This window comes from Mixta calida (assembly GCF_002953215.1).
In the GTDB taxonomy this organism is placed as follows: Bacteria; Pseudomonadota; Gammaproteobacteria; order Enterobacterales; family Enterobacteriaceae; genus Mixta; species Mixta calida.
On sequence record NZ_CP026378.1, the window covers coordinates 3366950 to 3597635 of the forward strand.

Here is a 230686-nt window from a genome sequence, read left to right on the forward strand (position 1 = left end):
TTTCACGGGTCAGGTCCTCAATATGGCGCTGGCGCGTCTGCAGCAGCGCACGGGTTTCTTCAGCTGCCGCATAAAGCCGGGTCTGCTCCCGGCTGTTGGTCTGCGTCAGGATATTCAGGGCAATCAGCTGGCTGTTTTTCTGGTTCAGTTTCGCTTCCAGCGCAGTCAGGGCGTTTTTCTGGCTGCGGTTCGCCTGCTCAGTCCTGTCCAGCCGCCACGTCTGAACGCATATCGCCGCAACCGCCAACAGCAGCACGGTCAACAGCAGGCGCATCATGTTGCCCCTTCAGGCACCAGGCCATTTCCCGCATGCGGCGGTTATCCAGCCCCTGATTAAACACGCCGTTCACGTAAACCCAGCGCGGCAGCTGACGGCAGGCATCCGCCCAGCGGCGCTGGTTCAGCAGCTTCACCAGCGTGGAGCCGCAGGCGTTACCGGTGCCTACGTTGAACGCAAACGACACCACCGCATCGTAGACATGCTGCGGCAGCTGCGTGACGATGCACCGGCCCAGCGCCGCCTCCGTGCGCAGCACGTTGGTAATCAGGCTCTCCGCCGCCTGCCGCTCCGTGATGGCTTTGCCCGGCACCACGCCGTGGGTGTTGCCGATCCCGTCCGTCCATTTTCCGGCGCTGCACTGGTACGGCTGCAGCCTGCAGCCCTCAAAATCGGCAATCAGCTTCAGCCCCTCCACCGAGGTGTGCAGCTGCTGAAAGCCCGGCAGCGTGGCGGCAATCGCCAGCACCAGGCCCACCGTACAGCGCCTAACGGTTTGCAGATTCATAGTCACCCCGGCTGATGCGGCCACTTTCCAGCAGCTGATAGGTTTTGCGCTTGTAATGCCAGTTGATAAGCGTCATCAGCACGCCCAGCGCCAGCCCCACATACGTGGAAATATCTTTCAGCGACATCTCACCCAGCCAGGCCATCGCCACCGCGATGCACCAGGTGATAAACGCGCTGATGCGTTCTGTTGTCATGGTTTCAGTCCCAAAGCTGTACGGTCTGCGCAGTGGCTGCAGGCGTGACGTCCGGCAGCTCCACCTCCAGCCCGTGGGGTAAAAAGGGGCCGTGTAAAGCCAGCCCCGGATTCGCCTGCAGCACCTGCTCCGTCAGCCCCTGCGTGCGCCCGTAGTGACGCCAGCAAAGCGCATCCACCGTGTCATACTGCTGCGCACGCACTTTCATCAGATAAGCTCCACGATGCTGTGCGGCCGGTCCTGCACGCGGCTGATGGCCCAGCGCGCATCCCGCCACAGATCGCCCGAGGCATCCTCCAGCGCCTCCCCGCGCTTCACGCCTGCCGCCGTGGCGTCATAGTCCTGATAACGCTCGTTCAGTACCGCCCGCGTCCAGCACCACACCGCGTTGCGGTAGTGATGAATGCGCTGGCTCTGCCCGGCCAGCTTTTCTGCCGGTACGTCTGCCAGTGCCACATAGCCCAGCTGCTGCTGACGGGCGCGGTAGTCGTACAGCTCCGCGTTCACTTCAGAAATGGCGGTCAGCACCACCTGACGCAGACGGGGCGCAGTCACGGTGCCGTCCGTTCGCATGGCGCTGCGAAAATCCGCCAGGTTAAGGTCCGGCCAGAACGGCGTGTTTTCGATAATTTCCGGCGTGTCCGGTGCCTGCTCCGGCGCTACAAAGTTCATTGCCGTGGTTCTCCTGAATTAGTTGGGCGGTGGACGGGGTTTTGATAAGGCCTGGCCTGTCGCCACCCCGTGCCGCCCCGCGCGTGGGCACGTCCGGTTATCAGCTGGCGTTGCGCAGTTGGCGCTCCAGCTGTTCAATGTCTTTTTTCACTCCGCAGCGCTCGTCCAGCTGCAGGGCGGTTTTTAAGTGGTTAAGGGCAGTAGCGGGATCGCGTTCACGCAGCAGCCAGCCCAGCGACTTGTGCAGGCGGGCGCGGGACTGGTCCGGCATATCCAGCTCTCCCACCGCATCCAGCGTCTGCAGCAGCAGCCCGGCATCAAACGGGGTGTCAGCCAGCAGCGCCGCCTTTGCCGCGTCAGCCATTTCCTCTGCCAGCAGCGTCTGCACGTTGCGGTTAAAGCCCTGCGGCATCACCCAGCCGTGCTTCAGCGCGTGGCGGCCAATCAGCAGCGCCCCGGCATAGTCCCCGGCATCGATGCGCCAGAGCATCACGTACATCAGCACGTCATCCTGCTGCGCGCCGTTGGCGGCCAGCACGCCGTCCACCCAGTGGGCGTATCCGGGCAGCACTTCCTGCTTGATTTCGGCTTTCTTGACCGTGGACTGGACGCCCTTGAGGCGGCGGCGGTCCTCACCCAGCTGCATCAGCATCAGGTCATAGCCCTTTGCATGGCGAACGCTGCCGCCCTGACGGGCGGCCTGTTCGGCCTGAATGCGCAGGCGGTGCTGCCGTGCGGGACTCAGGCTCATGCGTTACGCTCCGGTATCAGCGGGCGCGCTGAAGTCGCCGAGGGTGATGTTTTCAACCAGGGCCGCACAGCGGTAGTCCTCCACCACGTACGCTTCGTTAACCGACTCAAAGTTTTCAATGCGATCGCGCTTCGGATTATCGATAACCGAGCGGCGGCGGGTCTCCTCCTGCCAGTAAATCGACAGGTTATCCAGGCGGGTAATCAGCACGGCATTCGCCGGGAAGAACGGCGCGCGCACGGCCTGCAGTCCTCCCATGCGTTTCTGGCTGATAATCAGGTCGGCGGCCAGCTTCTCCGTGTTGGCCTGGTCGCTGTTAACCAGCGGGAAATATTTATCGGACAACAGCTCACGCCCGCAGACCACAACCAGCTCGTCGTCGTCCTGAAAAATCGGGTCAATCAGCTCGTTCACCGCATCCATCACCAGCGCGTCCAGGTTGGCATAGGTGCCGCCTTTGCCCACCTTCACCGGGTCCGCCGTGGTTACGCCGTCTTTGGTTACGCTGCCCATCACGTTGTCCGGCGCATCCTCGCGGATTTTCTGCAGCCAGCCCTTGTTAACGTCCTGCAGCAGCGGGTTTTCAGCACGGTTGGACGTTTTGGCGCGCTTCACGCCGTTAAAGCCGATCATGATGCGGTCCAGCGCCTGACGCTTCACGATGGCGTCACGGATGCGCACCTGGAAGTCCTGAAACTTGGCCCACAGGTCCAGCTTCGCGTAGGTCAGCGCCGTGTCAAAGTTGGTCTGCTCGCATTTGTATTCCACGTCCGCCATCAGCGTCGGGTCGGTTGGCTCGCGCTCTTTGCTGGTCGTGTCCGTGGTGCCTGCAATGGTGCTGCCGACGCCGAGGCCCAGCAGCTGGCCGGACTGTTCTGCCACGCCCATCACGTTAATCAGGGTCAGAAACGCGGTGGACTGCTGGATCTGGTCTTCCAGCGTCTGCGCCACGGACGGCTCCACGCTGAACTTGCTGGACAGGTCGGTCACCTCCACGCCGTTCAGGCGGGCCAGCTGCGTCAGGTAGGCGTTAAAGGCAAAGCGGGTATTCTTTTTCATTGGGTCTGTTGCTCCATCAGCAATTGGTCAGGGTGCCTGCCGGTGCGTCGCCGCCCGGTGCGCGCTGGCGATAGTCGTTGCGGCTGTCCTGGCGGGTCAGCTGTTCCTGCAACGCATCAAACGCGGCTTTGTATTCATTCAGTTCGGCTTCCAGCTCGCCGGTGCGCGCTGCCTGCTCCTGCAGGGCGGCATCGGTGCGGGCGCTGAAGTCCTGGTGTTCGGTGGCGATCAGCTCCACCGCCTGATGCACGTCCGAAAAGCGGGCATCGTCGGACTGCTGCTTTTTACGGAACAGCGCGGTGACGCTGGCAAACAGGCCCGGCCTGTCGTCCGGCACCTCTTCCAGCTCGATGGCGGTTTCAACGGCGGCAGTAAACAGGTTGTCCGGGTGTTTTTTACGGTTCGCCAGCGGGTTCTGCGCGGCGCTGGCGCTGAAGGCCAGCATTTCGGTGCCGAGGCTCGCCGGGTCGTCGGTCACCGCCAGGCCAATCAGGTAGGCTTTGCCGGTGTCGGCAAACTTCGGCGCGACTTCCATCGAGGTAAACAGCTTTTGCATTTTCCCGGTCATGGCGATCAGGTCTTCAGTCGGGGAAATGGTGGCAAACAGCCCCAGCTTGCCGTCCAGCAGACCGCCCTGAATTTCTTCCGTGTCCAGCGCATCCACCACGCCAAAGCGGCGGAACGGGCTGTCAGGCGTGTAGCCCTTGATATGTTCCATGTTGATCACGGCGGTGTAGACCTTCGGGTCATAGTTCGCCGCCATCTCTTCCAGCCAGTCGCGCTGGATTTCGCGTCCGTCCGTGGTGGCACCTTCCACTCCGATCCGGAAACGCTTTGCTTTCACTGCCATAGGTCAGGCTCCGTTGAGGAAAAACTCGTGAGGCCCTATGTTTGCGGCGGAAGGGGGTCTGAAACAACGCGGGAACATTGTGTGAAAAACCACACAAAGCACGGCGGCAGAAAAGCAGGCGGCGGGGCCGTATTTTGTGCCCATGACTACGATGATGACGCCCGACGACCTCGATCCCCGCAGGCAGGCCATGCTCCTGTACTTTCAGGGATACCGTATCGCCCGCATTGCTGAAATGCTGGGAGAGAAGCCTGCGACCGTTCACAGCTGGAAGAAGCGCGACAAGTGGGGCGACTATGGCCCGCTTGACCAGATGCAGCTCACCACCGCTGCGCGTTACTGCCAGCTCATCATGAAGGAGCAAAAAGAAGGAAAAGACTTCAAGGAAATTGACCTGCTGGCGCGCCAGTCCGAGCGCCACGCCCGCATCGGCAAATTCAGCAACGGCGGGAACGAAGCGGACCTGAATCCGAAGGTGGCGAACCGCAACAGCGGACCGCGTAAACCGCCGGAAAAAAACGTGTTTTCAGACGAACAGATTGAAAAGCTGCAGGAGATTTTTCACGGCTCGATGTTCGGCTATCAGCGCCAGTGGTGGGACGCCGGTAATAAACACCGTATCCGCAACGTGCTGAAGTCGCGCCAGATTGGCGCCACCTTCTACTTTGCCCGCGAAGCGCTGATTGATGCGCTGACCACCGGGCGCAACCAGATTTTCCTGTCGGCCAGTAAGGCGCAGGCGCACGTATTCAAACAGTACATCATTGAGTTTGCCAAAGAAGTGGACGTGGAACTGAAAGGCGACCCGATGACACTGAGCAACGGCGCGTGCCTGTACTTTCTGGGCACCAATGCCCGCACCGCGCAGAGCTACCACGGCAACCTGTATCTGGATGAATATTTCTGGATACCGAAATTTCAGGAACTGCGCAAGGTGGCGTCCGGTATGGCGCTGCACAAAAAATGGCGGCAGACCTACTTTTCCACGCCGTCCAGCCTGACCCACAGCGCCTATCCGTTCTGGTCCGGTGCCCTGTTCAACCGCGGCCGCGCCAAAGCCGATCGCGTGGACATCGACCTGACGCACCCGAACCTGTCGCCGGGCCGCCTCTGTGATGACGGCCAGTTCCGCCAGATTGTCACCGTGGAGGATGCGGTGCGCGGCGGCTGTAACCTGTTTGACCTTGACCAGCTGCGCCTGGAGTACAGCCCGCCGGAATATCAGAACCTGCTGATGTGTGAGTTTGTGGACGACCTGGCGTCCGTGTTCCCGCTCACGCTGCTGCAGGCGTGCATGGTGGACAGCTGGGAAGTCTGGACCGATTTTGAGGCGCTGGCCCTGCGCCCGTTCGGCTTCCGGGAAGTCTGGATAGGCTACGACCCGGCCAAAGGCACGCAGAACGGCGACAGCGCCGGGTGCGTGGTGATCGCCCCGCCTGCCGTGCCGGGCGGCAAGTTTCGCATTCTGGAGCGCCACCAGTGGCGCGGCATGGACTTCCGCGCCCAGGCGGAGGCCATCAGAAAGCTGACGCAGCAGTACAACGTGACCTATATCGGCATTGACTCCACCGGCGTCGGCCTGGGCGTGTATGAAAACGTGAAGATGTTCTTTCCGGCGGTGAAGGAGTTTGTCTACAACCCGAATGTGAAAAACGCCCTGGTGCTGAAGGCGTACGACATTATCAGTCATCAGCGCCTGGAGTTTGACGCCGGGCACCTTGACATCGCGCAGTCATTCATGGCGATCCGCAAAGCCGTCACGGCCAGCGGCAATCGCCCCACCTATGAAGCCAGCCGCAGCGAGGAAGCCAGCCACGCGGACCTTGCCTGGGCGACCATGCATGCACTGGCAAACGAACCCCTGCAGGGCGAAGCGGCCCATACCCGCAACATTATGGAGATTTACTGATGAGCAAACGAAAAAGCCGCGCCCGCACGCAGCCGGTAAGCCAGCCGGAAAAAATGACCGGCGCACCGGCGGCGGAAGCGTTCACCTTTGGTGACCCGGTGCCGGTTCTCGATCGCCGTGAACTGCTGGACTACGTGGAATGCGTGGTGATGGACCGCTGGTATGAACCGCCGGTGAGTTTTGACGGGCTGGCGCGCACCTACCGCGCCGCCGTGCATCACAGCTCACCGATTGCCGTTAAGCGTGACATTCTCAGCAGTACCTTTATCCCGCATCCGTTGCTCAGTCAGCAGGCTTTTACGCGCTTTGTGCAGGATTATCTGGTGTTTGGTAATGCCTATCTGGAGAAGCGTACCAACCGCCTGGGCGGTATTCTCTCGCTGGAGCCAGCGCTGGCAAAATATACCCGGCGCGGCACCGATTTGGACACCTACTGGTTTGTGCAGTATGGCCTGACCACGCAGCCTTACCAGTTCACGCCGGGCAGCGTTTTTCATCTGCTGGAGCCTGACATCAATCAGGAAATTTACGGGCTTCCCGGCTACCTCTCAGCCATCCCGTCTACGCTGCTGAATGAGTCGGCCACACTGTTCCGCCGGAAATATTACCTTAACGGCAGCCATGCCGGATTTATCATGTACGTGACCGATCCGGCGCAGAGCCAGGAGGACGTGGACAGTATGCGCAAGGCGATGCGAAGCGCGAAGGGGCCGGGCAATTTCCGTAACCTGTTTATGTACTCACCGAGCGGGAAAAAGGACGGGATTCAGATTATCCCGCTGTCAGAGGTAGCGGCAAAGGATGAGTTTCTGAACATCAAGAACGTGTCACGGGATGACATGATGGCTGCGCACCGCGTACCGCCGCAGATGATGGGCATCATCCCGAACAATACCGGCGGATTTGGCGACGTGGAAAAGGCCAGTCGCGTGTTTGTGCGTAACGAACTTATCCCTCTGCAGAAACGCCTGGGGGAATTGAACAGCTGGCTGGGTGAAGAAGTGATCCGCTTTGCTCCATACAGCCTGGATACCGGCGACATACCTTCCGCCTGACCCGTGAACCACATTTAACACGACTACCTCATTAAAGCGCCTCAGCAGCATTCTGCGGGGCGCTTTCTTTTTTACCGTTCCGCTTTCGCTTCATAATCCCAACACGCCAGCGTGCCGCTGATGCAGCCAATTCTGCACCATTAACCCAGCCAGCGCGCGCTCGTACCCCCGCCACGCCTGCCCGCTTTATGTAGTGGTTTTCATGCAGGTGCATGAGATACGCAAAGGCCCGCCATTACTGGCGGGCCCAGGCATTTGCGATCCTCTGCGGATCATGCGTTTTCATGCGGCATAGTCATGCACTAACGCCTCGCTCTGCTCGTTGTTCAACCCCGTCCGCGCAAAAAGCAAGTTTTAACGCGGTCGGCGTTCACTTAATGCAGCCAGCTGTCATCTTCCCAGACGGCCTGAAGAATATTCATTACGTTCTTTTTATCTTCATCCTGTCTCAGGCCGTTCAGCTGCACGCTGGTTGCACTGCTCCTTCGGATACGAACAGCCATTGCGGGATAGTGGGGGTGCAAATTTTTAAGCAATTCAGCTTCCAGCGCGTCCAATGTTGCCTGGCTGATTTTTTGCTCTTTATCAATCATGATTTCAACTTGCATAGCTGGTTCTCCCTGTTAATGCTGGCTGCGTTCTGTTATCCGATCGTATTCATCAAGTCTTGTCAGCAGACACGTTGTCAGCTCTGCAATCCATGCCACAGCCAGCTCTTTATCACTCCTGTTGCAGTCAGCCGCATTAATAAGTCGGGCAACTAAATCAATACGTTGCAATTGAACCGATTCTTCAAGTAAATCCTGCACTTTTCCCCCTTCACTCAACCACTGTACATAAATACAGTATAGTTTTTCTGGCGGATTTTAAAATGATTTTTTATCTCACTATGGGATAAATCTTACAATTCCCTGATTTTAAATCTCATAAGGATTAGTGGGTTATAACCAGGCCAGCTAAGACCATTGCCGCCACTTGTCATCCTCCTGCAGACGCTGGTTGCGGTAAAAAATCCGCAATCCTGCGCCGGACGGTATGCTGCCGCCACGTAACAGCAGGTCGATTTCTTTTTCACTCCCGTCAAATCCCCTGATTTTCAGCTCTGCTTCCAGTTGCAGCCGCTGACTGTCAGTAATTTCCTGTTTGTAGCCTTTTCTCCGCTTCGGTTTCACCTGCTGCATCCTTGCCCGCAGTTCACGCAGTTCTTTCTTGCTCATGGTCAGGAAGTCCGGGCACGGTTCCGGCCCTTCTTTACCGGGCAGATCGCCCCCTGTAATGTTTAAATTTTCTACAGGGGGACAGTTATTGCCACGAGTCCAAGGGGCGCAAGCGCCCTGGTCGGCTGAAGCCTCCTGAAGGTCAACGGCTTTACGAACCATTTTCCACTTAACCGCGTGCGTACAAATTTTGCCTTCAATAAGTGGTGACCAGATACCATAAATGCGGATGCCGTGATCGCCGTAGGCGCTCGGCTCCTCGTTACGCTCATAGGCCGTTCGGATAAGGTGATGTTTGCGGGGAACCAGCACGCCGCCCTGTTTCATGATGTAGGTGGCAAAGCAGCCCACATCAGCAGCAGCCAGCACCGCGTCCAGACTGGCGTTTTCAAGTACCGGCGCGCCCGGCTTTTTATCACCGCCCATGCGGCTGTTCTGACTTGCCAGCAGGCGCAGCTCCCGGTAAGCCTGACGTCCCGGAATACCAAAGAAACGGAACTGCTGCACGCGGTGCAGCGATGCCCATGCGTTTACGTTTTCCGCATTGTCACGCAGTGATTTACCGGTTTCCTTGCTGATTTCGCCAGCCAGTCCGCGCCCGTCGATGTTCTTGCTGATGTATTTGGCAATGTAGCTGGTCGGGCTGCCTTTTTTGGGGTTAATCAGTTCAGACTTAAAGCGCGGTCCGGTATTGTTTCCCAGCTCCGCACGATCTTCTCGAATGGCGAACTTACGCAGCAGCGCCGTAATTGAGCGGCGTTCTTTCTTGCGCATAAAGCACAGCAGATGCCAGTGTACGGTGCCGTCATGGTGCGGTTCAGCAACGCGGACGCCATACCAGCGCAGACCGGCCTTATGCATGGCCTTGCGGAACGCGGCAAACGTATCAACCAGATAATCACTGCTCTGGCGGACCGTTTCACTGGTCCACTTCGGATTAGGTCTGCCGTTGCTCAGGGTGGCGTGGAAGCGTGACGGGCAGGTGATGGTATAGAACACGGCGCAGTCGCCGCGCATTTCCGCGATAAGCTCCAGCCCCTTAACGCAGGCCATCATTTCATTACGGCGGTGTGCGGGGTTACTGCTGCTGGCGTTCACCACGTCTTCCATATCCAGCGTGTCGCCGCTTTCATTAACCAGTTCATGCGAGCGGAAGAACTCAAGCGATTTCCGGCGCTGCTCGCGTTTGTGGATCACGGCTTCATAGCTGACATACGGGGAGGCTTTTTTGTTGACCAGGCATACGGCGCGCAGCTGTTCCTCCCGCCACTCGCAGCGCATTTGCCACAGCTTGCGATACCACCAGTCCGCGCACAGCATACGGGCCAGCGACGGCGGAATAAGGTCATAAGGAACGGGCTTACGGCGGCGCTTTTTACGGCGCAGCTGGTCCCAGGCGGGCGGGATGACGTCCAGCCGCATGGCTTCAGCGGCCACCCTTTCCCATGCCTGCCTGATTTGTTCCGGTTTAACCTCATCGGCAACAAACAGATCGCTACTGGCCGCATCCAGACACATGCTCATGTGTGCCGCAACCAGCGTGGACAGGCGCTTGACCTGATGCTGATTCATTTCAGGCAGCACCAGCAGCCCTTCCAGACCGTCATGGCTTGCCATAAACCGGAACGACGCAGACACCTGACTGTCACGCACGCGGGACAGCCTTTCCAGGCATGGCCTGATGGTTTCATTCAGATAACGGGAATAGGCTTTGGGCTTGTCCAGGCGCTGGAAATAGTTAATGCGCTCCATCAGCGGTTTGCTGATGTGGGCAGGTTCGGCGTTTACGTCAGCCAGAATAACCAGATCGGGATTGAAGCGCTGCTGTTCGTGGGCCATTCTGGCGCGGCTGACCAGATTATCCTGTGCCATTTCACGTAAGACGGGATCGCGGGACTCGTTATAAAAAAAGCGATTCCATGCCTCATCACTCTGTGCTTCGCGGCGCAGCTGTTCGTGCTTCCCGTCAGCAGCGTAAAGAGTGATAAGGGTTGAAAGCGCTGATGCCGGCACCGGCTCAGTTGTTTTCAGGCGCGGGTTAACCGCTTCCCGTGGAGCGTTCCACGGGTAAGCGTATTCTTTCTGCATCAGAGGCCGCCCCGGTAGTGGCGATTTTTCAGCTCTGCGATTTCCTGGCAGGTGACACAACACTGCACGCCCTGAATTGCGCGGCGGCGCGCTTCCGGGATCGCGGCATCACATTCTTCGCAAAAAAATTTGCTGACGTGAACGGGGCGACTGGTCGCCTTATAAAGATGGCGCGCCAGTTCTTCCTGCACACGTTCCTGTACGCGGTCCATTGAGTCGCTCATCAGTGCAGCTCCTGTGATTCGCTTTCATAACGTGCAGCTTCCTGGCGGATAAGCTCTGCCGCTTCAATGCCGTTCAGCTCCTTCTGATGAATATGAAGGGCAAGCGCAACAAGACGCTCAGAAACGCGCAGCGCACGCTCTTTGCGTTCCTCGTTGCGTGCCTTATTGAGCAGTGCCACCATTGCGTCTTTATCAGCTTCAAAACTACGGGTTTCAATATTTCGCATATTTCTTTCTCCAGAATTTGGGCAAAAGAATGCCCGGCGGGTTTACGCCATTTAATTTCGTTGGGTTAATTAATTAGGTAACGTCAGTTTTTTGGGAAATAAACTCACGACTGCACGAATATGATTCATTGCACTTATCAGCGCGTATTTTTCATCACTCGTCAGTTCATCAAATTCAACGTCATGACGTTCTGACCGGATATTTGCCAGAAAGAAAATTGCGCCTAATGCCCTTTTGTTCTGCTCGTACTGCGTATCGCGCTTGTCGCGCATATCAGCCATAAAACGCTTCAGCTCATTACCGCAGTTATCACCCCACAATTTCGTGCGGATAGCCGCAATGTGATTCAGGCCGTTAACACGCTGACCGGCGCTTAACTGAACAGCAATGTTTTCACCTTCAATTGCCATTTTTTCTTTCTCCCGTTTCCGGTTAAACCTGCCAGCAGTTCCGCCTGGTTATTTGACGGGTGCCAGCGCCTGCCGTCCTGCCCCATTATCCAGCCATGACCGTAAGAGGGTGACGGGCTTTGCTGCTTCAGCAGAGGGGCCACTGAAAATGCCATGCTTACCTCAGCTGATACCGATCGAGGCGCCAAGACCGCTGATAGCGTCCACGGTGCTGGCAAGCGTCGGGTTTGAATGAATGCGCGTCTGTACGGCCATTGCGGCCAGCGTCAGACAGCGAATACCGCTGTTTACGTTCTGAATTAAGCCACGGCGGCAGGACGTTGTGATTTTGTCCTGAACAACTGCAGCGGCGGCCAGCTGCCCTACTTCTGCAGTGGCTTTGAGGACGTAAGAAGATAATTTTTCCTGCGCCACTTCATTAACCGGTACACATGGCAGGCACTGCAGCTGTGCCAGCATCCCATCAACCAGCGTGGCATCTTCGGTCAGGTCGGTAAGGATCAGCACTTCCCGAACCGTAAGCTGATGCACCTGTTCCGGGTTCAGCTTGTTGCTGATGGTCTGCGGATTCAGACCCGCTTTCTTAGCCAGCTGGATGATATTGTGCTTTGCCGCAAATGCCCGGCAGGCTTCATCAAAATGGCTATGTGTTGAAACGCGAAAATCAAACATGACTTAAATCCCTTTAGGTCTCAACATGAGACGAGTTCATCAACAATGATTTCAAAACGAGAATGACCGAGAGCCTTTGACAGTTGATCTTTTTTGTAACGCAGGTAATAAATCTCCACCCAGCTTTTATTTTTCTCTTTATTTTTTAGGAATTTAGCCAATGCACCGCGATGAATCCGGCTATATACTGCGCTCCTAGAAAGGTTTTCTAGCGCTGCAAATTCACTTGGAGTAACAACCACTTTTGGTATACGAATTGAAATCTTTTCGCTCATAGTGCAGTATCCCGAGTTTGTTTTAGGGTTTCGCTCGGTCTCGCAAGGTCTTTCACGGTTACCAAAACGAGAACTTGATGCGGATAGTAAGATCTCATTATTGGTACGTCAACAGGAAAATCCATGAATAGGATCACAGTGGGTACAGATTCCGGTGGCAGAGAAGCCATTCACCGCATCGTAGAAGCGTATGGCTTCAAATCAAGACAGCAGCTTTGCCTTCATTTGGATGTATCGAAAAGCACTATGGCAAACAGGTACATGCGTGACAGTTTCCCTGCTGAATGGGTAATCCAATGCGCTCTTGAAACTGGGGCTTCTTTGCTATGGTTAAGCACAGGGCAAGGTGAACCGTTCTCAAATAGTGAACGCCCAAGCAGCTTTAAAGCACATTCCCTAGCGCCTGCTCTTGATAAATACCTTTTAGCTGATGGATCATTAGTTAGCGAAGGGAAATTTATTATTGATAGTTCCTTACTGCCGCAAAATACCAACAACTTGATTTATCTTTCCAACAATCATAAAAGTTATATTATTGACAAAGACATCAATGAAATTAAAGATGGCGTATGGTTAGTTAAAATCGAAGGTTTATTTAGCCTTAGAAAAATCAACAGAATCCCTGTAAATAAAATAAGAGTTTCTGACGAAAATATATCTTTCGATTGCTCTTTAGACGAAATCGAACTAATCGGACGAGCAAACATTACTTTAAATAAAAACTAATATGACTGTAAGAAAACTGCCGAATGGTAAATGGATATGTGAGTGTTATCCTGGCGGGCGCGAAGGGAAAAGAATAAGAAAGCAATTCGCTACCAAAGGCGAAGCAATCGCTTTTGAAAGCTTTACGATGGAAGAGACTGACAGCAAGCCGTGGCTAGGCGAAAAAGCTGATAGGCGTAAGCTCTCGGAACTCATTCAACAGTGGTACTCACTATACGGTCAAACACTTGCTGATCCAAAAAGGATGCTGGCAAAACTCCATATCATATGCAGGGGTTTAAGTGATCCCGTAGCAGCCGATCTTACTGCTGGCATGTTTACCTCCTATCGTGAGGCTCGTCTGAAGGGCGAAGTTTTAGACGAGAATGGCTTACCTATGTCTCCAGTAAAGCCACGTACCGTTAACCTTGAGCAACGCAACTTATCTTCTGTTTTCGGCACTTTAAAAAGACTGGGGCACTGGCAAGCACCTAACCCCTTATCTGGGTTACCTACATTTAAAATAGCAGAAGGCGAATTATCTTTTTTAGCCCCTGTAGAAATAAAGCGAGTATTGGATGCTTGCGCCGAGTCTTCTAACAAAGATTTGCTTAGTGTAGCTAAAATTTGCTTAGCTACAGGTGCCCGATGGAGTGAAGCTGAAAATTTGCAGGGGCATCAAATTACCAAATACCGTATTACTTATACAAAAACGAAAGGGAAAAAGAATAGAACTGTTCCCATATCCAATAGTTTGTATGAAGAATTACCAAAAAGCCGAGGAAAACTATTTAAGCCTTGCCGAAAAGCCTTTGAAAGAGCCATTAATCGCGCAGGAATTGAGTTACCAGAAGGACAATGTACCCATGTATTAAGGCATACGTTTGCAAGTCATTTTATGATGAATGGCGGCAACATCTTAGTCTTGAGAGATATTTTAGGACACGCCGATATAAAAATGACAATGGTCTACGCGCATTTTGCACCAGACCATTTAGAAGATGCGGTAACTAAGAACCCCCTGCACAACCTAAACTGGAGCAAAACCTAATGGCGGCAAAGTGGCGGCGCAGTGCGAAACGGTGCGAAACCTTGCAAAACCGTGAAAGACCAAATCACTGTTTTTAAAGGCAAACCATTGTTTAACCAAGCATAGAAATAGTATGTAGGAATTTCGGACGCGGGTTCAACTCCCGCCAGCTCCACCAAATGTTGATCCGGATACGTCTGGTGAAGTACGGAAAGCCCGCATGGCATAAGCCTTCGCGGGCTTTTTTGTATCTGTTGTTGTCCGAGAGCATCCGGCTAAATCCGGTGATTATTGGTATACGTTTAGGTATACGGTAGGATGTATACCTAAAAGCGTATACCAATTCATGAAGGAGCGGCCACAGTGGCACGGACAACACGCCCCCTGACCAACACCGAAGTTCTGCGCGCTAAAGCGTTAGAGAAGGATCTAACGCTGCATGATGGCGATGGGCTTTTCCTGATAGTGAAGACCAGCGGGAAAAAGCTCTGGCGTTTCCGTTATCAACGTCCGGCAACAAAGCAGCGCACCATGATGGGCCTTGGTGCTTTCCCTGCCCTTTCGCTGGCAGATGCCAGACGCTTACGTGCTGATTACCTCTCTTTACTCGTTAATGGAATTGACCCACAGGCGCAGGCCGAACAGGTTACAGAACAACAGCAGATAGCGTTAGACAGCATTTTTTCAACCGTAGCCGCAAACTGGTTTGCTTTGAAGCAAGGCAGCATTACGCCGGATTATGCTAAGGATATTTGGCGCTCTCTTGAGAAAGATGTTTTTCCCGCCATTGGCGAGATACCAGTGCAGGAGATTAAAGCCCGTAAGCTTGTAGAAGCATTAGAGCCGATTAAAGCTCGTGGTGCTTTAGAAACCGTTCGCCGTTTAGTACAACGTATTAACGAAATCATGATTTATGCGGTTAATACCGGGCTGATTGATGCTAACCCTGCCTCCGGTATCGGGATGGCGTTTGAAAAGCCTAAAAAGCAGAATATGCCTACACTGCGACCAGAGGAATTGCCGAAGCTTATGCGCTCTCTGGTTATGTCCAATCTATCTATTCCGACTCGTTGTCTGATTGAATGGCAGCTTCTTACGCTTGTGCGCCCTTCTGAGGCTTCCGGAACACGGTGGGTAGAGATCGATCTTGATGCTAAGCTCTGGACAATCCCGGCCGAACGAATGAAGGCAAAGCGTGAACATATTGTTCCTTTGTCATCTCACGCGTTAGAGATTTTAGAAATGATGAAGCCTATCAGTGCGAATCGCGGGTAATGGTCCCAACTTATTGATAGTGTTTTATGTTCAGATAATGCCCGATGACTTTATCATGCAGCTCCACCGATTTTGAGAACGACAGCGACTTCCGTCCCAGCCGTGCCAGGTGCTGCCTCAGATTCAGGTTATGCCGCTCAATTCGCTGCGTATATCGCTTGCTGATTACGTGCAGCTTTCCCTTCAGGCGGGATTCATACAGCGGCCAGCCATCCGTCATCCATATCACCACGTCAAAGGGTGACAGCAGGCTCATAAGACGACCCAGCGTCGCCATAGTGCGTTCACCGAATACGTGCGCAACAACCGTCTTCCGGAGCCTGTCATACGCGTAAAACAGCCAGCGCTGGCGCGATTTAGCCCCGACATAGCCCCACTGTTCGTCCATTTCCGCGCAGACGATGACGTCACTGCCCGGCTGTATGCGCGAGGTTACCGACTGCGGCCTGAGTTTTTTAAGTGACGTAAAATCGTGTTGAGGCCAACGCCCATAATGCGGGCGGTTGCCCGGCATCCAACGCCATTCATGGCCATATCAATGATTTTCTGGTGCGTACCGGGTTGAGAAGCGGTGTAAGTGAACTGCAGTTGCCATGTTTTACGGCAGTGAGAGCAGAGATAGCGCTGATGTCCGGCAGTACTTTTACCGTTACGCACCACCCCGTCTGTAGCTGAACAGGAGGGACAGCTGATAGAAACAGAAGCCACTGGAGCACCTCAAAAACACCATCATACACTAAATCAGTAAGTTGGCAGCATCACCGCCGTCATCATTGATATAAAACAATTTGCCTGCCGAAGTGCTGAACCTTTCGAGCATTACCACCTGGCCGCCATATACCATGCTTTTCAGTTTTTCCCGCTCGCGTGGCCCGTGTGGCGGCAGCTGATTTGTATAACCGTTAAAAGCGCGGCGCTGCATATTAACCAGCTGAAAACCCGATGACCAGTTGTCATCAAAAACGTACTCACTGTCAATGCGCGACCAGGCATGAGATGGACTCATGATTAACTCAAATTTCTCAGGTTCAAGATTATCGCGCGGCAGGTAGTAAAGATCCGTTCCAGGTAGACCATAGCTCATACATCATTTCCCTATGATGAAAAACCATACAATTACACACCTTTTTTGAAAGGATAATATAGGCCACATTTCTGTGGCCGTTGAGCGTTATCAGATCAAAGATTGACGCACCCTGTGCCACTTTGCCAGAAGTGATTACCCTAAAGCTTGTGATACGAGATGATACTGACAGCGATAGAATACGTGGGAAGCGGATTTACATCTGCTCATGCTATTTACTCCCTGATTTGCTGGTAACAAACCGAGGCAGTATTCAGCACGAGCATTCTATGGCCAAAGCCCCATAAGAAAGATCGCCGCCTCCCAGGAGGTGTTTAAGTTTGACAAAAAAAGCCCGCCAAAGCGGGCTTACTCTGTCTAACTAACCAAACTGTCAATTTTCCATCTTTCTTTTATCATTTTTCCTGGATACCTCCCCGTTTCACCGCCTGAGCGCCCCTCAGCGGGTTTACTCAGTTTCAAGTGGGAAGATTTCGCACAGCCTTTCACTCATCACCACTACAGCATCCACAAATTCGCTGTTCAGCTTAATTTCTGGATGCTGCCGAAGAATCTCAACCAATACCGCGCCCACAAGTAAATCTTGCTCTAATGCCAGACTCATACTCATTCCCCGGTTCGCTGTAGAAGGAGTGTGATCTATAGCACAATATTTTGCTATTTGAGTTATGCATAGCTTTTTTATCAGGTGCGCTCCCTTATCGAGACAGTTTAAAACTACGGGATATTGCTGAAAGCAGTGGTTTTATTGCCTTATGGCGATATCCGAATTTTTGCTTAATGATTAAGGCTCGGCCTGTCAGGACGCGATTACATCAAACCTCAGGAAGCCTGCAGACACCGATGCCCAGCCCACTTATCGCCTTCCCTGCCATGCTGATAACAACGACAGCCGCTTCGGCCTTTCCCGTCACTTTACGGCATATTCCTAAGGCAGATGCCCAACGGCCGTGCCATTCTTAACTACACTGTTGAGGTTGATAACGTTTAAAGAGGGATATATGAAAAAATCAATCATCGCACTGTCTGCACTGCTGCTGGCTTCTCCTGTTTTTGCTGCAACTACACACGCTACCGATGACACTGTCGCCACCGCGCATGAAGGGGCGAACACCGCGAAAGAAAAACTGCATCAAACCCAGAATCAGGGCGAGGAGCTGAAGCTTAAATCTGAGCATGCCGCCGAAGGTAAAAGCCACAACCTGAGCAGCCGCGCCAGCGAAGGCACGCAGAAGGCATGGCACAAAACCAAAGAAGGTACCGAAAAAGGCTGGGACGCCACGAAAGAAGGCACTGAGAAAGGCTGGAATAAGACCAAAGAAGGCGCCAGCGACCTTAAAAACAAAGTCACCGAATAAGGTAACGCTTTACCCGGACAAAGGCCGCTTTAGCGGCCTTTTTTATGGGTGGAATTCAGCGGGTGCCTGGACGGGCCTGCATCCCGAAGCCCGCTGGCCGCCACTGTACAACATTGCTCTTGCTTTAGGTTACGGACAGTTAACAACCTTACCCTTTCAGCCGCTGATATTCATACAGCCTGTCTCTGGCGAGATTTTTCATCTTCACCTCACACATAATATCGAACGCATCGAATGATAACGCCCAGTCATTAAGCGTGTCGTTGAAATAGAAATCGGAGTGCGCCCGTAGCTTTGATTTGGCCAGGCCCAGCGTTTGCTGATCGGGAAAACCCTGTTCGGGAATCAGCCCTTCCTGGGAAATGGAATAGTGCAGAACGGGCCGGACGCCGCGCCAGGATTCTTTAATAAGTTCGATGCGCGCATCGTCCGGCTGAATAAACGCATTCTCCTTCACCCAATGGTGATGGATATCCAGTACGATGGGACAGAGATCTCTGGCCTGGAGTACATCATCAAGCGAGCAGGAGATCTCATCGTTCTCTACCGTCAGCATATTTTGGGCTTCCGGGCTAAGCCTGCTAAAGGCGGTTTTGAAACCGTCGAAGCCTCCCCTGCCGTTCATATGCACGTTGATTTTAAAATCCTGGAAGGTTTTCCCGTAGCCCATCATTTTGGCGCACAGCGCGTGATACTCCACATCCTCAAGCGCCCTCGTCACCACGTCCGGGTTATCCGACGCCAGCACCGAATACTGGCCGGGATGAAAAGAGAGACGGATGTTGTTCGTGCGCGCCATCTCGCCGCATTGGACAAACAGCGCCGCCAGGTCGGGTAGAAAATCCTGATAAAGCGGCAGCGCTTCCGGCACGGTATAGAGCGGCAGCAGATCGCTGCCGATGCGCATCATGCGTAGTTCGTCGGGCAGCTGCGCCAGCTGCTGAAAGATCGCCAGCAGGTTGGTCAGGTTAATGGTGGAGTATTCATAAACCAGCTTCACTCGGTCTTGTTGATTCAGTCCCAGGAAGCGCTTACGGGTGGGCGATTTAAAAGGGAAAAGCTGTAGCGACTCCGGGTTAAGAAATTTACAAGCGAAACCAAGTTTCATAATCACTCCTGTCAGATACATCCCTCAAGTCTAATCACTATTAAAAAAGTTGGGTAAAAAGGGGATGGTAACGCGTGGGTTGCGGTTTAAAGAAAGCGGACGCTGTCGCTGGGCAACTGGCTGCTGGCGGTCCTGCTCTGCATAAGCCTGTTGCAAATCCTCATCGCGCCACAGGCGGGCAGAAAAAATCAGATCGGCTAAGCGCGCCATTCTGGCGTTTTGAGTCGCGATCTCTCACAATACGTTCGAACCGGGGACGACCCCGGTTTCATTTCACTCACGTCCGGGACGGCCCGGCTCTTAACAGAAGGAGAGCCAGCATGGCCTGGATCTTGTTAACCGTTGCAGGCTTATTCGAAGTGGTCTGGTCTTTCGCCATGAAGCAGTCGCAGGGCTTCACTCGCCTCGGACCTTCCGTGATCACTATCGCGGCAATGATCGTCAGCTTCGCGCTGCTGGCGGTGTCGATGAAATCGCTGCCGCTGGGCACCGCCTATACTCTCTGGACCGGCATCGGTGCCGTCGGCGCGTTTGTCGCCGGGCTGCTTTTTCTTGGCGAACCGGCGACGCCGATGCGCATCGCCGCGGCCGTACTGATCGTTGCAGGGCTGGTGCTGATGAAGCTCGCTTCCTGAGTCCTGCGCTGAGGCCCGGCGGGCGGCATTAAGCCATTGATGCTATGGCTATCGACGTTGTGATCGTCAACGGCTTTTCTAAAATGTCGGTTCACTGAACGGCGGCCATAAAAAACCGGCAGAATGCTGTAGCGTTACAGTCATTCTGCCGGTCTGTTTACTCAGTCAGCGTCCTCACGATCGTCACTGCGGGTTCGTCTGAACCCAAAGCGGTTCTGAGGCATCCTGGCCGTTTTGCTGTCAGTGCTGTTGACGTCTTTCAGACGGTGCCCTGCCACTGACTGCGGAATGTGTCGGAATGCTTTTTTCGCCTGCCAGTAAGACATGATTTTTTCTTCATCCGTCTCTGCTTCGGCAAGCTGCTGTAATCGCTCAAGAATCGAGTGATTATTTAAAGCACCCCGGTTGTCCAGAATGGACATTACCGCTTCGCCCAGGGCCACATGCATATTTTTTAACTCTTCTTTATCCAATTTCTCTCCTGTGCTGATGATAACGAAAACTGGCTTTTCGGCAGAGCAACGTCGCTTCTTTTATAGAAGACGACGCCACGACGCTGCGGAAAGACCAGGCGTTTTTCGGGCGGCGACTGTTCTGCGAGGCAACAGCGACGCCAAAATCAGGAGAGGTTTACTGCAAACAGACATAGCAAAATAACGTTGCGATATAACGGCAGGCGGCTGAGCGCGGCATGCATAGCAGAATATGATTTACTCGCGGCCCAGCGCTAACGCCAGCAGGCCATAATAATGTTTTTCCATTTCCGTTCCCGTGGCGCCATCCAGTCGCGCCACCAGCTTTGAACAGATCGCTTTACGATTTACCGTTTGACCGGCACGTAAAATTTCTTCCACAATTTGTCCCAGCGTCTCCTGCTGGGTTGGAAGCGAACTCTCTGCCATCGTGCATGACTGCGCAAGATTATGCCCAGTCTCAGGTGTCCATCGTTGCTGCTGCATCATCGGCGCCCTCATGGTCAGATTAAAAAACAGGCTAACGGTCTGGTGGCTAAACTATACAAAAACCTAAAAGCTGTACAGGTTTTTTTGATCATTTTGTTAATTTTGCGTCACTTTCAGGAAATCAGGCGATCCGGCCTTCTACCCAGAGTTCGCTTTCAGCTCAGTTTCCTGCCAGACGCTATCAATAAAAAAGGCCGGATTAACCGGCCTTAACAGAAGATTCAGGAGAGCGCTTCGACGGGCGCCGCCTGCGATCGCGCGCGCCACAGCTGTATCCAACGCTGAATGGAGGCGATCATGATGACCACGCCCAGCGCCACCATAATGATCGAGATGGTGCCGTTAAACAGGTTATAGCCTTTTGCCTCGGCGTTGAAATAGACGTTTTTCACCATCCACCAGGCGGCGTAGTTAACCGTAACGTAGAGATAAGCAAGCGGAATCAGGCAGGTCAGCATATATCTGCGCTTCTGTCCCATACGCAGAATAATGGTGGCGCCGATCATCAGGCCAATGGAGGCCATCAGCTGATTGGATACGCCAAACAGCGCCCAGACCGAGTTAATATCGCCGGAGTTCAGCAGATATCCCCACAGCAGACAGGCGACGATGCTACAACCGATCGCGCCCGGCATCCAGTTGGTGCGCTTCAGCGGCGCCCAGATATCGCCCAGAAAATCCTGTAACAGGTAGCGCGCCACGCGGGTGCCGGAATCGACGGCGGTCAGAATAAACACCGCTTCAAACATCACCACAAACTGGAAAAAGTAGGAAGCCAGATGGCTGAACCAGGGGATGCGGGTGAAGATATCCGCCATGCCGACCGCCAGCGTTACCGCGCCGCCGGTGCGCCCGTAAAGGTCGAGTCCAATCGCTTCGCTGAGCTGCGGCAGATGCACCACATTCATGCCTAAGCCGGCAAACACCTCCGGCGTCGAGTTGATCGCGAAATAATCCGCCGGATGCAGTGCGGTAGCGGCAATCAGCGCCATGACGCCCACCACGCACTCTGCCAGCATAGCGCCGAAGGCGACCGGCAGGATATCGTTCCACTTATCGATCTGTTTCGGCGTGGTGCCGGAGCCGATAAAGGCGTGGAAACCGGAGATCGCGCCGCAGGCGATGGTAATCGAGATAAACGGCCAGACCGGACCAGCCAGCACCGGCCCGTTGCCGTGGATAAACTGCGTCACAGCCGGAAACTGGATTTCCGGGTTGATAAACACCACGCCGATAACCAGCGCGCCAAACACGCCGATTTTCATAAAGCTGGAGAGATAGCCGCGCGGCGTCAGCAGCATCCATACCGGCAGAGCGGTAGCGAAGAAGGCGTAAAAAGGCAGCAGCATGCTGACGGTGGAGGCTTTCAGGCTAAGCCAGGCGCCGAACGCGGAATCCTGAATATAGGGGCCCGCGATAACGCAGCCGAAAATCACCAGGATACCAACCCAGGTCGCGCCGCGCATACTGCCGGTAACGCGCTCCCACAGCCCAACGCCAATCGCCACCGGAATAGTCATAAAGACCGCAAAGGTGCCCCACGGGTTGCGCTCCAGCGCATGCACCACCACCATCGACAGACCTGCCATGGTAATGGTGATGATAAACAGCATCGCCAGGCCGGTGCACCAGCCAGCAACCGGTCCCAGCTCTGACTTCGCTACTTCAGAGAGTGATTTCCCCTGATGCTTCATCGAGGCGAACAGCACCACGGTATCGTGCACCGCCCCGCCGATTACGCAGCCGATCAACAGCCAGAGGAAGCTGGGAAGATAGCCGTACTGCGCGGCCAGCACCGGTCCTACCAGCGGCCCGGCGGCGGCGATAGCGGCGAAATGGCTGCCGAAGTTCACCCATTTTTTCGTCGGCACGTAATCCTTGCCGTCTTCCAACTGATGCGACGGCGTAACCTCGCTGTCATCGGCGTTCAGCACTTTACGGACGAAAAATACCCCATAAAGGCGATAGCAGATAGCGAGGATACTCAGCGTCGCGATAACAAACGTCAGTGCGTGTGACATAGCTCACTCCAGAGATAAAAAGAATCGGGGCTATCCTGTCACGACGCGCGCTTACCAGCGGCGACAAAGCGCGTCAGCGGCGCTATGGCGCGCTAAACGGTCGGAAAACGGCATTAAGCGGCGGTCAGCATGAGGGATAAACGGCGGACGGCGCAGATGATATTCAGGCGGAGGCTTATCTTTCAGGGGACTTTTTGCGCCGTCGGGAAACAATCTGTACCGCAGGATGCAGGATGCAGGATGCAGGATGCAGGATGCAGGCGAGACGATAAAACACAGAGAAAAAATTAAAGGCTATCTGTTGCCGTGCTCCGCCCGTTTCTGCGCAACAGTAGATAAACGAGCGCGAGTCGGCAACATGCCGTTTAGTGTGTAAACAGGCTAAAGGTATGGCTGTAGTAACTCGCCATCCAGCCTACATAAACCAGCCATACCAGCAGCACGCCGGCTAAACCCAATTTCATTGACATGACGACTCTCCCTTATTGCCAGGCTTGCGCCTCTTCTCGCAATAACTTGCCAGAGCGTGAAATGCCATAAATTGCGCCAGATCAATCAAGCCGGATATATGTGAAAAATGTAGAAATGATGTAGATCATTATTTACTTTTTCTCGCTGCGGTTGTTTTTAAGCGCGGCATCAGCAGCGGTGAACTTCCAGAAAATAGCGCGCCTGCTTTCCTGTTAACCTGGCCGTTTGTTTATTTTCGTAGGCGGAACCCAACGACCGCCGCGCGGATAATTAAATTTTAATCTTGTTAAGTCAGTCGCTTAACCGTTTTTCGCCGTCATAATTATTTCAAACATGATAATGATAATTAGTGTGATAACATCCAGCATGTTTAAGAAATTTTAGCGTCATGTTGCCGTAATTTAACCAGCAAAAAATTCAGGTTTTCGCCGGAATTATCCATACCGGAGCAGACACACTGGAGAGGGGCTAATTATGGAACCAATAGTTTATGTGGTGGATGACGACTATTCGGTCAGGCAATCGCTGGTAAGTTTGCTGACGGCGGAAGATTATCAGGTCGCTGATTTCTCCTCCGCACAGGCGTTTCTCGCCTACCCTTTCAGCCCGGCGCCAGGCTGTCTGATTCTGGATATGAATATGCCGGAAGCAAACGGCTTTGACGTGACTGAAACCTTGCCCCATCTCGACTGCCTTATTCCTATGATCTTTCTGACCGGCTACGGCACGATTCCGCTGACGGTCAAAGCGATGAAAGCGATCTCAGACAGCATAAGCGTCATACGATGAACGATTTAAAGATTCAGAATCGGGTGCTGTCTTACCATCGGAGCAAGAAGCCGCCTGAGGTTCGTATCTTCTCGCGCCCGGAAAATAATAATCCGCTTCCCTAAACCTTGTTCACTCACCAAAATGAGGATGTTTGTATGACTATGTTCACGACACAGGATGGCGCCCAGCTCTATTACAAAGACTGGGGCTCGGGTAAGCCGGTCCTTTTCAGCCACGGCTGGCCGCTGGATGCGGATATGTGGGACAGCCAGCTCAATTTCCTCGCTGAGCGCGGCTACCGCGCCATCGCCTTTGACCGTCGCGGCTTTGGCCGTTCAGAGCAGCCGTGGGAAGGCTACGATTACGATACTTTCGCTTCCGACATCAACGATCTGCTGACTCATCTCGATCTGAAAGAAGTGACGCTGGTCGGCTTCTCAATGGGCGGCGGCGACGTGACGCGCTATATCAGCCGCTACGGCAGCGCGCGCGTCTCGGCGCTGGTATTGCTGGGCGCAGTGACGCCGATTTTCGGCAAGACGGAAGACTATCCGCAGGGCGTCGATATGAGCGTGTTTGAAGGCATTCGCGACGGACTGCGTAAAGATCGCGCGCAGTTTATCAGCGATTTTTCTCCGATTTTTTACGGCACCAACGCCGGACAGACCGTGTCGGAAGGCGTGCTGACCCAGACGCTGAATATCGCCCTGCTGGCGTCGCTGAAAGGCACCATCGACTGCGTCACCGCCTTCTCGGAAACCGACTTCCGTCCCGACATGGCGAAAATCGACGTGCCGACGCTGGTGATCCATGGCAGCAACGATCAGGTGGTGCCGTTTGAAAGTACCGGCAAAGTGGCGGCGGAGATGATTCGCAACGCGGAGCTGAAGGTGTATGACAATGCGCCGCACGGCTTTGCCGTCACGCATCAGGATCAGCTGAACAACGATCTGCTGGCCTTCCTGCAAAGCCGTTAAGCAAAAAAAGGGAGGATGCGCCGCATCCCCCTTTCATTCCTGCATTTTTACAGACGCGCGATCTCTTCGGGCGAACGGTAGATTTTCAGGCCGCGCTGCTGCGCCACCTCAATATCCTTATCCGCCCCTTGCGATGCGCCTTCAATGCGGTAGATGGCGTCGCACTTGCCAATCAGCCGGTGCGCCACCGGGTAAAGCAGCGACTCGCTGATGGCATCGTCCAGCCGCTGCGAACCGGCGGCCTTCGCCAGCGGCAGCGCCAGCCATTCGCCGATCACCGGCACGTGTCCGCGCTGATAAACCTCCCATGCCGCCTGCTCCAGCCGCTGAAGATTCTGCGCGATCAGCCTTTCGTCGCCGTTGGTGCCGCTGCGATAAGGCCCGGCGATAAGGATCAGTTCCACATTCATAGCTGCCTCACATGATGCCGTTAAGGGCAAGATACTGTAATAACATGATGGTCTTGGCATCCACGATGTCGCCATCCCGGATCGCCTGCATCGCCGCCTGAAAGCTAACTTCCAACACCTCGATATCTTCGTCCTCCTCCTTTATCCCGCCGCCGTCTCCGGCGCGATCGCCTGCCTGATACTCCGCAATAAAGAAATAGAGCTTCTCCGTCACCGAGCCGGGACTCATAAAAGCCTCGAAAACTTTCTGCACCTGCCCGACGCTATAGCCGGTCTCCTCTTCTACCTCCGCCCTGATTCTTTGCTCAGGATCGAGGTTATCCAGCAGCCCCGCCGGCGCTTCCAACAGAAAGCCAGGATGCTCGTTCACGTAGAGCGGAAAGCGGAACTGGCGGGTAAGTATCACGCTCTGCTTTGCGCGGTTATAAAGCAGCAGCGTCGCGCCGTTGCCGCGATCGTAAACTTCGCGGCTCTGGCGCTGCCATTCCCCGTCCCGTCGCCGGAAATCAAACGTGTATTTCTTCAGTAAATACCAGTCGTCGGATAGCGTTTTGCTTTCTACAATTCGCACCTCCGCCTGTCTGTTGCCTGTCAGGTTACCCGTTTCTGCATGTTTTACTGGCATGGACGCACCTCCTTCGGTAATATGCGCACTATATCGTGCAAAAACATGCATACTCAAGAATTTTCGTGCAATTAAGAAGAAACCTATGCTGACCTCACAACGTAAACAACTCATCCTGCAAAAGCTCGCCGCCGACGGCCAGGTGCTGTCGAAAATGCTGAGCGAAGAATTCAACGTTTCCGAAGATACGATCCGTCGCGATCTGCGCGAGCTTTCCGCCGAAGGGTTGTTGCAACGGGTGCATGGCGGCGCGCTGCCGGCCTCCGCCGCCGCCGCCACCTTCTCCGAGCGGAAAAATCTGCGTCTGGACGCCAAGCGCGCCATTGCGAAAAGGGCCGCGGCGCTGATCGAGCCGGGTCAGGTGGTCATGATCGACGGCGGCACCACCACCGCCGAGCTGATTACCTTTTTGCCGCACAGCCTGCAAATTACCGTGGTGACGCACAGCCCCGGCATTGCGCTGGGCCTGGCGGATCACCCGCTGATCGACGTGATCATGATCGGTGGACGCCTGTTCAGGCATTCGCTGGTGGCGGTCGGCGCGGCGGCGATCGAAAACGTGGCTAACGTGCGGGCGGATATCTTTTTTATGGGCGTGACCGGCATTCACGCCGAGGCGGGATTAAGCACCGGCGACTATGAAGAATCCTGCATTAAACGGGCTTTTGCCGGCAAGGCGGCGGAAACCGTGGTCATGGCCTCGCCGGAGAAGCTCAATACCGCCTCGGCCTGGGTTATCGGCGATCTGGCGCTGATCAATACAATGATTGTGGAAAGCGATACCGATGAACATCTGCTGACGCCCTTTATCGAGAAAGGGGTCACGGTAATTAAAGCGTGACGCGCTGCGGCCGAATGGCGGCAGCCGCCCGATGTTAATGCGTCAGCGCAAAAGCGCGGACGAACGTGACCTGGTTAATGCGCGCGACTGCGTCCGGCGCGTTTTTTGCCGTTGTCGGCGCGCTTCGCGGCGTCAATCGCCGATCGTATCCACTCCGCCAGCGCCTCCTGGTCTTCCAGCAGCGCGTCGGGCAGGGTGTAAAAAGACAGCTCAACCGATTTGACCGCGCCATCCGCGCCGCGCCGGGCGTAGGTGAAGGGTTCGCAGCCAGCGGCGATAAAGCGGCTGCGGTTATGCGCATCGGTTTTGAGAAACACCACGCCCGCCGGGTCAATCAGCAGCACCATCAGGCCGTCATAAAACAGCGCGGTGCAGCCAAACATGCGGCGGACGGCGAAGCGCCCCAGCGGGGCGATCTGATCAAGAATAAACTGTGTGGTTTCATCATAAACGGGCATCGCTTCCTCCTGCGCTTGCGCAACGACCGCCAACGTGCCGGTCGTTGCGCTTTAGCGCCAGTGTAGCCCGTTATTCATCAGAAGCTATAGTTCGCCGTAACGGTCACATTGCGCGGCGCGCCGTAGACCACATACTGACTGACGCTGGTGTCATATTTCTTATCAAGCAAGTTGTTGAGGTTCGCCTGCACCGACAGCTGCCTGGTCACCTGATAACGGCCAAACAGATTAACCAGCGCATAGCTGCCCTGCCCGGCATGCCAGGTGCCGTTGCCTTCCGGCGCGCTGACATTCTGCCAAACCTTGTTCTGCCAGTTCACCCCGCCGCCGACGGTGAGGTCGCGCAGCGCGGGCGGCGTCCAGGCGGCGAACAGCTTGACGCTGGTGCGCGGCTGGGTGGGGTTGATCGCATTGCCGTCGCCATCTTCCGCCACGTAGCGCGTAGCGCCGAGCGTCATTTGCAGGTCGTCGGTTACCGCGCCGTTGATCTCAAACTCCACCCCTTTGCTCACCGTGCCATGCGTGGCGAAGTAAGCGTATTCCTGGGTACCGGGAATAAGGAGGCTGGTGCTTTGTCCCACATTGTCCTGCTCAATGCGGAACACCGACATGGACGTGGTAACGCGGCTGTTCAGCCAGTCCGCCTTCACGCCCGCCTCGTAGTTTTTACCGGTGACCGGCGCAAGGTAGCTGCCGTTGATATCGCGATAAGTCTGCGGATTGAAGATCGAGGTGTAGCTGGCGTAGGCGGACCAGGCGTCATTGATGTCGTAAATCAGCCCGGCGTAAGGCGTAATGCGGTTCTTCTCCACATTCTGCGTCAGCGTGCTGGCGCTCCACTGGGTGTAGCGGGCGCCAAGAATCAGATGCAGCGGATCGGCCAGCGAAACACGCGTCGCGGTATAGGCCGATTTCTGGTGGATGGTGTCTTCCTGCGCCAGGCTCAGCGGCCCCCAGGCGGTTTCCGGGAAGCTGCCGTTCCAGTTATTGAAATTGCCCACCTCGTCCGCCGACAGGTTGGCGAAGGTGCTCATATAGAGGTTGTGCTGACGGCTGTAGCTGACGCCCGTCATCAGCTCATGCTGACGACCAAAGAGTTCGTAAGGGCCGCTGGCGAAGGCGTCAAGGGCGTGCACTTTACGCTTGCCGGTGTTGTAGCCGGTGCCGCCAACTACCGGATAGTTGGGATAAGCACTGACGCCGATGCCGCTGTTTTTATCGAAGAAGCCGTCGATATAGAGCATCTTGCTGTCGAGTTCGGTTTCGGTGTGGGTGCCGTTCAGAGTGAACTGCCAGCCGCTGTCGAAACGCTGCGTCAGGGTGGCGAAGACTTTTCTCGACTGCTTATCGCTCCGGGCCCAGTCTGGCGCGGTACTGTCGCTGCGATCGTAGTCGGTTTTACTGTGGTCAGTGTACCAGCGCGGCAGGCCGCCCCACGGCGGGCTGTCGGCGTTGGTTTCCTGATAGTCGTAGCCGACGGACAGAGTGGTGGAGTCAGTGAGATCGGCATCCACCACGCCGTAGATGAATTTCTTATTGGCGCTGTAGCGATCGATATAGCTGTCATTATCCTGGTAGCCGGCGATCAGGCGTCCGCGCACGTTGCCGGAATCGGTCAGCGGCGCCGAGAGATCGAGAACGTAACGCTGCTTGTCCCAGCTGCCGTAGCTGGCGGAGACATTGCCGACAAATTCGCGGCTGTCGGCGTGCTTGCGCACCATGTTAATCGCCGCCGATGGGTTGCCCGTGCCGGTCATCAACCCGGTCGCGCCGCGCACCACTTCGATGCGATCGTAAATGGACGTATCGGCCGCGGAGTCGCCGAGGTTCCAGCGTTCCTCAAACACGGTGGGAATGCCGTCCACCATGTAGTTATCAATCATAAAACCGCGCGAATAGAAGGTGCTACGGTCGAAATCCGCCACGCTTTCGCTCACGCCGGTGGTGTTCTTCAGCACATCGCCCAGCGTTTGCAGCTGCTGATCCTGCATGCGCTGCTTGCTGATGATACTGACGGACTGCGGAATTTCGCGTGCGGTTAAGGTCATTTTGGCGCCCGCCTGGGTAACCGGCACGCTGTAGTCGCTCGCCTGGGTATTGTCGGCGCTGTCGCCTGACGCTTCCACCACCAGCGTTTCCTCTTTCGCCGCCTCAGCGGCAACGGCGGCTGGCGCATGCAGTGCAATGGCCACCAGCGCGGCAAGCGGCGTTAAAAGCAGAGCGGTCTGTTTCCCTGCTGCGGAGCCGGCAACGCGCCCTTCCCTGATACTGTTAGAAAAAACCATTTTTTCACCTTCGCGAGATTTTATTATTGTCTGCTGCGAGACGCGTTCCGCTTCCAACAGGAGAGGCGTTCATCCTTCGCGCATCTATCCCTGAGCCAACAGCCACTGCTGGCATAGTAAAAGTCTCTGAAACGGCGGTAATGAACGACAGCGCAAGCAGCTTACCGTTAGTATTGCGAATGAGAACTTTAATCATTTCCATTCATAGTGTAAATGAATATTAATGGCGGTTTAGCAAACGATCGCACAGGAGTATTCGCGCTATTGAACGCAGCGGTATGACAGAAATGAAATCTGGAGGACTGCTAAAAGACGCAGCGGTATCTTGACCGATGCGAGAAGAAAACAGGATGCACGGTCTCGCTTCTGCTTTTGACTTTTTGTGTGTTGTAACTAATAGCGGAATCCGAGATGCAGCGAGACCAATACGCGGCGTGGCTTGCATAAAAGCCCGACAGCGCTGCCGGGCTCTTATGCGACAAAATAAGATGATGAGGAAAAATCAGTCTCAAGCCGATGTCAGGCCGGACGCAGACGGGCGGTTAAGCCGCGCAGGAAATAGCGCAGGAACTGATCGCCGCACTCGCGGTAGTTTTTATGCTCCGGCGCACGCATCATGGCGGTGATTTCCGACATGGAGATGCGGAACTGCTGAGCGGTGAGAATATCGAGAATATCGTCAGTTTTTAACGCAAAGGCGACGCGCAGCTTTTTAAGGATAATATTGTTGTTGATGCGACGCTCCACCTTCAGCGGCGGCATGCTCTCATCTTTACCGCGTTTGTGGTAAATCAGGCCGTTTAAAAAGCAGCTCATCACCACGTCCGGGCAGGGGGCGAAGCCCTCTTCCTCTTCTTTCAGCACGTAGCTGGCCACCTGCTCCGCCGACACCGCGGTATCGGCCAGCGCCAGGATCGCGACCATCTCGTTATTGTTCAGCTTCAGCATGTAGCGCAGGCTACGCAGCACATCGTTATTCATCATCGCGATCTTCCTCGCCCTTCCGGTATTCAAAGCGGGCAGTATAGCGATCTCTGCGCTGATGACGAGCAAAACTACGCGCTTTTCAGCCCCAGCGCCTCTTTCAGGCTTTTCAGATAACGGCGGCTGACCGGCACCTTCTGCCCGCTGCGCAGCAGCAGCTCCGCCTGACCGTTTTCCAGTAAGCGGATCTCTCTCAGGTGTGCCATATTCACCAGATATTGCCGGTGACAGCGCATCAGCGGCGTACGGCACGCCAGCGTACGCAGCGTCAGTTCGGTGAACCCTTCGGTGCCGTCGATGCTGGTGACGAAAACGCCGCTGAGCCGACTGCTGACGCAGGCCACCTCCGCCATCGGCAGCAGCCAGATGCGGCTGTGGCCGCAGCACGGAATAAACTTCAGCGCCTGCTGGTTTTCCGGCAGCAGCGCAACATTCTGTTCGCCGCGTTCGTGACGCAGCCGCGCCAGCGTTTTCGCCAGGCGCCCCGTCTCTACCGGCTTCAGCAGGTAGTCGAAGGCGTGCTCCTCGAACGCGCGCACCGCATACTCATCGAAGGCGGTGAGAAACACGATATGGAGACGCTGCTCCACATCCAGCATGCCCGCCATCTCCAGGCCAGAAATGCGCGGCATCTGAATATCCAGAAACAGCACGTCGGGGCGCAGTCGGTGAACCGCGCCGATCGCCTCAACCGCATTGGCGCACTCGCCGACAATGGCGATATCCTCTTCCTGTTCCAGCAGCACGCGCAGGTTTTCCCGCGCCAGCGGCTCATCATCCACAATCAGCACCGTTAACACAGCTTCTCCTCCAGCGGCAGACGCAGGGTTACGCAGGTGAACCGCTCCGGCTCGCAGCGGACGCTGATGCCGCAGTCGTCACCGAAGCGGGCGCGCAGGCGCTTGTCCACCAGGCCCATGCCCAGCCCGCCCGCGCAGCTTTTCTCCTGGTAAAGCCCGGCGTTATCTTTAATCTCCAGCACCAGCCGATCCTGCTGGCGCGACGCGCTAAGCCAAATTTCGCCGACGCCCAGCAGCTGCGAGGTGCCGTGCTTAATGGCGTTCTCCACAATCGGTTGCAGCGTAAAGGCGGGCAGCCGCGCCTGCGCCAGCGCATCCGGCACGCTGAGCGTGACTTGCAGACGCGCCTGAAAGCGCGCCTGCTCAATTTGCAGATAGGCGTTCACATGCTCAATCTCATCGGCGAGGGTCACCACCTCGTTGGGCCGCTTGAGGTTTTTACGGAAAAAGGTGGAGAGATACTGCACCAGCTGTCCGGCCTGTTCGCTGTCGCGTCGGATCACCGCCATCAGCGTATTGAGCGCGTTAAACAGGAAATGCGGGTTAACCTGCGCATGCAGCAGCTTAATCTCCGACTGGGTCAGCAGCGCCTTTTGCCGTTCATACTGCCCCGCCAGAATCTGGGCGGAGAGCAGTTGCGCGATGCCTTCGCCCAGCGTGCGGTTAATCGAGCTGAACAGCCGGTTTTTCGCCTCGTAAAGTTTAATAGTGCCAATCACGCGCTGGTTTTCGCCCCGTAGCGGAATGATTAACGTCGATCCCAGTTTGCACTGCGGATGCAGCGAACAGCGGTAAGGTACTTCGTTGCCGTCGGCGTAAACCACCTCGCCCTGTTCAATGGCGCGGCGCGTCCAGACGGAAGAGATCGGCCGTCCCGGCAGATGATGATCGCCGCCGATGCCGGTAAAGGCCAATAGCTGCTCGCGATCGGTAATCGCCACCGCGCCGATATCCAACTCGCGGTAAAGTACCTGCGCCACCTTCATGCTGTTCTCCTGGTTAAAGCCCTGACGCAGAATCCCCTCGGTAGAGGCGGCCACCTTCAGCGCGGTAGCGGAAAAGGCGGAGCTGTACTTTTCCAGCATTGCGCGCTTATCCAGCAGGATGCGCATAAAGAGAGCGGCGCCGACGGTATTGGTGACCATCATCGGCGCCGCGATGCTGGAGACCAGCTTCAGCGCCTCATCGTAAGGCCGCGCCAGCAGCAAAATGATCGCCATCTGGATGATTTCCGCCGCCAGCGTCACCATCGCCGCGGTCAGCGGATGGAAAACCTGATGGCTGCGGCCGCGCTGGATCAGCAGGCGGTGCGCCAGGCCGCCCAGCAGCCCTTCGACAATGGTGGAAACCATGCAGCTGACGGCGGTCATGCCGCCCAGCGAATAGCGGTGCAGTCCGCCGGTCAAGCCCACGAGGCCGCCGACCACCGGACCGCCGAGCAGCCCACCCATTACCGCACCCACCGCGCGCGTGTTGGCGATGGAGTCGGAAACATGCAGCCCGAACCAGGTGCCCAGCAGGCAGAACACCGAAAACACCACATAACAGAGAAATTTATGCGGCAGCCGCACCGTCACCTGCATCAAAGGAATGAAAAGCCGGGTTTTGCTCATCAGCCAGGCGATGACCAGAAACACGCACATCTGCTGCAACAGCAGCAGCACCAGGTTAAATTCATACATGCCGTTAACCGCGCCTTATTGACCAGCGCGCAACATACAGTGCGGAAAGGATTTTTTCTTTGAAGCGCGGCAAAAAACGGAGCGCGCGGGCGCAGGAAAAGCGAATAAAAAGGCCGCCCTGCGCAAACAGCGGCGGCCTGAGAGAAAATGCGTCGACTTAATTTTCCAGACGGTAGTTCAGGGTGATTTCAGCGTTCAGCACCTGCGAAACCGGACAGCCCGCCTTCGCCTTGTTGATAATTTCATCAAACGCGGCGTTATCGATGCCCGGCAGCTTGACCGTGCTGTCGAGAGCGATTTTGGTGATAGCAAACCCTTCGCCCTGCTTATCCAGCGAGACGTCCGCCGTGGTGTCGATGCTCTGCGGCGTATGGCCCGCCTGCCCCAGCATCATTGAAAGCGCCATGGAAAAACAGGCGGCGTGCGCGGCGCCAATCAGTTCTTCGGGATTGGTGCCGGCCTTGTCTTCAAAACGGGTATTGAAACCGTAGGGCTGCTGGCTCAGGGCGCCGCTTTCGGTAGAGATAGTGCCTTTACCGCTTTTAAGATCGCCTTCCCAATGCGCCTGCCCTTTCTTATGAATGGTCATCTTTCCTCCTGTTTTGCTGAAATGTACTATCAGTATAGTTAGCCTGCTGAGTAACACCCGTCGGCGACTTTCTGCGCGTGACGCGACGGCCAGCGAACCCGCGCCGCCGCGCGCGCGCCGCGCAGGAAAAAAATGTAACTAACCACAAATCAGGAAGAAACCATGTTCCAGAAAAATGATTTTGTTCAGGCGAAAACCGGCGGTCCAAAAATGCAGGTGCTGCGCGTGGAGGGCGAAACGCTGTGGTGCGCGCGCATTGACGACGCGGAGAAAAAAGAGATCGAAGTGCCGGCCAGCTCGGTCAATCCTTATCATGAAGATGGCGATTTCGGCGTCTGCTGATTGCCCGACAGCCCGCAGCAGAACGGGCTGCTCTCTCGTTGCCTGCACGCGAGACGCCGGTGTAAGCCGGCTTTTACTACAAGGATGCCGTTATGAGCGTAAAACTACGCCCGCTTGAGCGGGAAGATCTCCATTTCGTACATCAACTGGACAACAATGCCAGCGTGATGCGCTACTGGTTCGAGGAGCCCTATGAGGCGTTTGTCGAACTCTCCGATCTCTATAACAAGCATATCCACGATCAGAGCGAGCGCCGCTTCGTGGTGGAAAACGACGGCGAAAAAGTGGGCCTGGTGGAACTGGTAGAGATTAACCATGTGCATCGCCGCGCCGAATTCCAGATCATTATCGATCCAACCCATCAGGGCAAAGGGCTGGCGAGCCAGGCGGCGAAGCTGGCGATGGACTACGGCTTTTCGGTGCTGAACCTTTATAAGCTCTACCTGATCGTCGATCAGGAGAATGAAAAGGCGATCCATATCTACAGCAAGCTGGGGTTTGAGATCGAAGGCGTGCTGCGCCACGAATTTTTTATCAACGGCGAATACCGCAATACGATTCGCATGTGCATTTTCCAGCATCAGTATCTGGAAAAGCACAAGGCCTCGACCGGCGCGATGGTGAAGCCCACCGCCCAGTAACGCGCCGCGCCGACCGCAACGTCGGCGCGGGGGATCAGCCGGCGCGCGCGCCGACGCGATTGATCACCGGCTGAACCGTCGCCGGTTCGATGTTATACATGCCGCCGTAAAAAGGGTCGACCAACAGCCAGCCGGGGAAGCCGCCCAGCGGAATGTTGCCGAGGATATACCAGAGGTTCGCCTTCTCTTTCAGCCGCAGCGTCAACGGCACATAGCCGGGACGCTCGAGCATCACCAGATAACTCTTTTTGCCGAAGTAGCTGCCGTTGGATTTCGCCAGCTCGACGGTTTTCGGCGTCACGCCTTCCGCCACGGGACGACCGGTTTCATCCTGCACGACAAAGGTCGCGCCCTGCGGGATGGAGTCGATGCGCACGCTTTGCGTTTCCGAGCCGACAATAGTGGCGCAGCCGCTGAGCAGCGAGGCGGCCGCCAGCGCCAGTAACAGGCGTTTCATACGCTTTCCTGATTTTCTACGGTTGGGTAATAGTCTAATCGGCAGCGCGCCGTTTTTCCTTAGGGCCGATATCCTTTCCGGCCCGAAGAAGATCACTGCGCGCGGCAGCGATGGGCGAGCGCGGCAATATCCTGCGGCGTGGTGCGGCAGCAGCCGCCAATGATTTGCGCGCCCGCCTCACGCCACTCCGCCAACTTATCCTGCAACGCACAGCCCGCCGGAGCGCTGTGCCAGGTTTTGCTGACCGCGTCATACTGCTCGCCGGAATTGGGATAGACCAGCAGCGGCTTGCACGTCAGGCGGCGCAACGCCGTCAACGCGGGCGTCACCTTTTCCAGCGCGATGCAGTTAACGCCCAGCGCCACCGCCTGCGGGCAGCGATCCAGCAGCGCGACCGCCTGCGCCAGCGGCGTGCCGTCGGAAAGGTGCTCGCTGTCGCGCAGGGTAAAGGAGAACCAGGCGGGCAGCGTGGGATATTCCGCCGTCAGCAGCGCCGTCAGCGCTTCCAGCTCGGCGTAAGAAGGCAGCGTTTCGCAGGCCAGCAGATCGACGCCTGCCGCCGCCAGCGCCGCGATGCGCGGACGATGAAATGTCATCATTTCGTCCTGTGGCAGCGCATAGTCGCCGCGATATTCGGCGCCGTTGGCGAGGAACGCGCCGTACGGCCCGACCGATCCTGCCACCAGCAGCGGCGCCGCCTGCGGATGATCCGCCAGATAGTCCTGCCGCGCCCGCTGTGCCAGCTCGACGCTGCGCGCGATCAGCGCGCACGCCTGCGCCTCGTCCAGACCGCGCGCGGCAAAGCCCTGCGGCGTCGCCTGATAGCTGGCGGTAATGGCACATTGCGCGCCGGCGGCGAAATAGTCGTAATGCACCTGATAAATCAGCTGCGGATCTTCCAGCAGCACTTTCGCCGACCAGAGCGCATCGGTAAGCACACAGCCGCGCGCCTCCAGCTCGGTCGCCAGCGCGCCGTCGAGGATCAGCGCGCCGCGGCGCTGGAGCAGATCGGCAATCGGGTCAAACAGCATGTTCCGTTTCCTTAGCGCGTTCCCGCTTGTTGCGTTGAGTCAGATAATAAGCGCCATAGCAGAGGGCCACAAAGGGTAAACCGCACCACAGCGCGATGCGTTGTTCAGGATCGAAGGCCAGCCCGACGCAGGCCAGCAGGCAGAGCGCAAAACCGAGAATCGGCGTCAGCGGGAACCAGGGGGCGCGATATTTCAGCCTGTCCAGCCTCCCGCCCTCGCGCAGGTAGCGACGGCGAAACGCGTAGTGCGAGGCGCAGATGCTGAGCCAGACCGCGACCACCGCAAAGCCGGAAATGGCGGAGAGCGCCACGTAGACGGTATCGGCGGCGACAATGCTGGAAAAGAGCGCCAGCAGGCCGCCCAGCATGCTGGCGACGATCGCCACCAGCGGGATGCCGCGGCGCGTCAGGCGCGAGAAGCAGCGCGGCAGCGTGCCTTCGTTAGAGAGCGACCAGAGCATGCGCCCGGAGGCGTAAAGACCAGAGTTGGCCGCCGACAGAATGGCGGTCAGGATCACGAAGTTAAAAATATCCGCCGCCCAGGGAATGCCGATTTTTTCGAATACCAGCACGAACGGACTTTTCACGATGCCCGCCTGATCCATCGGGATCAGCGCCGCCAGGATTAGCACCGTGCCGATAAAAAAGATGATCAGCCGCGCCACCGTGGTACGGATCGCCATCGGCACCACTTTCTGCGGGTTCTCCGTTTCGCCAGCGGCAATGCCGATCAGCTCGGTGCCGGAGAAAGCAAAATTCACCGCCACCATCGTCATCAAGATCGGCAGCGCGCCGTGCGGCAGCCAGCCGGAAGCGGTGAGGTTATGGAAAAACGGCGCGGGCGTGCCGTCTTTTAACGGGATCAGACCAAACACCGCGCAGCCGCCCAGCACAATAAAGGCAAGGATAGTGATCACTTTGATCAGCGAAAACCAGAACTCCCCTTCAGCGAAAAAGCGCGTCGAAACGACGTTAAGCAGGAAGATGGCGATGCAGAAGATCAGACACCAGAGCCAGACCGAAGTTTGCGGAAACCAGTACTGCATGCAGAAACCGGCCGCCGTCAGGCTGGAGCCGAGCGCTACTGTCCAGGTGAGCCAGTAGAGCCAGGCGACGACATAGCCGGTGGCCGGACTGAGATAGCGGCTGGCGTAGACGTGAAACGCGCCGGTTTCCGGCATCGCCACTGACAGCTCGCCCAGCGACTGCATCACCAGCCAGACCACCAGCGCGCCGATCAGGTAAGCCAGCAGCGTGCCCGCCGCGCCGGTGGTGGAGATAATATAGCCGGTGTTGAAGAACAGGCCGGTGCCGATCACACCGCCCAAAGAGAGCATCACCAGATGGCGCGCTTTCATACTGCGTTTAAATTGGCCGCCCTGCGGCTGTTCTGACTGCATGGTTGTCTATCCGTATGGACGTCTAAACTTCTAAATGTGGCAGGTTTTATACCTGCCCCGGCAGCAGAATGCAAACGGTGAAACGCAACGGCCGCCCGGACGGGCGCATAGAGGGGGCTTCCCCGTAAGGCGAACGGTTACGGGGAGCGGCGGTAGTGAGCAGACGCGGAGACGAAAACGGAATTAATCAAACATGCTTTGCAGGTAGCGCTCCAGCGCGGCGCGTGAGCTGAAACCGTGCGGAATGCCGTAGTGATCCTGGCTGTCGCCCATCAGGTACATCGGGAAACGCGTATAGTGATCGCAGGTTTTAATTTCCGACGCCGGATCGGCGTAGTTCAGGCTTTTTTCTTTCAGCGTCGGATGAATGACCAGTGCGGTTCTTCCCATGCGCGCTTCGCGGTTAACGTAAACATAATCTTCGCCGCGGCGATAGCCATAGGTTTTCGGCGTCACGGTGTCCATTTCGAACCCCGCTTTTTCCAGAACGCGTGCCACCTCATCTGGTCGTAAATACATGCTCAATCCTCTCATTCTTATAAAGCTTCGCAACCTTACAACAGCGCGGCGGCCATGGGCATTCAGAATTATCAGAAAGGCGGCCGCTGGCGGCGTTTCGCGCTGCGCTTGCGGTGGATGGTCTACACTAAGTATTACGTTATTCAGCAAAGGGATGAGAAAATGTTTAAACAAACAATGAAAAATGACGAAGTGGATATTCACCAGGATGTTTCTGTCCTGGCGGATACGCTGGATGATCTGCTGAAATCCTACGGCGGCAAAGCGCAGGATGATATCGACGCGGCGCGTAACAAAGCGGAGACGCTGCTGAAAGAGACGCGCGTGAAAATGCACAACCGCAACCGCGTCACCGAGGCGGCACGCGACGCTGGCCGTCAGGTGGATAACTGGATTCATGATAAGCCGTGGCACGGCGCAGGCGTCAGCGCCGCAGTGGGTATTTTTATCGGCGCGCTGCTCGCCTCCCGCCGTTAATCTTTCCTGCTGTCCTGTTCTCTCCCCGCCGCGCGCGGGCTTTTTTTTGCCGTCGCCGCCGTTATTCCGGCGGCAGCAGTGCATCGCTTATGACTGAATAAGTGTCGTTCAGCCTCGAAACGCTCTTTTCCCCGTCCCGCTTTCACCGCAACAAATCCTCCTGAAAAAATTTTTTTGCCTCCAACCCGGCGCTGACGCGCCCTACATCAAGGCTCGACTTTAAGCCTGGATTTTGCATGGTTGAAAAACAAAAACGCTACATCTAGTATTTAATTCATAGGACAAACACAACATAGAGTGCCAGAAGCCTGTTCCATCGCTGCGTTGCACCGTTCAGGGTAGCGTATCAGAATGCAAGAAGGAAATACGAATCATGATCATTACCATTTTCACTAAGCATAACTGCATGCAGTGCGACGCCACGAAAAACATGATGGATAAGCAGGGGCTGCGCTATCGACTGGTCAATCTGGACGAGACGCAGGAAGCGGCCGAGAAGTTGATGGCGCTCGGCTACCGTCAGGCGCCGGTGGTGATGGCAGATAACGAGCACTGGAGCGGATTCCGTCCCGACAAAATCATGCGTCTGGCGCAGCCGACGCTGGCGCAGGAGTAAGCGCCATGCATCCACTGGTCTACTTTTCCAGCCAGTCGGAGAATACGCACCGTTTTATCACCCGGCTCGGCCTGCCGGCGCGGCGCATTCCGCTGGATAAACAGCAGCGCCTGCGGGTGGATGAGCCGTTTATCCTGGTGGTGCCGAGCTACGGCGGCGGCGGCGCGCGCGGCGCGGTGCCAGGCCAGGTGATCCAGTTTCTGAATGATGAAGCCAACCGGCGCTGGCTGCGCGGCGTGATTGCCGCAGGCAACCGCAGCTTTGGCGCGGGCTTCTGCCTGGCTGGCGACATCATTGCGCAAAAATGTCAGGTTCCCCGGCTGTACCGCTTCGAGCTAATGGGAACCGCAGACGATATCGCCAACGTGAAAACGGGAGTAATCCAATTTTGGCAACGACAGACAGCACTGAACTAGCGCCGACGGCCGTCGCGCCCGATTACCACGCGCTTAACGCCATGCTTAACCTGTATGACGCGCAGGGCCATATCCAGTTCGATAAGGATCGTGAGGCGGCGCGCCAGTTTTATCTGCAACATGTGCTGCCCAACAGCATGACGTTCAGCTCGACGGCGGCGCGCCTGCGCTATCTGGTCGAAGAAGGCTATTACGAAGCCGCGGTGTTGAGCGCTTACCCGTTTGAATTCGTTTGCCAGCTGTTTGAGCAGGCGGCAGGCTGGGGCTACCGTTTCCAGACCTTTCTCGGCGCCTGGAAGTTCTTTACCAGCTATGCGCTGAAAACCTTCGACGGCAAACGCTACCTGGAGGATTTCCCCGATCGCGCCTGCATGGTGGCGCTGACGCTGGCGCAGGGCGACCGTACGCTGGCCGCCGCGCTGCTGGAAGAAATGCTGTCCGGCCGCTTCCAGCCTGCGACGCCCACTTTCCTGAACTGCGGCAAACAGCAGCGCGGCGAGCTGGTCTCCTGCTTCCTGCTGCGCATCGAAGACAATATGGAGTCGATCGGCCGCGCGATTAACGCCGCGCTGCAACTGTCAAAGCGCGGCGGCGGCGTGGCGCTGCTGCTCTCCAACCTGCGCGAGGCGGGCGCGCCGATCAAGCGCATCGAAAACCAGTCTTCCGGCGTGATCCCAGTGATGAAAATGCTGGAGGACGCCTTCTCCTACGCCAATCAGCTGGGCGCGCGCCAGGGCGCCGGCGCGGTGTATCTGCATGCGCACCATCCCGATATTTTGCGTTTCCTCGACACCAAACGGGAAAACGCCGACGAGAAGATCCGTATTAAAACACTGTCGCTGGGCGTGGTGATCCCGGACGTTACCTTCCGGCTGGCGAAAGACAATCAGCCGATGGCGCTCTTTTCACCCTACGACATCGAGCGTATTTACGGCCAGCCCTTCGCCGATATCAGCATCAGCGACCGCTATGAGGAGATGCTGGCGGACAGACGCATCCGTAAAACCTTTATCAACGCGCGCGCCTTTTTCCAGACGCTGGCGGAGATCCAGTTTGAGTCGGGCTATCCCTACGTGATGTTCGAAGATACGGTAAACCGCGCCAATCCGGTGGCGGGCCGCATCAATATGAGCAACCTCTGCTCGGAGATTTTGCAGGTCAACTCCCCGTCGCGCTATCACGAGGATCTCAGCTATCAGCGCATCGGCAAAGATATCTCCTGCAATCTCGGATCGCTGAATATTGCGCACGCCATGGATTCCGGCGACCTGGCGCGCACCGTGGAGATCGCGGTGCGCGGGCTGAGCGCGGTTTCCGATATGAGCGATATCCGTTCGGTGCCGTCGGTGGCGCACGGCAACGCGCAATCGCACGCCATCGGGCTGGGGCAGATGAATCTGCACGGCTATCTGATGCGCGAAGGCATCGCCTACGGCTCGCCGGAGGCGCTCGATTTCACCAACCTCTACTTTTATTGCGTCACTTACCACGCGCTGCGCACCTCAAACCAGCTGGCGCGCGAGCGGCAACAGCGCTTCGGCGGCTTTGCGCAATCGCGCTACGCCAGCGGCGACTATTTCACTAAATATATTGAGCGGGTGTGGCTGCCACGCACTGAACGCGTTGCCCGACTGTTCGCCGACGCCAATATTCGTCTGCCCGACCAGGCGGACTGGCAGGCGCTGCGCGCGGCGGTGATGCGTGACGGCCTCTATAACCAGAATTTACAGGCGGTGCCGCCAACCGGCTCCATCTCCTATATCAACCACGCCACCTCAAGCATTCATCCTATTGTGTCGCGCATTGAGATCCGTAAAGAGGGCAAAATCGGGCGCGTCTATTACCCGGCCCCCTTTATGACCAACGAGAATGCGCACAGCTGGCGCGACGCCTGGGAGATCGGCCCGGAGGCGATTATCGATACCTATGCCGAAGCGACGCAGCATGTCGATCAGGGGCTATCGCTGACGCTCTTTTTCCGCGACGACGCCACCACGCGCGATATCAACCGCGCACAGATCTACGCCTGGAAGAAAGGGATCAAGACCCTGTATTACATTCGCCTGCGGCAGATGGCGCTGGAAGGCACCGAGGTGCAGGGCTGCGTCTCCTGCTCGCTGTAAATGGAAGTGACAAGATTATGCAAACCTTAAAACGCATCCAGGCGATAAACTGGAACCGCATCGAAGATGACAAAGATTTAGAGGTCTGGAACCGTCTGACCAGTAATTTCTGGTTGCCGGAAAAAGTGCCGCTCTCTAACGATCTGCCCGCCTGGCATACGCTGAGCAAGGTAGAGCAGCAGCTGACCATCCGCGTTTTTACCGGTCTGACGCTGCTGGACACTGTGCAAAACGGCGTCGGCGCGCCGGCGCTGATGCGCGACGCGCTGACGCCGCACGAGGAGGCGGTGATGTCCAATATCAGCTTTATGGAGGCGGTACATGCGCGCTCCTACAGCTCGATTTTCTCCACGCTCTGCCCGGTTAGCGAGGTGGATGCGGCTTATGCCTGGAGCGAACAGAACACGCCGTTACAGAATAAGGCGAACCTGATCCACCAGCACTACTGCGCCGACGACCCGCTAAAGAAGAAGATCGCCAGCGTGTTCCTTGAGTCGTTTCTGTTCTATTCCGGCTTCTGGCTGCCAATGTACTGGTCGAGCCGCGGCAAGCTGACCAACACCGCCGATCTGATCCGGCTGATTATTCGTGACGAGGCGGTGCACGGTTACTACATCGGCTACAAGTATCAGAAAGGGCTGCAACTGGCGGACGCGGCGCGGCGTGAGGCGCTGCGGCAGTTCGCGGTCGATCTGCTGATGGCGCTCTACGAGAATGAGCTGGCCTATACCGAGGCGCTGTATGGCGATACGCCGTGGCAGGAGGAGGTAAAGACCTTCCTGCACTATAACGCCAATAAAGCGTTGATGAACTTAGGCTATGAGGCAGTGTTCCCGGCGGAGATGACCCAGGTGAATCCGGCGATCCTGAGCGCACTGTCGCCTAACGCCGACGAGAATCACGATTTCTTCTCCGGTTCCGGTTCTTCCTATGTGATAGGAAAAGCGGTTGAAACCGAAGATGAAGATTGGGACTTCTGAATATTAACGGGGCGCGATAATGCCCCGCTTTATTGTATTTCCGTCATTAGCATTAATATTATTTATTTCACACTGAACAATCCCACCGAAAGTAATTTAATTCATTCCGTTGGCCCCTTGCCATTTTATCCTTTTTTCCGCTGAAAATAAGCGCCGACCGCCCTCGTTCTTTGCAGAAAATCTCGTTTTTTTCACCCAAAAATTATTTGCGCTCAGCCCTTACCCTGATTGGCGTAAGGCGAGATCCGCGTCCCAATATGAGACCGAACGCGCCGTGCAAAGGGTTGCCTGAGATTCTCAGTATGCTAGGGTATAGGCCGCTTTAATTTCACCAGGAAATAAAACCCATCAGAAAATTAACTAACCAGGACAGTTATATTGCATGGCAATTAAATTAGAAGCAAAAAACCTGTATAAAATATTTGGCGAAAATCCTGAACGCGCTTTTAAATATATCGATAAAGGTATCAGCAAAGATGTGCTGCTGGAAAAAACCGGACTTTCGTTGGGCGTAAAAGACGCCAGTCTGGCCATTGAAGAAGGCGAGATATTTGTCATCATGGGGCTGTCTGGTTCAGGCAAATCCACCATGGTTCGCCTTCTCAATCGTCTGATAGAGCCGACCCGCGGTCAGGTGATTATCGACGGCGTCGATATCGCCAAAATATCGGAAAGCGAGCTGCGCGACGTGCGGCGAAATAAGATCAGCATGGTGTTTCAGTCTTTCGCGCTGATGCCGCATATGAGCGTGCTGGATAATACCGCCTTCGGCATGGAGTTAGCCGGCGTGCCGCTGAAAGAGCGGCAGGAAAAAGCGCTGGAGGCGCTGCGTCAGGTGGGACTGGAAAATTACGCCGCCGCCTGGCCCGATGAATTATCGGGCGGCATGCGTCAGCGTGTGGGATTAGCGCGCGCGCTGGCGATCAATCCCGATATTTTATTAATGGACGAGGCGTTTTCCGCGCTCGATCCTTTAATCCGCACCGAGATGCAGGATGAGCTGGTAAAATTACAGGCGAAACATCAGCGCACCATTATTTTTATTTCCCACGATCTTGATGAAGCGATGCGCATCGGCGATCGCATCGCCATTATGCAGGGCGGCGAAGTGGTACAGGTCGGCACCCCGGACGAGATCCTGAATAATCCCGCCAACGACTATGTGCGCACCTTCTTCCGCGGCGTCGACATCAGCCACGTTTTCAGCGCCAAAGATATCGCCCGCCGCAACGCCAGCTCCCTGATGCGCAAAGCGCCCGGCTTCGGTCCGCGATCGGCCATTAAGCTGTTGCAGGATGAAGACCGCGAATATGGCTACGTGCTGGAAAAACAAAGGTTTATCGGCGTGGTTTCCACCGATTCGCTGAAGGCGGCGCTGGCCGCGGGCGCGAGCCTTGACGCCGCGCTGCTTCCCTCGCCCGCCGCCGTATCCGGCGATACCTCTCTGAACGAACTGCTGTCGCATGTGGCGCAGGCGCCCTGCGCGGTGCCGATTGTCGGCGAGGAGAATCACTACATCGGCGTTATTTCAAAAGGCACGCTGCTGCAGGCATTAGATCGCGAGGGGAATCAACCATGAGTCAGGCAACAACAAATCCGTGGGAAAACGGCGCAGCGCAGGCTGACGCTAACGACGCCGCACAGCCGACGGCCGTTGATAGCGCGGCGAGCGATCCCTGGGGCAGCGCCCCTTCAGGCGACGCCGCACCGGCCGCTTCAGGCGACGCCTGGGGGTCGCCCGCCAGTACAGGCGGTCACGACGCAGCCAGCAGCGACTGGCTGAACAGCGCGCCGACGCCGCAGCCGGAACAGTTCAATGTGATGGACCCTTTCCACCATACGCTGATCCCGCTCGACAGTTGGGTGACGCACGGCATCGACTGGGTCGTCAGTCATTTTCGTCCGCTGTTTCAGGGCATTCGCGTGCCGGTAGATTATATCCTCAGTGCCTTTCAGCAGATGCTGCTGGGCATGCCGGCGCCGGTGGCGATCGTGCTGTTCGCCCTGATTGCCTGGCAGTTTTCCAGCGCAGGCATGGGCATCGCCACGCTGGTGTCGCTGGTGTTGATCGGCGCCATCGGCGCCTGGTCGCAGGCGATGGTAACGCTGGCGCTGGTGCTGACCGCCCTGCTGTTCTGCATCGTCATCGGCCTGCCGCTCGGCATCTGGCTGGCGCGCAGCGAACGCGCCGCCCGCGTGATCCGGCCGCTGCTCGACGCCATGCAGACCACGCCCGCCTTTGTCTATCTGGTGCCGATCGTGATGCTGTTCGGCATCGGCAACGTGCCCGGCGTGGTGGTGACCATTATTTTCGCCTTGCCGCCGGTGGTGCGTCTGACAGTGCTCGGCATTAAGCAGGTGCCGGCGGATCTGATCGAAGCGGCGGAATCGTTCGGCGCCAATCCGCGTCAGATGCTGTTTAAGGTGCAACTGCCGCTGGCGATGCCGACGATTATGGCTGGCATAAACCAGACGCTGATGCTGGCGCTGTCGATGGTGGTGATCGCCTCGATGATCGCCGTCGGCGGCCTGGGTCAGATGGTGCTGCGCGGCATTGGCCGCCTTGATATGGGCCTCGCCACGGTTGGCGGCGTCGGCATCGTTATTCTGGCGATCATTCTCGATCGCCTTACCCAGTCGCTGGGACGCGACCGCCGCAGCCGCGGCAACCGACGCTGGTACGCCACCGGTCCGCTGGGCCTGTTGACCCGCCCTTTTATTAAATAAGTCCCCGGCGGCGCCCCGCTGCGCCGCCTTCCTGACAAACCAACACCACGAGGACTCGCTATGCGTATAAGCGCTATTCTGGCCGCCGCCCTGACGACGCTGGCCGCCGCACAGATTTCCGCCGCCGATCTGCCGGGCGCCGGCATTACCGTCAAGCCGGTGCAGAGCACCATTTCCGAAGAGGCGTTCCAGACGCTGCTGGTCAGCCGCGCGTTGGAGCAGCTGGGCTACCGCGTCGAGAAGCCCAGCGAGGTCGATTACAACGTCGGCTATACCTCGCTGGCCTCCGGCGACGCCACCTTCACCGCCGTGAACTGGCAGCCGCTGCATGACGATATGTATAACGCCGCTGGCGGCGACAAAGCCTTTTACCGCCAGGGAACCTACGTGACCGGCGCGGCGCAGGGCTATCTGATCGATAAAAAAACCGCCGAGAAATATCACATCACCCGCATCGATCAGCTAAAAGATAAAAAACTGGCGGCGCTGTTCGACGCCAACGGCGACGGCAAAGCGGATATGACCGGCTGCGCGCCGGGCTGGGGCTGCGAGACGGTGATCCTGCACCAGAACCAGGCGTTCGGCCTGAGCCAAACCGTCGAGCCGAATATGGGCAACTACGCGGCGATGATGGCTGACACCATAGCTCGCTATAAACAGGGGAAACCGATCCTTTACTACACCTGGACGCCTTATTGGATCAGCGATGTGCTGGTGCCGGGCAGAGATGTGGTCTGGTTACAGGTGCCGTTCTCCTCGATGCCAGGCGCGCAGAAGGACGTCGACACCCAGCTTCCCAACGGCGCCAACTATGGCTTCCCGGTCAACACCATGCATATCGTCGCTAACAAAGCCTGGGCGGAGAAGAATCCGGCGGCGGCGCGTCTGTTCGCTGAGATGAAGCTGCCCATTACCGATATCAATGCGCAGAATGCGCGCATGCACCAGGGGCAATCTTCAGAACAGGCGATTAATGCCCACGTCGATGGCTGGATAAAGGCCCATCAGGCGCTGTTTAATAAATGGATTGAAGACGCAAAATCTGCTGCGCAGTAAGCATTTTCAGGTTAATGAAACGGGCGACAAATGTTGCCCGTTTTTTATTATTTGCCGTGCAGCGCCAGCCGGATCGGGCGTTGCATACGGTGAGAACGTAAAGGGAACTGGTATGTCCTGTTAAATGCGTCCAACAATGAAATAGTTTTTTGGGTTATTATTAGCCGCGACGATTTATCAACCACGCTTATTGCTTATGAATTCAACGACACGCGGGCTAAGTCCGATGCTGGTCGCCCTGATGTCCGTCGCCACCGGTCTGGCGGTTGCCTGCAACTATTACGCCCAGCCCCTGCTGGAAACCATTGCCCGCAGCTTCGATCTGTCGGTAAATCAGGCCGGTTTTATTGTCACCACGGCGCAGCTCGGTTACGCCGCCGGTTTGCTGCTGCTGGTGCCGCTGGGCGATCGCCTGGAGCGCCGCGGCCTGATTGTCGGCATGAGCCTACTGGCGGCGGGCGGCATGGTAATTACCGCGCTCTCCACGCAACTGAGCATGATGCTGCTGGGCACCGCGTTGACCGGCCTGTTTTCCGTGGTGGCGCAGCTGCTGGTGCCGCTGGCCGCCACTCTCGCCGCCCCGGAAAAACGCGGCAAAGTGGTGGGCACGGTCATGAGCGGCCTGCTGCTCGGTATTTTGCTGGCGCGCACCGTGGCCGGCGCGCTGGCGCAGCTGGGCGGCTGGCGCGCGGTGTTCTGGGTGGCGAGCGTGCTGATGGTATTGATGGCGCTGGCGCTGTGGCGCGGCCTGCCGCGCTATCGCCAGACGGTCGATCTCAGCTACCCGCAGCTGCTCGGCTCTATTTTCCGTCTGTATGCCAGCACGCGCGTGATCCGCACCCGCGCGATTATCGGCTGCCTCTCTTTCGCTAACTTCAGCGTGCTCTGGACATCCATGGCCTTTCTGCTGGCCGCGCCGCCCTGGAACTATACAGAAGGCGAAATCGGCCTGCTGGGCCTGGCGGGCGCAGCCGGCGCGCTGGCGGCGCGTCAGGCGGGCTCGCTGGCGGACAGAGGCAAGGCGCGCCTGACCACGACGATCGGCCTGCTGCTGATGCTGGCCTCATGGGGATTGACCGCGCTGGGCGCGCACTCCCTGCTGGCCCTGATCGCCGGGATTATCCTGCTCGATCTGGCGGTACAGGGCGTACATATCACCAACCAGAGCGTGATCTACCGCCGTCTGCCTGAAGCGCGCAACCGGCTGACGTCGGGCTATATGACCAGTTATTTTATCGGCGGCGCGGCAGGCTCTCTGCTCTCCGCCACAGCTTATCATTTCGCCGGCTGGTATGGCGTCTGCGCCGCAGGAACGCTATTAACTTTGCTTAATCTGTTAAGTTGGTGGGCGGGCTACCGTCATGAAGATCACAATAATTGACGAGCGATGTGTAAATAGCGTTTTTTTTCAGTAGTGGCGGGCTATAAAGCAGTTCTTCACTCTGGTATGGTTAGCGGTGAATTTGTTCATTTTAGTTATTTTTTCATAAGCAATTAGTTAGGTTATAGAAAGAGTACGGCAGGAAAGCGGGATGAAGCAGCCTGATTGCAAGCTTTATTAACCGTCCTGGTTCATTAGCGCCAGGCATGTTTTAACCGCTATCTGCGCGCGGTTTCTCAGGTTTTCGCGCTCGCCTGGTTTCCCTCAGGGAAGGCAAGCGAGCCAGCAGCCTGAACAACGGCGCGTCGATTTTGCATTTAACGGTTGTCGGCAAGCGACCGCGCGCAGCAGGACCAGCGCGCCACTGACCCGCTTTGCCGCGAGACGATCGTTGAATGAAACCCAGGCGGCCTTAGTCGGGCTGTCCGACCTTTCGGTTTATGGAGTGAGCCGGAAATTTTAGATGGTGGCGTTGCGATTGCATGAGCGATCCCTGCTGGTAACGATGTTTATGCCTGTTTCGTCATCACCATTACTATACCAGTTGCAACTAATGAGGTTCCTTTAAGATGGAAAGTTCGTTTACTCCCATTGAACAGATGCTGAATATTCGCGCTACTCGTCACAAAGATTTCCCGCTCCAGGAAATCATGCTGACGCGTCTGTGCATGCATATGCAGAGCAAGCTATTGGATAATCGCAATAAAATGCTGAAAGCTCAGGGGATTAACGAGACACTGTTTATGGCGTTGATTACGCTGGACGCGCAGGAAAATCAGAGCATCCAGCCTTCAGAGCTGAGCGCGGCGCTGGGATCTTCCCGCACCAACGCGACGCGCATTGCCGACGAACTGGAAAAGCGCGGCTGGATCGAACGCCGCGAGAGCGACAACGATCGCCGCTGCCTGCATCTGCATTTGACGGAAAAAGGCAACGCCTTCTTGCGTCAGGTGCTCCCGCCGCAGCACCAGAGCCTGCAGTATCTCTGGTCTTCCCTCAACAACAGCGAAAAAGCGCAGCTGGAAAGCCTGACGCGCAAGCTGCTGAATCGTCTTGATCAAATGGACGAAGAGGAAGTCATTTCCTCCCTCTCACACCAATAGCAATTCCTGCGACACAATCACGCTCAGAAATCGATATCTTAATTCCCTTTTATCCATGCCAGCGCCTGTTTCGCTGGCATTTTAGGCTCGGGCCACTGCGTACAGGGAGCGACGCACCCCGAAATACGTGTATACGTGGAAAACGTGGAGAGAATCATGAGTGCGAACGCGGAAACGCAACACCCGCAACAGCCCGCCAATAAGAAGAAAAAACGTAAAGGCGCGTTAATTTTTCTGGCCGTTCTGTTTGTTCTGATTGGCGTCGCTTATTTGATTTACTGGGCGCTGGTGCTGCGCCATTTTGAAGAGACTGATGACGCCTACGTGGCGGGCAATCAGGTACAGATCATGGCGCAGGTGAGCGGCAGCGTAAACAAGGTCTGGTTTGACAATACCGACTTTGTGAAAAAAGGCGACGTGCTGGTGACGCTGGATAAAACCGATGCGGAGCAGGCGTTTGAAAAAGCGCAGACTGCGCTGGCCACCAGCGTGCGACAGACGCATCAGATGATGATCAACAGCAAGCAGTATCAGGCCTCCATCGCCCTGCAAAAAACTGCCCTTGCGCAGGCGGAAGCGGACCTCAAACGCCGCGAACCGCTGGGCGCCTCTAACCTCATCGGCCGCGAAGAGTTGCAGCACGCGCGCGACGCCGTCGCCACGGCGCGGGCGCAGCTTGATGTCGCCGTTCAGCAATACAACGCCAACCAGGCGATGATTCTGGACACCTCGCTGGAAAACCAGCCGGCGGTGAAACAGAATGCCGCCGCGCTGCGTGACGCCTGGCTCGCCTTGCAGCGTACCGACATTCGCAGCCCTACCGATGGCTACGTCTCCCGCCGCAGCGTGCAGGTCGGGGCGCAAATCTCTACCACCACGCCGCTGATGGCCGTAGTGCCCGCTACCGGTGTCTGGGTAGACGCTAACTTTAAAGAGACGCAGCTGGCGGGCGTGCGCATCGGCCAACCGGCGACGGTGGTGAGCGATATCTACGGTGACGACGTGGTTTATCACGGCAAGGTCGTCGGCCTGGATATGGGCACCGGCAGCGCCTTCTCGCTGCTGCCGGCGCAGAACGCCACCGGCAACTGGATCAAAGTGGTGCAGCGCCTGCCGGTGCGTATCGAGCTGGATCCGAAGGAAGTGGCCGCGCATCCGCTGCGCATCGGTCTCTCTACGCTGGTGAAAGTGGATACCAGCAATAAAGAGGGCACGGTGCTGGCGTCTCAGGCGCGTCAGTCGCCCGCCTACCAGAGCGATGCGCTGGCGATCGATCTGGCGCCGGTCAATAAGTTAATCAGCGATATTATTCGCGCCAATGCGAACGAATAACGCAGGAGAGGGTTATGGCACAAAAACCGCTTGAAGGCGCTCAGCTGGTTCTGATGACCATCGCGCTGTCGCTGGCGACCTTTATGCAGGTGCTGGATTCCACCATCGCCAACGTGGCCATACCGACCATTGCCGGCAACCTGGGCGCCTCCAACTCACAGGGCACCTGGGTGATTACCTCTTTCGGCGTGGCGAACGCGATTTCGATCCCGATCACCGGCTGGCTGGCGAAGCGCATTGGCGAGGTGAGGCTGTTTGTGTGGTCCACCATCGCCTTTGCGCTCGCCTCTTTCCTGTGCGGCGTGGCGAACAGTCTCACTACGCTGATTCTGTTCCGCGTGATTCAGGGTCTGGTAGCCGGGCCGCTGATTCCGCTCTCGCAGAGTTTGCTGTTGAGCAACTATCCGCCCGCTAAACGCAGTATCGCCCTGTCGCTCTGGGCGATGACGGTGGTGGTCGCGCCGATCTGCGGCCCAATCCTCGGCGGCTGGATCAGCGATAACTACCACTGGGGCTGGATTTTCTTTATCAACGTGCCTATCGGCATTGTGGTGACGATCCTGACGTTACAGACGCTGCGCAACCGGGAGACCAAAACCGAAATTCGACCGATCGATACCGTGGGGCTGGTGCTGCTGGTGGTAGGCATCGGCGCGTTGCAGATCATGCTGGATCGCGGGCGCGAACTCGACTGGTTCAGCTCGACCGAAATTATCGTATTAACGGTGGTGGCGGTGGTGGCGCTCTCGGTGCTGTTTGTCTGGGAGATGACCGACGATCACCCGGTGGTGGATTTGACGCTGTTTAAGTCGCGCAACTTTACCATCGGCTGCCTGTCGATCAGCCTCGCCTATATGCTCTACTTCGGCTCTATCGTGCTGCTGCCGCAGCTGTTGCAGGAAGTGTACGGCTATACGGCGACCTGGGCGGGGCTGGCTTCCGCGCCGGTGGGAATTTTCCCGGTGATTTTGTCGCCGATTATCGGCCGCTTCGCCCACCGCATCGATATGCGCAAGCTGGTGACCTTCAGCTTTATTATGTATGCCGTCTGCTTCTACTGGCGCGCCTGGACCTTCGAGCCGGGAATGGACTTCGGCGCGTCGGCATGGCCGCAGTTCATCCAGGGACTGGCGGTGGCCTGCTTCTTTATGCCGTTGACCACCATTACGCTATCGGGGCTGCCGCCGGAGCGGCTCGCCGCAGCGTCCAGCCTGTCGAACTTCTTGCGTACCCTGGCAGGCTCGATCGGCACGTCGATCACCACGACGATGTGGACCAACCGCGAATCGATGCACCACAGCTATTTCAGCGAATCGATTACGCCCTACAGCAGCAATGCGCAGGAGACCTATCGGCAGCTGGAGCAGTTAGGCATGAGCCAACAGCAGGCGTCAGGCTATATCGCGCAGCAGATCACCAATCAGGGGCTGATTATTTCCGCTAACGAGGTGTTCTGGCTATCGGCGGGGATTTTCCTGATGCTGGTAATCACCATCTGGTTTGCGCGCCCGCCCTTTAGCTCCGGCGGCGGAGGCGGCGGCGCGCACTGATCGAACCTTTTACGCCAATGCTAAGGCGCAGAAGGTTCGGGCAGAAGCGTAAAGCGTCCCGCGCCAGGGAAGGCGCGGGCCGAGCAGTCAGGGATGACGGATTGCGTCTTTACGATCGGACCGAACCTTCGGCGCAGGCACCTGCGCCAATGTTAAGGCGCGGAAGGTTCGGGCAGAAGCGTCCCGCGTCAGGGAAGGCGCAAGCGCCTGTGGTTCAGGCATAAAAAAACGGGCTAACGCCCGTTTTTCTTTTTTTGAATCTTGCTGAATCAGCTTAGTGGTTCTGTCGCCACCACTCCGCCAGCAGAACGCCAGTCGCTACCGACACGTTCAGGCTTTCGACCTTGCCGGTGCCGTCAATCGAAACGCTCATATCGCCCTGCTTCATGGCGGATTCGGTCAGGCCGTCGCTCTCCTGACCCAGCACCAGCACCATCTTCGCCGGCAGTTTCGCCTGCGTCAGCGGCGTACTGCCTTTGTGGCTCGAGGTCGTCACGATGGTGTAGCCCGCTTTGCGGAACGCTTCCAGCCCTTTAACGAAGCTCTCGGCGCTCAGCGCCTGCACATGCTCCGCGCCGCCTTCTGCGGTACGCACCGCCGCGCCCGATTCCAGCACCGCCGCGTCGTCCACCAGCAGGCCTTTCACGCCGAAGTGCGCGCTGCTGCGCATAATGCCGCCGATGTTGTGCGGGTTGCCGATATTCTCCAGCGCCAGCACGCAATCCTGCTCGCGATCCGTCGCCAGCCATTCGCTGACCGGGGTGCCCACGCGTTTTTTAATCAGGAAGCAGACGCCGCCGTGATGCTCAGTGCCGGACGCTTTTTCCAGCTCCGCCTCTTCCACAACGTGGTAAGCCTTGCGGTTGGCTGCCAGCCAGCGCAGCGCATCGCGGAAACGCGGCGTCACGCTCTGGACGAACCAGGCGCGCACGATGCATTCAGGACGGCTCTGGAACAGCGCCTGGCAAGCGTTCTCGCCATATACGCGCGTCTCTTCCATACGCTGACGACGCAGCTGCTCAGGATCGATATAGCTCTTGCCGCTGATGCCGCCGTGATCGGGCTTGGCCTCTTCGCCCGGCGCGCGGGATACGGTGCGCCACGGCGAATCGCTGCGCGGCTGCGCGTCGCGGTCGCCACGGAAATTGTTGTCGCGGGCGCTGCGGCCGTTACGTTCGTCGCGTCCGCCACGGTTATCGCGGCTGTCGCGACCATCACGTCCGCCACGTGCGGCGCTGTCAGACTGGCGGGATGGACGACGGCTCCCTTCCTGGCGGTCAGCGCCGGGCCTGCTGCCTTTGCCCGTCCGGGGATTTTGTCCGCGTTTGTCACCATTATCTTCACCGCGAACATACATCACTTTGACTTTGCCGCTTTTACCTTTGAATTCGTCGTTCATCTGTTCCTCCACCTGCTGAGCGCGAAGCGCGAAGATTACCTGAAGCATGGGTTGTATGCCATCAACTTCCGCTAAAAGTCGCTAACTATTATATTCATTGAGCATTCCATGTTGTCGCTCAATCCGGGCCGATTGATAATTAAGCTTACGCAAAAAATTAGCGGCTCAGTAAGCCGTTAACGATAAACCCTGAGGTGATAAATGAATACGGTATGTGCATCCTGTCAGGCAACGAATCGCGTTCCGGAAGAGCGCATTGCCGATGGCGCAAAATGCGGCCGCTGTGGCAGCGAGCTGTTCGATGGCGAAGTGATTAATGTCACCACCGCCACGCTGGACAAATATTTGCAGGATGATCTGCCCGTCGTGGTCGATTTCTGGGCGCCCTGGTGCGGTCCCTGCGTGAACTTTGCGCCTGTTTATGAAGATGTCGCCGACGAGCGCAGCGGTAAGGTGCGTTTCCTGAAAGTGAACACGGAAGCGGAGCCGGAACTCAGCGCACGCTTTCGCATTCGCAGCATCCCGACCATTATGCTGTTTAAGCAGGGCCAACTGGTCGATATGCTGAACGGCGCAATGCCGAAAGCCCCGTTTAACGAGTGGCTGGACGAAGCGCTCTGATCTTTGCGGCTGGTGACGCCAGCCGCACTCCATTTCCCGCCCGCTTCCCGCTACAATGGCGTTTTTGCCAGTGCATCTTATGACTCATAACGCCGTTTTACGCCTGCGCGCCGAGCGCCTGGCGCGCGCCACCCGTCCCTTTTTAGCGCGAGGCAACCGCGTTCGCCGCTGCCAGGGCTGCCTGCTGCCGCAGAAACTTTGCCTGTGCGCCAACATCACCCCTCATCAGGCGCGCAGCCGCTTCTGTCTGGTGATGTTCGATACCGAGCCAATGAAGCCGAGCAATACTGGCCGTCTGATCGCCGATATCCTGCCGGAGACGCTGGCCTTTGGCTGGTCGCGCACTGAGCCAGACCCAGCGTTGCTTGAAGCAGTAGCAAATACTCACTATCAACCGATGGTGGTATTTCCTGAGTCCTATGCCGACCAGGGCCGTCCGGTGTTGAACCAGCCGCCAGTGACCGGCAAGCCGCCGCTGTTCATTATGCTGGACGGCACCTGGACCGAAGCGCGGAAAATGTTTCGCAAAAGCCCCTGGCTCGACGGGCTGCCCGTTATGTCATTACAGCTTACCGCCCCTTCCGCCTATACGCTGCGCGAAGCGCACGGGCCTGGTCAACACTGCACCGCCGAAGTGGCGGCAGCGCTGCTGCGCCAGGCGGGCGATACGGCGGCGGGCCAGGCGCTCAGCGATCACTTTATGCTGTTCCGCCAGCGCTATCTGGCGGGAAAACCACATCATCCAGCCCACCTCACGGCAGAAGAGGCGGAAAGCGTTTAGACTCTGAACGACTTAGGGGTTTCAGGAGCGGGAAATGAGCCAACGTGGACTGGAAGCGCTGTTAAGACCGAAATCCATCGCCGTTATCGGCGCCTCGGTAAAGCCGGGGCGCGCCGGCTATCTGCTGATGCGTAATCTGCTGGCGGGCGGCTTTAGCGGCCCGGTGCTGCCCGTCACGCCGAAATATAAGGCGGTTTCCGGCGTGCTGGCCTGGCCAGATATCGCCAGCCTGCCTTTTGCGCCGGAACTGGCGGTGATCTGCACCAACGCCAGCCGCAATCTGGCGCTGTTGCAGGAGCTGGGCGAGAAAGGCTGTAAAGCCTGCATCATTCTTTCCGCGCCGGAAAGCCAGCTGGAAGCGTTGAAAGCGTGCGCCAGCCGTTGGCAAATTCGTCTGCTTGGTCCTAACAGCCTCGGCCTGCTGGCGCCGTGGCAGGGCCTTAACGCCAGCTTTTCGCCGGTACCTATCCTGAAAGGCAAATTGGCCTTTGTGTCACAGTCCGCCGCCGTCTCCAATACCATTCTCGACTGGGCGCAGCAGCGGCAACTGGGCTTCTCCTGGTTTATCGCGCTGGGCGACAGCCTGGATACCGATATCGACGACCTGCTTGATTTCCTGGCGCGTGATGGCAAGACCAGCGCCATCCTGCTCTACCTGGAACACCTGAGCGATGCGCGCCGCTTTGTCTCCGCCTCGCGCAGCGCCTCACGCAATAAGCCTATTCTGGTGATCAAAAGCGGCCGCAGCCCGCAGGCGCAGCAGCTGTTGAAAACTCACGCCGGGCTCGACGCCGCCTGGGACGCCGCCATTCAGCGCGCAGGTCTGCTGCGTGTACAGGATACCCATGAGCTGTTTTCCGCCGTGGAAACGTTGAGCCATATGCGGCCCCTGCGCGGCGAGCGACTGATGATCGTCAGCAACGGCGCCGCGCCCGCCGCGCTGGCGCTGGATGCATTGCAGGCACGCAGCGGCAAACTGGCGCGTCTCAGTGAAGAGACACTGAACGCGCTCAGGGCGCAGCTGCCGACAGAGATCGTTCCCGGCAATCCACTCGATCTAAAGGACGACGCCACCCCGGAGCGCTACCTGCAGGCGATTTCCCTGCTGCTCGACAGTCATGAGCTGGATGCGCTGATGATTATCTACGCCCCCAGCGCCGTTGCACCGGCGACGAAAACCGCCCTGCGACTGATTGAACGGATTAAGCAACATCCACGCGGCAAAACGCTGACGCTGCTCACTAACTGGTGCGGGGAATATTCTTCACAGGAGGCGCGGCGCGCGTTCAGCGATGCGGCGATCCCGACCTATCGTACGCCGGAAGGCGCGGTGACCGCCTTTATGCATATGGTGGAGTACCGGCGCAACCAGAAACAACTGCGCGAAACGCCTGCCCTGCCCGCCACGCTGAAGCAGGATACCGCGTACGCCCATCAGCTTATTCAGCAGGCGCTGAACGAGGGCGCCACTCGCCTGGACACCCATGAGGTGCAAGCCATCTTACAGGCCTATGGCCTGACGACGCTGCCCACCTGGATCGCCGGAGATAGCGCGGAAGCGGTGCATATCGCCGGACAGATCGGCTATCCAGTGGCGTTGAAACTGCGATCGCCGGATATTCCGCATAAATCGGACGTACAGGGAGTCATGCTCTATCTGCGTACCGCCAGCGAAGTGCAGCAGGCGGCGAATGCGATTATCGATCGCGTGAAGCTGACCTGGCCGCAGGCGCGCATTCACGGGCTGCTGGTACAGAGCATGGCGAACCGCGCCGGGGCACAGGAGCTGCGGATTGTCGTTGAGCAGGACCCGCTTTTCGGCCCGGTGATCATGCTGGGCGAAGGAGGCGTCGAATGGCAGGCGGATCGTCACGCGGCGGTGGCGCTGCCTCCGCTCAATATGACACTGGCGCGCTATCTGGTGATTCAGGCGATTAAAAGCGGCAAGATCCGTGGACGCAGCGCCCTGCGACCGCTGGATATTGCGGCGCTAAGCCAGGTGCTGGTGCAAGTCTCCAACCTGGTGGTGGATTGCCCGGAAATCGAGCGGCTCGATATCCATCCTCTGCTGGCCGCCGGTGACGAGTTTACCCTGCTGGATGTGACGCTAACGCTGGCGGCGTTCAACGGCGTGAATGAATCGCGCCTGGCTATCCGCCCTTACCCGCATACTCTGGAAGAAAGCGTCACCCTTAAAAACGGCGAAACCTGCCTGTTCCGGCCGATTTTGCCGGAGGATGAACCGTTGCTGCGGCGTTTTATCGCCCAGGTCACTAAAGAAGATCTCTATTATCGCTACTTTAGCGAGATCAATGAGTTTACCCATGAGGATTTAGCCAATATGACGCAAATCGACTACGATCGAGAAATGGCTTTCGTGGCGGTGCGCGAGCAAGGCGGCGAAGCGGAGATTATCGGCGTGACCCGCGCCATCTCCGATGCGGATAATACCGACGCCGAATTCTCGGTGCTGGTGCGATCGGATCTAAAAGGAGTAGGTCTGGGCAGACGGCTGCTGGAAAAGATGATTGTCTATACGCGACATCATGGTCTGCAACAGCTAAATGGCATTACTATGCCTCGTAATCAAGGCATGATTACCCTGGCGAAGAAGCTGGGATTCAGCGTGGATGTGCAGCTGGAAGATGGTATTGTCAGTCTGCGCCTGCCTCTTAAGTACGCTGGCGAGCAACATTAACGGCGAGATCGCTCTTTAGGCGTAGTTAATGTTAATATTGTCGGTTAGGACCATGATTTCATGGCAGAAGACCACTCAATGAATAGAGAAGAAGCGCACTGTGATGTTGTCTAAATTTAAGCGCAATAAACACCAACAACACCTTGCACAGCTGCCCAAACTGTCTCAGTCAGTTGCTGATGTGACCACGCTTTACTCACCATCCGAGTTTCGCGCTACGCTGCTGGAGAAGATCGCCAGCGCGACGCAGCGCATCTGCATCGTGGCACTCTATCTGGAAAATGATGACGCCGGGCGCGCCGTCCTGTCCGCGCTCTACGCCGCCAAACGCGCGCGGCCAGCGCTGGATGTCAGCGTGTTGGTGGACTGGCACCGGGCACAGCGCGGCCGCATCGGTGACGCTAAAGGCGTGACCAATGCGGACTGGTATTGCGAGATGGCGAGCCAGAATCCCGATATCGCGATTCCGGTTTACGGCATCCCGGTCAATACCCGCGAAGCACTGGGCGTACTGCATCTCAAAGGCTTTATTATTGACGATACGCTGCTCTACAGCGGCGCCAGCCTGAACGATGTTTACCTGCATCAACATGATAAATACCGCTACGATCGCTATCAGCTGATCCGTAATCCGAAGCTGGCCGACGCCATGTTTGAATGGATCGATCGGAATCTGAAGCAAGCGGAAGCGGTGCATCGCCTCGATCAGCATGAGCGGCCGAAAAGCCCGGAAATCAAAAATGAAACCCGCCAGTTCCGTCAGGATCTGCGCGGCTTCGATTACCACTTTACGCCTGACGCCAATAACGAAGAATTGGCGGTGACGCCGCTGGTCGGGCTTGGCAAGCGCAGCCTGTTAAATAAGACCATCTACCATTTGATGCCCTGTACGGAACGCAAGTTGACGCTCTGTACGCCTTATTTCAATCTGCCAGCGATTCTGGTACGCAATATTATCTGGCTGCTGCGCCACGGCAAAGAGGTAGAGATTATCGTTGGCGATAAGACGGCCAACGATTTCTATATCCCCGAAGATCAGCCATTTAAGATTATCGGCGCCCTGCCCTATCTGTATGAAATCAATTTGCGACGCTTTCTCAGCCGACTGCAATATTATGTCGGCAACGGCCAGCTGACCGTACGTCTGTGGAAGGATGGCGATAACAGCTATCACCTGAAAGGTATGTGGGTCGATGATGAATGGATGCTGATTACCGGCAATAACCTCAATCCGCGCGCCTGGCGGCTGGATCTGGAAAACGCCGTGCTGATTCACGATCCGTTGCAACAGCTGGCCGATCAGCGCGATCGGGAACTGGCGCTGATCCGTCAGCATACGAGCGTGGTGAAGCACTTCCGCGATCTCGACAGCATTGCCGACTATCCGGTAAAAGTGCGTAAATTGATCAGGCGCCTGCGCCGTATCCGTATCGATCGTTTAATTAGCCGGATTCTGTAAGCATCAGGCGGATTGTTTGCGCCTGGCCGTTCAGGAGCTACGATGCGAATTATGCTGCTTTTACTCTGCTTATGCTGTACTGGCTGTAGCCATACCGCGCAGGATCGCTGGACTGGAAAGGATAAGGCGCAGCATTTTATCGCCTCTGCGCTGCTTTCCGTCGCTGGCAATGAATATGGTCAGCAGCAGGGCTGGAACACACGCCGCAGCAACAGCTTCGGTTTAATGTTCGCGTTCAGCCTGGGCGCAGTGAAAGAGGTGTATGACAGCCGCCCGGATGGCAGCGGCTGGAGTTGGAAAGATTTAGGATGGGATATCGCCGGCGCAGCGACCGGCTTTGTCCTGTGGAATATCGGCCAGTGAGTTTACAGCCGCATCCCCTGCCCTTTGCGATGCAGCATTAGCGAAACCAGCAGCGCCACCGCTCCCATTAGTGACACATACCAGAAAAAGTGGGTTTCATGTCCTGCCGCCTTCAACGACAGCGCCACATATTCCGCCGATCCGCCAAAGATGGCATTCGCCACCGCATAAGAAAGCCCTACGCCCATCGCCCGCACTTCCGGGGAAACATCTCAGCTTTGACGATGCCGCTGATAGCGGTATAGAAACTGGTAATCAGCAGTGCCAACATCACCAGCATAAAGACCAGCCAACCGCTTTCAGCCTGTTGCAGCAGCGTCAGAATCGGCACGGTGCAGATCATCGCGCCAGTGCTGAATATCAGCATTGAGCTACGTCGGCCGATTTTGTCTGACAGCGCGCCGATCAACGGCTGGATCAGCATGAAAACAAACAACGCCAGCGTCATTAATCCGCTGGCAGTTTTAGCATCCATCCCGGCACTGTTAACCAGATACTTCTGCATGTAAGTAGTAAAGGTATAAAAGCTAAGCGAGCCGCCAGCGGTGAAACCCAGCACCATTAAAAAAGCGCGTCGGTGCTTCCACAACCCGCGCAGACGTCCGGCATCCTGATGCTGACGGGTTTTATCGTCAGTCGTTTCATCCAGCGAGCGACGCAGGAACAGCGCCACGATCGCCAGAACCGCACCCAGCCCAAAAGGAATGCGCCATCCCCAGCTACGTAACGCCTCATGAGGCAATAGCTGTTGCAGCACCACGACGGTAAGCAGCGCCAGCAGTTGCCCGCCAATAAGCGTCACATACTGGAACGATGCGTAATATCCCTTGCGCCCTTCTATCGCCACTTCGCTCATATAGGTCGCGCTGGTGCCGTACTCTCCGCCAACAGACAGGCCCTGAAAAAGTCTGGCCATCAGCAGCAGTATTGGCGCCCAAATGCCTAAGGTGTCGTATCCAGGCAGGCAGGCGATCATCAGCGAGCCGAAACACATCATACATACTGAAATCAGCATAGACGTTTTACGTCCGTGGCGATCGCCAATGCGGCCAAAGAGCCATCCGCCGATAGGACGCATTAAAAAACCGGCGGCAAACACGCCTGCGGTTTGCACCAGCTGAGTCGTGGCGTTTCCTGAAGGAAAGAAAATATGCGCGAAATAAAGAGAGCAGAAGGAGTAAACGTAAAAATCGAACCATTCCACCAGATTGCCTGAGGAGGCGCCGATTATTGCGCCAATACGCTTTTTATCTGACGCCTTAGCGATCCCGGATCGCTTATTGTTGGTGACTACATCAGCCATAGATATGCCTCACTGTTGTTCCTTGCCGCTAAAAAAGACAAAAAGTCAGTAAAGCATTAAAGCGCAGTGTTAAGAAAAAATTTTATGTTCAGGCTACTACTTTTGTGAAGCTGCTGGGGTTATGGCGCCAGAACAATGCTTAGCAATAAGAAAGCATTAGAGAAGTTTTTAAGAAGAAATATTGAATCCGCTTTGCCGATCAATAAGTTGAAGTTAAGAGGCAAATCTTAGCAGACGTGTTGATTGATGAGAGATATATGGAAGAGGCAGAATAAAAGTGCGGCTAAAAAATGAAAACAGAGGAAAGATTAAATAGCAGATCGGGCGTAAAAGCTTTTTTAGCGCCTGAATCCACGACGCCGCGCGTTTTTATCGGCTCTTGTTGCGGCTATCGCTACAGAATTCAAATACGAAAAAGCCTCAGCTTTCGCTGAGGCTCTGTCGTTTGTTTGATGCCTGGCAGTTCCCTACTCTCGCATGGGGAGGCCCCACACTACCATCGGCGCTGCGGCGTTTCACTTCTGAGTTCGGCATGGGGTCAGGTGGGACCACCGCGCTCTTGCCGCCAGGCAAATTCTTTGTGCCGGAAACGAATCTCCCGCGCTGCTGCTGCGTTGGCCGCATTCGCATCACTCAGTCACATACCGCTGTATGCTCCTTCCTGATGTCTCATTTGCCGCCTTGCTTCAGCGCAACATCTTTCGTTTCCGCAGATTTCTTTTATCCGGTAAACAAAGCTGAAAATCGTCTCTCATCCCCAAAACGCCTGTGGCGTTGTAAGGTTAAGCCTCACGGGTCATTAGTACCGGTTAGCTCAACGCATCGCTGCGCTTACACACCCGGCCTATCAACGTCGTCGTCTTCAACGTCCCTTCAGGAGACTCACGGTCTCAGGGAAGACTCATCTCGAGGCAAGTTTCGTGCTTAGATGCTTTCAGCACTTATCTCTTCCGCACTTAGCTACCGGGCAGTGCCATTGGCATGACAACCCGAACACCAGCGGTGCGTTCACTCCGGTCCTCTCGTACTAGGAGCAACCCCTCTCAGTCTTCCAGCGCCCACGGCAGATAGGGACCGAACTGTCTCACGACGTTCTAAACCCAGCTCGCGTACCACTTTAAATGGCGAACAGCCATACCCTTGGGACCTACTTCAGCCCCAGGATGTGATGAGCCGACATCGAGGTGCCAAACACCGCCGTCGATATGAACTCTTGGGCGGTATCAGCCTGTTATCCCCGGAGTACCTTTTATCCGTTGAGCGATGGCCCTTCCATTCAGAACCACCGGATCACTATGACCTGCTTTCGCACCTGCTCGAACCGTCACTCTCGCAGTCAAGCCAGCTTATGCCATTGCACTAACCTCACGATGTCCGACCGTGATTAGCTGACCTTCGTACTCCTCCGTTACACTTTGGGAGGAGACCGCCCCAGTCAAACTACCCACCAGACACTGTCCCCACGCCAGATTATGGCGCCAGGTTAGAACATCAAACATTAAAGGGTGGTATTTCAAGGATGGCTCCACGCAGACTGGCGTCCACGCTTCAAAGCCTCCCACCTATCCTGCACATCAAGGCTCAATGTTCAGTGTCAAGCTGTAGTAAAGGTTCACGGGGTCTTTCCGTCTTGCCGCGGGTACACTGCATCTTCACAGCGAGTTCAATTTCACTGAGTCTCGGGTGGAGACAGCCTGGCCATCATTACGCCATTCGTGCAGGTCGGAACTTACCCGACAAGGAATTTCGCTACCTTAGGACCGTTATAGTTACGGCCGCCGTTTACCGGGGCTTCGATCAGGAGCTTCTCTTGCGATAACCCCATCAATTAACCTTCCGGCACCGGGCAGGCGTCACACCGTATACGTCCACTTTCGTGTTTGCACAGTGCTGTGTTTTTAATAAACAGTTGCAGCCAGCTGGTATCTTCGACTGGCTTCGGCTCGGGGAGCGGGTCCCTCCACCTACATGCCAGCGTGCCTTCTCCCGAAGTTACGGCACCATTTTGCCTAGTTCCTTCACCCGAGTTCTCTCAAGCGCCTTGGTATTCTCTACCTGACCACCTGTGTCGGTTTGGGGTACGATTCACTGTTACCTGATGCTTAGAGGCTTTTCCTGGAAGCAGGGCATTTGTTGCTTCAGCACCGTGGTGCCTCGTCGTCACGCCTCAGCCTTGACCTTCCGGATTTGCCTGGAAAGTCAGCCTACACGCTTAAACCGGGACAACCGTCGCCCGGCCAACATAGCCTTCTCCGTCCCCCTTCGCAGTAACACCGAGTACGGGAATATTAACCCGTTTCCCATCGACTACGCCTTTCGGCCTCGCCTTAGGGGTCGACTCACCCTGCCCCGATTAACGTTGGACAGGAACCCTTGGTCTTCCGGCGAGCGGGCTTTTCACCCGCTTTATCGTTACTTATGTCAGCATTCGCACTTCTGATACCTCCAGCATGCCTCACAGCACACCTTCGCAGGCTTACAGAACGCTCCCCTACCCAACAACGCATTCGCGTCGCTGCCGCAGCTTCGGTGCATGGTTTAGCCCCGTTACATCTTCCGCGCAGGCCGACTCGACCAGTGAGCTATTACGCTTTCTTTAAATGATGGCTGCTTCTAAGCCAACATCCTGGCTGTCTGGGCCTTCCCACATCGTTTCCCACTTAACCATGACTTTGGGACCTTAGCTGGCGGTCTGGGTTGTTTCCCTCTTCACGACGGACGTTAGCACCCGCCGTGTGTCTCCCGTGATAACATTCTCCGGTATTCGCAGTTTGCATCGGGTTGGTAAGCCGGGATGGCCCCCTAGCCGAAACAGTGCTCTACCCCCGGAGATGAATTCACGAGGCGCTACCTAAATAGCTTTCGGGGAGAACCAGCTATCTCCCGGTTTGATTGGCCTTTCACCCCCAGCCACAGGTCATCCGCTAATTTTTCAACATTAGTCGGTTCGGTCCTCCAGTTAGTGTTACCCAACCTTCAACCTGCCCATGGCTAGATCACCGGGTTTCGGGTCTATACCCTGCAACTGAGCGCCCGGTTAAGACTCGGTTTCCCTGCGGCTCCCCTATACGGTTAACCTTGCTACAGAATATAAGTCGCTGACCCATTATACAAAAGGTACGCAGTCACCCTCATAAATGAAGGCTCCCACTGCTTGTACGTACACGGTTTCAGGTTCTTTTTCACTCCCCTCGCCGGGGTTCTTTTCGCCTTTCCCTCACGGTACTGGTTCACTATCGGTCAGTCAGGAGTATTTAGCCTTGGAGGATGGTCCCCCCATATTCAGACAGGATACCACGTGTCCCGCCCTACTCATCGAGCTCACAACACATGCATCTTCGTGTACGGGACTGTCACCCTGTACCGTGCGCCTTTCCAGACGCTTCCACTGACACACATGCTGATTCAGGCTCTGGGCTGTTCCCCGTTCGCTCGCCGCTACTCAGGGAATCTCGGTTGATTTCTTTTCCTCGGGGTACTTAGATGTTTCAGTTCCCCCGGTTCGCCTCGTTAAGCTATGTATTCACTTAACGATAGTGTGACGAATCACACTGGGTTTCCCCATTCGGACATCGCCGGCTGATAGCGGTTCATATCACCTCACCGGCGCTTTTCGCAGATTAGCACGTCCTTCATCGCCTCTGACTGCCAGGGCATCCACCGTGTACGCTTGGTCGCTTAACCTCACAACCCGCAGGCGTCTTGCGACACCGCATGGTGCGAGAAATTGAGAGACTCTGAACAGTTCTTTATACAAGAAGCTGCTCTTTCAAATTTTCAGCTTGTTCCGGATTGTTAAAGAGCAAATACTGCACAATACATTCGTGAATGTATTCTGGAGTGGTCATCAACCTGACGTTGATGGTGGAGCTAAGCGGGATCGAACCGCTGACCTCCTGCGTGCAAAGCAGGCGCTCTCCCAGCTGAGCTATAGCCCCAGATATACTGTAAAATCACCGTTAACCTTTAATTCCGTTCAGGACAAGGCATGGTTTCGCGAAGCATAGTAAACTATGCAAGCCGGAACCATAACGCCGTACTGGAAGGAATTGGTAGGCCTGAGTGGACTTGAACCACCGACCTCACCCTTATCAGGGGTGCGCTCTAACCACCTGAGCTACAAGCCTGCCGGGATTTTACTGCTCGTTAATTTCTATCAGACAATCTGTGTGAGCACTGCACGGGAAGGTATCAGCTTGGTAAGGAGGTGATCCAACCGCAGGTTCCCCTACGGTTACCTTGTTACGACTTCACCCCAGTCATGAATCACAAAGTGGTAAGCGCCCTCCCGAAGGTTAAGCTACCTACTTCTTTTGCAACCCACTCCCATGGTGTGACGGGCGGTGTGTACAAGGCCCGGGAACGTATTCACCGTGGCATTCTGATCCACGATTACTAGCGATTCCGACTTCATGGAGTCGAGTTGCAGACTCCAATCCGGACTACGACGCACTTTATGAGGTCCGCTTGCTCTCGCGAGGTCGCTTCTCTTTGTATGCGCCATTGTAGCACGTGTGTAGCCCTGGTCGTAAGGGCCATGATGACTTGACGTCATCCCCACCTTCCTCCGGTTTATCACCGGCAGTCTCCTTTGAGTTCCCGCCATCACGCGCTGGCAACAAAGGATAAGGGTTGCGCTCGTTGCGGGACTTAACCCAACATTTCACAACACGAGCTGACGACAGCCATGCAGCACCTGTCTCACGGTTCCCGAAGGCACTAGGGCATCTCTGCCGAATTCCGTGGATGTCAAGACCAGGTAAGGTTCTTCGCGTTGCATCGAATTAAACCACATGCTCCACCGCTTGTGCGGGCCCCCGTCAATTCATTTGAGTTTTAACCTTGCGGCCGTACTCCCCAGGCGGTCGACTTAACGCGTTAGCTCCGGAAGCCACTTCTCAAGGAAACAGCCTCCAAGTCGACATCGTTTACGGCGTGGACTACCAGGGTATCTAATCCTGTTTGCTCCCCACGCTTTCGCACCTGAGCGTCAGTCTTCGTCCAGGGGCCGCCTTCGCCACCGGTATTCCTCCAGATCTCTACGCATTTCACCGCTACACCTGGAATTCTACCCCCCTCTACGAGACTCAAGCCTGCCAGTTTCAAATGCAGTTCCCAGGTTAAGCCCGGGGATTTCACATCTGACTTAACAGACCGCCTGCGTGCGCTTTACGCCCAGTAATTCCGATTAACGCTTGCACCCTCCGTATTACCGCGGCTGCTGGCACGGAGTTAGCCGGTGCTTCTTCTGCGGGTAACGTCAATGACGGCGCGTATTAAGCACCATCCCTTCCTCCCCGCTGAAAGTACTTTACAACCCGAAGGCCTTCTTCATACACGCGGCATGGCTGCATCAGGCTTGCGCCCATTGTGCAATATTCCCCACTGCTGCCTCCCGTAGGAGTCTGGACCGTGTCTCAGTTCCAGTGTGGCTGGTCATCCTCTCAGACCAGCTAGGGATCGTCGCCTAGGTGAGCCGTTACCCCACCTACTAGCTAATCCCATCTGGGTTCATCCGATGGTGTGAGGCCCGAAGGTCCCCCACTTTGGTCTTGCGACGTTATGCGGTATTAGCCACCGTTTCCAGTGGTTATCCCCCTCCATCGGGCAGATCCCCAGACATTACTCACCCGTCCGCCACTCGTCAGCGAAGCAGCAAGCTGCTTCCTGTTACCGTTCGACTTGCATGTGTTAGGCCTGCCGCCAGCGTTCAATCTGAGCCATGATCAAACTCTTCAATTAAAGTCTGATGCTCAAAGAAAAACGTCGTAATGAATTACGTGTTCACTCTGAGACTTGATACTGCAAATGTGTTTTGCGATACCCGTCCTGTGAGTGCCCACACAGATTGTCTGATAAATTGTTAAAGAGCGGTGCGACCGGCGCTTCGTGCCGTTGTCGCGAGGTGGCGTATATTACGCTTTCCTCTTTCAGAGTCAACCCCTTTTTCAGAAGTTTTTCTCCGGCGATTCAGGCTTCGCTGAACCGCTCAACACCGCGTGGCGTAAGCCGCTGTGCCGTGTCGATGGAGGCGCATTATAGGGAGTAATTCGGGGCTGACAAGTGCTAATTTCAACTTTTTTATCGTTCGCTGAAATTTCGTGCGTAATGTCTGAAAAGCGTGCAAATCATCGATGAAAAGACAAAAAAATGGGCCTGACGGCCCATTTTCTTTATTACGTTTACTGATGAGCGACAATAACGCCATCGCGAACATCGATTTCCACCGTTTTGCCGGGGACCAGTGCGCCGGACAGTATTTGCTGCGCCAGCGGGTTTTCCACCTGTTGCTGGATAGCGCGTTTCAACGGACGCGCACCATAAACCGGGTCGTAACCGTTCTGACCCAGCAGCTTCAGCGCCTCTTCCGTCATATGCACGGTGTAGCCGCGATCTTCCAGGCGTTTGTACAGCCGCTGCAGCTGGATATTGGCTATCGAGGCGATATGCTGCTCGCCCAGCGGATGGAAGACAACAACCTCATCTATACGGTTGATAAATTCCGGGCGGAAGTGATGCCCGACTACCGTCATGACCACATCTTTCATCGCGGCGTAATCCAGCTCGCCGAAGCGTTCCTGGATCAGATCGGAGCCGAGGTTTGAGGTCATAATCACTACCGTATTGCGGAAGTCAACCGTACGACCTTGCCCGTCAGTCAGTCGGCCATCGTCCAGCACCTGAAGCAGAATGTTGAAGACATCGGGGTGCGCTTTTTCCACCTCATCCAGCAGAATCACGGAATAAGGCCGACGACGCACCGCCTCGGTAAGGTAACCGCCTTCTTCATAGCCCACGTACCCCGGAGGCGCGCCCACCAGCCGCGAAACGGCATGTTTCTCCATAAACTCCGACATATCTATACGCACCATGGCGTCGTCGCTGTCGAACAGGAAATTAGCCAGCGCTTTGCACAGCTCGGTTTTACCAACGCCGGTCGGTCCCAGGAACAGGAATGAGCCAATCGGACGGTTTGGATCGGAGAGACCGGCGCGGCTACGGCGTATCGCGTTAGATACCGCCTCGACCGCTTCATTCTGACCGATAACGCGCTGATGCAGTTCCTGCTCCATACGGAGCAGTTTTTCACGCTCGCCTTCCATCATGCGCGCCACTGGAATACCGGTCCAGCGCGCCAGCACGTCGGCGATCTCCACATCGGTAACACGGTTACGCAGCAGGCGCATTGTTTTACCTTCCGATTGCGTCGCTGCCGCCAGCTGTTTTTCCAGTTCGGGGATTTTACCGTACTGCAGCTCAGACATGCGGCCAAGGTCGCCGGAACGACGCGCCTGTTCCAGCGCGATTTTCGCCTGCTCCAGCTCCGCTTTGATCGTTTGGGTGCCGGAGAGGGAGGCTTTTTCCGCTTTCCACTCTTCCTCCAGCTCCGCATACTCGCGCTCTTTCTGGCTGAGTTCGTCTTCCAGCATTTCAAGGCGCTTCTGGCTGGCTTCGTCCGACTCTTTTTTCAACGCCTGCTGCTCCAGCTTCAGCTGGATAACGCGGCGTTCCAGACGATCGAGCGGCTCCGGTTTAGAGTCGATTTGCAGGCGAATGCTTGACGCCGCTTCGTCAATCAGATCAATCGCCTTATCCGGCAGCTGGCGATCGGCAATATAGCGATGCGACAGGGTCGCGGCCGCCACAATCGCCGGGTCGGTGATCTGCACATGGTGGTGCAGTTCATAGCGTTCTTTCAAACCGCGCAGGATGGCGATGGTATCTTCCACGCTCGGCTCAGCGACGAACACTTTCTGGAAACGGCGCTCCAGCGCGGCATCTTTTTCAATATACTGCCGATACTCATCCAGCGTGGTAGCGCCTACGCAGTGCAGTTCGCCGCGCGCCAGCGCAGGCTTCAACATATTGCCTGCGTCCATCGCGCCGTCCGCCTTACCGGCGCCGACCATAGTGTGCAGTTCGTCGATAAACAGAATGACATTGCCTTCCTGTTTCGCCAGATCGTTCAGCACGCCTTTCAGACGTTCTTCGAACTCGCCGCGATATTTGGCTCCCGCCACCAGCGCGCCCATATCCAGCGCCAGCACCCGACGCCCTTTCAGGCCTTCAGGCACTTCGCCGTTGACGATACGCTGCGCCAGCCCTTCGACGATAGCGGTTTTACCGACGCCGGGTTCGCCGATTAATACCGGGTTGTTTTTGGTGCGGCGTTGCAGAACCTGAATGGTCCGGCGGATCTCTTCGTCACGGCCAATAACTGGATCAAGCTTGCCCTGCTCTGCGCGCTCGGTAAGATCGATAGTGTATTTTTTTAGTGCCTGGCGCTGATCTTCAGCCCTTGATCGTTCACGCTTTCCCCTCCACGCATTTGTTCGATAGCCTTCGTCAGCTTGTCGTTTGTCGCGCCTGCGGATTTCAGCACATCCGCCAGCGAACCGCGTGAGTCAAGGGCAGCCAGAACAAATAATTCAGATGATATAAAGTTGTCGCCGCGCTTTTGCGCCAGCTTGTCGCACAGGTTAAGTACTCGCACCAGATCGGCAGAGGGCTGGACGTCGCCGTCAGCGCCTTCTACCTGTGGCAGACGACTGATAGCCTGCTCTACGCCGTTGCGTAATCCTGCGACATCCACGCCAGCGTTCGTCAGTAACGGACGAACGGTGCCGCCTTCCTGATTGAGCAGCGCGCTCATCAAGTGAAGAGGTTCAATAAATTGGTTGTCGCGCCCAAGGGCAAGGGATTGAGCATCGGCGAGCGCAAGCTGGAATTTGTTAGTAAGACGATCCAGACGCATGATTCCTCCCAATACAGGTCAAAATGCTACTGGAGATGAAATGAGGACGTCCCTCAGAATTTCAAGATGTTTGACCTGTATTATGGTGAAAAAAAGCGCACCCTGGATCGTCTTGTGGCGTAAGGTTATATCAGCCAGATCAAACTTGCCATACGGCCGGTAGTACCGCTGCGTCGCCAGGAGAAAAAATGAGCAGATTCATGCCACGTGCAGCGTCCGCCCCCGCTGATCGAGGCGACGCCCTGCGCCGCTAAGCGCTGACGCGCCAGCAACCAGAGATCGGCGTAAAATTTCTCTCCGCTGGCGCGGAAAGCGCGCTGAGCGGCCGGATCGCGCGTCATAAACGCTTCACGTACTTCCGGCCCCACTTCAAACGCCTCTGGCCCTATTGCCGGACCGAGCCAGACATGAATCTCCTGCGGCGGCGCAGAAAACTGGCTGAGGGTGTTTTCCAGGATGCCCGCGCAGAGTCCACGCCAGCCAGCATGGGCGGCGGCCACTTCTTTGCCGTCGAACGAACAGAACAGAACCGGCAGGCAGTCCGCCGTCATGACTGCGCATACGGCGCCAGGCTGATTGCTCCAGACCGCGTCCGCGCGACGCGTCGCCGTCGGCTGCCCGTCCAGACGCGCCACACCGGTGCCGTGTACCTGTTCAAGCCAGTGCGGCATAGCCGGCAAAGCGGCCATCTCCTTCAGGCGATGGCGGTTTGCCAGCACGTCCTCAGGACGATCGCCGACGTGATCGCCCAGATTCAGCGAATCCCACGGCGCTGCGCTGACGCCGCCCGCGCGCGTAGTGCTGCAGGCGCGAACGGACGCTGGCGCGGGCCAGTCGGGAACAATCAGGTCGCTCATAGCCAGTCCAGCTGATCTTTAAACGCTTCGGTATCGGCTTTCAGCGCGTCTATCAAATCAACCATGTCCTGCGGCAACGGCGCATGCCATTCCATTTCAATACCGGTCACCGGATGGTAAAGACGCAGCATAGTGGCATGCAGCGCCTGACGGTCGAAACCGCGCAGCGTAGCGATAAACGCATCGGACGCCCCTTTCGGCGGACGCGGACGGCCGCCGTAAAGCGGATCGCCCACCAGCGGATGGTTGATATGCGCCATATGCACGCGGATCTGATGGGTGCGTCCGGTTTCCAGACGCAGGCGCAGACGCGTATGGGCGCGGAAATGCTCCATCACGCGGTAATGGGTCACGGCATGCTTGCCCATTGGATGAACCGCCATATGGGTGCGCTTGGTCGAGTGGCGGCTGATCGGCTCATCGACGATACCGCCGGCGGTCATATTGCCAATTGCCACCGCTTCATACTCACGCGTAATTTCGCGCAGCTGGAGCGATTCGACCAGGTGCGTTTGCGCCGGAACGGTTTTCGCCACCACCATCAGCCCGGTGGTGTCTTTATCGAGACGGTGAACGATACCGGCGCGCGGCACGTCGGCGATGGCCGGATAGTGATGCAGCAGCGCATTCAGCACCGTGCCGTCCGGGTTGCCCGCGCCCGGATGCACCACCAGATCGCGCGGCTTGTTGATGACCAGAATATGCTCATCTTCATAGACGATATTCAGCGGGATATCCTGCGCTTCCCAGCGCGTCTCTTCTTCAATCTCTGCCTGTATTGCCACGGCTTCGCCGCCCAACACTTTTTCCTTAGGCTTGTCAGCGATATTACCGTTGACGCTCACCTGACCACCGAGAATCCACTCTTTTATGCGTGAACGCGAATAATCAGGGAACAATTCCGCCAAAGCCTGATCTAAGCGTTGTCCGAGTTGCGATTCGGAAACCGTTGCGGTGAGTTTTACTTGTTGTGCCATAAACAGCTTCTTCGTTAACGTTGGGTTTTCACGGCGATGCCGTTTAATATAATGTGCTATCGTACCTGGTCACTATCGGGAGCTTAACGGACAGCTTCCGCAATAACACACTCTGAGGATAATCAAATCGTCATGACGCGTATGAAATATCTGGTGGCTGCAGCCACGTTGAGCCTGGCTCTTGCGGGTTGTTCAAGCTCTAAGGATCAAGTGCCTGACAGTCCGCCTTCTGAGCTTTATGCGACGGCTCAGCAAAAACTGCAGGACGGTAACTTTAAAGGCGCAATAACGCAACTGGAAGCACTGGATAACCGCTATCCATTTGGCCCTTACGCCCAACAAGTTCAGCTGGATCTGATCTACGCCTACTACAAAAACGCCGATCTGCCGATGGCGCAGGCCGCCATTGACCGCTTTATGCGTCTGAACCCGACACATTCGAACATCGATTATGTTCTGTATATGAAAGGCCTGACGGATATGGCGTTAGACGATTCCGCCCTGCAGGGCTTCTTCGGCATCGATCGCTCCGATCGCGACCCGGAACATGCCCGCGCCGCTTTCCGCGACTTCTCGCAGCTGCTGCGCACTTATCCAAACAGCCAGTATGCGACCGATGCGCGTAAGCGCCTGGTCTATCTGAAAGATCGTCTGGCTAAATATGAGCTTTCCGTGGCGCAATTCTACACGAAACGCGAGGCGTATGTCGCGGTTGTCAATCGCGTTGAACAGATGCTGAAAGATTACCCGGATACGCAGGCGACGCGCACCGCCTTGCCGCTGATGGAAAATGCCTACCGTAAACTGCAGCTGAACGCGGAAGCGGATAAAGTGGCGAAAATTATTGCCGCTAATCAGGCCTGATACGCCGCACGGTTATTCTTTTTTGCGCAATAAAAAAGCAGCCTTTGGGCTGCTTTTTTGCTGTTAAAATCATCGAAAATTTGCGAACTGGCGAAGGTTAACTTATCAAGTGTGCAACCTGAAAAGCCGTTCGACAAGGGAATTCAGCACATTTACCGTAACCCCTCACAGATTTCATTTCCTTGACAAAAAGTGACCTCTCAATGTGACATTGATCACAAAAATATGCTCATTACAGGGTATGCTGAACTTACTACGACGGAAATGACAGAGAGGTAAACCTGATGATTGTGAACATTACCAGCAAACAAATGGAAATCACCCCGGCTATCCGCCAGCATGTCGAAGACCGTCTATCCAAGCTTGAAAAATGGCAAACTCACCTGATTAATCCGCATATCGTGTTGTCGAGAGAACCAAAAGAGTATGCGGCCGACGCCACTATCAATACGCCTAATGGCCCGCTGATTGCCAGCGCCACGCATGAAGATATGTATGCCGCCATTAATGAACTGATAAATAAACTGGAGCGTCAGCTGAATAAGGTGCAACACAAAGGCGAAGCGCGCCGCGCCGCCGTCAGCGTGAAGGATTTAACGCCTGAAAGCGAAGAATGAAGCGAAGAATGATTAGCAGGCGCTCGCCTAACGGCGGGCGCATTTCCCATAGGACGCGCCTGTTGGCGCGTTTTTTATTGACAGTAACAAAACGCTGCGGTTACTTTAATCGCATCCACCAGAAACAGGCCCTGCTATGAACCCGACGTTTTTCTTCGCTTTCTTTTTTACCTTCCCCTGATCGGGAGGCGTTTCGTCGCAGGAAAAAGAAAGCGAAGACGAACTGTAAAGCCTCCCAATCGGGAGGCTTTTTTATTATGGACATCTGACAGGTAAAGCTATGACATCGGAAAATCCGTTACTGGCCCTGCGCGATAAGATCAGCGCCATTGATGAAAAATTGCTGGGGCTGCTCTCTGAGCGGCGGACGCTGGCTATTGAAGTCGCAAAAGCGAAAATGGCCACTCATCGGCCCATACGCGATATCGACCGTGAACGCGATCTTCTGGAGCGTCTGATCATCCTCGGCCAGTCCCACCAGCTCGACGCGCATTTCATCACCCGCCTGTTCCAGCTGATTATTGAAGATTCCGTACTTACCCAACAGGCCCTACTGCAAAAACATCTTAACCAAACCAATCAGCAGTCGGCGCGCATCGCGTTCCTTGGCCCGAAAGGCTCCTATTCGCATCTGGCGGCGCGCAAATATGGCGCTCGTCATTTTACCCATGTGATTGAAAGCGGCTGCCAGAAGTTTCACGATATTATTCTGGAAGTCGAGAGCGGCCAGGCGGATTACGCGGTACTGCCTATCGAGAACACCAGCTCCGGTTCGATCAACGAAGTTTACGATTTGCTGCAACAGACCAGCCTTTCTATTGTTGGCGAAATGACGGTGCCTATCGATCACTGCGTGCTGGTGACCGGTTCTACCGACCTCGGACAGATCGAAACGGTTTACAGTCATCCCCAGCCTTTCCAGCAGTGCAGCCAGTTCATTAATCGCTTCCCGCACTGGAAGATTGAATATACCGAAAGCACCGCGGCGGCGATGGAAAAAGTAGCGGCGCTTAAGTCGCCGAAGGCCGCCGCGCTGGGCAGCGAGGCGGGCGGCGCGCTCTATCATCTGCAGGTGCTGGAACGTAATCTGGCAAATCAGCAGCAGAACATTACCCGCTTTATTATCCTGGCGCGTAAGCCTGTCGACGTATCAGAGCAGGTTCCGGCTAAAACCACGTTGATTATGGCTACCGGTCAGCAATCCGGCGCGCTGGTTGAAGCCTTGTTGGTATTGCGTCAGCACAACCTGATTATGAGTAAACTCGAGTCGCGTCCGATTAACGGCAACCCCTGGGAAGAGATGTTTTATCTGGACGTGCAGGGCAACCTGCGCACGTCGCAGATGCAGCAGGCTCTGCAGGAGCTGCGCGCCATCACCCGTTCGTTAAAGGTGCTGGGCTGCTATCCGGGCGAAAACGTCGTCCCTGTCGATCCGCAGTAAAACGAAACGTCAGCCCGTCAGGGCTGGCGTTAAAATTACGCTGAGATACTTCCACGCTGGCGGCCCACTCGCCGCTATTAATATTTCTTAAAATTTAATAATCCTGAATAAACATAGGATTATCGTAACATTCACCCTTTACTGCCGATCCACGCCGCCGGTATGCCAGGCTTAATAAGCTTCTAATCATTGGGGTTAGCGAGTCGGCATCTATAAGGAGGCATAATGGAACGTTTCAGTAATAAGGTTGTGGTTGTGACTGGCGCAGGCTCAGGTATCGGCGCGGCAAGCGCGCAGCGCTTCGCCGAAGAAGGCGCAAACGTGGTGCTGGTTGGCCGTACCCGGGAAAAGCTGAACAGCACATTTGCCCGGTTGAAAGCTGGTGACCATCTGGTGGTCGTCGCGGATGTATCACAAAAAGAAGAAGTGGAAGCGCTGGCCGAGCAGGTGTTGCAACATTACGGCCGTGCGGATGTTCTGATTAATAATGCCGGCGTGAATACATCAGGAAAAATTCATCAGGCCAGCGATGAAGACTGGCGTAAGGTAATGTCGACCGATCTGGATGGTGTTTTCTACTGCACTCGCGCGTTTATGCCCGCGCTGTTGAAAAGCGGCGGCAACATTGTGAATATCTCCTCGGTTTCGGGGCTGGGCGGCGACTGGGGCATGAGCATTTATAATGCCGCCAAGGGCGCCATTACGAACTTTACCCGCTCGCTGGCGATGGATTACGGTAAGGATGGCGTACGCGTCAACGCGATTTGCCCTGGGTTGACCATCACCGATATGACGGCGGAAATGATGGATGACGCGCAGCTGATGGCGAAATTCAATGAGCGCATCGCGTTGGGCCGACCGGGCCAGGCGGAAGAGCTTGCCGCCGCCATCGCCTTTATCGCCAGCGACGACGCCCGTTACATTACCGGCGTCAATCTGCCGGTAGACGGCGGCATCACCGCGTCGAACGGTCAGCCGCCGCAGGCATGATACGTAAAAGCCCGTCCTGAGACGGGCACTCTTATTTCTGGCGCGCTTATACCCGATTATCGTTCGCCGAGCGCAACAGCGTACCGCTCTCGCGCATAAAGCGCGGCGCATAATCGCCGAACCACTGCTCAACTTTACGGAAGCTGTCGATAAAGCCTTGTTTATCGCTCTGCTCCAGCAGGGAAATCGCCTCGCCGAAACGCTGGTAATAGCGCTTAATCAGCGCCAGATTGCTTTCCGAAGACATAATAATGTCAGCGTAAAGCTGCGGATCCTGCGCAAATAATCTCCCCACCATCGCCAGCTCCAGACGATAGATCGGTGACGATAGCGCCAGCAGCTGCTCCAGCTGCACATTTTCTTCAGCCAGATGCAGGCCATAAGCGAACGTGGCGAAATGACGCAGCGCCTGAATAAACGCCATGTTTTGATCGTGCTCTACCGCGCTGATGCGATGAAGGCGCGCGCCCCAGACCTGAATTTGTTCCAGGAACCATTGATAAGCTTCCGGCTGCCGACCGTCGCACCAGACCACCACCTGCTTTGCCAGGCTGCCGCTGTCCGGGCCGAACATCGGATGCAGTCCCAGCACCGGACCGGCGTGCGCTGCCAGCATCGCCTGCAGCGGACGGTTTTTCACCGAGGCGATATCCACCAGAATACAATCATGCGGCAGAGGCGGCAGCTGAGCGATCACCTGCTCCGTCAAATGAATCGGCACGCTGACGATAACCATGCCCGCATCCGCCAGCAGCGCAGGCGCTTGCGACCACTCCTCTTTATCCAGCACTTTCACCTGATAGCCGGAGAGCGTAAGCATCTTTTCAAATAGCTGGCCCATACGCCCTTTCCCGCCGACGATAACAATCGGACGCAGGTCAGGACAGAGTGTTTTAAAGCCTTTATCGTTCTCGCTGGAGTAGGATTCACGCATCACGCGGCGCAACACGTCTTCGATCAGATCGGGCGGAACGCCGAGCGCTTCGGCCTCTTTACGACGGGAAGCCAGCATAGAGGCCTCGCGTTCCGGCACATAGATCGGCAGGCCATAGCGGCTTTTGACTTCGCCGACTTCGGCTACCAATTCCAGTCTTTTCGCCAGCAGCTCCAATAGCCCTTTATCCACTTCATCAATCTTATCGCGCAGCGCGGTCAGTTCAGCCACCATCTTCTCTTATTGCTCCTGTGACACGCGCGCCGCCAGCACGCCGTTTAAATCCTGATGAACAGTGCGCAGCAGCTGTTCGGTGCTTTCCCAGCTAATGCAGGCGTCGGTAACCGACACGCCATACTGCATAGCGCTGCGCGGCTGTTCTGAAGACTGGTTGCCCTCGTTGAGGTTGCTTTCCAGCATCAGGCCGATAATAGAACGGTTACCGTCTCTGATCTGCGCGACGGCGGATTCAGCGACCCCAGGCTGGCGACGGTAATCTTTGTTTGAGTTGCCATGGCTGCAATCTATCATCAGCGCCGGACGGAGTCCCGCTTTCACCATCTCTTTTTCGCACTGTTCCACGTCAGCCGGGCTGTAGTTTGGTGCCTTGCCGCCGCGCAAAATGACATGGCCGTCAGGATTGCCCTGCGTCTGCAACAGGCAGACCTGGCCGGTCTGATTAATGCCGACAAAGCGGTGCGGCATCGCCGCGGCGCGCATTGCGTTAATCGCGGTGCCCAGGCTGCCGTCAGTGCCGTTTTTAAAGCCTACCGGCATTGAAAGACCGGAAGCCATTTCACGGTGGGTTTGCGACTCTGTCGTACGCGCGCCGATGGCGGACCAGCTGAACAGATCGCCCAGATACTGCGGCGAGTTAGGATCGAGCGCTTCCGTCGCCAACGGCAGCCCCATTTCCACCAGGTTCACCAGCAGCTGACGCGCAATGTGCAGGCCCGCCTCGACGTCAAACGAGTTATCCATAAAAGGATCGTTGATCAATCCCTTCCAACCCACCGTGGTACGAGGCTTTTCAAAATAGACGCGCATGACGATATAGAGCCGATCCTTCAGCTGCTCGGAAAGATTTTTCAGGCGGCGCGCATAGACGAGGGCCGCTTCAGGATCGTGAACAGAGCAAGGACCGCAGACGACCAGCAGTCGATGATCCCGTCCGGCAATGATATCGGCGATGGTTTGACGCGAGGCGCTAACCTGCGCCTCCAGCTGCTCGTTCAGCGGAAACTTTTGTTTCAGCTGCGCCGGCGTGATCAAAACCTGTTCTTCTGCGATATGAACATTGTTCAACACGTCTTTCTGCATTTTGCGATCCTCGTCTCGTCCAGAGTTTTTTCGTCATTGCGGTGAGGTCGGTAATGTAACACAGGAAATACAGATGAGCACCAGTGTGTACATAATTTTTACCATCAAAAAACTCTCTCGCACATAAATGCTGCATAACTAACTGTTTTAAATCACTAAAATATTAAAGCAGCATTCGAATCTACAGGATTTATGTGTAATTATTTATTTACACCAACAACTTCCTCTACATCGCAAAAATGATGCTTGATTGCAGCGAGCGCGTCAAAAGTAAGCAACAATACCCTGTACAACAGAACCTTATAACGCTCCCTGCGCGATCAATCCTGGCGCAGACGATCCGTTATGGAGATGACATGGAAATTTATCTACGTCCGATGCAGGCTTCCGATGCGGCTGATTACGCTGAGGCGGTAAATGAATCGCTTGCCCAGCTACAGCCCTGGATGGTTTGGGCGCATAAAGACTACCAGCCGCAAGAAGCGGCGGAGTGGTTCAGCTGGCTCGACCGGCAGCGGGAAAAAGGCGAGGCCAATGAGATGGGCATTTTTGCCGCCGACGACCATCGTTTTCTGGGCGCCGCGGGTATTCGCTATGCGCAAAATCAGGCGGAGCTCAGCGCCATTGGCTACTGGGTACGTAAAAAAGAGCAGCGTAAAGGCGTGGCGCGTCAGGCGGTGTTACAGCTGGCGCAGGAAGGATTTCTATGTCACAACGTTGAGACGATTGAAATTCTCGCGGCGGAAAACAACTATGCCAGCCGCGCCGTGGCCCTGAGCTGCGGCGCGCACTTTATCGATCTGCGCTATGGCCTGATTGTTCTGGCGGATGGGCCAGTGATGGCGGCGATATATCATCTGCGCCGGGAAGACTTTATTGCGAATAAACCGGGAAGATGAAGGCGGGCAGCAATCTCAGATGTTGCCGGGCGCTCTGACGTTCGCCAGCAGGAGCAGAGCCGGTCGCCTTAACAGAAATGGCGCGCTGCGGATATAAAAAAGGGGCTGGCAAATGCCAACCCCTTTATTGCTATTAACTTTAAGATGTCGCTTGCGCGAATACTTAGCCAAGACGCTCTTTGATACGAGCTGCTTTACCAGTACGCTCACGCAGGTAGTACAGTTTCGCTTTACGCACGGCACCACGACGTTTCACAGTGATGCTGTCAACGACCGGAGAGTGAGTCTGGAATACACGCTCAACGCCTTCGCCGTTGGAAATTTTGCGAACAGTGAATGCAGAGTGCAGACCGCGGTTACGAATAGCGATAACCACGCCCTCGAATGCCTGCAGACGCTTTTTAGAACCTTCAACGACCCATACTTTCACTTCCACGGAATCACCCGGACGGAAAGAAGGTACGTCCTGCTTCATCTGCTCTTGTTCAATTTGCTTGATAATGTTGCTCATAATTAAATCTCTTATCCTGGGTAAACTGATCGTACCGGAAGATTAACCTTCCGCATCATCGTTTTGTTGCGCATTGAATTCACGCTGGAATTCGCTGAGCAACTTTGCTTGCTCTTCAGTCAGAGCCAGGTTTTCCAGAAGTTCAGGTCTTCTAAGCCAGGTACGGCCAAGCGACTGTTTCAGGCGCCAGCGGCGAATTTCAGCATGGTTGCCCGACAGCAATACTGACGGAACCTCCAGGCCTTCTAACACTTCAGGTCGGGTATAGTGCGGACAATCCAGCAAACCTTCCGAAAACGAATCTTCGTCGGCCGACGCCTGTTTGCCCAGCACGCCAGGTATAAACCGGGCCACTGAATCAATCAAGGTCATTGCTGGCAGTTCGCCACCGCTGAGAACGTAATCGCCGATCGACCATTCTTCATCGATTTCGGTCTGAATCACGCGCTCGTCGATCCCTTCATAGCGTCCGCAAACCAGAATTAACTTCTGCTGCGTCGCCAGTTCGCAAACCCCGTTCTGATCGAGTTTGCGTCCCTGAGGTGACAGATAAATCACCTTAGCGCCCTCTCCCGCCGCCGCTTTCGCTGCGTGGATGGCGTCCCGTAAGGGTTGCACCATCATCAGCATTCCCGGACCGCCGCCGTATGGACGATCGTCTACGGTGCGATGCCGGTCATGAGTGAAGTCACGTGGACTCCAGCTCTGAACGCTGAGCAGGCCGTTTTTTACTGCCCGGCCAGTTACCCCGTAATCGGTAATTGCGCGAAACATCTCTGGAAACAGGCTAATAACACCAATCCACATAGCGCGCGCCGTTGTATTACCGTTTTGTTCGGAGGTCAAAAACCAGGATCCCAATCTACTTCAATGGTGCCGGTAGTGAGATCGACTTTCTTGATAACCTGTTCATCAAGAAACGGAATTAACCGCTCTTTCACACCGAACGCATCTTTCAGGTTTGCCTTCACGACCAGTACGTCGTTTGAGCCGGTTTCCATCAAATCAATGACTTTGCCCATCTCATAGCCGTCGACGGTAACTACCTTGCAACCCATCAGGTCTTTCCAGTAGTAATCACCCTCTTCCAGCGCTGGCAACTGCGTGGCGTCGACCAAAATTTCACAGTTGGTCAACTGCGCCGCCGCATCACGATCGTCAATGCCTTTGACTTTGATGATCATGTCCTGATTGTGGTGCTTCCAGCCTTCCAGCTCAATCTGCTGCCATTTGCCGGCGCGCTGAATGAACCAGGGCTGATAGTCAAAAATGCTGTCGGCGTCTTCGGTGGATGAAAACACTTTGAGCCAACCCCGAATGCCGTAGGCGGCTCCCATTTTGCCCAGCGTAACTGGATTGACGGGAGGCTGTGTGGCGAGTTGTTTGCTCATGCTAACCACCGTGACAGATTAAGCTGCTTTTTTAGCTTCTTTGATCAGCGCGTTAACGCGATCTGACAGCGTTGCACCCTGGCCAACCCAGTGTTCAATGCGGTCCAGATCCAGACGCAGAGTTTCAGCCTGACCAGATGCGATCGGGTTGAAGAAGCCTACGCGCTCAATGAAACGACCATTGCGTGCGTTGCGGCTGTCAGTAACGACAACCTGATAGAACGGACGCTTTTTCGCGCCGTGACGTGCCAAACGAATTGTTACCATAACATCCTCTTCAGTTAATAAAACAACCGGGCCCCATCGAGGAACGGGGCCCGGGTGTCGTATAAAAAGCCCGAAAATTTTACTCATTTTGGCGCAAAAAGCAATCGAAACTGAGCAACCCTTCAGACTTTTCAATGCAACGGCTTAACGCCCCGGGAAGCCCGGCGGCATCATGCCCTTCATTCCACGCAGCATTTTCGCCATGCCGCCCTTCTTCATCTTCTTCATCATGCGCTGCATATCGTCAAATTGCTTCAGCATGCGGTTCACATCCTGCACCTGCATGCCGGAGCCTGCGGCGATGCGACGCTTGCGCGAACCCTTGATAATCTCAGGCTTTTCACGCTCTTTGCGCGTCATGGAGTTGATCATCGCCTCCATGCGCACCAGCACTTTGTCATCCATTTGCGACTTCACGTTGTCCGGCAGCTGGCCCATGCCGGGCAGCTTGCCCATCAGGCTCGCCATGCCGCCCATGTTGCGCATCTGCTTCAGCTGCTCCAGGAAGTCGTTCAGATCGAAGCCGTCGCCTTTCTTCAGCTTGTTCGCCAGCTTCTCAGCCTGCGCGCGGTCGACTTTGCTTTCGATATCTTCGATCAGCGACAGCACGTCGCCCATGCCGAGGATACGCGACGCGAGACGATCGGGATAAAACGGCTCCAGCGCCTCGGTTTTCTCGCCGACGCCCATAAACTTGATCGGCTTGCCGGTGATATGGCGAATAGAAAGCGCCGCGCCGCCTCGGGCGTCGCCGTCGACTTTCGTCAGGATCACGCCGGTTAACGGCAGCGCTTCATTAAAGGCTTTCGCGGTGTTCGCCGCATCCTGACCGGTCATGGCGTCGACGACGAACAGGGTTTCCACCGGATTGATCGCGGCGTGAACCTGTTTGATCTCGTCCATCATCGCTTCATCGACGTGCAAACGACCGGCGGTATCCACCAGCAGCACATCGTAGAATTTCAGCTTCGCTTCTTTCAGCGCGTGGTTAACGATATCGACCGGTTTCTGGCTGAGGTCGGAGGGACAAAAATCGACACCCACCTGCTGCGCCAGCGTCTCCAGCTGTTTGATCGCCGCCGGGCGATAGACGTCTGCGGAAACCACCAGCACCTTTTTCTTGTGCTTTTCGCGCAGGAACTTGCCGAGCTTGCCGACGCTGGTGGTTTTACCGGCGCCCTGCAAACCAGCCATCAGCACTACGGCCGGCGGCTGTGCGGCCAGATTGAGCGCGTGGTTTTCCGACCCCATCGCTTCCACCAGCTCGTTGCGCACGATTTTGACAAATTCCTGACCCGGCGTCAGGCTCTTGTTGACTTCATGCCCTACCGCGCGCTCTTTGACGCGGTTAATGAACTCGCGCACCACCGGCAGCGCGACGTCCGCCTCAAGCAGCGCCATGCGCACTTCACGCAGAGTTTCTTTAATGTTCTCTTCTGTCAGCCTTCCGCGGCCGCTGATATTGCGCAGGGTTTGCGACAATCGATCGGTTAAATTATCAAACATTGTCTCTCGCTCACGATAAAACAGAGCCGCCTGGGCGACACAATGGGGCGGATTATAACACGAAGCATTGGCGATCTCTGCAATCGACAGTGAGAACGTTTGGAGCAAACTCAGGCTGGCGCTATACTGCGTTTTTCTTCATCTTCCCGATACTTGACCACATTCTATGTCTGCTTTTGCGATTCTGGCGCTCTTTGCCTACTCATTTAGCCTTGCGTTAATCGTTCCCAGCCTGCTGCGGAATAACGGCGCCTGGCGACGCATGGCCGTGCTTTCCGCGACGCTGGCGCTGGCCGCTCACGCGGTGGCGCTGCAGCAACGCATCTTTGTCAATGGCGGTCAGAACCTCAGCCTGCTGAATATCGGTTCGCTGGTCAGCCTGCTGATCTGCATCATTATGACTATCGTCGCTTCGCGAAATCGCGGTTGGCTGCTACTGCCGATCGTCTACAGCTTTGCGCTGATCAATCTCGCCTTCGCCACCTTTGTGCCGAACGCGTTTATCACGCATCTGGAAGCGACGCCCGGTATGATGATCCATATCGGCCTGGCGCTGTTCGCCTACGCCACGCTGATTATCGCCGCGCTGTATGCGTTGCAGCTGGCGTGGATCGACTACCAGCTGAAAAACAAACGGCTGGCGTTCAGCAGCGAGATGCCGCCGCTGATGACCATCGAGCGAAAAATGTTTCATATCACGCAGGTCGGCGTCGTTCTGCTGACGCTGGTGCTCTGCACCGGCCTGTTTTATATGCAAAACCTTTTCTCGCCTGAGAATGTCGATAAAGCCGTGCTGTCGATTCTGGCGTGGTTTGTGTATGTCGTTCTGCTCTGGGGACACTATCATGAAGGCTGGCGCGGTCGCCGCGTTGTCTGGTTTAACTGCGGCGGCGCGTTGCTCTTAACCATGTCCTACTTCGGCAGCCGTGTTTTACAACACCTGCTTACCCACTGACTGGCAATTACAAGGATTTCGCGTTGGAACACGTTTCAACCACCACACTGATTATTACGCTGGTTGTAATGATTCTGGTCTCGGCCTACTTTTCCGGCTCCGAGACCGGCATGATGACCCTCAACCGCTACCGGCTGCGCCATAAAGCGCGCAGCGGCAATCGCGCCGCGCGCCGCGTTGAAAAACTGCTGCGTCGTCCTGACCGGCTGATAAGTCTGGTGCTAATCGGCAACAACCTGGTCAACATTCTCGCCTCCGCGCTGGCCACTATCGTCGGCATGCGTATGTATGGCGATGCGGGCGTTGCTATCGCCACCGGCATATTGACTTTCGCCGTGCTGATTTTCGCCGAAGTATTGCCGAAAACCGTGGCTGCGCTCTACCCGGAGAAGGTCGCCTATCCCAGCAGTCTGCTGCTGGGCCCGCTGCAGATCGTGATGATGCCGCTGGTGTGGCTGCTGAACACCATTACGCGCCTGCTGATGCGCATGGTCGGCATTAAGTCCGACGGGGCGATCAGCGCCGCGCTAAGCAAGGATGAGCTGCGCACCATCGTCTACGAGTCGCGTTCACTGATGTCGCGTCGCCATCAGGATATGTTGCTCTCGGTGCTTGATTTAGAGAAGGTCAACGTTGATGACATCATGGTGCCGCGCAATGAGATCGTTGGCATCAACATCAACGATGACTGGAAATCTATCGAGCGTCAGGTCTCTCATTCGCCTCACGGCCGGATCGTGCTGTTCCGCGATTCGCTGGACGACGCGGTGGCGATGCTACGCGTGCGCGAAGCCTGGCGCATGATGACCGAGAAGAAAGAGTTCACTAAAGAGAACCTGCTGCGCGCCGCGGATGAAATCTACTTTGTGCCGGAAGGCACGCCGCTCAACGTGCAGCTGGTGAAGTTTCAGCGCAACAAGAAGAAAGTCGGCCTGGTGGTGGATGAGTATGGCGATATCAAAGGTCTGGTCACCATCGAGGATATTCTGGAAGAGATCGTCGGCGACTTTACCACCTCGATGTCCCCTTCTCTGGCGGAAGAGGTCATGCCGCAGAGCGACGGCTCGGTGCTGATTGAAGGCAGCGCCAACGTGCGCGAAATTAATAAAGCCTTTAACTGGCATCTGCCGCAGGAAGAGGCGCGCACCATTAACGGCATGCTGCTGGAGGAACTGGAAGAGATTCCGCAGGCCGGCACGCGCATTCAGGTAGAAAACTACGATGTCGACATTCTCGATGTGCAGGACAATATGGTGAAACAGGTGCGGATTACGCCGCAGCAACCGCTGAAATCCACCGTCAATTCCTGATGCCCGCCCAATAAAAAAGGCCGCTCTCGCGGCCTTTTTTAGCTTCACACTCAGTGAATTTCCAGCTCTTTCAACTTATCTTTCGGCAGCGCCAGCTCGTCGTTGTGATTGACGCGCACATCATGCTCGATGATGTGACGAGCGATATCTTTCGCCTCGTCCAGCGAATGCATCTGGTAAGTGCCGCACTGATATTCGTTCAGTTCCGGGATCTGGTTCTGTTCCTGCACTTTCAGCACATCATTCATCGCCGCTTTCCAGGCGTCCGCCACGCGCTGTTCCGCCGGCGTGCCGATCAAACTCATGTAGAAACCGGTGCGGCAGCCCATCGGAGAGATATCGATAATTTCCACGCCGTCGCCGTTCAGGTGGTTACGCATAAAGCCTGCGAACAGATGTTCCAGCGTATGGATGCCGCGCTCAGGCATCACTTCTTTATTCGGCACGCAGAAGCGCAGATCGAATACAGTGATGGTATCGCCATGGGGCGTATTCATAGTTTTTGCTACGCGTACCGCCGGTGCGGCCATACGCGTATGGTCGACGGTAAAACTGTCCAGCAATGGCATATTGTTACCTCAGCTAAAAATTTTTTTGTGAACGATGAAACTTTTGTCTTCGCCGTGCGTCTGAATATATGAAAGACGCGCATTTGTTATCATCATCCCTGACAACAGAGATGTTAATTTGGCCACATTGATGTGGCCTTTTTCTTTTCTAGCCCTTTTTACCCGCCAGAAACGCTTCGAAGCTGAGCGTATCCGCCGCTTCCAGCGCCTGTTGCGCATTGCGCGAGCGTAGCGCTTCCTGAGTAAAATCTTCCGGCTTCAGCACTTCTAACGGTTCTTCCGTCAGCATCTGACGATACTGCTCTGAAAGCGCCAGGCCGGTGCCGCTGATGCCGTTATCCAGCATCGCCTGCAGAATACGTGCGGAATAGGTTAGCGCAGGATCGTCAAAACAGGCGACCAGACGATCGCACACTTCCTGATATTCCGTGCCGTCAGACTGTCGATCGAGCACCTCCGCCACGCGGCTGAGGTCGGCGAACAGCGCTTTGCCCACTTCCGTCAGCGGCAGATGCGCATCTTCACAGCCCATAGCGATCGTCTGATCGGGCTTACGTCCTTCAAGAATAACGCGGTTCCAGTTCTTGCGCGCGCACTGCAGCTCAGCGCTGCTCATCTCCGGCGCATCCGCAAGGGTACACCAAATCAGGAAGAGATCGAGGAAGCGCACCTGCGTCTCATCGACGCCTATCGGCGAGAAAGGATTGATATCAAGCGAACGAACTTCAATATATTCAATGCCGCCGCGCGCCAGCGCATCAGAGGGCGCTTCGCCGGAGCGGGTCACGCGTTTAGGACGAATCGGCGCGTACAGCTCGTTTTCGATTTGCAGCACGTTGGTATTCAGCTGCAGCCAGCGGCCCTCTTCATCCTTCACGCCCAAACGCGCGTACTCTTCAGATGGCGTTTTGATGGCGTTTTTCAGCGCCTGGACATAGCCGTCCAGCGTGTTGAAGGTGATGCCCAGACTGCTTTGCGATTTATTGGTGTAGCCTAAATCGCTCAGGCGCAGCGAGGTTGCGTACGGCAGCCAGAGCATGCCGCGCTCGCTGCGCTCGAAGGGCAGACTGCTCTCATTGCCTTGCAGGAAGGTCGAACAGACCGCCGGCGAAGCGCCGAACAGATAAGGGATCACCCAGCCGAAGCGATAGTAGTTGCGGATCAGACGCAAATAGCCGGCAGAAATCGCCTCTTTGCCGCTTTCCGCATCTTTCACGCCCGCCCAGGCCTGCCAGAAAGAGAGCGGCAGCGAGAAGTTGTAATGCACGCCGGAGATGGTCTGCATCAGCGCGCCGTAGCGGTTTTTCAATCCTTCGCGGTAGAGCGTCTTCATGCGGCCGATATTCGAGCTGCCATACTGCGCCAGCTGGATATCATCGCTGTTTTCAATCACGCAGGGCATACTGAAGGGCCACATACGCTCCTCGCCCAATTCGCGCGCTACGTGACGATGAATATCGCGCAGAAAAGCGAGTAAATGATCGATATCCCGATCGACGGGCGTGATGAATTCCAGCAGCGATTCAGCAAAGTCAGTGGTGATCCATTTATGGGTCAGCGCCGCGCCAAAATGCGATGGATGGCCGGTAGTAGCCAGCTTGCCGTCGGGCCTGACGCGCAGTGTTTCACGCTCAATGCCGCGACCAATACCTTTCAGGGCGTCAGGGTGAGCTTCCAGCCAGGAAAGCGCCTGTGATACGTCCGGGATCAAAGTGACCTCCCGCTCAGAGAATAATTTATTTTTGTTCAGCATAATGTTAACCGTAGCCCCGATTCCATGTGAATCAATGCCACCACGCCATGCCCTGTAAAGTTGCAGTCGCGACCACCACGTAACGCAGGGTTTTCCCGATAGTCAGAAACAGCACTACCGGTAGCCATGAGAAACGCAACCAACCGGCCAGAACGCACAACACATCGCCAATCAGCGGTAGCCAGCTGAACAGCAGTGCTGCAGGACCCAACCGACGCAACCACGCCATTGCTGTGTCATGCCATCGCCCCTGCTTTTGCGGCAGCAGGCGACCAATAACCACGTTTGTTAATCCGCCGAGCGTATTCCCCACGGCTGCGACAAAAACCAACCCTAATGCCGGCATCTTCCCGGCCAGTAACAGCGTAACCAACAATAATTCAGAGCTGCCCGGAAGCAGCGTAGCGCTCAAAAAACTGCTGGTGAATAACGAGCCGTATCCCAGGAGGTCATTCACAATAAACGGACATCCACCGCATCCATGCCGGCGGCGCGCGCGGCCAGAAGGCCGAAATCGGCATCTTCAAACACCACGCATTTTTGCGGCGGCACGCCCATCAGCGCGGCGCACTGCAGAAAAGTATCAGGTTCGGGCTTATGGCGTTTCACATCATCTGCGCCGACGATCGCGTCGAAATAGTGACGCAGCTGTAAATGCTGTAATAACGCCTCGGCCATGGCGCGTTCACTGCCGGTGCCGAGCGCCATAGGCGTGCGGCCATGATACGCTTTGACCACCTCAATCAGCGGCAGCGGGCGCACGCTGTCGAACAGCATGGTTTTAACCGCTGCGGTTTTCTCCGCCGCCAGCTGGTGGGGATCGAGATCGGCCTGATGGCCGTCAATGATAAACTGCGCCACGCGCCAGGTTGGCGAACCGTTGAGGCCGATCATCGCCTGCTCGTCAAACGACAGGCCATAGCGCCCCAGCACGTGCGCCCACGCCTGACGATGCGTCTGTTCGGTATCCAGAATAGTACCGTCCATATCGAAAATCAGTCCGTCATAACGATCGTACATACCTTCTCCCGGCAATGAATAAACGCACCTTTACTTTAACGTAAAGTGTGCGGATTGTCGCCGGTAGCAATGAACAGCAAATGCTTTGAATCTATTGAAGAATTCAGGAATCAGAAAAAGGTCAGAGAGTTAGCGGCACACAGGGAATGCTGGCGGGCGATCAAAACAGGCGATAACGACAAAGATATAAACGGGGCAATAAACGGGATAACGGAGAAAACTAAACCGGAGAACAAAGAGAAATAATCAGGAAGATAAAAAAACAGGTGGGTAGAGAAGATGGTGCATCCGGGAGGATTCGAACCTCCGACCGCTCGGTTCGTAGCCGAGTACTCTATCCAGCTGAGCTACGGATGCATCGGAAAAACAAGGGGGAACTGCAACTGCCTGAAGATATACCGGGGAAGAACCTTAATCCTTCTGAGAAGATGGTGCATCCGGGAGGATTCGAACCTCCGACCGCTCGGTTCGTAGCCGAGTACTCTATCCAGCTGAGCTACGGATGCATTACAAATTCTTGTATAACGCAGGGTGCTAACAACTCACCGTGACACAGACTGCTAACACTGTATCGATTTACTTCACACTCTCTGAGATGGTGCATCCGGGAGGATTCGAACCTCCGACCGCTCGGTTCGTAGCCGAGTACTCTATCCAGCTGAGCTACGGATGCATCTCAATAAATGGCGGTGAGGGAGGGATTCGAACCCTCGATGCAGCTTTTGACCGCATACTCCCTTAGCAGGGGAGCGCCTTCAGCCTCTCGGCCACCTCACCTTACGCGTTCTTGCGAACTGTGCTGCTGAACTTTGTTTCCGCTCATCGGCACTGCGTGGCGCACATATTACTTTCCCGGACTTATAAGTCAAACAATTTTTCCCAACAAATTTTCGTTTGCACAAAAGCCACGCAATTTGCATGTTTTGCCGACAAAAAGAGTGATTAATCAACAGAGAAACCGGGGAGAGTTCACAAACTGACGTAAAAAGGGAGAGAAAAGATCGGGCGGGAAAAAGCATTGCGCCTCACTGCAAAGAAGCGAGGCGCGCGATTCTGTATAGCTTTCTTACTGAGGCTGGCTCTTTTCAGCCTGAATGCGCTGATAGATTTCTTCACGGTGTACTGAGACTTCTTTCGGCGCGTTCACGCCGATACGTACCTGGTTACCTTTGACGCCCAGTACCGTTACCGTCACCTCATCGCCAATCATGAGGGTTTCACCAACTCGACGAGTTAGAATAAGCATTCTTTGCTCCTTGAAAGATTAAAAGAGTCGGGCCTGTCGGGTCCCCGGCATTATCCATCATATAGCGCTAAACGTAGATGATGACAAATACATCAAAGCATCTTGTCACGCCAATACATTCTGCTGATAGTTAGTTTAGCCGAAATCATTACCCGCAACCTGACTTTGTTATTACAGAGTACGGATTGCATTAAAAAGCGCCAGCGGAGGTAATCCGCGGCGCTTTCCGCACTGCTTTTTTATTTCTTACAGTCTGGAGACAACCCAGGATTCGACGCTGGCCAACGCCGCAGGCAGCGCCTGAGCGTCGGTGCCGCCCGCCTGGGCCATATCCGGGCGACCGCCGCCCTTGCCGCCGACCTGCTGCGCGACCGCGCCAACCAGTTCGCCTGCTTTCACGCGATCGGTAAGATCTTTGGTTACGCCGGCGATCAGGGAGACCTTCCCATCCGCCACGGTAGCCAGCACGATAACCGCTGAACCCAGCTGATTTTTCAAATCATCAACCATGGTGCGCAACAGCTTCGGTTCGACATTGCTCAGCTCGCTGACCAGCAGTTTAACGCCGCCGATTTCAACGGCTTTGCTGCTCAACGAGGCGCTCTCCTGAGCCGCCTGCTGATCTTTCAACTGCTGCAGCTCTTTTTCCAGCGCGCGCGTATGTTCCAGCACGGCGCGCACTTTTTCATTCAGGTTGCTGCTGTTGGCTTTCACCAGCTGCGCGAGATCCTGCAGCTGTTCAGCTTGCGCATTCACCTGCGCCAGCGCCGCTTCGCCGGTAATCGCTTCGATGCGACGCACGCCTGCGGCGGTGCCGGATTCAGAGGTGATGCGGAACAGGCCGATATCGCCGGTACGGCTGGCGTGCGTGCCGCCGCAGAGCTCGGTAGAGAAATCGCCCATGCTCAGCACGCGCACGCGCGCGTCATATTTCTCGCCGAACAGCGCCATCGCGCCCTTCGCCCTCGCCTCTTCGAGATCCATGATATTGGTCTCGACAGGCAGGTTGCGGCGAATTTGCGCGTTGACGATATCCTCGACCTGGCGGATCTCCTGCGGCTTCATTGCTTCCGCATGGGAGAAATCGAAACGCAGGTATTTATCGTTAACCAGCGAGCCTTTTTGCGCGACATGATCGCCCAATACCTGACGCAGCGCCGCATGCAGCAGGTGCGTGGCGGAGTGATTCAGGCGAATGCGTGCGCGGCGCGCTTCATCAACCTGCGCATCCAGACGATCGCCAACGCGCAGATGACCGGCCGTGAGCTTGCCGATATGTCCGATAGCCTGACCATATTTCTGCGTGTCGCTGACGCTGAACTCGGCATTCATGCCTTTCAGCACGCCGGTATCGCCGACCTGGCCGCCCGATTCGCCATAGAACGGCGTTTCATCCAGTACAATCACCCCTTCCTGACCGGCGGTGATCTCTTCGGCGGGCTGACCGTTGACGTAAATGGCGGCGATCGCCGCCTTCAGCGCCAGGTTGTCATAACCTTTAAACGCCGAAGCGGAATCGATGCTAATAACATTGCTGTAGTCGGCGCCGAAGCCGCTGGCTTCGCGAGCGCGCTGACGCTGCTGCTCCATCGCCTTTTCAAAGCCCTGCTCGTCGATTTTCAGATTACGCTCACGGCAAACGTCCGCCGTCAGATCTGCCGGGAAGCCGAAGGTGTCATACAGCCGGAAAACCGTTTCGCCATCCAGCGTATCGCCCTGCAGGTTAGCCAGCTCTTCATCCAACAGCGCCAGCCCGCGTTCCAGCGTTTTGGCGAACTGCTCCTCTTCGCTTTTCAGAATCTGCTCAACCTGTGCCTGTTGACGTTGCAGATCTTCACCGGCGCTGCCCATGACTTCAATGAGCGGGCCGACCAGCTTATAGAAGAAGCTGCCTTTCGCGCCCAGCATGTTGCCGTGACGCACCGCGCGACGAATAATGCGACGCAGCACGTAACCCCGATTTTCATTGGAAGGGATCACGCCGTCTGCGATCAGGAAGGCGCAGGAGCGGATATGGTCAGCGATCACGCGCAGCGATTTGTTGCTTAAGTCGGTCGCGCCGGTCACGTCCGCCACGGCTTTAATTAGCTTCTGGAACAGGTCGATTTCATAGTTGGAGTTCACATGCTGCAGCACGGCGGAGATACGCTCCAGACCCATGCCAGTATCCACCGACGGCTTCGGCAGCGGCAGCATGGTGCCGTCAGGCTGGCGGTTGAACTGCATGAAAACGATATTCCAGATCTCAATGTAGCGATCGCCGTCTTCTTCCGGGCTGCCCGGCGGGCCGCCGTAAATATGGTCGCCGTGATCGTAGAAAATTTCGCTGCACGGACCACAGGGGCCGGTATCGCCCATCTGCCAGAAGTTATCTGACGCGTAAGCGCTGCCTTTATTGTCGCCGATGCGAATAATGCGTTCGTGCGGCACGCCGATATCGTTGGCCCAGATATCATACGCCTCGTCATCGGTCGCATAGACGGTCACCCACAGACGCTCTTTCGGCAGGTTAAACCATGCCGCCGAGGTCAGCAGTTCCCATGCGAAGGCGATAGCCTCTTTTTTGAAATAGTCGCCGAAGCTGAAATTGCCCAGCATTTCAAAGAAGGTGTGGTGGCGCGCGGTATAGCCGACGTTTTCCAGGTCATTATGTTTACCGCCGGCGCGTACGCAGCGCTGGGAAGTAGTGGCACGCGAGTAGCTGCGCTTGTCCTGCCCCAGAAAAACATCTTTAAACTGGTTCATCCCGGCGTTGGTAAACAGTAACGTCGGGTCGTTATTAGGTACGAGGGAGCTGCTGGCAACAACCTGATGTCCCTTGCTATGGAAAAAATCGAGAAACGTTTGACGGATCTCAGCAGTACTCTTGCTCATAAATATCCTGGAATACGCTAACGAAGGTTCTTCCCTTTGCACCGGGCGGGCGTTCCACACGGCTGCGTGAAGAGTTACCAACAAAAAGTGGGAATAAGATAAATTTTCTTCAGTGCGAAGTAAAATCCCATCGCGATTCAATCACTATAATTTCGGAAAATCGACTGGATATCTTCCATAAAAAAGCCTTTCGCCTGTAAATAGCGTTGCACCCTGGCCTTTTCTTTCCATTCTGTCGGCAACGGCAGGCCAAATTTACGCTCCGCCACGTCGAAAGCCTGCGCAGACCAGTCAATCTCAGCTTCGGCCAGCGCGGTTTCCGCCAGCTCGCGGCCAATGCCTTTTTGCGTCAGTTCCATGCGGATGCGCTGCGGGCCATACCCTTTACGGCTGCGGCTGACGACAAAACGCTGGGCGAAACGCACATCGTCCAGCCACTGATGTTCATAACACCAGGCGACGAGTTGCTCCAGCAGCTCCGCAGGGATCTCTTCAGCCTGCTCTTCATTGCGCAGCGCCGCGCGCGCGGCTGTCTGCATGATTTTGCGACGAAACTCCGCTTCGCTGTGATCGCGCATCGCCAGAATACGCGTGGCACGATCCAGCAGGCGAGCAAAAGTAACCGGTTTTGCGGGCTTGTCAGTCATTACGTTTCCGTCAGGGTTGAAAGATAAGATTTGGGATAAAACGCGAGGGTAACGAGAATTGATGGAGGATACAAAGAATTAGCGTGTTTAGCGTAAAAAACCCCGGCCAGCTGGGCTGACCGGGGTATTAATCAGAAGTCTTCGTTCGTTTCGCTGGCGGCGTCTTCATAATCTTCCGCCGAAACATTCGCTTTGCCTTCTTCTGTCGGGTTGTTCAGCAGCATATCGCGCAGCTTCTGTTCAATCTCGTTAGCGATGGCGCTGTTCTCTTTCAGGTAGTTGCTGGCGTTCGCTTTACCCTGGCCGATTTTATCGCCATTGTAGCTATACCAGGCACCTGCTTTTTCGATCAGCTTGTGCTTCACGCCCAGATCGACCAGTTCGCCATAGACGTTAATCCCTTCACCATACATGATCTGGAATTCCGCCTGTTTAAACGGCGCGGCGATTTTGTTTTTCACCACTTTAACGCGGGTTTCGCTGCCGACGACGTTGTCGCCCTCTTTAATCGCGCCAATGCGGCGGATATCAAGACGCACAGATGCGTAGAACTTCAACGCGTTACCACCGGTAGTGGTTTCCGGGTTACCGAACATCACACCAATCTTCATACGAATCTGGTTGATAAAGATCAGCAGCGTATTGGACTGCTTCAGGTTACCCGCCAGTTTACGCATCGCCTGGCTCATCATACGCGCGGCCAGACCCATATGGGAGTCACCGATCTCACCTTCGATTTCCGCTTTCGGCGTCAACGCCGCAACGGAGTCGACGATGATCACGTCAACCGCGCCCGAGCGCGCCAGCGCGTCACAGATTTCCAGCGCCTGCTCACCGGTATCCGGCTGAGAACAGAGCAGGTTATCGATATCAACGCCCAGTTTCTTGGCGTAAACCGGATCGAGCGCATGTTCAGCGTCGATAAAGGCACAGGTTTTGCCTTTACGCTGCGCGGCGGCGATCACCTGCAGAGTCAGCGTGGTTTTACCCGAAGACTCTGGCCCGTAAATCTCAACAATACGGCCCATCGGCAGGCCGCCAGCGCCAAGGGCGATATCAAGCGAAAGTGAACCGGTCGAGATGGTTTCCACATCCATTGAGCGGTCTTCACCCAGGCGCATGATGGAGCCTTTACCAAATTGCTTCTCAATTTGGCCCAGCGCTGCAGCCAGAGCCTTTTGCTTGTTTTCGTCAATAGCCATTTTTACTCCTAATCATGCAGGGGTAAAGCACGCCACCGGAGTGGACAATGCTCTCGTTCGTTGGAGAGTAATTATACTGTATAATCATACAGTATCAAGTCAAATTTTTGAGAAAATCATCATGCAGCGTTTGCAGCGCCAGCGCCACGGTTTGCCGCCGCACTGCATCGCGATCTCCCTGAAAAATATGGCGTTTCGCCACCCGCTGACCGGCGCTTGTGGCGAAGCCGAACCAGACTGTGCCCACCGGTTTGTCGGCGCTGCCACCATCCGGTCCGGCGATGCCACTGACCGCAATGGCGAAGTCGGCGTTAGCCTCTTTTAACGCGCCGGCGGCCATCTCTTTTACCACCTGTTCGCTGACCGCGCCCCACTGTTGCAGGCTGGTTTCGGCGACGCCCACCATCTGCTGCTTCGCCTCATTACTGTAGGTGATAAACGCGCGTTCAAACCAGGCGGAGCTGCCGGGCACGTCGGTCAACACTTTGGCAATCCAGCCGCCGGTACAGGATTCAGCGGTCGTTACCGTCGCGTGATGCCGCAGCAATAGCTGCCCGGTAAGGATGCTTAATTCATTAAGCCGATCGTCAGTCATCATTCCATCCTTGTTAGCGATATCAGTAACGTTAGCAATAAACCTGGCGCAAAGCGTACCGTTTTCACGTTTTACCGCAGATGAAATTGTGCTTTTGCGAGGCGGGTTCCTGCGATATATGAGGGCTGCGGGCAGTTTAGCAAGGCGGTCAGACTATTTATTCTTACTGCCGGAAAACAGGTTCCCGACGAAACAGGGTAATGCGCGTGCTGTCGCTACGGATCGCTCAGGCGCGTAATAATTAAAGATGAAAATTGCGATCGCGGTTGGATTATTGTGCTGCTCGCTGTGACATCAGCCCGTAAAGGCGATTAAGTTAAAACAATGTTTCATTTTCATTGGGAGAATGAGTATGGGATCGCAACCTGAATTTTCCGGCGTCTGGTGCCCTTCGGTTACGCCTTTTACGCAGGATAACCGCATCGATTTTGACGCGCTGGGGCAGCATTTCGCCCGTCTGGACGCCTCTGGAATCGATACGTTGTTGTTAATGGGCAGCATTGGCGAATTCGCGTCCCTGTCACAGGAGGAGCGCAAGCTGCTGCTGCGTGAAGCGCGCCGGATGTCGCGTTTAAGTATGGTGGCGAATGTCTCCAGCACCTGCCGCGCCGATATGGTGGAGCTGGCGCATCTGGCGTGGGAAAGCGGCTATGACGCCGTGATGGTATTACCGCCATGGTATTACGGGCAAACCCGCCGGCAGCTGTTAAGTTATTACCGCCAGCTGGACAGCGAGCTGGGCGGCAAGTGGTTCGCCTATAATTTCCCGGCGCGCACCGGCTGCGATTTGGACGCCGCGCTGGTGGCGGAGCTGGCTGCGGAACTGCCTCGCTTCATCGGCATAAAGGATACGACGGACTGTCTTTCCCATAACCGTTCATTAATCGAAGAGACGAAAAAAGTGCGTGACGACTTCGCTGTGCTCTCCGGCTACGATGAATATCTGCTGCCCAATCTGCTGGCGGGCGGGGCTGGCGTCATCTGCGGACTGAATAATCTGGTGCCTGCCATGTTTGCCGAAGCGATGCACGCCTGGCGCGCAGGCGATCTTGCCGCGCTTAGCCAGTTTCAGCAGCGCATCGGCAAACTGATGGCGATTTACAGCGTTGGCGATGATTTCGTTAGCGCCATCAAAACGGCGGTGTCACGTAAATTTGGCTATATGACGCCGCTGTCGCGCAATAGCGGCGGCGCCTTGAATGAAGCGCAGTGCGACGCCATTGATATGCTGTTCAGCTAACATCCGTAAAGCGGCGAAGCGGCTAACGCTGCGCCGCTTTATGCGCGGATGCGTTATCGTCCGCTGAGGCTTAGCTCTTTTTCACGAATTCGGATTTCAGCTTCATTGGGCCAAAGCCGTCGATCTTGCAATCGATATTGTGATCGCCTTCCACCAGGCGGATCCCTTTCACTTTAGTGCCGATCTTCAACGCGGAAGAGCTGCCTTTTACTTTAAGATCCTTAACCACCGTGACGCTATCGCCATCCGCGAGTTGGGTGCCGTTGACGTCGCGCACCACCAATCCTTCATCCTGCGCAGCATCCATCGCTTGTTGAGACCAGATATGGCCGCACTCAGGGCAGTTCAGCGCGTCGCCATCCTGCCAGGTATATTCGGAATGGCATTCGGGGCAAGAAGGTAAAGTCTGCATTACAACCTCATCAATAAGTACCCTGGCGGGTAAACAAAAAAGGCGGCCATTCTATAACCTTAATTTTGATGTGGATAGCCTTTCTTATGCACGATACGTTATTGAAGCGTTGCCGCCCGCGATGTTTTGCGAGCCGCGCCGAAAAAGCATGAGCGGAAATGGGGTAACGCTCCCTCTCCAGCGCTGCGCCTGTTAAGGTCGGGTAGCGCTTTAGATGCATTAACGATAGGATCCGCCTTAATACCCAGACCGCCGCTGATATCAACAGGAACACGCAAGTTGAGTGACATGACCGCAAAAGGATCAACAGATATGGATATTGGTAACCACACGCCAATGATGCAGCAATACCTTCGGCTGAAGGCGCAGCATCCTGACATCCTGCTGTTCTACCGCATGGGGGATTTCTACGAGCTGTTTTATGATGACGCGAAACGCGCCTCGCAGCTGCTCGATATCTCCCTGACAAAACGCGGCGCCTCCGCCGGTGAACCCATACCGATGGCGGGCGTGCCTTATCATGCCGTAGAAAACTATCTGGCCAGGCTGGTACAGCTGGGCGAGTCGGTAGCGCTTTGCGAACAGATCGGCGATCCGGCCCTGAGTAAAGGTCCGGTCGAGCGCAAAGTCGTACGCATCGTGACGCCTGGCACCATCAGCGATGAAGCGTTGCTGAACGAGCGTCAGGATAACCTGCTGGCGGCTATCTGGCAGGATTCGCGCGGCTTCGGCTACGCCACGCTGGATATCAGCTCCGGCCGCTTCCGCATTACAGAGCCTGCCGACCGCGAGGCGATGGCCGCTGAACTGCAACGCACCAATCCCGCAGAGCTGCTCTATCCTGAAGATTTCGCCGCGATGGATCTGATTGAAAACCGTCGCGGCATGCGCCGCCGCCCGCTGTGGGAATATGAGCTGGATACCGCGCGTCAGCAGCTTAACCTCCAGTTCGGCACGCGTGATTTAACCGGCTTCGGTGTCGAAAATGCGCATCTGGCGCTGCGCGCGGCAGGCTGCCTGTTGCAGTATGTAAAAGATACGCAGCGCACCTCCCTGCCCCATATCCGCTCCCTGACCATGGAACGTCAGCAGGACAGCATCATTATGGACGCCGCCACCCGACGTAATCTGGAGATTACGCAAAACCTGGCGGGCGGCGTGGACAATACCCTGGCGGCGGTGCTGGATAAAACCGTCACGCCGATGGGCAGCCGTATGCTGAAACGCTGGCTGCATACGCCGGTTCGTGACAGCCGCGTAATCGTTCAGCGGCAGGAAAGCATCGCCGCGCTACAGGATCTGAGCGGCGAGCTGCAGCCGGTGCTGCGTCAGGTGGGCGATCTGGAGCGTATTCTTGCGCGTCTGGCGCTGCGCACCGCACGTCCGCGCGATCTGGCGCGTATGCGTCATGCTTTTCAGCAGCTGCCGGAACTGAATGCGCAGCTGGAAGGCGTCGAGGCCGGCCATCTGCCCGCGCTGCGTCAGCAGATGGGACAATTTGACGAACTGCGCGAGCTGCTGGAACGGGCGATTATCGAAGCGCCGCCGGTGCTGGTGCGCGATGGCGGCGTTATCGCTCCCGGCTATAACGCTGAACTTGACGAGTGGCGCGCGCTGGCGGACGGCGCGACCGACTATCTCGACCGGCTGGAAATACGTGAGCGTGAAAAGCTGGGGCTGGATACCTTGAAGGTTGGCTTCAACGCGGTTCACGGCTATTACATTCAGGTCAGCCGTGGACAAAGTCATCTGGTGCCAATGCATTACGTGCGTCGTCAGACGCTGAAAAACGCTGAACGCTACATCATCCCGGAACTTAAAGAGTATGAGGACAAAGTTCTCACCTCGAAAGGCAAGGCGCTGGCGCTGGAAAAGGCGCTTTATGACGAGCTGTTCGATCTGCTGCTGCCGCATCTGGATGCGCTGCTGCAAAGCGCCGCGGCACTGGCCGAGCTGGACGTATTGACCAACCTGGCGGAGCGCGCCTGGACCTTAAACTATACGCGCCCGACCTTAAGCGACAAACCGGGCATTAAGCTCACCGGCGGGCGTCACCCGGTGGTGGAGCAGGTGTTGAAAGAGCCGTTTATCGCTAACCCGCTGGCGCTTTCCCCGCAGCGCCGCATGCTGGTGATTACCGGCCCGAACATGGGCGGTAAAAGCACCTATATGCGACAGACGGCGCTGATTGTGCTGCTGGCCTGTATCGGCAGCTTCGTGCCCGCGGAGCAGGCGACCATTGGTCCGGTCGATCGCATTTTCACCCGCGTCGGCGCGGCGGACGATCTCGCCTCCGGCCGTTCGACCTTTATGGTGGAGATGACCGAAACCGCTAATATCCTGCACAACGCTACAGAGCATAGCCTGGTGTTGATGGATGAAATCGGGCGCGGCACCTCCACCTATGACGGCCTTTCGCTCGCCTGGGCCTGCGCGGAAAGTCTCGCCAGCCGTATTAAAGCGATGACGCTGTTCGCCACGCACTATTTTGAACTGACCACGCTGGCGGAAAAAATGGAAGGCGTCGCCAATGTGCATCTGGACGCGGTAGAGCATGGCGATACCATCGCCTTTATGCACAGCGTGCAGGAAGGCGCGGCCAGCAAAAGCTACGGCCTGGCGGTGGCCGCGCTGGCCGGCGTGCCGAAAGAGGTGATCAAGCGGGCGCGTCAGAAATTGAAAGAGCTGGAAGCGCTGTCAGGCTCGGCAGCGGCAAGCAACGCCGATGGCCCGCAACTGCCGCTGCTGGTGGAAGAAACCTCGCCGGCTGTCGAAGCGCTGGAGGCGCTGGACCCTGATACGCTTTCGCCGCGTCAGGCGCTGGAGTGGATCTATCGACTGAAATCGCTGCTGTAATGTTGGGTCGGAGAGGCGGCGTCTTCCCTGCGGAGGGAAACCCTGCGGTTGTGGCAACGCGTTTAAAGCGGAGTTGACGAAGCGCCGTTTACATACGGCGCTTTTAATGGCGCGTTAACGAGAATCTGTCCAGCGAGAGTCCTCACCCAGCGGCGGCGCTGCTACTGTACTGCCCTCCAAAAGTTGGACAGAATAATCGAGGCATTAGAGAAAGAGTCCATGTATTCCATGGACTCTTTTTTGTTTCCTGCAAAAGCTAAATAAACTCTTCCACAGCCAAATTATCCATTCTGCTGCTCTTACTCCATGCGCTTCCCTGTTTCTCTGTTTCTACAACAACCTGTAATGCACCAGTCAATTGAGTAAGATCCGGTTCTGGTTATTCAGATCTTAGGTGAAGAAAAGATTAATTGAGGTATGTAGAGCATTTTTGCAGGTATCGCATGTGCACTTTTATCACTCCGAAGAAGTCGCATCTATACATATGCCAAACATCTGCATATACTTGGGATATGCTAAAACCAGTTGGTCAGGAGAAATACTATGAGAACCGTATCAATATTCAAAAACGGCAATAATCGCGCTATCCGTCTGCCCCGAGACCTGGATTTTGAGGGAGTGAGCGAACTGGAGATCATCCGGGAAGGTGACAGCATTATCCTTCGTCCCGTTCGCCCAACATGGGGTTCGTTTACTCAGCTCGAAAAAGCCGATTCAGACTTTATGGCCGAGCGTGGGGACGTCGTCAGCGATGAAGGACGGTTTGACCTGTGATCAAGACCTATATGCTGGACACCAACATTTGCTCCTTCATCATGCGTGAGCAGCCGGAAGCTGTCATTAAACGGCTGGAACAGGCAGTACTGCGCAATCATCGTATCGTGGTTTCGGCCATCACCTATGCCGAGATGCGTTTCGGTGCGATCGGAAAGAAGGCATCTCCCCGCCATGGCTTGCTCGTCGAAGCTTTCTGCGCCCGTCTCGATGCAATCCTCTCCTGGGATCGCGCCGCGGTGGACGCAACCACAGAGATTAAGGCCGCGCTGACTGCGGCCGGGACGCCAATCGGTCCGAACGACACGGCGATTGCCGGGCATGCCATCGCCGCCGGCGCCGTACTGGTGACGAACAACGTGCGAGAGTTTGAGCATGTGCCTGGGCTGGTTCTGGAAGACTGGGCTAACTGACGGCAGAAAGAATCTTGAAAACAGTAATATCCGCTTTGTGCCAGAGGCGGACATTGATAACTTTCAATTTTACTTCTGGCAAACTCCAGCCGCATAGTCTCAACAACGCGTGCCGAAGACAGTCCCGTGTGCCTTAAAACTCCCGTGATAACAGTGCAATTTACTTAGTTGATATGGGACGTAATACGTTACCGTACCCGACACACCTCTAAAATTTTCTCTCTAAGCCAGCGGTGCCCGGGATCCTTTTCCATTCTTGGGTGCCACATCTGCGACACCACAATGTTCCGGGTTTTGAATGGCAATTCAAAGACATGTAAATTTTCTGTCATTCGTTGGTTGCGCAAGTACAGCGCGGGAACCATGGCGATAAGGTCGGAGGCCAGTGCGACGGATAACGCAGTCGGAAAGCCTGGAACCACACTCACCACTTTGCGCGTGACGCCTAATGCCGCCAGGGCATCATCGACAAAACCATGTAACACCCCGTCGGGTGACGCCACCACATGTCCCCAGGCAATATAATCTTCAACGCTTATTCCCGGCTGTGATGCCAGCGGATGCTCCTTGCGCACCGCTCCAATAAAGCGATCCTGAAAGAGTCTCTGCACCCGAATTTCTGGCCCCATATTGCTCTGGACGCCAATCTCTAGGTCAACTAAACCCTCTCGAAGATAACGAGACGTTTTTTCAGGTTTCGGTGCAAAGCGTATGCAAATACCTGGGGCCGCTTCGGCTACGGCGGCAATGAGCAGTGGGCCAAATGCCACGACAAAACCATCATTGGCCCTGATGGTGAACAGCCGTTCGAGGTTTTCCACCTTGAGCATCCCGGATGAGGGCTGAAGTACTGCCCTCGCCTCATAGACCGCGCTTCTGGCACGATCCCGGGTTGCTTCAGCCCAAGGGGTGAGCACCATGTTACGTCCTGCTCGCACCAGAATTGGATCCCCCGTCACTTCACGTAGCCTGCTGAGTGTGCGGCTCATCGCTGAGGTACTCAGGTTTAAGCGTCGAGCTGCCCCCGCAACGCTGGCTTCTGCCAGCAAAAAGTCGAGCGCGACAAGCAAGTTAAAATCAGGGTCGGACATATTGGTTCCTACTAAGAATTCAGATATGGCGTCGAATGCAATTATACAGTGCAAATGCTGCATCTTCCGCCTTGACTCGCTGCTGATTATAGTTTTCGTATCCCTCCTTTCACAGGCATAAAGATGACAACGTTATTTTCAAATCAACCGGGCGATGAAGGCCTGCCGGGACAAGAGCGTGCATGCGTCATGGCCGCCGTGATGACCACGACGCTGATGGGCGTGTTTGACGGCACGATGATCAACATCGCCCTGCCATCCATGGCAAAAGCGATGCAGGTACCGGCGAATGTCTCGGTCTGGTTCGCCAACGGTTACCTGCTCTCCGCCGCCATGACGTTGGCTATCTTCGCTGCGCTGGCAGTACGCGTCGGTTACCGGCCAGTGTTTCTTTCAGGCCTTACCGTCTTTACGCTCACTTCACTGGGTTGTGCGCTGGCCAGTACCCCAGAGATGCTCATCGGAATGCGCATTATGCAAGGGATCGGCGGCTCAGCTACCCTGAGCATTGCCCCGGCGATACTGCGTTCTGTTTTCCCCGGCCGATTGCTTGGCCGTATTCTTGGACTACATGCCCTGCTTATTGCTTCAAGCTCGGCCATAGCGCCTGTGCTTGGCGGCACAGTGCTGGACATAATGAGCTGGAAATGGTTGTTCGCCATAAACGTGCTCCCTGGCACCGTTTCCCTGTTGCTGGTATTCAGGTCGCTGCCACGAAAACCGGCGTCCGATAGAACGCCGTTCGATACGCCAGGAGCTGTGCTTTCTGCAATACTTTTAGGCTCAATGGTGATGGCGGCAAACAGCTTCTCCTCAGACCATCACATCAGTGTCGAGGCTATCAACTGGAGTCTGCTCGCGATGCTCAGCGCCATAACATTTATCTGGCAGATCCGCCGGGTAACACATCCTTTATTACCACCCGTAATTTTCAAAAATGGACGCTTTACCTTGGCCGCTTTAACTTCGCTAGCCTGTTTTGTGAGCCAGGGAATTACCTTTATTGCGCTGCCATTTCTGTTTCAGAGCGTGTATGGCTACAGCCCTGTAGTTTCGGCGTTACTCTTTACGCCATGGCCGATCGGCATTGTGTTGATAGCTCCTCATGCAGGCCGTTGGGCCGACATATTTTCAGCGCCTCTGATTTCTACCGTTGGGTTAGCTCTTTTTGTTGTGGGTTTGATTTTGCTGGCCACGCTACCCGCCAGCCCTACGGCATGGGATATCTGTTTACGTAGCCTGTGGTGCGGCATCGGATTTGGTTGTTTCCAAAGCCCTAACAACCGGGAGATGCTCTCTAACGTATCCCGCGACTATGCCAGCTACGCATCAGGCGTATTGTCTATCGTCCGGACGTTCGGTCAATGCCTCGGTGCTGCTGTCATGGGGGCACTGCTGGCAATAAATGAACTACAGGCTGTCCATTATGCTCTGTGGATTGCTGTCGTCGCTTCTGCGGCATCAGTGGTATTGAGCGTGAGCCGGTTACGTAAAACAGGCCTGGCGGCAACCTGAACTCGCGTGCTCATTCTGTCTTGTAGCTGCGATTGCGAATGGATGGCACTCAGCTAAGGCATTTGAAGCTAATTATATTGATTTAGTTATGCTGACCGTAAAGCAGCCTGTATCAAAGGCTTTTTCTTCTTGCACGAAGTTAATGAGGAAGTAAATTCCCGTAAAGGACATTAACCTGATTTCGGTCCGCTTTGTGCCAGAAGCGGACGTTGCTAACAGCAGGGAATCTTTATCAACCGGGGGAGCAAGTCAATAATTTTAAAGTTTTACTTTATTGATGCCGATGAATGATGCTGAGGCACCTCAAATGATCTTGATAAGTGTATGGTTTTAAACAAAAAAACCATATAGGTAAGATATAAAACATTGACATTAAAAGACTCGGAAAAAGGATGGCGTATGGGTTTGTGGGATAGTATCAAAAATGCGGCACTAAAAGCTAAATGCACCATTGGTATTCACGGTGGTAGTTACAAAGTAATTGAGGGCGAAACTTGCAAATATTCAAAGGTATGCCCTGATTGCCATGAGACTATCAAGACTGAAAAACATCAGTTTGGAAATGCAGAGTATAAATTCGAATACAAATGCGTGACCGTTAAAAAATGCCTCAAGTGCGGTATAGAACAAGAGGGTGAAAAACACGAACAATATGTTGATATTGATGTTGATGACTATTGTAACGTCAAGCAACGTTGTATGCGCTGCCATTCAGAACGCGTCCATGGTAAGCAACATTCTTGGTTTTCAGATGGTTCAACCGATACCCATCACTTATATAAATGCTTGAAATGTGGAGCAAGCTCAGAAAAAAGAAAAGTAAATTTCAAGGCCCGTTAGCTTATTATTTATACGCTTCGTTTCAAACTTCTATATCCCTCATATGATAAAAAAGAGGGATTATAGATCATTGACTTATTCCCATGGTTCGAGATACTGATCTGCTCCCTGTTAATTAATACGCAACTACGTCAGCACAGCCCCCAGCTGCTTGCAAAACATCTGCAAACGTCCGCTATTCGCTCGAAGCGGACAGTCCGTCCGTATAAGGCTTCTTTGTATCAGAAGCAGACGTAGCGAACCATGCGCTTACCGTTATCCAGTAAGATTTTGATTTCATTAATGTCCAGGTTATGGATGGGATTAATCATCCAAAGGATGGTGGTGGTGGCGTTGTTGGGATTCTTTCCTACAAACCAGTAGATTCCTGAAAACAAGAGAGGTCCGGGCATCATTGGTAGCAACGCTGGAAAATGCCCGGACATAGGCTTTCTGGTTTTATCTGAGAGGCTTTTTCATTGAAGGTGAAGTGTGAGCCACAAAACCATTACGCTCATAAAATGGTATCGCCTGCGGTCGGGCATCGAGAACCACGAAGTTCATATCCCTGCTTTCTGATTCAGTGGTGGCAAAATCCAGCAGTTTTTTCCCTATTCCCATGCTTCTTGATGACTCATTCACGACCAAATCATCAATATGGAGATGTGACCCCCTGGCCAGGGTATGAACGGGACGGAAGCCCATCAGGCCAAGCATTTTCTCATCGCCAAATGCGCCAACAAGTTCATAACCGTTCATGGTCTGAATTCTGACGCTTTTGATGAATTTCTCTTTGGTAATATTGCGCAGCTGTGAAATCAGACTGTAAGCATGATCCCACTCAAGCGGCAGTAATTTTCTGATTGAGATGTTCATGTTGCCCTTATTTCCATATAGGTTTCTGATTTTATAAGCGTATGGGCCATGATTTGCAACAGGGTGTTATGTTTAATGTAATAGTAGCTTCAGTCGCTATGAGCGAAACGTCCGCTTTTCGCTCATAGCGGACATATTCCCCATTCATTTCAGACGTTGTTCAGGCTTGAGAACTGGATGACATTCTTAACACTATCATCAAAAATGTAAAAATCCTGCGCAAGCTGATTAAGCCTTATCATCATTTTCTTTATGGTGCTTCTTTGATGAAAATCACCACATCAAATCCGTAGCGGGTAGGTTTTCAGGCGATATTCAACCGGGCTGAGTCCGTTAAATTTAAGACTGATTCGGCGGGCGTTGTAGTAATGAATATAATCCTCAAGAACGACCTTCAGTTCGTCGACATCGTTGAATTTACGGATGTAAAAGCATTCTGATTTTAACGTCCCGAAAAAGCATTCCGCACAGGCATTATCCATACAGTTTCCTTTGCGGGACATACTTTGCAGAACCCCAAACTTCCGTAACTGATACTGATACCATCGATGCCGGTATTGCCAGCCCTGATCTGAGTGAAGAACTGGCGTGCTGTTTGCGTCCATTCTGGCGAATGCCTTAATCAACATGTCATCAATCATCGGCATTGTCGGGCGTTCTGAAATACTGTAGGAAATCACTTCGTTATTGAAGAGATTGATGATGGGAGAAAGATAGAGTTTGCGGCCGTTGACAGCGAACTCCGTGACGTCTGTTACCCATTTTTCATTGGGCCGGCTGGCTTTGAAGTTTCGTTGCAGGAGGTTGTCAGCAGTACATCCACGTTCGCCACGCCAGGAGGTGTAGCGCTTTACTTTGATAGCTGCTTTTAGGTCAAGGCCGTTCATCAGGCGTTGAACCACCTTATGGTTGATTACTCCCCCTCTCTTCTGAGCGCCAGCGTTACCCGTCGATAGCCATAGCGGCCCTGGTTTTCATCATATATCTCGCTGATTCGACAATTTATTTCATCGTATTTACCCGGAGACCGGAGCGCCCTGAGGTGATAGTAAACGTGCTCCTGGGTATCCGGGCAATACTCAGCAGCTGGTCAGGGGAATAATGCTGTCTTAATTCGTCGACAACGCAAACCTTATCTCTTACCGAACTAAGGCTTTCAGCTTTTGTAGATAAACTATCCGTAATTCAAGACGTTTGACTTTCCTTTCAAGTTCATGAATCCGTTGTTCTTTCGATCTTTCCTCTGCGGCTTCAATAAGTTCAGGGTGTTCAGCCATGTAAGATACCCTTTTTGTGCCTACCTTGAGTGAGCGAAGCCCTTCTTCACCATGCTCTTTGTACACTTTTAGCCATTTGGCCACAGATGATGCACCTGCAACATTGAATTTAGTCGCGGCCTGAGTCTGGGATATCTGACCGGAAAGCACGGCTTTTACAGCTTCAATTCTGATCTCAGGATCAATTGATACGCCCTTATCTCTGAGCCTTAATCCCTCTTCTCCATAAGCATCATAGGCTGCAACCCAGATTCTCACCTGGATTCTGAGTATGTTGAAACGGGCTGAAGTTAATCGATAGCCTTCATCGCTAACAAGATAGTGCATAACGACTTCAAGGCGTTCTTGAGGGTATATTTACGTCCGGGCATAGGACTTTCCAGTTTGAAAGTCCAACTAAATGGGTGCATTACATACTGAGGCTTTATCGCAGGCAATAAAAAAGCGGTGGTCACGGACCACCGCTTTTCGCATTACCTGTTCTTCAAACGCTATTACTCGCGGAACAGCGCTTCGATACTCAGGCCCTGCGCCTGCAGAATTTCACGCAGACGACGCAGACCTTCAACCTGAATCTGACGCACACGCTCACGGGTCAGACCGATTTCGCGGCCCACATCCTCAAGCGTTGCCGCTTCGTAACCTAACAGGCCGAAACGACGAGCCAGTACTTCACGCTGTTTGGCATTCAGTTCAAACAACCACTTAACGATGCTCTGCTTCATATCATCGTCCTGCGTGGTGTCTTCCGGGCCGTTATCCTTTTCATCGGCCAGGATATCCAACAGCGCTTTCTCAGAATCTCCGCCCAGCGGCGTATCAACTGAGGTAATGCGTTCGTTGAGACGCAACATACGGCTTACGTCATCAACCGGTTTATCCAGCTGTTCGGCGATCTCTTCCGCGCTCGGCTCATGATCAAGCTTGTGCGACAGTTCACGCGCGGTGCGCAGATAAACATTCAACTCCTTGACGATGTGAATCGGCAGGCGGATGGTACGGGTTTGATTCATTATCGCCCGTTCAATCGTCTGACGAATCCACCAGGTGGCGTACGTTGAGAAACGGAACCCACGCTCTGGGTCGAATTTTTCAACAGCACGAATCAAGCCAAGGTTACCCTCTTCAATCAGGTCCAACAGTGCCAGACCACGATTGCTGTAACGGCGAGCAATCTTCACCACCAGTCGTAAGTTACTTTCGATCATGCGACGACGAGATGGGATATCTCCTTTCAGTGCGCGGCGAGCGAAGAAAACTTCTTCCTCTGCCGTCAACAGCGGAGAATAACCAATTTCGCCGAGGTAAAGCTGCGTCGCATCTAAAACACGTTGCGTCGCACCCTGTGACAACAACTCTTCTTCTGCCAGTTCATTATCACCAGGGTCATTTTCAACAAGAGCCTTCTCGTCGAAAATCTCAGCTCCGTTCTCGTCGAATTCCGCATCTTCGTGTAACTCGTTAACTTTCAGCGTATTCTGGCTCATAAGCGGCTCCTACCCGTGATCCCTGGGCAGAACTTCAAGGCTCTGCCCGTTTATCGCTGCGGTAAATAACGCAACGGGTTGACGGATTTCCCCTTGTAACGAATTTCAAAATGCAATCTAACTGAACTGGTTCCGGTGCTACCCATGGTAGCTATCTTCTGCCCCGCCTTCACTTCTTGTTGTTCCCGGACCAGCATTGTGTCGTTATGGGCGTAGGCACTCAGGTAGTCATCATTATGTTTGATGATAATCAGGTTACCGTAACCGCGCAGCGCATTACCTGCATACACTACACGCCCGGACGCGGTGGCAACCACAGGTTGTCCTCGTGAACCGGCGATATCGATGCCTTTATTACCGCCTTCAGCAGCAGAGAAGTTATCGATAATCTTACCGTCGGTAGGCCAACGCCAACCAGCCACAGGGGTTGAACTGGACGTTGTACTGCTTACCGTCGGCGGTGCGGTAACCGGGGCTGTCGTCGTTGCAACAGTTGTTGTCCCCGTTGAAGGCAGCATTTTGCCTCCGCCTGATTTTCCTGAATCATCAGAATACGTAATAACAGGTTGCTGCGCAACTGTAGAAGTTTTGATTTGTGCAGAACCAGGAGAATTCGGAACGCCACCCTGCGTTGCATCAGCTACGGTGATCGCATTGCCGCCGGTAATCGGCGATCCTGAGCCATTACCAACCTGCAAAGCCTGACCTACATTGAGGTTGTAAGGCGCAGCGATATTATTTCGTTGGGCTAAATCACGAAAATCATTGCCGGTAATCCAGGCAATATAGAACAACGTGTCGCCTCGTTTTACTGTATATGTATCACCGCTGTAACTACCTTTCGGAATATTCTCATAACTGCGGTTGTAAACAATCCGACCATTTTGCGTAGTTACATTAGCATTGCTGCTGTTAGCTGAAGAAGAAAATACAGGTCTGGATGGCACTGAACCGTTCGTCATGCCGCCGCCTGAAGTGAGCATCCCACCGCCCCCAGACTGTGACTGGCTGCCAACAGTGCTAATCGGGGCCTGTGTGTTATCATCAGAAGTACAGCCCGCCAGCCAAAATCCAATCAGTGAAACAGCCGCAACGCGGCTCAACGTAAAAAGTGGGCTTCCCATGCTCATTTATCCCCCGTGATAACAAACCTGTGACGAGCTTTTAAAACTGTGGGCGTCATTTGTTACGCCCGGCTATCTGCTGCTGGCAGATGAAAAGGCTGATACTAACAACAACCTAATCCCGGTGCCATTAATCAGTTGTGAAGAAATGCGTAGTGCCTCAACGCCGGATCAGGCCAGATCGCCTTTCACCAGCGGAACAAAGCGCACCGGCTCAATCGTATCCACGACAAACTCGTCGCCCCGGCGACGGATGCGCTTCAGCTGCTGCAATTCCTCGCCTACCGGCAAAACCATAATGCCGCCGTCATCCAGCTGCGACATCAGAGCGACCGGAATTTCCGGCGGCGCCGCAGTAACGATGATGGCGTCAAAAGGGGCGCGTGCCGCCCATCCTTCCCAGCCATCGCCGTGACGCGTAGAAACGTTATGTAAATCAAGCTGCTTCAGGCGTCGTTTTGCCTGCCACTGTAACCCTTTGATGCGTTCGACGGAGCAGACGTGATCCACCAGATGCGCAAGTATAGCCGTCTGGTAGCCGGAGCCGGTGCCGATTTCCAGCACGCGCGACGCCGGCTTCAGCTCCAGCAACGAGGTCATCCTGGCTACCATATAGGGCTGCGAGATGGTCTGCCCGGAGCCGATGGGCAACGACATATTTTCCCAGGCCTTGTGCGCCAACGCCTCATCGACAAAACGTTCGCGCGGCACATCGCCGATCGCTTTCAGCAACAGCTCATCATCAATGCCCTGCTGACGTAGTTGATCCAGTAAAGCCTCGATGCGTCTGCTTACCATAGCGCCTCGACTCCGGCTTTGGTTAACCAACTGCCAACCACCTCTTGCGCCTGATGGGCGGTGAGATCGACATGCAGCGCGGTAACGGAAACATAGCCTTCATCGACCGCGGCGAAATCGGTGTCTGGCCCGGCGTCATGCTTGTCGCCCGGCGGACCGATCCAGTAAAGCGTATTGCCGCGCGGATCCTGCTGCGGAATAACCTTATCGGCGGGATGACGACTACCGCAGCGGGTGACGCGGATGCCTTTGATCTGTTCAAGCGGCAGGTCAGGCACGTTGATATTGAGGATGCGGCCGGTGCGCAGCGGTTCGCGTTGCAGCCCCTGCAAAATCGCGCAGGTGACGGCGGCGGCGGTAGCGTAATGCTGATGACCATCCAGCGAGACCGCGAGCGCCGGCAGTCCCAGATGGCGCCCTTCCATCGCCGCGGCCACCGTGCCGGAATAGATGACGTCGTCGCCGAGGTTAGGTCCGGCATTAATGCCAGAAACCACAATATCCGGTCGCGGATGCATTAGCGCGTTCACACCGAGGTAAACGCAATCGGTAGGCGTGCCCATCTGCACAGCAATATCGCCGTTAGGCCAGCTAAAGGTACGCAGCGGCGTTTCCAGCGTCAGCGAGTTGGAGGCGCCGCTGCGGTTGCGATCGGGCGCGACAATCTGCACCTCCGCAAACTCGCGTAACGCTTTCGCCAGCACCTGAATCCCTGGCGCCTGAATGCCGTCATCGTTACTCAGCAATATCCGCATCGTTACCTTCCTGTTCGAAAAGTTCCCTGACTATGCTGGTGGCGAAGCTACCTGCCGGCAACCAGAAACTGAGCGTCAGCGTAGCATCGTCGCTCCAGCTCCAGCGCATATCGCGCGGGATAACTAACATGGCGCGGCGGGCAGCGTCGACGCGCTCGCGCTCAAGCAGCGCAATCAGCGTCTCTTCGCCCGCCAGACTCTGCTGTTCAAACGCCAGCGCGGCGTCGCGGCTGCCCCACTCGCCGCTGCCGGGCAGCGGCGCGGTAATGCGCAGCTCATTATTATCGATACGCTGTTGCAGCTGCGGCAGCTCTTCCTGCGTCGCCACAAACCAGCTGCCGCGTCCGGTGAGCTGTAGCGCGTCGCCGGGCAGCGCCCGCGTCAGACCGCCCTGTTCCGCCAGCCGGTCGCTGACAACCTGATTGAACAGCGCGCTGCGCGCGGCGGAAAGCAGAAAGCTGCGTTTATTACGCTCGCGCACGCGGATTTCATTGCTGGCCCAGCGCTTCGCCTGATCGAGGTTATTGCCCTGAATGCCGAAGCGTTGCTGACCAAAATAGTTCGGCGCGCCGCTGACGCAGATGCGTTGCAGGCGCTCTTCCACCCTGGCGCGATCGCTGATCTGGCGCAGCACCAGTTTAAAGGCGTTGCCCGCCAGCGCGCCGGTGCGTAGCTTGCGCTTATGACGCGCCACCTGCAGAATTTCGCAGCCTTCCAACGAAAAGGCGGAAAAATCGGGCGTATCTTTACCAGGCAGACGCAGGCAGAGCGTCTGCTCCGTGACCGCATAGCGGTCTTTCATCCCGGCGAAGCTGACGTCGCGCGGATGGATTTTGGCGAACTTCGCCAGCGCGTCGGCAACAAAGCGGGTATTGCATCCGGTTTTGCGGATGCGCACCAGAAGATGCTCGCCTTCGCCGTCCGCCTCGTAGCCGAGATCCTCGATAACCTCGAAATCGTCCGGGCTGGCCTTAAGCTGCCCCTGAACGCCGGGCTTGCCGTACAGCCACTGCCATTCTGGTAACGCCATTACGCCTCCGCCCTTATCAATAGCGCCACCGCTTCGCAGGCGATGCCTTCGCCGCGGCCGGTAAAGCCCAGTTTTTCGGTCGTGGTGGCCTTCACGTTGACGTCGTCCATATGGCAGCCGAGATCTTCGGCGATATTGATGCGCATTTGCGGCACATGCGGCAGCATTTTCGGCGCCTGGGCGATGATCGTCACGTCGACGTTGCCTATACGGTAGCCCTTCGCCTGAATGCGGCGCCACGCTTCGCGCAGCAGGCCGCGACTGTCGGCGCCTTTAAATGCCGGATCGGTATCGGGAAAAAGCTTGCCGATATCGCCCAGCGCGGCGGCGCCCAGCAGCGCATCCGTCAGCGCATGCAGCGCGACGTCGCCGTCTGAATGCGCGATAAATCCATGGTCGAACGGAATCCGCACGCCGCCAATAATCAACGGGCCTTCGCCACCGAAAGCATGGACGTCAAAACCGTGACCAATACGCATCATGCGCACTCCTTGTTATGTAATTGAGTAAGGTAAAACGCCGCCAGCGCCAGGTCTTCAGGACGCGTGACCTTAATGTTATCGCTGCGGCCAGCCACCAGCTCAGGATGATAGCCGCAATATTCCAGCGCAGATGCTTCATCGGTGATGGTGGCGCCTTCGTTCAGCGCGCGCGTCAGGCACTGGCGCAACAGCGCAAGCGGAAACAGCTGCGGCGTCAGCGCGTGCCACAGCGCTTCGCGCTCTACCGTATGGGCAATCGCGTCTTTGCCTGGCTCGCTGCGCTTCATCGTATCGCGCACCGGCGCGGCCAAAATGCCGCCTACGCGGCTATGGCGGCTGATGGCTAACAAACGCTGTAAATCTTCCGCCGCCAGGCAGGGACGCGCTGCGTCATGCACCAGGACCCAGTCAGCGCGTTCGGCTGAGCTCAGTCCCGCCAGTACGGAATCGGCGCGCTGTTTTCCCCCAATGACCGGGAGAATGCGGCTATCGTTAGCCAGCGGCAGCTGTTGAAAATAGTTGTCTTCTGGACTGAGCGCAACAATCACCCGGTTAATCGCCGGATGCGCCAGCAGACTGGCGATGCTGTGTTCCAGAATGGTGGAGTGACCAATAGTCAGGTACTGCTTGGGGCGCCCGGATTGCATACGGCTGCCGATACCGGCAGCGGGCACCACGGCGATAATATCCGGCCAGGAGTCAGTTAATGTGGTCATTGCTATCGTTGTTGGTTCGGCAAGGCCTGCTGCCCGTTACGTTTATTTTGATCCGACACCAGGCGATAGAAGGTCTCGCCGGGTCTAATCATCCCCAGCTCATTACGTGCGCGCTCCTCAATCGCCTCCGAACCGCCGTTGAGATCGTCGATTTCGGCAAACAACTGATCGTTGCGCGCTTTTAATTTGGCATTGTTCGCCTGTTGTACCACGACGTCATCGCTGACGCGGGTGTAATCATGAATCCCATTCTTGCCCAGCCACAGCGAATATTGCAGCCAGGCCAGCAATGCAAGTAACAGCAGCGTCAGTTTTCCCATCCCCGCCCCCTGAAAAACGGCTCAATCATCCCACAACTTTTCGCCGGACTCCACTCTACAGGCGAAATTGCGCCGCATTCTCAGCGAGACGCCTGAAAATAGTGCTGCGGGTAAAGTTTTGTAACCTGCGGTCGCGTTTGATCATGCCCTGAACGGGGCTCGGCATCCGTCAGCCGCTTCGCTGAGCAGCCGCTCGTCGCGTCTTAAACAGAGCGCAGAGGGCTTACCAGCCGGTAAGCCAGGAGAAGAGCAGCCAGAAGAGGCAGACGACGGTGGCAAGGGTGAGCAGCAGCGTCCAGATAAGCTGACCGCGCAGCAGCAGGCCGAAGACGATGCCTGTCAGCACCGCAACCGGCAGCAGCGCAAGGAAAAAAGGCCAGGTATAGAGCAGAAAAAACAGCGTGTTGGAGCCATACAGCAGAAAGGGGATCGCTAGCGCGCACCAGTAAGAGATGAAACCGATAACGCCGCCAGGAAACGACCAGGCGCGTTCGTCCTGGTCATGATCGTTTTTACGGGCCAGCAGGGGTGTAACATTATGCATAGGTATCCTGTTGTTGCGCGTAGCGGCCTGCTCTCAGGCAGTTTGCCGCTGCAATCTCAGGCTTTGATAATATCGCGCCCGCGCAGCAGATCTAACAGTTGCGCCGTTAATTTTGTTACCAATTGTTCGCCATCAAGATGGATTTCCGGTAGCGAAGGCGCCTCATAAACCGCGTCGATACCGGTGAAATTACGCAGCTCGCCCGCGCGCGCTTTTTTATATAATCCTTTCGGATCGCGCGCCTCGCAGATCGCCAGCGGCGTATCGACAAACACCTCGATAAACTGCCCGTCGCCCAGCATTTCCCGCACCATCTGACGCTCTGCGCGATGCGGAGAGATAAAGGCGGTCAGCACCACCAGCCCGGCGTCTACCATCAGCCTGGCGACTTCGCCGACGCGGCGGATATTCTCCTTGCGATCCGCGTCGCTGAAGCCTAAATCGCTGCAAAGTCCGTGGCGCACGTTGTCGCCGTCAAGCAGATAGGTGCTGACGCCCAGCTGATGCAGCGCCTGTTCCAGCGCGCCCGCCACCGTGGACTTACCTGAGCCGGAAAGCCCGGTAAACCAGAGCACGACGCCCTGATGACCGTGCTGCCGCTCGCGATCGGCACGCGTCACCGCATGCGCGTGCCAGACCACATTCTCATCGTGCGCGGCCATCTTATTTCGCACCCAGATCGCGTAAGTCACGCGCTTCCCAGTGTGGGAAGTGACGACGGATCAGCGCGTTCAGCTCCAGCTCGAAGGCGGAGAAATCGCCGCGGCTGAGGCTGGCGTTCTGCTGCGGCTGACGGATCATGCCCGCGCCGACGGTGACATTGGAGAGGCGATCGATAAAGATCATCCCGCCGGTCACCGGATTCTGCTGATAGGGATCGATCACCATCGGTTCGTCAAAAGTCACGTTAACCAGACCGATGCCGTTCAGCGGCAGCGCGTCGACATCGCTGTTGTGGGTCAGGTTATTGATATTGACCTGATAGTCGATGCTTTCGATGCGCGCGCGGGTTTTCTTGCCGGCGATTTTGACGTCGAAGCTCTGTCCCGGCGTCAGCGCCTGCTCCGCCATCCACACCACGTCGACCGCCGCGCCCTGCACCGCCTTCAGCGTCTCATCCGCCGCTACCAGCAGATCGCCGCGGCTGATATCGATTTCATCGCTCAGCACGATAGTGATCGCCTCGCCCGGCCCCGCTTCAGGCAGGTCGCCGTCAAAGGTGACGATGCGCGCGACGGAGGATTCCACGCCCGACGGCAGCGCTTTAATGCGCTGTCCGACGCGCAGGATGCCGGAGGCCAGCGTTCCGGCATAGCCGCGGAAATCGAGGTTGGGACGGCTGACATACTGCACCGGGAAGCGCATCGGCTGGCTTTCCACCACGCGGTTGACCTCAACAGTTTCCAGCACGTCCAGCAGCGTCGGGCCGCTGTACCAGTTCATCGTGCTACTCTGCGTCGCAACATTATCGCCTTCCAGCGCAGACATCGGCACGAAGCGAATATCAAGAGAGCCCGGCAGCTGTGCGGCGAAGTCCAGGTAGTCCTGTTTGATCTGCTCGTAGCGATCCTGGCTGTATTCCACCAGATCCATCTTATTAATCGCCACCACCAGATGCTTAATGCCCAGCAGCGTGGAGATAAAGCTGTGGCGACGCGTCTGATCCAGCACGCCTTTACGGGCGTCGATCAGCAGAATTGCCAGGTCGCAGGTGGACGCACCGGTGGCCATGTTGCGGGTGTACTGCTCGTGTCCCGGCGTGTCGGCGATAATAAACTTACGCTTTTCCGTGGAGAAATAGCGGTAGGCGACATCAATGGTAATGCCCTGCTCGCGCTCCGCCTGCAGGCCATCCACCAGCAGCGCCAGATCGAGCTTCTCGCCCTGGGTGCCGTGACGTTTGCTGTCGTTGTGCAGCGACGAGAGCTGATCTTCATAAATCTGGCGCGTGTCGTGCAGCAGACGCCCGATCAGCGTGCTTTTGCCGTCGTCGACGCTGCCGCAGGTGAGAAAACGCAGCAGGCTTTTATGCTGTTGCGCATGCAGCCAGGCTTCTACCCCGCCCTGTTCGGCGATCTGTTGTGCAATAACGGTATTCATCTGGCGTCTCCTCAGAAATAGCCCTGACGTTTCTTCAGCTCCATTGAGCCAGCCTGGTCGCGGTCAATCACGCGGCCCTGTCGCTCGCTGGTGGTGGAAACCAGCATCTCTTCAATGATCTCGGGCAGCGTCTGCGCAGAGGATTCTACCGCGCCGGTCAGCGGCCAGCAGCCCAGGGTACGGAAACGCACCATACGCTGTTTGATCTCTTCGCCCGGCTGAAGATCGATGCGATCGTCATCAATCACCATCAGCATGCCGTCGCGTTCCAGTACCGGACGCTCGGCCGCCAGATAAAGCGGCACGATGTCGATATTTTCCAGGAAGATGTACTGCCAGATATCCAGCTCGGTCCAGTTAGAGAGCGGAAACACGCGAATGCTTTCGCCTTTGTTGATCTGGCCGTTGTAGTTGTGCCACAGCTCCGGGCGCTGGTTTTTCGGGTCCCAGCGATGAAAGCGGTCGCGGAAAGAGTAGATGCGCTCTTTGGCACGCGACTTCTCTTCATCGCGCCGCGCGCCGCCGAACGCGGCGTCGAAACCATATTTGTTCAGCGCCTGCTTCAACCCTTCGGTTTTCATGATGTCGGTATGCTTGGCGCTGCCGTGCACGAACGGGTTGATGCCCATCGCCACTCCTTCCGGGTTGCGATGCACAATCAGCTCCGCGCCGATCTCTTTTACCGTGCGGTCGCGGAACGCGTACATATCGCGGAATTTCCAGCCGGTATCAACATGCAGCAGCGGGAACGGCAGCGTGCCGGGCCAGAAAGCTTTGCGCGCCAGGTGCAGCATTACCGATGAATCTTTGCCGATGGAGTAAAGCATCACCGGATTGCCAAATTCAGCCGCCACTTCGCGGATAATATGGATACTCTCCGCCTCCAGTTGACGCAGATGAGTCAGTCGTTTTTGATCCATAATGTTTCCTTAAGCCAAATTCACAACGGCGGAGTCGCGTCCCGCCTGCTGCGCTGAATGTTGAAACCAGGCCAGCTGCGCGTGCAGATTCACCACTTCGCCGATCACCAGCAGCGCAGGCGTCGGCGCCTGCTGAGCCAGCGTTTCCAGCTCGGCCAGCGTGCCGGTCAATACCTGCTGATCCTGCCGCGTGCCGCGTCCGATCACCGCGACCGGCGTCGTCGCTGCGCGGCCATGGGCGATGAGCTGCTGCGAAATTTCCGCCGCTTTCACCGTGCCCATATAGATGGCCAGCGTCTGGCGGGAACGCGCCAGCGACGGCCAGTCGATAGCGTCGCCGTCTGCGCGGCAGTGTCCGGTAATAAACAGCACGCTCTGCGCATAGTCGCGATGGGTCAGCGGAATGCCCGCATAGGCGGTAGCGCCTGACGCCGCCGTCACTCCCGGCACGACCTGGAACGGAATGCCCGCTTCCTGCGCCGCCTGCAACTCTTCGCCGCCGCGCCCGAAGATAAAGGGATCGCCGCCCTTCAGGCGCACTACGCGTTTCCCTTTGCTCGCCAGCTGGACCAGCAGGCGATTGGTCTCTTCCTGCGCCACCGAATGCGCGCCGGCGCGTTTGCCGACGCAGAGCCGGTCGGCGTCGCGGCGCACTAAATCAAGGATCTCGTCGCTGACCAGATGGTCATACAGCACCACGTCCGCCTGCTGCATGACCTGTAACGCGCGCAGCGTCAGCAGGCCCGCGTCGCCCGGACCGGCGCCGACTAAAATAATTTCGCCCTGCTGCGGCGGCGCATCCGTTAACTGCGCGTCCAGCGTCTGCTTTGCGCCCTGCACGTTGCCCGCCGCCATCTGGCTGGCGAACAGACCGTTGAACGCGCGCTCCCAAAAGCGACGACGATCGGACATTTTGCTGAAGCGCTGTTTGACCTTATCGCGCCACTCCCCCGCCACCTGCGCCATCTGCCCCAGGTTGGCGGGCAGCAGCGCCTCCAGCTTTTCGCGCAGCATACGCGCCAGCACCGGCGCGGTGCCGCTGGAGGAGATCGCCACCACCAGCGGCGAGCGATCGACAATGGACGGGAAGATAAAGGAGCATTTCGGCTGATCGTCGACCACGTTCGCCAGCAGGCGACGCTGGTTCGCCGCCTCGAACACGCGCGCGTTAAGCGCGCCGTCGTCGGTGGCGGCAATGACCAGGTAAACGCTATCCAGCTGGGCCTCGTCGAACGCTGTCGCCAGCCATTCCAGCTGCTGTTTGTCCGCCAGCTCCCGCAGCTCGGCGCAGAGTTCGCGTGCGGCAATCTGCACGCGCGCGCCCGCGCGACGCAGCAGCTCAATTTTTCGCGCCGCCACATCGCCGCCGCCAACAACCAGCACCGGCTTTGCTTTCAGATCGGCAAATATAGGGAGATAATCCACGTCGGCCTTACTTCAATAACAAAAAGTTAACGCGACTATACGACTGCTGCTTCAGGCAGATGAAATTACGAATTGGAATGAGTAGTTACCGAATGGAATAACGCCACGGCAGAGCTTCGAACAAAAGGTGCTTAACAAGTGATATTTCGGGCATTTAAGAACGATTGAAATTGTGCAATGCGCGTCACAATTTCATACTATCGGTGCAAAATTATTTCGCTTCAGCGTCATGGGATGACGTTTAAGGACTCAGGTATGTTTTCCTTCCTCCGCCTGACTGCGCTGGCCGCGCTGCTCAGCTGCGGTATCAGTCTGCCGGTCGGCGCCGCCGCGCCCGTGGCCGGCCAGTTTGCCGAACAGCAATTACGTCATATCGCCACCTGGTTCCCCGGCCGCATGGCGGGCAGCCCGGCGGAAATGCTTACTGCCGACTATCTCCAGCAGCTGTTTGCGGAGATGGGCTATCAAAGCGACAAGCGCAATTTTAATACCAAAGCGCCGTGGCGCGGCAACGACGGCAAAACGCACTGGCGCAATCTGACCGCCACCTCGGTTATCGCCGCCCGCGCCGGCGAGGTGCCGCAGGAGATTCTGGTGGTCGCCCATCTCGATACCTGGCGTCCGCTCAGTGAAGCCGAGGCGGAGAAAAACCTCGGCGGGTTACGTTTGCAGGGCGCGGATGATAACGCATCGGGTCTGGGCGTCATGCTGGAGCTGGCGCAGCAGCTGAGCCATACGCCGCTGCACTACGGTATTCGCTTTGTGGCGCTCAGCGCCTGGCAGGATGAGCTGCACGGCCGCGACGACTATATCGCGCGCATGAAAGCCGCCGATCGTAAAAATACCCTGCTGGTGATCGATCTGAATAGCCTGATCGTCGGCGACAAGCTCTACTTTAACAGCGGCAAGAATACCGCTTCGGCGGTGATCAAGCAGACGCGCGATCGGGCGCTTGATATCGCCCACCGCTACGGCATCAGCGCCGATAAGCGTCCGCCCCACAGCGTCGCCTCCCCTGAGTCGAATGCGTTCGACCAGGCCGGTTTTCCGCTGCTGACGGTGCGGGCCACCAACTGGGCGTTAGGCAAGAAAGACGGCGGCCAGCAGCGCGCCGTTTCCCGTCATTTCCCCCAGGGCACCAGCCATCATCAAACCGGGGTGGATAATTTGAACTATCTTGACCAATGGCTGCCAGGCCGCATCAGCGTCCGAACGCGGGACAGCGTGCGCATCCTGCTTCCTCTGATTAGCGAACTGGCTAATCCTCCCCGCGTAAAAAAGGAGACATAATGTACGTTATCAACCTGAGCTATCACCGACCGATGGAAGAGGTCGAGGCGCTGACGCCAGCGCATATCGACTGGGTAAAGCGCTATTTCGAAGCGGGCGTGTTTCTGGCCGCCGGCCGTAAAGATCCGCGTAACGGCGGCATGATCCTGGCGAAAGATATCGATCGCAATCGTCTGGATACCATTCTCGGCGAAGATCCGTTCGTGGCGGTGGCGCAGTACGAAGTGATTAAGGTCAACGTATCGATGACCACTGAAGCGCTGAAGGCGCTGGCGGAAGGGTAAGGCGCGCAGACCTGCGAAAAAGCTTGCGCAGGCATGACGTCATTCCCAAAGCGTTAAAATAAAACAGGCGGTCCGAAGACCGCCTGCTGCGTTTAAGCGCGGGTACGCCGCCTACTCATGCAGGCCGCATTCACGCTTCAGACCAAAGAAGCGCGTTTCTTCTTCCGCCATGCCCGGCTCCCACTTACGCGTGGTGTGGGTATCTCCCACCGAAAGGTAGCCTTCGTCCCACAGCGGATGATAATGCAGGCCGTGCTGCTGCAGGTACTGGTAAACCTGACGGTTGTCCCAGTCAATAATCGGCAGCACCTTGAATACGCCGCGCTGCACCGCCAGCACCGGCAGATTAGCGCGGCTGCCGGACTGTTCGCGCCGTAAACCCGCGAACCAGCTCTGCGCGCGCAGCGTTTCCAGCGCGCGGTTCATCGGCTCGACCTTATTGATTTCGTTATAGCGCTCAAGCCCTTCGACGCCCTGCTCCCACAGTTTGCCGTAGCGCGCCTCCTGCCATGCCGGAGACTGCTCGGCGCGGAATACCTTCAGGTTCAGGCTCAGCTTCTCCGTCAGCTCGTCGATAAAGCGATAGGTTTCCGGGAACAGGTAGCCGGTATCGGTCAGGATCACCGGCATGTCCGGCTTCTGGCGCGTGACCAGATGCAGCGATACCGCCGCCTGAATGCCGAAGCTGGAAGAGAGAACAAACTCGCCCGGCAGGTTCTCCAGCGCCCAGATCACGCGATCTTCGGCGGACAGCTTTTCCAGCTGCGTGTTGACGTCGGCTAACGCCATAACGCGGTCTATCTTGGGCAACGCATTCAGTGCTGCGAGATCGAGTACAGACATGCTCTCCTCCGTTTATTCCCAGAAATCCCGCGCCGGATCGACGATCGGTTTGACAATGCCGGCGCGCAGAGTGAAATCACCAAACTCTTCGCCCGGTGCGCGCTCCTGCGCCCAGCGTCCCACCAGTTCATCGATAACGGCGAGGATCTCATCTTCGGTAATGTTTTCGCGGTACATGCGCGGAATGCGCGTACCGATGCGGTTGCCGCCGAGATGCAGGTTGTAGCGGCCCGGCGCTTTGCCTACCAGCCCCAGTTCCGCCAGCATCGCGCGGCCGCAGCCGTTCGGACAGCCGGTAACGCGCAGTACGATATGCTCATCGCCGACGCCGTGCTTCGTCATGATCTCTTCGACGCGCGTAACAAAGGCAGGCAGAAAACGTTCCGCCTCGGCCATCGCCAGCGGGCAGGTTGGGAACGCTACGCAGGCCATGGAGTTTTCGCGCTGCGCAGTGACGTTTTCCATCAGGCCGTGCGCGCGGGCAATCGCTTCGATACGCTCTTTTTCGCTTTCCGGCACGCCAGCGACGATCAGGTTCTGGTTGGCGGTCAGGCGGAAGTCGCCCTGATGCACCTTCGCGATCTCCGCCACGCCGCTTTTCAGCGGACGTCCCGGATAATCCAGCAGGCGGCCATTTTCAATAAACAGCGTCAAATGCCACTTATTGTCGATCCCTTTCACCCAACCGAAACGATCGCCGCGGGTAGTGAATGTATACGGGCGGATCGGGCCGAAGGTCATCCCGGCGCGTTTTTCCACTTCCGCTTTAAAGGTCTCCACGCCGACGCGCTCAAGCGTATATTTGGTTTTGGCGTTTTTACGGTTAGTGCGATTGCCCCAGTCGCGCTGGGTCGTCACCACCGCCTCCGCCACCGCCAGGGTTTTATCCAGCGGCAGGAAACCAAACTCGCTGGCGGTGCGGGCGTAAGTCTCTTTGTTGCCGTGTTCTATAGAAAGGCCGCCGCCCACCAGCAGGTTAAAGCCGATCAACCTGCCGTTTTCCGCGATAGCGATAAAGTTCATATCGTTGGCGTGCAGGTCGACGTCATTATGCGGCGGCACTACGACGGTGGTTTTAAACTTACGCGGCAGATAGGTAGAGCTGAGGATCGGCTCCTCGTCGGTGGTCGCCGCCTTTTTCTCATCCAGCCAGATTTCCGCATAGGCGCGGGTACGCGGCAGCAGATGCTCGGAGATTTTCTTCGCCCACTCGTATGCTTCCTGATGCAGGGCAGACTCAATCGGGTTGGAACTGCACAGCACATTGCGGTTCATATCGTTGGCAGTGCCGATGGCGTCCAGCCCAACTTCGTGCAGCATCTGGTGCGCCGGCTTCACGTTCTTTTTCAGAATGCCGTGAAACTGGAAGGTTTGACGGTTGGTGAGACGCACGCTGCCGTACAGGGTGTTTTCCGCCGCGAATTTCTCAATCGCCAGCCACTGTTTCGGCGTGATGATGCCGCCGGGCAGACGACAGCGCAGCATCATGGCGTGACGCGGCTCCAGCTTCTGCTCGGCGCGTTCGGCGCGAATATCGCGATCATCCTGCTGATACATGCCGTGAAAGCGGATCAGCAGGAAGTTGTCGCCGCTAAAGCCGCCGGTCAGGCCATTCTGCAAATCTTCCGCGATGGTGCCGCGCAGAAAATTGCTCTCTTTTTTCATGCGCTCCGCATCGGAAAGCTTTCCTTCGACGACCAGCGGTCCAGGGTGTTTTTCACTCATCAGTAAACGTCTCGCTGATAACGGCGCTCAATGCGCAGCTCACTTAAAAATTCATCGGCCGATTCAAGGTCCATGCCGCCCTGTTCAGCCACCACTTCCAGTAATGCCTGCTCGACATCTTTCGCCATACGGTTGGCGTCGCCGCAGACATAAATGTGGGCGCCTTCCTGTAACCAGCGCCACACTTCCGCGCCTTTCTCGCGGATTTTGTCCTGTACGTAGATCTTATGCTGCTGGTCGCGCGACCAGGCTAAATCGATATTGGTCAGTAAGCCATCTTTGACATATCTCTGCCACTCCACCTGATAGAGGAAATCCTCGGTGAAGTGCGGGTTGCCGAAGAACAGCCAGTTTTTGCCGCCGGCGCCGTCGTTTTCACGTTGCTGCATAAAGGCGCGGAACGGCGCGATGCCGGTGCCCGGCCCGATCATGATCACCGGCGCGTCGGGATCGGCGGGCAGACGGAAGTTATCGTTGTGTTCGATAAACACCCGCACTTCGCCCTCTTCCTGCAGCCGATCGGCCAGATAGCTGGAGGCGCCGCCGGCGCGCTGACGGCCATCGATCTCATAACGCACCGCGCCGACGGTAATGTGGACTTCGCTCTCCGTCTCCGCCTGTGAAGAGGCGATGGAGTAAAGGCGCGGCGTTAGCGGACGCAACAGCGACAGCAGCTGCTCCGGGTTCAGCTCGCCAGGCGCCTGACGTACCATATCAACAATCGGCATCGTCTGCGCGTAGTGTTGCAGCTGCGCTTTATCCGCCGCCAGCGCCAGCAGACGCTCGTTGCGCACCAGCTTCGCATACTGTTCCACGATCTGCGGCGTGTTCACCGTCAGTTCAAAATGCTGCTGTAAAGCCAGCGACAGCGGCAGCGTCTGGCCTTTTACCTCGACGCTCTCATCGCCGCGCAGCCAGAGCAGCTCGGTCAGCTCTTTCACCAACGCCGGATCGTTTTCATACCAGACGCCAAGTGCGTCGCCCGGCTGATAGCGCAGCCCGGCGTCGCCCAGATCGATTTCAATATGGCGCACGTCTTTATCCGAACCACGACCGGTGATTTTCTGATTCACCGACAGCGTGGCCGTCAGCGGCTCATCACGCGTATAAGGCGTGGTGAAAACTTCGTTGACGCTGCCGCTCGCGGTGGCGGCGGCCTGGGCAGGCGTTTCCGTCGGCACGCGCTGTTGCAGCAGCGCGACGACCGCTTTACGCCACTTCTCCGCCTCGGCGGCGAATTCCACATCCGCGTCAACGCGCTCCAGCAGGCGCTCGCCGCCCAGCTCGGCCAGGCGGCTATCGAAATCTTTCCCGGCCTTGCTGAAAAATTCGTAGGAGGTATCGCCCAGACCGAAGACCGCAAATGCAGTATCGGTCAGCTTCGGCGCTTTTTTCGACATCAGATATTTATGCAGCGCGACCGCCTCTTCCGGCGGATCGCCTTCGCCCTGCGTCGAGGTGACGATCAGCAGCAGTTTCTCCTGCGCGATTTGCTTGAATTTATAGTCGCCGGCATTTACCAGCTTCACGTTCAGCTTCGCCGCCTGCAGATCATCGCGCAGCTGTTCCGCTACACGGCGCGCGTTGCCGGTCTGCGAGGCGGAGAGCAGCGTAATGGTCGGCGTCTCGGCGGGCGCGGCGATAAGCTGAGCGGCAGAGCCGACTTCAGGGGTCTGGTTGACCCGCCCCCAGAAATAGCCGGAGATCCATGCCAGCTGCGTAGTCGTTAAATCATTGGTCGCCGCCTGCAAGCGGGCGAGCTGCTCCGGGTTAAGCGGGAGCAAAGAACCTGGGGGTGCCTGAGTCGTCATTGCCTTGAGAATTCCAGTATCAATGGTTCCAAACCGTTCAGAGACGGGAGATGAGGTAGGTTACCGAGTCGCATATTAACCGGTAAATAAGGGTTAGAAATAATAAATAACCAAAACGCCTAAACACTTTTAGCGGTAATGCTTAACGTTTTAACTGTTTAAAAATAACGTTATCAATCAAAAGCTTAATCTTGGATGCATTTTTGAATGCACCTAAAAGGGGCCAGAGCGGGGAAACGGGTGCGAAAAATCTCGTTTTCCGGTAGACTTCGCCGGTTTTTGCAACAATTGAGACATCAAACATGGCAACCACGCTTTTTAAAGATTTCCAGTTCGAAGCCGCACACCGTCTGCCGCACGTACCTGAGGGCCACAAATGTGGACGTTTACACGGTCACTCATTCCTGGTGCGTCTTGAAATCACCGGCGACGTTGATCCCTATACCGGCTGGATTATGGATTTCGCCGAGCTGAAGGCCGCGTTCAAACCGCTCTACGATCGCCTGGACCACTACTACCTGAACGATATTCCGGGCCTGGAGAATCCTACCAGCGAAGTGCTGGCGCAGTGGATTTGGCAACAGATGAAGCCGGTCGTGCCGCTGCTGAGCGCGGTGATGATCAAAGAAACCTGCACCGCCGGCTGCGTCTATCGCGGCGAATAGCCGTCGCTTAACGCTCTTTTCTTCCTGTCCAGCGTTCTTTCAGCAGCGCGCCGTTGATCGCCATATCCAGTACAGGCGACGGGGGAAGCCAGTTGGCTTTGTCCAGCGCCTGCATCTGCGCGAGCAATGGATTATCTTCGCCTGCGACGTAATCCGCCAACAGAAGGCCCGCGATCGTCTGCTTTGAAATCCCCGCCCCGTTACAACCGCCAGCGGTGTAGAGAAAATCATTGATTTTTCCCCACTGCGGCGCACCGTTGCGCGTCACGCTAATGGTGCCCGACCAGCAATGACTGAAGGACAGATCGTGAAGCTGCGGATAGATTTTGCGAAATAGCTGCTGATGCAGACGGGCCGCCTGCCGCGTATGACGCGCGCTGATAACACCGTTCAGCGCCGGAATGACATGCTGGCGAATCAGGAACCGACGGTCCTGGGTAAAACGAAGCGTGGCGCCTGCTATCGCATTCACCGGCGTTAAGCCCCAGCTCGCCATTTTCGGCAGCCGGGCCAACTGCGCTTCGTTAAGCGGCGGCGTCAGGCTGGCAAAGGTGCCCATCGCCGCCTGACGACGGAGGCCGGGCAGCAGGTTGCCCGACAGGGCATTGGTCGCCAGAATCACCTTTTTCGCCCGTACCGCGCCCGTCGCGGTATACACCGTCACGCCGTGATGATAATCGATGGCGAGCGCCGGGCTGTGATACCAGAGCTTAACATTCTCAGGCAGCGTATCCGCCAGGCCGGCGATCAGTAGCGCTGGATTCACCAGTACCGTATCCGGCGTAAAAATGGCCTTGTGATAAAAGCGCGTACCCAGTTTTTCCTGTAAAGCGTCGGTATCGAGTTGTTGATACTCTTCCGCCATCTGCGCGAGACTGTCGCAGTAAGCCCGCAAAATTTTGTCCTGTCCTGGCGCGACCTGACAATGGTATTTTCCGGCGGCTTGCCATTCGCACTTGATGTGATGCTCATCCACCAGCGTCTTCAGCCACTGTATGCCCGCCTGCAACAACTGGCGATACGCATGGGCTTTTTTTAGCTCCGCCGTTGAACTGCCGATATTGTGCGGCAGGCCGATAATAAAACCGGAGTTTCTGCCGGATGCGCTGTCATAAGCCGTGCCGGCTTCCAGCACTGCGATTTTCCATGCCGGTTTCAGCATTGCCAGCCGTCGGGCGAAGGCCAGGCCGGCATAACCGGCGCCGATCACCACCCAGTCAGCCTCCGTCGTGGAGGTCAACGCAGGGAAAATGGCAGGCTGAGCGCGCTGGCTAAGCCAGCCGGAGACATTTTGATTAAGCGGCAGACGATTCATAACCCTTCCTTTGGTATGGATACTCCGAAAACAGGAGTGTACCACCCGCAGGTAAGGGCGTTAATCAGGCAATATTAAGGTATTTGTGGGTCTGCATGGAAAGACGCCAGTTGCGCGCGATGCAGGTCGCGATGCAGAGACGCGTCGCATCCTCTTTCTGACTGATCGGTTGCAGCGCGACGATACGCGCTTTTTCATCTTCAAGCCGCGCCAGCAGTTCATCCAGCGCATCGATATCGCGCTGACGTGCCACCGGATGTTTGATCTCATCGGCGCGCGCCAGCGCCTGATTCAGCACGTCATAGCCGCCGCGCATATTCACCTTCGGCGATACCGTCACCCAGGTTTCCGGCGAGCATTGCACCTCATGCGTGCCGCTGGTTTCAATCTGGCAGCTGAAGCCTGCCTGTTGCAGCGCGGCGGTCAGCGGCGTTAAGTCATGAATGCAGGGCTCGCCGCCGGTAATCACTACGTGACGCGCGGTCCACTGCTGACGCTTGATGGTCGCCAGCAGCGCGTCGGCATCGGCGGCGCCCCAGGCGTCGCTCTCTACGGTTTTTATCAGAATATCGCCCAGCGACGTTTCCCGATCGGCCAGCTTATCCCATGTATGTTTGGTATCGCACCAGCTGCAGCCAACCGGGCATCCCTGCAAGCGGATAAAAATTGCCGGAACGCCGGTATAAAAACCTTCGCCCTGCAACGTCTGGAACATTTCATTAATCGGGTACTGCATTACGCACTCACGTCAGGAGAAATAAGGGCGCAGATTATGGCAGATGAAACAAAGGACGCCAAATCTCCTCAGGAGAAAAGGCACAAACTGAAGATAAAAAATCAGGGTCTTATCGCCGAACAGGGCGCGGCGTCAGGTAATTTGGTAGGGGTCAGCGCGCACAAAGAAAAAGCGTTACCCTTATCGGCCTGTGGCGAAATATCTGCTGCCTGAAACGCAGTTAAAAAAAAGCCCCGTCAAAACGGGGCCTTTAGCTGAGCGGCGAAGTTATTCACCGCCAGTCGGTCAATTACTGACCTTTAACTTCTTTCAGACCGTTGAACGGCGCTTTAGCACCCAGCGCTTCTTCAATACGAATCAGCTGGTTGTATTTCGCTACGCGGTCAGAACGGCTCATAGAACCGGTTTTGATCTGGCCCGCTGCGGTACCTACCGCCAGGTCAGCAATGGTTGCGTCTTCGGTTTCGCCTGAACGGTGAGAGATAACGGCAGTGTAGCCAGCATCTTTCGCCATTTTGATTGCAGCCAGCGTTTCGCTCAGAGAACCGATCTGGTTGAATTTGATCAGGATGGAGTTAGCGATGCCTTTCTCGATGCCTTCTTTCAGGATCTTGGTGTTGGTTACGAACAGATCGTCGCCAACCAGCTGGATTTTGTCGCCCAGCACTTTGGTCTGGTAAGCGAAGCCTTCCCAGTCAGATTCGTCCAGGCCATCTTCGATGGAAACGATCGGATACTGTTTGGTCAGATCTTCCAGGAAGTGGGTGAACTCTTCAGAGGTGAACGCTTTGTTGCCTTCGCCAGCCAGAACGTATTTGCCGTCTTTGTAGAACTCAGAAGCCGCGCAGTCCATCGCCAGAGTGATGTCTTTGCCCAGCTCGTAGCCTGCCGCTTTTACCGCTTCAGCGATAACAGCCAGCGCTTCGGCGTTAGAGCCCAGGTTCGGCGCGTAGCCGCCTTCGTCGCCAACAGCGGTGTTCATGCCTTTGCCTTTCAGCACTTTCGCCAGATGATGGAAAACTTCAGAACCCATGCGAATCGCTTCTTTCACGGTTTTCGCGCCAACCGGCTGGATCATGAATTCCTGGATGTCGACGTTGTTATCGGCGTGCTCACCACCGTTGATGATGTTCATCATCGGCAGCGGCATAGAGAATTTGCCCGGCGTGCCGTTCAGTTCAGCAATGTGCTCATACAGCGGCATGCCTTTCGCTGCGGCTGCAGCTTTGGCGTTGGCCAGAGAAACCGCCAGAATCGCGTTAGCGCCGAAGTTGGATTTGTTTTCGGTGCCGTCCAGGTCGATCATGATTTTATCGATGTTCGCCTGATCTTTTGCATCTTTACCCAGAATAGCTTCAGCGATCGGGCCGTTTACTGCGGCTACCGCTTTGGTGACGCCTTTGCCCAGGAAACGTGATTTGTCGCCGTCACGCAGTTCCAGCGCTTCGCGAGAACCGGTGGAAGCGCCTGACGGCGCGGCAGCCATACCTACAAAACCGCCTTCCAGATGAACTTCAGCTTCAACAGTCGGGTTACCACGTGAGTCGATGATTTCACGACCGATGACTTTAACGATTTTGGACATTAGTTTTTCCTCAGTACAAGTTAAGCTAAAACTCAGACAAACAGCGCGCGGAAAGTTCGCGCGCTGTTATAAAAACGCTTACTTCACTTGATGCTTCTGGTACTCGCTTGCCGCTTTCACAAAGCCGGCAAAGAGCGGGTGACCATCGCGGGGCGTTGAGGTGAATTCCGGGTGGAATTGACACGCAACAAACCACGGGTGGTTCGGGTTTTCAATAATCTCAACCAGCTGATTGTCCCCTGAGCGACCCGCAACACGCAGCCCCGCCGCTTCGATGGGCTTCAGCAGCATGTTGTTAACTTCGTAGCGATGGCGATGACGTTCAACAATGGTGTCGGAGCCGTACATCTGGCGCACCAGGCTGTTTTCCGTCAGCTGGCACTGCTGGCTGCCGAGACGCATGGTGCCGCCCAGGTCGCTCTGTTCGCTACGCACTTCAACATTGCCGTTCTCATCACGCCATTCGGTGATTAACGCCACCACCGGATATTTACAGTCTGGCACAAATTCCGTCGAGTTGGCATCAGCCATGCCCGCAACGTTACGGGCGAACTCCATCAGCGCAACCTGCATCCCTAAGCAGATGCCCAGGTAAGGAATGTTGTTTTCGCGCGCATACTGAGCGGTCAGGATTTTGCCTTCGATACCGCGCGGGCCGAAGCCGCCCGGCACCAGGATCGCATCCAGATCTTTCAGCACTTCAACGCCGCGCGATTCCACATCCTGCGAGTCGATCAGCTTGATGTTCACCGTCACGCGGTTTTTCAGGCCGCCATGCTTCAGCGCTTCAATCACGGATTTGTAAGCGTCCGGCAGTTCGACATATTTGCCGACCATGCCAATAGTCACTTCGCCGCCCGGATTCGCTTCTTCATAAATGACCTGCTCCCATTCGGAGAGGTTCGCTTCCGGCACGTTCAGGCTGAATCGTTTACAAATATAATCGTCCAGCCCCTGAGATTTCAACAGGCCAGGAATCTTATAAATGGAATCAACATCTTTCAGCGAAATAACCGCTTTTTCCGGCACGTTGCAGAACAGCGCGATTTTTGCGCGTTCGTTAGCCGGCACGGCGCGGTCGGAACGGCAGATCAGCACGTCCGGCTGGATGCCGATAGAAAGCAGTTCTTTAACGGAATGCTGAGTCGGTTTGGTTTTGACTTCACCCGCCGCGGCCATATACGGCACAAGCGTCAGGTGCATATAGAGGGTATGTTCGCGTCCCACATCGACCGCCATCTGGCGGATCGCTTCAAGGAACGGCAGGGATTCGATATCACCGACGGTGCCGCCGATTTCCACCAGCACCACATCATGGCCTTCGCCGCCTTCGATGATGCGCTCTTTGATGGCGTTGGTGATATGTGGAATAACCTGAATGGTGGCGCCGAGATAATCGCCGCGACGCTCTTTGCGCAGCACCTCAGAATAGATGCGGCCAGTGGTAAAGTTATTGCGGCGCGTCATCCGGGTGCGGATAAAGCGCTCGTAGTGACCTAAATCCAGGTCGGTTTCAGCGCCGTCGTCGGTAACGAACACTTCACCGTGCTGAGTCGGGCTCATCGTGCCGGGATCCACGTTGATATACGGGTCCAGTTTCATGATGGTCACGTTCAGGCCACGCGCCTCAAGAATGGCTGCGAGGGAGGCTGCGGCAATGCCTTTACCCAGAGAGGATACGACCCCGCCGGTCACAAAAATATAGTTCGTTGTCATGCTGAACCTGAGAGTTGAGGTTTAAAGACGGTGGAATAACCAGGACGGGAAAACAGTATACCGGATTCACCTCTTAGCCACAATTGATCATTCTCCGCCGCCGCGACTGCTCGTGACGGCCTACCTTAGCGAAGCCTTACGCAAGAAGGGTTGATTTGCGTCATAGGGAGCGGAACTTTTTCACTAAAAGCTGAAACGAGTAAGCGGCGATCCACTTTTTAGTATATGAGCGCTAAGAGCCCATTGTTCGGCGTTTACTCGTTCAGAGATGGATTGACGACGCCTTTACGCAGCGGCCTTCGCCCTGCTGACGGCAGCGGGGCGGCTTTTAGGCCTCTGCTGCTGTTAACAGCCTGACGGCGCCGGTCATTCGAGGGGCGGGCCAACGGCGGAACGGCATGAATCCGTCCTGGAGCCTCCGCCCGCGCCTTCCCTGGCGCGGGAGGTCCGCCTTATGTCCCGTCCCTCTCCTTCCCCTGGACTTGGGCGCAAGAGACTTAACCTGCGGGGGTGCCTGAAAACGATTCAGACTGAAGCAGGAGAATAGACTTGAGAACAGATTTGAAGATTTTTCTGACAAACACCCCAAAGCCAGGGAAGCAGGGAGAAGGCTGCGGAGTAAAGCCTCCGCGTCAGGGATGACGCGGCGGAGTCTCCAGGGATGGATTGACGACGTCTTTACGCAGCGGCCTTCGCCCTGCTGACGGCAGCGGAGCGGCTTTTAAGCCCCTGCTGCTGTTAACAGCCTGACGGCGCCGGTCATCCGAGGGGCGGGCCAACGGCGGAACGGCATAAATCCGTCCTGGCGCCTCCGCCCTGCTGACGACAGCGGAGCGGTTGTAGGCAGGGCATTCACTCAGCTAGCCCGCCGCTTTTTCGCCCGCTTTCACCTGCTGCCAGGCGGCTTCCATCTGATCCAGCGTGGCGTCGCTCATGTTCATGCCCTGCGCGGCAATAATCTGTTCGACCTGCCGGAAACGGCGTTCGAATTTCACGTTCGCCTTTTGTAACGCCGTCTCCGCTTTGGTGCCGAGATGGCGCGCCAGATTGACGGTCGCGAACAGCAAATCGCCGACCTCTTCCTCCAGCTTCGCCTCATCCACCACCGCCTGCTGCGCCTCGTGCATCACCTCATCGATCTCTTCATGCACCTTGTCCACGACCGGCCCCAGCGTCGTCCAGTCAAAGCCGACGCTGCGGCAGCGCTTCTGGATTTTCTGCGCGCGCATCAACGCAGGCAGCGCCTGAGGAATATCATCCAGCGCCGAATGCTGCGCTTTCTCCGCCCGCTCCTGCTGCTTAATCTGCTCCCAGTTATGTAGCACCTCTTCGCTATCCTTCACCTGCGCATTGGCGAAAATATGGGGATGACGGCGCTCAAGCTTATCGGCGATGCCGTGACAAATGTCGTCGAAGGTAAAACGGCCTTCCTCGCGCGCTATCTGCGCATAAAACACCACCTGAAACAGCAGATCGCCCAGCTCACCGCGCAGATCGTCATAGTCCTCACGCTGAATGGCGTCAATGACCTCATAGGTCTCTTCCAGCGTATAGGGGGCGATCGTGGCGTAAGTTTGCTCGCGATCCCAGGGGCAGCCGTTCTGCGGATCGCGCAGGGTCTGCATAATTGTCAGCAGACGTTCAAGAGCAGTCATAGTAAAACCTTATTGAATAGAACAGGATACCGGCATAAACGCGTCGAAGGCGCTTATGCCGGTCAATCAGTGCAGACGACGAGCGTCGATAATGTCGGGAACCTGATTCAGGCGCGCCAGCACGCGGCCCAGCACCTGTTGGTTATAGATCTCGATATCCATATCGATGGTCGCCAGCTGCTTGCGCGTATCGCTGCGGCTGGAAACGCCCAGCACATTCACTTTTTCATTCGCGAGGATCGTGGTGATATCGCGCAGTAGTCCGCTGCGATCGTTGGCGGTGACGCGCACCACCAGCGAATAGCCGCTGGAGTAGCTCTCCCCCCAGACCGCATCGACAATCCGCTCCGGCGCATGAGACATCAGTTCAGCCAGCTGGTCGCAGTCGGCGCGGTGAATGGAAATGCCGCGACCCTGAGTGATAAAGCCGACAATATCGTCGCCCGGAATCGGCTGACAGCAGCGGGCGATATGGTGCATCAGGTTGCCCACCCCTTCCACCACCACGCGCCCGCTCTCCTTGCCGGAGCGCTGCGGCGTATGGCTTTTCTGCGTCAGCTGGCGCAGCGCTTCGCGATCTTCCTCCTCCGCGCTCGGCTTATTCAGCTTCGCCTGCAGGAAATTAACCATCTGATTAAGACGAATATCACCGCCGCCAATCGCCGCCAGCAGCTCGTCAAGCGTGGTGACGTTATAGCGCGGCAGCAGCAGCTTTTCCGCCTCTTTCAGGCTGATATCCAGCTGATTCAGCTCGTTATCCAGAATCTGACGGCCAGCGGCGATATTCTTGTCGCGATCCTGCTTGCGGAACCAGGCGTGGATCTTGGAGCGTCCCCGGCTGGTGGTGACGTAGCCCAGATTAGGGTTCAGCCAGTCACGGCTGGGGTTTGGCTGCTTCTGAGTGATGATCTCAATCTGATCGCCCATCTGCAGCTGATAGGTAAAGGGCACGATGCGGCCGCCGATTTTCGCGCCGATGCAGCGATGCCCGATATCGCTGTGGATATGATAGGCGAAATCGAGCGGCGTCGACCCGGCAGGCAGATCGACCACGTCGCCCTTCGGCGTAAACACATAAACGCGATCGTCGAACACCTGGCTGCGCACCTCTTCCAGCAGCTCGCCGGTATCCGCCATCTCCTCCTGCCAGGCGATCAGTTTGCGCAGCCAGGCGATGCGTTCCTCATGCCCCTGCGCGCCGCGCGCCTGGCCGCCGGTGCCGCCCTCTTTATATTTCCAGTGCGCGGCTACGCCCAGCTCCGCATCCTCATGCATCTGACGCGTGCGGATCTGAATTTCCACCGTCTTACCGCCGGGACCTAACACCACGGTATGAATCGACTGATAGCCATTCGGCTTGGGATTGGCGACGTAGTCGTCAAACTCGTCCGGCAGATGACGATAGAGCGTATGCACAATGCCCAGCGCGCCGTAGCAGTCCTGCAAGCGTTCGGCGACGATACGCACCGCGCGCACGTCAAACAGCTCGTCGAACGCCAGCGACTTCTTCTGCATTTTGCGCCAGATGCTGTAGATATGCTTCGGACGGCCATAGACCTCCGCCTTGACGCCTTCGCGCGTCATCTCGGTGCGCAGGCTCTCAACGAAGGATTCAATATACTGTTCGCGATCGATGCGGCGTTCGTGCAGTAGCCGGGCGATGCGTTTGTACTCATCAGGATGCAGATAGCGGAAGCAGAAATCCTCCAGCTCCCACTTGAGCTGCCCGATGCCGAGGCGGTTGGCTAACGGCGCGTAGATATTGGTGCACTCTTTCGCCGCCAGCACGCGCTCATCTTCCGGCGCATCTTTCATTTCGCGCAGATGGGCGATGCGTTCCGCCAGCTTAATCACCACGCAGCGGAAATCTTCTACCATCGCCAGCAGCATGCGACGTACATTATCCACCTGCTCCGAAGCCATCGAATCGTTATGGATGGCTTTCAGATGACGGATGGCGTCCATATCGCGCACGCCGTGTACCAGCGAAACGATCGCTTTGCCGAAGGTCTCCTCCAGCTTCTCTTCCGACACCACGTCGGCGTCCGCCAGCGGAAACACCAGCGCGGCGCGCAGCGTGTCGTTATCCATGCTGAGCATCGAAAGAATTTCGACCATTTCAATGCCGCGCCACAGCAGCAGCGACTGATCGGGATGTGACTGCGTAACGGTCTCACAATAGCGCCAGGTATCGGCCAGACGTTCACATGATTGCGGGTTAGCGATCCCCAAACTGGTGATCCACTGATCGAGCGCGAACTCGCCAGCCGTATTCAAATGTGCGCTTCTTACCGCAACCATAACCTCTCCTGGCAACCTGTAAAGATACTTACGTTTTACTGAATAGCACCATGGATTCAAGGTGGCCCGTATGCGGGAACATATCGAGCATCGCCACCCTCTCCAGCTGGTAACCGGCAGCCAGCAGCACCTGGCTGTCCCGGGCAAGTGTAGTCGGGTTACAGGAAACATAGACCACGCGTTGCGGCGCGAGTTTAGCAATATGCTGCATGACTCCGCCGGCACCCGCGCGCGCCGGGTCCAGTAACACCTTATCAAAACCTTGCGCCGCCCACGGCTGGCGCGTTACATCTTCTTCCAGGTTCTCATGAAAAAAAGTGATATTTTCAAGACCATTCAGCTTGGCATTATACGCACCTTGTGCTGCTAAAGCTGCTACCCCTTCCACACCCACGACATTTTGTACAAATTTTGCTGTTGGAAGCGTGAAGTTGCCCATCCCGCAAAAAAGGTCCAGCACGCGGTCGTTCGGTTGCAGGTCGAGCCATTCCAGCGCCTTCGCCACCATTTTCTGATTTACCGCATCGTTAACCTGAATAAAATCGCGCGGGCTAAACGTTAACTTCAGCTGATGGGACAGGTAGTAAGGCCGATCGCCAGTCACCTGTTCGGTGTGCTCGCTGTCAGGGGCGAGAAACAGCGCCAGCTGATGCTTATGCGAAAACTGTTCCAGTTTTTGGCGATCGCCGGCGCTCAGCGGATCGAGATGACGCAGCACCAGCACCGGGCCATTGTCCGCCAGCACCAGCTCGACATGTCCCAGCCGCCGCACCGCCTGCAACGAGGCGAGGCACACGCGCAGCGGCACCAGCAGCGTCTCCAGCTCAGGCTTCAAAATGGGGCAACAGTCGATCGAAACCAGGTCATTCGAGGCGGTTTTACGAAAGCCCATCTGCAACGTCTGCGTTTTAGGTTGATACTGCAACCCCAGACGAGCGCGTCGACGATAGCCGTAAGCGCTGTCGCCAATAACCTCATCCACCGCGATCTCGCGGCCGGTTTCGCGCGTCAGCAGATGCGCCAGCGCCTTCGCTTTGCTCTGCTGCTGCAATGATTGCGAGGCGTGCTGCTGCTGACAGCCGCCGCAGACGTTGAACCACGGGCAGCGCGGCGTGACTCGCTCCGGGCTGGGCTGCAAAATACGCTGCGCGCGGCCGCGCGCATATTGACGCTTATCCTCCAGCAGCATCACCTCGACCTGCTCGCCCGGCAGCGCGCCGCTGACAAACAGCGCCTTGCCCTGATGGCGCGCCACGCCCTGGCCGAAAGCATCAAGATCATGAATCGTGACGGTAATGGTTTGCCGGGTCGTCACACGCCGTTTTGCAGAGTAGAATTGCGCCATAGTGGAATAGAATCTCTGAATAATTGCTACGCGAAGTCACGCCTGCTTTGCAGCGTCACCGCCCGGCGCAATTGTCTCATACCGGACTACCATGACCAAATACAGCCTGCGGGCAAGGATGATGATTTTAATACTGGCGCCGACGCTGATGATCGGACTGCTGCTCAGCACCTTTTTCGTGGTGCATCGCTACAACGAGTTACAGCGGCAGCTGGTGGACGCGGGCGCCAATATTATCGAGCCATTGGCGGTCTCCAGTGAATATGGCATGACCTTTCACAGCCGCGAGTCGGTGCGTCAGCTGGTCAGCCTGCTGCATCGCCGTCACTCCGATATCGTGCGCGCCATTACGGTGTTTGATGATAAAAACCAGATTTTCGTCACCTCTAACTATCACCTTAATCAGGATCTGCTGCGCCTGCCGGACGGCGCTAAAGCGCCGAGCCTGACGGTGATTGAGCGTCGCGGCAATGTCATGGTGCTGCGTACGCCGGTGGTATCGGAAAGCTACTACCCTGACGAGTCGCCGGGACGCGACGCCAAGCCCACCGGCAATCCGCTCGGCTACGTGGCGATAGAGCTGGATCTGCAATCGGTCAGGCTACAGCAGTATAAAGAGGTGTTTGTCGCCACCCTGCTGCTGCTGTTCTGCCTCTGCATCGCCATGATGTTCGCCTATCGACTGATGCGCGACGTCACCGGCCCGATTCGCAATATGGTCAGCACGGTGGATCGCATTCGTCGCGGCCAGCTCGACAGTCGCGTCGAAGGCTATATGCTCGGCGAACTGGATATGTTGAAAAACGGCATCAATTCGATGGCGATGTCGCTTACCGCCTACCACGAAGAGATGCAGCAAAACATCGATCAGGCGACCTCCGACCTGCGCGAAACGCTGGAGCAGATGGAGATCCAGAACGTCGAGCTGGATCTGGCGAAGCGACGCGCGCAGGAAGCGGCGCGCATCAAGTCGGAATTTCTGGCGAATATGTCCCATGAATTGCGCACCCCGCTTAACGGCGTGATCGGCTTTACCCGTCAAACGCTGAAAACGCCGCTGACCTCTACGCAGCGCGATTACCTGCATACCATCGAGCGTTCGGCGAATAACCTGCTCAGCATCATCAACGACGTGCTCGACTTCTCGAAGCTGGAAGCGGGCAAGCTGGTGCTGGAATCGATCCCCTTCCCGCTGCGCGCCACGCTGGATGAAACCCTGGTGCTGCTGGCGCCTTCGGCCCACGATAAAGGGCTGGAGCTGACCATCAACGTGCAGGGCGAAGTACCGGACAACGTGATTGGCGATCCGCTGCGCCTGCAACAGATTCTCACCAACCTGATCGGCAACGCGGTGAAGTTCACCGAGCGCGGTAATATCGATATTCGCGTGGAAAAGCGCAGCCTGAGCAACAGCAGCGTCGAGCTGGAAGTGCAGGTGCACGATACCGGCATCGGCATCGCGGAAAAACAGCAGTCGCAGCTGTTTCAGGCGTTCCGCCAGGCGGACGCCAGCATCTCCCGTCGTCACGGCGGCACCGGGCTGGGTCTGGTGATTACGCAAAAACTGGTGAATGAGATGGGCGGCGAAATCGCCTTCCACAGCCGCCTTAATCAGGGATCGACCTTCTGGTTCCACGTCAGTCTGGCGCTGAACCCTAACGCCGCCAGCGATCCGCGCGCGCTGGACGGGCTGCGCGGCAAACGCCTCGCCTACATCGAAGCCAACCCGGCGGCGGCGCAGGCGACGCTGGATATGCTCGGCTCCACGCCGTTGCAGGTCAGCTACAGCCTGACGCTCGAAGGATTGACCTACGCGCGCTACGATATGCTGCTGGTCGGGATACCGATTAGTCAGCGCACCGATAACGTGCTGTCGCAGGCCTATATCAACAGCCTGAAGGCGCGCGCCGACTGCGTGATCGTCGCGCTGCCCAGCCAGATGCAGTTGCAGGCGGAGCTGCTGAAAACGCGCGGCATCGACGCCTGCCTGAGCAAGCCGGTAACGCGCACGCGCCTGCTGCCGATTATGCTCGATTTGCACGCGCGCAAACTCTACGATCTGCCGGTACGCGCTCGTCTGCCGCTGTCGGTGATGGCGGTAGACGACAACCCGGCCAACCTGAAACTGATCGGCGCGCTGCTGGAGGAACAGGTCGAGAATATCGTGCTGTGCGACAGCGGCGAAAAAGCGATTGATCTTGCGCAGCAGCAGTCGCTGGACATTATTCTGATGGATATTCAGATGCCGGAGATCGACGGCATTCGCGCCAGCGAGCTGATCCGCGAAATGCCGCAGCACGCCAACACGCCGATTATCGCCGTCACGGCGCACGCCATCGACGGCGAACGCGAGCACCTGATCAAAGCGGGCATGAACGACTATCTTGCCAAGCCGATCGATGAAGTGAAGCTAAGCCATCTGCTGGCGCGCTATTCGCCCTCGTTGCAACCGCAAGCGCAGGAGACGCCGCTGATTTCTCCGTCTCTCGACTGGCAGCTGGCGCTGCGTCAGGCCGCCAATAAGCCGGAGCTGGCGCGCGATCTGTTGCAGATGCTGCTCGATTTTCTGCCGGAGGTGCGGGAAAAAGTGGAGCAAAGTCTGGCGGACAACCGACAGTACGGGCTGCGCGAGATTATCCATAAGCTGCACGGCAGCGCCAGCTACAGCGGCGTGCCGCGCATGAAACAGCTGTGCCGCCAGATTGAACACAGCCTGCGCATCAGCGGCGATGTGGCGGCGCTGGAGCCGGAGCTGCTGGAACTGCTGGATGAGATGGATAATGTGGCGCAGGAGGCGCGCCACATTTTGAGTCAGTCCTGATTAAACGTCTGACCGACTTTTAAGGCGGCGGCGATATTGCGCGCCGTCATACGCACATTCTGTGCGGCATTATCCAGTGCCTCCTCCAGCGTGCAGATAGAGTAGATCACGCTAAACACCGCGTCGATACCGTGCTGATGCACCACGCCGACATCCGCCGTCAGGCTGCCGGCGATGCCGATCACCGGCTTGTTGTAGCGCTTCGCCACCTTCGCCACGCCAATCGGCACCTTGCCGTGAATGGTCTGGCTGTCGATACGGCCTTCGCCGGTAATCACCAGCGTCGCGTCCTTCACCAGGTCATCGAGGCCCAGCGCCTCGGTGACGATCTCAATGCCGCGCCGCAGCTCCGCCTGGCAGAAAGCGTGCAGCGCCGCGCCCATGCCGCCCGCCGCGCCGCCGCCGGGAATATGCAGCACGTCGATATCAAGATCGCGCTGAATCACCGCCGCATAGTGCGCGAGCGCGGCGTCCAGTTCGGCGACCAGTTCAGGCGTCGCGCCTTTCTGCGGGCCAAAAATCGCCGACGCGCCCTCTTCACCGGTCAGCGGATTGGTAACGTCACAGGCGACTTCAAAACGGCACTGTTGCAGGCGCGCGTCGAGCGCGCTGATATCGATACGCGCCAGCGTCGTCAGCGCGCTGCCGCCGTAACCGATCTGCTCGCCGTGTTGATTAAGCAGCCGTGCGCCCAGCGCCTGCACCATGCCAGCGCCGCCGTCATTGGTCGCGCTGCCGCCGATGCCGATAATAAAGTGCTGCACGCCGCGATCGAGCGCGTTGCGAATCAGCTCACCGGTGCCCCAGGAGGTGGTGACGCGCGGATCGCGCCGCGCGGCAGGCACCAGTTCCAGGCCGCTGGCCGCGGCCATCTCAATAAAGGCGCAGCTCTCATCGCCGGACAGACCATAAAAGGCTTCCACCGGTTCGCCAAGCGGCCCGGTGACGCGTAGCCTGACAATTTTGCCCTGCGTCGCCGCGACCATCGCCTCCACTGTTCCTTCGCCGCCATCCGCAACCGGCAGCTTGACGTATTGCGCGTCAGGAAAGATCGCACGAAAGCCGTTTTCAATCTCCGCTGCGACCTGCAGGGCGGATAAACTCTCTTTATACGAATCCGGTGCAATAACGATTTTCATAAATAGTCCGAGCGCTGTTGAGCTGGCCGCAGCCAGAAAACGAAGCCGGTCAGTCCGACCGGCGACATAACCGGTGCGGCTGGCTAGCGTGAAACTTCAACCTTCGCTAATTTTTCATAATAGCAGGCCAGCGCGCTGTGATCGGCTGTACCCATGCCATCCGCTTTCAGCGCCTGCATCATTTCCATGACGGCGGCGGTGAGCGGCAGCTGCGCGCCGATGCCGTGCGAGGTGTCCAGCGCGTTGCTGAGATCTTTGATATGCAGATCGATGCGGAAGCCCGGTTTAAAGTTACGATCCATCACCATCGGCGCTTTAGCGTCCAGCACCGTGCTGCCCGCGAGCCCGCCGCGAATCGCCTGATAAACCAGATCCGGGTTAACGCCCGCTTTGGTGGCGAGGGTTAACGCTTCGGACATCGCGGCGATATTCAGCGCCACGATTACCTGATTCGCCAGCTTAGTGACGTTGCCCGCGCCGATATCGCCGGTATGCACCACCGAACCCGCCATCGCCTTCATCAGATCGTAATGGGCGTCGAACACCGCTTTATCGCCGCCGACCATCACTGAAAGCGTGCCGTCGATCGCCTTCGGCTCGCCGCCGCTGACCGGCGCATCCAACATTTTGATGCCCTTCTCCGCCAGCGCCTGATGAATTTCCCGGCTCGCCAGCGGCGCGATAGAGCTCATATCAATCAGCACGGCGCCCGCTTTCGCGCCGTCGATAATGCCATTCTCGCCCAGCGCCACCTCTTTTACGTGCGGCGAGTTAGGCAGCATGGTGATGATCACGTCGCACTGCTCCGCCACCTCTTTCGGCGTTTTCGCCGCGGTAGCGCCCAGCTCCACCAGTTCCGCCTCGTTCTGCGGGTTGGAGTCGCGCACCACCAGCGTATAACCCGCTTTCAGCAGGTTTTTACTCATCGGTTTGCCCATGATGCCCAGGCCAATAAATCCTACTTTCATCGTTATTCTCCTGTTAATTTATTTTTTGAAACGATCGCACAGCGCCTGCGTCGCGCTGCGGAAAACGCCAAGATCGCTTCCCACCGCGACAAAGGTCGCGCCCCATTCCAGGTAGCGGCGCGCGTCCGCTTCTACCGGCGCCAGGATGCCGCTCGGTTTGCCGGCCGCTTTCGCGCGGGCGAAAATATGCTGAATCACCTTCAGCACTTCAGGATGGGCAGGCTGTCCCAGATAGCCGAGCGCGGCGGAAAGGTCGCCAGGGCCGACAAAGATGCCGTCTACGCCGTCAACCGCGATAATGCTGTCGAGGTTGTCCACGCCCTGCTGGCTTTCGATCTGCACCAGTACGCTGATGTTGCTGTTGATATCGAGGTTGTAGTCCGGCAGCGTGCCGTACATATTGCTGCGGTGCGACACCGACACGCCGCGAATGCCGGCGGGCGGATAGCGCGTCGAGGCGACCGCCAGGCGCGCTTCCTCTTCGCTTTCGACAAACGGGATCAGGAAGTTATAGAAGCCGATATCCAGCAGGCGCTTGATGATCACCGGCTCGTTGCAGGGCGGACGCACCACGGCGGCGCTTGGGCTGCCTTTCAGCGCCATCAGCTGCGGCACGAAAGTGGTGATATCGTTCGGCGCATGCTCGCCATCCAGCACCAGCCAGTCAAACCCGGCCAGCCCCAGAACTTCGGTAGTGATGGGGTTGGCCAGCGAACACCAGCTGCCAATCAGGGTTTCACCGCTCAGCAGGCGCTGACGAAAACGGTTGGGATAGCTCATTCTGTTTCCTCCTGGCCAGGCGCTGGCGACAACGGTTGGGACAGTTCATTCTGTTTCCTCCGGGTCAGGCGCTGACGAAAACGGTTGGGATAGCTCATTCTGTTTCCTCCTGGTCAGGCGCTTAGCGCACCAGGCAGGGCCGCTTATTATTGAAAGTCCAGTTGGGGATCAGATACTGCATCGCCTGCGCGTCGTCACGCGCGCCCAGTCCATGCTTCTGATAAAGTTCGTTCGCCTTCATCACCTGGTCCATATCCAGCTCCACGCCGAGGCCCGGCGTCTGCGGCACCTGCACCAGACCGCCCTTGATCTCCAGCGGCTGTTTAGTGAGGCGCTGATTGCCCTCCTGCCAGATCCAGTGGGTATCGATAGCGGTGATAGCGCCGGGCGCGGCGGCGGCGACGTGAGTAAACATCGCCAGCGAAATATCGAAGTGGTTATTGGAGTGGGAGCCCCAGGTCAGACCGAACTCATGGCACATCTGCGCGACGCGCACCGATCCCTGCATGGTCCAGAAGTGCGGATCGGCCAGCGGGATGTCCACCGACTGTAGCGAAAGGGTGTGGCCCATCTGGCGCCAGTCGGTGGCGATCATATTGGTGGCGGTCGGCAATCCGGTGGCGCGGCGGAATTCCGCCATCACCTCACGGCCGGAATAGCCCTGCTCCGCACCGCACGGATCTTCCGCATAGGCCAGCACGTTGCGCAGCTGTTTGCCCAGCCGGATCGACTCCTCCAGCGACCAGGCGCCGTTAGGATCGAGCGTGATGCGCGCCTCCGGGAAGCGTTTCGCCAGCGCGGTGACCGCTTCCGCCTCTTCGCTGCCCGCCAGCACGCCGCCCTTCAGTTTAAAATCGTTGAAGCCATACTTTTCATAAGCCGCTTCCGCCAGGCGCACCACGGTTTCCGGCGTCAGCGCCTCTTCATGGCGCAGGCGGTACCAGTCGCAGCGGGCGTCCGGCTCGCTCTGATAGGGCAACGAGGTTTTGCGGCGATCGCCGACGTAGAACAGGTAACCCAGCATTTCGACCTGATTGCGCTGCTGCCCTTCGCCCAACAGACTGGCGACATTCACGCCGAGGAACTGGCCGAGCAGGTCAAGCAGCGCCGCTTCGATGCCGGTAACCACATGGATAGTGGTGCGCAGGTCGAACGTCTGGGTGCCGCGACCGCCGGCGTCGCGGTCGGCAAACGTGGTGCGCACCTGGTTGAGCAGGTTTTTATACTCGCCCAGCGTATGACCGATAATCAGCGCCGCCGCCTCCTCCAGCGTCTGACGGATTTTTTCGCCGCCCGGAATTTCGCCGACGCCGGTATGTCCCGCGTTATCTTTGATAATCACAATATTGCGGGTGAAAAAAGGCGCGTGCGCGCCGCTCAGGTTGAGCAGCATGCTGTCGTAACCGGCGACCGGGATGACCTGCATCGCGGTAATTTTCGGCGTGGCGTTCTGTTGGCTCATGGTCAGATTCCTTATGCTTACCTGCGCCCGAACACCGGGCGCTTGCGATCGAATGTCCAGCCGGGGATCAGATACTGCATGGCGGTGGCGTCATTGCGTGCGCCGCCCGGCAAGGTTTTATAGAGTTCATGCGCCTGTTGCAGGCGCGCCCAGTCAAGCTCGATGCCGAGACCGGGCTTGTCCGGCACGGCGATCTTGCCCTGACGGATCTGCAACGGCTCCCTGGTGAGGCGCTGATCGCCCTCCTGCCAGATCCAGTGGGTGTCGATGGCGGTCGGTTTGCCCGGCGCGGCGGCGCCGACGTGGGTAAACATCGCCAGCGAAATATCGAAATGGTTATTAGAGTGGCAGCCCCAGGTGAGACCCCAGTCATCGCACAGCTGAGCGACGCGCACCGCGCCGCTCAGCGTCCAGAAGTGCGGATCGGCCAGCGGGATATCGACGGCGTTCAGCATTACTGCATGCTGCATCTCACGCCAGTTGGTGGCGATCATATTGGTCGCCACCGGCAGTCCGGTGGCGCGGCGAAACTCCGCCATCACCTCACGGCCGGAGTAGCCCTGCTCCGCGCCGCAGGGGTCTTCGGCGTAGGTCAACACATCCTGCATTCCTTTGCAGAGCGCGATCGCTTCGTCCAGCAGCCAGGCGCCGTTGGGATCGACGGTGATGCGCGCGTCGGGAAAACGCTTTTTCAACGCGCACGCGGTGTCGATCTCATCTTCGCCCGGCAGAACGCCGCCTTTCAGCTTGAAATCTTTAAAGCCGTAGCGATCCTGCGCCGCTTCCGCCAGCCGTACCACCGCGTCGCTGTCCAGCGCCTGCTGATGGCGCAGACGATACCAGTCATGGCTCGCCCCGTCGCCGCTGAGATAAGGCAGATCGGTTTTTTGACGATCGCCGATATAGAACAGGTAGCCTAAAACCGTCACCTCGTCGCGCTGCTGGCCGGGGCCGAGCAGCTCCGCCACCGGCACGCCGAGAAACTGGCCGAGCAGATCGAGCAACGCCGATTCCAGCGCCGCCACCGCGTTGATGCGCAGCTCAAAGGTCCAGGCGCCCTTGCCGAACGTATCGAAATCAGCGTGCTGATTGCCCTTATGCACCTGCTGCACCAGCCGGTTCATGCGCGCCACTTCATGCCCCACCACCTGCGGAATGGCGGCGGTCAGCGTCTGATAAATGGTTTCGCCGCCCGGCGCTTCGCCAAGGCCGGTATGGCCGGCGCTGTCGGTCAGCACCACGATATTGCGGGTGAAGAAGGCGCTGTGCGCGCCGCCGATATTCAGCAGCATGCTGTCGTAACCGGCGACCGGCACCACCTTCATATCGGTAATCACGGGCGTATAGGTGTTCATCACCGCTCCTTACGTTGTCTTTTTCAGTTCGATGCGTTTGATGTCGCCCACCAGCACCAGGTAGCTCAGCACCGCCACCAGCGCATGAATGCCGACATAGATCAGCGCGCCGTTGTAGGAGCCGGTCACCGCGATGATGTAGCCGATAGCGATTGGCGTAACGATGCCGGAGATATTGCCGAACATATTGAACAGACCGCCGCTAAGGCCACTGATCTCTTTCGGCGCCGTATCCGCCATCACCGCCCAGCCCAGCGCGCCGATGCCTTTGCCAAAGAACGCGGTCGCCATAAAGAACACCACCACCCATTCGGTTTCGACATAGTTACAGGTCACCATCGAGATGGAGAGCAACATCCCCAGTACGATAGGCGTCTTGCGGGCAATATTCAGCGAGCCGGTTTTACGCATCAGCCAGTCGGAGATGACGCCGCCCAGCACGCCGCCAAGGAAGCCGCAGATCGCCGGGATAGAGGCGATAAAGCCCGCTTTCAGAATCGACATGCCGCGCGCCTGCACCAGGTAAACCGGGAACCAGGTAATAAAGAAGTAGGTCAACGCATTGATACAGTACTGGCCGAGATAGATGCCGAGCATCATGCGCGAGGTGATCAGCTGACGAATCTGGCCCCACTTCTCGCGCCCGCTGACTTTCTCCTGCGCCTTTTTCGCATCCATATTGATCAGCGCGCCGCCCTGCTCCATATACTCCAGCTCGGCGCGGTTGACGCCCGGATGGTCGTTAGGATCGTGGATCACCTTCAGCCAGACGAAGCTGAGGATGATCCCCAGGCCGCCCATAAACCAGAAGACGTGCGCCCAGCCCACCTGCGCGGTCAGCCAGCCCATAATGGGCGCGAAGATCACGGTGGCGAAATATTGCGCCGAGTTGAATATCGCCACGGCGGTGCCGCGCTCCTGCGCCGGGAACCAGGCGGCGACGATACGGCTGTTGCCGGGGAAAGAAGGCGCCTCCGCCAGCCCCACCAGAAAACGCAGCATGAACAGCGCGACGATAACGGTAAAGCCTTCGAAGAGGTCGACGAAGCCCTGCAACAGGGTAAACAGCGACCAGATGAAGATGCTCCAGAAATAGACGCGCTTCGAGCCGAAACGGTCGAGCAGCCAGCCGCCGGGGATCTGGCCAATCACGTAAGCCCATGAGAAGGCGGAGAAGATATAGCCCATGCCGACCGGATCGAGCCCAATATCTTTCGCCATCGACGAGCCGGCGATCGAGAGGGTGGCGCGGTCGCCATAGTTAAACGAAGTGACGATAAACAGCATCACTACGATCCAGTATCGCGCGTTAGTTCTTTTTTCTACGGAACTTTCCGCCTGGCTGTATGAATTCATGATGCACTCCTGAAATATAGCGGTACGCTACTTTCCACTCTGACTGCATACACATCGCGTTGGGTATCAGAATGAGGTTGGGTTAAACATGGCGATTATTATTCATTAGCAAAAACATTTATTACGCAGCGCGGCTGCTTCACCTGTCGTCAAACTTGAGCAAAAAGTATATGGAGCGCATCGGCGCAATTCACTGGAAGAAAGCCCTATATTATGTGTCGCTAAGCGCTTAATTTATGGCGATTGCACAACCTGCTGCGGCATCGCTCACGGAATCGTTTTTTTCAGGCCGTCACGCAGCACACCGCGCCGCTCAGGGATCGGCTTTGTGAGCCTCTTCACTTGCACTTGTTCCAACGCCTGAAAATCGCCTGAATCAAAAGGATAAAATCGGACATCTGCATAATGCCGCCGCGATTGCCCCTCCTTATACTCTCTACAGCAAAAACAGAAGACGCGTTTCACCTGCGCCATCCCCTTTTCCACTCTTTTCCGTTTACTGGAAGCCGATGCAATGAAAACGATTCGTGAAGAGACACCGCGATATATTCGCGTACACGAAGCCGATAATGTCGCTATCGTGGTGAATGACAATGGCCTGACTGCGGGATCGGTTTTTCCCTGCGGGCTGCGGCTGATCGAGCATATTCCTCAGGGGCATAAAGTGGCGCTGGCGCCCATTGCGCGCGGCGAGGCGATCCGCCGCTACGGCGAGGTGATTGGCTATGCCCTGCGTGATATTCCTCAGGGCAGCTGGGTTGAGGAGTCGCTGGTGGCGCTGCCTGAGGCGCCGCCGCTGGAGAGCCTACCGCTGGCGACGCGCGTGCCGGAAACGCTGCCGCCGCTGGAAGGCTACACCTTTGAAGGCTACCGCAACGCCGACGGCAGCGTCGGCACGCGCAACCTGCTGGGTATCACCACCAGCGTTCATTGCGTGGCGGGCGTGGTGGATTACGTGGTCAACATTATCGAGCGCGAACTGCTGCCGCGTTACCCTAACGTCGACGGCGTGGTGGCGCTGAATCATCTCTACGGCTGCGGCGTGGCGATCAACGCGCCGGCGGCGGTGGTGCCGATCCGCACTATTCATAACCTGGCGCTGAACGCCAATTTCGGCGGCGAAGTGATGGTGGTTAGTCTCGGCTGTGAAAAACTCCAGCCGGAGCGGCTGCTGGCCGCCAACGGCGACGACGTGCAGGCGATCGCCATCGGCGATGAGGATATTGTGCGTTTGCAGGATGAGCGTCATGTCGGCTTTGAGGCGATGGTGCAGGAAATTCTGCGCGTGGCGGACCGCCATTTGCAGCGCCTTAACCAGCGTCAGCGGGAAACCTGCCCCGCCTCCGACCTGATTGTCGGCATGCAGTGCGGCGGCAGTGACGCCTTTTCCGGCGTTACGGCTAACCCGGCGGTCGGCTTCGCCTCCGATCTGCTGGTGCGCTGCGGCGCGACGGTGATGTTTTCCGAAGTGACCGAGGTGCGCGACGCGATTCACCTGCTGACGCCGCGCGTGGTGGACGAAGCGACGGGAAAACGTCTGCTGGAGGAGATGGCCTGGTATGACGACTACCTGAGCCAGGGCCAGACTGACCGCAGCGCTAACCCTTCGCCGGGCAATAAAAAAGGCGGGCTGGCGAACGTAGTGGAAAAAGCGCTCGGCTCCATCGCCAAGTCAGGGCGCAGCGCCATCGTCGAGGTGCTCTCGCCCGGACAGCGCCCTACCAGGCGCGGGTTAATCTATGCGGCGACGCCCGCCAGCGATTTCGTCTGCGGCACACAGCAGATGGCGTCCGGCATCACCTTACAGGTCTTTACCACCGGACGCGGCACGCCTTATGGCCTGGCGGCGATTCCGGTGATCAAAATGGCGACGCGCACCGCGCTGGCGACACGCTGGCACGATCTAATGGATATCAATGCGGGAACCATTGCGACGGGAGAAGAGACCATTGAGCAGGTGGGCTGGCGGCTGTTTGAACTGATTCTGGATATCGCCAGCGGCCGCCAGCAAACCTGGTCTGACCGCTGGGGCATTCGCAACGCGCTGGCGGTCTTTAATCCGGCGCCGGTCACCTGACGCCGGACTTTACTGCGTTACCGTGGCGCTACAGCAGTTTGCCCCAGTTTTCCACCCAGGGTGTGCTGACGCTTTCCGGCTCCGGTGATTCCATAGCGTCTACCAGCAACACCTCGCCGACGCGCGTTGCGCCCTGCTCCTGCAACTGCGCGTCGAACGTTTTTCCGGCGCCGCAGAAGTTTTCATAGCTACTGTCGCCCAGCGCAATAACGCCGTAGCGCAGCTGAGGCTGATGGCCCAGCTTATCTTTAACGTCGTGATACAGCCCGGCGATGCTGTCTGGAAAGTCGCCGTGACCGGTGGTCGAGGTGACGACCAGCGCCACTTTATCGCTGTACTGCTGCCAGTCGCTGAGGCGCGGATCTTCAAAAATCTTTACCTCATGCCCCTGCGCCTGCAGAACAGGCTCAGCCTCTTCCGCCACCAGCAATGCGTTGCCGTAAACCGTGCCGACGAAAATACCAATCTGCGCCATAAACTTCTCCCTTATTGTGGTGCCTTATCCTGACCTGGCTGCGGGTCAAACTCAACCCTGGGAAGATCGGGGAGAAGGTGCTGCCAGCCAAACTGCTGCATCATGCGCTGCCAGTACCGATCGAGCCCGGCGCGAATCAACAGCGGCTCGCCCGTGACCGGATGGTTCAGCGCCAGGCTGCTGGCGTGCAGCATTAAACGTTCGCAGCCGAAATGCTGCGCCGCGCCGCGGTTTTGCCGCAGATCGCCATGCGTGGTGTCGCCGATGATCGGATGGCGCAGATGGGCGAGATGACGACGCAGCTGATGCTTGCGTCCGGTTGCCGGTTGCAGTTCGATCAGGCTGTAGCGCGCAGTAGGGTAGCGGCCGATGGCGACCGGCTGCTCGGTGATCGCCAGCCCCTGCCAGTCGGTCACAGCAGGCTGCGGCCCTTTATCCGGCGAGGCGTATTTATCGGCGATCTTATCCAGCTCCTCGGTCAGCGGATAGTCAAGGCGGTCCGCGCCCTCCAGCCAGCCGCGCACAACGGCGTGGTAGGTTTTGCTCATCTGATGCAGTTCAAACTGCTGCGACAGCAGGCGTCCCACCTCGCTGGAAAGCCCCATCAGCAATACGCCGGAAGTGGGCCTGTCAAGGCGATGCGCGGTAAAAACGTGTTGTCCGATCTGGTCGCGCACCGTCTGCATCACCACCACTTTTTCTTTGCGATCCAGCCAGCTGCGATGCACCAGCCAGCCAGCCGGTTTGTTGACCGCCACCAGCCATTGATCCTGATAGATAATTTCCAGCATCAGCGGCCTGCAGCGACAAACAGCGCATCAAGCGCGTTAAGGTGGGTCAGCAGCGCGCTGCGTCCTGGCGTATCCGCCTCAAGCGCCACTTCATAGTAGGGGGCGATAGCGAAATTTTGCGGAAGCTGAGCGCCCACATCCAGCAACGCGTGCATACGCGGAATCAGCACCCACTGTAGCCACTCCAGCGGCTGCATCGTATCGAGGAAAAAAGGCTGCGTACTGTCGAATGCCGCCGTATCGGGCGCTTCGCTGCGCCACAGCGCATGCTTTTTAAGCAAGGCTTCAACCGCCAGCAACCCCTGGCGAACCTGGTGTTCTCGGTGCATGGGCATCCTCACAACGGGTGAAATTTTAAGGGCGGCAAGCATAGCATTCGCGGAGGCGGGGGAAAACGCGCGGCATAAAAAAAGGGGGCACTGTTATACAGTGCCCCCGGTTCGTTTGCAGCTATCCGGCTACTTCAACGCTCCCTGCTCGTCCTTGAAAACTTTTCCCTGCTGTCTTCCTGACATTCTCGCCTTCCTGACGATTTTCCTTTAGCGTCCTGGCCCGCCAGTCATCCTGTCTGGCTCTCATTCTCCTTCCTGGAGGTGTCCCTTTATTCCATCCTGGAACTTTTTGCTTCATCCTGAAGCAATCCTGTTTGCGCCTCTTCCTGTGCGCGAAACATCATCCTGATGAACGTCTTCCTGACGTTATCCATTCCCCGGCTTCCCTTTCCGATATTGAGCAGTTTGCCTGACTCAGCGAAGGAAACAAGCTACCTTTTCCTTTAACTGTTAAGCCTGGCGTAAATCTTAAAACCCTTTCATCACTAAGTTTATGATTTACATTATCTTCACAAAAAAGACTTCTTTTTTTCTGCGTATTATCCTGGCGATCTCTCACAGACAATGTGAGATATATCTTACATCGCAGCGGGACAATCTCTTAAGCGTTAACTAACCGGTTGTAAAATATTAAGAAATGTCTGTATATCGGGCGCGAGCACCTTGCGTTGCGGCGTACCCAGCTTTTCCAGCACCACTTCGCCACTCAGATTGCACAGCGAAACCACATCCAGATCAGAATCGGTCGTTGCGATAAACAGGGTCGGAGTTTGTTTTAAACGCCTTTTCATTACCAGGTGCCCGATCAGGTTTTCCTGTACGCGCACAAAGTCATCTTCGCTCCATACCTGCAGCAGCGTAATGGATTGTCTATCGAACATGGCCTGCATATCGCCTGCATATTGCGTAGTATAATAACCCACCGCCGCGGGCTGCAGCTGAAGATCCAGCGCCCTTTCCACCGCCGCCAGATGGGGCTCTGCGTCGAAGGGCCGCGGCTGCCATAATACGACATCGTTGCGGCTTTCCACTACGCAGGGCGACGGGATGCCGTAGAGATCGGCGCTGGCGGGCAGATGTCCATGCTGGTGCTGCCATTGCTCACAGTAACGCTGCGTGAAGCCCCTTAACGCGGTGGCGATATGATCATTCATTTTTATTTACTCCAGGCTGCCTGAGTTACACTACAGCCTTTATTTATTGTTTCTTTATCACAGAAAAGACGTTGCTCGCCTTTCCGGGCGGGTCTGAGGTTATGTTATGTCTTCTTATGAACATCATCAGGCGCTTGCCGGCCTGACGCTGGGCAAGCCCACCGCCTACCAGGATCGCTACGATCCCGCATTGCTGCAGGCGGTGCCCCGTTCGCTCAATCGCGAACCGCTTGGGCTTTATCCCGACAACCTGCCTTTTCACGGCGCAGATATCTGGACATTGTATGAACTCTCCTGGCTGAATGCTAAAGGCGTGCCGCAGGTCGCCGTCGGCGAGGTGGTATTACAGGCGGACAGCATTAATCTGATCGAATCGAAGAGTTTCAAGCTCTATCTTAACAGCTTTAACCAAACGCGTTTCGCCGACTGGGGCGAGGTGCGTCAGACGCTGGAGCGCGATTTAAGCGCCTGCGCGCAGGGCGACGTCAGCGTGGCCCTGTTCCGTCTGCAGGAGATCGAAGCGCAGCCGATCGGCCACTTCGAAGGCATCTGCATTGACGAGCAGGATATCAGCATCGACAACTATCAGTTCAATGTCGATTATCTGGCCGACGCCGCTGGCGACGACATCGTGGAAGAGACGCTGACCAGCCATCTGCTGAAATCCAATTGCCTGATCACCCATCAGCCGGATTGGGGCTCGGTGCAGATCCGCTATCGCGGGCCGCGCATCAATCGCGAGGCGCTGCTGCGCTATTTGGTCTCTTTTCGTCATCACAACGAGTTTCATGAGCAGTGCGTAGAGCGTATCTTCAACGATCTGCTGCGCTTCTGCCGCCCGGAAACGCTGTCGGTCTATGCCCGCTACACGCGACGCGGCGGCCTGGACATCAATCCGTGGCGCAGCAACACCGATTTCCAGCCGGGTCGTTCACGCCTGGTGCGTCAGTAAACTGCGGCGCGGCTCGCAGGACAACGTTCTGTTACAGGAATCGGTTGAGAAACCACGCAGGAGAAGGCTACTCTGAGAAGCAGCGGTGGCATGGCCCCACCGCTCAGGGATTTTCTCGTCACCGCGCGGCTGACGTCGCGGCGCGGTGTCATTTGTCACCCTGGCGGGTGTAAAGGAGTTCACTTGATTACACATATCAGCCCACTCGGCTCGATGGATCTGCTCTCGCAACTGGAAGTCGACATGCTGAAGCGCACGGCCAGCAGTGACCTCTACCAGCTGTTTCGCAACTGTTCTCTCGCCGTGCTCAATTCCGGCAGTCAGACCGACAGCAGCCATGAGCTGCTCTCCCGCTTCGAAAACTTTGACATCAACGTGCTGCGTCGCGAACGCGGCGTGAAGCTGGAGCTGATCAATCCGCCGGAAGAAGCCTTTGTTGACGGACGTATTATCCGCTCGCTGCAGGCCAACCTGTTTGCCGTGCTGCGCGATATCCTGTTTGTAAACGGCCAGCTGGCCGCCGGCGGCCGCTTTCATCAGCAGGTAGATGTTAAAAATTCCGCGCATATCACCAACCTGGTTTTCTCGATTCTGCGCAACGCGCGGGCGCTGCACGTCGGCGAATATCCCAATATGGTGGTTTGCTGGGGCGGCCATTCGATTAACGCGACTGAATATCAATACTGCCGCAACGTCGGCACCCAGCTCGGCCTGCGCGAACTGAATATCTGCACCGGCTGCGGGCCCGGCGTGATGGAAGCGCCGATAAAAGGCGCCGCGGTGGGACATGCGCAGCAGCGCTACCGCGAAAGCCGTTTTATCGGCCTGACCGAACCGTCGATTATTGCCGCAGAGCCGCCTAACCCGCTGGTGAATGAACTGATTATCATGCCGGACATTGAAAAACGTCTGGAAGCCTTTGTTCGCATCGCGCACGGCATCATCATTTTCCCTGGTGGCGTGGGCACGGCGGAAGAGTTGCTCTATCTGCTGGGCATCCTGATGAATCCGGAAAACAACGATCAGGTGCTGCCGCTGATCCTGACCGGCCCGAAAGAGAGCGCCGATTATTTCCGCGTGCTGGATGAGTTTATCGTCAATACCGTCGGCGAGCAGGCCCGCCGCCACTACACCATTATTATTGACGATGCGGCCGAAGTGGCGCGCCAGATGAAAAAAGCGATGCCGCAGGTGAAAGAGAACCGTCGTGAAAGCGGCGACGCCTACAGCTTTAACTGGTCGCTGCGCATTGAGCCGGATCTACAGGTGCCTTTCCTGCCGACTCACGACAATATGGCCAACCTCAATCTCTATCCTGACCAGCCGCCGGAGAAACTGGCCGCCGCGCTGCGTCGCGCCTTCTCCGGCATCGTGGCGGGCAACGTGAAAGAGATGGGGATCCGCGAAATTCGTCAGAAAGGCCCTTACAAACTGCACGGCGATCCGGCCATCATGCGCCGTATGGACGATCTGCTGCAGGGCTTTGTCGCGCAGCACCGCATGAAGCTGCCGGGCACCGCCTATATCCCGTGCTACGAAATCATTAAATAAACGACCAGACGGGCGGCATGTAGCCGCCCGAATTCTATGATGACAATTCATTTACTTATTGTTGACGCGCTTAACCTTATTCGCCGCATTCATGCCGTGCAGGGCAGTCCCTGCCAGGAGCGCTGCGCCGCCGCGCTGCAACAACTATTAGGCCATACCCATCCGACTCACGCCGTGGCGGTTTTTGATGATGAGCTGCGTCGTGAAGGCTGGCGGCACCAGCTGCTGCCGGACTATAAGGCGGGCCGTCCGCCGATGCCGGAAGATTTGCAGCTGGAGATGCCGCAGATCCAGGCGGCGTTTCGTCAGGCCGGGGTCGCCTGCTGGACTGCCGAAGGCGATGAGGCAGATGATTTGGCCGCCACGCTGGCGGTTAAGGTGGCGCAGAGCGGGCATCAGGCAACCATCGTCTCGACGGATAAAGGCTATTGTCAGCTGCTGGCACCGACAATTCGCATCCGCGATTACTTTCAGAAGCGCTGGCTGGATCAGCCTTTTATTGATGCCGAATTTGGCGTGGCGCCGGCGCAGCTGCCCGATTATTGGGGCCTGGCGGGCATCAGCAGCAGCAAAATTCCGGGCGTCGCCGGCATCGGGCCAAAAAGCGCCAGCCAGCTGCTGCAACAGTTCGGCTCGCTGGAAACGCTCTTTCAGCAGCTTGATGCGGTGCCGGATAAATGGCGTAAGAAACTGGCTGAACAACGGGAGTTGGCTTTTATCAGCCAACGCGTCGCTACGCTACGCACCGATCTTCAGCTTAACGGCAACTTAAAAGATCTGCGTTTGCCTGCGCGCTAATATATTTAACGCCTTAATAAGCGCAATATATTGCTGCAAAAAATTTAATTAGCGAAGAAATTAATTAATAAAAATGCTGGCCTTTAGGCCAGCATTACGCCATATAAAACGGTCTTGCTGTATAAAACCGTTTTGCTATTAGCGGTTAGCGGTCAACAGGGCCGCAGCCGCCGATGATTTTAGAAACTGAGATGGCGGGATGAAGCAGATAGTCGTAGTCGCAATTCTTTTCTTTATTATAAACGCTGCCGGTACAGCCAGACAGGGTTGCGACAACGGCAGCCAACAGAGCGACTTTAATTGCTTTTTTCATTAAGAGTTCCTTTTAAACGTCATTCCATATAAGACAACGCGGCGCCAGAATAATGGCGCCGGGGATAATAGAACGACAATTATAAAAAGGTGTCAACGGCGGATGTGAATAAATATAATCGAGGTCATAATTAAGTTTGTTAATTGCCGGAGCGAAGAATAAATTCTGTGATTCAGATTTTATCTGTGCCCGGCTTCAACGGGCGTTAACCTATTCTGTATCCTTAACGGGATGAGAAACAGATCTTAGTCACTTTTCTACCGACAGGATTGTGCCGCTCAATCCAGGCTGCAAGTTCAGGTAAAACTAAAATCCAGAGACGCGGGCGTAAAATTAAAGCGCCGCCTCATTTCTGAAGCGGCGTTATCTAAATCCCGCGCCGCGCCCTGTGCCTGGCGGCATGGCTAACGCAGGCTATGGCTATGGCTATGGCTATGGCTATGGCTATGGCTATGGCTATGGCTATGGCTATGGCTATGGCTATGGCTATGGCTATGGCAAGACAGCGTAACACTTCGGCTTCGGCTTCGGCTTCGGCTTCGGCTTCGGCTTCGGCTTCGGCTTCGGCTTCGGCTTCGGCTTCGGCTTCGGCAGCCAGCTTTACATCTCCGCTATCCGCCACGCCAGCGTAAACTGTTCCTTAACGCTCGTCGCGGCGGCCCGGCGCCGCACCCCAGATGCGACGAATATGCACTGTCACTTCTTCGCGATCGTGATAGAGCTGGCGCGCCTGAATCTGGGCGTTAATGCCATTTTCACGCAGCTTTTCCTGAATCATCGTCAGGTTCTGCGAAACCTCTTCGTAGCGCTTTTTCATCGGCAGCTTGAGGTTGAAAATCGCTTCGCGACACCAGCCGTTAATCAGCCATTCCGCCATCAGATTGGCGACGCGCACCGGTTTTTCCACCATATCGCAAACCAGCCAGCTGATATTGCTGCGCGTCGGGCGATATTTAAAGCCATCCTCACGGTGGTGCATCACCTGTCCGGTATCCATCAGGCTCGGCGCCATCGGGCCGTTATCTACCGCATGCACCATCATGCTGCGTTTCACCAGCTGATACGTCCAGCCGCCGGGACAGGCACCCAGATCGACCGCATACATACCGCTCGCCAGACGTTCATCCCACTCGTCGGCGGGAATAAAGACGTGAAACGCCTCTTCCAGCTTTAGCGTAGAGCGGCTGGGCGCGTCGGCCGGGAATTTAAGGCGCGGAATGCCCATAAAAAACGGCGAGTTATTATCAGGATAAGAATAGCCCACGTAGCAGTGGCCGGAAGCGATAAAGAAAACGTGAATCACCGGCCGCTTCGCGCTTTCATAATTCAGCAGGCTGTTTTGCTGGCGCAGCGCCGCGCGCAATGGAACGGTAAACTTACGGCAGAATTTCAGCAGCTCTTTCGCTTCGTTGGTATCCGGCACCTCCACCCGCAGCTCGCCGCCCTTCTCCACCACGCCGTTCAGCATGCCGGCAATCGGCGAGATGCGATCTTCAGGCGGCAGGTCGCGCAGCAGCTCGCCTGCCACCACCATCTGACGAGCAAAAATCAGCTCGCTGAACGGCAGCTCGCGCGCCAGCTTGTCGGCGTCCGTCGCTTCGTAGCATTCAAACAGCACGTAGCCGGCGTTCTCTTTCACCCGCGCGAAGCCATACACGCCGCGCTGCGCCGCTTTATCGGTAATTTCCGCCGCGCACTCTTTTTCAAAGCCGGAGCGGCAGTACAACAACACTTTATTCATGGCGATCTGCCTTTCTCTTCAGACGCAGCGCGCCAATTAACATTAAAACCCAACCAATCAGGAAACAGGTGCCGCCCACTGGCGTTACGAAAACCCACATTTTCAAATGGGAGAGCGCCAGACAGTAAAGGCTGCCGCTAAACAGCACCACGCCCAAAGCCAGAAACGCGCTGCTCCAGTAAAACCAGATATTGGCGCGACGCAGCATTGCGGCGGCCAGGCCGATAATCGCCAGCGTATGCCAGGCCTGATAATCGAGCCCGGTATGAATCCAGGCCATCTCCGTCGGGCCGAGAGACTGACTAAGTACGTGCGCACCAAATGCGCCGAAAGCGACAAAGAAAAAGCCGCTGATGGCGGAAAAAATCAACATTGCACGACTGGACATCGAACGATCCTCGTTAACATAACGCGCCGGGTCACTCCGTCGCGGATAAATAGGTTAATTAGCGTAGCGGAAGCGGAATTTCTCTTGCTCGCTTGCCGCTTTCGCCAGAATCCACTGTCGAAAGGCGGCTATTTTACCCAGTTCTGCCTGACTGTCATGACAAACCAGATAAAAAGCGTTCTTACTGACTAACACGTCATTAAAAGGACAGACCAGGCGGCCCGCCTCGATCTCGCTTTGCGCCATCACGTTGTTAGCCAACGCCACGCCCTGCCCATGGATCGCCGCCTGCAAAACCATGGCGCTGTGGCTGAAAATCGGACCCTGCTGCACATTGATGTGCTGCAAGCCTAGCTGACGGGTATAGGATTGCCAGTCGCGGCGCGACGCGTCATGCAAAAGCGTCACATGCGCCAGATCGGCGGGCGTTTTCAATGGCTTATCCCCAGTCAGCAGCTGCGGCGAACAGACGGGCAGCAGATATTCGGCGTAGAGTTTTTCCACTCGCAGCCCCGGCCAGTTGCCGCGGCCGTAGAAAATCGCCACATCCACATCGTCGGCCAGCTTCTCCTCTTCGCGGTCAACCGCCTGGATACGCACATCAATGCCCGGATAAGCTGAGTTAAAGCTGGAGAGACGCGGCACCAGCCACTGAATGGCGAAGCTCGGCAGCAGACTGACGGTCAAGGCGCCCTTGGCGCTGCGCGCCTGCAGTTTGCGCGTGGCGTCGTTGAGCGCGGAGAAAATCTCCTTAATATCCAGATAGTAGCTTTGACCTTCTTCGGTCAACAATAACGAACGATTACGCCGCCGAAACAGCTTAAGGCCCAGAAAATCTTCCAGAGATTTTATCTGGTGGCTTACGGCTGCCTGCGTAACAAACAGCTCTTCAGCCGCTTTTGTAAAGCTGAGATGGCGCGCTGCCGCATCAAAAACGCGCAACGCATTTAAGGGTGGAAGACGTTTTGACATGATTCCCAAGTCTTGGCTGAAACACTTTGACGCAAGCGGTAAACGGCGCGTTACGTATTAGATTTTTTTATCCGAGCCATTATAAATTGTCCGTTGAGGAAGCTCCAGCAAATACCTATAGTTGCCGCACTTCCTGAGCCGGAACGAAAAGTTTTCAGAATTGGTGGGAAACTGCTGATTTCAGAAGGCTTTTGGCTTGTGGTCGTGATGTTGTGTTTGCAAATTGATCTGACGCTTTTCAGATCGGGTAGCTCAGCTACCGTTTATTCCTGTAGATTTACCCTGTCTGTCCATAGTGATTTTAACAGCACCGCAAACTGCGGTGCTTTTTTTTGCCTGCGATTACTGCCCCATCTCCACCATCTCTTTAACGTCAGAGCGGTTGATCTGCTGTTCATGGCCATAGGCATCTTTGTAGCTGATCATACCGGTATCTTCGTCTACCATAGGCTTACCATCGGCAACAATGGTGCGGCCGTCATTGGTGTGCATCACGTAGTTGCTGGAGCAGGCTGCTAAAGTAAACGTCATGGCGCAGGCGGCCAGTACTGCGGCGAGTTTTTTCATTTTTTATCTCCTTGCAGATTAAATGCGATAAACCATCCGTCTGAATCAGCCTGCGCGAATACCGTGAAAGCCGTATCCGACATGACGTGACAGGCGGTGAACAGTTTACACCTTGCCTTTTGAGCATAACGTGTTTTTGCTGCTTCGCCAGAAGGTTAGCGACTTTTCAGCCTGCTCCAGGCCAGGATTGCCACACAATTATTGCAACGAGAACAGCATGACCCTATTTAATCCCGCCCAGTTTCGCCAGCAGTTCCCGGCGCTGGCCGATGCGGGCGTCTACCTGGACAGCGCCGCTACCGCGCTTAAGCCGCAGGCGGTGATCGAAGCGACGCAGCACTACTACAGTCTGAGCGCCGGCACCGTCCACCGCAGCCAGTATCTTGCCGCGCGTAAGCTGACCGAGCGCTACGAACAGGCGCGTTCGCAGGTCGCTCGCCTGCTCAACGCGCCGCATGCGCATAATATTATCTGGACGCGCGGCACGACCGAAGCGATTAACCTGGTGGCGCAAAGCGCGCTGCGTCCGCTGCTACAGCCGGGCGATGAAATTCTGGTGAGCGAGGCGGAACACCACGCCAACCTGGTGCCGTGGCTGATTGTCGCGGAGCAGACCGGCGCGCGCGTGGTGAAATGGCCGCTGGGCGCGGATCGGCTGCCGGATATGGCGCAGTTGCCCGTGCTGCTGAATGAAAAAACGCGCCTGCTGGCGCTGGGGCAGATGTCCAACGTTACCGGCGGCTGTCCCGATCTGGCGCAGGCGATCGCTCTCGCCCACGCCGTCGGCGCAAAAGTGATGATCGACGGCGCGCAGGGCGTGGTGCATTGTCCACCCGATGTGCAGGCGCTGGATATTGATTTCTACGCCTTCTCCGGCCATAAGCTCTACGGTCCAATGGGCATCGGCGCGCTGTACGGCAAGACGGCGCTGCTGGAGGCGATGCCCCCTGGCAGGGCGGCGGCAAAATGTTGACCCAGGTCGATTTCAGCGGCTTTACGCCGCAGCCGGTTCCGTGGCGCTTTGAGGCGGGCACGCCGAACGTCGCGGGCGTTATCGGCCTGAGCGCGGCGCTGGAGTGGCTGGAGGGCGTTGATATTACGGCCGCCGAGCGCTGGAGCGGCAGCCTGGCGTCGCTGGCGGAAGATCGGCTGCAAAGCGTGCCCGGCTTTCGCAGCTTCCGCTGCGGTGAGTCAAGCCTGCTGTCGTTTGATATCGCCGGCGTGCATCACAGCGACGTCGTGACGATATTGGCAGAGAGCGGCGTCGCGGTGCGCGCCGGTCAGCATTGCGCCCAGCCGCTAATGGCGGCGCTGGGCGTCAGCGGCACGCTGCGCGCCTCGTTTGCGCCTTATAATACGTTACAGGATGTCGATGCGCTGGTGCGCGCCATCCATAACGCCATCACTTTACTGGCCGAGTAACCACTATGACGCTTATCGCCCCGCATCCCTTTGCCGAACTGATTACCGTATCGTCGCTGAAAGAGAAATTCGCCGCCTGCCATGGCTGGGAGGAACGCTATCGCCAGCTGATCCTGCTGGGCAAACAGCTACCGCCGCTGCCGGAGGCGTTAAAAAGCGCGGAGATTGAACTGAGCGGCTGTGAAAACCGCGTCTGGCTGGGCCATCAGCGGCTCGCTGACGGCACGCTGCATTTTTACGGCGACAGCGAAGGCCGCATCGTGCGCGGGCTGCTGGCGGTGCTGTTGACCGCCGTAGAGCGGCAGCCGCCGCAGCAGCTGTTGATGCAGGATCCGCTGGCGCTGTTCGATGAGTTGGGGCTGCGCGAACAGCTTAGCGCCTCGCGCAGCAGCGGACTGGACGCGCTGGCCCGCGCGGTGCGGACCGCGGCGGCTACCCCTGACGCGCCGCCTTCGCCATCATCTTCTTAAGGACGTGCGACACCGCCATAAAACCGAAGGTGGCCGTCACCATGGTGGCGGCGCCGAAACCGGAGGCGCAGTCCATCCGTTTTGGGCCTTCCGCAGTGCTGCGCGAGGCGCAGACGCTGCCGTCCGGCTGCGGATAGACCAGCGCTTCGGTAGAAAATACGCAGTCGATGCCCAGCTTGCCCTTACTGTTCTTCACCACGTTGAAATCGTGCTTCAGGCGCTCGCGCAGCTTCGCCGCCAGCGGATCCTGAATGGTTTTCGCCAGGTCGGCGACCTGAATCTGGCTGGGATCGATCTGCCCGCCGGCGCCGCCGGTAGTCACCACCGGGATCTTATTGCGGCGGCACCAGGCGAGCAGCGCCGCTTTCGGACGTACGCTGTCGATCGCATCGATAACGTAGCTGTAGCCCGCGCCCATCAGTTCGGCGGTATTGTCAGGCGTAATAAAATCGTCCACGCAGTTCACCGTGCATTCCGGGTTGATCGCCAGAATGCGTTCCGCCATCACCTCGGTTTTCGCCTTGCCGACGTTGCCCTGCAACGCATGAATCTGCCGGTTGGTGTTGGTGATGCAGACATCATCCATATCGATCAGCGTTATCGTGCCGATGCCGGTGCGCGCCAGCGCTTCCGCCGCCCAGGAACCGACGCCGCCGATGCCGATCACGCAGATATGCGCGTCGGCAAAAAGCTGTAATGCGTCCTGACCGTAGAGACGCGCCGTACCGCCAAAGCGTTGCCGCCAGGCGTCAGAGAGAACTCTCATGCAATAACCTTTGTTGAGTGTCGACAGCGGGCCAGAACGGCCCGCGACGGAGAAGTTTACCGGCTGGCGCTGACCAGCATTGAACCATTATGGTCGTTTTGCGCATTGCTGAACAGCGTGCCGCCGGTGCCGGGCGCGGCGCGCAGCACCCAGACGCGGCCATAGTGATTAAAGAAGCCTGCCATATGGCCCGCTTCCGGGCCGATGCCCTGATAGATATCGAAATGCTGGCCTTTAATCGCGCCGCCCACGTCCAGCGCCACCATCAGGCGCATTTCATATTTGCCGCTGAACTTGCCTTTCTGGTTCAGCAAGGGCACCTCCGCCAGCAGCACGGTGCCCGGCGGGATCAGCGAACGGTCCGCCGCTACTGACGCTTTGGCGATCAGCGGCACCGCGCTGGCGCCGCGCACCGGCGTGAAATTTTCCGGCTTAAAGAAGACGAAGGAGTTGTTGGTCTCCAGCAGCTCGCGCACTTCTGCCGGGCTGTGCTTGTCGGCCCACTCGCGGATCGCCTGCATCGACATATCTTCGCGCTTCACTTCGCCGCGATCGATCAGTTCTTTGCCGACGCTGTGGTAAGCCCAGCCGTTTTTACCGCCATAGCCGAAAAACATCAGCGGACGGCCATCGCCGAAGTCGACATAGCCGCTGCCCTGCACGTCCATAATGAAGTTATCCATCAGCGAGTTGCTGTAGCCGATGACATAGCGGTCGTCCAGTGCGCCGCTGTAGATCTGCGCGCGGCTCGGCAGCTTGCGGCCTTTACTGCGCGGCGGCATGCGGTAGAGCGGATACTGGAACTCGCCCTGACGCGTATAGCGCGCCTGGATCACCGGCGTATAGTAGCCGGTAAACTGCACGTTGCCGTAGTTGTCCACCCCTTCCATCTGATACGCGTCCAGACCAAAGGTGCGCAGCTGGCGCGTATCGCCGCCGGCAAGCAGCCAGTTCTCAATCGCGCTATAGGTGTTGCTTTGCCTGCCATATAAAGAAGAAGAGGCGAAGCGAATCTCGCTGACCTGATCGCCGAAATCTTTGCCGTTAACCGGACGCCCTTTGGCGTTCGGCTGGTTGACCAGCGTCAGAGGCTGATCGATCTTGCCGTCTTTATATTGTTGACCGCGATCGGTCGGTTTAGAGGAACATCCCGCCAGCAGCGCCAACAGCGCGCCGGTCACCCAATACTTTGTCCAACGTCCTTTCATTACACTCTCACCTCAGCTGCCTGCAGGGGAAGATAGCAAAGGGGTAATGAGAATGAAATGCGTTGCCAGAAAAAGAGTCGGCCGTTTTGTTTAAGGAATCAGCAATACGCAGCGATATTCAACAACAGCCGGAATAAAGCTCACTAATTTTCAAAAAAGGGTTGCATCATAAATCGGTAAGAGTATAGTGCGCTTCCACGGACGCGGGATGGAGCAGCCTGGTAGCTCGTCGGGCTCATAACCCGAAGGTCGTCGGTTCAAATCCGGCTCCCGCAACCAATTAAGTAAGAAGCTTTGTCGTGACGGAAGCGACAACACCCGGACGCGGGGTGGAGCAGCCTGGTAGCTCGTCGGGCTCATAACCCGAAGGTCGTCGGTTCAAATCCGGCCCCCGCAACCAACATTAAAGCACCCTCAAGGGTGTTTTTTTGTATCTGGCGTTTGGTAAAACGCGCCGGAGTCAGACGTCACCGCCCTTCCCCGGCCAGCCTTACTTATGAGGCGCCAGCGCCGCCCCTTTTGAAAAATAGGCCTTGATGCCGTTCAGAATCGCCTCGGCCACCTGCTGCTGATAGCGCGCCGTACGCAGCTTACGCTCCTCTGTCGGATTGCTGATAAAAGCGGTTTCAACCAGAATCGACGGAATATCGGGCGCCTTCAGCACCGCAAAGCCCGCCTGATCCACGCTGCGCTTATGCAGATGGTTGATCTTTCCTATTCGGGTCAGCACTTCCTTGCCAAACTTCAGGCTGTCATTGATGGTCCGGCTCTGCACCATATCGAACATGGTATGGTCGAGATAGCGATCGCCGCTCTTGCTGACGCCGCCGATCAAATCCGATTCGTTCTGCGTCTGGGCGAGAAAGCGCGCCGCCGCCGAGGTGGCGCCTTTGGTCGAGAGGGCGAACACCGATGAGCCACGCGCCGCGCGGCTGGTAAAGGCGTCGGCGTGAATGGAAATAAACAGATCGGCCCGCTGCTTGCGCGCCTTCGCCACGCGCACTTTCAGCGGAATAAACACATCCTCGTTACGCGTCATATAAGCGCGCATGTTGGGCTCTTTATCGATCAGCGCCTTCAGACGTCGACCAATCTTCAGCACGATATCTTTCTCGCGCGTCTTATGCAGCCCGTGCGCGCCGGGATCTTCCCCGCCATGCCCCGGATCGATCATGATCACAATCGGCCGATCGCGTCCCGCCTTGCCCGGCAGCGGCGCCTCCGTCGGCTGGGTGCGCTCCAGATCGCCCTGGTTGTAATCTTTCAGCAGCGCCAGCAGCGGATCGTCCTGCGTGTCGTGCGCCGAATAGAGATCGACCACCAGACGGTGCTTAAAACCGGCGACCGGCGCCAGGGTAAACAGGCGCGGCGCTACGTTCTGCTTCAGCTCCAGCACAATACGCACGGTATTACGATCGAACTGGCCGACGCGCGCGCTTTTGATGTAAGGGTCGTTTTTTTGCACCAGCTGCCCCACGCCTTTCAGCACGCGGTTCAGGTGCAGATTCTCGATATCGATCACCACCCGCTCAGGATGGCTGAGGGCGAACTGTTTATATTTAAGCGCCACGCTTGATTCGATAGTCAGGCGGGAATAGCTGGAAGAAGGCCAGATGCGCACCGCGACAATATGGCTGCTGGCCGCCAGCCCTACCCCACTGACGCTCAGCAACCACATCGCACCGGCGCCCTGCAGCAGCCGACGGCGGCTGATAACGGGATTAGATTCGGACATGCCGCTCCAGATACTGTGTTATACCCGTCATACTTCACGTTGCATGTGCGTTGGCTGCGCTCGTTCACCCCAGTCACTTACGTTAGTAAGCTCCTGGGGATTCGCTTCCTTGCCGCCTTCCTGCAACTCGAATTATTTAGGGTATATGTCTAAAAAGTGCCAATAAAAAATGAAGCGAAAACTTTAACCTAATCGCTTTTACACTGTCACCCGGAAAAAGCCATAAAATGCAGCCTGTTAACCTTATTAGCCGTTTGTAAAAGGTGATAGCCGCCTGTAAAAGCCACTTGCACTCTTCGCCGCAAAGAATAAAAATACAAAAAAATCGAATAGTCATGCAAAGAGGGTTTGCCGTGAAGGAACGTAGCACCGCACTGGTTCAGGGTTTTCGTCATTCCGTTCCCTATATCAATGCCCACCGAGGTAAAACCTTTGTCATCATGCTGGGCGGCGAAGCCATTGAGCATGAGAACTTCTCCGGCATCGTCAACGACATCGGGCTGCTGCACAGTCTCGGCATCCGGCTGGTGGTAGTGTACGGCGCGCGGCCGCAGATCGACGCCAGCCTGGCGGAGCATCAGCTGGAGCCGATGTACCATAAGCATACGCGCGTTACCGACGCGCAGTCGCTGGAACTGGTGAAGCAGGCCGCGGGCCGCCTGCAGCTCGATATTACCGCGCGCCTGTCGATGAGCCTGAGCAATACGCCGCTACAGGGCGCGCATATTAATGTGGTCAGCGGCAACTTTATTATTTCGCAGCCGCTGGGCGTCGATGACGGCGTCGACTACTGCCACAGCGGACGCATTCGCCGTATTGATGATGAAGCGATTCACCGCCAGCTCGACAATAACGCCATCGTGCTGATCGGCCCGGTAGCGGTCTCGGTCACCGGCGAAAGCTTTAACCTCACTTCGGAAGAGGTGGCGACCCAGCTGGCGATCAAGCTGAAGGCGGAGAAGATGATCGGTTTCTGCTCCGAACAGGGCGCAACCGACGACGACGGCAATATTATCTCCGAGCTGTTCCCCAACGATGCGCAGGCGCGCATTGAAACGCTGGAACAGCGCGGCGATTACCTGTCGGGCACGGTGCGTTTTCTGCGCGGCGCGGTAAAAGCGTGCCGCAGCGGCGTGCGTCGCAGCCACCTGATCAGCTATCAGGAAGATGGCGCGCTGTTGCAGGAGCTCTTCTCGCGCGACGGCATCGGCACGCAGATCGTGATGGAGTCGGCAGAGCAGATCCGCCGCGCCACCATTAACGATATCGGCGGCATCCTGGAGCTTATCCGCCCGCTGGAGCAGCAGGGCATACTGGTGCGCCGCTCACGCGAGCAGCTGGAGATGGAGATTGATAAGTTCACGATTATCGAGCGCGACAACCTGACTATCGCCTGCGCGGCGCTCTATCCCTTCCCCGATGAGCAGATCGGCGAGATGGCGTGCGTGGCGGTGCACCCGGACTACCGCAGCTCGGCGCGCGGCGAGATGTTGTTACAGCGCATCGCGTTACAGGCGCGTCAGCTGGGGCTGAAAAAGCTGTTTGTGTTGACTACGCGCAGCATTCACTGGTTCCAGGAGCGCGGCTTTACGCCGGTGGATATTGAGCTGCTGCCGGAAAGCAAAAAGCAAATGTATAACTACCAGCGTCGTTCAAAGGTGCTGATGGCTGACCTGACGTAACGAGCGACAGAAAATAAAAAGCCCGGCGTTGGCCGGGCTTTTTATTGCGGATAAACGCAAAAGCAGGCGACGCGGCGGTCAGAGAAAGATCTCCTTGTGCGGCGCGCTTAAGCGCTCTACCAGACCGCTGCGGCGCAGCGTGCGCACCGCCACCGCGCGGGCGAAAATTTGCCGGTCGGTATAGAGCGTCAACTGACGCCGCGCGCGTGTGATGGCGGTATAGACCAGCTCGCGCGTCAGTACCGGCAGGTAGTGATTAGGCAGCACCAGCGCGGTATGATCAAACTCCGACCCCTGAGATTTATGCACCGTCATCGCCCAGGCGGTATCGTGCGGCGGCAGGCGGCTTGGCTGCACCGCTTTAATTGAACCGTCCGGCAGTGGGAAAAAGACTTTCAGCGCGCCGCCAACGTCGTTCATCGCCACGCCGATATCGCCGTTGAATAACCCCAGCGCGCTGTCGTTACGCGCGATCATCACCGGTCGGCCAATATACCAGCGGCTCTGCGCCAGCGGTCGACGAATGCGCCGCTGTTTTAACAGCAGGCGTTCGATGCGCTCATTCAGCCCCGCCACGCCGAACGGCCCTTCGCGCAGCGCGCACAGCAGACGGTAGCGGGCGAAAGCGGCCAGCACTTCATCCGGCGCCGCATCGCGTTGCAGCAGCGTCAGATAGTCGTCATAGCCCGCCACGCCCTGCTCCAGCAGTTGCTGATAGTGCTCTGCGCTGCTCAGTTCGCTGCGGCAGATATCGTCAAACCCGGCGCGGAATACTTTTTCCGCCGCCTGCGCGTCGCCAGCGTTCACCGCCTGCGCCAGCTGGCCGATGCCGGATCGCGCGTCGAAACGGTAGCTTTTGCGCAGCAGGCAGATGCTGTCGCGCACGTCAGGCATCCCCTCGCCGTCCGCGCCGTCCAGCTGGCAGCCCGTCAGCTGCCGCAGCTGCATGGCGCGCGCCACGCTGTAACCCGCTTCGGCGCAGCGGCAAATATCGCCCAGCACCGCGCCCGCCTCCACCGAGGCGAGCTGATCGCGATCGCCGAGAAAAATCACCCGCGCGTGCGGCGGCAGCGCGGCGATCAGGTTCGACATCATCGGCAGATCGACCATCGACGCCTCATCCACGACCAGCACGTCAAGATGCAGCGGGTTGCCGGCATGGTAACGCAGACGCTGGCTGTTGGGCTGCGCGCCCAGCAGACGGTGCAGCGTGGTCGCCTCCTCCGGGAACGCGGCGCGCTCCTCCTCGCTTAGCGTCAGCGCCTGTAACGCCTTGCCCAGCGACTCCGTCAGACGCGCCGCCGCTTTGCCGGTCGGCGCCGCCAGCCGGATGCGCATCTTCTGGCGCGACAGGCGAATCAGCGCCGCCAGCAGCTTCGCGACGGTGGTGGTTTTACCGGTGCCCGGCCCGCCGGAAATGACGGAGATATGGCGAGTGATGGCGACGGCGGCGGCGATCTTCTGCCAGTCGTCGGGGCGATCGCCGAACAGCTCGTTTAGCACGCGCTGCAGATCGGCGTCGTCAAAGGCGGGCGCGGGCTGCTCGGCGGCGATAAAGCGCGCCACGCTGCCTTCGCCGCGCCACATGCGATGCAGATAAAGCCGCTGCTGCGCCACGACCAGCGGCGTCGGCTTCGAGCCGTCGCTGACCGCATGGCTCTGCAACAGCAGACGCTGCCACTCTTTCGGCTGCCCCGCCGCCTGCCAGATCTCCGATGCCAGCTCCGGCTGTCGGCCATCAAACAGCTGACCGTCATGAAAATGGTCGAGCGGAAGGCAGACATGCCCCTCTCCCGCTTCGGCGCTGACGCAGGCCGCCGCCAGCATCAGCGCCGGTTGTTCATCGTCCGCCAGCATATGGGCGAACTGCAAATCCAGCGGCCGTATCAGACGTTTTTCTACCGCTTCGCGCAGCAACTCGCTCATTTTTCTCATTTCGATTCCACCTGGTCTCCGGTAAACAGGCTATCCAGCGCCCTGACAAAATCGATGGAGGGACGGTGATGAAACACGCCGTTTTCGCTGGCGCTGCCGTCCATCCCACGTAAAAACAGATAGAACACGCCGCCGAAGTGACGCTCGTAATCGTAGTCCGCTACACGATGCCGCAAATAGCGATGCAGCGCCAGCGTATAAAGCTGATACTGCAAATCGTAGCGGTGACCGATCATCGCCTCCGCCATCGCCTGCGGCGTATAGGCGCTGCTCTCTTCGCCCAGCCAGTTCGACTTATAATCCAGCAGATAATATTTGCCCTGCCAGCAGAAAACGAGGTCGATAAAGCCTTTGAGCATCCCCTGCACCTGCTGGAAATTCAGCTCCGGCGCGCGCGCCGACAGCGGATCGTGTCGGCGCATCACCGCATCGAGCGCCGGTGCGGTCAGCAACTGGTGCATCGGCAGATAAAATTCCAGCTCCACAAGGTATTGCCCCGGCATCAGCTGCGCCAGGCTTACGCCGTTCTGATGCAGCGGCGTTTGCAGCACGCGGCTGAGCCAGTCAACGAGCATCGGCAGCCACTGATCGCCGAAGCCCGCCAGCTGCAATTGTTCCGCCAGCCACGCCTCATCCGGCGGCTGGCTGAAATCGAGCGTTTCAAACAGGCCGTGCAGGAAGGTGCCCGGCGAGGCGCCGCGCGGAAAGGTATGCGGCGTCAGCGCGGGCGTAGCGACCTCAGCCGTCTCGCCAGCGGCGTCGATATCAAAGCGCGGCGTCAGATCGAGCGCCACCGACGGGCCGTGCTGTTGCAGGCCGGTGTAGCTGGTGACGCGCCAGTTATCCTGTAAGGGACGGGAGATCGCCGGGCTTGCCAGTTCCGGCATCCGTTCGCCTTCCGGCTGCCAGCGTCCTTCCGCTGTTCCCTCCGGCGTCGCCACGTCCACCGCCTCGTTGCATAAACCGTGCAGCGCCTCCTGCAAACCGCTGGCGTTCATCGCCTCGCCGCGCTGGATCAGATAGCCGACCGCGCTTTTATGCAGGTCGCTGTTGCCCTCTTTCTTGCGGTTGCCCTTGATCAGCGGCGCGATGCCGATGCTGCAATGATAAACGGAACGAGTCAGGGCGACGTAAAGCAGACGCAGGTCTTCCGCCAGACGCTCCTGCTCCGCCAGCGCCAGGCTCTCCTCATCGTCGCTGAGATCCAGCAGCGCCTGAAAGGTTTCCCTGTCGTGATAAAGCCCCTGCGCCGCCTCGCGGTAGTTCGCCGCAAACGGCAGCCACACCAGTGGATACTCCAGCCCTTTCGATTTATGAATCGTAACGATCTGCACCAGATGGCGATCGCTCTCCAGACGCAGCTGCTGGCTGGCGGCCTGATGATTGGGCTGGGCGACCTGCTGCGCCAGCCAGCGCACCAGTGCATGTTCGCTGTCGAGCTGGGCGGCCGCCTCCTGCAACAGTTCGCCAAGATGCAACAGATCGGTCAGCCGCCGCTCGCCGCTCTCCGACGCCAGCAGGTTTTCAGCGATATGGCGTTGCTTCATCAGTTCGCGCAGCATCGGCAGCACGCCGCGCTGCTGCCAGCGCTGACGATAGGCGGCGAATTCATCTACCAGCGCGTCCCAGCGATCTTCATCCTGGCTCATGGCGTCGATGGTGGCGGCGTCCAGACCAAGAATACTGGTCGCCAGCGCGCTGCGCAGCGTGCGCTCCAGTTCCGGCGCCAGCACCGCCTGCAACAGCCAGAGCAGTTCGCGCGCCTCCGGCGTAGTAAATACGCTGTCGCGGTTGGAGAGATAAACCGAAGGGATATTAAGCGCGTTGAGCGCCTCGCGTATTACTGCCGCCTCGTTGCGGCTGCGCACCAGCACGGTGATATCGGCGGCGCTCACCGGGCGCATATCGCCCTCTTTGCCCACCCGCGCCTCTCCACGCAGTCCGGCCTGTAGCCAGTGCAGGATCTCCGCGGCGCACTGGTTCGCCATCCATTGCTGGTACTCACTTACCCCAACGCCTTCGCCAGGCTGTAGCCAGAAACGCAGCGCCGGCTGCGCAGCGCCATCAAGATGAAAAGCGCGCGTTTCGTTGGGCGGCGCAGCGTTCACCTTGATAAAGGGAATTTGGTTAAAGAGAAACGGGTTATCCAGCCGGGAAAAGAGCTGGTTAACGCTGGCGACCATCGCTGGCGACGAACGCCAGTTAGTGTCCAGCGTATAGTGAGCGCTGACTTCACCACGCGCGCGCATATAGGTGAAAATATCCGCGCCGCGAAAGGCGTAAATCGCCTGCTTGGGATCGCCAATCAGCAGCAGCGCGTTCTCCGGCTGCCCTACGTAGAGACGGCGGAAAATGCGGTACTGCTGCGGATCGGTGTCCTGGAATTCATCGATCAGCGCCACCGGATAGCGTGCGCGGATCGCTTCGGCGAGCATCTCGCCGCCAGGCTGATGCAGCGCCTCGTCGAGACGGCTGAGCAGATCGTCAAAGCCCAGCAGCGCGCGCAGCCTTTTCTCACGGCGCGTCGCCAGGCGAATCTCTTCCAGCGCGCGGGCGATCACCAAATCGCGCAGCGACAGCGGTTCGGCCAGGAAAGCGTCGACGGCGTCGAACAGCGCATGACGCGGCGGTTCGCCCTTTTTGGTTTTCTCCAGCAGCACGCTCTGACGAAAGCGCGCCAGGTCCTTCGGCACCGTATAGCCCTGCGTTTCTTCCGCTACCCAGACCGCAATACTGTCCAGCCAGTTAGGTAAGTGCTTACTGCTGTAGCTGCGCTTATCCACGCCCGATTTTTCAATCAGTTCGCGCAGTTCAGGCGCGGCGGCGCGCCACTGCGCCTTTAGCGCGTCAATGCGCGCGATGATTTTCTCATGGCGCTGCGCCAGCGTCTCTTCGCCGTCGGGCGCATACTTCAGCGCCGGGGACTCGCCATGCAGCCAGGGCGTCAGCGTTGAGAGCAGCTGTTCCGGCCCGGTCCACTCCTGCGCGATAACTCTCGCAATGGTCAGCGGCAGCGGATAGCAGTGGCGACGCCAGAAATCGGCGGCGGCCTGACGGCGCAGCGCCGACTCATCCTCAATCAGCTGCTGTTCAAACAGCATGCCGGATTCAAAGGCGTTGAGATTGAGCATGCGCTGACAGAAACCGTGAATGGTGAAGATCGCCGCCTCATCCATCTGACGTTCAGCCGCCAGCAGCAGCGCCGCAGCGTCGGCGGGGTCCGGGATCTCTTGCAACAGCGCCGTCAACACCGGATTGCCGCTGCTGCCGCGCACGCAGGCCAGCCGCAGCTCATGAATATTCTGTCGTATGCGCCCGCGCAGCTCGGCGGTCGCCGCTTCGGTAAAGGTGACGACCAGAATCTCTTCTACCGAAAGCGGTCGATGAAAGGCATGACGCTGCCCAAGGCCGAGCAACAGCCTCAGATAGAGTATGCCGATAGTAAAGGTTTTGCCGGTTCCCGCGGACGCCTCGATAAGCCGCTCCCCCTGGAGCGGCAACGTTAGCGGATCGAGCCGCTGCGGATTGTTTTCACTCATTTTTTCTCGCTTGTCACCGGCAGCGACTGCTGCAGGCTGCTGACGTTCGGCCAGGTTTTCCAGCCTTGCGGCGATGCGTAGTCAGCTTTACCATGCTGGCCGCCGGAAATCTGCGACAGCATCGCCATACCCTGTTTAGCAATCACCGCCCGGTGGAAATAGTCCGCCAGGCTTTGCGGCGTCAGCGTTTTAATTTGTTCAATGACCTTGTCGCGCGTATCAAACGCGTAATTTTCCCGGTCGAAATCTTTGCTGTAGCGTCCCGCCTCTTCATCCAGCGTTTGCGGACGCTGCTGCAATTCACCGATCAACGCAGCCTGATACTGGGCGAAATCCTGCTGGCTCATGGCGCGCAGGCGACGCTCCGCCTCAGGATAGAAGGCTTCGTAGCGCTTCAGCAGCAACGCAGGCTGCTTGCTGTTGCTTTGCAGCAGGAAGCCGATGCCCCACTGACGGCCTACCGGGATCTGGAAGGTGAACACGGCGTAGCCAAGCTGCTCCTGCGTACGCAGTTGGTTATAGAACCACGGCTGAATAATCTGGCTCAGCAGCATGCCGTTGGCAATGCCCTGGTATTCGCTATAGCCGGTCGGCACGTAAACCGCCGCCAGCGCCGAATCGCTGCTGCTGCCCGCTTTCTGCAGGTTGGCGCGCAGCGGCGTTTTGATGGTGACATATTCGCTGTGCCACCAGCTTTCGCCCTGGCAGTTCAGCTGCTGTTTTACCGCACGCGCCAGCGATTCTACCGCCTGCGGCGTCATATTGCCTACTACCAGTATCTCCGGCGTCGCCCGCTCCAGCAGCATGCGACGGTAGTCGATCAGCTCCTGCGGCGTGATGGATGCCAGCAGTTTACGCCGCTCGCTGCGCTCGGTATAAGGAAGCTGCGACAGCATCTGCACCGGCTGGATCGCCTGCTCGAAGGCTTTGCCCTTCTCCGCCGCGTCCAGGCGCTCGTTATACCAGGATTTCGCCTGCGCCAGCAGATCTTCCGTCGGGGTGTAGCTGGCGTAGCCATGCAGCAACGTGGTCAGCAGTTTAGGCAGATGCTGGGTAAAACCGCTGGCGGAGATTGACACGCCGTCATTTTCGCTGGTGGAGAAGCTGATGCCGCCCACCGACGCCTGCGAACTCAGCTCGTCCAGCGCCACGCCCGCCAGATAGTCGTTCAGGGCGAACAGCACCTGATTGCGCGCGCTGTTCATCGCCGCCTTGTTGCGCAGCGCCAGCGTAATATTGGCTTTCGGCTCGGTGGCGTAATAGTGGCTCGGCATGTAGAACACGCGCAGCCCCGGCTCGTTCACCAGCTGCTGCGGATGCGTCGCCGCTTTATCGGCCGCCGGAATCAGGCTGAAGTCATCGGGAATGTAAGGGTTAAGCGTCGGCAGCGCCAGCGCGATCTCCGCCGCGCTCTGCTGCCAGCGCTTATACAAATCAGCGTCGATTTTATCTACCTGGTAAGGCGCGTCGACGAAGTAAGCGGTTTTGTTATGCGGCTCTTTCGGGCTGATATACCAGATACGGGCGTTCTGCGGCGTCATGCCGTCAAGACGTGCGCGAATCTCTGCCGGATCGTAGCGGTCGGCGAGATAAGGCGCATCCAGCGTATGCTCCACCGGCACGCGCAGCATGGTGTCCACCAGCCATTCGATATAGTCCATATTGCGTGTAATCGAGGGGTAGCGGTAATCCAGGTTCAGCACATGGGCCATTTCATCGAAATAGCGCTTGTCGATGCCCTTCTGACGCAGCATATCGAGATAGCTGAAAATCGCCGCGACGACCCGATCGCGCTGCGCCAGCCCTTTGTCCGTCAGCGATACGTTGATGGCGAAGACGCCGCCGTTGCGCACGATCGCCGGATCGGCGCCCGCATCGACGGAGTCAGCCAGCCCCTGACTTTGCAGCCAGTCAGAGAGCGTATCCTTGCTGCGGTTACTGATTAAATAGCCGATCAGAGTGTCGGTTTTGCTGCGGAAGCGATCGCTGTTGTTATCAATGCGAAACTCGATCCTCAGCTGCTTGCGCGGCTGCGCCGGCACGTAGTGGATAATGATCCCTTTCTGCTGGTCGGTTACTACCGGCACGTCGATGGTCGGCACGCTGGCGTCGCGGTTTTGTACGCGGCCAAAGGTCTGCGCCGCAATAGCCGCCAGCTCAGGCAGCGGCTTGTTGCTGTAAATCACCGCCTTCATCAGATTGGCGGAGTAGTGCTGCTGATAAAAAGCGCGTAACGCATCGTGCAGCTTGCTGCCCGGCTTGTCGCGCAGCGTCTCCAGATTGCCGCCGGAAAAGCGCGCGGCCGGATGCGCGGGGTTCAGCGTTTCCGCCCCCACCTGCGCCATGCGGTGACCGTCGCGCGAACGCGCCATGGTCATTTCAGCATTGACCGCATGCCGTTCGCGATCGGCATTGACCGGATCGAGCAACGGCTCCGCTATCGCGTCCGCCAGACGATCGACCGCCGGCGCCAGCGCATCGTTCTCCACCTCCAGATAGTAGGCCGTGCGGTAGGAAGCGGTGCTGGCGTTATGGCTGCCTCCGTGCTTTTTCAGGAACTCGGCCAGATTGTCGGGCTGCGGATAGCGCTTCGATCCCATCAGCACCATATGCTCAAGGTAATGGGCCAGCCCCAGCTGCTGGTTGGGATCGTCCAGCGAACCAATCGGCAGCGTCAGCGCGGCCAGCGATTTTGTTGCCTGCGGATCGGAAACCAGCAATACCGTCATCGCGTTATCCAGCCGGATGGCCTGATACTGACGGGGATCCTTATCGCTTTTATTGATGGTCTGTTCGATGGGCTGCCAACCCTGATCCGCGCGGGCGGCTTGATTAAAAACGGTGAAAAGCAGTAATAAACTGGCTGTCCAGACAGCGTACTTTCGCATGCATACCCCTTGAGTTTTATCCTTTCCTTTTCCAACACTGTGTCCGCTGGCTAAAGCAACTGGCGAAAATTAACAGATAATGTGGCGATATTACCGGCGTGGCGATCGCTTCCCTTCCTCTGGTTACGCCACGCTATTCGTCGTTTTTCTGCGTATCGCCGCGGTTAAAGCGCAGCAGCGGCAGCAGCCACTGCTCGGCGGCGGAGCAGATAGCGTCAAGATGCGTCGCCTCCAGCGTGCGGAACAGCCGCTGCAGATAGGGATCGCTCCCTTCTCCCTCCAGCTGATAGTTCCCTTGCCAGGCGGTGAGCAGCTTCGCGCGCGCTTTCGCCTGGGTCGCCTCATCCATCAGCATGATATCGTTTTTGGCGTCGTAGCTCGCCTCCAGCCAGGCGCCGCCGGTTTTCGGCAGCAGCAGCAGCGGCGAGCACATGCCGTCACGATAGCCTTCAACATAACGGGTTAGCCAGCTTCGCGCCTGCTCCGCGTCGATCGCGTCGAAGCACCAGCGGCTCTCTTTGCGTCCCAGCATGCGGCTCTGCCCCTGACCGCCCATGGCGCACCAGGCGAGATGCTCCAGCCAGAGCGCCAGGCCATCGGTGAAGTTCAGCACGCCTGGCCGCCAGCGCAGCAGCCCGCTTTCCTGCACCTGCGGCAGCCAGCCGTTGAGCCTGACGTCCGCGATCGTCAGGTCGATCTCTACGCTGCGGCTCTCGTCGCGCAGCTCCCGAACCTGCTCCGCCAGCGGCGCCATCTCTTCCTGCTGCGTTTGCCAGAACAGCTCGCCGAAGGCGCCGTAGGGCAGTACGCCCGCCGCGCGATGATGATGGAACAGCCGCTGGGTGTCTTCTTCCTCAATCAGTGCGTTCAGTAGCTGCGCGTTGATCTGATAACGGTCAAGCGCGTCCAGCACGAAAGGTTCGGCGTCCGGCAGCTCCGTCTGCTCCAGCGCGAAACTGACGCCGAGGCGCAGCGTAAAAAACGCGCGCACCGGATGACGCCAGAAGCGCAGCAGCTGTTCAAAGCTCAGTTCGTTGAGCGGCAACGGCGGCAACGGCTGCATAAACGGCGGATGCGGCTCGCCGCTGCCGCGCGCCGCAGGCAGCCACTCATGGGCGAAGCTGCGATATTCCGACTGCGGCGCGAAGTTCTGCGGATCAAAAGGCATCCGGCTGTGCAGACAGTGCAGATGATCCAACACGCGCCGGGCGCTGCTGTCGACGTCCAACGCTTCGTCGCCGGGCAGATGAAAACGTTGCGCGATGTAATCCACCAGTTCAGTGACCAGCACCGAGGGATATCGTTCCGTATTGTCCTGAATCGAGCGGCCAATATAGCTGATATAAAGACGCTGCTGCGCCGACAGCAACGCCTCAAGAAACAGAAAACGGTCATCGTCGCGGCGGCTGCGGTCCCCTTTTTGCGGCTGCTGCGCCATCAGATCGAAGCCCAGCGGCGGCAGCGTACGCGGGTAAACGCCGTCGTTCATACCCAGCAGGCAGACCACGCGGAACGGCACCGAGCGCATCGGCATCAGGGTGCAGAAGTTGACCGGCCCCGCCAGAAAACGCTGGCTGATGCGCTGCTGATCCAGGCGGGCGGCCAGCTCATCGCGCAACAACGCCGCCGGCACCGCGTCGTCGTAACGCGCCTGCAAACCCCAGGTCATCACCTGCTGCCACTGCTCTTCAATCAGCATCAGCGCGGCGTCGGTATTTACGTCGGCGGCGAAAAACGCCTGTAACATCTCCCGACACAGCGGCTGCCAGTCGGTCAGCGCGCGCGGTCGCGCCAGTACCTGACGCCAGTGGTTAAGCTGCATCAGCAGCTCCGCCAGGTTGCCCGCCAGCTCGGCGATCAGACCGCTGGATTCATCGTAAGGCAGGATGCCGTCCCAGTGGCCATGTTCGCTCTCCATCGCATAGCCAAGCAGCATGCGAGTAATACCGAAGCGCCAGGTGTGCTGGCCGGTCGGCGGCAGCTCCAGCTCGCGCACATTATCGTCATCCAGCCCCCAGCGGATGCCCGACTCCTCGACCCACATCCGCAGGCGGCGCAACCCTTCTTCATCAATGGCGAAGCGTGCCGCCAGCGCCGGCACCTCCAGCAGCGCCAGCACCTCTTCGCAGGCGAAGCGGCTTTCCGGCAGGCCCAGTAAGTTGATAAAGGCCATGATCGCCGGATGGGCGAAGCTGGCGCGGCGATCTGAAATGGCGAACGGCAGATAACGATCCGTAGGCGCATTGCCAAATACCGCCTGAATATAGGGTGTGTAGGCGTCGATATCGGCCACCATCACGATAATATCGCGCGGCGTCAGCGACGGGTCCGCCTCCATCATCGCCAGCAGCTGATCCTGCAACACCTCCACTTCACGCTGAGGACTGTGGCAGACATGCACCACCACGGAACGATCCTGCGGATCGAGCAGGCGTTTCTTATGGCTGCTGTTCAGCTCTTCGGCGTTCAGGCCGATTACCGCGTTATCCTCCAGCTCCAGCAGATCGTGCTGCATCGCCCGCAGCAGCGTGTCGTCCGGCACCTCGACAAACGCGTCGATTTCGCGCGCCTCCATCTGCGCCAGCAGATAGAGATTGTCGCGTCCCAGCTTGCCCCAGGAGGCGAGCAGCGGATTGGTCAGCTGCTGTTCGCCCTCGTCGTTAAACAGGGAAGAAGCCTCATCCGGGTCGCGGAACAGCGCGATCTCCTGCTGCTGCTGATGGTGGCGACGGCGGCGACTTTGCAGCTTCGCCAGAAAAGCGTAGTCCTGAATGTCGCCCCAGTAGTGGCGACAGGGATTAGTGAACAGCAGATGAATGTCGATATGCTTGCCCAGCGCCTGCAGCGCCTGCAGGTAGACCGGCGGCAGCGCCGAAATGCCGCAGATAAAGACGCGATCGGGCAGCCCCGCCGGACGCTCGGCGCTGTTTTCCAGCTTTTGAATAAAGCGGGCGTAGAGATTGGCGCGATGCCACTCCGGCTGCCCCAGCTCGCGCGTATATTCCACCAGCCTGGCCCAGAGCGGCGCCTGCCACTGCTGCGCTTCGCCCAGTCCGTCGATGGTTTGGCCCTGCTGCCAGCTGTTGAGCCATTCAGGGCGGTAGACCAGATACTGGTCATAAAGATCGGCGACGCGCGAGGCGAGCTGAAACAGCTTGCGCTTATCGTCGTCGTCGTTGAGATAGTGCTGCAACGGGCGAAACGCCTCTTCGCGCAGCAGGTTCGGCAGCAGCGTCATCAGCTTCCAACTCATGCTGGATTTATTAAAGGCGCTTTCTTTGGGAATGCCGGGCAGCACGCGCACGAACATATCCCAAATAAAGGTGGCGGGCAGCGGAAAGGCGATATTGGCGGCGATGCCGAACTGCTGCGCCAGCTGCATTTGCAGCCACTGCGCCATGCCAGGGCTTTGCACCAGCACCACTTCAGACTGGAAAGGATCGCGTAACGGTTCGTTTTCAATCAGATACGCCGCCAGCGATTTGAGGATATCGAGCTGGTTGGAGTGATAAACCGTAAACATAGTGGCTCCTGTTCAGTGCTGCTACTGCGCGTCAGCGCGGGGACACTCTACCCCTTAAATCGGCTAATGCAACCGCGATGCGAAAAAAGCGCGAAAATCACTCATCGCAGCGCAGCTGACTCAGCGTTATCAGCGGCAGCGCGGGCCGCGCAACGCTTGTCTGCCACAGCTGACACCCCTCCGGCCCCTGCAGCGTTTGCAGCGTGGCGGCCCAGCCTTCGCTCTCTTCTCCCTGCAGGCGCAGCGCCGCAATGCGCCACGCCTCCTGCTGCTGCCACTGACGATAAAAGCCCTGCGTCAGCGCCTGCTGATAGTGCAGCAGCGCGGTTAAACCAATGGCGAACAACAGCAGCGCCAGCAGCGTCTCTACTACGCTGAAGCCGCGATCAGCGCGCATCGGGCGTACAGGCCTCAGGACGGGAAAGCGGGCAGAAGTCGAGCCAGCCGTGCGCCTGCGGTCGCCAGCGCTTGCCCTCCTCCAGCCGCAGCCACTGCCACAGCGCCAGCGCGTCGGCATCCGCCAGCGCGGAGCCGCGCAGCAGCGCCTCGCCGTTATCCAGCGACAGCAGGCAGGCGCGCCAGCCGAACTGCGTCTGCTGCTGACAGCGCCATCCCTGTCGCAGCGGCCAGATCAGACGCTGCCCCCAGGCGAGCGCCGAGAGCGCCTGATGGTAATCGATCAGGTATTGACGCTCATCGACCACCTGCGACAGCGCCGCGCCGAGCTGCTGCCGCGTCGCATTCAGCAGCGCCGAGCCAAGCAGCAAAACCAGCAGCACCATGGCGATCGCCACCCCGCCGCGCTGCTTCAGCGCTGATTCCATGTATTGACGACGCTGCGCAGCGTCACCGACACGGCGGGGAAGCGCGCCGACGCGCCGCTGAACGTCAGCGCCACCTGCGCGCCGCGGCGGGCAAACGCCAGTCCGTTGATAGTCACGCTTGCCGGATCGGAAAGGCTTTCCCAGCCGCCGCCCTCGCAGCTCTCTGCGCCGCGCTGCATCTCCAGCCGTCGATCGCGCAGCCGGTATCCGTACCATTCGCTTTCCTCCTGATTCGGCCCTTCCCAGCGGCCATTGCCGTTTTCATCCCAGCGCGCCAGCAGACAACCCTGTCGCAGCGTTAGCGGCGCGCCTTCGCAATCACCGCGGCAGTAACCGGCGCGGCGGATCGCCTTCTCCAGCGTGTTGAGCATAAGCTGCAAATCCGCCTGTAACCACACCTGGCTTTGCAAATGCAAATTTTGTCGTTGCAGATGCGGCAGCAAACGCAGCGCGCCCAGCATTAAAATGCCGCTCAGCGCCATCGCCACCAGCATCTCCATCAGGGTGAAGCCAGCGTTTTTTACGGACATATGCTCGCCTCGCAGAGACGGATGCGGCCGCGCGCGGAAATAATCATATGCCAGCGCAGCGTTTCATCACCGAAGGCGATATGGCCTGCGCGCGCCACGTTGCGCCTGCCGTAAAAGCCGGGACTGCCCTCAATGGCGAGAATAGCGACCTGCGGATGCGGCGCCAGCAGCTGTAAGCGTCGGTTAGCCTGACAGCCTGAGACGGGCTTCGGCCCGCTGCCGAGGCACCAGCGCTCCCCCGCCAGCAGCCACAGCGGCTGTTCGCTGTTATGCCAGTTGGCCCAGGCGCGTGCGCCAGAGAGAAACTGTTGCAGCTGCTGCGCGGTATCGCGCATGCGCTGGCGTTGCTGCCACTGCTGCCAGCCGTTCAGCGAAGCCATGCTCAGCAGGCTGACCACCATTAATACCAGCAGCAGCTCCAGCAGCGTAAAGCCGTATGCGGAAGTTTTTTTCATGCGGCTATTGTGCCGCGTCGCTTGCTCATCGCCAGCGTTCCGCCTGTTCTCTGCGCATTGGCTTCCAGGCTTTTGGACGCCGTTTCATACGCAGCCAAACGCAATGTGACCCGCCTCGCAGCAGCGGCGGCATCCAGGAGAGGAGAGTCCCGACTGCACCAGAAATGGGCGATGCTGCACATTTGTTGAGCTTTTGTTAAGACATAATCGCCGCAATGCCGCTGTTAAACGTGCTGCGCGCCGCTTCCCGCTTCGCGTAAACCTGGCATGACTTCTGCTTTGTTAAATAACTAACAGGCCGCTCGCTGATGACAGCGAACTAACATAAGGTTGCCAGAATGGTGAAGCCCACGCTGATCGCCCGTATCGAAAGCACCTTCGGCCAGCAGACGCCCAGCGGCAAACGCATCGCCGGATGGCTGCTGACCCATACGGGACAGATTCCGTTTGAAACCGCCGACAGCATCGCGCGCGCCACCGGCACCAGCGGCATTACCGTAGGCCGCTATCTGCGACGGCTGGGCTACCGCAATCTTGATGATCTCAGGCAGAGCCTGCGCGATACGCCGCAGATCGACTATAAGCCCTGGGGCGTTATCGACCGCCTCGACTCCTGGCAGCAGCAGAAGCATTTGCCGGATCGCTACGCGCAGTCGCTGGAACTGGAGCTGGACGCCATCACGCAGGTTTATCGCCTGGCGCAGAGCGAGGTGTTTCAACGCATCAGTCAGCGGTTGGCGAACGCCGACGCGGTATTTGTATTGGGGATTCAGTCGACACGCGGCATCGCCAACGCCTTTTTCAGCCATCTGGAGTACCTCCGCCCGCACGTCAGCTATGTAGACGGGCTTTCCGGCACCTGGGTGGAAACGCTTAATTCAGAATTTCAGTCGCCCTATGTAGTGGTGACCGATACTCGCGCCTACTCCACTATCGCCCGGCAGTTTTGCCGCGTCGCCTGCGAGCGGCAGATCCCGCTGGCGCTGGTGACCGATGTCTGGTGCCCGTGGGCGCGCGACTATCCGCTCGATTTACTGCAGGTGAAGACCGATACCGGCCACTTCTGGGATTCTCTGGCGCCGCTGAGCTGCCTGTTTAACCTGCTGCTTTCGGCGGTGGTGGAGCAGCTTGGCGAACGACTGGCAGCAAGGTTGGCCGTTAATCGCCAGCTTCAGCAGGAGTTTGGTCAATTTGAACGTTAACCGAGGGAAAAGTACATGACGCAAGAAGCTGAGCTGGTCGACCTGGCGGACCTGTTTCCACAGCTGGAGATCGATCTGAAGTACGCCACGCCCGATAATATCACCGGCTACGCCATCTATCAGGAGGCGCGCTGCCTGCTGCATCCCGACGCGGCGAAAGCGCTGGCGCGCAGCGTGATGGTGGCGCGCCTGGCCGGGCTAACGCTGGTGGTATACGACGCTTATCGCCCTCAGCTGGCGCAGCAGCATCTCTGGCTCGCCTGCCCCGATCCGCAGTATGTAGTAGCGGTGTCGCTCGGCTCCAACCACAGCCGCGGCACGGCGATCGACGTTACGCTGCGCGATGAGGCGGGCCACATCCTTGATATGGGCGCAGGGTTTGATGAGATGCATCCGCGATCGCACCTCTGGAACCCGGAGGTGCCGCCTGCGGCGCAGCGCAATCGCCTGCTGCTGAACGCCATTATGCAGGCCGGCGGCTTCGTCGGCATCAACAGCGAGTGGTGGCATTTTGAACTGCCCGACTCGGTGCGCTATCCCCTGTTAACCGATCGTTTTAGCTGTGCCGCTCTGCCTTCTATAACAACAACACATTCACTTTAACCAGGAGCCTGCTATGAAAACTTCTCCCGCATCCTGCCTGCTGCGCCCGACGCTGCTGGCGTTGGCGCTGAGCGCCGCGTCGCTCTCTGCGCTGGCGGCGGTGCCAAAAGATATGCTGACGATCGGCAAAGCCGCCGATCCGCAAACGCTCGATCCGGCGGTCACCATCGATAACAACGACTGGACGGTGGTCTATCCCGCTTATCAACGGCTGGTGCAGTATAAAACCGCGGGCGGCAAAGGATCGACCGAGGTGGAAGGCGATCTGGCGACGAGCTGGCAGGCCTCCGACGATCAAAAGGTCTGGACCTTTAAGCTGAATCCGGCGGCGAAATTCTCCGACGGCGCGCCGGTTACCGCCGCAGCGGTCAAGGCCTCTTTCGAGCGCCTGCTGAAAATCGCCCAGGGGCCATCGGAAGCGTTTCCGAAAGACCTGAAGGTCGAGGCGCCTGACGAACAGACCGTGCGTTTTACCCTCGGCACCCCCTTCGCGCCGTTTCTGAATACGCTGGCCAACGACGGCGCCGCGATTATCAATCCAGCGGTGCTGAAACAGCACGCGGCCGACGACGCGCGCGGCTGGCTGGCGGAGCATACCGCCGGTTCCGGCCCTTTTATGCTGCAACGCTGGCAAAAAGGCCAGCAGCTGGTGCTGGTGCCCAACCCGCACTACAGCGGCAAACGCCCCGCCTTTAAGCGCGTGGCGATAAAAATCATCGGCGAAAGCGCCACGCGCCGTCTGCAACTGACGCGCGGCGATATCGACATCGCCGAATCGTTACCGGTTGATCAGCTCGGCGCGCTAAAGCAGGAAGGGAAAGTGACCGTGGCGGAATACCCTTCGCTGCGCGTGACCTATCTCTATCTGAATAACGCAAAGCCGCCGTTGAATCAGGTCGATCTGCGCCGCGCCATCTCCTGGTCCACCGACTATCAGGGGCTGGTGAAGGGTATCCTGGCGGGGAACGGCAAACAGATGCGCGGGCCGATACCGGACGGAATGTGGGGCTTCGATCCGCAGGCGATGCAGTACAGTAACGATCCGACACAGGCGAAGGCCGCCTGGGAGAAGGTGGCGGATAAGCCGAAAACCCTTACCTTCCTCTATTCCGACAGCGATCCCAACTGGGAGCCGATCGCCCTCTCTACCCAGGCGAGCCTGAACGCGCTCGGCATCAGCGTCAAGCTGGAGAAGCTGGCGAACGCCACAATGCGTGACCGCATCGGCAAAGGCGATTATGACATCGCCATCGGCAACTGGAGTCCCGACTTCGCCGATCCCTATATGTATATGAACTACTGGTTCCAGTCCGATAAGAAAGGGCTGCCGGGCAACCGCGCTTTCTACGCCAATCCGCAGGTAGACGCCCTGCTGAAGCAGGCGATCTCTACCACCGACCAGGCGGCGCGCACCCGCGACTACCAGGCGGCGCAGAAAATCGTGATTGATGAAGCGGCCTACGTCTACCTGTTCCAGAAGAACTATCAGGTGGCAATGAATAAGGCGGTGCAGGGGTTCGTCTACAACCCAATGCTGGAACAGGTGTTTAACGTCGCCAGCATGAGCAAGTAACGGCGGCTCTCTTTCCTGACCGGCGTCGCCCAGGCGGCGCCTGATACCGAGGCTCAGGCTATGACTGTGTGGAGCATACTGCGGCAGCGCTGCTGGGGGCTGTTGCTGGTAATGGCGGGCGTATGCGTCATCACCTTTATTATTTCCCACCTCATCCCTGGCGATCCGGCGCGCCTGCTGGCTGGCGACCGCGCCAGCGATGAGATGGTGCGGCATATTCGTCAGCAGCTGGGGCTGGATCTGCCGCTGTGGCAGCAGTTTATTCATTATGTCGGCGATCTGTTGCAGGGCGATCTCGGCACCTCGATCCGCACCGGCAGGCCGGTGCTGGCGGATATCGCCGTCTTCTTTCCGGCGACGCTGGAGCTGGCGCTGTGCGCCCTGCTGCTGGCGCTGCTGGCGGGCGTGCCGCTCGGCGTGCTGTCGGCGGTCTGGCGCAATCGCTGGCTCGATCACCTGGTGCGCCTGCTGGCGATTACCGGCATCTCGACGCCCGCCTTCTGGCTGGGGCTGGGAGCGATCGTGCTGTTTTACGGCCATCTTAACCTGCTGCCCGGCGGCGGACGGCTGGACGACTGGCTCGATCCGCCGACGCACGTCACAGGGCTCTACCTGATCGACGCGCTGCTGGCAGGAGACGGCGAGGTCTTTTTCAACAGCCTGGAACATCTGATCCTGCCCGCGCTGACGCTGGCCTTTGTGCATCTCGGCATCGTGGCGCGTCAGATCCGTTCGGCGATGCTGGAGCAGCTAAGCGAAGATTATATTCGCACCGCGCGCGCCAGCGGCCTGCCCGCCTGGCGCATTATTCTCGGCCACGCCCTGCCCAACGCGCTGATCCCGTCGATCACCGTGCTGGGGCTGGCGCTGGGCGACCTGCTGTATGGCGCGGTGCTGACGGAGACCGTTTTCTCCTGGCCCGGCATGGGCGCCTGGGTGGTGGCGTCGATTCAGGCGCTCGACTTCCCGGCGGTGATGGGCTTCGCCGTGGTGGTGTCGTTCGCCTACGTGTTAGTGAACCTCGTTGTGGATTTGCTCTATCTGTGGATCGATCCGCGCATCGGTCGGGGAGGCGCCGTATGACCGTCAGTGAACAAACCGATCTTAACCCAATAAAAATGTCCGTACGCCGTCGCGGCGGCAAGGCGTTCTGGCTGCTGAAGCAGAGTCCGCTGACGCTGATCGGCGGCGCGATTATGGCGCTGATGCTGCTGCTGATGCTGTTTTCGCCCTGGCTGACGCCGCTCGATCCCAACGCTGTCGATCTGGCGGCGCGCTTGCAGCCGCCTTCGTCGGCGCACTGGTTCGGCACCGACGAAGTGGGACGCGATCTTTTCAGCCGAGTACTGATCGGCAGCCAGCAGTCGATGGCCGCCGGGCTGGCGGTAGTGATTGTCGCGGGCGGCATCGGCTCGCTGCTCGGCTGCTTTTCCGGCGTGCTGGGCGGCTGGGCGGACGCGGTGATTATGCGGGTGATGGATATTATGCTGTCGATCCCGTCGCTGGTGCTGACGATGGCGCTGGCGGCGGCGCTCGGCCCCAGCCTGTTTAACGCCATGCTGGCGATCGCCATCGTGCGCATCCCGTTCTACGTGCGGCTGGCGCGCGGTCAGACGCTGGTGGTACGCCAGTTCGCCTATGTGCAGGCGGCGCGCACCTTCGGCGCCACGCGCTGGCATCTGATCGTCTGGCATGTGCTGCGCAACGCCATGCCGCCGCTGGTGGTGCAGGCCTCCCTTGATATCGGCACCGCGATCCTGATGGCGGCGACGCTGGGCTTTATCGGCCTCGGCGCGCAGCAGCCCACAGCGGAATGGGGCGCGATGGTCGCCAATGGCCGCAACTATGTGCTGGATCAGTGGTGGTACTGCGCCTTTCCCGGCGCCGCCATTCTGATCACCGCCGTTGGCTTTAACCTGTTTGGCGACGGTCTGCGTGACCTGCTCGATCCGAAAAGCGGAGGACGTCACTGATGAGCGAACCCCTGTTGGCTATTGACGATTTACGCCTCAGCTTCCCGATTTTTCAGGGCGAGGTGCATGCTCTTAATCGCGTCTCGCTGAGCGTCAACCGCGGCGAAATCGTCGGCGTGGTGGGTGAATCGGGCTCCGGCAAATCGGTGACCGCCATGCTGGCAATGCGCCTGCTGCCCGCCGACAGCTACCGTATTCTCGGCGGCGGCGTGCGGCTACTGGGCGAGGATATACTGCGCGCCAGCGAGAAGCAGATGCGGCAGCTGCGCGGCGCGAAGGTGGCGATGATTTTTCAGGAGCCGATGACCGCGCTGAACCCGACGCGCCGCATCGGGCAGCTGATGACTGAGGTTATCCGCCAGCATCAGCGGCTTTCGGCGCGTGAGGCGCAGCAAAAAGCGATCGCCCTGCTGACAGAGATGCAGATCGCCGATGCGCCGCAGGTGATGAAGCGCTACCCGTTCGAACTCTCCGGCGGCATGCGTCAGCGGGTGATGATCGCGCTGGCTTTCTCCTGCGAGCCGGAACTGATTATCGCCGACGAGCCGACCACCGCGCTGGATGTGACGGTGCAGCGTCAGGTGCTGCGTCTGCTGAAGCAGAAAGCGCGTGCCAGCAACACCGCCGTGCTGTTTATCAGTCACGATATGGCGGTGGTGTCGCAGCTGTGCGATCGCCTGTATGTGATGTACGCCGGCGCGGTGATCGAAAGCGGCCCGACCCGGCAGCTGATCGACCGACCGGCGCATCCCTATTCGCTGGGCCTGCTGCGCTGCGCGCCGGAAGCGAGCGCGCCGCGTGCCGAGCTGCCCGCCATCCCTGGCACAGTGCCCAACCTGACGCAGCCGCCGGTCGGCTGCGCCTTCCGCGAGCGCTGCTTCGCCGCCGACGCCCGCTGTCTGCACACGCCTTCACTCAGCCCGTGCGGCGCCGACGAACAGCTGGCCGCCTGCTGGCATCCGCAACTGGAGCAACGCCATGTCTGACATCCTGCTGGAACTGGAAAACGTTCACGTTAATTTCCCGGCGCGCACCAACTGGCGCGGTAAGGTCACCGAGCGCGTGCATGCGCTGAACGGTCTGGACTTACAAATCGCCCGCGGCGAAACGTTGGGCATCGTCGGTGAATCGGGCTGCGGCAAAAGCACGCTGGCGCAGCTGCTGATGGGAATGATCGCTCCCGCCAGCGGCGTCTGCCATCGCGCCCGCACGCCCGGATCCTGGCTGGGCAGCGGCATGCAGATGGTGTTTCAGGACCCGCTCTCTTCGCTCGATCCGCGCCTGCCGGTGTGGCGCATTATCACCGAGCCGGTGTTTATCCAGCAGCGCAGCAGCGAGGCGCAGCGTCGTATGCTGGCGCGCGATCTGGCGCTGCTGACCGGCATTCGCCCCGAATATCTCGACCGCCAGCCGCACGCCTTTTCCGGCGGTCAGCGACAGCGCATAGCCATCGCTCGCGCGCTCTCGGCGCAGCCCGATATCATCGTGCTGGATGAACCGACCTCGGCGCTTGATATTTCAGTGCAGGCGCAGATCCTCAACCTGCTGGTGCGGCTCCAGCGCGAGCGACAGCTCACCTACGTATTGATTTCGCATAACGTGTCGGTGGTGCGCCATATGAGCGATCGGGTAGCGGTGATGTATCTGGGGCAGATTGTGGAGCTGGGCGCGACGGAACAGGTGCTGACGCAGCCGCGTCATCCTTATACGCGTCTGCTGCTCGACTCGGTGCCGCGCGTGGATCGTTCGCTGGAGGGAGAGCTGGCGGACCGCAAAGGCGACCTGCCGGGGAATCGAAAGCTGCCGCAGGGCTGCTTTTTTCACGACCGCTGTCCGCTGGCGGTACAGGGCTGTCAGCAGCCGCAGCCGTTAAGGATGGACGCCAGCGGCGCAGGGGTGCGCTGCTGGCGTGCCGGGGTTATATCGCCACCGGCGCCTTGATGGCCGGGTGCGGATCGTAGCCTTCGATCTCAAAATCCTCGAAGCGGTAGTCAAACAGCGAGGCGGGCTTGCGTTTGATTACCAGCTTCGGCTGCGGACGCGGCTCGCGGGTCAGCTGCAGGCGCGCCTGCTCCAGATGGTTGCTGTAGAGATGCGTGTCGCCGCCGGTCCAGACGAAATCGCCCGGCTCCAGATCGCACTGCTGCGCCATCATATGCACCAGCAGCGCGTAGCTGGCGATGTTGAACGGCAGGCCGAGGAACACATCGCAGGAGCGCTGATAGAGCTGGCAGGAGAGCTTGCCGTCCGCGACGTAGAACTGGAAGAAGGCGTGGCACGGCGCCAGCGCCATCTGGTCCAGCTCGCCGACGTTCCAGGCAGAGACGATAATGCGGCGCGAATCAGGATCGTTTTTCAGCTGATCCAACACCTTCGCCAGCTGGTCGATCTGACGGCCATCCGCCGCGCCCCAGCTGCGCCACTGCTTACCGTAGACCGGCCCCAGATCGCCATTTTCGTCGGCCCACTCGTCCCAAATCGAGACGTTGTTTTCTTTGAGGTACGCGATATTGGTATCGCCATTCAGGAACCAGAGCAGTTCATGAATAATTGAGCGCAGATGACAGCGCTTGGTAGTGACCAGCGGAAAACCTTCCTGCAAATTGAAACGCATCTGGTGGCCGAAAATCGACAGCGTGCCGGTGCCGGTGCGATCGTTTTTCGGCGTGCCCTCATTCAGCACTTTTTCCATTAACGCCAGATACTGCTTCATTTTTGTTCACCTGTTTGTAGCTGCGGACGACGACGGTACGCCCAAATCATCATAATCACGCCGGCCAGAATCATCGGCACCGACAGAATTTGTCCCATGCTGATACCTCCGAACAGGCCCAGCTGGGCATCGGGCTGACGGAAGAACTCCACGATAATGCGGAACGCGCCGTAGCCGATTAAGAACAGACCGGAAACGCTGCCCATTGGGCGCGGCTTGCGGATAAACAGGTTAAGGATGGTGAACAGCACCACACCTTCCAGCGCCAGCTCATAGAGCTGCGAAGGGTGACGCGGCAGCACGCCGTACGTCGCCAGCAGCGACTGCCATTCAGGATGGGTCGCTACCAGCGCCACATCTTCGCTGCGCGAGCCGGGAAACAGCATCGCCCAGGAGAGGTCCGGCGCCACGCGGCCCCAGAGTTCACCATTGATAAAGTTGCCCAGTCGACCGGCGCCCAGCCCGAACGGGATCAGCGGCGCGATAAAGTCGGAGACCTGGAAGAAGTTGCGTTTGGTGCGGTGCGCGAACCACAGCATCACGACGATCACGCCAATCAGGCCGCCGTGGAACGACATGCCGCCATCCCAGACTTTAAACAGATAGAGCGGGTTATCAAGAAACAGCGGCAGGTTGTAAAACAGCACATAGCCGATGCGTCCGCCAAGGAACACGCCAAGGAAGCCCGCATAGAGCAGGTTTTCCACTTCCTCTTTTTTCCAGCCGCTGCCGGGCTTGTTGGCACGTCGTACCGCCAGCCACATCGCAAACACGAACCCGACCAGATACATCAGGCCGTACCAGTGCAGGGAGAGGGGTCCGATGGAGAAGATCACCGGATCGAATTGGGGGAAAGCCAGGTAGCTATTCATCTTTCACCATTATTGTCATCCGTCCATGGGCTGGACGATGGATAGTTCACTCCATGCGCGCCGCGAAAAGCGCAGCGCCTCTCAGCCAGGAAAAACCGGCCGGGCATGATAGCATAGCCGTTTTCCGGCAGGTTTATGGAAATGTAAACGCGGATAAATCGCCTCAGCGACCGCCGCGGATTAGCCCGCCCAGACCGCGCCTTTCCATAAAGGCGGCGACCTGATGACGCACTTCGGTGGCGGTTTGCGCCTGCAGGCTGCGTTCGCTTAGCGCCTGCGCCTCTTCACGCTCGATATGGCGCAGCAGATACTTCACGCGCGGCACGTTTTTGCCGTTCATGCTCAGATGGTGATAGCCGAGTCCGACCAGCAGCACCACGCACATCGGATCGCCCGCCATCTCGCCGCACAGACAGAGGTCAATCTGTGCCTGGCGCGCCGATTCGGCGATCGATTTCAGCGCGTGAAGCATCGCCGGATGCAGCGAATCGTAGAGATTCGCCACGCGCGTGTTGTTGCGATCCACCGCCAGCAGATACTGCGTCAGATCGTTGGTGCCGACCGAGACGAAATCAACGCGCGACGCCAGGTGCGGGATCATAAACAGCATGGAAGGCACCTCGATCATAATGCCGATGCGCGGTCGGGGGATGTCGTAGCCGAGCATCTCCTCCACTTCCTGCCCGGCGCGATCGATCAGGCGTCGCGCCTCGTCGATCTCGTCGATGCTGGTGATCATCGGCAGCAGAATGCTGAGGTTGCCGCTGGCGGCGTTGGCGCGCAGCATGGCGCGCACCTGCACGAGAAAAATCTCCGGCTGGTCGAGCGTCAGGCGGATGCCGCGCCAACCCAGACAGGGGTTCTCCTCGCTGATCGGCATATAGGGCAGCTGCTTGTCGGCGCCGATATCGAGCGTGCGCAGCGTCACCGGCTTATTCAGAAACAGCTGTAGCATTCCCTGATACTGAGCCACCTGCTCCTCTTCCGACGGGAAGCCGTTTTGCAGCATAAAAGGGATTTCGGTGCGGTAGAGGCCGATGCCGTCCACCCAGTTGTCCATCGCCTGCTCATGTTCGGCGCTGAGGCCCGCGTTCAGCATCACCTGAATACGTTCGCCGCTTTTCAGCTCGGCAGGCTGTTCGACGTCATCTTCCGCCAGCCGGCTTAGCGCGTTCTCCTCACTGACCAGCCGCTGATACTCATGGATCAGCACCGGTTCAGGATCGATCAGCAGTTCGCCGCGGTAGCCGTCGACGATCAGCAACCGCTTATCGAGCATTTCCGGCAGAATATCGGCGCCCATCACCGTCGGGATGCCCATCGCGCGCACCAGGATCGCGGCATGCGAGTTGGCGGCACCGTCGCGCACCACCACGCCCGCCAGACGCTCCTGCGGCAGCTCCGCCAGCGTGGTGGCCGTCAGCTCGTCCGCCACCAGCACAAAGCGCTCCGGCCAGGCATTGGTGCCCTGTAACGTATCATCAAGGTGGAACAGCAGGCGCTGACCCAGCACGCGCAAATCGCCCGCGCGCTCGCGCAGGTAGCTGTCCTGCAGGCTGGCGAACTGCGCAGCGAACTTCTCAATAACCTTTTTCACCGCCCATTCAGCGACCGATCCGCCCTCGATCTCGGCAAAGAGATCCTGTTTCAGGCGCGCGTCGCTAAGCAGGTGGGAGTAAAGATCGAAAATGGCGGCGCTCTCTTTCTGCACGCTGGCGCTGAAGCGCTTGCTGAAGCGGCGGAATTCATTGCTCGCCTCGCCCATCGCCAGCGATAGCCGCTCGCGCTCGCGCGCGACATCCAGCGTCGAGGCGGCGAACACATGCTCCAGAGAAGGCTGAGTATTGTCGACCCAGCCGGGCGCGACCGCGACCCCAGGCGCCGCCGCCAGCGCGCGCACGCGCTTCTGACGGAAGTGGCCGAACAGCTGGCTGAGCTGGGACTGAGTGATCAGCGTGGCCATCTGCGTGGCGAGCGTCACCAGAAAAGATTCTTCGCTTTCGTCAAACTGACGATGTTCGCGCTGCTGCACTACCAGCACGCCAAGCAGCTGGCGGCGCGTAATGATCGGCACGCCGAGGAAGGAGCGGAAACGTTCCTCTTTAACCGAAGGAATGAATTTGAAGCTGGGATGACTCTGCGCGTCGGCGAGGTTGATCGGTTCCGCCAGTCGCCCTACCAGCCCGACGATGCCCTGATCGAATGCCAGCGTGACGATCTTGCCGCGCGGCTTTTTCAGCCCGCGCGTCGCCATGAGGTAATAGCAACGACGATCGTGATCGGCGAGATAAATAGAGCAGACTTCGGTTTCCATGGCGAAACAGATTTCGTTCACCAGGATCTCCAACGCCTCATCCAGACGCGGCGCGGCCGCCACTTTCTCTACAATCTCACGCAACTGAGTCAGCATCATCAGCGTGGCTTAACCTCTTTTTCGTCGATAAGCAGGCGAATTGCGCTGCGTTGCACTCTCCTGCAGCGGCATGACGACGCTGGCAAACTCTTTCATTACGCGGCGGTAAACATCGCGCTTAAACGAGACCACCTGACGAACAGGATACCAAAAGCTGACCCAGCGCCAGCCGTCAAATTCCGGCGTGCTGCTGGTTTGCATGTTGATATCGGCGTCATTGCACATCAACTGCAGAAGAAACCACTTCTGTTTCTGGCCGATACATACCGGCTTCGTGTCCCAACGCACCAAACGTTTTGGCAACTTATAACGTAACCAGTTTCGGGTAGAAGCAAGCAGGCGGACATCTTTACGGTGCAAACCGACTTCTTCAAAGAGTTCACGGTACATAGCCTGTTCCGCAGTTTCTCCTGGATTGATGCCCCCCTGCGGGAACTGCCAGGAATGCTGTCCGAAACGCCGGGCCCATAATACCTGCCCCTGCCTGTTACAGATTACAATACCAACATTTGGGCGGTAGCCATCATCGTCGATCACGGGACTACCTCAAACTGAAATTCAGATAGTCTGATTGTTTCATACTCCTTACAGGCGGTAAACCACTGCTTGCGGCTGTGCATAACGCATAACATTGGGATAACTCACAGATTTCATCATAGTTATAAACAGAGACCGGCTAAAACATCCCATTTTATTCACTTTTTCTGTGGATAGCTTTGTGCAGAACATGGTAAACGGCCGGGAAAAGCTGCAAAAAACCGTCATTGCCCGCCGTAAGATCTTCTATAAAATAGATTTAATATCAATAAATTAAATATCAAACCCAGGCCGTGATCGATTCCCGACCCGGCTTCAAAAGATAAAAAGATCCTTTACTGGCGAAAGATCAAACACCGATGTTTTTATCCACAGAATATGCCATAAAGTTACGCACAAAATGGCCTCACCCAGCAAAAAGAGCCTCCGTCAAGGCTGTAAATGGAACCAGTATGTGCGAAAAAACTGAGTTATCCCAGTTTTCTGTGGATAACTACGGGTAAGATCCTGTTCATTGTCGGTGACAATGTGGGTAAAACAGTACGGCCCTTTGCCGCGTCGCAGGATCGTCCAGATAAAAACCCAAGGGTAATCATGCTATTATTCCCCCGCTTTTTCTTCTGTGAGACCGCCGCCGACAGGCAAAACAGAGATGGTTATTTTTTGATCAACTAACAGGCTTTTTATGACGACACGGTTTTTATCAGCGCCACCCGAAAATGAAGCGGAACTGCTGACGCGCGCGCAGGCGCTGGCTGGCTATACGCTGAGCGAGCTGGCCCAGCAGGCGGGCATTCCAACGCCCGCCGATTTGCGCCGCGATAAAGGGTGGGTCGGCATGCTGCTGGAGATACATTTAGGCGCCAGCGCCGGCAGCAAGCCGGAACGCGATTTCGCCCATCTTGGCGTAGAGTTGAAAACCATTCCTGTTGACGCGCAGGGCCGTCCGCTGGAGACCACCTTCGTCTGCGTCGCGCCGCTCACCGGCAACAGCGGGGTCACCTGGGAGAACAGTCATGTACGCCATAAGCTGGCGCGCGTGTTGTGGATTCCGGTTGAGGGAGATCGCGCGCTGCCGCTGGCGACGCGCCGCGTCGGCGCGCCGCTGCTCTGGAGCCCCTCGCCGGAAGAGGAAGATCTGCTGCGGCGCGACTGGGAAGAATTGATGGATATGATGGTGCTCGGTCAGGTAGAGCGCATCACCGCCCGCCACGGCGAAGTGTTGCAGATACGTCCGAAAGCGGCCAACAGCAAAGCGCTGACCGAAGGTATCGGTGAACATGGCGAACCAATCATGACGCTGCCGCGCGGCTTTTATCTGAAGAAAAGCTTTACCGCCCCGCTGCTGGCGCGCCATTTTTTGCTTTAACATTTCCCAGACGAAAGACGATGCGTATAATCATCGTTTATCTTTCGTTTAGGATGCGATGTTACAATGTTCGACTGGATTGCAGATCCCAATGCCTGGCTGGCTCTCGGCACGCTCACCATTCTGGAAATCGTGCTGGGCATCGACAATATTATTTTTCTTTCTCTGGTTGTCGCCAAACTCCCGAAAAATCAGCAGAACAGCGCGCGTCGTATCGGCCTGATGGGCGCGATGCTTATGCGCCTCGGCCTGCTTGCCTCTATCGCCTGGGTAGTGAAGCTGACCAATCCGCTGTTTACCCTGATGGATCATCCTTTCTCCGCGCGCGATTTGATTCTGCTGGGCGGCGGGCTGTTCCTGCTGTGGAAGTCGAGCATGGAGATCCATGAAAGCATCGAAGGCGGCAGCGAGGAGCATAAAACCAACGTTCACTCCTTTGTCGGCGCCATCGCGCAAATCATGGTGCTGGATATTATCTTCAGCCTCGATTCCGTTATCACGGCCGTGGGCCTCTCCGATCACCTGTTTATTATGATGGCGGCGGTCATTATCGCCGTGGGCGTGATGATGTTCGCTGCGAAAAGCATCGGCGAGTTCGTCGATCGTCATCCTTCCGTCAAAATGCTGGCGCTCGCTTTCCTGATTCTGGTCGGCTTCACGCTGATTCTGGAAAGCTTCAATATTCATGTGCCGAAAGGCTATATCTACTTCGCCATGTTCTTCTCAATGGCCGTAGAGTGCCTGAATTTGATGCGCAGCAAAAAAGCCCCGCAGTAAACCTGTCATTCTCCTGTCCGGCTACGGCCGGATATTTTCGCTTTTTCACTTTTCGGAATTATGCGATTAATCCTGGGCAGCCGATGTTTTATTACTACACTGTTTAGTTGTGTTGAACAGGCAGGAGAAAACTGGCAATGAAGCGGATAATGGGCGCGGCTGCCGTGTCAATAATGTTGCTGTTAAGCGGTTGCAGCAGTAATTATGTGATGGCGACCAAAGATGGTCATATGATTTTGACTGACGGTAAACCGGAAATTGATAAAGATACCGGGCTGGTAAAATATACCGATCAGGCTGGCAATGAATTGCAGATTAACGGCGATGAAGTTTCCTCTATTATTGAGCGTTAATCATCCGTAAGCGCCGACGCTTTTTTCTTCGGCGCTTATCGCAACCGTAAACATCACTCTTCTCTTTCCCCTCTCGTCAGCGACCGCTATAGTCGCAGCAGTGCGCCACGCTTTTTGTTGTACGGGCGCCGCCAAGATTCTTTCCATAATGATAAAAGGAAGCCGGCAAATGCACTATCACCGTATCCCCCATAGTACGCTGGAAGTCAGCCAGCTGGGCCTGGGAACCATGACGTTTGGTGAACAAAACAGCGAAGCCGACGCCCATGCACAGCTGGATTTGGCCGTTAGTTGCGGCATCAACCTGATCGACACTGCGGAAATGTACCCCGTCCCGCCACGCCCGGAAACGCAGGGCTTAACCGAGCAATATATCGGCAGCTGGCTGAAAGCGCGCGGCAACCGCGACAAAATTGTGCTGGCGAGCAAAGTCGCTGGCCCGTCGCGCGGCAACGATGCTGGCATCCGCCCTGGGCAGGTGCTGGATCGCAAGAATATTCGCGTGGCGCTGGAAGCAAGCCTGAAACGCCTCAACACCGACTATATCGACCTGTATCAGGTGCACTGGCCGCAGCGCCAGACTAACTGTTTCGGCAAGCTGGGCTATCAGTACACCGACAGCAGCGTGCCGGTGACGCTGTTGGAAACGCTGGAAGCGCTGGCCGAGCAGGTGCGCGCCGGCAAGATCCGCTATGTGGGCGTATCGAATGAAACGCCGTGGGGCGTGATGCGCTATTTGCAGCTGGCGGAAAAGCATGAGCTGCCGCGCATCGTCTCTATCCAGAATCCCTACAGCCTGCTGAACCGCAGCTTTGAAGTCGGACTGGCGGAGATCAGCCAGCATGAGGGCGTAGAGCTGCTCGCCTATTCCAGCCTCGCTTTCGGCACGCTGAGCGGCAAATACCTCAACGGCGCCCGTCCGGCTGGCGCGCGCAATACGCTGTTCAGCCGCTTTACGCGCTACAGCGGCGAGCAGTCGCAGCTGGCGATTGCGGAATATGTCGATCTGGCGCGCAGGCATGGCCTCGACCCGGCGCAGATGGCGCTGGCTTTTGTGCGTCAGCAGCCTTTCGTCGCCAGCACGCTGCTGGGCGCCACCACCCTTGAGCAGCTGCAAAGCAATATCGACAGTTATCAGCTGACGCTCAGCAGCGAAGTGCTGGAGCAGCTGGAAGCGATTCACCGCCGCTATACCTATCCGGCGCCGTAAAAACAACGCCAGGGCGCAGCGCTAACCGCTGCGCCCGTTTAATCCGCTGCTTGCTCCTCGGCGGGAAACTGCGGTTTATCAATCCACTTGCGCGCTTCAGGCTTTAACAGACCGCATTGAATCAGATTCTCGATTTCGCGTTTTTTCCCCGCCAGGCTCATTACCAGCGCTCTCGCATAGAGCTGTCTCCAGCGTAAATCCTCTACTATATCGGGCGTGTCTTCACCGGAAATTTTAATCGTGCGCGCACTCCAGATCTTCGTCACCGCCAGCGTAAAAGGCGAGGGCTGCGGTTGAAAGTGGTAATCATTGCGCTGTTGCAGCAACAGCGGCAGCTGGTTGGCCTCTTCAATCATGGCGGCAGGCGCGGCACGATCCATTTGTTGCCGTGCCAGGCTCTGAACTCTGGCTTTCATTGACGCCATTCCCGGCAGCATAAAATCACGCATTAGAAAATAGAGCCGGCTTTGCTGATCGACAGCCCAGGTAAAAGCGTCGCGCGCGCTTTTCTGTTTCTCGACATAAAAGGCGTTATCGGGATGCTTTATCAGGCACTGTTGTTGCCAGCTATTGATAATATCTTTTTCTGCGTTGGTCGTTGCTTCACTGGCAATAAGCAGCTGGCGATAATCTTCATGCATCAGCTGTAGCTGTTTATTTAACTCAGTCCATATTTCCGCAGGCAGCGCTACGCTGCTGTTTTCCAGCAGGGCATCAGATTTATCCAAATGCTGCTTAACGGGCGCGATGCAATGCCGTTGCAAATCCCAGCTGAAAAGTAAAATTTGCGGCGCCAGCAGCCGCTCGCAATCATGCCAGGCTTGCTGTAGCGCGCCGGTCTGCCTATTGAACTGCTGTAGCGACTGCAAAACAGACGTCTGCTGCTGGATACTATTCAGTCTTGCCTGCCCGTAACGCTGCCAGCCTGCCTGGACAGCGAAAATGACCAGACCAACCATTACGATAACAACACCTGCCGCCACGACACGCTGCCGCAGAGTGCTTTTATGAAACCAGGAGCCATAGAAGCTGCGCTGCACGCGCGGGCTGTTGCCTATATAGTCGGAGATAGTATCCCATCCCCATATGCTGATTGACGGTTGCCCCGCCGCTTGCCGTTTCAATGAAAGCTGTGATGCATATTGATGCAGCGCTACGTCATCGGGCAGAGTCGTTAACACGAGGATTTTATCAACCCTGACGTGGCCGTTATCGATTTCCTTACAGACGTTATCGATATCGCTTTTTCGTAGTCTTTTCCCTACACCCTGCTGGCGACCTTTGCACTGAGCTGCGATCGCCCCTTCCAGCGTTTTGCCATAAATATCGATACCATCCTGGCGTTGCCCGCTGCGTCCCCAGCGCTGAAATTTAGTGGCGTAAATATCACTCAGTAACGCCAGACAAAGCCGTTCAAACATTTGCCAGTCCCGTGGGACAGGATACTGAACTGCATTGCTGCCATTCATTACACGTTCCTGCTTTCCTGATTAAATAAAAGCTACGTTTCCCGCCGCTTTTACTGTTAATGGCGCTTTTGCGCCAGCTGCCAGCCCCACAGTACAGCGATCGCCAGCGCAAACAGCACGCCGAAGCCGACGCCCGTCGCCACCGGCGGCGCACCCAGCCTAATCGCCAGCGAATAGAGGCCCAGCATCAGTAGCATCGCGCTGTTCTCACCGAGGTTCTGCACTGCGATAGCGTTGCCAGCGCCGACCGTCTGCTTGCCGCGCTCCTGCAACAGCGCATTCAGCGGCACAACAAAGAAGCCTCCCAGCGCGCCGATAAGGATCAGCAGCGCATAAGCGTTCGCCTGGGTATGCTGTAATGCGAAGAGAACCACCGCAACGCCGATCAACACTCCGGCGGGCATGCAGCGTCCGACGGTTTTCAGCGTCACCAGCTTTGCCGCCGCCGCCGCGCCGATAACGATCCCGATAGCGACCATCGCATTCAGCAGCGTTGGCGTTTTATTGTCGGTAATGCCCAGCGCCACCGGCACCCACAGCACCAGCAGAAAACGCAGCGTCACGCCGGCGCCCCAGAACAGGCTGGTACCCACCAGCGAAAAACGGGTTTCGCCATTGCGCCATAGCTGCCGTGTCGCCTGAAAGAAACTGCGCGCCATCGCCAGTGGATGCCAACTCTGTTCTGGCCGCGCCGCCGCCAGCTTCGGTATCGACAGGTTTGCCACCACCGCCAGCGCATAGGTCAGCACGCAGATGCCCAACGCCGCCAGCAGGCTCCAGTCCGCCAGCACGCCGCCCGCCACCGATCCCAGCAGGATCGCCGCGATGGTCGAGGCTTCCATCAGGCCGTTCGCTTTCACCAGCTGTTCGCCGCGGGTGATCTCACCGAGAATGCCATACTTCGCCGGTGAATAGGCCGCCGCGCCGACGCCCACCAGCGCATAGCCGATAAAGGGATTCAGGCCGATGCAGATCGCCAGCGCGCCCAGCAGCTTCAGCCCGTTCGCCAGCATCATGACGCGGCCTTTGGCAAAGCTGTCAGCCATCTGCCCGACAAAAGGCGCCAGCAGGATATAGGTGGCGACAAAGACCATCTGCAATACCGGCTGACTCCAGTCGGGCCAGAGCTGATTTTTCAGCACCGCCAGCGTAGCGAACAGCAATGCGTTATCGCCGAAGGCGGAGAAGAACTGGGCGACGATAACCGCCAGCATGCCGCGTGACATTAACGAGGAGTCGTTACCGGGGAGCTTCATTCTTCTTCCACCATTTTTTTCAGAGTGACGAAGTCGGGCTTGCCGCTGCCAAGCAGCGGCAGCTGTTTCAGGAAGCGAATATCACGCGGCACCGCCAGCTCCGCCGCGCCCAGCTCGCGCGCCGCCTGTTGCAGACGATCGCGTTGCAGCTCGCCGTCGGTAGTGAACAGCACCAGCGCTTCGCCGCGATTGCCGTCCGGCCTGAGGGTGGCGGCGTGCTGTTTCTCCGGCGAGGCCTTCAGCGCGATCTGCTCCACCACCTCCAGCGAGACCATCTCGCCGGCGATTTTAGCGAAGCGTTTCGCCCTGCCCTGAATCTGGCAGAAGCCGCCCTCATCGAAGCTGACGATATCGCCGGTATCATACCAGCCCGGCTCCATCACGCCTTCGCCGTTGTCCGCCATCGGCGGCTCCAGCTCGCCGGGACGCTCAACGCGCAGATAGCCTTTCATGATATTCGGTCCGCGCAGTTGCAGCCGACCGCCCTGCTCGATGCCCGGCACCGACATCAGACGCGAATCCATGCCCGGAAGCAGGCGGCCAACTGTATGCGGTTTCGCCGCCATCGGCACGTTAATCGCCACCACCGGCGCGCATTCGGTCACGCCGTAGCCTTCCAGGATGCGGATGCCGAAGCGATCCTGATAAATCTGGCGTACGCCTTCCTGGAGCTTCTCCGCGCCAGCCACGACATAGCGCAGGCGCGCGAAGTCATAAGGGTTGGCGAAGCGGGCATAGTTGCCGAGGAAGGTCGAAGTGCCGAAAAGCACCGTGCAGTTACGGTCATAGACCAGCTCCGGCACGATGCGATAATGCAGCGGGCTGGGATAGAGAAAAACCTGCGCGCCGGTCATCAACGGCGTGAACAGCCCAACGGTCAGGCCGAAAGCATGAAACAGCGGCAGCGAGGCCATGAAACGATCGCGCGGGGTGAAATCGGCCACGGTGCGGATCTGTTCGACGTTGGCCAGCAGGCTTTTATGGGAGTGAACCACCCCTTTGGGATTGCCCTCGGAGCCGGAAGTAAACAGCACCATCGCCGCATCCTCCGCTTTCTGCGGCAGCATCGCATGACGCGGCGCCAGCAGATGCGCGAGTATCCAGAGCTTATCTTTGCCGGTAACGGTATCTTTTAAATCTTCCAGGTAGATCCACTGCACCTGCGGCGTACCCTGCGGCAGATGCCACAGATTGCCTTTCTCCAGGAACTGACGCGAGGTGAAAATGGTTTTGATCTGCGCGGCGGCCACCGCGCTGGCGAGACCGTTGACGCCAGCGGTGTAGTTAAGCATCGCCGGAATACGCGCGCGCAGCGTGGCGCCGAAGATGGCGGCGGCGGTCACGGTGGTGTTGGGCAGCAGCAGACCGATATATTCGCCGGGCTGGGTATAGCGCTCCAGGATGCGTCCGACGCCCAGCGATTTTTTCAGCAGGCCGGTGTAGCTATCGGGTGCGAAATTAATGTCTTCAATACAGGGCTTGAACCAGCCGTAGCGCGTGCGGGCGTTCAGGAACGCTTCAAACAGCGTCTCACGCGGGCGCACCGCCATGCGCGCCTCCATCATAATATGATGCAGATGCTCGCCGGCCAATATACGGCGATCGCGGGCGCGCGGCGCGTCCGGCATCGGAATCCGCGTAGGCGGCAGCAGCGTCAGGGTGATGCGCGGAAACAGGCGGCGCTTAAAGACGCCGCCGAGACGACCGAAAGGGGTAAACTCCGCGCCTTCGATACGCATCGGCACCACCGTCGCCTGCGATTTCGCCGCCACAAAGCCAGCGCCGCTGTAGATCTTCATCAGGGAGCCGGTAACGGTGATGCGCCCTTCAGGGAAGATCACCACCGGCCGGCCTTCGTTAAGCGTGCGCACCAGATATTTGATCGACATAGGCCGGGTGGGATCGAGCGGCACAAAATCCACCAGCGGCTTAATCAGGCGCATAAACCATTTATCGCTGATGTCAGAGTAAACGGCGAAAACCGGTTTGACCGGCAGGAACAGCGCCAGCAGCATGCCGTCCAGGAAAGAGGCGTGATTAGGCGCGATCAGCACTTTCTCCTTATGCAGACCGGAGAGATCGCCGCGCAGCTGCACGCGCCACAGTAAACGAAACAGAAAACGAAACAGGTTAAAAAGCATGCCAGCTCCTTAGCAGCCAAAAATCTGGTTATCACCATGCAGCAAAGATCTGCTGAACTCAACGCCAACGGACGAAAATTTTATATGACATGGCGTTGGTCCGCTACGAAGGCGCTATTTCTCTAAAAGTATTTTATAAAACAATTACAATACAATTAATATATTCGCTCTTTTATTCGGCCTGATTTAATCAAATAAACGCTTAACGAAACCTCTTATATGAAGACTCTTTTTTGTTATCTGTCGCCAGGATTTTACACGAGAATATTAATTTCATAAAAAATAGCCGCATACCGCCTTCTCTTAATTAAAAGGCATTAATCATGGCGTTCCCCGCTTATTTATAGCTTAAAGTTGAGGGTGGCGCAGATATTAAAGGTTCCGTTGACGTATACAATCGGGAAGCAGCATTGAAGTGCTTAGTTTTATGCATGCCCTGAGCATCCCGACGGACAGCCATACGGGAAAGCTCACCGGCACACGCCTTCATAGCCCGCAGGCGTTTGAAAAGGAGTTCGACTCGTCCAGTCCTTATCTCTATAAAGCCGTTTCCAGCGGGCAGACGTTAAAAAGCGCGGAAATAAAATGGTATCGCATTAATCATGCCGGACAGGAGGAGGAGTATTTTAATATGCTGCTGGAAAACGTGAAGATCGTTTCGGTTTGCCCCATAATGCATAATATTAAGAGGTCACTAACCAGAATCATCTGGCGTCGGTCACGCTGCGCTATGAAAAAATCACCTGGAAATATTGCGACGGCAATATTCAGCATGCTGACAGCTGGAAAGAGCGAGCTTAAATCCCTGTCACCTGCCTTCACTGGACACACAGGGCGCGACGCGCCCTTTAGTTAAGGATGATAATCATGACATGGGTTTATGACGTAAGAAAATATGTTTGAAAAAGATGGCGTCTGGCAATTATCAGAATTAAAATTATTAAGTAAGTCCAAAGTTAGCGACAAGCTTGCTGAAGTTTAAGCCCGCCAAAGTTATCATTTCGAACCAACACATTTCTTTCCAGAAAGCAGGTACAAATAAATCTATACCGAGTCAAACGCGCAAAATTTAATAGTGCTATATACTTTTGTTAATCACCAGCATAAACACAACATAACCATCGTTTCACTTATTATGAACGATGACGAGCGCAGCGTTAGCTTCAATGGCTATATCATCGCTAAGCGCGGATTTTAATAATCGCTTCTCGTAACGGTTTCATCTCATAAAAAGCAGCGGCATTCAGGCAGACGACGCTGGGGCGGCGTAACGGTATATATCAACAGGCTGGCATTATCCTCAGTCCGTTCTGATAAATATAGCCATCTCACGAAGCGCTTATTTGCTTACCGTCAAGCGGAGGAGAAGATCTCCTCCCCCTCCGCTCATCCCGTTTTAATGCGCGCTGTTCACCAGCGCATCCGGGGCAATATTCATATGCTTCAGTACCGGTCCCATAATATTGCCGAAGATCGGCGCTGCGACTGAACCGCCGAAGTGATCGCCTGCGGTAGGATGGTTAATCATCACCACCAGCGCCACCTGCGGATTACTGGCTGGCGCCACGCCCGCCGTGTAGTTCACATAGCCGCCGTCATACTTGCCGCTGGGGCCCATCTTTTCCGCCGTACCGGTTTTAGTGGCCAGCCGGTAGCCGGGCACCGCCGCGCGGATGCCGGTGCCGCCTGGCAGCACGTCGCTTTCCAGCATATGCACCACGGTTTTCACCGTTTCCGGGTTGGCGACCTGCTTGCCGATAACCGGCGGCGTCACTTTGGTGATAGAGAGCGGACGGTAGACGCCGAAACTGCCCAGCGTGGCGTATTCACGCGCGATTTGCAGCGGCGTCACGCGCAGCCCGTAGCCAAACGAAAAGGTAGCGCGTTCGATATCCGCCCAGCGTTGACGATGCAGCGGAAAATAGCCGACGCTTTCACCCGTCAGACCCAGGCCGGTCGGTTTACCGAGGCCAAAAGCGTGATAGGTGTTCACCAGCGCCTCGGCGGGCATTGCCAGCGCGATATGCGAAACGCCGATGTCGCTCGATTTTTGCAGAATGCCGGTCATCGTCAGGCGCGGCCAGTGACCAACGTCACGAATCAGGTGGCCATTCACGCTGTAAGGCGTCGTATCCAGCACCGAATCGGGACGTACCAGCCCGCGTTCCAGCCCTTCCAGCACCACCAGCGGCTTCACCGTGGAGCCCGGTTCGAAACTGTCGTTGATCGCCACGTTGCGCATCTGCTCTGGCGAAACGTCAGAGTAGTTGTTGGGGTTGAAGGAAGGATAAGAGGCCATACCCAGTATTTCGCCGGTATCTACTTTAACCAGCACCGCCGCGCCGGAATCCGCCTTGTTCAGCAACACCCCATCGCGCAGCTTGCTGTAGAGCGTATACTGATCGAACTTATCGATACTGAGCTGCACGTTAGGCGGCTGCTTCGGCGGCTGATAGTCGATCATAGCGATAATATTGCCTTCGCGATCCTGGCGATATTTCTCCACGCCCGGCTGCCCCTGCAACACCTTATCGTAGCCCTTCTCCAGCCCATTCAGGCCGGTATTGTCAGCGCCGACCACGCCGATAAGCGGCGCGGCCGCTTCGCTCATTGGATAAAAGCGGCTGTCGTTATAGACCGTACTGATGCCTTTCAGATGCAGCTGGCTGATATCTTTGGCGATGCCCAGCTCCACCTTACGCCCAAGATAGAGAAAACGACGATGCGGATTCGCGGTGATCTGCTGCGCGATCTGCTCCGGCCGTTCGTTAAGCGCATTGGCGAGATATTCCCATTTGGCGCTGGTAAAAGCCGGGTTTGCCTCCAGCACGCGCTGCGGGTCGGCAACGATATCGCGCGAAGGTACGCTGAGCGCCAGCGTTTCGCCATTGCGATCCAGCAAGGTGCCGCGATTGGTGGGAATGGTGACCGTGCGCAGCGAGCGCTGATCCGCCTCATGTTCCAGCATAGGATGGTTAATAAGCTGTAGATCGGCGACGCGCGCCAGCAGAACGGCCATACATCCCAGTACGCCAAGACAAATCAGACGAAAACGAAACGGATTGAACGGTGCTTTAATCTGGTCTTTTCCAAGAAACTTCTGTATGCGGGGCATGGTCCATGACCTTAAGGCAGGCAAAAAAAACCTGCGCATCTGCGCAGGTTGGTGTAATCAATAAACTTGTTGATGTTCACCCATCAATACCTCTGGGACTTAAAATGTAGCAAGGGGCATTGACGGGCGGCTATCAATCATTCGCAACAGTTACCCGCAAAATGTAACCAGCTATGTGATTTATCAGCTATTTTGCAATGTTTGCCCGCGGCGTATCTCCACCAGGCAGGACATGGCGTTCGGTCCCTGGGTCAGCGACGAGGTGCCGATGTCGAGCGTCAGCACGTTCGGATTGCCGGCGCGGTCTCTGGGTTGCCATTCCTGACCAAAGCCGGGATCGAACCAGGCGCCGGTGGATGTCACCACCACGCCCGGCGTCAGGCCATCGTTCAGCTGTACGCCCGCCAGCATGCTGCCGCGTTCATTGAACACTTCGATTTCATCGCCGTGGCTGATGCCGCGCGCGGCGGCGTCCTGCGGATGCATCCACAGCGTTTCATGACCGGCGGTTTTATTGTTCTGCACGTTGGCCGTTGCATCCAGCTGACTGTGCAGGCGATCGGCGGGCTGCACCGAAAGCAGGTGCAGCGGAAATTTTTTGGCCTGCTCGCTGCCCAGCCACTCCTGCGGCGCGCGCCACTCAGGATGCCCCGCCATGTCTTCCAGCTGATAGTCAGCAATGGTCTGACAAAAGAGTTCGATCTTGCCGCTGCCGGTTTTAATTGGGTTAGCCTGCGCGTCGGCGCGGAAATCTTCCATAAAGACGTAGTCGCGCTCGCTGGCGGGCACATCGACATAGCCGCGCTGCCAAAATTCCTCAAACTCCGGCCAGTAAACGCCTTTGCGCTGTTGCGCGACGCCGCACTGCTGATAAAGATGCGCTATCCATGCCATTTCATCGCGGTTTTCGGTAAAGCGCTCGCGGTAACCGAGACGCTCCGCCAGATCGGCGAAGATGTCAAAATCATTACGCGCCTGATGCTGCGGCGCGATCGCCTGATGCATTGCGAAGACAAAGCGATCGCGTGAGGAGCCGCCGATGTCATTACGCTCCAGCGTGGTAGTGACCGGCAGCACGATATCCGCCATCTGCGCCGCTGGCGTCCAGACGATATCCTGCACGATCACCGTATCGGGTTTCTGCCAGCCCTCGACCAGGCGGTTAAGCTGCTGATGATGGTGGAACGGATTGCCGCCCGCCCAGTGCATCAGGTGAATATCGGGATAACGGTGGGTTTCGCCCTGGAAAGCGTAGCTTTCGCCGGGATGCAGCAGCATATCGCAGATGCGCGCCACCGGAATTGCCAGGCCTGAAGGATTGGGGCCGGTCGGCAGCAGCGGCGCGGGGTATCAATGCGCGGATTGCCGACGCTGTTCATCGAGCCGTGACCAAAGGAAAAACCGGCGCCGGGCAAGCCTGGCTGTCCCAGCATCGCCGAAAGCGCGATCATCATCCAGTAGGGCTGTTCGCCGCGATGCGCGCGCTGCACCGCGTAAGAACAGGTAATAAAGCTGCGTTTGCCGATAAGCTGGCGCGCCAGTTCGGCGATGCGCTCCGCCGGGACGCCGGTAATGGCGCTGGCCCAGGCGGGCGTTTTCGCCACGCCGTCGCGCTCTCCCAACAGATAGGCGCGCAGCTGCGGATAGCCGACGCAGTGGCTGGCAAGAAAGGCGGTATCCGCCGCGCCGCGCCGTTCAATTTCATAGCCCAGCGCCAGCATCAGCGCCACGTCGGTATTGGGGCGAATGGCGATCCAGTCGGCGTTGAGGAAATCGGGGCAGTCGTCGCGCATCGGACTGACGTTGATAACGCGGGTACCTTTAGCCACAAGCTTTTCGAGCGCGGGCTTCAGCGTATGTTCGCCCGCGCCGCCGGAGGCGACCTGAGCGTTTTTGAGCGCCAGCCCGCCGAAGGCTAACACCACTTCCGCATGTTCAATTACGCTCGGCCAGTCGGTGACGCGTCCGGTAAGCGGCATCCAGGTGCCGATCACGTAGGGCAGGAAGAACTGCGCCGCACCCCAGCTGTAGTTGCCCATTTGATCCACCCCGCCGCCGCCGTTGAAGTAGAAGCGACGTACCAGGGTTCGGGCATGGTTGACGCGTCCGGCGGATGACCAGCCGTACGATCCGGTGAAGATGCCGCTGGCGCCGTAGCGATCGCGCACGCGGCGGTTTTCTTCCGCCACCAGATCAAGCGCGGTTTCCCAGTCGACGGCGACGAAATCTTCTCGTCCACGCAGGGTGCGATCGCTGTTTTCGCGCGCTTTTAGCCAGGAACGACGCACCATCGGTTGACGGATGCGCTTATCGGAATAGACCAGCTGCGGAATGCTTTGCAGCATAGGCGAGGGATTGCTGTCGGCAAAAAAGGGTTCGCAACCGATAAGATGGCCACGCTCCGTTACGGCGGTAAAGGCGCCCCAGTGGGCAAGATGCGGTACTTTTCTAAGGGTCATGGCGCAGGCAAGCATTGAGCAAAAGGACAGACTGGCATGTTAGCCTTTCCTGAATGTAAATGAAAAGTGCAATATTCAGCGCGCTTTGCGACAGGGCTGGCATTCTGTCTGGTTGAAGTTGCAGGGGTTTTCCGTAACACTTTCATTATGTGTAAACGTTTACCCCGGAAGGTGTTCTATTCATGGCTACGATAAAGGATGTCGCCAAACTGGCGGGCGTTTCTGTCGCCACCGTTTCACGCGTTATCAATAACTCGCCTAAAGCCAGCGACGCGTCACGTCAGGCGGTTTTTAGCGCCATGGAGGAGTTGCAGTATCACCCCAACGCTAACGCGCGCGCGCTGGCGCAGCAGTCGACGGAGACGCTTGGTCTGGTGGTGGGCGACGTTTCTGACCCCTTTTTTGGCGCGATGGTGAAGGCGGTGGATGAAATCGCCTGGCAGACAGGCAATTTTCTGCTGATCGGCAACGGCTATCATAATGAGGAGAAGGAGCGCCTGGCGATTGAGCAACTGATGCGTCATCGCTGTGCGGCGCTGGTGGTGCATGCCAAGAAGATTCCGGACGAGGAGCTGGAAAAGCTGATGCAGCAGATGCCGGGAATGGTGTTGATTAATCGCTCATTACCCGCGTTTCAGCAGCGCTGCATCGCGCTGGATGACCGCTACGGCGCCTGGCTTGCAACGCGTCATTTGATTCAGCAGGGACACGATCAGATCGCTTTTATCTGCTCTACCCACACGATTTCCGATGCCGAAGAACGTTTGCAGGGTTATTACGATGCGCTGCGCGAGCACAGTCTGCCCTGCAATGACCGGCTGGTGGCGTTTGGCGAGCCGGATGAGGTAGGTGGCGAGCAGGCGATGACGGAGCTGTTGGGACGTGGGAAAAATTTCACCGCGGTGGCCTGTTATAACGATTCGATGGCGGCGGGCGCATTGGCGGTGCTGAGCGATAACGGCATTCGCGTGCCGGAGGAGATGTCGCTCATCGGCTTTGATGATGTGCTGGTATCGCGCTATGTACGACCGCGTTTGACCACGGTGCGTTATCCCATCGTGACGATGGCGCAGCAGGCGGCGGAGCTGGCATTGGCACTGGCGAATAATCAACCTTTGCCGGAAGTAACCAATACGTTTAACCCTACGCTGGTGCGCAGGCATTCGGTCAGTTCGCCGGGTTAAACAACGCCTGACGAGCCAGGCATAATGATGAGATCAGGGAATGATAAAAAAATTTGCAAACAAAGTCGCCATAGTGACAGGCGCCGGTTCAGGTATAGGTGCGTCGATCGCACACCAGCTGGGCGCAAAAGGTGCCAGCGTTGTCGTGGCGGACCGGAATGAAGCGAACGCAGCCAGGGTAGCAATGGAAATTGTCCAGAACGGAGGCATCGCCGTTCCGGTTTATCAGGATGTAAGCGATGCACGATCGGTGGAGGCATCCGTCGCTTTCACGCTGGAGCAGTTTGGCGCTCTGCATCTTGCCGTTAACAACGCCGGTATCGGAGGCGGCAACTCGCCGCTGGCTAATTACAGCCTGGACGACTGGCATAATGTCATTGCCGTTAACCTTAATGGCGTATTTTACAGTATGAAATATCAGTTACCGGCGCTGCTGCGTTCGGGCGGCGGCTCGATTGTCAACGTGGCATCGATTCTCGGTACTGTCAGCCGTGCCAATTTTTCAGGTTATGTCGCTGCCAAACATGGCCTCATCGGGTTGACCAGGACGGCGGCGCTGGAATATGCCGCACAAGGCGTGCGCATTAACGCCATCGGGCCAGGTTATATCGATACGCCTCTGCTATCGCCGCTGACAAAGTTGCAGTATCACAGGCTGGTGGGAGAGCATCCTGTAGGGCGACTGGGTCGTCCTGAGGAAGTGGCGTCGCTGGCGCTGTTTCTGCTGTCGGATGACGCCTCGTTTATTACCGGCAGTTTTCAACTGGTCGATGGCGGCTATACGGCACAATAGTTTTTATCGCAGCGCCAGGTGAGAACCATTATTTGCCAGCATGAGTCATTCCTGAATGGGCAGTATCGCTGACGAATTAACTGTTGCCGGTCGCGAGAGGGGCTTCCAGTATCGCTGACGAATTAACTGTTGCCGGTCGCGAAAGGGGCTTCCAGTATCGCTGACGAATTAACTGTTGCCGGTCGCGAGAGGGGCTTCCAGTATCGTTGACGAGTTAACTGTTGCCGGTCGCGAGAGGGGCTTCCAGTATCGCTGACGAATTAACTGTTGCCGGTCGCGAGAGGGGCTTCCAGTATCGCTGACGAATTAACTGTTGCCGGTCGCGAGAGGAGCTTCCAGTATCGCTGACGAGTTAACTGTTGCCGGCCGTGAGAGGAGCTTCCAGTATCGTTGACGAGTTAACTGTTGCCGGTCGCGAGAGGGGCTGGCAGTTCGGCGGGACGGCATAAACCCGTCCCTGGGGCCTCCGCCCGCGCCTTCCCTGGCGCGGGAGGCCCGCCTCTTCTGCCAACCCCTCTCCCTCCCCCAACGCCTCCGCTACCGTGACTTAACCAATAGCGCGAAGTTTGCAAAGAAAGTGAGGCAGCGACAAATAAACACCAAAGTGAGTGAGACGGCGGAACACAAACACTGAAGTCAGTGAGGCGGCGGCAAATAAACACCGAAGTCAGTGAGGCGGCGGTAAATAAACACTGAAGTCAGTGAGGCGGCGGTAAATAAACACTGAAGTCAGTGAGGCGGTGGGCTGGCGCGTAGTAAAGCCTCCGCGTCAGGGATGACGCGGCGGAGTCTCCAGGGATGGATTGACGACGTCTTTACGCAGCGCCAGCCCTCCGCCGAACGGAAGCAGGCTACCAAAAACTCAGCCCCGCCGCCGAACAGCATCAGACAACAAAAACTCAGCCCCGCCGCCGAACAGCAACAGACCACCGACAACTCAGTCCCTGCGCAGCGCCTTATGGTAAAGACGCACCACCGTATCGGGGTAATCCAGCGCGTCGCCAATATAACGCCAGCCGAAACGTTCGTAATAGTTAGCGCATAATGCGTACAGATAAAGATTGTTAAAGCCGCGAGCGCGACACCACGCCTCGGCATATTCCTGTAACGCGGCGCTTAAACCGCTGCCGCGCGCGCTTTCATCTACGTACAGCGCCGCCAGCCACGGAAAAAGATCCTGCCGACTGATTAGATCGCAACGCCAGACGCCTACCGTACCGACTGGACGATCGCCCTCCAGCGCCACAAACGTCTGCGGGAAATCGGCCCCGCGCAGGCTGCTCTCCACCACGCTGGCGAAAAATGCCTGGCTCTGCGCGTCGCCAAAAGCGCGCCACAACCACGTCACTAACAGCGGCTGATGCTGCGGCACCTCGCTCAGCGGCACAATGCGCCAGCGACTCATACCAGTCTCCCCTGAAAAATCGGTACAGATTCAAATAGATAACCGTCAAAATCGGGCGCGTCGGCGTCCGACAGCTCCATCAATGTGTTCTTCACATTCTCCAGATGCTGCCACATCCCCTGCCAGGCGCCCATCACATCGCGTCGCCGCAGCGCCGCCAAAATCGTTTGATGATCGCTCAACCACTTCAGCCGATAGCTGCGCGTTTCAATATGCGCGCGCAGCTGCTGCCACAGCGGATTGTTTTCATGATGCCGCCAGATGCTTTTCACCGTATCCATCAGCATTTGATTCTGCGTCGCGCCCGCCAGCAGCAGATGAAACAGCCGGTCATTGTCCTGAGTGGTATCGTTCAGCGCAATCGCGCGCTGCTCCTGCTCCAGCGTGCGGCGCAAATTTTCAATATCCGCCTTGGTCGCCATGCGCGCGGCAAACGCGGCGATATTGCTCTCCAGCAGCTGACGCGCCTGCAACATCTCGAACGGGCCGACGTCGCTGCGGAAAAAGGCCTCCTCCTCGTCGCTGGCTTCGCTGGGAATACGCATCACGTAAACGCCGGAACCCTGACGGATATCCACCGTGCCCTCCAGCTCCAGCATCAGCAGCGCCTCGCGGACAATCGTGCGACTCACGCCCCAGGTCTCGGCCAGATTGCGCTCCGGCGGCAGACGCGAACCGACAGGATAAAGCCCTGCCACAATCTTCTGACGTAAATGCTCGCCAATCTCCTGATACTGCTTTCTCTCTTGCGGCGATGCGCCCTTATCCACTTGTTTACCCTTTACACACGTTGACGACCCGCTGCCCGCGCCGCCGTGCAATGACGGACGACGATATCCCGCTAGTTTATCAAAGCCAGCGCCTGATCGAGTACTTTTGCGCCGTTTAGCGTGCCGTAAGCCAGCGAATCGATCACCGCGATCGGGATCTGCTCGCCGTCGGTCAGCTTCTTATTCTCCGCCAGCTTAAAGCGCACCTGCGGCCCCAACAGCACCACTGCGATCTCGCCCGGATAATTTTGCAGCTCTTCCCGCAGATTCTGTTCAGGAATAGCGTAAATCTGATAGCTGAGGCCGCGCGCCGCCGCCTCTTTTTCCATGCGCGTCACCACCATCGAGGTGGACATGCCCGCAGCGCAGGCGAGAACAATACGTTTCACGTTGGCACTCCTTATTTTGCTTCATCATTCAGCGTCAGGGTAAGCTGACGACTGTCTCGTAGCTGACGATACCAGCGCGCCGACTTCTTCATCCGCCGCTGGCGCCGGTTCTCTAAATCGATCTCAACCAGGCCGTAACGATTTTTAAACGCATTCATCGGGGAAACGTTATCGGTAAACGACCACAGCATATAACCCTGACAGTTAATCCCCGCCTCGCGCGCGCGCAGCGCCTCATACAGATGTTCGGCGATAAAGTCGATGCGGTAATCGTCCTGAATCTCGCCCGATGCGTCCCTGAACTGCGCTTCGTTTTCAATTCCCATGCCGTTTTCCGCGATAAACCAGGGAAAATTGCCATACTCGTCGCGCATTCTTTGCGCCATCGACGCCACGATGCGCGGCGCGATCTCCCAGCCGCGCGAGCGGTTCATGCGGCGTCCCGGCAGCTCAAAAGGTTCGTAGTAATAAGCGGGATGGAAAGGCGTTTCCGGGTGCCAGGCGCGGGACGGCGCCTTCACCCGATGCGGATAATAGAGATTCAGCCCCACTTCATCGACGCGGTTCTCGGCGATCAGCGCCAGATCCGCCGCGCTGTAGCGCCACTGCACCTGATGCTGCGCCAGCAGCTGTAACAGCGCCGCCGGATACCCGCCCTTGATAGCCGGATCGAGAAACACCCGGTTGTAGAACAGATCGTAGATCTCCGCCGCCCGGCGATCGTGCGGCGCGTCAGAGCGCGGCCAGGTCACCTCTGGATTTAAAATCGTGCCGATGCTGCCCGCATAGCCGCGATCGCGGAATAGCCTGACGACACGCGCGGTCGCCAGATTTTTATGGTGATTCCACTGCATCCAGGTCGACGTGCTCTGGTGATAAGGCCAGCGCAGCGCATCCAGATAGACGCGGGTTTGCACTACAATCGGCTCGTTAAACACGAACCAGCGCCTGACCTTGCCGGCGTAGCGCGCAAATACCTTCTCCGCGTAGAGCAGGAACAGATCAACCACCACGGAAGAACTCCAGCCGCCATACTTTTCCAGCAGCGCCGCCGGCAGCTCGTAATGCTCCAGACACAGCATCGGCTCGATATCGTTGGCGCGCATCTCATCCAGCAACGCGTCGTAATAGCGCGCGTAATCTTCATCCACCTCGGCGGTTTCATAATCCAGCAGGAAACGCGACCAGTTGATCGAGGTGCGATAATGCGTCAGCCCGCTGGCTTTCATCAGCGCCACATCCTCCCGGTAGCGGTTGATAAAATCGGTCGCTACTGCCGGGCCGTAGCCGTTATGCCACACCTGGCGATCCTGCTGATACCAGGCGTCGAGATAAGAATCCTGCCCCGTCTTCTTGCCGTGCCAGCCTTCGGTTTGCCAGGCAGAGGCCGCCGCGCCAAGGATAAAATCGGGCGGAATCGCGATGGTGACGTTGCTCATGACGGCTCCTTAAGGCTGGCCAGCTCCGGCTGCATCGCTTTCGCTTCGGCGGCCTCGGCGCGGCGCGCGGCGATTTTCACAAACGGCAGATAGATCAGCACCGACACCATGATGCAGACCAGCTGCGTCACCACCGCGCCCATCGAACCGGCGGTCGACAGCCAGGCGTTGATAATCGGCGGCGTAGTCCAGGGCACCATCACCACCGCCTTGCCGGCAAAGCCGGTGAGCGTGGCGAAATAGCCGATAGTGCCGGTCACCAGCGGCGTAATAATGAAAGGAATAGCAAGGATCGGATTAAGCATGATCGGCATGCCGAAGATTACCGGCTCGTTGATATTGAACAGCCCCGGCCCGAAAGAGAGCTTGGCGATTTCCCGCATCTCTTTACGTTTGGTCGCCAGCATCACCGCCGTCAACAGCCCGATGGTTAGTCCCGATCCGCCAATGCTCATATAGACATCCCAGAACGGCATGGTAATGATGTTCGGCACCTCTTTGCCCTGCTCGAAAGCATTCATATTCACCAGAATCGCTCCCAACAGCAGTGGCTCGCGGATCGGCTTGATCATCTGGTTACCGTGAATGCCGATCACCCAGAACAGCTGCGCTACGAACATCAGCAGCAGAATGCCCCACAGACTTTGCACCACCGATTCCAGCGGCTGCTGCACCACGCGATAAACCGCGTCGTAAAGGTACATTCCGCTCGCCTGATGGAACACAAAGCCGAAAGTGGCGATCGCGGATACGGTGATGATCGCCGGGATCAGCGCGGAAAACGAGGCGGAGACGTTCGGCGGCACGGTATCGGGCATTTTGATTTTCAGCCGCTCGACGTTCTCCAGCCGACAGTAGATCTCTACCGAAAGAATGGCGATAAACATGCCAAGAAACAGGCTTTTGGTGTCGGAAAACTGCTTCGCCAGCACGTCGGTCACCAGATGCATCTGCCCGTCGACCATCATTTGCAGCGTGGTCGGCGTCACCGAAATAAAGCAGATGATCGCCAGCAGGCCGGGAAACAGCGTTTTAATGCCGTTGATGCGTCCCAGCTCAATGCCGATAAGAAAGACCGCGCCGATATTGAGGAAGCTTAGCGTGGCGTAGTTAATACTGGTGGTGATGGGCTTGAGATCGGCGAGGAAAGCGAGCGCGGGAAAACTGGCGAGGCCGTTTTTCGCATCCAACACCATATTGGAAATCAATACTGAAAAGGCGCCGACGATAATTACCGGCATCAGCGTAATGAAAGAGGCTTTAATCGCCATAATGTAACGGTAGCTGTTAAAGCGCGTGGCGAAGCTTCCCAGAGCGTCAATCAATCGATCCTGTAGAGACATAAGCAGATACCTCAGGGTAAGTGAGTATGCGTCCCGCTGTCGTAACCCTACCTTTCCCTGATATGGCATACCAAAATTAACTTAATGACGCTTTTTTTCTGTGAGCGTCAACGCAGTTCGCTTATTTGGTATTCCAATATGATGATTAACCCAAATCCGGTATACCAATAACAGAGGTGAGTATGGATTTTGAACAGACCGTCATGGAGTTGCTGATTAACGCAGGCGAAGCCCGCTCCCATGCGATGAGCGCGATCCAGCTGGCGCGCAAGCGTCAGTGGCAGGAAGCGGATGCGGCGCTGGCCGCTTCGGCGGAGGCGTCGAAGGCGGCGCATCATATCCAGACGCAGCTTATCGGCGCAGATGAAGGAGAAGGGAAACTGCGAGTGACGCTGATCCTGGTGCATGCCCAGGATCATCTGATGAACGCCATGCTGTGCCGGGATCTGGCGGAAGAGATCGTGTTGCTGCGCAAAGAGCTGCTGGCCTGACGTACAGCGAGGCGGCGCCATCGCTGAGTCAGGCAGGTAAAAGGTGCGGGATTTACTCTCAGACGCTCCGCGGCCGCGCTGGCCGCCGAGCGATATTGATGTTACATCTCCAGCGCCAACAGCTCCTGGATCGTCTGCTGACGACGAATTTCATGCGCCTCGCCGCCGTCGAACAGCACTTCCGGGATCAGCGGACGGCTGTTGTAGTTTGAGGACATCGAGGCGCCGTAGGCGCCGGTATCATGAAACACCAGATAGTCGCCCGGCGTCACGGCGGGAAGCTGACGGGTTTCCACCTTACCACCTTCCAGCTGGGTAAAGACGTCGCCCGATTCGCACAGCGGCCCCGCCACCACCGTTTCGCGCAGCTCGCGCGATGCGGCGTCCTTATCGGCGGCCAGCAGTGAAATATGGTGATAGCTGCCATACATAGCCGGACGCATCAAATCGCTAAAGCCTGCGTCCACCAGCGCAAAATGGCGGCTGCCCATGTTTTTTACCGCGCGCACCTGCGCCACCAGCACGCCCGCCTCCGCCGCTAAAAAGCGGCCCGGTTCGATCTCCAGCTTTACCGGATGGCCCAGATGCGCGGCGATGCGTTCGCGGGCGCGGTGCCAGAGGCTGTAATAGTGCTGCGTATCGATCGCTTCTTCGCCGTAGCGATAGGGAACAGAAAGCCCGCCGCCAGCGGAGATAGCCTGAATATCCTGATCCAGCGCGATCGCCTGGCTGACCATCGCCTCGCAGACCTGTTCCAGATGCGCGTAATCCACGCCCGATCCGATATGCATATGGATGCCCACCAGCGTCAGGCCATGCTGCTGAATCGCCTGGAGCGCCTGCGGCAGATCGTCATGCCAGATGCCGTGCTTGCTGTTCTCGCCGCCGGTGTTGGTTTTCTGGCTGTGGCCGTGGCCGAAGCCGGGGTTGACGCGTAGCCAGACCGGATGGCCCTTCGAGCGCGCGCCGAGCTGATGCAGCATATCCACCGAACCGGCGTTGACCGGAATACGCAGCTCCGCCACGCGCGCCAGCGTCGGTTCGTCCAGCAGATCGGCGGTGAAAACGATCTCGTCGCCGCCCGCCTTAAAGCCCGCGGCCAGCGCCCGCTCAATCTCGCCCAGCGATACCGAATCGACCTTTACGCCCGCCTCACGCATCAGCCGCAGAATATGAATATTGGAGCAGGCTTTCTGTGCGAAGCGCACCACGTCGAACTGCCGCAGCTGCGCGATGCGATCGCGGATAATATCGGCATCGTAGGCCCAGAACGGCCCGGTGTAGCGTTGGGTCAGCGTTAACAGGTTAGCGGCATTCAGGGCGCTGTCGGAATTATTTAGCGGACGTGGCATCGGGATTCTCCTTAAACTTTCCCCTATTACGCCATAGCGCCTTTTTGCTGAAAAATATCTGTTTCTGCGGAGTCTATGCAAATATGATATGGGTTTTACAGGGAGGCGGCGATGGCGAACGTGACTCATCGACATATCGAAATCTTTCACGCGGTGATGACCAGCGGCAACCTGACCGCCGCCGCTGAGCTGCTGCATACCTCGCAGCCCACCGTCAGCCGCGAGCTGGCGCGCTTTGAGAAGGTCATTGGCCTGCGCCTGTTCGAGCGGGTGCGCGGACGGCTGCATCCCACCGTACAGGGGCTGCGGCTGTTTGAAGAGGTGCAACGCTCCTGGTACGGTCTCGACCGCATTATCAGCGCGGCGGAGGGGCTGCGGCAGTTTCGCCAGGGCGAGCTTTCCATCGCCTGCCTGCCGGTTTTCTCGCAGTCGCTGCTGCCGCCGCTCTGTCAGCCGTTTCTGCAACGCTATCCCGATCTCAGCCTGAATATTATTCCGCAGGAGTCGCCGCTGCTGGAAGAGTGGCTCTCCGCGCAGCGCCACGATCTGGGCCTGACCGAAACCCACGTCACGCCCGCCGGCACCGAGCGCATTGAACTGCTGACGTTAAACGAGGTTTGCGTACTGCCCGCACAGCATCCGCTGGCGGCGCGACGGGTGCTGACGCCGCAGGATTTCGCCGGGGAGAGCTACATCAGCCTTTCGCGTTCCGACAGCTATCGTCAGCTGCTCGACGCGCTGTTCCATGAACAGGGCGTACAGCGCAGGATGGTGATGGAAACGCACAGCGCGGCGTCAGTCTGCGCGATGGTGCGCGCGGGAGTGGGCATTTCAGTGGTGAATCCGCTGACGGCGCTTGATTATGCCGCCAGCGGCGTAGTGATACGACGTTTCAGCGTCGAAGTGCCCTTTACCGTCAGCCTGATTCGACCGCTGCATCGTCCGGCTTCCGCGCTGGTGAACGCCTTCAGCCAGCATCTGCAGAAAGAGGCCGCGCAGTTTCGCATCAAGCTTAACGCCCAGCTTGATTAAAAGCGCGGATCGGGCTGTTGTCACCCTAACAGCAGCAGGCAGGATAAGTCATCGCCACCGTTTATTTTATTAATGGCCTGATCAAGTTTATCCTTCATATGCAAAGTGTGATTGATATATTGATGATAATCCGCAATCAGCTGCATCACATCTTCCTGTTTGATCTCCTGTTGCAGCGATTTTATCGAAAATGAAAGCTTCAGGAAAAAGTAATCCATCACGATACGGTAATAAATTCGCATTATTTGAGAGATATCCCTGCCGGGAAAACAGCTTGTATAAAGCTGGTAGTGTAAATAGTTGCGAAGCACATGCGGCTCCGCCAGGCATGAAGTGGCGCGAAGCTGCCGCCATTGATGATTAATGCCTGCGAACTTCTCATTAACGTTGATAACTTCAGCATTTTCAGGCACACCCAGATAGCTAAAAATAGAAGCGCCGACGTCCCGCAGCGCGCTGTTACGCACCGTGCCCTGTATATTGCCGCTAAAAATCGCCATAATGGCGCGTATCTTCAGCTGAAGCGCCTCTTTTTTGCCGCTGTTGTCCATTGTCAGTTGGCCTTCACGCAGCGCCACGACTAAACTTTCATAAAACGCTTCGATCTCAGAAAGCTGGCCAGCCACATCGAAATTGATACGCTGCAAATATAAAATAAACTGAGCTAACGCCAGCAAATTGGCCTCTATATCATTGCTTTCCGCATTGATAAGGTAGCAAGCAAATAGATGAATAAGCTGATCTTTCTGGGCAAGCGTCTGGCCTGAAGAGGTGAAAGATTTGGCGGATGAAGCAATAAGGTTTATTTCTTCATGCTGTAACATACTGTCCCGATCGAACAGCACCAGTCGTGCAACTTCGGGGCAGGATAAAGTCATGTTATGGCGTAACTGATCGCCCCATGCATCCTTTAAACGGGGATAAGTCGCACAAACGGTAGAAAGCGATTCGCCGCCCATTTTTTGATGTATTTTACAGAGCTTGTCTTTAGTAAAAAAGGGACATCTTTTATTTTCATCAAACTGAATAACGGAGTGTTTTCCCTTTCCCTGACGGGTTAACTTCAGTTTATTTCTGGCAATATCTCTTATTTCGCTATCGGATGAGTTGATATATTTGGTATATGTTCTTTTATCTATAAAAATATTCCATCCATAACAACAATCGTTTAAGCACTCCGCCCCCGTACATCTAAATTTCTTATAAAAGTTCGGGGTAATTACTTTACGGATTTTCATCGGGCATCGCTCATCGTTAAATCAGGTAAGGTAACATATTGTGATCGCAACCCTAACGGCTTATAAGCGAACACTTTAGCGCGTAATTAGCGTGACACATTCAGATAATCCTTCCCTCATTACCGGCGACGTCGGTAACGGTTCTGGCAGATCTTTATTAAGCCTCTGATTTGGGAAACATCGGGGTAAGTGAGCAGATGACGCGTATGGCGTGGCGCCGCAGCGGCAAGGAATGGGAATAAGGACGTTGCTGATTCGCTGGCGGCACAGTGATGCCGCCAGCGCTTTTGCACAGGGTTAAGCGCGCGCCGTCTGCGTCTGTCCGCCCGCGCGGCGGAAAGTCATCAGGCAGACAATCAGCCCCAGCACGGCCAGCACGGCGGCGGCCACCGGCACCGAGGTCAGGCCGTAACCGCCGTCGATTACCGCCCCGCCAACCCAGGCGCCCAGCGCATTGCCGACGTTAAACGCGGAAATGTTCAGGGTCGAGACCAGATTCGGCGCCTCTTTACCGTGGCGCACTACGTTGATTTGCAGGCCGGGGACGGTGGCGAAAGTGGCCATCGCCCACAGGAACAGGGTAATTTCCGCCAGCCAGAGGCCGTGGCTGGTCCAGCTAAAGGCGAGCGAAAACAGCGCGATCAGCGCAAAACTGAGAATCAGGCTGAACGACACTTTCCAGTCCGCCAGCTTGCCGCCGATGATATTGCCCACTGTCAGCCCTGCGCCGATCAGGAACAGCGTCCAACTGACGCCGCGATTGCTGATGCCGGTGACCTGCAGCAGCAGCGGCGCGATATAGCTGAACAGCGCGAACATCGCCGCCGCGAAGCAGACAGTCATCAGCAGCGACAGCCAGAGCTTGCCGTTCGCCAGCGCGCTGATTTCGCTGGCGAGATGTACCGGCTTTTCATCTTTGTTGGTCGGCAGGCTGACGATCAGGGCGATAAACGCCAGCACGCCAATTACCGCCACGCCCCAGAAGGTAGCGCGCCAGCCGAACAGCTGGCCGAACCAGGTGCCGAGCGGCACGCCCAGCACGTTAGCCAGCGTCAGGCCAGTAAACATCAGCGCGACGGCGGAGGCCTGGCGGTTAGGCGCCACCAGGCTGGCAGCCACCACCGAACCGATGCCGAAGAACGCGCCGTGACAGAGCGCGGTCACAACGCGCGCCAGCATCAGCAGATTGTAGCTGTAGGCCAGGGCGCACAGCACGTTGCCGATAATAAAGATCGACATCAGTAGGATCAGCGTGCGTTTACGCGGCAGGCGCGCGGTCAGCAGCGCCATTACCGGCGCGCCGATCGCCACGCCCAGCGCATAGCCGCTGATCAGCCAGCCGGCGGAAGGAATAGAAACGCGCAGGTCGCCCGCCACCTCCGGCAGTAATCCCATAATAACGAACTCGGTGGTGCCGATTGCAAACGCACTCAGCGCCAGAGCCAGTAATGAAACAGGCATAACACTCTCCCAAAAAAACGATGATTGCAGACTCCAGGCAGGCCGCTGTCAGGCAGCGGTTCAGACGACGCGTTGTGGTGATGCCTTGAATGTTTTGCGTCGCGGCGGCTATTAAAACACAGTGTTATCACAACAAACACCCTGGCTACGACAAGGGAATATTGCGTCTGGCGCAACAATCCACCGCGATCTCTCGCTGCGCCATCGGGATTTCTTTCAGGAGGATAAACAGAGCGGCAAAACGCTGTATAACAATGTCGCGCCTAATATCCCTTACGTACATTTTGAACGCTGGCTACAGGCGGACATTAAATCCTGACGCGTACTTTTACTTGCGCTGCGCATCCGGCAGGCCGTCATGGGTGCCGAGCGGCTGCGCCGGCGGCTCGATCCAGCGGTCGGCGCGCGTGGCGGCGTAGTCGGGATTCAGCGGATAGTAGATGCGATTTTCCTTTTTGTTCGCCTCGCCCACCACCAGCAATTTGACCTCTTCTTCGCTGTTGTTAATAAAGGTGTGGCAGATGCCGGTGCCCGCCGGAAACGCCACCGCGTCGCCCGGCGTCAGCGCATGCAGCTCGCCGTTGAGCCAGAGATGGGGCTGCCCTTCCAGCACATAGACAAACTCCTCTTCGGCGCTTTCGGCGTGCGGATAAGAGAGGCGGCGGCCCGGCAGCAGGCGCTCGTGATGAATGCCGATGCGCGTCAGCCCCAGCGCGCGGCCCAGCGGCGCGCCGATGCCCATGCGCTCATCGCTGCCGCGATAGTGGGCCTTATCGGGTTCCTCCAGCGTTTGCCAGCGGCCGATGCATTGCGGACGTGAAGATGAAGACATAGCTTTACTCCTGATGAAGCCAGATTTTTAGCCTGGCAAAGGCGCAAGCGTATCTCAAGGCGGAAATGAAAAAGGACGCCGAAGCGTCCTTTTTACTCTGTCGTCAGCGTTATTTGCCGGACGGACGCAGCGCCGGGAACAGGATCACGTCGCGGATGGTGTGGCTGTTGGTGAACAGCATTACCATGCGGTCGATACCGATGCCCAGACCTGCGGTCGGCGGCAGGCCGTGCTCCAGCGCGGTGACGTAGTCTTCATCGAAGAACATCGCTTCGTCGTCGCCCGCGTCTTTCGCTTCCACCTGCTGACGGAAGCGATCGGCCTGATCTTCCGCATCGTTCAACTCGGAGAAACCGTTGCCGATTTCGCGGCCGCCGATAAAGAATTCAAAGCGGTCGGTGATTTCCGGGTTGGTGTCGTTGCGGCGCGCCAGCGGAGAAACTTCTGCCGGATATTCGGTGATAAAGGTCGGCTGGATAAGATGGCTTTCCGCGGTCTCTTCAAAAATCTCAGTGACAACGCGACCCAGGCCCCAGCTTTTCTCTACTTTGATGCCCAGCGAGCGCGCAATGGCGACCGCTTTATCGAAATCATCCAGATCGGCCAGGTTAGTTTCCGGGCGGTATTTCTGAATCGCTTCTTTCATCGTCAGCTTAGCGAACGGCTTGCCGAAGTCGAACACCTGGTCGCCGTAAGGCACTTCGGTGGTGCCCAGCACCTGCTGCGCCAGGGTGCGGAACAGGCTTTCGGTCAGCTCGATCAGATCTTTATAATCCGCGTAGGCCATATAGAGTTCCATCATGGTGAACTCAGGGTTATGGCGCGGCGAGATGCCTTCGTTACGGAAGTTGCGGTTGATTTCGAATACGCGATCGAAACCGCCCACCACCAGACGTTTCAGATAGAGTTCCGGCGCGATGCGCAGGTACATATCAATGTCGAGCGCGTTGTGATGGGTGATGAACGGACGCGCGGAGGCGCCGCCTGGGATCACCTGCATCATCGGCGTTTCCACTTCCATAAAGTCGCGGCTCACCATGAACTGGCGGATGCCGGCCATGATCTGGGAGCGAATGCGGAAGGTTTTGCGCGACTCTTCGTTGGCGATCAGATCGAGGTAGCGCTGACGATAGCGCGTTTCCTGATCGGCCAGGCCGTGAAATTTATCCGGCAGCGGACGCAGCGCTTTGGTCAGCAGGCGCAGTTCGGTGCAATGGATAGAGAGTTCGCCGGTTTTGGTTTTGAACAGTTTGCCGCGCGCGCCGAGAATGTCGCCCAGGTCCCACTTTTTAAACTGTTCGTTGTAAACGCCTTCCGCCAGGTCGTCGCGCGCCACGTAAAGCTGGATGCGGCCGCCGACGTCCTGCAGCGTTACAAACGACGCCTTGCCCATAATGCGGCGCGTCATCATACGACCCGCCACGCTGACTTCGATATTCAGCGCTTCCAGCTCTTCGTTGCTTTTCTCGTCATACTGCGCGTGCAGCTGTTCGGAGATGCCGTCGCGGCGGAAATCGTTCGGGAACGCCACGCCATGTTCACGCAGCGCGCTGAGCTTTTCACGACGCGCTTTCAGTTCGTTATTAAGTTCAAGCGCGGCATCAGCGCCCTGCGGTTGTTGTTCAGACATGTCGGTTCCTTATAGCCCTGCTTTCAAACTTGCTTCAATGAAGCGATCCAGATCGCCGTCCAGCACCGCCTGCGTGTTGCGCGTTTCCACGCCGGTGCGCAGATCTTTAATGCGTGAATCGTCCAGCACGTAAGAACGGATCTGGCTGCCCCAGCCGATATCAGATTTGTTGTCTTCCAGCGCCTGTTTCTCAGCATTTTTCTTTTGCATTTCCAGTTCATAAAGCTTGGCTTTCATCTGCTTCATGGCCTGGTCTTTGTTTTTATGCTGGGAACGGTCGTTCTGACACTGGGTGACGGTACCGGTCGGAATGTGGGTAATACGCACGGCCGATTCGGTACGGTTAACGTGCTGACCGCCTGCACCGGATGCGCGGTAGACGTCGATGCGCAGGTCCGCCGGGTTGATTTCGATGTCGATGTCGTCATCCACTTCCGGGTAAACGAAGGCGGAGCTGAACGAGGTGTGGCGACGACCGCCAGAGTCGAACGGGCTTTTACGCACCAGACGATGCACGCCGGTTTCGGTACGCAGCCAGCCGAAGGCGTAGTCGCCGGAGATGCGGATAGTCGCGGATTTGATGCCCGCCACTTCGCCGTCGGAGACTTCGATGACTTCGGTTTTAAAGCCTTTATCTTCCGCCCAGCGCAGATACATGCGCAGCAGCATGCTGGCCCAGTCCTGCGCTTCGGTGCCGCCCGATCCTGCCTGCAGATCGATGTAGCAGTCGGCGCTGTCATATTCGCCGGAGAACATGCGGCGGAATTCCAGCTCGCCCAGTTTTTTCTCCAGGCCATCCAGCTCGGCGACGGCTTCGTTGAAGGTTTCTTCATCTTCCGCTTCAACGGCCAGGTCCAGCAGGCCGGTGACATCTTCAAGGCCCTGGCTCATCTGGTCGAGGGTTTCGACTACGGCTTCCAGCGCGGATCGCTCTTTGCCCAGCGCCTGAGCGCGTTCAGGTTCGTTCCAGACGTCCGGCTGTTCCAGCTCGGCGTTTACTTCTTCGAGGCGTTCTTTCTTGGCATCGTAGTCAAAGATACCCCCTAAGAACGTCGCTGCGCTCAGTGAGGTCCTGAATACGGTTTTTGACCGGATTAATTTCAAACATGGCTTTCGAATCTTTTAGGAAGTGTCTATGGATATGACCGGGCAGTTTACCCGAAAAGGCGAGGAGATTGTAGTTTTGTCCGGCGGTTTGTGCAGGTGCAGCGGGCGCGGGGTTTAAGGGGCTGGATTCGGATAGCAGGCGCGGGGTTTAAGGGGCTGGATTCGGACAGCGGGTGCGGGGTTTAAGGAGCAGGATTCGGACAGCGGGTGCGGGGTTTAAGGAGGCAGGATTCGGACGGCGGGCGCGGTGATTAAGGAGGCAGGATTCGGACGGCGGGCGCGGGGTTTAAGGAGGCAGGATTCGGACGGCGGGCGCGGGGTTTAAGGAGGCAGGATTCGGACGGCGGGCGCGGTGATTAAGTCGCTCACTTTCGGTCAGCGACGGGCAGGCCGCTACGTAAAGTCGTCGTCAATCCATCCCTGGAGACTCCGCCGCGTCATCCCTGACGCGGAGGCTTTACTTCGCGGCCTGCCCGCCGCCTCCCTGACATCGTGCAAATAGTTCGCCGTCCTGACATCGTGCGAATAGTTCACCGTCCTGACATCGTGCAAATAGTTCACCGTCCTGACATCGTGCAAATAGTTCACCGTCCTGACATTGTGCAAATACTTCACCGTCCAGTTATCGTGCAAAGGCTTTACCAAACAAAAGCCGATAAAATTTTAAAAGGTCAGGTTACGCAAGCGCGATATCAGAGGAGTAAGAGGGACAGGACGAGAGGCGGGCCTCCCGCGCCAGGGAAGGCGCGGGCGGAGGCCCCAGGGATGGGTGCATGCCGTCCCGCCGAGCGGCCTGTCCCTCTTGCGACCGGCACGGATTGCTTTTAACCAACCGACACAGCCCGGTTTTAACCAACCGGCACGGATTGTTTGTAACCAATCGGCACTGCCCGGTTTTAACCAACCGGCACGGATTGTTTTTAACCAATCGGCACTGCCCGGTTTTAACCAACCGACACCGCCCTGCCCTATAGCGGCCAGATATGTTCGATCAACAACTGCACGCTACGATTGCCGCGGAACTCATTCACATCCAGCTTATAGGCCAGCTCAACGTGACGCACGCTGGCGTCCGGCCAAAGACGCGTATCAATATTAAACGCGATGCCGTCCAGCAACGGCCCGCCGCCTAACGGCTCCACCATCACCTTCAGATGACGCTCGCCCACCAGACGCTGTTGCAACAGCTTAAATTTGCCGTCGAACACTGGCTCCGGAAAAGCCTGTCCCCACGGCCCCGCATCGCGCAGCATTTCCGCCACCGGCAGCGTCAGATCCGGCGCCGACAGCTCGCCGTCTGACCAGATAACGCCCTGCAATGCGTCCGCATCCAGCCACTCGCCCACCAGGGCGCTAAACAGCGTGCTGAACTGCTCGAACTTCGCCTCTTCAAGCGACAGACCTGCCGCCATCGCATGGCCGCCGAACTTCAGGATCAACCCCGGATTCAACGTATCCAGACGTTCAAGCGCATCGCGCAGATGCAATCCCGCTACCGAACGGCCTGAACCTTTCAGCGTGCCGTCGCCCGCAGGGGCGAAAGCGATTACCGGACGGTGAAAGCGCTCCTTCAGCCGGGATGCCAGAATACCTACCACGCCCTGATGCCACTCAGGATGATAAAACGCCAGACCCAGCGGCAGCGTATCGCTGCTGCGCTCCAGCTGATTACAGAGCGCCAACGCTTCCGCCTGCATCCCCTGCTCAATCTCTTTGCGCGTCTGGTTCAGCGCATCCAGCTCGCTGGCCAACATCCGCGCCTGCGCCAGATCCTCCGTCAGCAGCAGCGCCACGCCTACTGACATATCATCCAGACGACCGGCGGCATTAAGACGCGGGCCAAGCGCGAAACCTAAATCGCTGGCGGCCAGCTGGCGCGCATCGCGATTCGCCACTTCCAGCAGCGCGCGAATGCCGGGACGGCACTTGCCTGCGCGGATGCGGCTCATTCCCTGCCAGACCAGAATGCGGTTATTGGCGTCCAGCGGCACCACGTCCGCCACCGTGCCGAGCGCCACCAGATCGAGCAGCTCCGCCAGATTTGGGATTGCCAGGCCGTTATCGAACCAGCCCTGCTCGCGCAGATGCGCCCGCAGCGCCAGCATCAGATAAAACGCGACGCCGACGCCCGCCAGCGCGCGGGAAGGAAAAGTACTGTCATCAAGATTAGGGTTAACGATCGCTTCCGCTTCAGGCAGCGTTTCACCTGGCAGATGGTGATCGGTCACCAGCACAGGGATGCCTTTCTGGTGCGCGCACAGCACGCCCGCGTGGGAAGAAATGCCGTTATCCACCGTCAGGATTAGCTCTGCGCCGCGCGCCGCCGCCTGCTCCACCACTTCGGGACTCAGGCCATAGCCATCATCGAAGCGGTTAGGCACCAGATACTGTACGTGCTGACCGCCCATGCTGCGTAACGCCAGTACGGTCAACGCGGTGCTGGTGGCGCCGTCGGCATCGAAATCGCCGACGATCATAATCTGTTTTTGATCGCGCAGCGCCTGATGCAGCAGCTCAACCGCCTGCTGCATGCCGCTCAACCCCTGCCAGGGATGAAGGAATTTCGCGCCGCGCTCCAGCTCGCGCGCGTCGCCTATACCGCGCTGGGCGTAAAGGCGACGCAGCAACGGATGAAAATCCGTCGGCAAAGCTGTATCGGGCGCCGCCTCACGGCGGCGAAGTTGCATCGGTTTATTCACTGCTGATTAGCTACCGCTCTTTTGTTTATCAAGAAACTGCTTCATCTCCTGCGGCCCCTGATAACCTGGAATCATCATGCCATTCTCCATCAGGATGGCAGGCGTGCCCTGAATGCCGAACAGAATGCCCAGCTGATACTGCTTTTGAAGATCGATTTTGCAATCGATGGGAGAAACTTCGTCGCCTTTCATTGCCGCGTCGAACGCTTTATTACGATCCGCCGCGCACCAGATGGACTTCATTTTCTTCGCCACCTGCCCATTCATTCCTTCGCGCGGGAAAGCCAGATAGCGCACGGTGATGCCCAGCGCATTGTAGTCGGCCATCTCCTGATGCAGCTTGCGACAATAACCGCAGGTGATATCAGTGAAAACGGTAATCATATGCTGCTCTTTCGGCGCCTTATAGACGATCATCTCTTTGCTTAAGGCATCGACTTTTTTCTGCAGCTGTTGATTGGTGACGTTCACCGGATGCGCGCCGCTGACATCATATAGCGGCCCCTGAATAAAGTGCTTTCCATCTTCGGTGACATAGAGCACGCCGCTTTCAGAGAGCACGGTTTTCATGCCCGGCAACGGCGAAGGCTGGATCTCGACCTGTTGCAGTCCCAGCTTGCGCAAAGATTGCTGAATCGCGGCGTCATCCGCCTGGGCTACGCCAGCAACAGAAGCAGCCAGCAAAGCGGCGATGGCAAAAGTTTTTTTCATCCTGTTCCCTTATTACTCCGCCGCCTCAGGCGCGCGGATGATGCTGTTGATGTAACTGACGCAGACGCTCGGTGGCGACATGCGTATAAATTTGCGTCGTGGAGAGATCGCTGTGCCCCAGCAGCATTTGTACGACACGTAAATCCGCGCCGTGGTTCAACAGATGCGTGGCAAAGGCGTGCCGCAGCACGTGCGGCGACAGCTTCTCGCTGTCGATGCCGGCCAGCGTGGCGTAATGTTTGATGCGGTGCCAGAAGGTTTGGCGGGTCATCTGCTGCGCGCGGTTGCTGGGAAACAGCACGTCAATCGCCCGGCCGTTCAGCAGCCACGGACGACCATATTCCATATACTGTTCCAGCCAGTGTATCGCCTCTTCGCCCAGCGGCACCAGTCGCTCTTTGTTGCCTTTGCCGATCACACGCACCACGCCCTGGCGCAGACTGACATCGCTTATCGTCAGCCCCACCAGCTCTGAAACGCGCAGTCCGGTGGCGTAGAGCAGCTCCAGCATCGCTTTATCTCGCAGCTCAATCGGCTGATCGACGCTGGGCGCCTGTAGCAGCCGCTCCACCTGCGCTTCCGACAGATCCTTCGGCAGACGCTGCGGCAGTTTGGGCGACGAGAGCAGCGCGCTTGGATCGTCATCGCGCAGCTTTTCGCGATAGAGATACTGGAACAGCCGCCGCGTCGCGCTTAACAGGCGCGCCGAGCTGGTGGCTTTATAACCGCCCTCGATGCGCTCGGCAAGAAAAGCCTGTAAATCGGCCGCGTCTGCCTGGAGCAGAGAACGTTGGTGATGCGCCAGCCAGCCGGTCAGCGACAGCAGATCCTGTCGATAGGAGGTCAGGGTGTTTTGCGCCAGATTACGCTCTATCCACAGCGCATCGAGAAACTGTTCAATAAGATCGTTATCCTGCATCTTTTTCCCTCGCGCAAAGCCGTGAATTTCACCGCATTATGCCTGAAAGCGGCGCCCTTCTGATACAATTGCGCCCATCTGATGATATGAATGAGTAGATGTTCCGTATGAAAATTGGCCTTTTTTACGGTTCCAGCACCTGTTACACCGAGATGGCCGCCGAGAAAATTCGTGATTTTATCGGCGAGGAGCTGGTCACGCTGCACAACCTGAAGGATGACGCTCCAGCGCTGATGGAGCAGTACGATATGCTGATCCTCGGCATCCCGACCTGGGATTTCGGCGAATTGCAGGAAGACTGGGAGGCGGTCTGGCAGGAGATCCCGACGCTGAAGCTGCGCGGCAAAGTGGTGGCGCTCTACGGCATGGGCGATCAGCTCGGCTATGGCGAGTGGTTTCTCGATGCGCTGGGAATGCTGCATGAGCTGCTCGCGCCGATGGGCGTTCAGTTCGTCGGCTACTGGCCGATTGAAGGCTACGAGTTTACCAGCCCGAAACCGCTTACCGCCGACGGCACGCAATTTGTCGGCCTGGCGCTGGATGATGTGAATCAGTTTGAAGAGAGCGATGAGCGCATCGCCCAATGGTGCGAGCAGATCCTTACGGAAACCGCCGCGCTGCTATAGCAACCGCTGCGCGGGCCTTGCCTGACTTCACTGCCGCACGTGGCGTTTAGCCGGGCTCATATCCCTTAAACAGGCGACGCAGCGCGCGCCAGTTCGCTTCCGGCATGCTGTCCCGCATCAGCCACAATGACAGGCGTGTCCCCTGCGGCGTGCGCAGCGTAAGCAGTATGCCAAACGGCAGAATAAACGGCGGCCGCATCACCTGATAATCCCGCTGTCGCCAGCGCCAGATGCGGCTTTCCTCCGCCGTTAAGCGGCCGCTGAAGCGACGTTGTAGATGCAGACGTCGCCACAGTTCGCCGAGCATTAGCAGCAGCAGCACCATCATCAACGGCGCCAGCGACGGCGGCCAGGGCAACAACAGCAATCCGAAGACGAGCGGGCTATAGAGCAGGCAGGTTATCTGCTGCGCCCGCGCCGACGGGGAGAGATCAGATTGCCACCGCACCACGTTCCGGGCCACGCTGCTGGTTGCGCGTCTGAATCAGCTGCACCATACGTTTCAGCTCGGCATCGGCCGGCTCGCCGTGGTTCATCAGCCAGTTAAACAGATCGGGATCGTCGCTTTTCAGCAGACGAATAAACAGCGCCTTATCTTCATCGCTCAGCGAATCATATTCATATTTAAAGAAAGGCATAATGGCGATATCCAGCTCCAGCATGCCGCGGCGGCAGGCCCAGTGAATACGGGATTTATCGTTGATATCCATGTGTTCCGTCATCGGTTGGCTCAAACATGCAGGCTAGTGTAGCGCTTTTTTTCGGGCCTGTTGAAGGCAAATTCTCCCCCTGCGGGCCACAGCGCAAAGTGGCAATGCGGGTTGCGAGGTTATCACGCGATTTGTGCGTCCGCTTCAGGAAACAGGTTGCAAAGCCATACTGCTCTTTTAATATGAGGTCACTATTCCTTATCCACTGACTTTTTCAGGACTCCCTATGCCTGACTTTACGTTTCCACCGCGCCAGCCCGTTGCTTCCTCCCGACTGCCGCTGACGCTGATTTCGCTGGAGGATTGGGCGCTGGTTTCCGTGCAGGGCGCGGATAGCACCACCTATCTGCAAGGCCAGGTGACGCTGGACGTCGCTGCGCTGGCTGCCGAGCAGCATTTACCCTGCGCGCACTGCGATGCGAAAGGGAAAATGTGGAGCAACCTGCGACTGTTCCATCGCGGCGAAGGCTACGCCTATCTGGTGCGCCGCAGCGTGCGCGATATGCAGATCACCGAGCTGAAGAAATACGCCGTTTTTTCTAAGGTGACGATCGCCGCCGACGAACAGCCGGTTCTGCTGGGCGTGGCGGGCTTTCAGGCCAGAGCGGCGCTGACTCACCGTTTCGCCGCTCTGCCGGATGCGCAGACGCCGGTGGTGCAAGATGGCGATTCAACGCTGCTCTGGTTCGGCACGCCTGCCGAACGTTTCCTGCTGGTGACCACCGCGGAAAAAGCCGCCGAACTGAAAGAGGCGCTGGCGGGCGAGGCGCAGCTTAACGGCAGTCAGCAGTGGCTGGCGCTGGATATTGAAGCGGGCCTGCCGGTGCTGGATGAAAAAACCAGTGGCCAGCTGATCCCACAGGCGACCAACCTGCAGGCGCTGGATGCGATCAGCTTTAAGAAAGGCTGCTATACCGGTCAGGAGATGGTGGCGCGCGCCAAGTTCCGCGGCGCCAACAAGCGAGCGCTTTACTGGCTGGCGGGCAAAGCGGGACGTGTTCCGGAGGCGGGCGACGCGCTGGAGCTGAAGATGGGTGAAAACTGGCGACGCACCGGCACTATTCTGACGGCCGTACAGCTGGAGTCCGGCGATGTCTGGGTACAGGCGGTGCTGAATAACGATCTGGAGCCGGAAAGCGTACTACGCGTGCAGGGCGACGAGGGCGGCGAACTGGCTATTCAGCCGCTGCCCTACTCGCTGGCGGAATAACCGGTCTGAAAAATAAAAAGGCGGCCTTCAGGCCGCCTTTTTTAGGGCTTCAGTATATAAAGGTAGATCGCTAAAAAGTGGCAGATGCTGCCGCCCAGAACAAAGCCATGCCAGATGGCGTGGTTGTATGGAATACGCTTCGCCACATAAAAAATCACGCCCAGCGTGTAGATGATGCCACCCACCGCCAGCAGCCAGAGACCGCCCGGCGCCAGCTTGATCGCCAGCTGATAAATCACGATCAGCGAGAGCCAGCCCATCAACAGGTAAGTCACCACCGACAGCACCTTGAAACGGTGGATGAAGACCAGCTTAAAAATAATGCCCAGCAGCGCCAGACTCCAGATCACCACCATCAGACCATGCGCCAGCGGCGATTTCAGCCCCACCAGCAGAAACGGCGTATAGGTGCCGGCAATCAGTAAGTAGATCGCGCAGTGATCCAGCTTTTTCAGCCAGAATTTAGCGCGCGGGTTTGTAACAGCATGATAAAGCGTCGAGGCGAGAAACAGCAGAATCATGCTGCCGCCATACAGGCTGTAGCTGGTAATTGCCAGCGCGCCCGCATTAGCGTCGATGGCCTGGCTCAGCAGCAACACCAGCCCGACGATGCCAAAGATGCAGCCCAGGCCATGACTGATGCTGTTAGCGATCTCTTCCGCCAGCGAGTATCCCTCGGCTAATACATTTTTATTCGCCATATTCACCCCCTGAAATTGCGTAATGCCCTGTGCAAAAAAGGAAATCTTTATCGACAGGTTGCGCCGGTTTTTTACGCATTCAAAGACTAGCTGAGAATCATTTCAGTATACACCTGTAAGCTGAAAGAATTTTATGTCCGCCTGTAACGCTTACGCACGCATCGGCGAAAAAAACAAAATCTGGTAAGGTAGGCGCGGTAATGACTGACGCGGATACAGCATGTTTACTCACAGCATAATCTCAACGCTTAACGACACCGAGATGCAGGTTTATAACACCGTGATCAAAAGCGGTGACAAAGTGATGTATATGACCATCCGCGAGCTGGCGGACGCTGCCGGTGTCTCCACCACCTCGGTGCTGCGCTTCTGCCGCAAAATGCAGTGCGATGGTTATTCTGAATTTCGCATTCGCTTTAAATTATATCTGGAGCAGGAACAGCAGCGCCCGATTAATTATGGCGTGAATGAAATGGTCAGCTTCTTTAAAAGCATTAATAATGACGATTTCGAATATTTAATTAGCCAGGCGGTGGAGCATATTCTGGCGGCGCAGCGTATTATTTTTATCGGCGCGGGCACTTCCGGCACGTTAGGAAAATATGGTGCACGCTTTTTCTCTAACGTAGGTAAATTCAGTAATTACATCGACGATCCTTATTATCCGGTCAGCAATGATATGTATAAAGACGCAGTGGCGATTATCCTTTCCATTTCCGGCGAAACCGAAGAAATTCTGCGGCTTGCCAGCCAGTTCAGCCTGCATCGATGCAAAATCATTACCATTACCAATAGTGAAACCAGCTCGCTGGCGAAGCTGGCGGATTTTAATATCTCCTGCCATATGCCATTAATTCGCATGAACGGCGGCTTTGATATCACTACCCAGGTGCCGACGCTCTATATTATCGAAAGTATTGGTCGTAAACTCGCCAGCCGCCTGAGCGAATAAAACAAGCTGTTTTTTACAGGTAACAAATTACATTTGTCACGTTTCGTTATAACGTGACATTCCCCTGCGCTTTGCTACACTCCAAACAACCTTTATCACCGGCGCGTTATTATTTCACGCTCTCTTACCGCGGCATCGCCTTTATTTTGTAGCGGCCGCTGCGTGATAATCCGCGGCCCGACCGCTTTTTTACTGCAACAGTAAGGAACGCTTTATGACCAGGCATCAGTTACCGAAAGATTTTTTGTGGGGCGGCGCCGTTGCCGCGCATCAGGTTGAAGGAGGATGGGATCAGGGCGGCAAAGGCATCAGCATCTGCGACGTGCTTTCCGGCGGATCGCACGGCGTCGATCGTGTTATGACCGACGGCGTTCAGCCCGGTTATAACTACCCTAACCATGAGGCGGTCGACTTTTATCATCGTTATAAAGATGATATCGCGCTGTTTGCCGAAATGGGATTTAAATGCTTCCGCACCTCTATCGCCTGGACGCGTATTTTCCCTAACGGCGACGAACTGGAGCCGAACGAGGCAGGCTTACAGTATTATGACGATCTGTTCGACGAACTGTTAAAGCACGGCATCGAGCCGGTCATTACCCTTTCCCACTTTGAAATGCCGTGGCACCTGGTAAAACAGTACGGCGGCTGGCTGAACCGAAAAGTGGTCGACTTCTTTGTGCGTTTCAGCGAGGTGGTCCTGCGCCGCTATCAGCACAAAGTGAAATACTGGATGACCTTCAACGAGATCAACAACCAGCGTACCTGGAACTATCCGTTGTTCGGCTACTGCTGTTCCGGCGTGGTATTTACCGATCATGATAATCCTGAGCAGACCATGTATCAGGTAATGCACCATCAGTTTGTCGCCAGCGCGAAAGTGGTGGCGCTGGGACATCGCATCAATCCTGATTTCCAGATCGGCTGCATGATCGCCATGGTGCCCGTCTATCCTTTCTCGTGCCATCCAGACGATGTGATGTTCGCCCAGGAAGCGATGCACCGCCGCTATGTCTTTAGCGACGTGCAGATGCGCGGCTACTATCCCGCCTACGTGCTGCATGAGTGGGCGCGCAAAGGCTACCACATCGAGATGGAAGCGGGCGATGAAGAGACGCTGCGCAACGGCTGTTGCGACTACGTGGGCTTCAGCTACTACATGAGCAACGCGGTGAAGGCCAACGCCAAAGGCGAAGGCGACGCCATTACCGGCTTTGAAGGCAGCGTGCCGAATCCGCATGTGAAAGCCTCCGACTGGGGCTGGCAGATCGATCCGGTGGGCCTGCGTTACTCCCTAAACGCGTTATATGAGCGCTATCAGAAGCCGTTGTTTATTGTAGAAAACGGCTTTGGCGCGATTGATAAGCCGAATGCCGACGGCTTTATCGAAGATGATTACCGCATCGATTATCTGCGCGCGCACATCGAGCAGATGAAAAAAGCGGTGCTGGAGGATGGCGTCGACCTGATGGGCTACACGCCATGGGGCTGTATCGACTGCGTCTCTTTCACCACCGGTCAGTACAACAAGCGCTACGGCTTTATTCACGTCGATAAAAACGATGACGGCAGCGGCACTATGGCGCGCTCGAAGAAAAAAAGCTTCGCCTGGTATCAGCAGGTTATCGCCAGCAACGGCGAGCAGCTGTAAGATCAATAAAGGCCGGCGCTATCTCCGGCCTTTATGATTGCTATCCACCTTTATTATCCCTTCATTCATAAGGCTGTTAAAATATTATTTTAAAATTCATCGTTGATTAATAACCTGACAACATTTAGTGACCACAACAGCGAATTCATTTTACTGCGTAACAGATATTATTTCTCTTTCATACTGCTCGCTTGCCCATCGCCCCGCATTCAAACGCTGGCTTGTAATACATATCACATTAAACGCTTTCCTGTTATGCCATACTCCCGGCGCTCTATATTTACCCCCTAAATGGCAGGAAGATGAAAACTAACAATATTTCTTTTTTAATCGTGTTCAGCGTCATAAACGCTTTTTCTTTTCACGCCAGCGCCGCCCTTACCGGTTCAGAAATTCTTAAGGTTAATAAAGGAGGAACAGTTAATAAAATTTACACGAGCAATCTGCCCACTCTCAAGGTAGCCACCTATAATATTGGCAAAAACGAAGCGGCAGATAACGTTAAAGATTTAACGCATTTAAGCCAGGCGATAGGTAAAATTAACGCTGATATCATAGCGGTAACGGAAATTGATAATCAGACACAGCGTAGCGGGAAAATCAACCAGCTGGCTGACATTGCACAGGCGAATCATCTGTTTTACGCCTTCGGCAAAGCCCTGGATTTCGATGGCGGGGAATATGGCGTTGGTTTATTGTCGAAATATAAAATAGATAAATCCCAGGTGATTAATTTGCCTTCCGGCGAAGCGGAGCAGCGTGTTGTTTTGATCTCGCAACTCGCTGTACCCGGCTTTGATTCGCCGGTTATCGTTATGACCACGCACCTGGACTGGCAGAAGAACCCCGAAGTGCGCCTTAACCAGGCGCGTTATCTGCTTGACCTGAGCATAGGCGATGCGCCTTCCAATTTCGCCAATATCGCTTCCGCAGTTAAAATTCTGGCGGGTGACTTTAACTCCACGGCAAACGAACAGCCGGTTAAAGAAATCAATTATTTCTGGAATCCGGTCGTTAAAAACGGCGTCGATCTTCGAACCTGGCCCGCTATCAATC

The 230686-nt window shown here is 57.0% G+C and carries 209 protein-coding genes, 8 tRNA genes, 3 rRNA genes, 9 pseudogenes and 1 other annotated feature (2 of these 230 cut by a window edge); of the genes and pseudogenes, 80 read left to right on the forward strand and 149 right to left on the reverse strand.

Annotation, left to right across the window (positions count from 1 at the left end):
• The 8 genes and pseudogenes from lysB to C2E16_RS16070 form a co-directional block, all read right to left on the reverse strand.
• A protein-coding gene (gene lysB, locus C2E16_RS21200) for an Rz-like lysis system protein LysB (RefSeq protein WP_084971069.1) crosses the window boundary here: on the reverse strand, positions 1-274 show its 5' portion. 152 nt of this gene lie to the left of the window's left edge; the window shows 274 of its 426 coding nt (coding positions 1-274); it begins with the start codon at positions 272-274; its stop codon lies off the left edge, out of view.
• A gap of 7 nt (positions 275-281) precedes the next feature.
• Positions 282-785, reverse strand: a pseudogene (locus C2E16_RS16040) (lysozyme); the annotation flags it as partial.
• Positions 766-981, reverse strand: coding sequence for an HP1 family phage holin (locus C2E16_RS16045; protein ID WP_084971050.1), 216 nt, complete (start codon positions 979-981; stop codon positions 766-768). The gene C2E16_RS16045 and the pseudogene C2E16_RS16040, both read right to left, overlap by 20 nt.
• A 4-nt stretch (positions 982-985) precedes the next feature.
• Complete coding sequence (locus C2E16_RS16050) at positions 986-1189, reverse strand: tail protein X (RefSeq protein ID WP_084971048.1); 204 nt, start codon at positions 1187-1189, stop codon at positions 986-988.
• Complete coding sequence (locus tag C2E16_RS16055; protein WP_084971046.1) at positions 1189-1653, reverse strand: head completion/stabilization protein; 465 nt, start codon at positions 1651-1653, stop codon at positions 1189-1191. Before C2E16_RS16055 ends, C2E16_RS16050 begins: the two co-directional genes overlap by 1 nt.
• A 100-nt stretch (positions 1654-1753) precedes the next feature.
• Complete coding sequence (gpM, locus tag C2E16_RS16060) at positions 1754-2404, reverse strand: phage terminase small subunit (protein WP_084971044.1); 651 nt, start codon at positions 2402-2404, stop codon at positions 1754-1756.
• A gap of 3 nt (positions 2405-2407) precedes the next feature.
• Entirely contained in the window at positions 2408-3463 is a 1056-nt protein-coding gene (locus C2E16_RS16065; RefSeq protein ID WP_084971042.1) for a phage major capsid protein, P2 family, read from the reverse strand.
• A gap of 16 nt (positions 3464-3479) precedes the next feature.
• Positions 3480-4313, reverse strand: a complete 834-nt coding sequence (locus C2E16_RS16070; protein WP_084971040.1) for a GPO family capsid scaffolding protein — start codon at positions 4311-4313, stop codon at positions 3480-3482.
• A 142-nt stretch (positions 4314-4455) separates the two neighbouring features.
• On the opposite strand from C2E16_RS16070, the gene C2E16_RS16075 reads away from it, so the two are divergent.
• Both C2E16_RS16075 and C2E16_RS16080 read left to right on the forward strand, forming a co-directional pair.
• A complete protein-coding gene (locus C2E16_RS16075; RefSeq protein WP_084971038.1) occupies positions 4456-6222 on the forward strand; it encodes a terminase ATPase subunit family protein in 1767 nt (588 codons plus the stop codon).
• Positions 6222-7277 carry a phage portal protein gene (locus tag C2E16_RS16080; RefSeq protein ID WP_084971036.1) on the forward strand — a complete coding sequence of 352 codons (1056 nt, stop codon included), beginning with the start codon at positions 6222-6224 and terminating at the stop codon, positions 7275-7277. Before C2E16_RS16075 ends, C2E16_RS16080 begins: the two co-directional genes overlap by 1 nt.
• A 374-nt stretch (positions 7278-7651) precedes the next feature.
• Here the strand turns inward: C2E16_RS16080 and C2E16_RS16085 are convergent, their stop codons facing one another.
• The 9 genes from C2E16_RS16085 to C2E16_RS16125 form a co-directional block, all read right to left on the reverse strand.
• Positions 7652-7885: a DinI-like family protein gene (locus tag C2E16_RS16085; RefSeq protein ID WP_084971034.1), complete on the reverse strand. Its 234-nt coding sequence runs from the start codon at positions 7883-7885 to the stop codon at positions 7652-7654.
• A 15-nt stretch (positions 7886-7900) separates the two neighbouring features.
• The gene (locus C2E16_RS16090; RefSeq protein ID WP_084971032.1) at positions 7901-8086 is read right to left on the reverse strand and encodes a hypothetical protein; all 186 of its coding nucleotides are present in this window, start codon (positions 8084-8086) and stop codon (positions 7901-7903) included.
• A 147-nt stretch (positions 8087-8233) separates the two neighbouring features.
• On the reverse strand, positions 8234-10582 hold the full coding sequence (locus C2E16_RS16095; RefSeq protein ID WP_084971030.1) for a replication endonuclease: 2349 nt from the start codon (positions 10580-10582) through the stop codon (positions 8234-8236).
• Positions 10582-10806 (reverse strand): TraR/DksA family transcriptional regulator, encoded by a 225-nt coding sequence (locus C2E16_RS16100; RefSeq protein WP_084971028.1) that lies wholly within the window; start codon positions 10804-10806, stop codon positions 10582-10584. The genes C2E16_RS16095 and C2E16_RS16100 overlap by 1 nt, the downstream gene beginning before the upstream one ends.
• Positions 10806-11033, reverse strand: coding sequence for a DUF2732 family protein (locus tag C2E16_RS16105; protein ID WP_084971026.1), 228 nt, complete (start codon positions 11031-11033; stop codon positions 10806-10808). Before C2E16_RS16105 ends, C2E16_RS16100 begins: the two co-directional genes overlap by 1 nt.
• Positions 11034-11102: 69 nt before the next feature.
• Positions 11103-11444 (reverse strand): DUF5347 domain-containing protein, encoded by a 342-nt coding sequence (locus C2E16_RS16110; RefSeq protein WP_084971024.1) that lies wholly within the window; start codon positions 11442-11444, stop codon positions 11103-11105.
• Complete coding sequence (locus C2E16_RS16115) at positions 11408-11599, reverse strand: phage filamentation protein Fil family protein (protein WP_084971022.1); 192 nt, start codon at positions 11597-11599, stop codon at positions 11408-11410. The genes C2E16_RS16110 and C2E16_RS16115 overlap by 37 nt, the downstream gene beginning before the upstream one ends.
• A gap of 7 nt (positions 11600-11606) precedes the next feature.
• Positions 11607-12116 (reverse strand): phage regulatory CII family protein, encoded by a 510-nt coding sequence (locus C2E16_RS16120; RefSeq protein WP_084971020.1) that lies wholly within the window; start codon positions 12114-12116, stop codon positions 11607-11609.
• Between the two features lie 20 nt (positions 12117-12136).
• Positions 12137-12391 carry a Rha family transcriptional regulator gene (locus tag C2E16_RS16125; RefSeq protein WP_084971018.1) on the reverse strand — a complete coding sequence of 85 codons (255 nt, stop codon included), beginning with the start codon at positions 12389-12391 and terminating at the stop codon, positions 12137-12139.
• A gap of 123 nt (positions 12392-12514) precedes the next feature.
• Between C2E16_RS16125 and C2E16_RS16130 the strand changes: the two genes are divergently transcribed.
• The 3 genes and pseudogenes from C2E16_RS16130 to C2E16_RS16140 form a co-directional block, all read left to right on the forward strand.
• Positions 12515-13117 carry a phage repressor protein CI gene (locus C2E16_RS16130; RefSeq protein ID WP_084971016.1) on the forward strand — a complete coding sequence of 201 codons (603 nt, stop codon included), beginning with the start codon at positions 12515-12517 and terminating at the stop codon, positions 13115-13117.
• Position 13118: 1 nt separating this feature from the next.
• Entirely contained in the window at positions 13119-14147 is a 1029-nt protein-coding gene (locus C2E16_RS16135) for a site-specific integrase (protein ID WP_084971014.1), read from the forward strand.
• Between the two features lie 342 nt (positions 14148-14489).
• A pseudogene (locus tag C2E16_RS16140) lies at positions 14490-15395 on the forward strand (phage integrase central domain-containing protein); the annotation flags it as partial.
• Between the two features lie 16 nt (positions 15396-15411).
• On the opposite strand, the gene C2E16_RS16145 reads toward C2E16_RS16140, so the two are convergent.
• The 3 genes from C2E16_RS16145 to C2E16_RS20895 form a co-directional block, all read right to left on the reverse strand.
• A protein-coding gene (locus C2E16_RS16145) for an IS1-like element IS1A family transposase (RefSeq protein WP_103215986.1) occupies positions 15412-16109 on the reverse strand; the annotation gives its coding sequence in 2 pieces (ribosomal slippage) (positions 15412-15860 and positions 15860-16109; 699 coding nt in all).
• 28 nt (positions 16110-16137) lie between these two features.
• The gene (locus C2E16_RS20620; RefSeq protein WP_145055605.1) at positions 16138-16485 is read right to left on the reverse strand and encodes a hypothetical protein; all 348 of its coding nucleotides are present in this window, start codon (positions 16483-16485) and stop codon (positions 16138-16140) included.
• A gap of 448 nt (positions 16486-16933) precedes the next feature.
• Positions 16934-17095, reverse strand: coding sequence for a hypothetical protein (locus tag C2E16_RS20895; protein ID WP_167401677.1), 162 nt, complete (start codon positions 17093-17095; stop codon positions 16934-16936).
• Between the two features lie 391 nt (positions 17096-17486).
• On the opposite strand from C2E16_RS20895, the gene C2E16_RS16155 reads away from it, so the two are divergent.
• On the forward strand, positions 17487-17843 hold the full coding sequence (locus tag C2E16_RS16155) for a hypothetical protein (RefSeq protein ID WP_038624625.1): 357 nt from the start codon (positions 17487-17489) through the stop codon (positions 17841-17843).
• 148 nt (positions 17844-17991) lie between these two features.
• On the opposite strand, the gene C2E16_RS16160 is transcribed toward C2E16_RS16155, so the two are convergent.
• Positions 17992-18951: an apurinic/apyrimidinic endonuclease family protein gene (locus C2E16_RS16160; RefSeq protein WP_084971072.1), complete on the reverse strand. Its 960-nt coding sequence runs from the start codon at positions 18949-18951 to the stop codon at positions 17992-17994.
• Between the two features lie 320 nt (positions 18952-19271).
• Between C2E16_RS16160 and sugE the strand changes: the two genes are divergently transcribed.
• Positions 19272-19586 carry a quaternary ammonium compound efflux SMR transporter SugE gene (gene sugE / locus C2E16_RS16170; RefSeq protein ID WP_084971075.1) on the forward strand — a complete coding sequence of 105 codons (315 nt, stop codon included), beginning with the start codon at positions 19272-19274 and terminating at the stop codon, positions 19584-19586.
• Between the two features lie 161 nt (positions 19587-19747).
• Here the strand turns inward: sugE and C2E16_RS16175 are convergent, their stop codons facing one another.
• The 3 genes from C2E16_RS16175 to C2E16_RS16185 form a co-directional block, all read right to left on the reverse strand.
• The gene (locus tag C2E16_RS16175; RefSeq protein ID WP_084971077.1) at positions 19748-20059 is read right to left on the reverse strand and encodes a hypothetical protein; all 312 of its coding nucleotides are present in this window, start codon (positions 20057-20059) and stop codon (positions 19748-19750) included.
• A 237-nt stretch (positions 20060-20296) separates the two neighbouring features.
• Entirely contained in the window at positions 20297-20545 is a 249-nt protein-coding gene (gene ycgZ, locus C2E16_RS16180) for a regulatory protein YcgZ (RefSeq protein WP_038629904.1), read from the reverse strand.
• Between the two features lie 224 nt (positions 20546-20769).
• The gene (locus C2E16_RS16185; RefSeq protein WP_084971079.1) at positions 20770-22569 is read right to left on the reverse strand and encodes a carbon starvation CstA family protein; all 1800 of its coding nucleotides are present in this window, start codon (positions 22567-22569) and stop codon (positions 20770-20772) included.
• A gap of 945 nt (positions 22570-23514) precedes the next feature.
• Here C2E16_RS16185 and C2E16_RS16190 point away from each other — a divergent pair.
• On the forward strand, positions 23515-23829 hold the full coding sequence (locus C2E16_RS16190; protein ID WP_084971081.1) for a response regulator transcription factor: 315 nt from the start codon (positions 23515-23517) through the stop codon (positions 23827-23829).
• 137 nt (positions 23830-23966) lie between these two features.
• Positions 23967-24788: an alpha/beta fold hydrolase gene (locus C2E16_RS16195; RefSeq protein ID WP_038624614.1), complete on the forward strand. Its 822-nt coding sequence runs from the start codon at positions 23967-23969 to the stop codon at positions 24786-24788.
• 47 nt (positions 24789-24835) lie between these two features.
• On the opposite strand, the gene C2E16_RS16200 is transcribed toward C2E16_RS16195, so the two are convergent.
• Both C2E16_RS16200 and C2E16_RS16205 read right to left on the reverse strand, forming a co-directional pair.
• A complete protein-coding gene (locus tag C2E16_RS16200; protein WP_038624612.1) occupies positions 24836-25198 on the reverse strand; it encodes a DUF4406 domain-containing protein in 363 nt (120 codons plus the stop codon).
• Positions 25199-25205: 7 nt separating this feature from the next.
• Positions 25206-25823: an NUDIX domain-containing protein gene (locus tag C2E16_RS16205; protein ID WP_244555336.1), complete on the reverse strand. Its 618-nt coding sequence runs from the start codon at positions 25821-25823 to the stop codon at positions 25206-25208.
• 85 nt (positions 25824-25908) lie between these two features.
• Here C2E16_RS16205 and C2E16_RS16210 point away from each other — a divergent pair, with 85 nt between their 5' ends.
• Positions 25909-26664, forward strand: coding sequence for a DeoR/GlpR family DNA-binding transcription regulator (locus tag C2E16_RS16210; protein ID WP_038624610.1), 756 nt, complete (start codon positions 25909-25911; stop codon positions 26662-26664).
• Between the two features lie 74 nt (positions 26665-26738).
• Here C2E16_RS16210 and C2E16_RS16215 read toward each other — a convergent pair whose 3' ends face one another.
• From C2E16_RS16215 to C2E16_RS16240, 6 genes are all read right to left on the reverse strand, one after another.
• Positions 26739-27122 carry a TfoX/Sxy family protein gene (locus tag C2E16_RS16215; RefSeq protein ID WP_084971085.1) on the reverse strand — a complete coding sequence of 128 codons (384 nt, stop codon included), beginning with the start codon at positions 27120-27122 and terminating at the stop codon, positions 26739-26741.
• Positions 27123-27199: 77 nt separating this feature from the next.
• Positions 27200-29407: a ferric-rhodotorulic acid/ferric-coprogen receptor FhuE gene (gene fhuE / locus C2E16_RS16220; protein WP_084971087.1), complete on the reverse strand. Its 2208-nt coding sequence runs from the start codon at positions 29405-29407 to the stop codon at positions 27200-27202.
• A 519-nt stretch (positions 29408-29926) separates the two neighbouring features.
• Positions 29927-30391 carry a YehS family protein gene (locus tag C2E16_RS16225; protein WP_038624606.1) on the reverse strand — a complete coding sequence of 155 codons (465 nt, stop codon included), beginning with the start codon at positions 30389-30391 and terminating at the stop codon, positions 29927-29929.
• 71 nt (positions 30392-30462) lie between these two features.
• Positions 30463-31191 carry a two-component system response regulator BtsR gene (gene btsR, locus C2E16_RS16230; protein WP_084971089.1) on the reverse strand — a complete coding sequence of 243 codons (729 nt, stop codon included), beginning with the start codon at positions 31189-31191 and terminating at the stop codon, positions 30463-30465.
• Positions 31185-32873, reverse strand: coding sequence for a sensor histidine kinase (locus tag C2E16_RS16235; RefSeq protein ID WP_084971091.1), 1689 nt, complete (start codon positions 32871-32873; stop codon positions 31185-31187). Before C2E16_RS16235 ends, btsR begins: the two co-directional genes overlap by 7 nt.
• A 157-nt stretch (positions 32874-33030) precedes the next feature.
• Entirely contained in the window at positions 33031-33462 is a 432-nt protein-coding gene (locus C2E16_RS16240) for an OsmC family protein (protein ID WP_084971093.1), read from the reverse strand.
• Positions 33463-33624: 162 nt separating this feature from the next.
• Between C2E16_RS16240 and C2E16_RS16245 the strand changes: the two genes are divergently transcribed.
• Positions 33625-33804 (forward strand): hypothetical protein, encoded by a 180-nt coding sequence (locus C2E16_RS16245; protein WP_038624598.1) that lies wholly within the window; start codon positions 33625-33627, stop codon positions 33802-33804.
• Between the two features lie 92 nt (positions 33805-33896).
• Positions 33897-34445 carry a spermidine N1-acetyltransferase gene (gene speG / locus C2E16_RS16250; RefSeq protein ID WP_038624597.1) on the forward strand — a complete coding sequence of 183 codons (549 nt, stop codon included), beginning with the start codon at positions 33897-33899 and terminating at the stop codon, positions 34443-34445.
• Positions 34446-34479: 34 nt separating this feature from the next.
• Here the strand turns inward: speG and C2E16_RS16255 are convergent, their stop codons facing one another.
• The 4 genes from C2E16_RS16255 to C2E16_RS16270 form a co-directional block, all read right to left on the reverse strand.
• Positions 34480-34902: a hypothetical protein gene (locus C2E16_RS16255; protein ID WP_038624596.1), complete on the reverse strand. Its 423-nt coding sequence runs from the start codon at positions 34900-34902 to the stop codon at positions 34480-34482.
• A gap of 92 nt (positions 34903-34994) precedes the next feature.
• Positions 34995-35933, reverse strand: a complete 939-nt coding sequence (mmuM, locus tag C2E16_RS16260; RefSeq protein ID WP_038624595.1) for a homocysteine S-methyltransferase — start codon at positions 35931-35933, stop codon at positions 34995-34997.
• Positions 35923-37332 carry an S-methylmethionine permease gene (gene mmuP / locus C2E16_RS16265; RefSeq protein WP_084971356.1) on the reverse strand — a complete coding sequence of 470 codons (1410 nt, stop codon included), beginning with the start codon at positions 37330-37332 and terminating at the stop codon, positions 35923-35925. Before mmuP ends, mmuM begins: the two co-directional genes overlap by 11 nt.
• A gap of 183 nt (positions 37333-37515) precedes the next feature.
• Complete coding sequence (locus C2E16_RS16270; protein ID WP_038624593.1) at positions 37516-37851, reverse strand: DUF2002 family protein; 336 nt, start codon at positions 37849-37851, stop codon at positions 37516-37518.
• Between the two features lie 162 nt (positions 37852-38013).
• On the opposite strand from C2E16_RS16270, the gene C2E16_RS16275 reads away from it, so the two are divergent.
• The 12 genes from C2E16_RS16275 to emrB all read left to right on the forward strand — a co-directional run bounded on the left by C2E16_RS16275 (position 38014) and on the right by emrB (position 51612).
• Positions 38014-38328, forward strand: a complete 315-nt coding sequence (locus C2E16_RS16275; protein ID WP_038629900.1) for a DUF883 family protein — start codon at positions 38014-38016, stop codon at positions 38326-38328.
• A gap of 373 nt (positions 38329-38701) precedes the next feature.
• On the forward strand, positions 38702-38944 hold the full coding sequence (gene nrdH, locus C2E16_RS16280; protein WP_038624592.1) for a glutaredoxin-like protein NrdH: 243 nt from the start codon (positions 38702-38704) through the stop codon (positions 38942-38944).
• Between the two features lie 5 nt (positions 38945-38949).
• Positions 38950-39360, forward strand: coding sequence for a class Ib ribonucleoside-diphosphate reductase assembly flavoprotein NrdI (gene nrdI, locus C2E16_RS16285; protein ID WP_084971354.1), 411 nt, complete (start codon positions 38950-38952; stop codon positions 39358-39360).
• Positions 39333-41483 (forward strand): class 1b ribonucleoside-diphosphate reductase subunit alpha, encoded by a 2151-nt coding sequence (gene nrdE, locus C2E16_RS16290; RefSeq protein ID WP_257152229.1) that lies wholly within the window; start codon positions 39333-39335, stop codon positions 41481-41483. Before nrdI ends, nrdE begins: the two co-directional genes overlap by 28 nt.
• Positions 41484-41500: 17 nt before the next feature.
• A complete protein-coding gene (nrdF, locus tag C2E16_RS16295) occupies positions 41501-42463 on the forward strand; it encodes a class 1b ribonucleoside-diphosphate reductase subunit beta (RefSeq protein ID WP_084971352.1) in 963 nt (320 codons plus the stop codon).
• 382 nt (positions 42464-42845) lie between these two features.
• On the forward strand, positions 42846-44042 hold the full coding sequence (proV, locus tag C2E16_RS16300) for a glycine betaine/L-proline ABC transporter ATP-binding protein ProV (protein WP_084971349.1): 1197 nt from the start codon (positions 42846-42848) through the stop codon (positions 44040-44042).
• A complete protein-coding gene (gene proW / locus C2E16_RS16305) occupies positions 44039-45190 on the forward strand; it encodes a glycine betaine/L-proline ABC transporter permease ProW (RefSeq protein WP_084971348.1) in 1152 nt (383 codons plus the stop codon). Before proV ends, proW begins: the two co-directional genes overlap by 4 nt.
• 60 nt (positions 45191-45250) lie before the next feature.
• On the forward strand, positions 45251-46246 hold the full coding sequence (gene proX, locus C2E16_RS16310; protein ID WP_084971346.1) for a glycine betaine/L-proline ABC transporter substrate-binding protein ProX: 996 nt from the start codon (positions 45251-45253) through the stop codon (positions 46244-46246).
• 196 nt (positions 46247-46442) lie between these two features.
• The gene (locus C2E16_RS16315; RefSeq protein WP_104951576.1) at positions 46443-47627 is read left to right on the forward strand and encodes an MFS transporter; all 1185 of its coding nucleotides are present in this window, start codon (positions 46443-46445) and stop codon (positions 47625-47627) included.
• A gap of 569 nt (positions 47628-48196) precedes the next feature.
• Positions 48197-48730 (forward strand): transcriptional repressor MprA, encoded by a 534-nt coding sequence (mprA, locus tag C2E16_RS16320; protein ID WP_038624577.1) that lies wholly within the window; start codon positions 48197-48199, stop codon positions 48728-48730.
• A gap of 156 nt (positions 48731-48886) precedes the next feature.
• Complete coding sequence (gene emrA / locus C2E16_RS16325) at positions 48887-50062, forward strand: multidrug efflux MFS transporter periplasmic adaptor subunit EmrA (protein WP_038624575.1); 1176 nt, start codon at positions 48887-48889, stop codon at positions 50060-50062.
• Between the two features lie 14 nt (positions 50063-50076).
• Positions 50077-51612, forward strand: coding sequence for a multidrug efflux MFS transporter permease subunit EmrB (emrB, locus tag C2E16_RS16330; protein WP_084971273.1), 1536 nt, complete (start codon positions 50077-50079; stop codon positions 51610-51612).
• A gap of 274 nt (positions 51613-51886) precedes the next feature.
• On the opposite strand, the gene C2E16_RS16335 is transcribed toward emrB, so the two are convergent.
• The gene (locus C2E16_RS16335; RefSeq protein ID WP_084971275.1) at positions 51887-53011 is read right to left on the reverse strand and encodes a tRNA/rRNA methyltransferase; all 1125 of its coding nucleotides are present in this window, start codon (positions 53009-53011) and stop codon (positions 51887-51889) included.
• Between the two features lie 201 nt (positions 53012-53212).
• On the opposite strand from C2E16_RS16335, the gene trxC reads away from it, so the two are divergent.
• The 5 genes from trxC (at position 53213) to C2E16_RS16360 (ending at position 58933) form a co-directional block, all read left to right on the forward strand.
• Positions 53213-53632, forward strand: a complete 420-nt coding sequence (gene trxC / locus C2E16_RS16340) for a thioredoxin TrxC (protein ID WP_104951577.1) — start codon at positions 53213-53215, stop codon at positions 53630-53632.
• Between the two features lie 79 nt (positions 53633-53711).
• On the forward strand, positions 53712-54413 hold the full coding sequence (locus C2E16_RS16345; RefSeq protein WP_084971277.1) for a tRNA-uridine aminocarboxypropyltransferase: 702 nt from the start codon (positions 53712-53714) through the stop codon (positions 54411-54413).
• A gap of 34 nt (positions 54414-54447) precedes the next feature.
• Positions 54448-57111 carry a bifunctional acetate--CoA ligase family protein/GNAT family N-acetyltransferase gene (locus C2E16_RS16350; protein ID WP_038624569.1) on the forward strand — a complete coding sequence of 888 codons (2664 nt, stop codon included), beginning with the start codon at positions 54448-54450 and terminating at the stop codon, positions 57109-57111.
• Between the two features lie 103 nt (positions 57112-57214).
• Positions 57215-58570 (forward strand): CDP-diacylglycerol--serine O-phosphatidyltransferase, encoded by a 1356-nt coding sequence (gene pssA, locus C2E16_RS16355; protein ID WP_038624567.1) that lies wholly within the window; start codon positions 57215-57217, stop codon positions 58568-58570.
• Between the two features lie 42 nt (positions 58571-58612).
• On the forward strand, positions 58613-58933 hold the full coding sequence (locus tag C2E16_RS16360) for a YfiM family lipoprotein (RefSeq protein ID WP_038624565.1): 321 nt from the start codon (positions 58613-58615) through the stop codon (positions 58931-58933).
• A 2-nt stretch (positions 58934-58935) separates the two neighbouring features.
• Here the strand turns inward: C2E16_RS16360 and C2E16_RS16365 are convergent.
• The 9 genes and pseudogenes from C2E16_RS16365 to rluD form a co-directional block, all read right to left on the reverse strand.
• A pseudogene (locus C2E16_RS16365) lies at positions 58936-60236 on the reverse strand (MFS family transporter).
• A 454-nt stretch (positions 60237-60690) separates the two neighbouring features.
• Positions 60691-60806 (reverse strand): 5S ribosomal RNA (rrf, locus tag C2E16_RS16370).
• 208 nt (positions 60807-61014) lie between these two features.
• A 23S ribosomal RNA gene (locus tag C2E16_RS16375) occupies positions 61015-63920 on the reverse strand.
• A gap of 178 nt (positions 63921-64098) precedes the next feature.
• A tRNA-Ala gene (locus tag C2E16_RS16380) sits at positions 64099-64174 on the reverse strand.
• A 112-nt stretch (positions 64175-64286) separates the two neighbouring features.
• Positions 64287-64363, reverse strand: a tRNA-Ile gene (locus tag C2E16_RS16385).
• A gap of 73 nt (positions 64364-64436) precedes the next feature.
• Positions 64437-65978: ribosomal RNA gene (locus tag C2E16_RS16390) — 16S ribosomal RNA — on the reverse strand.
• Together the 16S, 23S and 5S rRNA genes with 2 tRNA genes alongside form the textbook arrangement of a ribosomal RNA operon.
• A gap of 440 nt (positions 65979-66418) precedes the next feature.
• Positions 66419-68991 (reverse strand): annotated as a pseudogene (gene clpB / locus C2E16_RS16395) (ATP-dependent chaperone ClpB).
• A gap of 125 nt (positions 68992-69116) precedes the next feature.
• Entirely contained in the window at positions 69117-69848 is a 732-nt protein-coding gene (gene yfiH / locus C2E16_RS16400) for a purine nucleoside phosphorylase YfiH (protein WP_084970908.1), read from the reverse strand.
• A complete protein-coding gene (gene rluD / locus C2E16_RS16405; RefSeq protein WP_038624557.1) occupies positions 69845-70825 on the reverse strand; it encodes a 23S rRNA pseudouridine(1911/1915/1917) synthase RluD in 981 nt (326 codons plus the stop codon). Before rluD ends, yfiH begins: the two co-directional genes overlap by 4 nt.
• 132 nt (positions 70826-70957) lie before the next feature.
• Here rluD and bamD point away from each other — a divergent pair, with 132 nt between their 5' ends.
• The 5 genes from bamD to C2E16_RS16425 all read left to right on the forward strand — a co-directional run bounded on the left by bamD (position 70958) and on the right by C2E16_RS16425 (position 74737).
• On the forward strand, positions 70958-71689 hold the full coding sequence (gene bamD / locus C2E16_RS16410; RefSeq protein WP_084970906.1) for an outer membrane protein assembly factor BamD: 732 nt from the start codon (positions 70958-70960) through the stop codon (positions 71687-71689).
• Between the two features lie 284 nt (positions 71690-71973).
• The gene (gene raiA, locus C2E16_RS16415; RefSeq protein ID WP_038624553.1) at positions 71974-72306 is read left to right on the forward strand and encodes a ribosome-associated translation inhibitor RaiA; all 333 of its coding nucleotides are present in this window, start codon (positions 71974-71976) and stop codon (positions 72304-72306) included.
• A gap of 135 nt (positions 72307-72441) precedes the next feature.
• Positions 72442-72563 (forward strand) — a sequence feature (Phe leader region).
• A complete protein-coding gene (locus tag C2E16_RS21460; RefSeq protein ID WP_373996400.1) occupies positions 72443-72487 on the forward strand; it encodes a hypothetical protein in 45 nt (14 codons plus the stop codon). Its footprint overlaps the feature before it by 45 nt.
• A gap of 23 nt (positions 72564-72586) precedes the next feature.
• Entirely contained in the window at positions 72587-73747 is a 1161-nt protein-coding gene (pheA, locus tag C2E16_RS16420; protein ID WP_038624551.1) for a bifunctional chorismate mutase/prephenate dehydratase, read from the forward strand.
• A gap of 225 nt (positions 73748-73972) precedes the next feature.
• Positions 73973-74737 (forward strand): meso-2,3-butanediol dehydrogenase, encoded by a 765-nt coding sequence (locus C2E16_RS16425; RefSeq protein ID WP_084970904.1) that lies wholly within the window; start codon positions 73973-73975, stop codon positions 74735-74737.
• Between the two features lie 46 nt (positions 74738-74783).
• On the opposite strand, the gene tyrA is transcribed toward C2E16_RS16425, so the two are convergent.
• Together tyrA and C2E16_RS16435 are read right to left on the reverse strand one after the other, a co-directional pair.
• Complete coding sequence (tyrA, locus tag C2E16_RS16430; protein ID WP_038624548.1) at positions 74784-75905, reverse strand: bifunctional chorismate mutase/prephenate dehydrogenase; 1122 nt, start codon at positions 75903-75905, stop codon at positions 74784-74786.
• Positions 75906-75911: 6 nt separating this feature from the next.
• Positions 75912-76991, reverse strand: coding sequence for a 3-deoxy-7-phosphoheptulonate synthase (locus C2E16_RS16435; RefSeq protein WP_084970902.1), 1080 nt, complete (start codon positions 76989-76991; stop codon positions 75912-75914).
• A 356-nt stretch (positions 76992-77347) separates the two neighbouring features.
• Here C2E16_RS16435 and C2E16_RS16440 point away from each other — a divergent pair, with 356 nt between their 5' ends.
• Positions 77348-77890 (forward strand): GNAT family N-acetyltransferase, encoded by a 543-nt coding sequence (locus tag C2E16_RS16440; protein WP_084970900.1) that lies wholly within the window; start codon positions 77348-77350, stop codon positions 77888-77890.
• A gap of 163 nt (positions 77891-78053) precedes the next feature.
• On the opposite strand, the gene rplS is transcribed toward C2E16_RS16440, so the two are convergent.
• From rplS to ffh, 5 genes are all read right to left on the reverse strand, one after another.
• Positions 78054-78401 (reverse strand): 50S ribosomal protein L19, encoded by a 348-nt coding sequence (gene rplS, locus C2E16_RS16445; RefSeq protein WP_038624542.1) that lies wholly within the window; start codon positions 78399-78401, stop codon positions 78054-78056.
• Between the two features lie 42 nt (positions 78402-78443).
• Positions 78444-79208 (reverse strand): tRNA (guanosine(37)-N1)-methyltransferase TrmD, encoded by a 765-nt coding sequence (gene trmD / locus C2E16_RS16450; RefSeq protein WP_174705319.1) that lies wholly within the window; start codon positions 79206-79208, stop codon positions 78444-78446.
• Between the two features lie 35 nt (positions 79209-79243).
• Positions 79244-79792 (reverse strand): ribosome maturation factor RimM, encoded by a 549-nt coding sequence (gene rimM, locus C2E16_RS16455; protein ID WP_038624541.1) that lies wholly within the window; start codon positions 79790-79792, stop codon positions 79244-79246.
• A gap of 18 nt (positions 79793-79810) precedes the next feature.
• Complete coding sequence (rpsP, locus tag C2E16_RS16460; protein WP_038624540.1) at positions 79811-80059, reverse strand: 30S ribosomal protein S16; 249 nt, start codon at positions 80057-80059, stop codon at positions 79811-79813.
• Positions 80060-80203: 144 nt separating this feature from the next.
• Entirely contained in the window at positions 80204-81565 is a 1362-nt protein-coding gene (gene ffh / locus C2E16_RS16465; RefSeq protein ID WP_038624539.1) for a signal recognition particle protein, read from the reverse strand.
• A gap of 166 nt (positions 81566-81731) precedes the next feature.
• Between ffh and C2E16_RS16470 the strand changes: the two genes are divergently transcribed.
• Positions 81732-82520 (forward strand): cytochrome C assembly family protein, encoded by a 789-nt coding sequence (locus tag C2E16_RS16470; protein WP_038624538.1) that lies wholly within the window; start codon positions 81732-81734, stop codon positions 82518-82520.
• Positions 82521-82543: 23 nt separating this feature from the next.
• Positions 82544-83830 (forward strand): HlyC/CorC family transporter, encoded by a 1287-nt coding sequence (locus C2E16_RS16475; RefSeq protein WP_038624537.1) that lies wholly within the window; start codon positions 82544-82546, stop codon positions 83828-83830.
• Between the two features lie 50 nt (positions 83831-83880).
• On the opposite strand, the gene luxS is transcribed toward C2E16_RS16475, so the two are convergent.
• The 13 genes from luxS to pncC all read right to left on the reverse strand — a co-directional run bounded on the left by luxS (position 83881) and on the right by pncC (position 93736).
• The gene (luxS, locus tag C2E16_RS16480; RefSeq protein ID WP_038624536.1) at positions 83881-84399 is read right to left on the reverse strand and encodes an S-ribosylhomocysteine lyase; all 519 of its coding nucleotides are present in this window, start codon (positions 84397-84399) and stop codon (positions 83881-83883) included.
• A 148-nt stretch (positions 84400-84547) separates the two neighbouring features.
• Positions 84548-86152 carry a glutamate--cysteine ligase gene (gshA, locus tag C2E16_RS16485; RefSeq protein WP_038624535.1) on the reverse strand — a complete coding sequence of 535 codons (1605 nt, stop codon included), beginning with the start codon at positions 86150-86152 and terminating at the stop codon, positions 84548-84550.
• A gap of 31 nt (positions 86153-86183) precedes the next feature.
• Positions 86184-86609 (reverse strand): YqaA family protein, encoded by a 426-nt coding sequence (locus C2E16_RS16490; RefSeq protein WP_038624534.1) that lies wholly within the window; start codon positions 86607-86609, stop codon positions 86184-86186.
• Positions 86606-87172 (reverse strand): fructose-1-phosphate/6-phosphogluconate phosphatase, encoded by a 567-nt coding sequence (gene yqaB, locus C2E16_RS16495; protein WP_084970898.1) that lies wholly within the window; start codon positions 87170-87172, stop codon positions 86606-86608. Before yqaB ends, C2E16_RS16490 begins: the two co-directional genes overlap by 4 nt.
• 280 nt (positions 87173-87452) lie before the next feature.
• Positions 87453-87529: transfer RNA gene (locus tag C2E16_RS16500), tRNA-Arg, on the reverse strand.
• A 72-nt stretch (positions 87530-87601) separates the two neighbouring features.
• Positions 87602-87678: transfer RNA gene (locus C2E16_RS16505), tRNA-Arg, on the reverse strand.
• 90 nt (positions 87679-87768) lie between these two features.
• Positions 87769-87845: transfer RNA gene (locus C2E16_RS16510), tRNA-Arg, on the reverse strand.
• 11 nt (positions 87846-87856) lie between these two features.
• Positions 87857-87949 (reverse strand) — tRNA-Ser (locus tag C2E16_RS16515).
• Positions 87950-88238: 289 nt separating this feature from the next.
• On the reverse strand, positions 88239-88418 hold the full coding sequence (gene csrA / locus C2E16_RS16520; protein WP_038624529.1) for a carbon storage regulator CsrA: 180 nt from the start codon (positions 88416-88418) through the stop codon (positions 88239-88241).
• A gap of 246 nt (positions 88419-88664) precedes the next feature.
• Entirely contained in the window at positions 88665-91292 is a 2628-nt protein-coding gene (gene alaS, locus C2E16_RS16525) for an alanine--tRNA ligase (RefSeq protein ID WP_038624527.1), read from the reverse strand.
• 137 nt (positions 91293-91429) lie between these two features.
• The gene (locus tag C2E16_RS16530; RefSeq protein ID WP_038624525.1) at positions 91430-91939 is read right to left on the reverse strand and encodes a regulatory protein RecX; all 510 of its coding nucleotides are present in this window, start codon (positions 91937-91939) and stop codon (positions 91430-91432) included.
• 131 nt (positions 91940-92070) lie between these two features.
• The gene (gene recA / locus C2E16_RS16535; RefSeq protein ID WP_038624523.1) at positions 92071-93141 is read right to left on the reverse strand and encodes a recombinase RecA; all 1071 of its coding nucleotides are present in this window, start codon (positions 93139-93141) and stop codon (positions 92071-92073) included.
• A 94-nt stretch (positions 93142-93235) separates the two neighbouring features.
• Entirely contained in the window at positions 93236-93736 is a 501-nt protein-coding gene (gene pncC, locus C2E16_RS16540) for a nicotinamide-nucleotide amidase (protein WP_038624521.1), read from the reverse strand.
• 352 nt (positions 93737-94088) lie between these two features.
• Here pncC and C2E16_RS16545 point away from each other — a divergent pair, with 352 nt between their 5' ends.
• Positions 94089-94976: a dihydrodipicolinate synthase family protein gene (locus tag C2E16_RS16545; RefSeq protein WP_084970329.1), complete on the forward strand. Its 888-nt coding sequence runs from the start codon at positions 94089-94091 to the stop codon at positions 94974-94976.
• 70 nt (positions 94977-95046) lie between these two features.
• Here the strand turns inward: C2E16_RS16545 and C2E16_RS16550 are convergent, their stop codons facing one another.
• Positions 95047-95388 (reverse strand): zinc ribbon domain-containing protein YjdM, encoded by a 342-nt coding sequence (locus C2E16_RS16550; RefSeq protein WP_038624517.1) that lies wholly within the window; start codon positions 95386-95388, stop codon positions 95047-95049.
• Positions 95389-95700: 312 nt separating this feature from the next.
• Between C2E16_RS16550 and mutS the strand changes: the two genes are divergently transcribed.
• The 3 genes from mutS to C2E16_RS16565 all read left to right on the forward strand — a co-directional run bounded on the left by mutS (position 95701) and on the right by C2E16_RS16565 (position 99431).
• Positions 95701-98244, forward strand: a complete 2544-nt coding sequence (gene mutS / locus C2E16_RS16555) for a DNA mismatch repair protein MutS (RefSeq protein ID WP_084970330.1) — start codon at positions 95701-95703, stop codon at positions 98242-98244.
• A gap of 543 nt (positions 98245-98787) precedes the next feature.
• Positions 98788-99018, forward strand: a complete 231-nt coding sequence (gene vapB / locus C2E16_RS16560) for a type II toxin-antitoxin system VapB family antitoxin (protein ID WP_084970331.1) — start codon at positions 98788-98790, stop codon at positions 99016-99018.
• Positions 99015-99431, forward strand: coding sequence for a type II toxin-antitoxin system VapC family toxin (locus tag C2E16_RS16565; RefSeq protein WP_038624510.1), 417 nt, complete (start codon positions 99015-99017; stop codon positions 99429-99431). The genes vapB and C2E16_RS16565 overlap by 4 nt, the downstream gene beginning before the upstream one ends.
• Positions 99432-99619: 188 nt before the next feature.
• Here C2E16_RS16565 and C2E16_RS16570 read toward each other — a convergent pair whose 3' ends face one another.
• Positions 99620-100522: a LysR family transcriptional regulator gene (locus C2E16_RS16570; RefSeq protein ID WP_038629895.1), complete on the reverse strand. Its 903-nt coding sequence runs from the start codon at positions 100520-100522 to the stop codon at positions 99620-99622.
• A 123-nt stretch (positions 100523-100645) separates the two neighbouring features.
• Between C2E16_RS16570 and C2E16_RS16575 the strand changes: the two genes are divergently transcribed.
• The 3 genes and pseudogenes from C2E16_RS16575 to C2E16_RS21205 all read left to right on the forward strand — a co-directional run.
• A complete protein-coding gene (locus C2E16_RS16575) occupies positions 100646-102037 on the forward strand; it encodes an MFS transporter (RefSeq protein WP_038624508.1) in 1392 nt (463 codons plus the stop codon).
• A gap of 399 nt (positions 102038-102436) precedes the next feature.
• Positions 102437-102877 carry a hypothetical protein gene (locus C2E16_RS20625; RefSeq protein ID WP_133052060.1) on the forward strand — a complete coding sequence of 147 codons (441 nt, stop codon included), beginning with the start codon at positions 102437-102439 and terminating at the stop codon, positions 102875-102877.
• A gap of 269 nt (positions 102878-103146) precedes the next feature.
• Positions 103147-103248 (forward strand): annotated as a pseudogene (locus C2E16_RS21205) (GFA family protein); the annotation flags it as partial.
• Positions 103249-103315: 67 nt separating this feature from the next.
• Here C2E16_RS21205 and C2E16_RS16590 read toward each other — a convergent pair.
• The 17 genes and pseudogenes from C2E16_RS16590 to cysG form a co-directional block, all read right to left on the reverse strand.
• Positions 103316-103732, reverse strand: a complete 417-nt coding sequence (locus C2E16_RS16590) for a GNAT family N-acetyltransferase (RefSeq protein WP_084970333.1) — start codon at positions 103730-103732, stop codon at positions 103316-103318.
• 281 nt (positions 103733-104013) lie between these two features.
• Positions 104014-104649 (reverse strand): annotated as a pseudogene (locus C2E16_RS21210) (IS3 family transposase); the annotation flags it as partial.
• Positions 104646-104738, reverse strand: a complete 93-nt coding sequence (locus C2E16_RS21215) for an IS3 family transposase (RefSeq protein WP_071883737.1) — start codon at positions 104736-104738, stop codon at positions 104646-104648. The gene C2E16_RS21215 and the pseudogene C2E16_RS21210, both read right to left, overlap by 4 nt.
• 133 nt (positions 104739-104871) lie before the next feature.
• Positions 104872-105366 carry an IS3 family transposase gene (locus C2E16_RS21220; protein ID WP_038624501.1) on the reverse strand — a complete coding sequence of 165 codons (495 nt, stop codon included), beginning with the start codon at positions 105364-105366 and terminating at the stop codon, positions 104872-104874.
• 137 nt (positions 105367-105503) lie between these two features.
• Positions 105504-106496 (reverse strand): RNA polymerase sigma factor RpoS, encoded by a 993-nt coding sequence (gene rpoS, locus C2E16_RS16600; protein ID WP_038624499.1) that lies wholly within the window; start codon positions 106494-106496, stop codon positions 105504-105506.
• Between the two features lie 50 nt (positions 106497-106546).
• On the reverse strand, positions 106547-107626 hold the full coding sequence (gene nlpD, locus C2E16_RS16605; RefSeq protein WP_174705320.1) for a murein hydrolase activator NlpD: 1080 nt from the start codon (positions 107624-107626) through the stop codon (positions 106547-106549).
• Positions 107627-107791: 165 nt separating this feature from the next.
• Positions 107792-108418 carry a protein-L-isoaspartate(D-aspartate) O-methyltransferase gene (locus C2E16_RS16610; RefSeq protein WP_038624497.1) on the reverse strand — a complete coding sequence of 209 codons (627 nt, stop codon included), beginning with the start codon at positions 108416-108418 and terminating at the stop codon, positions 107792-107794.
• The gene (surE, locus tag C2E16_RS16615; protein WP_084970334.1) at positions 108412-109173 is read right to left on the reverse strand and encodes a 5'/3'-nucleotidase SurE; all 762 of its coding nucleotides are present in this window, start codon (positions 109171-109173) and stop codon (positions 108412-108414) included. The genes C2E16_RS16610 and surE overlap by 7 nt, the downstream gene beginning before the upstream one ends.
• Complete coding sequence (gene truD / locus C2E16_RS16620; protein WP_084970335.1) at positions 109154-110203, reverse strand: tRNA pseudouridine(13) synthase TruD; 1050 nt, start codon at positions 110201-110203, stop codon at positions 109154-109156. The genes surE and truD overlap by 20 nt, the downstream gene beginning before the upstream one ends.
• A complete protein-coding gene (ispF, locus tag C2E16_RS16625; RefSeq protein WP_038629893.1) occupies positions 110203-110682 on the reverse strand; it encodes a 2-C-methyl-D-erythritol 2,4-cyclodiphosphate synthase in 480 nt (159 codons plus the stop codon). The genes truD and ispF overlap by 1 nt, the downstream gene beginning before the upstream one ends.
• A complete protein-coding gene (ispD, locus tag C2E16_RS16630; protein ID WP_038624492.1) occupies positions 110682-111401 on the reverse strand; it encodes a 2-C-methyl-D-erythritol 4-phosphate cytidylyltransferase in 720 nt (239 codons plus the stop codon). The genes ispF and ispD overlap by 1 nt, the downstream gene beginning before the upstream one ends.
• Positions 111402-111403: 2 nt before the next feature.
• Positions 111404-111721, reverse strand: a complete 318-nt coding sequence (gene ftsB / locus C2E16_RS16635; protein ID WP_038624490.1) for a cell division protein FtsB — start codon at positions 111719-111721, stop codon at positions 111404-111406.
• Between the two features lie 223 nt (positions 111722-111944).
• Positions 111945-112265: a DUF3561 family protein gene (locus C2E16_RS16640; RefSeq protein WP_038624488.1), complete on the reverse strand. Its 321-nt coding sequence runs from the start codon at positions 112263-112265 to the stop codon at positions 111945-111947.
• Between the two features lie 56 nt (positions 112266-112321).
• Entirely contained in the window at positions 112322-112927 is a 606-nt protein-coding gene (gene cysC, locus C2E16_RS16645) for an adenylyl-sulfate kinase (RefSeq protein WP_084970336.1), read from the reverse strand.
• Between the two features lies 1 nt (position 112928).
• A complete protein-coding gene (cysN, locus tag C2E16_RS16650) occupies positions 112929-114365 on the reverse strand; it encodes a sulfate adenylyltransferase subunit CysN (RefSeq protein ID WP_084970337.1) in 1437 nt (478 codons plus the stop codon).
• An 11-nt stretch (positions 114366-114376) separates the two neighbouring features.
• Positions 114377-115285, reverse strand: coding sequence for a sulfate adenylyltransferase subunit CysD (gene cysD, locus C2E16_RS16655; RefSeq protein ID WP_038624482.1), 909 nt, complete (start codon positions 115283-115285; stop codon positions 114377-114379).
• Positions 115286-115294: 9 nt separating this feature from the next.
• Complete coding sequence (cysG, locus tag C2E16_RS16660; protein ID WP_038624480.1) at positions 115295-116710, reverse strand: siroheme synthase CysG; 1416 nt, start codon at positions 116708-116710, stop codon at positions 115295-115297.
• A gap of 255 nt (positions 116711-116965) precedes the next feature.
• Between cysG and C2E16_RS16665 the strand changes: the two genes are divergently transcribed.
• On the forward strand, positions 116966-118000 hold the full coding sequence (locus C2E16_RS16665) for an aminopeptidase (RefSeq protein WP_038624478.1): 1035 nt from the start codon (positions 116966-116968) through the stop codon (positions 117998-118000).
• Positions 118000-118284: a YciI family protein gene (locus tag C2E16_RS16670; RefSeq protein ID WP_038624476.1), complete on the forward strand. Its 285-nt coding sequence runs from the start codon at positions 118000-118002 to the stop codon at positions 118282-118284. Before C2E16_RS16665 ends, C2E16_RS16670 begins: the two co-directional genes overlap by 1 nt.
• A 111-nt stretch (positions 118285-118395) precedes the next feature.
• On the opposite strand, the gene cysH is transcribed toward C2E16_RS16670, so the two are convergent.
• The 3 genes from cysH to cysJ are packed head-to-tail and all read right to left on the reverse strand — an operon-like array spanning position 118396 to position 122663.
• The gene (gene cysH / locus C2E16_RS16675) at positions 118396-119127 is read right to left on the reverse strand and encodes a phosphoadenosine phosphosulfate reductase (protein ID WP_038624474.1); all 732 of its coding nucleotides are present in this window, start codon (positions 119125-119127) and stop codon (positions 118396-118398) included.
• A gap of 12 nt (positions 119128-119139) precedes the next feature.
• Positions 119140-120852: an assimilatory sulfite reductase (NADPH) hemoprotein subunit gene (gene cysI, locus C2E16_RS16680; RefSeq protein ID WP_038624472.1), complete on the reverse strand. Its 1713-nt coding sequence runs from the start codon at positions 120850-120852 to the stop codon at positions 119140-119142.
• Positions 120852-122663 carry an NADPH-dependent assimilatory sulfite reductase flavoprotein subunit gene (gene cysJ / locus C2E16_RS16685; protein WP_038624470.1) on the reverse strand — a complete coding sequence of 604 codons (1812 nt, stop codon included), beginning with the start codon at positions 122661-122663 and terminating at the stop codon, positions 120852-120854. The genes cysI and cysJ overlap by 1 nt, the downstream gene beginning before the upstream one ends.
• A 302-nt stretch (positions 122664-122965) precedes the next feature.
• Here cysJ and queD point away from each other — a divergent pair, with 302 nt between their 5' ends.
• On the forward strand, positions 122966-123328 hold the full coding sequence (gene queD, locus C2E16_RS16690; protein WP_038624469.1) for a 6-carboxytetrahydropterin synthase QueD: 363 nt from the start codon (positions 122966-122968) through the stop codon (positions 123326-123328).
• Between the two features lie 7 nt (positions 123329-123335).
• On the opposite strand, the gene C2E16_RS16695 is transcribed toward queD, so the two are convergent.
• Together C2E16_RS16695 and queE are read right to left on the reverse strand one after the other, a co-directional pair.
• On the reverse strand, positions 123336-124643 hold the full coding sequence (locus C2E16_RS16695) for an NAD(P)/FAD-dependent oxidoreductase (RefSeq protein ID WP_084970339.1): 1308 nt from the start codon (positions 124641-124643) through the stop codon (positions 123336-123338).
• Positions 124644-124707: 64 nt separating this feature from the next.
• Positions 124708-125379 carry a 7-carboxy-7-deazaguanine synthase QueE gene (queE, locus tag C2E16_RS16700; protein ID WP_038624467.1) on the reverse strand — a complete coding sequence of 224 codons (672 nt, stop codon included), beginning with the start codon at positions 125377-125379 and terminating at the stop codon, positions 124708-124710.
• 36 nt (positions 125380-125415) lie between these two features.
• On the opposite strand from queE, the gene C2E16_RS20905 reads away from it, so the two are divergent.
• The gene (locus tag C2E16_RS20905) at positions 125416-125592 is read left to right on the forward strand and encodes a hypothetical protein (RefSeq protein ID WP_156462400.1); all 177 of its coding nucleotides are present in this window, start codon (positions 125416-125418) and stop codon (positions 125590-125592) included.
• Positions 125593-125668: 76 nt separating this feature from the next.
• Here C2E16_RS20905 and eno read toward each other — a convergent pair whose 3' ends face one another.
• The 5 genes from eno to rlmD form a co-directional block, all read right to left on the reverse strand.
• Positions 125669-126964, reverse strand: coding sequence for a phosphopyruvate hydratase (eno, locus tag C2E16_RS16705; protein WP_038624466.1), 1296 nt, complete (start codon positions 126962-126964; stop codon positions 125669-125671).
• Between the two features lie 78 nt (positions 126965-127042).
• Positions 127043-128680: a glutamine hydrolyzing CTP synthase gene (pyrG, locus tag C2E16_RS16710; RefSeq protein WP_038624465.1), complete on the reverse strand. Its 1638-nt coding sequence runs from the start codon at positions 128678-128680 to the stop codon at positions 127043-127045.
• Positions 128681-129540: 860 nt separating this feature from the next.
• Positions 129541-130335, reverse strand: a complete 795-nt coding sequence (gene mazG / locus C2E16_RS16715) for a nucleoside triphosphate pyrophosphohydrolase (RefSeq protein ID WP_038624464.1) — start codon at positions 130333-130335, stop codon at positions 129541-129543.
• A gap of 66 nt (positions 130336-130401) precedes the next feature.
• The gene (gene relA, locus C2E16_RS16720) at positions 130402-132636 is read right to left on the reverse strand and encodes a GTP diphosphokinase (protein ID WP_038624463.1); all 2235 of its coding nucleotides are present in this window, start codon (positions 132634-132636) and stop codon (positions 130402-130404) included.
• Positions 132637-132664: 28 nt separating this feature from the next.
• The gene (gene rlmD, locus C2E16_RS16725; protein WP_084970340.1) at positions 132665-133981 is read right to left on the reverse strand and encodes a 23S rRNA (uracil(1939)-C(5))-methyltransferase RlmD; all 1317 of its coding nucleotides are present in this window, start codon (positions 133979-133981) and stop codon (positions 132665-132667) included.
• A gap of 91 nt (positions 133982-134072) precedes the next feature.
• Between rlmD and barA the strand changes: the two genes are divergently transcribed.
• A complete protein-coding gene (gene barA / locus C2E16_RS16730) occupies positions 134073-136802 on the forward strand; it encodes a two-component sensor histidine kinase BarA (protein ID WP_084970341.1) in 2730 nt (909 codons plus the stop codon).
• On the opposite strand, the gene C2E16_RS16735 is transcribed toward barA, so the two are convergent.
• From C2E16_RS16735 to C2E16_RS16765, 7 genes are all read right to left on the reverse strand, one after another.
• Positions 136793-137941, reverse strand: a complete 1149-nt coding sequence (locus C2E16_RS16735; protein WP_038624457.1) for a glycerate kinase — start codon at positions 137939-137941, stop codon at positions 136793-136795. The genes barA and C2E16_RS16735 overlap by 10 nt on opposite strands.
• A gap of 83 nt (positions 137942-138024) precedes the next feature.
• Positions 138025-138915 (reverse strand): 2-hydroxy-3-oxopropionate reductase, encoded by an 891-nt coding sequence (gene garR, locus C2E16_RS16740; RefSeq protein WP_038624455.1) that lies wholly within the window; start codon positions 138913-138915, stop codon positions 138025-138027.
• A 12-nt stretch (positions 138916-138927) separates the two neighbouring features.
• Entirely contained in the window at positions 138928-139689 is a 762-nt protein-coding gene (gene garL / locus C2E16_RS16745; protein ID WP_038624453.1) for a 2-dehydro-3-deoxyglucarate aldolase, read from the reverse strand.
• Positions 139690-139810: 121 nt separating this feature from the next.
• Positions 139811-141151: a glucarate dehydratase gene (gene gudD / locus C2E16_RS16750; RefSeq protein ID WP_038624451.1), complete on the reverse strand. Its 1341-nt coding sequence runs from the start codon at positions 141149-141151 to the stop codon at positions 139811-139813.
• A gap of 17 nt (positions 141152-141168) precedes the next feature.
• A complete protein-coding gene (locus C2E16_RS16755; protein WP_038624449.1) occupies positions 141169-142506 on the reverse strand; it encodes an enolase C-terminal domain-like protein in 1338 nt (445 codons plus the stop codon).
• 9 nt (positions 142507-142515) lie between these two features.
• Positions 142516-143862: an MFS transporter gene (locus C2E16_RS16760; protein WP_038624447.1), complete on the reverse strand. Its 1347-nt coding sequence runs from the start codon at positions 143860-143862 to the stop codon at positions 142516-142518.
• A 267-nt stretch (positions 143863-144129) separates the two neighbouring features.
• On the reverse strand, positions 144130-144348 hold the full coding sequence (locus C2E16_RS16765; RefSeq protein WP_144380542.1) for a hypothetical protein: 219 nt from the start codon (positions 144346-144348) through the stop codon (positions 144130-144132).
• Positions 144349-144376: 28 nt separating this feature from the next.
• Between C2E16_RS16765 and garD the strand changes: the two genes are divergently transcribed.
• Positions 144377-145939 (forward strand): galactarate dehydratase, encoded by a 1563-nt coding sequence (gene garD / locus C2E16_RS16770; protein WP_038624443.1) that lies wholly within the window; start codon positions 144377-144379, stop codon positions 145937-145939.
• A gap of 28 nt (positions 145940-145967) precedes the next feature.
• Here garD and C2E16_RS16775 read toward each other — a convergent pair whose 3' ends face one another.
• The 4 genes from C2E16_RS16775 to syd all read right to left on the reverse strand — a co-directional run bounded on the left by C2E16_RS16775 (position 145968) and on the right by syd (position 148691).
• On the reverse strand, positions 145968-146414 hold the full coding sequence (locus tag C2E16_RS16775) for a flavodoxin (RefSeq protein WP_038624441.1): 447 nt from the start codon (positions 146412-146414) through the stop codon (positions 145968-145970).
• Between the two features lie 11 nt (positions 146415-146425).
• Complete coding sequence (truC, locus tag C2E16_RS16780) at positions 146426-147205, reverse strand: tRNA pseudouridine(65) synthase TruC (RefSeq protein ID WP_038624439.1); 780 nt, start codon at positions 147203-147205, stop codon at positions 146426-146428.
• Positions 147205-147534 carry a YqcC family protein gene (locus tag C2E16_RS16785; protein WP_038624437.1) on the reverse strand — a complete coding sequence of 110 codons (330 nt, stop codon included), beginning with the start codon at positions 147532-147534 and terminating at the stop codon, positions 147205-147207. Before C2E16_RS16785 ends, truC begins: the two co-directional genes overlap by 1 nt.
• Before the next feature lie 611 nt (positions 147535-148145).
• Positions 148146-148691 (reverse strand): SecY-interacting protein, encoded by a 546-nt coding sequence (gene syd, locus C2E16_RS16790; protein WP_038624435.1) that lies wholly within the window; start codon positions 148689-148691, stop codon positions 148146-148148.
• A 106-nt stretch (positions 148692-148797) separates the two neighbouring features.
• Between syd and queF the strand changes: the two genes are divergently transcribed.
• From queF to xni, 3 genes are all read left to right on the forward strand, one after another.
• Entirely contained in the window at positions 148798-149643 is an 846-nt protein-coding gene (queF, locus tag C2E16_RS16795) for an NADPH-dependent 7-cyano-7-deazaguanine reductase QueF (protein ID WP_038624433.1), read from the forward strand.
• A 183-nt stretch (positions 149644-149826) separates the two neighbouring features.
• The gene (gene ppnN, locus C2E16_RS16800; protein WP_084970611.1) at positions 149827-151194 is read left to right on the forward strand and encodes a nucleotide 5'-monophosphate nucleosidase PpnN; all 1368 of its coding nucleotides are present in this window, start codon (positions 149827-149829) and stop codon (positions 151192-151194) included.
• A 39-nt stretch (positions 151195-151233) separates the two neighbouring features.
• Positions 151234-151992 carry a flap endonuclease Xni gene (xni, locus tag C2E16_RS16805; protein WP_038624429.1) on the forward strand — a complete coding sequence of 253 codons (759 nt, stop codon included), beginning with the start codon at positions 151234-151236 and terminating at the stop codon, positions 151990-151992.
• 145 nt (positions 151993-152137) lie between these two features.
• On the opposite strand, the gene C2E16_RS16810 is transcribed toward xni, so the two are convergent.
• From C2E16_RS16810 to C2E16_RS16835, 6 genes are all read right to left on the reverse strand, one after another.
• Positions 152138-152305: a YhfL family protein gene (locus C2E16_RS16810; RefSeq protein WP_038624427.1), complete on the reverse strand. Its 168-nt coding sequence runs from the start codon at positions 152303-152305 to the stop codon at positions 152138-152140.
• A 367-nt stretch (positions 152306-152672) separates the two neighbouring features.
• Positions 152673-152927 carry a hypothetical protein gene (locus C2E16_RS20955; RefSeq protein ID WP_084970612.1) on the reverse strand — a complete coding sequence of 85 codons (255 nt, stop codon included), beginning with the start codon at positions 152925-152927 and terminating at the stop codon, positions 152673-152675.
• A gap of 18 nt (positions 152928-152945) precedes the next feature.
• A complete protein-coding gene (rlmM, locus tag C2E16_RS16820) occupies positions 152946-154046 on the reverse strand; it encodes a 23S rRNA (cytidine(2498)-2'-O)-methyltransferase RlmM (protein ID WP_038624423.1) in 1101 nt (366 codons plus the stop codon).
• Positions 154039-154434, reverse strand: a complete 396-nt coding sequence (locus C2E16_RS16825) for a DUF423 domain-containing protein (RefSeq protein ID WP_038624421.1) — start codon at positions 154432-154434, stop codon at positions 154039-154041. Before C2E16_RS16825 ends, rlmM begins: the two co-directional genes overlap by 8 nt.
• A 54-nt stretch (positions 154435-154488) precedes the next feature.
• Complete coding sequence (gene gcvA / locus C2E16_RS16830) at positions 154489-155406, reverse strand: glycine cleavage system transcriptional regulator GcvA (RefSeq protein WP_038624419.1); 918 nt, start codon at positions 155404-155406, stop codon at positions 154489-154491.
• 342 nt (positions 155407-155748) lie between these two features.
• Positions 155749-155973, reverse strand: a complete 225-nt coding sequence (locus C2E16_RS16835; RefSeq protein ID WP_038624417.1) for a YgdI/YgdR family lipoprotein — start codon at positions 155971-155973, stop codon at positions 155749-155751.
• Positions 155974-156190: 217 nt separating this feature from the next.
• On the opposite strand from C2E16_RS16835, the pseudogene csdA reads away from it, so the two are divergent.
• Positions 156191-157395 (forward strand): annotated as a pseudogene (gene csdA / locus C2E16_RS16840) (cysteine desulfurase CsdA).
• 5 nt (positions 157396-157400) lie between these two features.
• Positions 157401-157865 (forward strand): cysteine desulfurase sulfur acceptor subunit CsdE, encoded by a 465-nt coding sequence (csdE, locus tag C2E16_RS16845; RefSeq protein ID WP_038624415.1) that lies wholly within the window; start codon positions 157401-157403, stop codon positions 157863-157865.
• Here csdE and tcdA read toward each other — a convergent pair.
• Together tcdA and mltA are read right to left on the reverse strand one after the other, a co-directional pair.
• Complete coding sequence (gene tcdA / locus C2E16_RS16850) at positions 157828-158631, reverse strand: tRNA cyclic N6-threonylcarbamoyladenosine(37) synthase TcdA (protein ID WP_038624414.1); 804 nt, start codon at positions 158629-158631, stop codon at positions 157828-157830. The genes csdE and tcdA overlap by 38 nt on opposite strands.
• A gap of 56 nt (positions 158632-158687) precedes the next feature.
• Positions 158688-159839 carry a murein transglycosylase A gene (gene mltA, locus C2E16_RS16855; protein WP_038624413.1) on the reverse strand — a complete coding sequence of 384 codons (1152 nt, stop codon included), beginning with the start codon at positions 159837-159839 and terminating at the stop codon, positions 158688-158690.
• 202 nt (positions 159840-160041) lie between these two features.
• Between mltA and C2E16_RS16860 the strand changes: the two genes are divergently transcribed.
• Together C2E16_RS16860 and C2E16_RS16865 are read left to right on the forward strand one after the other, a co-directional pair.
• Positions 160042-160118: transfer RNA gene (locus C2E16_RS16860), tRNA-Met, on the forward strand.
• 44 nt (positions 160119-160162) lie between these two features.
• Positions 160163-160239 (forward strand) — tRNA-Met (locus tag C2E16_RS16865).
• A 90-nt stretch (positions 160240-160329) separates the two neighbouring features.
• Here the strand turns inward: C2E16_RS16865 and amiC are convergent.
• A complete protein-coding gene (amiC, locus tag C2E16_RS16870) occupies positions 160330-161574 on the reverse strand; it encodes an N-acetylmuramoyl-L-alanine amidase AmiC (RefSeq protein WP_038624412.1) in 1245 nt (414 codons plus the stop codon).
• 335 nt (positions 161575-161909) lie between these two features.
• Between amiC and argA the strand changes: the two genes are divergently transcribed.
• A complete protein-coding gene (gene argA / locus C2E16_RS16875; protein WP_169712906.1) occupies positions 161910-163256 on the forward strand; it encodes an amino-acid N-acetyltransferase in 1347 nt (448 codons plus the stop codon).
• 78 nt (positions 163257-163334) lie between these two features.
• Here argA and recD read toward each other — a convergent pair whose 3' ends face one another.
• The 8 genes from recD to C2E16_RS16915 all read right to left on the reverse strand — a co-directional run bounded on the left by recD (position 163335) and on the right by C2E16_RS16915 (position 176950).
• Positions 163335-165191, reverse strand: a complete 1857-nt coding sequence (recD, locus tag C2E16_RS16880) for an exodeoxyribonuclease V subunit alpha (protein ID WP_038624410.1) — start codon at positions 165189-165191, stop codon at positions 163335-163337.
• A complete protein-coding gene (gene recB, locus C2E16_RS16885) occupies positions 165188-168730 on the reverse strand; it encodes an exodeoxyribonuclease V subunit beta (RefSeq protein WP_038624407.1) in 3543 nt (1180 codons plus the stop codon). The genes recD and recB overlap by 4 nt, the downstream gene beginning before the upstream one ends.
• Positions 168727-171618, reverse strand: a complete 2892-nt coding sequence (gene ptrA, locus C2E16_RS16890) for a pitrilysin (RefSeq protein ID WP_038624405.1) — start codon at positions 171616-171618, stop codon at positions 168727-168729. Before ptrA ends, recB begins: the two co-directional genes overlap by 4 nt.
• A 133-nt stretch (positions 171619-171751) precedes the next feature.
• The gene (gene recC, locus C2E16_RS16895) at positions 171752-175141 is read right to left on the reverse strand and encodes an exodeoxyribonuclease V subunit gamma (RefSeq protein ID WP_038624403.1); all 3390 of its coding nucleotides are present in this window, start codon (positions 175139-175141) and stop codon (positions 171752-171754) included.
• A 97-nt stretch (positions 175142-175238) separates the two neighbouring features.
• Positions 175239-175538, reverse strand: a complete 300-nt coding sequence (locus tag C2E16_RS16900) for a prepilin-type N-terminal cleavage/methylation domain-containing protein (protein ID WP_038624402.1) — start codon at positions 175536-175538, stop codon at positions 175239-175241.
• Positions 175528-175965, reverse strand: coding sequence for a DUF2509 family protein (locus tag C2E16_RS16905; RefSeq protein ID WP_038624401.1), 438 nt, complete (start codon positions 175963-175965; stop codon positions 175528-175530). Before C2E16_RS16905 ends, C2E16_RS16900 begins: the two co-directional genes overlap by 11 nt.
• Positions 175950-176495 carry a prepilin peptidase-dependent protein gene (locus C2E16_RS16910; protein ID WP_084971546.1) on the reverse strand — a complete coding sequence of 182 codons (546 nt, stop codon included), beginning with the start codon at positions 176493-176495 and terminating at the stop codon, positions 175950-175952. The genes C2E16_RS16905 and C2E16_RS16910 overlap by 16 nt, the downstream gene beginning before the upstream one ends.
• Positions 176486-176950, reverse strand: a complete 465-nt coding sequence (locus tag C2E16_RS16915) for a prepilin-type N-terminal cleavage/methylation domain-containing protein (RefSeq protein WP_038624399.1) — start codon at positions 176948-176950, stop codon at positions 176486-176488. The genes C2E16_RS16910 and C2E16_RS16915 overlap by 10 nt, the downstream gene beginning before the upstream one ends.
• A 338-nt stretch (positions 176951-177288) precedes the next feature.
• Here C2E16_RS16915 and C2E16_RS16920 point away from each other — a divergent pair, with 338 nt between their 5' ends.
• From C2E16_RS16920 to C2E16_RS16950, 7 genes are read left to right on the forward strand one after another with little or no spacing between them, the layout of a single operon-like run.
• Positions 177289-178152 (forward strand): MurR/RpiR family transcriptional regulator, encoded by an 864-nt coding sequence (locus C2E16_RS16920; RefSeq protein WP_084971548.1) that lies wholly within the window; start codon positions 177289-177291, stop codon positions 178150-178152.
• Positions 178153-178167: 15 nt separating this feature from the next.
• Positions 178168-178755 (forward strand): D-alanyl-D-alanine dipeptidase, encoded by a 588-nt coding sequence (ddpX, locus tag C2E16_RS16925; RefSeq protein ID WP_038624397.1) that lies wholly within the window; start codon positions 178168-178170, stop codon positions 178753-178755.
• 13 nt (positions 178756-178768) lie between these two features.
• Complete coding sequence (locus tag C2E16_RS16930; RefSeq protein WP_084971550.1) at positions 178769-180328, forward strand: ABC transporter substrate-binding protein; 1560 nt, start codon at positions 178769-178771, stop codon at positions 180326-180328.
• 60 nt (positions 180329-180388) lie between these two features.
• A complete protein-coding gene (locus C2E16_RS16935) occupies positions 180389-181411 on the forward strand; it encodes an ABC transporter permease (protein ID WP_038624393.1) in 1023 nt (340 codons plus the stop codon).
• A complete protein-coding gene (ddpC, locus tag C2E16_RS16940; RefSeq protein ID WP_038624391.1) occupies positions 181408-182301 on the forward strand; it encodes a D,D-dipeptide ABC transporter permease in 894 nt (297 codons plus the stop codon). Before C2E16_RS16935 ends, ddpC begins: the two co-directional genes overlap by 4 nt.
• A complete protein-coding gene (locus C2E16_RS16945) occupies positions 182301-183287 on the forward strand; it encodes an ABC transporter ATP-binding protein (RefSeq protein WP_104951578.1) in 987 nt (328 codons plus the stop codon). The genes ddpC and C2E16_RS16945 overlap by 1 nt, the downstream gene beginning before the upstream one ends.
• Positions 183280-184242, forward strand: a complete 963-nt coding sequence (locus C2E16_RS16950) for an oligopeptide/dipeptide ABC transporter ATP-binding protein (protein WP_084970505.1) — start codon at positions 183280-183282, stop codon at positions 184240-184242. Before C2E16_RS16945 ends, C2E16_RS16950 begins: the two co-directional genes overlap by 8 nt.
• Here the strand turns inward: C2E16_RS16950 and thyA are convergent.
• The 4 genes from thyA to rppH all read right to left on the reverse strand — a co-directional run bounded on the left by thyA (position 184220) and on the right by rppH (position 188836).
• Positions 184220-185014, reverse strand: coding sequence for a thymidylate synthase (gene thyA, locus C2E16_RS16955; RefSeq protein WP_038624386.1), 795 nt, complete (start codon positions 185012-185014; stop codon positions 184220-184222). The genes C2E16_RS16950 and thyA overlap by 23 nt on opposite strands.
• A complete protein-coding gene (gene lgt, locus C2E16_RS16960) occupies positions 185011-185886 on the reverse strand; it encodes a prolipoprotein diacylglyceryl transferase (RefSeq protein WP_038624385.1) in 876 nt (291 codons plus the stop codon). The genes thyA and lgt overlap by 4 nt, the downstream gene beginning before the upstream one ends.
• Before the next feature lie 163 nt (positions 185887-186049).
• Positions 186050-188296, reverse strand: a complete 2247-nt coding sequence (ptsP, locus tag C2E16_RS16965; protein WP_038629892.1) for a phosphoenolpyruvate--protein phosphotransferase — start codon at positions 188294-188296, stop codon at positions 186050-186052.
• 12 nt (positions 188297-188308) lie between these two features.
• Positions 188309-188836, reverse strand: coding sequence for an RNA pyrophosphohydrolase (gene rppH / locus C2E16_RS16970; protein ID WP_104951579.1), 528 nt, complete (start codon positions 188834-188836; stop codon positions 188309-188311).
• Between the two features lie 685 nt (positions 188837-189521).
• Between rppH and mutH the strand changes: the two genes are divergently transcribed.
• The 4 genes from mutH (at position 189522) to C2E16_RS17000 (ending at position 192545) form a co-directional block, all read left to right on the forward strand.
• Complete coding sequence (mutH, locus tag C2E16_RS16985; protein WP_038624382.1) at positions 189522-190205, forward strand: DNA mismatch repair endonuclease MutH; 684 nt, start codon at positions 189522-189524, stop codon at positions 190203-190205.
• A gap of 66 nt (positions 190206-190271) precedes the next feature.
• Positions 190272-190982 carry a TerC family protein gene (locus C2E16_RS16990; protein ID WP_038624381.1) on the forward strand — a complete coding sequence of 237 codons (711 nt, stop codon included), beginning with the start codon at positions 190272-190274 and terminating at the stop codon, positions 190980-190982.
• Between the two features lie 137 nt (positions 190983-191119).
• Positions 191120-191335 (forward strand): YgdI/YgdR family lipoprotein, encoded by a 216-nt coding sequence (locus tag C2E16_RS16995; protein ID WP_038624379.1) that lies wholly within the window; start codon positions 191120-191122, stop codon positions 191333-191335.
• Between the two features lie 169 nt (positions 191336-191504).
• Complete coding sequence (locus C2E16_RS17000; RefSeq protein ID WP_038624377.1) at positions 191505-192545, forward strand: NADP(H)-dependent aldo-keto reductase; 1041 nt, start codon at positions 191505-191507, stop codon at positions 192543-192545.
• A 38-nt stretch (positions 192546-192583) separates the two neighbouring features.
• On the opposite strand, the gene C2E16_RS17005 is transcribed toward C2E16_RS17000, so the two are convergent.
• From C2E16_RS17005 to aas, 3 genes are all read right to left on the reverse strand, one after another.
• A complete protein-coding gene (locus C2E16_RS17005) occupies positions 192584-193966 on the reverse strand; it encodes a hypothetical protein (protein ID WP_133052067.1) in 1383 nt (460 codons plus the stop codon).
• 104 nt (positions 193967-194070) lie between these two features.
• Positions 194071-195270, reverse strand: a complete 1200-nt coding sequence (gene lplT / locus C2E16_RS17010) for a lysophospholipid transporter LplT (RefSeq protein ID WP_038624373.1) — start codon at positions 195268-195270, stop codon at positions 194071-194073.
• Positions 195267-197411 carry a bifunctional acyl-ACP--phospholipid O-acyltransferase/long-chain-fatty-acid--ACP ligase gene (gene aas, locus C2E16_RS17015; protein ID WP_038624371.1) on the reverse strand — a complete coding sequence of 715 codons (2145 nt, stop codon included), beginning with the start codon at positions 197409-197411 and terminating at the stop codon, positions 195267-195269. Before aas ends, lplT begins: the two co-directional genes overlap by 4 nt.
• Before the next feature lie 371 nt (positions 197412-197782).
• Between aas and tssD the strand changes: the two are divergent.
• Positions 197783-198212 (forward strand): annotated as a pseudogene (gene tssD, locus C2E16_RS17020) (type VI secretion system tube protein TssD).
• Positions 198213-198807: 595 nt separating this feature from the next.
• Here tssD and C2E16_RS17025 read toward each other — a convergent pair.
• Both C2E16_RS17025 and C2E16_RS17030 read right to left on the reverse strand, forming a co-directional pair.
• The gene (locus C2E16_RS17025; RefSeq protein WP_038624369.1) at positions 198808-200526 is read right to left on the reverse strand and encodes a penicillin-binding transpeptidase domain-containing protein; all 1719 of its coding nucleotides are present in this window, start codon (positions 200524-200526) and stop codon (positions 198808-198810) included.
• A 183-nt stretch (positions 200527-200709) separates the two neighbouring features.
• Positions 200710-202985: pseudogene (locus C2E16_RS17030) on the reverse strand (molybdopterin guanine dinucleotide-containing S/N-oxide reductase).
• 182 nt (positions 202986-203167) lie between these two features.
• Here C2E16_RS17030 and galR point away from each other — a divergent pair.
• Both galR and C2E16_RS17040 read left to right on the forward strand, forming a co-directional pair.
• A complete protein-coding gene (galR, locus tag C2E16_RS17035; protein WP_038624367.1) occupies positions 203168-204169 on the forward strand; it encodes an HTH-type transcriptional regulator GalR in 1002 nt (333 codons plus the stop codon).
• Between the two features lie 40 nt (positions 204170-204209).
• The gene (locus C2E16_RS17040; protein ID WP_084970507.1) at positions 204210-204962 is read left to right on the forward strand and encodes an SDR family NAD(P)-dependent oxidoreductase; all 753 of its coding nucleotides are present in this window, start codon (positions 204210-204212) and stop codon (positions 204960-204962) included.
• 937 nt (positions 204963-205899) lie between these two features.
• Here the strand turns inward: C2E16_RS17040 and C2E16_RS17045 are convergent.
• The 5 genes from C2E16_RS17045 to C2E16_RS17065 all read right to left on the reverse strand — a co-directional run bounded on the left by C2E16_RS17045 (position 205900) and on the right by C2E16_RS17065 (position 210308).
• On the reverse strand, positions 205900-206367 hold the full coding sequence (locus C2E16_RS17045; protein ID WP_038624365.1) for a GNAT family N-acetyltransferase: 468 nt from the start codon (positions 206365-206367) through the stop codon (positions 205900-205902).
• A complete protein-coding gene (locus C2E16_RS17050) occupies positions 206364-207137 on the reverse strand; it encodes an FCD domain-containing protein (protein ID WP_084970508.1) in 774 nt (257 codons plus the stop codon). Before C2E16_RS17050 ends, C2E16_RS17045 begins: the two co-directional genes overlap by 4 nt.
• Positions 207138-207208: 71 nt before the next feature.
• On the reverse strand, positions 207209-207526 hold the full coding sequence (locus C2E16_RS17055; protein WP_084970509.1) for a PTS sugar transporter subunit IIB: 318 nt from the start codon (positions 207524-207526) through the stop codon (positions 207209-207211).
• A gap of 11 nt (positions 207527-207537) precedes the next feature.
• Positions 207538-208965 carry a glycoside hydrolase family 1 protein gene (locus C2E16_RS17060; protein WP_104951580.1) on the reverse strand — a complete coding sequence of 476 codons (1428 nt, stop codon included), beginning with the start codon at positions 208963-208965 and terminating at the stop codon, positions 207538-207540.
• Positions 208962-210308, reverse strand: coding sequence for a PTS sugar transporter subunit IIC (locus C2E16_RS17065; RefSeq protein WP_038624356.1), 1347 nt, complete (start codon positions 210306-210308; stop codon positions 208962-208964). Before C2E16_RS17065 ends, C2E16_RS17060 begins: the two co-directional genes overlap by 4 nt.
• A gap of 182 nt (positions 210309-210490) precedes the next feature.
• On the opposite strand from C2E16_RS17065, the gene C2E16_RS17070 reads away from it, so the two are divergent.
• Positions 210491-210799 carry a PTS lactose/cellobiose transporter subunit IIA gene (locus tag C2E16_RS17070; protein WP_038624355.1) on the forward strand — a complete coding sequence of 103 codons (309 nt, stop codon included), beginning with the start codon at positions 210491-210493 and terminating at the stop codon, positions 210797-210799.
• 101 nt (positions 210800-210900) lie between these two features.
• Here the strand turns inward: C2E16_RS17070 and lysA are convergent, their stop codons facing one another.
• Positions 210901-212151, reverse strand: coding sequence for a diaminopimelate decarboxylase (gene lysA / locus C2E16_RS17075; RefSeq protein WP_084970510.1), 1251 nt, complete (start codon positions 212149-212151; stop codon positions 210901-210903).
• 111 nt (positions 212152-212262) lie between these two features.
• On the opposite strand from lysA, the gene C2E16_RS17080 reads away from it, so the two are divergent.
• Entirely contained in the window at positions 212263-213183 is a 921-nt protein-coding gene (locus tag C2E16_RS17080) for a LysR family transcriptional regulator (protein WP_038624350.1), read from the forward strand.
• A gap of 20 nt (positions 213184-213203) precedes the next feature.
• Here C2E16_RS17080 and fliB read toward each other — a convergent pair whose 3' ends face one another.
• Together fliB and C2E16_RS17090 are read right to left on the reverse strand one after the other, a co-directional pair.
• A complete protein-coding gene (gene fliB / locus C2E16_RS17085) occupies positions 213204-214421 on the reverse strand; it encodes a flagellin lysine-N-methylase (protein WP_133052068.1) in 1218 nt (405 codons plus the stop codon).
• Between the two features lie 297 nt (positions 214422-214718).
• Positions 214719-215882 carry an MFS transporter gene (locus C2E16_RS17090; RefSeq protein ID WP_038624346.1) on the reverse strand — a complete coding sequence of 388 codons (1164 nt, stop codon included), beginning with the start codon at positions 215880-215882 and terminating at the stop codon, positions 214719-214721.
• 121 nt (positions 215883-216003) lie between these two features.
• Here C2E16_RS17090 and C2E16_RS20630 point away from each other — a divergent pair, with 121 nt between their 5' ends.
• Positions 216004-216201 (forward strand): hypothetical protein, encoded by a 198-nt coding sequence (locus C2E16_RS20630; protein ID WP_146107484.1) that lies wholly within the window; start codon positions 216004-216006, stop codon positions 216199-216201.
• Positions 216202-216210: 9 nt separating this feature from the next.
• Here C2E16_RS20630 and C2E16_RS17095 read toward each other — a convergent pair whose 3' ends face one another.
• The 6 genes from C2E16_RS17095 to xerD form a co-directional block, all read right to left on the reverse strand.
• The gene (locus tag C2E16_RS17095; RefSeq protein WP_084970512.1) at positions 216211-216714 is read right to left on the reverse strand and encodes a cupin domain-containing protein; all 504 of its coding nucleotides are present in this window, start codon (positions 216712-216714) and stop codon (positions 216211-216213) included.
• A 109-nt stretch (positions 216715-216823) separates the two neighbouring features.
• Entirely contained in the window at positions 216824-218344 is a 1521-nt protein-coding gene (lysS, locus tag C2E16_RS17100) for a lysine--tRNA ligase (RefSeq protein ID WP_038624341.1), read from the reverse strand.
• A 9-nt stretch (positions 218345-218353) separates the two neighbouring features.
• Positions 218354-219452 (reverse strand): peptide chain release factor 2 gene (gene prfB, locus C2E16_RS17105; protein WP_103790883.1). Its coding sequence is split into 2 segments (ribosomal slippage): positions 218354-219376 and positions 219378-219452, totalling 1098 coding nucleotides; the frame shifts between segments, so codons are not numbered across the junction.
• A 967-nt stretch (positions 219453-220419) separates the two neighbouring features.
• The gene (recJ, locus tag C2E16_RS17110) at positions 220420-222138 is read right to left on the reverse strand and encodes a single-stranded-DNA-specific exonuclease RecJ (protein ID WP_373996395.1); all 1719 of its coding nucleotides are present in this window, start codon (positions 222136-222138) and stop codon (positions 220420-220422) included.
• 18 nt (positions 222139-222156) lie between these two features.
• Complete coding sequence (gene dsbC, locus C2E16_RS17115) at positions 222157-222861, reverse strand: bifunctional protein-disulfide isomerase/oxidoreductase DsbC (RefSeq protein ID WP_038624335.1); 705 nt, start codon at positions 222859-222861, stop codon at positions 222157-222159.
• A gap of 25 nt (positions 222862-222886) precedes the next feature.
• Positions 222887-223780, reverse strand: coding sequence for a site-specific tyrosine recombinase XerD (xerD, locus tag C2E16_RS17120; protein ID WP_038624333.1), 894 nt, complete (start codon positions 223778-223780; stop codon positions 222887-222889).
• Between the two features lie 107 nt (positions 223781-223887).
• Here xerD and fldB point away from each other — a divergent pair, with 107 nt between their 5' ends.
• The gene (gene fldB / locus C2E16_RS17125) at positions 223888-224406 is read left to right on the forward strand and encodes a flavodoxin FldB (protein ID WP_038629888.1); all 519 of its coding nucleotides are present in this window, start codon (positions 223888-223890) and stop codon (positions 224404-224406) included.
• A 46-nt stretch (positions 224407-224452) separates the two neighbouring features.
• On the opposite strand, the gene C2E16_RS17130 is transcribed toward fldB, so the two are convergent.
• The gene (locus C2E16_RS17130) at positions 224453-224854 is read right to left on the reverse strand and encodes a protein YgfX (RefSeq protein WP_052133863.1); all 402 of its coding nucleotides are present in this window, start codon (positions 224852-224854) and stop codon (positions 224453-224455) included.
• Positions 224838-225116 (reverse strand): FAD assembly factor SdhE, encoded by a 279-nt coding sequence (gene sdhE / locus C2E16_RS17135; RefSeq protein ID WP_038624329.1) that lies wholly within the window; start codon positions 225114-225116, stop codon positions 224838-224840. Before sdhE ends, C2E16_RS17130 begins: the two co-directional genes overlap by 17 nt.
• Before the next feature lie 226 nt (positions 225117-225342).
• On the opposite strand from sdhE, the gene ygfZ reads away from it, so the two are divergent.
• Positions 225343-226326: a tRNA-modifying protein YgfZ gene (ygfZ, locus tag C2E16_RS17140; RefSeq protein WP_038624327.1), complete on the forward strand. Its 984-nt coding sequence runs from the start codon at positions 225343-225345 to the stop codon at positions 226324-226326.
• 41 nt (positions 226327-226367) lie between these two features.
• Here ygfZ and trhA read toward each other — a convergent pair whose 3' ends face one another.
• Complete coding sequence (gene trhA, locus C2E16_RS17145; protein ID WP_038624325.1) at positions 226368-227027, reverse strand: PAQR family membrane homeostasis protein TrhA; 660 nt, start codon at positions 227025-227027, stop codon at positions 226368-226370.
• 220 nt (positions 227028-227247) lie between these two features.
• On the opposite strand from trhA, the gene C2E16_RS17150 reads away from it, so the two are divergent.
• The 3 genes from C2E16_RS17150 to C2E16_RS17160 all read left to right on the forward strand — a co-directional run.
• Positions 227248-227979, forward strand: coding sequence for a MurR/RpiR family transcriptional regulator (locus tag C2E16_RS17150; RefSeq protein ID WP_038624323.1), 732 nt, complete (start codon positions 227248-227250; stop codon positions 227977-227979).
• Between the two features lie 214 nt (positions 227980-228193).
• Complete coding sequence (locus tag C2E16_RS17155; protein ID WP_084970471.1) at positions 228194-229630, forward strand: 6-phospho-beta-glucosidase; 1437 nt, start codon at positions 228194-228196, stop codon at positions 229628-229630.
• A gap of 302 nt (positions 229631-229932) precedes the next feature.
• A protein-coding gene (locus C2E16_RS17160; protein ID WP_084970472.1) for an endonuclease/exonuclease/phosphatase family protein crosses the window boundary here: on the forward strand, positions 229933-230686 show its 5' portion. 152 nt of this gene lie beyond the right edge of the window; the window shows 754 of its 906 coding nt (coding positions 1-754); its start codon is at positions 229933-229935; the stop codon falls past the right edge of the window.

Bases quoted from the DNA above. Each gene is read 5' to 3' on its own strand.
- C2E16_RS16045 (WP_084971050.1), bottom strand. From the start codon at position 981: ATGACAACAGAACGCATCAGCGCGTTTATCACCTGGTGCATCGCGGTG.
- C2E16_RS16050 (WP_084971048.1), bottom strand. From the start codon at position 1,189: ATGAAAGTGCGTGCGCAGCAGTATGACACGGTGGATGCGCTTTGCTGG.
- C2E16_RS16055 (WP_084971046.1), bottom strand. From the start codon at position 1,653: ATGAACTTTGTAGCGCCGGAGCAGGCACCGGACACGCCGGAAATTATC.
- gpM (WP_084971044.1), bottom strand. From the start codon at position 2,404: ATGAGCCTGAGTCCCGCACGGCAGCACCGCCTGCGCATTCAGGCCGAA.
- C2E16_RS16065 (WP_084971042.1), bottom strand. From the start codon at position 3,463: ATGAAAAAGAATACCCGCTTTGCCTTTAACGCCTACCTGACGCAGCTG.
- C2E16_RS16070 (WP_084971040.1), bottom strand. From the start codon at position 4,313: ATGGCAGTGAAAGCAAAGCGTTTCCGGATCGGAGTGGAAGGTGCCACC.
- C2E16_RS16075 (WP_084971038.1), top strand. From the start codon at position 4,456: ATGACTACGATGATGACGCCCGACGACCTCGATCCCCGCAGGCAGGCC.
- C2E16_RS16080 (WP_084971036.1), top strand. From the start codon at position 6,222: ATGAGCAAACGAAAAAGCCGCGCCCGCACGCAGCCGGTAAGCCAGCCG.
- C2E16_RS16085 (WP_084971034.1), bottom strand. From the start codon at position 7,885: ATGCAAGTTGAAATCATGATTGATAAAGAGCAAAAAATCAGCCAGGCA.
- C2E16_RS16095 (WP_084971030.1), bottom strand. From the start codon at position 10,582: ATGCAGAAAGAATACGCTTACCCGTGGAACGCTCCACGGGAAGCGGTT.
- C2E16_RS16100 (WP_084971028.1), bottom strand. From the start codon at position 10,806: ATGAGCGACTCAATGGACCGCGTACAGGAACGTGTGCAGGAAGAACTG.
- C2E16_RS16105 (WP_084971026.1), bottom strand. From the start codon at position 11,033: ATGCGAAATATTGAAACCCGTAGTTTTGAAGCTGATAAAGACGCAATG.
- C2E16_RS16110 (WP_084971024.1), bottom strand. From the start codon at position 11,444: ATGGCAATTGAAGGTGAAAACATTGCTGTTCAGTTAAGCGCCGGTCAG.
- C2E16_RS16115 (WP_084971022.1), bottom strand. From the start codon at position 11,599: ATGGCATTTTCAGTGGCCCCTCTGCTGAAGCAGCAAAGCCCGTCACCC.
- C2E16_RS16120 (WP_084971020.1), bottom strand. From the start codon at position 12,116: ATGTTTGATTTTCGCGTTTCAACACATAGCCATTTTGATGAAGCCTGC.
- C2E16_RS16125 (WP_084971018.1), bottom strand. From the start codon at position 12,391: ATGAGCGAAAAGATTTCAATTCGTATACCAAAAGTGGTTGTTACTCCA.
- C2E16_RS16130 (WP_084971016.1), top strand. From the start codon at position 12,515: ATGAATAGGATCACAGTGGGTACAGATTCCGGTGGCAGAGAAGCCATT.
- C2E16_RS16135 (WP_084971014.1), top strand. From the start codon at position 13,119: ATGACTGTAAGAAAACTGCCGAATGGTAAATGGATATGTGAGTGTTAT.
- C2E16_RS20620 (WP_145055605.1), bottom strand. From the start codon at position 16,485: ATGAGCTATGGTCTACCTGGAACGGATCTTTACTACCTGCCGCGCGAT.
- C2E16_RS20895 (WP_167401677.1), bottom strand. From the start codon at position 17,095: ATGAGTATGAGTCTGGCATTAGAGCAAGATTTACTTGTGGGCGCGGTA.
- C2E16_RS16155 (WP_038624625.1), top strand. From the start codon at position 17,487: ATGAAAAAATCAATCATCGCACTGTCTGCACTGCTGCTGGCTTCTCCT.
- C2E16_RS16160 (WP_084971072.1), bottom strand. From the start codon at position 18,951: ATGAAACTTGGTTTCGCTTGTAAATTTCTTAACCCGGAGTCGCTACAG.
- sugE (WP_084971075.1), top strand. From the start codon at position 19,272: ATGGCCTGGATCTTGTTAACCGTTGCAGGCTTATTCGAAGTGGTCTGG.
- ycgZ (WP_038629904.1), bottom strand. From the start codon at position 20,545: ATGCAGCAGCAACGATGGACACCTGAGACTGGGCATAATCTTGCGCAG.
- C2E16_RS16185 (WP_084971079.1), bottom strand. From the start codon at position 22,569: ATGTCACACGCACTGACGTTTGTTATCGCGACGCTGAGTATCCTCGCT.
- C2E16_RS16190 (WP_084971081.1), top strand. From the start codon at position 23,515: ATGGAACCAATAGTTTATGTGGTGGATGACGACTATTCGGTCAGGCAA.
- C2E16_RS16195 (WP_038624614.1), top strand. From the start codon at position 23,967: ATGACTATGTTCACGACACAGGATGGCGCCCAGCTCTATTACAAAGAC.
- C2E16_RS16200 (WP_038624612.1), bottom strand. From the start codon at position 25,198: ATGAATGTGGAACTGATCCTTATCGCCGGGCCTTATCGCAGCGGCACC.
- C2E16_RS16205 (WP_244555336.1), bottom strand. From the start codon at position 25,823: ATGCCAGTAAAACATGCAGAAACGGGTAACCTGACAGGCAACAGACAG.
- C2E16_RS16210 (WP_038624610.1), top strand. From the start codon at position 25,909: ATGCTGACCTCACAACGTAAACAACTCATCCTGCAAAAGCTCGCCGCC.
- C2E16_RS16215 (WP_084971085.1), bottom strand. From the start codon at position 27,122: ATGCCCGTTTATGATGAAACCACACAGTTTATTCTTGATCAGATCGCC.
- fhuE (WP_084971087.1), bottom strand. From the start codon at position 29,407: ATGGTTTTTTCTAACAGTATCAGGGAAGGGCGCGTTGCCGGCTCCGCA.
- C2E16_RS16225 (WP_038624606.1), bottom strand. From the start codon at position 30,391: ATGATGAATAACGATGTGCTGCGTAGCCTGCGCTACATGCTGAAGCTG.
- C2E16_RS16235 (WP_084971091.1), bottom strand. From the start codon at position 32,873: ATGTATGAATTTAACCTGGTGCTGCTGCTGTTGCAGCAGATGTGCGTG.
- C2E16_RS16240 (WP_084971093.1), bottom strand. From the start codon at position 33,462: ATGACCATTCATAAGAAAGGGCAGGCGCATTGGGAAGGCGATCTTAAA.
- C2E16_RS16245 (WP_038624598.1), top strand. From the start codon at position 33,625: ATGTTCCAGAAAAATGATTTTGTTCAGGCGAAAACCGGCGGTCCAAAA.
- speG (WP_038624597.1), top strand. From the start codon at position 33,897: ATGAGCGTAAAACTACGCCCGCTTGAGCGGGAAGATCTCCATTTCGTA.
- C2E16_RS16255 (WP_038624596.1), bottom strand. From the start codon at position 34,902: ATGAAACGCCTGTTACTGGCGCTGGCGGCCGCCTCGCTGCTCAGCGGC.
- mmuM (WP_038624595.1), bottom strand. From the start codon at position 35,933: ATGCTGTTTGACCCGATTGCCGATCTGCTCCAGCGCCGCGGCGCGCTG.
- mmuP (WP_084971356.1), bottom strand. From the start codon at position 37,332: ATGCAGTCAGAACAGCCGCAGGGCGGCCAATTTAAACGCAGTATGAAA.
- C2E16_RS16270 (WP_038624593.1), bottom strand. From the start codon at position 37,851: ATGTATTTACGACCAGATGAGGTGGCACGCGTTCTGGAAAAAGCGGGG.
- C2E16_RS16275 (WP_038629900.1), top strand. From the start codon at position 38,014: ATGTTTAAACAAACAATGAAAAATGACGAAGTGGATATTCACCAGGAT.
- nrdH (WP_038624592.1), top strand. From the start codon at position 38,702: ATGATCATTACCATTTTCACTAAGCATAACTGCATGCAGTGCGACGCC.
- nrdI (WP_084971354.1), top strand. From the start codon at position 38,950: ATGCATCCACTGGTCTACTTTTCCAGCCAGTCGGAGAATACGCACCGT.
- nrdF (WP_084971352.1), top strand. From the start codon at position 41,501: ATGCAAACCTTAAAACGCATCCAGGCGATAAACTGGAACCGCATCGAA.
- proV (WP_084971349.1), top strand. From the start codon at position 42,846: ATGGCAATTAAATTAGAAGCAAAAAACCTGTATAAAATATTTGGCGAA.
- proW (WP_084971348.1), top strand. From the start codon at position 44,039: ATGAGTCAGGCAACAACAAATCCGTGGGAAAACGGCGCAGCGCAGGCT.
- proX (WP_084971346.1), top strand. From the start codon at position 45,251: ATGCGTATAAGCGCTATTCTGGCCGCCGCCCTGACGACGCTGGCCGCC.
- C2E16_RS16315 (WP_104951576.1), top strand. From the start codon at position 46,443: ATGAATTCAACGACACGCGGGCTAAGTCCGATGCTGGTCGCCCTGATG.
- mprA (WP_038624577.1), top strand. From the start codon at position 48,197: ATGGAAAGTTCGTTTACTCCCATTGAACAGATGCTGAATATTCGCGCT.
- emrA (WP_038624575.1), top strand. From the start codon at position 48,887: ATGAGTGCGAACGCGGAAACGCAACACCCGCAACAGCCCGCCAATAAG.
- emrB (WP_084971273.1), top strand. From the start codon at position 50,077: ATGGCACAAAAACCGCTTGAAGGCGCTCAGCTGGTTCTGATGACCATC.
- C2E16_RS16335 (WP_084971275.1), bottom strand. From the start codon at position 53,011: ATGAACGACGAATTCAAAGGTAAAAGCGGCAAAGTCAAAGTGATGTAT.
- trxC (WP_104951577.1), top strand. From the start codon at position 53,213: ATGAATACGGTATGTGCATCCTGTCAGGCAACGAATCGCGTTCCGGAA.
- C2E16_RS16345 (WP_084971277.1), top strand. From the start codon at position 53,712: ATGACTCATAACGCCGTTTTACGCCTGCGCGCCGAGCGCCTGGCGCGC.
- C2E16_RS16350 (WP_038624569.1), top strand. From the start codon at position 54,448: ATGAGCCAACGTGGACTGGAAGCGCTGTTAAGACCGAAATCCATCGCC.
- pssA (WP_038624567.1), top strand. From the start codon at position 57,215: ATGTTGTCTAAATTTAAGCGCAATAAACACCAACAACACCTTGCACAG.
- C2E16_RS16360 (WP_038624565.1), top strand. From the start codon at position 58,613: ATGCGAATTATGCTGCTTTTACTCTGCTTATGCTGTACTGGCTGTAGC.
- yfiH (WP_084970908.1), bottom strand. From the start codon at position 69,848: ATGAGCGACCTGATTGTTCCCGACTGGCCCGCGCCAGCGTCCGTTCGC.
- rluD (WP_038624557.1), bottom strand. From the start codon at position 70,825: ATGGCACAACAAGTAAAACTCACCGCAACGGTTTCCGAATCGCAACTC.
- bamD (WP_084970906.1), top strand. From the start codon at position 70,958: ATGACGCGTATGAAATATCTGGTGGCTGCAGCCACGTTGAGCCTGGCT.
- raiA (WP_038624553.1), top strand. From the start codon at position 71,974: ATGATTGTGAACATTACCAGCAAACAAATGGAAATCACCCCGGCTATC.
- pheA (WP_038624551.1), top strand. From the start codon at position 72,587: ATGACATCGGAAAATCCGTTACTGGCCCTGCGCGATAAGATCAGCGCC.
- C2E16_RS16425 (WP_084970904.1), top strand. From the start codon at position 73,973: ATGGAACGTTTCAGTAATAAGGTTGTGGTTGTGACTGGCGCAGGCTCA.
- tyrA (WP_038624548.1), bottom strand. From the start codon at position 75,905: ATGGTGGCTGAACTGACCGCGCTGCGCGATAAGATTGATGAAGTGGAT.
- C2E16_RS16435 (WP_084970902.1), bottom strand. From the start codon at position 76,991: ATGCAGAAAGACGTGTTGAACAATGTTCATATCGCAGAAGAACAGGTT.
- C2E16_RS16440 (WP_084970900.1), top strand. From the start codon at position 77,348: ATGGAAATTTATCTACGTCCGATGCAGGCTTCCGATGCGGCTGATTAC.
- rplS (WP_038624542.1), bottom strand. From the start codon at position 78,401: ATGAGCAACATTATCAAGCAAATTGAACAAGAGCAGATGAAGCAGGAC.
- trmD (WP_174705319.1), bottom strand. From the start codon at position 79,208: ATGTGGATTGGTGTTATTAGCCTGTTTCCAGAGATGTTTCGCGCAATT.
- rimM (WP_038624541.1), bottom strand. From the start codon at position 79,792: ATGAGCAAACAACTCGCCACACAGCCTCCCGTCAATCCAGTTACGCTG.
- rpsP (WP_038624540.1), bottom strand. From the start codon at position 80,059: ATGGTAACAATTCGTTTGGCACGTCACGGCGCGAAAAAGCGTCCGTTC.
- ffh (WP_038624539.1), bottom strand. From the start codon at position 81,565: ATGTTTGATAATTTAACCGATCGATTGTCGCAAACCCTGCGCAATATC.
- C2E16_RS16470 (WP_038624538.1), top strand. From the start codon at position 81,732: ATGTCTGCTTTTGCGATTCTGGCGCTCTTTGCCTACTCATTTAGCCTT.
- luxS (WP_038624536.1), bottom strand. From the start codon at position 84,399: ATGCCATTGCTGGACAGTTTTACCGTCGACCATACGCGTATGGCCGCA.
- gshA (WP_038624535.1), bottom strand. From the start codon at position 86,152: ATGCTGAACAAAAATAAATTATTCTCTGAGCGGGAGGTCACTTTGATC.
- yqaB (WP_084970898.1), bottom strand. From the start codon at position 87,172: ATGTACGATCGTTATGACGGACTGATTTTCGATATGGACGGTACTATT.
- csrA (WP_038624529.1), bottom strand. From the start codon at position 88,418: ATGCTTATTCTAACTCGTCGAGTTGGTGAAACCCTCATGATTGGCGAT.
- alaS (WP_038624527.1), bottom strand. From the start codon at position 91,292: ATGAGCAAGAGTACTGCTGAGATCCGTCAAACGTTTCTCGATTTTTTC.
- C2E16_RS16530 (WP_038624525.1), bottom strand. From the start codon at position 91,939: ATGACTGACAAGCCCGCAAAACCGGTTACTTTTGCTCGCCTGCTGGAT.
- recA (WP_038624523.1), bottom strand. From the start codon at position 93,141: ATGGCTATTGACGAAAACAAGCAAAAGGCTCTGGCTGCAGCGCTGGGC.
- pncC (WP_038624521.1), bottom strand. From the start codon at position 93,736: ATGACTGACGATCGGCTTAATGAATTAAGCATCCTTACCGGGCAGCTA.
- C2E16_RS16545 (WP_084970329.1), top strand. From the start codon at position 94,089: ATGGGATCGCAACCTGAATTTTCCGGCGTCTGGTGCCCTTCGGTTACG.
- C2E16_RS16550 (WP_038624517.1), bottom strand. From the start codon at position 95,388: ATGCAGACTTTACCTTCTTGCCCCGAATGCCATTCCGAATATACCTGG.
- mutS (WP_084970330.1), top strand. From the start codon at position 95,701: ATGGATATTGGTAACCACACGCCAATGATGCAGCAATACCTTCGGCTG.
- vapB (WP_084970331.1), top strand. From the start codon at position 98,788: ATGAGAACCGTATCAATATTCAAAAACGGCAATAATCGCGCTATCCGT.
- C2E16_RS16570 (WP_038629895.1), bottom strand. From the start codon at position 100,522: ATGTCCGACCCTGATTTTAACTTGCTTGTCGCGCTCGACTTTTTGCTG.
- C2E16_RS16575 (WP_038624508.1), top strand. From the start codon at position 100,646: ATGACAACGTTATTTTCAAATCAACCGGGCGATGAAGGCCTGCCGGGA.
- C2E16_RS20625 (WP_133052060.1), top strand. From the start codon at position 102,437: ATGGGTTTGTGGGATAGTATCAAAAATGCGGCACTAAAAGCTAAATGC.
- C2E16_RS16590 (WP_084970333.1), bottom strand. From the start codon at position 103,732: ATGAACATCTCAATCAGAAAATTACTGCCGCTTGAGTGGGATCATGCT.
- rpoS (WP_038624499.1), bottom strand. From the start codon at position 106,496: ATGAGCCAGAATACGCTGAAAGTTAACGAGTTACACGAAGATGCGGAA.
- nlpD (WP_174705320.1), bottom strand. From the start codon at position 107,626: ATGAGCATGGGAAGCCCACTTTTTACGTTGAGCCGCGTTGCGGCTGTT.
- C2E16_RS16610 (WP_038624497.1), bottom strand. From the start codon at position 108,418: ATGGTAAGCAGACGCATCGAGGCTTTACTGGATCAACTACGTCAGCAG.
- surE (WP_084970334.1), bottom strand. From the start codon at position 109,173: ATGCGGATATTGCTGAGTAACGATGACGGCATTCAGGCGCCAGGGATT.
- truD (WP_084970335.1), bottom strand. From the start codon at position 110,203: ATGGCGTTACCAGAATGGCAGTGGCTGTACGGCAAGCCCGGCGTTCAG.
- ispF (WP_038629893.1), bottom strand. From the start codon at position 110,682: ATGCGTATTGGTCACGGTTTTGACGTCCATGCTTTCGGTGGCGAAGGC.
- ispD (WP_038624492.1), bottom strand. From the start codon at position 111,401: ATGACCACATTAACTGACTCCTGGCCGGATATTATCGCCGTGGTGCCC.
- ftsB (WP_038624490.1), bottom strand. From the start codon at position 111,721: ATGGGAAAACTGACGCTGCTGTTACTTGCATTGCTGGCCTGGCTGCAA.
- C2E16_RS16640 (WP_038624488.1), bottom strand. From the start codon at position 112,265: ATGCATAATGTTACACCCCTGCTGGCCCGTAAAAACGATCATGACCAG.
- cysC (WP_084970336.1), bottom strand. From the start codon at position 112,927: ATGGCCGCGCACGATGAGAATGTGGTCTGGCACGCGCATGCGGTGACG.
- cysN (WP_084970337.1), bottom strand. From the start codon at position 114,365: ATGAATACCGTTATTGCACAACAGATCGCCGAACAGGGCGGGGTAGAA.
- cysD (WP_038624482.1), bottom strand. From the start codon at position 115,285: ATGGATCAAAAACGACTGACTCATCTGCGTCAACTGGAGGCGGAGAGT.
- C2E16_RS16665 (WP_038624478.1), top strand. From the start codon at position 116,966: ATGTTTTCCTTCCTCCGCCTGACTGCGCTGGCCGCGCTGCTCAGCTGC.
- C2E16_RS16670 (WP_038624476.1), top strand. From the start codon at position 118,000: ATGTACGTTATCAACCTGAGCTATCACCGACCGATGGAAGAGGTCGAG.
- cysH (WP_038624474.1), bottom strand. From the start codon at position 119,127: ATGTCTGTACTCGATCTCGCAGCACTGAATGCGTTGCCCAAGATAGAC.
- cysI (WP_038624472.1), bottom strand. From the start codon at position 120,852: ATGAGTGAAAAACACCCTGGACCGCTGGTCGTCGAAGGAAAGCTTTCC.
- cysJ (WP_038624470.1), bottom strand. From the start codon at position 122,663: ATGACGACTCAGGCACCCCCAGGTTCTTTGCTCCCGCTTAACCCGGAG.
- queD (WP_038624469.1), top strand. From the start codon at position 122,966: ATGGCAACCACGCTTTTTAAAGATTTCCAGTTCGAAGCCGCACACCGT.
- C2E16_RS16695 (WP_084970339.1), bottom strand. From the start codon at position 124,643: ATGAATCGTCTGCCGCTTAATCAAAATGTCTCCGGCTGGCTTAGCCAG.
- queE (WP_038624467.1), bottom strand. From the start codon at position 125,379: ATGCAGTACCCGATTAATGAAATGTTCCAGACGTTGCAGGGCGAAGGT.
- C2E16_RS20905 (WP_156462400.1), top strand. From the start codon at position 125,416: ATGGCAGATGAAACAAAGGACGCCAAATCTCCTCAGGAGAAAAGGCAC.
- eno (WP_038624466.1), bottom strand. From the start codon at position 126,964: ATGTCCAAAATCGTTAAAGTCATCGGTCGTGAAATCATCGACTCACGT.
- pyrG (WP_038624465.1), bottom strand. From the start codon at position 128,680: ATGACAACGAACTATATTTTTGTGACCGGCGGGGTCGTATCCTCTCTG.
- mazG (WP_038624464.1), bottom strand. From the start codon at position 130,335: ATGACTGCTCTTGAACGTCTGCTGACAATTATGCAGACCCTGCGCGAT.
- relA (WP_038624463.1), bottom strand. From the start codon at position 132,636: ATGGTTGCGGTAAGAAGCGCACATTTGAATACGGCTGGCGAGTTCGCG.
- rlmD (WP_084970340.1), bottom strand. From the start codon at position 133,981: ATGGCGCAATTCTACTCTGCAAAACGGCGTGTGACGACCCGGCAAACC.
- barA (WP_084970341.1), top strand. From the start codon at position 134,073: ATGACCAAATACAGCCTGCGGGCAAGGATGATGATTTTAATACTGGCG.
- C2E16_RS16735 (WP_038624457.1), bottom strand. From the start codon at position 137,941: ATGAAAATCGTTATTGCACCGGATTCGTATAAAGAGAGTTTATCCGCC.
- garL (WP_038624453.1), bottom strand. From the start codon at position 139,689: ATGAGCTATCCCAACCGTTTTCGTCAGCGCCTGCTGAGCGGTGAAACC.
- gudD (WP_038624451.1), bottom strand. From the start codon at position 141,151: ATGAGCCAACAGAACGCCACGCCGAAAATTACCGCGATGCAGGTCATC.
- C2E16_RS16755 (WP_038624449.1), bottom strand. From the start codon at position 142,506: ATGAACACCTATACGCCCGTGATTACCGATATGAAGGTGGTGCCGGTC.
- C2E16_RS16760 (WP_038624447.1), bottom strand. From the start codon at position 143,862: ATGAATTCATACAGCCAGGCGGAAAGTTCCGTAGAAAAAAGAACTAAC.
- garD (WP_038624443.1), top strand. From the start codon at position 144,377: ATGAAAACGATTCGTGAAGAGACACCGCGATATATTCGCGTACACGAA.
- C2E16_RS16775 (WP_038624441.1), bottom strand. From the start codon at position 146,414: ATGGCGCAGATTGGTATTTTCGTCGGCACGGTTTACGGCAACGCATTG.
- truC (WP_038624439.1), bottom strand. From the start codon at position 147,205: ATGCTGGAAATTATCTATCAGGATCAATGGCTGGTGGCGGTCAACAAA.
- C2E16_RS16785 (WP_038624437.1), bottom strand. From the start codon at position 147,534: ATGCACCGAGAACACCAGGTTCGCCAGGGGTTGCTGGCGGTTGAAGCC.
- syd (WP_038624435.1), bottom strand. From the start codon at position 148,691: ATGAATGATCATATCGCCACCGCGTTAAGGGGCTTCACGCAGCGTTAC.
- queF (WP_038624433.1), top strand. From the start codon at position 148,798: ATGTCTTCTTATGAACATCATCAGGCGCTTGCCGGCCTGACGCTGGGC.
- xni (WP_038624429.1), top strand. From the start codon at position 151,234: ATGACAATTCATTTACTTATTGTTGACGCGCTTAACCTTATTCGCCGC.
- C2E16_RS16810 (WP_038624427.1), bottom strand. From the start codon at position 152,305: ATGAAAAAAGCAATTAAAGTCGCTCTGTTGGCTGCCGTTGTCGCAACC.
- rlmM (WP_038624423.1), bottom strand. From the start codon at position 154,046: ATGAATAAAGTGTTGTTGTACTGCCGCTCCGGCTTTGAAAAAGAGTGC.
- C2E16_RS16825 (WP_038624421.1), bottom strand. From the start codon at position 154,434: ATGTCCAGTCGTGCAATGTTGATTTTTTCCGCCATCAGCGGCTTTTTC.
- gcvA (WP_038624419.1), bottom strand. From the start codon at position 155,406: ATGTCAAAACGTCTTCCACCCTTAAATGCGTTGCGCGTTTTTGATGCG.
- C2E16_RS16835 (WP_038624417.1), bottom strand. From the start codon at position 155,973: ATGAAAAAACTCGCCGCAGTACTGGCCGCCTGCGCCATGACGTTTACT.
- csdE (WP_038624415.1), top strand. From the start codon at position 157,401: ATGACGCTTATCGCCCCGCATCCCTTTGCCGAACTGATTACCGTATCG.
- tcdA (WP_038624414.1), bottom strand. From the start codon at position 158,631: ATGAGAGTTCTCTCTGACGCCTGGCGGCAACGCTTTGGCGGTACGGCG.
- mltA (WP_038624413.1), bottom strand. From the start codon at position 159,839: ATGAAAGGACGTTGGACAAAGTATTGGGTGACCGGCGCGCTGTTGGCG.
- amiC (WP_038624412.1), bottom strand. From the start codon at position 161,574: ATGTCCGAATCTAATCCCGTTATCAGCCGCCGTCGGCTGCTGCAGGGC.
- argA (WP_169712906.1), top strand. From the start codon at position 161,910: ATGCAAAGAGGGTTTGCCGTGAAGGAACGTAGCACCGCACTGGTTCAG.
- recD (WP_038624410.1), bottom strand. From the start codon at position 165,191: ATGAGAAAAATGAGCGAGTTGCTGCGCGAAGCGGTAGAAAAACGTCTG.
- recB (WP_038624407.1), bottom strand. From the start codon at position 168,730: ATGAGTGAAAACAATCCGCAGCGGCTCGATCCGCTAACGTTGCCGCTC.
- ptrA (WP_038624405.1), bottom strand. From the start codon at position 171,618: ATGCGAAAGTACGCTGTCTGGACAGCCAGTTTATTACTGCTTTTCACC.
- recC (WP_038624403.1), bottom strand. From the start codon at position 175,141: ATGTTTACGGTTTATCACTCCAACCAGCTCGATATCCTCAAATCGCTG.
- C2E16_RS16900 (WP_038624402.1), bottom strand. From the start codon at position 175,538: ATGCGCGCTGATCGCGGCTTCAGCGTAGTAGAGACGCTGCTGGCGCTG.
- C2E16_RS16905 (WP_038624401.1), bottom strand. From the start codon at position 175,965: ATGGAATCAGCGCTGAAGCAGCGCGGCGGGGTGGCGATCGCCATGGTG.
- C2E16_RS16910 (WP_084971546.1), bottom strand. From the start codon at position 176,495: ATGTCCGTAAAAAACGCTGGCTTCACCCTGATGGAGATGCTGGTGGCG.
- C2E16_RS16915 (WP_038624399.1), bottom strand. From the start codon at position 176,950: ATGAAAAAAACTTCCGCATACGGCTTTACGCTGCTGGAGCTGCTGCTG.
- C2E16_RS16920 (WP_084971548.1), top strand. From the start codon at position 177,289: ATGGTGAAGCCCACGCTGATCGCCCGTATCGAAAGCACCTTCGGCCAG.
- ddpX (WP_038624397.1), top strand. From the start codon at position 178,168: ATGACGCAAGAAGCTGAGCTGGTCGACCTGGCGGACCTGTTTCCACAG.
- C2E16_RS16930 (WP_084971550.1), top strand. From the start codon at position 178,769: ATGAAAACTTCTCCCGCATCCTGCCTGCTGCGCCCGACGCTGCTGGCG.
- C2E16_RS16935 (WP_038624393.1), top strand. From the start codon at position 180,389: ATGACTGTGTGGAGCATACTGCGGCAGCGCTGCTGGGGGCTGTTGCTG.
- ddpC (WP_038624391.1), top strand. From the start codon at position 181,408: ATGACCGTCAGTGAACAAACCGATCTTAACCCAATAAAAATGTCCGTA.
- C2E16_RS16945 (WP_104951578.1), top strand. From the start codon at position 182,301: ATGAGCGAACCCCTGTTGGCTATTGACGATTTACGCCTCAGCTTCCCG.
- C2E16_RS16950 (WP_084970505.1), top strand. From the start codon at position 183,280: ATGTCTGACATCCTGCTGGAACTGGAAAACGTTCACGTTAATTTCCCG.
- thyA (WP_038624386.1), bottom strand. From the start codon at position 185,014: ATGAAGCAGTATCTGGCGTTAATGGAAAAAGTGCTGAATGAGGGCACG.
- lgt (WP_038624385.1), bottom strand. From the start codon at position 185,886: ATGAATAGCTACCTGGCTTTCCCCCAATTCGATCCGGTGATCTTCTCC.
- ptsP (WP_038629892.1), bottom strand. From the start codon at position 188,296: ATGCTGACTCAGTTGCGTGAGATTGTAGAGAAAGTGGCGGCCGCGCCG.
- mutH (WP_038624382.1), top strand. From the start codon at position 189,522: ATGACGACACGGTTTTTATCAGCGCCACCCGAAAATGAAGCGGAACTG.
- C2E16_RS16990 (WP_038624381.1), top strand. From the start codon at position 190,272: ATGTTCGACTGGATTGCAGATCCCAATGCCTGGCTGGCTCTCGGCACG.
- C2E16_RS16995 (WP_038624379.1), top strand. From the start codon at position 191,120: ATGAAGCGGATAATGGGCGCGGCTGCCGTGTCAATAATGTTGCTGTTA.
- C2E16_RS17000 (WP_038624377.1), top strand. From the start codon at position 191,505: ATGCACTATCACCGTATCCCCCATAGTACGCTGGAAGTCAGCCAGCTG.
- C2E16_RS17005 (WP_133052067.1), bottom strand. From the start codon at position 193,966: ATGTTTGAACGGCTTTGTCTGGCGTTACTGAGTGATATTTACGCCACT.
- lplT (WP_038624373.1), bottom strand. From the start codon at position 195,270: ATGAAGCTCCCCGGTAACGACTCCTCGTTAATGTCACGCGGCATGCTG.
- aas (WP_038624371.1), bottom strand. From the start codon at position 197,411: ATGCTTTTTAACCTGTTTCGTTTTCTGTTTCGTTTACTGTGGCGCGTG.
- C2E16_RS17025 (WP_038624369.1), bottom strand. From the start codon at position 200,526: ATGCCCCGCATACAGAAGTTTCTTGGAAAAGACCAGATTAAAGCACCG.
- galR (WP_038624367.1), top strand. From the start codon at position 203,168: ATGGCTACGATAAAGGATGTCGCCAAACTGGCGGGCGTTTCTGTCGCC.
- C2E16_RS17040 (WP_084970507.1), top strand. From the start codon at position 204,210: ATGATAAAAAAATTTGCAAACAAAGTCGCCATAGTGACAGGCGCCGGT.
- C2E16_RS17045 (WP_038624365.1), bottom strand. From the start codon at position 206,367: ATGAGTCGCTGGCGCATTGTGCCGCTGAGCGAGGTGCCGCAGCATCAG.
- C2E16_RS17060 (WP_104951580.1), bottom strand. From the start codon at position 208,965: ATGAGCAACGTCACCATCGCGATTCCGCCCGATTTTATCCTTGGCGCG.
- C2E16_RS17065 (WP_038624356.1), bottom strand. From the start codon at position 210,308: ATGTCTCTACAGGATCGATTGATTGACGCTCTGGGAAGCTTCGCCACG.
- C2E16_RS17070 (WP_038624355.1), top strand. From the start codon at position 210,491: ATGGATTTTGAACAGACCGTCATGGAGTTGCTGATTAACGCAGGCGAA.
- lysA (WP_084970510.1), bottom strand. From the start codon at position 212,151: ATGCCACGTCCGCTAAATAATTCCGACAGCGCCCTGAATGCCGCTAAC.
- C2E16_RS17080 (WP_038624350.1), top strand. From the start codon at position 212,263: ATGGCGAACGTGACTCATCGACATATCGAAATCTTTCACGCGGTGATG.
- fliB (WP_133052068.1), bottom strand. From the start codon at position 214,421: ATGAAAATCCGTAAAGTAATTACCCCGAACTTTTATAAGAAATTTAGA.
- C2E16_RS17090 (WP_038624346.1), bottom strand. From the start codon at position 215,882: ATGCCTGTTTCATTACTGGCTCTGGCGCTGAGTGCGTTTGCAATCGGC.
- C2E16_RS17095 (WP_084970512.1), bottom strand. From the start codon at position 216,714: ATGTCTTCATCTTCACGTCCGCAATGCATCGGCCGCTGGCAAACGCTG.
- lysS (WP_038624341.1), bottom strand. From the start codon at position 218,344: ATGTCTGAACAACAACCGCAGGGCGCTGATGCCGCGCTTGAACTTAAT.
- recJ (WP_373996395.1), bottom strand. From the start codon at position 222,138: ATGCAACTTCGCCGCCGTGAGGCGGCGCCCGATACAGCTTTGCCGACG.
- dsbC (WP_038624335.1), bottom strand. From the start codon at position 222,861: ATGAAAAAAACTTTTGCCATCGCCGCTTTGCTGGCTGCTTCTGTTGCT.
- xerD (WP_038624333.1), bottom strand. From the start codon at position 223,780: ATGCAGGATAACGATCTTATTGAACAGTTTCTCGATGCGCTGTGGATA.
- fldB (WP_038629888.1), top strand. From the start codon at position 223,888: ATGAAAATTGGCCTTTTTTACGGTTCCAGCACCTGTTACACCGAGATG.
- sdhE (WP_038624329.1), bottom strand. From the start codon at position 225,116: ATGGATATCAACGATAAATCCCGTATTCACTGGGCCTGCCGCCGCGGC.
- ygfZ (WP_038624327.1), top strand. From the start codon at position 225,343: ATGCCTGACTTTACGTTTCCACCGCGCCAGCCCGTTGCTTCCTCCCGA.
- trhA (WP_038624325.1), bottom strand. From the start codon at position 227,027: ATGGCGAATAAAAATGTATTAGCCGAGGGATACTCGCTGGCGGAAGAG.
- C2E16_RS17150 (WP_038624323.1), top strand. From the start codon at position 227,248: ATGTTTACTCACAGCATAATCTCAACGCTTAACGACACCGAGATGCAG.
- C2E16_RS17155 (WP_084970471.1), top strand. From the start codon at position 228,194: ATGACCAGGCATCAGTTACCGAAAGATTTTTTGTGGGGCGGCGCCGTT.